We start from the raw sequence: 222,948 nt of genomic DNA, 5'->3' as shown, positions 1-222,948 counted from the left end.
CCGGCAGGTTCATCTCGATCACCGGCAAAGCGACGAACAGGCTTTCGCCAAGTGGCGATCGCTGCCCATGGCCCGTCAGATCGCCGATCAGCGCGACGGGCGACCAATAGCCCAGATAGGTCGATGCAAAACCCCCACGCGCAAGGGTCAGGGCCGCGACAAACGGAAGCAACCTGCCTCTTCGCGGTGCTGTCTCTTTGGGGGGATCGGCGGCTGCCTTGGCCATGGTGATTCTCCGTCGTGATCAGACGGAATTAGCACTTCGCGACTAACCGATTCTTAACGCGGCCCATGTCATCAAGGGCTTACCCGAAAAGCGGGAGTGATTCGAAAGGGACGGTTTTGCAAAAACTGCAGGACTACTGGGGCGAGCGAAGCGCAAGGCAAAGGGCGATCCTGATCGGGGCCTTTCTGTCCGCCTTTCTGGCCATCGCCGGATTCGGCTGGCTGGCATCGCGATCCGATATGGCGATGATCTATGGCGGGCTTGATACCGCGCAGGCGGGCGAGGTTATGGCCGGACTGGACCGCAGCGGCGTCGCCTATGAGGTGCGCGGCGATTCGATCTGGGTCGATGCCGCGCAGCGCGACCGACTGCGGATGGATTTGGCGGCGCAGGGCCTGCCCGCCTCGGGCAGTGCGGGCTATGAGCTGTTGGACGGCATGTCAGGCTTTGGGACCACCTCGCAGATGTTCGATGCCGCCTATTGGCGCGCGAAGGAAGGCGAGCTTGCCCGGACCATCCTGGCCCTGCCCAATGTAAAGACAGCGCGGGTTCACCTCGCCGTCGAAAACGCCCGCGGTTATCGCCGCGACAGCAGCGCCTCTGCCTCGGCGACGCTGTCCACGAATGGCGCGCCGATCACCCGCGAACAGGCCGATGCCTTGCGCTATCTGATTTCCTCCGCAGTGCCGGGTATGAAACCCGACAGCGTCACCGTCATCGATACAGCGCAGGGCATTATCGCGACTTCTGACGATCGGACAGGCACCGACCGCGCCGCCGAGATGAAGCGCAATGTGGAGCGCATCCTTGAACCGCATGTCGGCACCGGCAACGCCATCGTCGAGTTGAACCTCGATTTGGTGACGGAAAGCGAGCTGCTGACCGAACAGAGCTTCGATCCGGCGCAGAGGGCGTTGATTTCACAGGTGACCGAGGAAACCTCGGACCAAAGCAATTCAAACGGCTCCGGCATGGTCACTGCCGCCTCGAATCTGCCAGACGGGCAGAGCGCCCAAGGCGACAATAGCCAATCGACCCGATCCGAGAACCGCCAGCAGGCGAATTACGAAGTCGGCAGAACCACACGCGAGGTGACCCGACAGCCCGGCGCGACGCGGCGTCTGACAGTGGCGGTCTTGCTGAACGGCGTCACGCAGCAGGACGCGAATGGCGATCCTCAGATCGTGCCGCGCCCGGATACCGAGCTTGAGGCCCTTCGCGAACTGGTCGCCTCGGCCGTCGGTTTCGATGAAAGCCGGGGCGATCAGATCACGGTTAAGTCGCTACCCTTCGCGTCGATTGGTGAAAACGGAACGCTGGCCGCGACCGGGTTCATGGACCGCCTGGAATTGAACAGTCTGGTCCGGCTGATCCTCGTCGGTCTGTTCATGCTGGCCATTGCCTTGCTGATCCTGCGCCCGGTTCTGCGCGCCCGCAACGCACCGACGCCGCTTCTCGACGACAGCCAGCCCATCGCAGACACCGCGCTGTCGGATATCGCGACGGCGAGCGGGTCGGATCTACCCCGCACGATGATTCTGCCACCGGAACCCGTGGCTGCCGAGCCTTTGGCGCTACCCTCTGCCGATCCGGTTGCACGGCTGCGCAGCATGATGCGCGACCGGCACGAGGAAAGCGTGAAAGTCCTCGCCGGTTGGATCGATAGCAAGGAGAACGCCTGATGAGCTCTGCCATCCTGAGGTTGGAATCATTTGCAACCAGCCCGCGTAGTGCGGCGATCACACCGGGCCTCACAACCGAGGATCTGGATCAGGCCTTCGCCGATGGGCTGGCAGAGGGGCTGGCACGCAAGGACGACGAGGAACTTCGAGCTCTGCGCGCGGGGATCGAGCGTTTGCAGGAAAGCCTGAATGAGGATGAAGCCCGCCGAACCGAGTTGCGTCGTGATGCCGTCCGCGCCCTGGCACCGCTGTTGACGCAAATCCTCGACAGTCTTGCCTCGGCAGAGACGTCGCGGCGGTTGGAACAGACGCTGACCCTTGAGTTGTCGCGAATTGCGCAGGCGGCGACTCCGCTGCGCGCAACGATCGCCTGCAGTGCCCGTATGCGCGATCTGGTCCAGCGATGTGTGACGGAAAGCGGCGCAAATGGGGTCCTGATCTCGGAAAGCGAAAGCGATCTCATCAGCCTGTCGCTGCAGGGCGGTCATATCGAATTTTCGACCGAAGCCGCAGGCGCCGAAATCCGCCGTCTTATTCAGGAAATCAACGAGGAGCAGGCAGTATGGACGCATTCCGGCATTTGATCGACACCGACAATATCATGGTCGAAGTGACCATCCGACTGGGCCGCACGCGCCAAACGGTTGCTCAGCTTTCCGCGCTGAAGTCCGACGATGTGCTGGTTCTGGATCAGAATATCGATGATGGCGTCGAAATCTGCGTCGGCGACAAAGTCATTGCGCGAGGCGAGTTGACGGGCGACGGCGGTTCAGACCGTCTTGCGGTCCGCATCATCGGAGCATCCGTTCCGGCATGAGAAAATCATGGGCCGCCGCTGTAGTGGCGACGCTGATACCAGTTGTGGCATCAGCGCAAAGCGTGCCGGGGCTGGATCAGGTAGCAGGGGCAGGACTGGGGCAGAACGCGGTTCTGCTGGTCGCGGCGCTGACGGCATTGTCGCTGGCCCCCGGCATCGCGATCATGGTCACCTGCTTTCCCTTCATCGTCACCGTGCTGTCGATCCTGCGCCAGTCGATCGGCTTGCAGCAATCCCCGCCGAACATGCTGATCGTCAGCCTGTCGATCTTCCTGACCTGGTTCATCATGGACCCGGTTCTGCGCGAGGCATGGCAGGTCGCCGGTCAGCCACTTCAGGATGGCCAGATCGGTATTGGTGAGGCGATCCGGTTGGGGATCGAGCCGTTTCGCGGCTTCATGGCGGCCCGCACCGACCCCGACACATTGCAGAACATGGCCGATATCGCCCCCGGCGCGGGCGGGGCCGTGGACCGGCTTTCGGTGCTGATTCCATCCTTCATGCTGTCCGAAATCCAGCGCGCCTTCGAAATCGGCTTTCTGATCGCCCTGCCCTTCCTGATCATCGATCTGGTCGTCTCGGCGGTGCTGATGTCGATGGGCATGATGATGGTGCCGCCGGTGGTGGTCTCACTGCCGTTCAAGCTGGCGTTTTTCGTGGTCGTGGACGGCTGGTCGCTGATCGCGGGGGCGCTGGTTCGAAGTTACCAGTGACGCCTCAGGCGCGGCGATCCAGCCGATCGATGCCAAGCGTATCAAGCACCTTCGCCTCGATATGTTCGGCATTCAGGGCCGAGCTGTCATACATCGCAAAGGGCGCATCGTGATCGACGAAAACGTCAGGCAGCACCATCGAGCGGAATTTCAACCCGTGATCGAACACGCCCTCTTCCGCCAGAAGCTGCGCGACATGGCTGCCGAAACCACCGACCGCGCCTTCCTCGATGGTGATCAGCGCGTCATGCGTGGTGGCAAGGCGCAGGATCAGATCGCGGTCCAGAGGCTTGGCAAAACGGGCATCCGCAATCGTCGGTGTGATCCCGCGCGCGGCCAGTGCCTCGGCGGCTTTGGCGACTTCAGACAGACGGGTTCCGAACGACAGGATCGCGACGCCTTTTCCCTCGGCGATCATGCGGCCCTTGCCGATGGGCAGCGGCTCGCCACGTTCTGGCATCTCGACCCCGGTGCCTTCACCGCGCGGAAAACGGAAGGCGATCGGGCCAGCGTCATGAGCGGCGGCGGTCGCGACCATGTGGACCAGTTCGGCCTCGTCGGCTGCGGCCATCACCACCATACCGGGAAGGTTGGCAAGGAACGCGATGTCATAGGCGCCCGCATGGGTCGGCCCGTCCTGACCGACCAGACCGGCGCGGTCGATGGCGAAGCGGACCGGCAGGCCTTGGACGGCAACGTCATGGACGACCTGATCGTAACCGCGTTGCAGGAAGGTTGAATAGATCGCGCAGAAGGGCTTCATCCCCCCCGCGGCAAGGCCCGCCGCAAATGTGACGGCATGCTGTTCGGCAATGCCCACGTCAAAGCTGCGACGGGGAAAGCGTTCGGCGAATTGCTTAAGGCCGGTGCCGTCCGGCATGGCAGCAGTAATGCCGACGATCTTGTCGTCACGTCCGGCCTCATCGATCAGTGCCTTGGCGAAGACCGAGGTATAGCTGGGGGCGTTGGATTTCGCTTTCGCCTGCTGACCGGTCACCACGTCGAATTTCGAGGTCGCGTGCCCACGGTCGGCGGCGTTTTCGGCGGGGGCATAGCCCTTGCCCTTCTTGGTCACCGCATGGATCAGAACCGGCCCGGTCGCGCGGGCACGGACCGTCCGTAGGAGCGGCAAAAGCTGTTCGATATCGTGGCCATCGACGGGGCCGATATAGGAAAAACCCAATTCCTCGAACAAAGTGCCACCAACGGCCATGCCCTTCAGCATTTCCTTGGCCCGGCGCGCGCCTTCCTGCATCGGCGGGGGCAACAGGCCGACCGCCCCCTTGGCAACGGCCTTCAGTTCCTGAAACGGCCCGCCCGTGTAAAGCCGGGTCAAATAGGACGACATCGCGCCAACCGGCGGGGCAATCGACATTTCGTTGTCATTCAGGATCACGAACATGCGCGTGCCCAGATGGCCCGCATTGTTCAGCGCCTCGAACGCCATCCCGGCGCTCATCGCGCCATCGCCGATGACCGCGATGGCATCACCCGGATCGCCACCCAGATCGCGCGCGACGGCAAAGCCCAAACCTGCCGAAATCGAGGTCGAGGAATGGCCCGCCCCGAACGGATCATAGGCGCTTTCCGTCCGTTTGGTGAAGCCCGACAGCCCACCGCCCATGCGCAGGCTGCGAATCCGGTCGCGCCGCCCTGTCAGGATCTTGTGCGGATAGCACTGATGGCCGACATCCCAGATGATCTTGTCGCGCGGCGTGTCAAAGACAGCGTGCAGCGCCACGGTCAGTTCGACCACGCCCAGCCCCGCGCCCAGATGCCCGCCGGTTTCGCTGACCGCGCTGACCGTTTCGGCGCGAAGCTCATCGGCAAGCTGCTTCAACTCACGATCGCTGAGCGCCTTCAGGTCCGAAGGCAGCGAGACGCGGTCAAGGATCGGGGTCTTGGGTCGGTCGGCGGGATCGGTCATGGGGCTGGCCCTTCGGGCGAAGTTCTTGGGCGGGCGAAAGATCGGTTCAGGTGTCGCGTTCGATAACGAAACGCGCAAGTTCCCGCAAGTTTCCGGCGGCCTCGCCATATGGCAACAATGCGCTTTCCGCATCAGTCACCAATGCCTGCGCACGGTCGCGCGCACCCTGTAAGCCCAACAATGACACGAAAGTCGCCTTTCCGGCAGCATCATCCTTGCCGACGCGCTTGCCGGTCACATCCTCGCTACCTGTCACGTCAAGGATGTCATCGGCGATCTGGAAGGCCAGCCCAAGCGCCTGCGCATAGCGATCAAGCGGCGCGGGATCAGCATCGGCGATCAACGGCCCGGCAGTGGCTGCGAAACGGATCAGTGCGCCGGTCTTGCCCCCCTGCAACTGGGTAATCGCGTCAAGGTCCAGCGGTTCGGGCGCGACCTCGGCGGCGATGTCCAGCGCCTGACCCCATACCATGCCTTCGGCACCGACGGCCTTGGCGAAGGCGCGTATCAACCGCAACCGAGCTGCTGCATCGCCGATCTTGTCATGGGTCAACAATTCGAACGCAAGCGATTGCAGGGCATCACCCGCAAGGATCGCCGTCGCTTCGGACCATTTCACATGCACCGTCGGCTGACCTCGCCGCAGGTCGTCGTCATCCATCGCCGGAAGGTCATCATGGACGAGGCTATAGGCATGCAGTGCCTCAACCGCCGCCGCGACCGGCAAAGCGGTCAGATCAGACACGCCATGCAGACGCGCCGATTCCATCACCAGAAAGGCCCGTATCCGCTTGCCGCCGGTGACTGCGTAGGCCATCGCATCGCGCAACTCTCCGCCCGGAAAACCGGCCAAAACCGCATCCAGCGCCTGCTGAACCAGCGCCTTCACCGCGTCATTTCGGGCCTGCATTTACAGACCCTCTGCCGGTTCCGTTCCCGTGGGCTGGCCATTGGCCGACAGGGTGATCTTTTCGACCCGCTCTTCGGCGTCGCGCAGACGCGCCTCGCAATGCTTGCGCAACTCGGCCCCGCGTTCGTAAAGCGCGATGGATTCCTCCAGCGTCGCCTCGCCGGTTTCGAGCTTGTTCACCGTCGCTTCCAACTCGCGCATGGCGTCTTCAAAGGACAGTTTTTCGGTCTCGCTCATCGTTCCGGCCTTTCAGGATATGCGGGTGGCGCACAAAGTCAGCGGATCATAGCCAGCTTCGCCGGGGGATACCACCACCAGGGCGGATCAGGCGACCAGACGCTGCCCGTCATGGCCGGTCACGCGCAGCTCCATCAGCGCGCCTTCGGGTTGGTCGTGATCGAAGGCGACTTCGGTGAATTGCTCGGTCCGGCCAAGACGCGGACCTTCGGTCAGCACACGATGGACGCGGCCAATCTGTGCCTGAAGGTGCTGCGTCAACGCGCTGTCCCCCGCCTCGCGCAGCCGGGCCGCGCGTTCCTTGATCAGCGGCCCCTTGACCGCAGGCATCCGCGCGGCAGGCGTGCCCTTGCGCGCCGAGAACGGGAAGACATGCAGGAAGGTCAGACCGCAATCATCGACCAGCTTGAGACTGTTTTCGAACATCGCCTCGGTCTCGGTCGGGAAACCGGCGATGATATCGGCACCGAAGACAATCTCGGGGCGCAGCTTGCGGGCATCCTCGCAAAAACGGATGGCATCGTCGCGCAGATGGCGACGCTTCATCCGCTTCAGGATCATGTCGTCACCAGCTTGCAGCGACAGATGCAGATGCGGCATCAGCCGCGATTCCGAAGCAATCGCCAGCATCAGATTCTCATCCGCCTCGATCGAATCGATGCTGCTGATGCGCAGACGCGGCAGGTCCGGCACCAGCCGCAAAATCCGCATGACCAGATCGCCCAACCGGGGAAGCCCCGGCAAATCCGCCCCCCACGAGGTCAGATCCACGCCGGTCAGCACCACTTCATTGAAGCCGCGCCCGACAAGACGCTTGATCTGCTCGACCACCACCCCTGCGGGAACCGAGCGTGAATTGCCGCGGCCATAGGGGATGATGCAGAACGTGCAGCGGTGATCGCAGCCGTTCTGGACCTGCACATAGGCGCGATGGCGACCGAAACCGTCGATCAGATGGCCTGCCGTTTCCTTGACCGACATGATGTCATCGACACGAATCTTCTCGGTCTCGCCGATCAGATCCGGGGCGCGAAGGGTCTGCCAGGTCTCGGGCAGCATCTTTTCATGGTTGCCGATGACCTTGGTAACTTCGGGCATCGCCGCGAAGGTTTCAGGTTCGGTCTGCGCCGCGCATCCGGTGACGATCACCGGAGCACCGGGATTTTCACGGGATAGACGGCGGATTTCCTGACGCGCCTTGCGCACCGCCTCGGCGGTCACGGCGCAGGTGTTCACGACCACCGCGCCCGAAAGGCCGGCGGCTTCGGCCATCTCGCGCATCGCCTCGGTCTCGTAGGCGTTCAGGCGGCAGCCAAGGGTCGAAAAGACCGGCGCGCTCATCCGGCAAGCCATTCGGGGGTGAGGACGCCGGAGAAGACGTAAGAGGTCGTCCCTTCCATCCAGACGCCATCCTCGCGCCAGTCGATGAACAACACACCGCCGGGCACATTCACCTTGACCTTGCGACCCGTCAGCCCGCGCCGCGCCGCCGCCACGACCGCCGCGCAAGAGCAACTGCCCGAGGCGAGCGTCGGCCCTGCCCCGCGTTCCCAGATTTTCAGGATGATCTCTTCCGGCGAGACGACCTGCACGAATTCGACATTGGTGCGCTGCGGATAAAGCGGGTGATGCTCATAGGTCGGGCCAAGCTGAGCCAGATCGACCGCCTCGGCATCCTCGACGAAAAAGGTGATATGCGGGTTGCCCATGCCGGTCGCAATGGGATCACCCTCGATCGGCAGGTGATCGATATCGACCTGTTTCGCCAGCGGAATTTGCTGCCAGTCCAGCACGGGATGGCCCATATTGACGCGAGTTACACCGCCCCCCGCATCCTCGGCCAGCAGAACGCCATGATCGGTCCGAAGCCGCAATTTCTGCAAGCCGGTCTCATCCATGACCTGCCGCGCTATGCAGCGCGTCGCATTGCCACAGGCCGCGCTGACCGAACCGTCGGTATTCCAGAACCGCAGCCGGACATCGGCCTGATCGTCGTTCTGGATCGTCGCAAGCTGATCAAAACCCACCCCACGATTCCGGTCGCCGATCCGCATGACCAGATCCGCCGCGGGTAGTTCCCCCCCGCCGCGCAGATCGATCACTACAAAATCATTGCCCAGCCCGTTCATTTTCGCGAAGGGCAGGCCCAAAGGCTGCTTGTCATCCATGACGCGCATATAGAACCGCCGGTTCGATTCTGCCAGTCCCGTTCATTTTTCCGCTTGACGCCATCCGCCACCGCCCATAGGAAGCCCCCCGTTGGGCCCGTAGCTCAGTTGGTAGAGCAACTGACTTTTAATCAGTGGGTCACAGGTTCGAATCCTGTCGGGCTCACCACTGCTTTCATTGTTGTCAGATGACATGCGAGTTGTCCATTTGTGACAGCTTTTTGTCCATTCTTGACAGATCTTCTGCCCACTGGACATCGCTTCATGAAACCGCCGACGATATGTAGTTGCGGCAGACTACGTGGATGCTTCCATCAATGTGCAGAACCTTCGGTAAGGGCGGAAACCGGTCTGACGGCAGCGCGGCACTGCGGTTGCAGCGAGCATTGAGAAGCGGACGTTCGCGCGCAACGTAACGATCAGTGTGCGAGGGCCGGTTCTGGGCCTATTGGCCGAGGAGGGCGACGCCAAGGCTTCAGCCGCGCTGTCGAGCCTGCTAACGAGCGCAGAACGTACCGTTAAACTCGCGCCCAGCAGGATCGCGCGGTCGAAGGCGCGGCTGCCCGGCGAGAATCTCACGCGGAACACTCAAGTTCCGGTCGATCGAGAAACGGCAGCACCACTGGCTGATCTGATCTTCCCACCTGAGACAAGCCCTATGCCGCCGATCTTCAATTCGACGATCAGCGCCGCTGTGACTTCGGTTATGGAGGAGTGGATTGCCCCCGACGCACTTTCGGATATGGGCGTGCAGCCCATGCGCACCTGTCTGATCTACGGCCCTCCCGGAACCGGAAAGACGCGGCTCGCGCTCTGGATCGCCGCGCAGCTCGACCTGCCGGTAGTCTCGGCTCGTATCGACGACCTAGTGTCATCGTTCTTGGGCACGACTGCGCGTAATATCGGCAATCTGTTTGCTTTCGCGAACCGGTACCGCTGCCTTCTGCTGCTTGATGAGTTTGATGCGGTAGCAAAGCTGCGTGACGATCCGCAAGAGGTCGGGGAGATAAAGCGGGTAGTTAACGCACTGCTACAAAATCTCGATACGCGCCACGACGTCGGGATCACGGTTGGGATCACCAATCATCAGAAGCTGCTGGACCCAGCAGTATGGCGGCGCTTTGAGGTGCAGTTGGAAATGCCTCGCCCAGATTTTGACGTGCGGCTCGAAATCGCCAAAAGCTTCTTGTCTCCGGTCACCGCTCCAGAGGCGCACCTACGGATGATTTCCTGGTTCACTGAACGCGCAACCGGCGCAGAAATAGAAGCGCTGGTTCGCACCTACAAGAAATCTATGGCGGTGCAGATAGATGGCCCGCGCCCGCTCCTTGATATGCTTCGGCAATTCGCAACGCTAAATAGTGCCCGCATAGATCCAGAGCGGCGAAATCTTCTGTTCGCTGATGCAGGCGTTCTATTTAAAGCCATCAGTAAAGACCGCCGCTTAGGCGTTTCTTACGAAGACATCGGCCATATGGCCGGGAAGGACAAGTCCACAATCAGCAGGCAGATCAACCGCAGCGACGAAGCCACAAGCGAGGCGCGTGAACGTTGATGTCCAGCCCAATCCAAGTCGTCCTCCTTCTTTTTTCGGGCGACTGCTTCGGTGCTGGCTTTGAAGCGGAAGCTGTCGTTACCGGTTTCCAGGATATGGCAACGGTGAGTAAGCCGATCGAGCAGCGCCGTTGTCATCTTCGCATCGCCGAAGACCGTGGCCCATTCGCTGAAGCTGAGATTTGTGGTGATGATGACGCTGGTGCGTTCGTAAAGCTTGCTCAGCGGATGGAAGAGCAGTGCGCCGCCTGAGGCGCTGAACGGCAGGTAACCCAGCTCGTCGAGGATCACGAGATCGAGGCGCACGAGGGGCTCGGCAAGCTGGCCTGCTTTTCCCTTCGTCTTTTCCTGCTCAAGCGCGTTGACCAATTCGATGGTCGAGAAGAACCGCATCTTGCGGCGGTGATGCTCAATGGCCTGGATGCCAAGCGCGGTCGCAACATGGGTCTTTCCGGTGCCGGGCCCACCGATGAGCACGATGTTCTGCGCCCCCTCCATGAACTCGCATCGATGGAGCTGGCGCACCGTGGCTTCATTCATCTCGCTGCTTGAGAAGTCGAAACCCGACAGGTCTTTGTAGGCCGGAAAGCGTGCCGCTTTCATATGATAGGCAATCGACCGAACCTCTCGTTCTGCCATCTCCGCCTTCAACAGCTGGGTTAGGATCGGGACTGCCGCTTCGAATACAGGCGCGCCTTGCTCGATCAAATCGGTCACGGCCTGCGCCATGCCATGCATCTTGAGGCTACGAAGCATGATAATGACGGCGCCGCTGGCGGGATCATAACGCATGGCGGCCTCCGGTGCTGTGGGCCCGCAGATCGTCGTAGCGCCCGACATTTGGCTTGGGCTCGCGGCGCAGCGCGAGCGCTTGTGGCGTATCGATGAGGCTGCAAACAACTTATCTCGCCTTCCTAGATCACTATGGCATGGGTGGAGATCCGGCCCGCCCCGGTCCGCCACAGGACAAAGGAGCTGTCGAGAACAGCGTGAAAATCTTGCAGCGCATGATGAAATTGCGGTTTAGGAACCTGCCGCTGCTGCCCCTGGAGGATCTGCGGGGCATCCTGATGGGAGACAGGGGGTCTGTTGCCGTCCACATCCTGCGTGACGCGCGTGTCTTGCAAATAGGGGGCGACCAGATCCTTGAACGCGCGGCGATTGGGGCGATAGTTTTTCGTGCTGTGGGCAAGGCCGGCGCTCGCCTCGAAAATCTGGCGCAGGGTTTGGGGATCACTGGCCGCGAAAAGCCGGGCGATGCGCCCGGGTGCGCCAGGGGGTGCCGACGCAAAGCGCATATTCCTGTAAGAGCCAGGCGCGGAGGGGATTGCTCAGATCGGGGTTGGCGACGTCCACCCGGGCAGCAATCTCGTCAAGCAGGTTGATGTCCATCGCGGCCAGCGCCCCCAGAAGCGAGCCCGAGCCTCTTTAGACCTTCACGTCATCAAGCTGACGGTAAAGGGCCTCGGCCACAGACTGCCGCAACGCGCCAAACTCCGCCGGGGTCAACTGACCAGCGTGCTGTTCGGCCCAGGACGAGACAAGCCCGTTATACTGCGATTTGAAGGTCCGGCTGCTTTCTGGACCTACCATCTTGCTAGGCTCAGGACCCATTGATTTGAGACCGTTGGCATGATTCAGGCCTTGCAAGGAGACCTGAACGATGAGCAACCTTTACTGGCTGTCCGACGCCCAGATGGAGCGCCTCAAGCCTTTCCTTCCGAAGAGCCATGGCAAGCCCCCGCGTCGATGATCGTCGCGTCCTGAGTGGCATAATCTTCATCAATCGCAATGGGTTGCGCTGGCGTGACGCGCCGAAGGAATACGGCCCGGCAAAGACACTCTACAACCGGTGGAAGCGTTGGAGCGACAATGGTGTCTTCGCCCGGATCATGGTGAGCCTGGCCACCGAGAGCGCCGAACACAAGACGATCATGATCGATGTCGAGCGTGGCAGCGCCATTGGTTCGAGCGCCACGGCGAGGGTATCTGAAAGCCCATCGCACAGCATCGAGCCTGCTGTCGAAAAAGGGGGATGTGGGCGGCTGATCGGGCGAACCAAGGGGTTCGGAGGATCAGAAAACTGTCCGGGGGACAGTTTTCCCGGAGAACGGAACACCAAGCTGCATGCCGTCACTGATACCAACGGACGACCCATTCGCTTCTTCATGACCGCCGGACAGGTCAGCGATTACGTCGGCGCGGCGGAGCTCCTGAGCAGTCTGCCAAAGGCCGACTGGCTGCTCGCAGACCGCGGTTACGATGCGGATTGGTTCCGCGAAGCCCCGAAAAACAAGGGGGCAAGCCCTGTCTCCCGGGCAGGAAGTCCCGAGGCAAGCCCGTCACATACGACAAGCGCCGCTACAGACGACGGAACCGCATTGAGATCATGTTCGGCAGGCTCAAAGATTGGCGGCGCGTCGCAACTCGATACGACAGATGCCCGAAAGTCTTCCTCTCCGCCATCGCACTCGCCGCAACCGTCATGTTCTGGTTATGAGCCCTGACACTAACTTCTTCCGCTTTCGCCAAGCGCTCGGGGCTCACGGGGAAGCCCGTACCATCGGATCTTGTCGTCGCTGGAATCGCCGGCGGCGTTTACGCCAATCCCTCTTTTGTAGATCGAAAAGAAACTGACCTTACGATCCCGCCCTTCGACCTGTTGGGTGACCGAAGTCGCGCTAATGTAATTCCTTTGAAGCAAATCAACATTCGTATGCCAAGTACGTCCACCGACAGGTACGTGGTCGCGCGAGTTACCGGTTCCGTCGAAGAACATGCCCGCTCTGATGAGCTCGCAGCCGACCGAAATCGTATCCGCTGGCGCCATTCCCGCTCTTGCGCTGACGCCTGTGCCACGTTCTGCGCGATAGCAGCCTTGTCCGAACCCTGCATGATGCTTCAGCCTTCGATTGTGCAACGAGGAGCAAGAACGCCGTGCTCATCAAGATAACTTTGCCTACTCATCTTATTATAGGCTCTCTGCTGCGTGTCCTTTAATCTCTCAGCATCCTGCTTCAGATCCGCCAAGATAGGATCATCAGCAGCCAGGCGATCAGCGCAAAGCTCTGCAAGAAGAATGTCAGGCTCGTTTGCGACCGAGGCCAATTCTGCACCACGTCGCTCTCTGATAAGTGCGGCGGCTTTTGCGTTTGTCGTAGTTACAGTTACATCCGCGCCCGGCCCTAGGATGATTTTAACGGCAGCATGACCAGTATCACCGATAATCGACAGATCGGAGGCACGCAGCCGAATTGCTGCTATATATCCCTGATTGTCGAGAATATCGTACCACTCAATCTTGAAATCGAGCGCATCTCCCTGCCCATCCACATACTCTATCGGCCCGCTTTCATTTTGGCCTTTCTGCGAATGCTCAACGACAACACGCCCATTCAATGACATCTGCATTACCGTCGGCACAGCCGGGTGCGCGCCAAAATTCAAGGATAGCGTTCTTGGCTCATCCTTGACGCTGGAAAGTCCACCCACCAGAAGCACCGTCATGATCGTTGCAGTCAACGCGAAACCAAGGCTGGTAGGTAAGGTCTTCGCTCGTTTCACCGGAGATCCCATTTTTTTTGCTTTCCATCACAGACAGATCGGAATGCTTAGCAAGAAGTTTTTCTATTCTTGCGACTGCTTCATGTGGCGTTCCGGATGAACTGGAAATCTCTCAAACCTTTCCGTCACCCAGACCTTCGAGAAGGTAAGGGCCAAGCAACGACTCCCAAGTCAATATTGTATTGACTATCTCGTTCGGATCATTCGGGCTCTGCGGGAATGGCTAAGACAATGTGATTGTGGACACATTCTTCAGGACCATCAAGTCCGAGTTGATCTGGCCGGTCGCATGGCAATCCCCCAGACGGGCAACGCTCTGTCGCTAGGTACATCGGCGAATTCTATAGTCACGTCAGGCGACATTCATCGCCCAGTTCCCAGAACCGCATCGCCTTCCAGCGAAAGGTCCGAGAAGTCAGCTAAACGCTCCCAACAAAACCGGGCAAGTCCATCCTTGGCAGGACCTAATCGAGAGGGATCGATGGCGTCTCGCCCCTCGCTGCACATGCAAGGAATACGAGCCCCAAACCGCCAACTCAATGCCGCGTCAGCCCAGTTCCGCACCCAGACCCTGCATCAGCGGCAGAAAGTCGGGGAAAGAGGTCATGATCGGGCTGCCGTCATCGACACTGACCGGGTTTTCAGCAGCCATGCCCAGAACCATGAAGGACATGGCGATCCGGTGGTCCAGATGCGTCACCGCCGTCCCGCCGCCCGGTACATTGCCCGCGCCATGGACGGTCATGCTGTCATCGGTCTCTTCGACCCGGATGCCATTCGCCTCCAGCCCGCGCGCCATTGCGTCGATCCGGTCGCTTTCCTTGACCCGCAATTCCGCCACGCCGTTCATCACCGTAACACCATCGGCATAGGCCGCGATCACCGACAGGATCGGAAATTCGTCGATCATGCTGGAAGCCCGCTCAGCCGGGACACTGACGCCCTTCAGCGGGCCGTGACGGACCACCAGATCGGCAACCGGCTCACCACCTTCTTCGCGCGGGTTCTCGAAGGCGATATCCGCCCCCATTTCCAGCAGCGTCACGTAAAGCCCGTCGCGCGTCGGATTGCGGCTGACCCCCGGCACCCGGATTTCCGAGCCCGGCACGATCAAAGCCGCCGCAACCGGAAATGCCGCGCTGGAAGGATCGCGAGGCACCGCGACCGGCTGGGCGCGAAGCTCGGCCCGGCCTTTCAGGGTGATGACATGACCTTCATCCGTGGTCTCAGAGCGGATATCAGCGCCGAACCCTGCCAGCATCCGCTCGGAATGGTCGCGGGTCGGTTCGGCCTCGATCACCACGGTATCTCCGGGGACGTTCAGTCCGGCCAGCAGCACCGCCGATTTGATCTGCGCCGAGGCAACCGGCGTGCGGTATCGGACCGGCACCGGATCAACGGCGCCTTTGACCGTGATTGGAAGGCGACCACCTTCGCGGGCGGTGAACTCGGCCCCGAAAAGTGCCAACGGATCGGTGACACGCGCCATCGGGCGGCGGGACAGGCTGGCATCGCCGCTGAAAGTCGCGGTGATGCCCGTCGTCGCCATCGCCCCCATGATCAGCCGGACGCCGGTGCCGGAATTGCCGCAATCGATCACGCCTTCCGGCTCTGCAAAGCCGCCGACGCCGACGCCGTTGACGGTCCATTCGCCCGGTCCGTGCCGCTCGACCTGCGCACCGAATGCCGCCATCGCCTTGGCGGTGTCCAGCACATCCTCGCCCTCCAGCAGCCCGGTGATCTTCGTCTCACCGACCGACAGCGCCCCAAGGATCAGCGCGCGATGGCTGATCGACTTGTCGCCCGGCACCTGCGCCACACCTTTCAGCGGGCCGCTGCGGCGAGAGGTCATCGGGCGGGGTTCGGACGAATGCGACATGGCGGATTTCCTGATGATTGCGCCCGTCTTCTACCGCTACCATCCGCCCCCCGCCACCATCTTCTTGAGCCTTTCCCGCGGCTTTCCTAAAAGATCGCAGGCGAAGGAGACCCGGATGGACGAACTGACTGCACTTGAGGCGCTTGCCGATGCCCGAAAGGCCGATGACATGCGCGCCTATCACAAGACCGAGCGGCGTTATCTGGGCGTGCCCAATCCCGCCATCGACGATCTGGTGCAAGGCTGGCGGGCCGAGCGAGATCTGAATCAGCGGCTGGCCCTCGCCTCGGCACTTTGGGACAGCGACATTCACGAGGCGCGAGTCGCGGCGGCGAAACTGCTGACGCAGGCGCGGATTCGGCCGGATGACGAGGCATGGCGATTGATCGCCTCATGGGTGCCGGATTTCGACGGCTGGGCGATTGCGGACAGCGTGATGATCGCGGGGCAAAAGCGGCTGGTGGCAGATCCCGCACGGCTGGATCAGGTCGAGGGCTGGCTGACCCATGCGAACAAATGGACCCGCCGCGCGGCCTTGGTCGGGACGTTGCCATGGGCAAAGATGAACAACCCGAAGGTGGCCGATCTTGCGGTCAGAGAACGGGTTTTAGGCTGGGCCGGGCAGCTTACCCAAGAGCCGGACTGGTTCTTGCAGAAGGCGGTCGCGTGGTGGCTGCGCGATCTGTCAAAGCGGGACGCGGAACGGGTCCGGGCGTTTCTTGAGGCACATGGCGCAAAGATGAAACCCTTTGCCCGGCGCGAGGCGATGCGGTTGGTGGAAAAAACCTGAAACAGCGGCTTTGGCTCAACGTCGACGGCAGCGCGCTATCGCAGGTTGGCGCTGTAAGGCCGTATTCGAGCGCGTTTTGGTGCGGCTTCATCAAACGGAGTCGTCGCCGGAAAGATCTCTGAAGCGCCCGTCCAAGGGCCCGATGGGTATACTGCCCGGAGCGCCTTCTTCAGCACTTTGATCCCGGGCAAGCGCTTTGCCTTCATCGTGGAAACTGCGCGCCTGTTACACCTCTACGGCGCGCCAGCGCCATCCCTCACCAGCGTCGGGGCGAGAGACTCGTCACCTGACCTGCCGCAAACTTCCGGTGGCGTCAGCAGGCCCTGACCGAAGATGTCATCGCGCCCCGCCTCGCCCAGATCGCGGGCGTTTTCGGATAACAGCTTGCGTAACTCGCCGATCTCCAGATCGGGTTGCGCCTGCAGGATCAACGCCGCCGCCGCCGTCACGAAGGGGGCGGCGTAGGAGGTGCCGGTCTTGGTCCTCGCCCCGCTGATCGAGGCGGCTGTCCAGACCTCGACCCCCGGCGCGGCCAGATCGATATGTTTGCCCCGGTTCGCCCGCCGATAGACCTCGCCCCGACGATCGACGGCGGTCACTGCGACCACCCGGTCATAGGCGGCCGGATAGGCTGGCCGTGCAGAGGGGCCGTTATTCCCCGCCGCCGCCACGATCAGAATGCCATCTTCGTGCATCAGCCGGATCTGGCGTCTGAGCGCCGTGTTCTGCGGACCGGCCAGCGACAGATTGACGATCCGCACATCCTGCGCCTGAAGATAATCCAGCGCCTCGACCAGCCCAAAGGCATCCGCCCGCTGATCGCTGCCGTCGCGGTGGAAAGCATCGACCGCGATCAGCCGCGCCTCGGGCACCAGACCGGGCGAGCGGCTGTCGCTATCACCAACCAGCAGAGAGGCAACGGCGGTCCCGTGCAGCAGGTCCGAGGGGGCGCCATTCTCGCCGGGATCAATGTGGTGCACCTTGATATTCGCACCTGACAGGGCCGCGTGATCGGCGTTCAGTCCGGTGTCGACCATGCCGATCAGCGGCATCGCGCCGCAACCGCCACCACCGGCAGGCCACGCAATCATCTGCCGCGCGGGACAATCCGCGCCCTGACAGGCCTCGCCCTGTTCGCTGCGATAGTAGTGGTTGAAATCGGTGCTTTCGGGCGAGTCCAGTTCTCGGACCAGTTGCCGGGCGGCTGGCAGGTCCAATTCGTCGGGCTTGCGCAGACGGAACAGCGGCTGGCCAGAGGTCAGATCGCGGCGTTGGATGACCGAGAAACCCTGCTGCTCAAGCCCGGCAAGTTCGTCATCCGACAATCCGCGCACCAGAACCTCGTCTGGGGCACGCTGCGGCAAGGGTGCCGCGACCCGTGCGGGAGCCGGAGTGGGGGCTGGCGCGGGCACCCGAATCTGGCGGCGGACCGTGGGGCCGTCGTCATCGTCATCATCATCGCCGCCAATGCGAAGGCCGAACCCGCGCAGCAAGCCACGCGGGCCGTCATCGTCATCATCGGCATAAGCTGCCCGGCCAAGCTCGGGACCATGAGGCCCGATGCCGGGCTCGGTCAGCAGCATCGCCGCAATTATGACAGTTGCAAAACGATTTTGTAACATTTGCATGCCTTCCGTCGGTCGGTTCTGGACTCCTACGCGCCGCCCCGTGCAAATATTCCGACAGTTGAATAAAAATTAACAGTATCTCCGAGGGACGATGACTCCGGCGTTTGGCGAGGCCCTGATCGCATTGCTGCCCAATCTGCGGCGATATGCAATGTCGCTGTCGCGGCGGGCCGATATTGCCGACGATCTGGTCCAGATCACGGTCGAGCGGGCGCTGACCAATCACGCAAGTTTCGATCCTTCGACACGGCTAGAGCCCTGGCTTTTCCGCATCCTGCGCAACGCTTTCATCGACATGACCCGGCGCAATCGCACGCAGGGCACGCAGCTTGATGTGTTCGAGATGCCCGAGGTGATCTCAACCGATGGCGAGGCGGTGATCCAGTCGCGGCTGATGCTGCAATCGACGGTCGAGGCGATGGAGGCCTTGCCCGCCGAACAGCGCGACGTGCTGCATCTCGTCTGTATCGAAGAGCTAAGCTATGCCGAGGCCGCCGAGGTGCTGGATATTCCGAAAGGCACGGTGATGAGCCGCCTGTCCCGCGCACGGCTGGCGCTTGCCGAAAAACTGGGAATAAAATGATCGTCCATCCGTATGCTGGGGAACAACCCAACCCGTTTCCACGAGGCGAAGATGCAGATCGATGACGACACCCTGATGGCCTTTGCCGATGGCGAGCTAGAGCCTGCGGAAGCGCTAGAGGTGAAGGCCGCCGTCGAGGCCGATCCCGCCTTGCAGGCAAGGCTGCATCTTTTCACCAAGACGCGCGCCATGTTGCAGGCCGATATTCCGGCGGCGCAACCATCGTCGCAGGATGAAGATCTGATCGCGCGCATCCGCGCAGCCTCGGTTGCGCCTGCGCAGGTGGCCGGTCCTGCGACCCTGCCAAAGCCCGCGAATTTCAACTTACGCCCCTTTGCCACCGCAATCGCCGCTGCTTTCGCGCTGGCCGTTGCGGGCGGTATCTGGTGGCAGGCGCGTGGCCCGGATCAGGGCGGCATCGGCGCGGCTCAGGTGGCTGCGCTGAACGAACTGCCCTCGGGCGAGATGCGGACGTTGGGTGAGGGTGATCTGACGATGATCGCCTCTTACCGGATGGAAGACGGGGCGTTCTGCCGTGAATACCAGACGACGGGCGATGGCGATGCGCGCGTGGCCGTTGCCTGCCGCGACGCGGATGGCTGGGCCGAACGCTTTGCCGCGGATTTGCAGATCGATGGCGGCTATCAGCCCGCCTCGGGCGACATTCCCGGTCTCGACGGCTTCCTGACCTCGGCTGGCGCAAGCGCGCCTTTGACCGCCGCTGAGGAAGCGACAGCACTTTCCGAATAAAAAATTCGACCGGCGGGGAATAAACCCAAACCCCGCGCGTAAACGGATCAGAGAACGGGAAAGACAACCCGTCACCTCTCTCGCAGGCAGGACAGGCTGCGCCCCTTGGGGTGAAAGGTCACAGGAAAGCCCTGTCATTTCTGGAATATCCGGGCCGCATCGCCCGGTCGCATAAGGCTGGTCGTTGCACCGGGCGGATAACGGCTGGCCTTTCATCACACCGCCCCATTCAGGAGAATGACCATGGCGACTTACCGTGGAAACGACGACGACAACCGCATCACCGGTACCAAGGTTTCGGATCTGATCTATGGCCGGTCGGGCGATGACACGCTGAACGGTGGCGGCGGCCATGACACGATCGACGGCGGCGAGGGGAATGACCGCATCATCGCCGGGTCGGGCAATGACCGTATCCTTGGCGGCGAAGGCAATGATTTCATCAATGCCGGGCATGGTAACAACGTCATCTTCGGTGGCGAGGGCAATGACACCATTCAGTCCGGCAATGGTCGCGACAGCATCCGCGCCGGGGAAGGCAACGACAACATCAACTCGGGCGGCGGCAACGACAGGATCTGGGGTGGCGAAGGCGATGACCGGATTCTGGCCGGAGCCGGCAATGACGCGCTGGTCGGTGGTGAAGGCAACGACACGCTGAACGGCGGTGCGGGCAACGACACCATGCATGGTGGCGAGGGCGCGGATGTCTTTGTCTTCACCGGCGGGCGTGACGTGATCCGCGATTTCGAGCCGGGCGACGATCAGATCAATCTGCGCTCTTTTTCGGGCCTCGACAGTTGGGCGGATGTCCGCGCGTCGGCTCAACAAAGCGGCGATGACGTGGTTCTGTCGATAGGCAGCCACCGCCTGATCATCGAGGATTTCCGCAAGGGTCAGATGGATGCCGACGATTTCATCTGGTGAGCGCCTCTGACGACGACCTCTCCTCACGAGCAGCGTTGCGGCCCCCTTTCGGGGGTCGCTTCGTATTCAGGGGCGCTGCGGATCACCCGGCAGGCTGTTGCCATGGGTCGAAATCCAGTCGCGCGCACCTGCCAGAACCGCCTGATAGACCGCGCGCCCGATGGCTTCGCCCAGTTCAGTATGCATCCCGACATGATCCATCGCCCCCGCCGCGCAGGCCAGCGCGATGCAATCCGTCCCGGTTCCCGTCGCAGCACCCGAGGGCAGGTTTAGCCCGGCATCGATCACCGCCGCCGTGCGAGCCGAGGCGATCAGGGTCATCGCCTCGATCATCGCGGGCCGGGACAGCCCGGCCTCTGCCAGCAGCAGGATATTGATGGTGCCGTAGCTGCCATTGCCTTGCGGCCTGCGGCGGTGGCCGATCCGTTCGGCATTCCCCAGACCGACCGTCGCGAGGCAACTGACCAAACCCGCCTCGGCACGGCGATGGTGCTGCAACCCGCGTGAGGTCAGCATGACCACATCATCGGCATATCCTGCCTGCCTCACCTGACCCGACAGCCAGTCCTGCACATCGACGCCCGGTCCCAGATCGGCGTCGCGCACCTGCCGGATGGCGATGCGGCGGGCGGTGACGAAGCCGGGGCGCCAGGGTGCAAAGGACAGGATCTGCCGGGGCTGGCCCAGATCGGCGCTTAGCCAGACACCCTTGCAGTTGACCCGCATTCCCTGCCCTTTCCTCGCTTCGCCGCTGGCGGTCGCCAGAGTGCGGGCTTATCGTCACCATGGGCGGCGCGTCAGCGCAAGGCCGCCCGGATAATCGGAGACTGATGCCATGACTGCCGAATTCGTTCTGACCCCGCCTGCTTTGCCGTCCCTGCCGATCCTTGGGGACAGCCGCCGCTTTCCGGTGCGCCGGATTTATTGCGTGGGGCGCAACTATGCCGATCATGCGCGTGAGATGGGGCATGACCCGGATCGCGAGCCGCCTTTCTTCTTCTCGAAACCCGCCGATGCGCTGCTGACCGACGGGGCCGATCTGCCCTATCCACCGCAGACGCAGGATCTGCATTTCGAGGCGGAACTGGTGGTGGCGCTGAAAAGCGGTGGCACGGATATTGCCGCAGAGGCGGCGGCGGGGATGATCTGGGGCTATGCGGCGGGGAACGACTTTACCCGGCGCGATCTGCAGGCGCAGGCGAAGAAGGCAGGGCGGCCTTGGGATTTGGCGAAAGGTTTCGATCTTTCAGCGGCTTGCGGAGCGTTGACGCCGGTTGAGCAGACCGGGCTGCTGGAGCGCGGGGCGATCTCGCTGACCGTCGATGGCGAGGTGCGGCAGGTGGGCGATCTGGCCGAGATGATCTGGCCGGTGGCCGATGTGATTGCCTATCTGTCGGGCTTCGTCGCGCTGCAGCCGGGGGATCTGATCTATACCGGAACGCCTGCGGGGGTTGGGGCCGTTACGCGCGGGCAGACCGTCACCGTGGAGATTGCCGGATTGCAGCCGCTGGTGACCCGGATCGCCTGATCCGGGCCGCGCAACGGGGCGGGCGTTGCAATCGGTATTTTTGCAACGGAGAAATCGCCGATGCGGTTCTCTCCAGCAAATGCTGGGGAAAGGGCTGCACAGCGCGTGCACCAGAGAGGCACAGGATGTGCACCGGGTGTGCACAGCTATCGCACGGTTGGTGTTGCGCGACGGGGTAAGGCGCGCGCGATGCACGCACCTTACGAGGTTTGGGAAAGCCGGGTTAGCGGGTAGCGGTAGAGCCTGCGCCGGTCGCGATCTGCAGGGCGGCCCATTCCTTGGCGGCGGCATTGCGAGCCTCGGCTGCGGACAGGCGCGCGGCGGCGCGTTGGCGGTCAGCGTCGAGAAGGTCCACAAGCGGCAGCGCCCCGGCTTCGAAATTGTCGCGGGCCAGCGCATAGGCGCGGTCGTATGACGAGGCCGCGCTGTCCAGCGTCGAGGCGCGCTGACGATAGCGGCGCAGGTTCGATTGCGCGACCTGCACATCCTCGACCGCCGAGGCGATCTGCGATTTCCATGCAATCTCGGCCTGACGCGCTTCGGACAGACGGCGATTGCGGGTCGCCTGCAACGCGCCCTGATTGAGAACCGGCAGCGACAGGCCGGGGCCAAAGCCCCAGGTCGTCGAACCGCCGCGATCCGTGACCGTGCCGGTCAGCGAGATCGCCGGCAGAAGATCCGCCGTCGCCACACCAACCCCGGCCAGAGCCGCCGCGTAGTCGCTTTGCGAGGCGCGAATGTCCGGGCGGCTGCGCAGAAGATCGGCAGGAACGCCGGTTCCCGGTCCCGGCGGCGTCCGCAACTGGGCCGAGCCGCCGCGCATCTGCCGCATCAGCGGTTCCGCCTGCAGGTTCAGCAGCGTCGAGAGGCGATAGACCTGCGCGTTAAACTGCGCCTCGTAATTCGGCAAATCGGCGCGGGCTGTGGCCAGCAAAGCCTCGGTCTGGGCGGTGTCGTATTCGGTGGCAAGGCCCAGCGATTCCATGTTGCGGGTCACGCCCAGCGTACCTTCGCGGGCGCTGATCGTCTCACGCGTCAAAGCCAGTGCCTGCTGATAAAAGCGGGCATTGGCATAGGTCGAGATCACCTCGGCCAGCCATGCCAGCCGGACGGTCTGCGCCTCAGCCTCGGCAGAGGCATGGGCTGCCGCCGCCTGTTCACGACCGCGCCGCGCGCCGCCGAAAAGGTCGAAGACGAAGCTGGCCGAAAGGTTCGCGGTGTTCACGGTCGCGGCGGGGATGCCATCGCCGCCCGACCGCTCGCGTCCCGCACTGTTGGTGCCGCCGACTTGCGAACCAAGCACGCCCGCCGCCTGCATATCCGCCGCCGCAGCCCGGATCCGCTCGTTCGCGGCCATGATGTCGAAACTTTGCCCCATCCCCTGCTGAATCAGCCGGTTCAGGGTGGCGTCGCTATAGCCGGACCAGAAGGCGGTCGAGGTACTGGTGGCGGTGCCTTGGCCTTCCTCGAATCCCGCCTGCAGATTGGGCGTCGGCAGGTCGGTCGGGTCCGGCCCGACCGCCGCGCAGGCGGACAGAGCCAGCAGCGAGACGAGAAGGCCGCGGCGTCCGAAACGGGTAGAGATCATGAGGTTTTTCCCTTTCTTGACAGCATCTTCACGCCTTCCAGAACCGCCACATAGAAGACCGGCACCAGAAAGATCCCGATGACTGCGGATGAGATCATGCCGCCGACAACGCCGATCCCGATCGAGTTCTGCGCCCCTGCCCCCGCACCGCTGGCAAGCGCCAGCGGCAGCACGCCCATAATGAAGGCGAAGGTGGTCATCAGGATCGGGCGCAGACGCATCCGCGACGCCTCGATCGCAGCATCGATAAGCGTCTTGCCCTGCGCGACCAGCGACTGCGCAAATTCCACGATCAGGATCGCGTTTCGCGCCGCAAGGCCGATGGTGGTTAACAAGCCGACCTTGAAGTAAACGTCGTTCGACTGATCGAAAAGCAGGGCCGCAGCCAGCGCGCCAAGGATGCCGATGGGCACAGTCATCATCACCGCCAGCGGCACGGTCCAGCTTTCGTAAAGCGCGGCGAGGGCGAAGAAGACCACCAGTGCCGAAAGCGCGAACAGCATCGGTGCCTGATTGCCCGACAGTCGTTCCTGATAGGACAGGCCGGTCCATGCGGTGCTGTAACCGCCATCCATATCGGCGACCAGTTCCTCCATCGCCTCCATGGCCGCGCCCGAGGACAGACCCTGCGCCGCCGCCCCGCTGAGTTCCAGCGCACGGGTGCCGCCGTAACGCGCCAGCGCCTGCGGTTCCTGATCCCAGACCTGCGACGAGAAGGCACCAAAGGACACCATCTCGCCCTGATCATTGCGGGCATACCAGCGCTCGATATCTTCGGGTTGGGCGCGGGCAGAGCCTTCGCCCTGCACGACCACCGGGCGCAGTTCATTCCCAAGTGCGAAGTCGTTCACGTCGCGACCGGCGAAGATGATCGACAGCATCGCGTTCACCTCGGAGATCGAGAGGCCATAGGCAGCCGCTTTCTGCTGGTCGATGTCGAGGCGCAGAGAGGTCTCGTAAGGGGCGTCGTTGCCGCGCAGGTTCACGACGCGGCCATCGGTCTGGGTCTTGGCGACCAGTTCGTCCGCCGCCGCCGACAGCGCCTCTTGCCCGCCACCGGACTGATCGACCAGATGCATGGTGAAGCCGGAGGACGCGCCCATCCCCTGAATCGCGGGCGGTTGCAGGAAATAGACCTGACCGGCGCGGTTGTTCAGGAAGAATTCGGTATTGGCACGGGTGACAAGCGAGGCGATGTCATGGCCTTCGCGTTCCTTGTAGTCATGCAGTTTCGCGAAAACCATGGCGGTGTTCTGGCCGACGCCGGTGAAGCTGAAGCCCAGCGCCGCAAAGACCGATTCCACCGTCTCGGATTCGTCGTTCAGCAGGTAGCCTTCGACCCGTTCGACCAGCGCCTGAGTTTGGGCGATGGTCGAGCCTTCTGGCGTCTCCACCATGACCAGCATGACGCCCTGATCCTCGTCCGGCAGGAACGAGCCGGGCAGTTCCTGATACAGCGCATAGGCGCCGAAACCGATGGCGAACAGCACCACAAGCATGCGGAACGGTCTGCGCACGAGGCGCGAGACGGTGCTGGCATAGCCGTTGGTGGCGCGGTCCAGATTGCGGTTGAACCAGCGGGCCGGCGCAATGCCGTCGCCATGTTTGCGCGGCTTCAGCAGGCTGGCGCACATGGCCGGGGTCAGGATGACCGCGACGCCCAGCGACAGCACCATGGCGGTGATGATGGTGATCGAGAATTGTCGGTAGATCACCCCCGTCGCGCCGGTCATGAAGGCCATCGGCAGGAACACCGCCGACAGGACCAGCACGATGCCGACCAGCGCCGAGGTGATCTCGCCCATGCTTTTCTCGGTCGCTTCAAGCGGGCCTAGGCCCTCTTCCTCCATCACCCGCTCGACGTTTTCGACGACGACGATGGCGTCATCGACCAGAAGGCCGATGGCAAGGACCAGCGCGAACATAGTCAGCGTGTTGATGGAAAAGCCCGCAGCCGCCAGCACGCCGAATGTGCCCAGAAGCACGACCGGGATCGCCACGACCGGGATGATCGTCGCACGCCAGCTTTGCAGGAAGCAAAGGATGACCAGAAAGACCAGCCCGACCGCCTCGAAGAGCGCGGTATAGACGTGGTTGATCGATTCCTCGACGAAGGGCGAGGTGTCGTAGGGATAGGCGATCTCGACCCCATCGGGCAGCGAGGGGGCAACACCGGCAAGGACTTCGCGCACCGCCTCGGCGGTTGAGACGGCGTTGGCGCCGGTCGCAAGGTTTACCGCGAAACCAGCAGAGGGTTTGCCGTTATAGCGGGAATCGCCGCCATAGGTTTCCTGACCGATCTCGATCCGGGCGACATCGCCGAGAAACACCGTCGAGCCGTCGGGATCGACGCGCAGCAGGATGCGTTCGAATTCCTCGACAGAGGAAAACTGCGATTGTGCCGACAGCGACATGGTCAGCCGCTGGCCTTCCGGCGCGGGCTGCGCGCCAAGGCTGCCAACGGTGACGTTGGTGTTCTGCTCGGACACGGCGGCGGTGATATCGGCGGGGGTCACCTGATATTGCGCCATCTTCATCGGGTCCATCCAGACCCGCATCGCATAGCCCGCGCCGAAGGAATCGATAGAGCCGACGCCGGGGGTCCGCTTGACCGGGTCTTCGATCATCTGCGACAGAAGATCGCCCAGTTCCAGCGAGGAATAGCTGCCGTCGCTGCTAGTCAAAGCGCCGACCAGCAGGATCGACGAGGTCGAGCGTGACACGTTCACGCCCGATTGCTGCACGATATCGGGAAGCTGCGAGGTGACCAGTTGCAGCTTGTTCTGCACCTGCACCTGCGCAATGTCGGCATCGATGCTGTCATCGAAGGTCAGCGCAATCGAGGCCGAGCCGGGCGACGAATTCGAGGTCATATAGATCAGGCCGTCCAGCCCGGTCATCGCGTCCTCGATCACAGTCGTCACCGAGTTTTCGACGATCTCGGCAGAGGCACCGTTATAGCCCGCGCTGATCCTGACCGTGGTGGGCGCGATCTGCGGATACTGCTCGACCGCAAGGCTTTGCAGGCCAAGGCCGCCGACCAGCATGGTCACGAAAGCCAGCACCCATGCGAAGACGGGGCGATGAATGAAGAAATTTGCCATCTGCCGTTACTCCGCCGCCGGAGCGGCTTCGCCCGCCTGATCTGCATCCGCCGGGCTGTCATCCGCTGCGCCTTCGGTCGCTTCGCCTTCGGGTGCGGCATCGCGGACGACGCCGTCATCATCGAAGCTGACCGGGACCGCGACCACCTCGGCGCCTTCGGTCAGGCCGGTGCGGCCATCGACGACCAGCATATCGCCCGGCTCGACGCCTTCGGTGATGATCCAGCTATTCTGATAGGTGCCGTCATCGACCAGTTCGCGTTGCACGGCCTTGCCGTCCTCGACCACCCAAGCCGACAGCTTGCCGGTGCGGTCGCGCGATGCCGCCGATTGCGACACCAGAACAGCCTTGGTCGTCCCCAGCTCAACCTGACCGCGCACGAACATGCCTGGCAGCAGCAGGTTGTCGGGATTGTCGAAACGGAAGCGGATGTCGATTGCGCCGGTCGAGGTCGAGACGGTGAAGCCGGGGGCCAGCAATTCGCCGGTCGCGCGATAGGTCTCGCCCGTTTCCAGCATCAGCGTGGCGCGCAGGCTGTCGGTCACCTGAAGCCGCCCGGCGGTGATGTCGTTGAACACCGCCAGCATCCGGACCGAGGGCTCGTACATATCGACCTCGATCGGGTCCAGACGGATGACGGTTGCCAGATGGTCCGCCTGCCCCGCCGTCACCAGATCGCCGACCGAGACTTCGGCCACGCTTGCCATCCCGTCAATCGGGCTGGTCACCGTCGCCCAGTCCAGCTCTGCCTGCGCCAGTTTCAACGCCGCTTCGGCCCGCTGAACCGAGGCCTGCGCCTGTTCCATCGTCGCCCGCGCGGTTTCCACCTGCGCCTGCGTGGTGCCGGAACCCAGCAATTGTTCGGTCCGCTGATTGGCCGATTGCGACTGCGCCAGCGATGCCTTGGCCGAGGCAACGTCGGCCTGGGCGCTGGAAAGGTTCGCCTCGTAGGTGGTCGGATCGATCTGGAACATCGGATCGCCCGCCTTCAGCGGCCTGCCCGGATCGTAGAGAATTTCGGTGATGATGCCGCCGACCCGAGGCCGGATCGCGGCTTGCGCGCTGGACACCGCGCGGCCCGGCAGCGTGGCGACACGCGGCACGTCCTGCGACTGTAATTCGACGACGCCGACCTGTTTCGGCGGCATCTGTCCAGCCTCCTGCGCCAGACCGGGCGCGGCGAGTGCCAGAAGCCCCGCAAAACCAAGGCTTACCGGAAAACGAAGGTTGGGCATTCTGAAATCCTTTGCATGGAATCGCGCCGCAGGATGCGGTCTGGTAACATGCAAATTGCACACAAATGCATAGTGTGCAATATTTGCCTTACGTGAATTTCGGGGGAGAATCGAAAAATGGCCGAAACCTCAACGCTTCGTGATCGACGCCGTCATCAGACCGAGCGTGAAATCCAGCGCGCCGCCGTGTCTTTGGCGATTGAGCAGGGCTATTGCGCGTTGACGACCGACCTGATCGCGACGCGGGCGGGGATCAGTCTGCGCACCTTTTTCAACTACTACCCCAACAAGGATGCCGCTTTGGTCGGTCCGTTCACCCCGATCAGCGAAGAATCGAAACAGTTGTTCCGCGAGGCCACGGGGACGCTGATCGATGATCTGTTCGACGTTGTGGCGCGACAGCTTGCCGCTAAAAGCCTTGACCGAGAGCTGATCAGCATGATCGGCGAGTTGCTGGAAACCTCGCCGGAATTGCTGGCGATTTACCATGCGCCGCTGGAAAAGGTTCACAATGATCTGGTGGCTTTGGCGCAGGAACGCGCGCCGTCCGAGGACCTGCATGCGTTGCATCTGCTGGCCCATACGGTGACCTATGCGGTCTCGACGGCGTTTCATCGCTGGGCGACCGATGATGCGATGACGCAGGATCAGTTGGTCGTTCAGGCGCGCAGTTACGTGGACCGGCTGGGCCTGCTGCTGAAATCCTGAGCCTTGAGCGTGCCTAGTCCGAGGCCGGTTCTGTTGCTGTGGCCGAGAAGGTCATGAAATCCACGCCGGGGCTTTCGGCATTGGCGTTCAGTTCCTCCAGAACGCGGGGCAGCAGATCCGAGGCCGCAGCGCCTGACGGGGCGGCGGTGACGCTGGCAAGCGGTCCGGCCGAGGTCAGCGCCACCAGCAGATAACCTGCATCCGCCGGATCGCCGCCCTCACCCTGAATCGAGACGCCGAAGCGGCGCGGGCCAGCGCCCTCGCCCTGCAACTGACCGGTCAGATCATAGACACCACCGGCGGGGGATACGAGAAACAGCCACAGATTGCGGTCGGTGCCGCCGGACGTGACCGAACCCTGAAGCTGGAAAGCGCCCTGCCCGGTCGTGACATTTGCCGTCAGCGTCGGCGGAGTAGCAGGACGGCCCGCGACCTCACGCAGGAAATCGACCACTGCACATTGCGGATCGCCGGCGGCGTTAGAGATGACGGCAGGGCGGGTGCCGAAATTGCGGTCATAGGTATCGATCAGGGGCGTCGCATCGAAGGTGCCATTCGCCAGAACCGCGATCTGCCCGGCATTCGGGCCATGATTCAGCCGGGTGGCGAAGGTGCAGGACGGCATCGGCTGATCGGCCAGAAACCCCTCTCGCGTCGAGATGTCGCGCGGGACCATGGTGGTGGTCTGCTGAACCGGGACTTCCTCATCCGGGGGTGGCGCGTCGGTGTCACGGAAGAGGCCGGGCAGCGCCCAGACCGCGATGCCGCCCGCAAGCAGCAGCGCGGCAAGCCCGCCGAAGATCAGGCCCTTGCGGGATTTCGGCTCTGGCGCGGGTTCGGCCAGAGGCAATTCGGCAGGGTTTGCAAGAAGCGATGCGAAAGGGCTGTGCGAGGCCGCGTTATCCGACAGGTCCGCGCCGGTCAGGCTGCCGGGAGGCAACGAGACGCGGGCAGACAGCGACGTATCGGTGGTCGCCCCGCTTTCGGTCGCGGTGCCGGGCGTGGCGCGGGTTTCCCAAAGCGGCAGGCGGTATTGTGCGGGCAGTTGCAGCGGATCGTTCACGATGCGCAAGACGGCGGCCATATCCTGCGGGCGCCGCGACGGATCGGGTTCCAGCATATGCTGCAACAGCGGGAACAGCCGGTGCGACACGCCGTCCAGAGGCGGGATCGCCAGCCGCGCCGCAGAGGCGGAAACCACGCTGTCGCCCATGTCCAGCGGCTTGCCCAACGCGACCATGGCAATCAGCAGACCCAGACCGTAAACGTCGGTCCATGGCCCTATCGTGCCTTCCCAATGGCCAAGTTGCTCGGGCGCGATATATTTGAACTTGCCCGCGAAACGCCCGGCCAGCCCGTCGCCAAGCTCGGTCGAGCGGGCGATGCCGAAATCAATCAGCACCGCTTCGTCGATGCGGTCGTCGCGCAGGATCACGTTATCGGGGGACAGATCGCGGTGGGTGACGCCGCGTTTGTGCGCGCGGCCAAGACCAATCGCCAGCCGCTTGATCAGCGAGATCACCAGATCCTCGGGCAGCGGCCCGTCTTCCTTGATCCGGGTGCCCAGATGCCGACCCTCGACGAACTCCATGATCAGGCAATAGCGTTGCAGCCCGCCGTCGAGGATGAAGTTGTGATAGCGGACGATGGCATCGTCGCGAAGCTGGACCAGCACCCGCGCCTCGCGCCGGAACAGGTCCAGCACCGATTCGTCGTTGGCCAGATTGGCAAGGATCACCTTCACCGCGACCGGATCGCCGGTGAAGACGTTCTCTGCGCGGTAAACCTCACCCATGCCACCCGCAAGGATCAGCTCGATAATGCGGTAGTTGTTGTTGATCAGCGTGCCAGGCTCGACCAGCCGAACCGAGCCTTGCGCGGCGCCGATGGTGTCCGAAATGACGGTCGCCTCGGTCGGCGGCGCGGCAGCGGGTGTTACGTCTGCATCGGACGCGATGACGGTGCGGTCCGCAGGGGGCGGTGCAGCCTCGTCGGGGTCCGAGAAGACCGTGCGGTCGGCCACTTCCGGCTGTTCTTCGGCTTCGGCTTCCGGTTCGGGCGCGTCGGGCGGCGTGGGGTCGGCGGCGTCGGGGGGCAAGACCTCCTTCGGTTCGTCGTCTTCGGGTCCGGATTTCGGGTCGGACGTCATCTCATCACTCTTTCCCGAACTCTCCGGCGAAGGTCTTGGTCATTTCGGTATCGCCAGAGGGCACCGCCTCGCAATCCACCACGATCACGCTGACATTGTCGCGCGCGCCGCGTTCCAGCGTGTCGTGCAGCAGGTTTTCGGCCAGCAATTCGGCGGGAACCTCGCTACCAAGCGCCTTTGCCAGATCGGCATCGCCCAGATGCTCGGTCAGCCCGTCCGAACAGATCAGCAGCCGGTCGCCAGAGCGCAGGGCACCGCTGACCAGTTCGGGACGCACATCGGCGCCAATGCCGATGGCGCGGGTGATGACATTGCGGCGGGGGGAATTGCGGGCCTCATCCTCGGTGATCGTCCCGGCGGCGACCATCTGCGCCACCTCGCTGTGATCGCGGGTCAGCGGCGTCAGCACGCCTTCGCGCCACAGATAGATGCGGCTGTCGCCCGCCCAGATGCAGGTCAGTTCGCTGCCATGGATCAAAAGCGCCGCAACCGTTGCGCCCACGGTGCGCTGCCCCTGCTCGGCGGCATAGGCGGCGATGCGGTGATGGGCGCGGTCCAGCCGTTCCAACACACGGGCGCGCTGATCCTGCGCGCTGACCGGGACGCCAAGCGAGGCCAGTTCCTCGACGATGATGCTGCTGGCGATGTCGCCCGCCGCATGACCGCCCATACCGTCGGCCACCGCCCAGATGCCCAGATCGGGCAGTGCCGCCACGCTGTCTTCGTTATGCGTGCGGACGCGGCCCGTATCGGTGCGGGCGCCGGTGCGGAAAGTGAACAGGGCCTCGTCGTCGGTCATGCACTTCCTCCTGTGGATCCGGCGGCGACCGGGTCATTCTGCGGCGCGGGTTCTGGCTGGGCCACACCACCCGCGAAAAGCCAGCCAAGTTCGGACGGGCCGGGCATGCCGTGACAGGCAAGCAGCCCCGTTCCCGCGCCCTCATTCGCGGTGAACCACCAATAGCTGCGCCAGGCGCTGGCATGGGCGTGATCGGCGGCACCCAGACCGGCCAGCAGATCCTGCGGCGTCATCGAGGGGTTCAGCGCCCAGAAGGTCGGCCAGTTCGGCTGCGGCTGATCGACCGGCTTTGGCAGCACGTTCTGCAACCGCTCTGCCGCGTCGCGCGGCTCGAACCGGGGGCTGTTCAGATAATCGTTCAGCGCCTGCCCGGCCATCGCATAGAAATCCTGCGACGGGTCCGCGATTGGCGCGGGGCCGCCGACCTGAAGGATCAGCAGCGGAAAGCGCCGACCCGCCCGGTCACGCGACGGCGACCAGACGCCGCGCAAGGGAAATCCACCAGCCAGCGCCCCGCCGATCCAGAAAGCGAATTGCGGCGTGCGGTCGAAATGCGGCTGCCAGTCCTCGCCGACCGAGGCGCGCCACGCGCCAAGGCTTTGCTGCAACCAGTCGCCAAGCGGCTGAAGCGCGTCATCGACGACGCCCGCCGCAATGAAATCCCCGAATGCGGGGTGCTTGCCGTATAGGCCGGTCACGCCGAGGCTCAATCGATGCTCTGCGGGCATTGGAATTCCCTCAGTTCGGGCATGCTGAACGGATTGACCACCGCGTTGATGGTGAAATCATAGGTGATATTGCGGCCACCGATGACGAAGGTTGCGCGCAACGTCTCGCCGCGCTGATCGCGATACTGGGCCTTGTCCAGCAGTTGCATGAAGCTCCACGGGCTGTTTTCCGCAACCACCGCCGAGACGCGGTCAAGCGTCGGTGTCAGCATAATCATGCTGGAACGTCCGGTGCCGGGCCAGACAACCGTGCTGGCCAGCGATCCGGTGACCGAGCGGACTTCGCTGCCATTGATGATCAGTTGCGCCATTTCCACCGTCGGATGGGCATCGATCTGCGAGACCGAGATCTCGACCGAGGGTTGTTCGCCCCCGCCTGCGAAGAAGGCGCGGCGGATTTTCTCGGCCCGCTCGAACTGCTTCAGGGTGGCGTCGGACATGCGCGAGGTGATCTCCATATCCTCGCGCCATTTCAGCCCACCATCGTTAGAACGCTCGACATAGGGTTCCAGATATTCGGTGAAGTAACGGTCCATCTCACCCCCGGTGCCGAAGAACCGGGCGAAGGCGTCGATCGACAGGCTGCGGTCCGAATTGGCGAAGGGGTAAGAGGTGACGATGCTTTCGCGGCAGGTGAAGGTGATCCGGTCGGCCAGCGCCCGGTTCATCTCTTCTATGCTGGCATCCGAGGCCCCGGCGCGGAAATCACCCTCCGCCTTGTTCACCATCGTCGCCAGTTGTTCGGGCAATTGCGAATTATACTGCGTCAGGGTGTTCAGCAGCGATGGCAGCGCCGCCGCAAGTTGTTCGGGGTTGTGAACGCCCAGCCGCAGCGCTTCCCAGACCGCGCCCATATTGCCCAGAAGCGTGTCGATGGGCCGCTGGCCGGGATCGCCCTCCATCAGCACTTGCCACCCTTGGAACGTGTCCGAAATGGCGTCGATGGGGGCGGTGATGCTGTTGGCAGCCCCGCCTCCGCCTGCGCCGCCGGGGATGGCACTGCCCGCCTGTTGCTGCGCTGCATCCAGTAGAATCCGCTGTACGCCCGAGGACCGCGATTCGATCCGCTGCATCAAGGCATTGCCGATGGCACCTGCGGCGCCCCCGCCTTCCCCCCGCCCTTCTTCCTGCTGCGGCGCGGGTTCTTCCAAACCTTGCAACTGCTTGTATTCACGCGACAGGTTGGTTTCGGTCGCAACCGCACTCACCAGCTTCAGGATCGGAGAGTTCGAGGCCGAGGCAGCGCTGCCCAGAACCGCATATTGCGGCTTGTCCGCGACCATCGAGGCAAGGGTGAGGTTGTCCAGAACCCCCTCCCACGCGCCGACGAATTCGATGCGATAGCGTTCCAGAAGATCGCGGTCCAGCCGGGCAAGACGGCCCTCGATTTCGTTGCTGCTGGCCAGATCGCCCAACACCCACTGATCGCGGCGAAGCTCTTCTTCGACGGCATCAAGCTGATCGTAGAAATAGCCCCAGAAGCCCTCATAGGTATAAAGCGCCGGGATCGTCACCGTGGTCAGTTCGGTCCCGTCGCGCGATGCAAACACCTGCACGGCGGCGTTGCCGCCCACGGCGTCGGACAGTTTCCACTCTTTCAGAGAGGTCGAGGCCACCCCGTCGAGGATGATCGCATAGGCCTGTTCGTCCAGCGGAAGCTGCGCAATCGCGGCGCGGGCGCGTTCGACGGTGGCCTGATCCAGATCGACCAGCAATTCGCGGCGGTCATCCAGTTTCAGCATCGCCTCAAGATGGCGCTTGGCGTGGTCGATCAGATCCAGCCCCGGCAGCCCCTGATATTCCTGCCGCCAGATTTGTTCGAACCACGCGATGATCGCCGGATCGTCGGTGGTCTCGCCCTGTTTACCAAGCAGCAGATAGACTTTCAGCGCCCGATAGATCTGGGTCATGTCGCCAGAGGCGATGATCTGCGGGAAGCGCTGTTCAAGGTCGAGGATCAGCCGTGGGCGCAGCATCCGCTCCAGCGATTCGGCGTAGCTTTCGGTCGCCACGCGGTTCAGCCGGTCGCGCTGACCAAGGCCCAGACCTTCCCAGAAGCTGGCCTCTTCGCTGTCGCCATAGCCAGCCGGAACGGTGGCGATGTCGTTCAGCAGCGGAATGATCGGTTGCAGGTCGGTATTGTCCACCACCTCGCGGGTCAGTTCCGGCAAGGCGTCGCGCATATAGGCCGCCGATTCTGCCTCGGCCGTGCGGACCAGTTGCAGGTTCTTCCAATAGCTGTAGCTAAAGGCCGCGATGCTGCCCAAGGTCAGCGCCGCGATGGCGATCAACGCGGCGGTGCGGATGGCAAAGGCGCGGCGCACGGCCTTCTGGTCAAAGGACACCCACCCCTGTTCGGGAAAGATCACGCTGCGCAGCAGGTCGTGGATGAAGAAGCTTTTGCCCCGGCCCGACATGAAGCCGGAATGGAAGCCACCGACCGCGCCGGGCTGGTTCATCGCGCCCAGCACCTGATCGACCGGCGTGCCCTCTTGCGTGCCCGAGGTGAAATAGAACCCGCGCAGGATGGCGTTGGTTTTGTAGCGTGTCGGCTCGAACACCTTGCGCAGGAAGCTGCCCACATTGTCGCGCAACAGCGCCATCTGCCCCGGCAGACCAAAGATCGCGATACGGGCAACGCCGTCGGGTTCTTCGGACAGCCGGTCGATGATCTCATCCGAAAGACGCGAGACGATGCGGTCGAATTCGGCCGGGACCGCCTCGTGGGTGATGGCCTTGCGGTCCTTGGTCTGGAAGGTCGTCCCCCAGACCAGCTTGCGGCGGTTGAGGCTGAAGCTGGCGAAATATTCGCGGAAACCGGCGATCAGGTCGGCCTTGGTGAACATGACATAGACCGGGAAATCGATCTTCAACTGTTCATGCAGTTCGGCCAGACGGGCGCGGACGGTTTCGGCATGTCGGGTCAGAGTGGCGCTGTCGCCCTTCATCATGTCCTCGACCGAGAAGGACAGGATCACGCCATTGATCGGGCGGTTCGGGCGGGTGCGTTTCAGAAGGCCAAGGAAGGCGTCCCAGCTTGCCTTGTCGGCCACGGAATCGCTGTCCTGCGTGGTATAGCGGCCCGCCGTATCGATCAGGACCGCATCCTCGGCGAACCAGAAATCCATGTTCCGCGTGCCGCCGAAGCCCGCCACCGAATTGTTATGCGCCAGCGGGAAATCAAGGCCGGAATTGGCCAAGGCGGTCGTCTTGCCCGCGCCGGGGGGGCCGATGATGACATACCACGGCAGATCATAAAGCGAGGCCGCGCCGCCCGATTTCTTCAGGACGCCAAGCGCTTCCTGCATCTTCTCGGCCAGAACCTTGCCGTCGCCTTCGGGCTCAAGCGGGATCAGCGCCGCTTCGATCGCCCGCGCCGCGCGGACGCGCCTGCGCCAACGGATAAACACGATCAGCGAGAACAGGATCAGGATGGTGGCGATGATGATGACGCGCCACTTGATCGTGGTCAGCGGCTCCCAGCCGGTCATCGGCGCACCGTACCAGATCGCAAGGCAGAGAAGCAGCAGACCCAGCAGCGTCACCGTCCAGCGCCACCATGCATTGTCGCGCCAGCGCGGGCGGCGGATGTTCAGGCCGAACAGTCTCAATTCTGCGTCTCCGTCTCGGGCGTTTCTGCCGCAGGATCGGCAGGCGCTTCGGCATTTTCTGCCGGGGCGGTGTCATAGGTGCCTTCGCGCGCCAGCATGATTTCGACCCGGCGGTTGGCGGACTGGCCCTCAGAGGTGGCGTTGTCGCCGACCGGCTCATCCTCGCCACGGCCCACCATCTCGACGCGGGACTGATCGCTGAGAAGCGGTGTCAGCACGGCGGCGACGCCTTCGGCGCGGGCCTGCGAAAGCTGGTAATTGTCCTTATACTGACCGCGCCCGGTCAGGGGCACGTTGTCGGTATGGCCTTCGATAACGATCGGGCCACCCTCGCTGTTCAGCACCTCGGCGATGCGGGCGGCAAGGGCTGCAAAGCCCTCTTTCACCTGAACCGAACCGGTGTCGAAGAGTTGCAGGTTACCGACGCGAATGGCGATGAAATCGCCCTTCGCCTCGACGCCGACGCTGCCTGCCTCGATTTCACCGGCGAAGGCTTCGCGGATACGGTCAAGCTGCGGGACTTCGGCGACATAGGCCGGGCCCGGATTGGTGCGGTCGATCTGGATCGCGGGGGCGGCAAGGTGGATGCCGCGCATCGATTCGGCAGCCTCGGCACCGCCACGGTTGATCATCGTGGCGAAGACGGCAAAGACGCCGACCACAGCGGCAAGGCAGACGCCCAGCACCGCAGGCAGCGGGATCGCCCCAAAACGGCGGCCACGGTCCTGCACAACCGGCGTCCACATGACCGAGATATCCTCATCGGGGCGCGGATGCACACGGCGCAGGCTTTCATAGATGGCGCTGCGGATACGGGCCAGTTCGGCGGCCCCGTTCGGCATGGTGCGAAACTGGCCTTCAAAGCCCAGCGACAGGCAGACCAGCATCAGCTCCAGCAGGTTGTAGTTCTGGCCCGGCGCCTGCATCGCCTTTTCGGCTTCCTGAAAGAAGCCGACGCCGGAATCGCGCTTGTGGAAGAACCGCGCGACCATCGAATATTGCTGCCAATTGCCGCGATCACCGCCCGGGAGGTTCTGGACGATATCATCGGCGGTTCCCGACAGCGCATATTTCGCCACCAGAACCTCATGCGGGTTCAGACCGGCGGTCAGGGCGTTACGCTCAAAGCGGTCGATCTCGCGGGTCACATGCTCCATCAGCGGCGCAACCTGCAATTCGACCATACCGGTGCGCAGACGGCCCAGCAGGATCAGCAGGCTGGCGGCGGCGGCAAGCAAAGGGTTGGACGACGACCCCGCGCCCAGTTCGCGCACCTGCAATGCCTCGTGCAGCGGAATGCGCGGGCCTGCGGCGACCGGCGCTTGTGCGGCACGCTGCTGAATATCGGGGAAGAAACCCCGATCAGAGGCGTCGGCGCGGCCGATCTGCCCACCGCCATAGGCGATGGGCGGCGCGGCAGGTGCCTGCGCGGGACGGCCCAGCCATGTCTGGCCGCTTTGTCCATAATTGCCCTGCCCCGGTCCGGGCTGCTGCGGCTGACCGGGATTGCCGAAGGGCGACGCCCCCGGCGCATTGTCACCAAAGGGCGAACCGCCCGGCGCGGGCTGGCCATAGGGCGGATTCTGGAATCCCTGCGTGGGCTGTCCGAAACCGCCGCCACCCGGCGCGGGATTGGGCCTGCCGATCAGCGTGCGGGCATCATCGCCACCGCCCTGCCCCGGCGGCACGGGACGGCCCCATGGGTCCGAAGATCCCGGCTGCTGCGGATTGCCCTGCTGGTTCTGGTTGCCCTGACCCGGCTGACCGAACGGATTGCTGCCCGGCAACGGGCCGCCGAATACGGTCTTGTCCTTGTCGTCGTCGTCCCTGCCAGCCATCAGCCGCGCTCCGGCACTGCCCAAAGTTCAAGTTTCAGATGCGGCCAGTCACCTGCGAAATGCATCCCGATTGCCGGAGCCATCGAGAATTCGCGCCACAGCGGCGAGTTCTTTTCCAGACGGAAATAGACGTTCGAAGACAACACCCTGATCTGCCGCGGCGGGTTCGGCAAATGTTGCAGCGCGATGCCCGGCAGGTTGTTGTTCACGATCTCGGACATGCGGGTGTTCGGGCCAACCTTGCAGAGTTCAGGGAACTGGCTTTGCACCTGCGTCAGCGGCTTAGCGCTTTCCACTTCGATCACGAAGGTTGCATCGCGGAACAGGTTGCGGTCGCGAACCTCGGCCAGATAGGAATTCTGGCGCACTTCGCGCAGCGGCAGACGGATCGCCCGGCCCACATCGCGCGACAGCAGCCGCTGAATATCAGCCACGATCTGCGAGAAGCTGGCTTTCGGATCTTCGTGATCATAGGCCGGATAATCCGGCGCATGGCGGTTGCCGGTATCGAAAGTGGCAAGCTCGCCCGCCAGACCCACCAATTCGCGGTAAAGGATTTCGGGATGGACTGCGAAGGTGCGCGACAGGTGGCGCAACTGGCCAATGTTGCGGTTCAGCGTCAGCAGCATCAGATAGTCTGAAGCCTGCAGCCCCCCGCCAGCCGAAGGATCGGTGGCATAGCGGGCAAGGCTTTCCAGCCGCGCCTCGATCCAGCCGATGACGCGGGTGACGTAGCCCAGAATCTGCGGATGCGCGCCGATGACCAAGGCCGGGGGCGGGAAGGTTTCATCCAGCGTGACGACGCCGTCGCGAATCTCGGTGATGCGGGCAAGGCGCAGGTTCTGATAGCCGGGGCGCGGCGTCTTGCGGATCGCGACTTCCAGACGCGGCACGGCAAGCTCCACCACCTGCTCGGTCCGCATGGACGAGGCTGAATCGCTAACCGTCTCGGTAATGACGCCCCAGCGGGTCGTGGCGCCTTCTTCCTCGTAGGGCGAGGCGTCGCGCATATTGGGTGATGAATCCGGCAGGGTCAGCCAGACGAACTGACCTGCGGCATCGTCCGGCACGGCCACCGGTACCGGCAGCGGGCCGATGCCCGGCGCATCGAAAGGCGTGCCGTCCGGCATGATCCCCGAGACCGAGCGCAGCGCCAGCATCCCCTGCTGTGCCTGATCGCGGTCGATGGTCAGATCGGCCACACCCCAGGGATAGGGGGTGATCAGCCGGGTGCGGGCGTGAACAAGGTGTTCGTGGTAGCGATCGGCCTGTTGCAGATGCTGGGGCTGCATGAACAGCCCTTCTTTCCAGGCGACTTTGCTGAACCATGACATGCGGGCGTAATCCTTCCGCGCTTCAAATCATCTCTCGGGCCAAGCCCCCGACCGGCTGACGCGGACCGTAAGCGGGCCGTGATTGCGCCCCACCCTAAGCGGATGAGGCGCGCTAGCCAAGCGGATCAGAACTGCCAGCGCACCTGCCCGGTGACACCGACGCTTTCCAGCCCGTCGCCGAAGCGTGCATCGATCCGGGCGCTGGTGCTGAACTGACGGGCGCGTGCGCCTTCGCTCAGCACCTTGATGTAGTTCGCGCCGAAGCTGACCTCGCCGTAAGTGCCAAGGTTGTCGGATTCCAAACGCTGCGGCTTGAGGCTGTTGTCGCCGACACGCTCGAACACCGAGACGGTCGGGTCGGCAAAGTCGTGATAGACGGTGCCGGTCGCGAATGCATAAACCGCCGAGTTGCTGGACGGCTGCACGAAGGTCTTGGCAACGGTCGCGCCAAGGAAGCCGATGGTGCGGTTGCTGTCCTCGAAATGCAGATATTCGTCGATGCCCTCTTCAAGCGGATCGAATTTGATCGAATCCGTCTTGATGCTGGACCACGCGAAGCCTGCCGTCGGAACCACACTCCAGCCTTCCATGTTCGGCACGTCCAGCGAGTAACCGACCGAACCACTGATGGTGCGGCTGGTGCTGCTGAAATCCTGCTCGCTCAGGCCAAGGCCCTTGGAGTTGCCGACCGGGTTGTTGCGGATGGTAAAATCGGTGCGCTCGGCCCGGATTTGCAGATCGGCCTGGAAGCGGTCACGCGTCGCGGTGGCATAGACGCCACCATAAGCCTGCGTGAACTCGGTCTTGTTGACGCTGCTGACGAACGAGGTGAGGCGATCCGGGTTCAGCGGATCGGTCACATAGACCGGCTGGGTCGTGTCGCCCTGGTTGACGCCGGCCAGAACGCCGAATGCCATGTTCCAGCCGCCGTAGCGGTTGTCGAAACAGGCCAGATCGCTGCCGACCTGCATACCGTAATAGCTGGTGCTGATCGTGCTTTCGAGCCGGTTGATGCCGGTATCCGACGCGCCGGTGGTGGTCGCAGTCCCGCCGGTCGCCCGGCCCCATGCACCGACACCGCAGGGCTTCTGCGGGTCTTCATAGGCCAGCCCGGTCACGAAGGGGCTGGTCGGACGGTTCACGATCGAGCCGATCAGGGTCTGCGTCAGCGTCACGTTGCCGATCAGGCCACCGATGGCCGGGTTCAGGCCCGCGCTGAACTGCAGATCGCCATTCTCGGTCACGCGCTGAACCGCATAGGCGATCCGCTCGCTTCCGATGGGCAGTCTGTCAACCGAGATCGTGTAATCGTTCGCCGCGCCGCGGCGTTCATCCACATCGATCAGAATGACGCTTTGCCCGATCTCGGGGATCGCGCCGTTCCCGGCATAATCCAGAAACAGCTCATAATGGCCTGTCGCCGCACCACCCTGCACGGTGATGCGGTCGGCAGTCATGTCGCGCAGATCGACGTTCAGGTGATACTTGCCGTTACCGGCGAGGCTGTTCACGCGCAGTTCGTCGCCGGTGCCGCGATTGCCGGTCAGATCGACCACGCCGGTATTGGTCAGACGTCCGCTGACATTCGCGGTCGCGCCCGAGACATTCACATTGCCCACGTTGCGCAGATCGCCATTCACGGTGCCTGCAAGATCGAAAGCCGTGTTGGTTGCGACGACGGTTCTTGTCGCGGTGATGCTGCGGTCGCGCGCCAGACTGTAATTGTTCCGCAGATTCAGATCGCCGCCGATGGTCATGCCTTCGGCCAGATCCATCCGACCCGAAAGGTAATCGACATTGCCGGTCACGCGGCCCGACAGGCTAGAATTGCCCTGACTGGTCAGCGATCCGTCCAAAGTGCCGGTCTGCGTATAGTTGCCACGGTTGTCGATATTCCCGACGATGCGCCCCTCATTGACCAGCGAGGCCCGGCTTTCGTTCGTAACGCCACCTGCAGCGGTCAACACACGGCCCGCACCGATGGTCATAGCGTCATTGCGATTGCCGCCAGCGGCGCTGTTCAGAACAGCACCGTCAACGCGAAGATCACCGGTCAGTGCGAACACGCCGCGATTGGTCACGTCACCGCCAATGGTATTCTGGACCTGCGCATTGCCGTCATTGACCAGATCGCCCGCAATCACGCCCGTCCAGATCATGTTGCCACTATTCGAGACCGAGCGGGAAATCTCACCGCCGCCGCGAAGCGTGCCATTATTGGTGACCTGTGCGTCCAATGTGCCCGCGACGTTCAGCGCCTGATTATTGGTGACACCGCCGGTCACGGCCAGACGTTGCCCCGTGACGACCGAGGTGGTGCCGCTATTCAGCAGGCTTCCGGTGATGTGGCCATCGCCCGTCAGGTTGCCCGCGTTGTCGACATCGCCCTCGATCCGGCCGCCTTCAAGGCTGACCGTGCTGTCCGCACGATTGCTCAACGGAGCGACCAGCGTTCCTGCAATGGTCATCCGGCCACCATCGCGGTTCAGCGCATCCTCGGCCTCGGCGCGGCTGCCACCGTGGATGGTAAAGTTGCCGCTGTTTTCAAGCCGTTCCACATTGACCAGTTGCCCGGTCGGACCCGTCGTTCCGCCGATCTGGAAGCTGCCGGAGTTGATCACGCTGTGCCGCGTATCGCCGTCCTGCCCGTCAACCTCGGCCCGGATCACGACGGCGCCGTCTTCGTTATTGCGCAGATCGCCCGTCAACGTCGCGTCACGGCGATAGACCAGATCGCCATTGTTGGCGACGCTACCGATCAGATCCACACGCTCATTGTCGATGACCGAGCCTTCCTCAAGCGCGATATTGTCGGCCTCGATGGTCAGGAAACCGCCGCCGGTGACCTTGACCTCGCCAGAGTTGGTGAAGGTGCCATCGTACACGCGCAGCCGCACGTCGTCGGCTTTCTTGGTCATGTCGATGTCGCCGCGGTTCACCAGATCGCCATAGATCGTGCTGCTGGACCGGATATCGATCAGCCCGCCAGCCTCGTTCACCACGCGGCTATAAACGCTCGCACCGTCCAGCGCCAAAGTCGCCTGATCCCGGTTGGTGACCTGCGCATCATCGCCCAGAGTCGTCAGATCGCCGCGAACGATCACGGTGCCAGTGTTGTCGAGCCCGTTCTGCGTCGTGAGGCTATCGCCATTGGCAATGACAACCGTTTTGCTGTTGTTCACGCTGGACGCGGTCAGATTGCCTTCGGTCCGCAACGTGCCGCTGTTCTCGATCACGCCGGTGGTGCCCGAGATTCTGGCAACTCCGCTATTATTCAGGTTGCCGTTCAGTTGGGTGTGGCCCTGCAGATTGCCCGCATTGGTGACCGATCCACTGATCTTGCTGTCCGCACCAAGGGTGACCTTACCATTCGCGGCGTTGCGAAGCGCGCCGGTCAGATCGCCGTCCAGATTGAGCGTGCCGGTGTTGTCAACGCCATTCCGGGCGATCAGCTCGTCCTGTTCACGAACAGTGCTGGTGGCGTTGTTGACCAGCCTGCCGACATCGAGCGTACCCGTCGTTGCAAGCGTGCCATTGTTGGTGACCACGCCGGTGACACGACCCCGCGCATTGACCTGGTTCGCGTTTTCCAGATCGCCGACGATGATGCCTTCTTCAAGGTTCACCAGCCCGCCACTCTGGTTGCTGATCGTGCCCTGAACAGTTCCGGCAATCCTCGCCGTGCCGTTGTTGACGATCGGCTGGCCCGAGGTCAGCTTGCCGCTGCCAACATTCAGTTGCCCGTCGTTCTGCAGGTCAGTGATGGTCATATCGCCGGTGACATTGATCCGGCCGGTATTCGCCACCTGCCCCGCAATCGTCCCGGCGCCTTCAAGCAAGGCATCGTTCGTGACCGTGCCCGTGATCGTTCCGCCATCCAGATCAATCTTGCCCTGACCGGCGTTGCTGACCGCCCCTTCCAGGTCGCCCCGAATCGTCATGACACCGGAGCCGGTGTTCTGAATAACATCGGCCTCGACGCTGGCATCTTCATCGATCAGCACTTTGTAGCTGTTGGTCAGTTCGGCCACGTTGTGCAGATTGCCAACGCTATTACTATTCAAATTACGTCCGACGAACATTTCGCCGTCGTTGTCGATCGAAAAGTCTTTACCATCGACATTCGCGGTAATACGCAGCTTGCCATTCCGCAGATTGCCGATGTTGTTGCTGAGCGAGGAATCGACCTCGTAGATCAGATTACCCGAATTGAAGAGGTCGCCTTCGAAGAAGATGTTCGAGCCGAACACATCACCCTCTTTCAGCATGATCCTGTCGGCGATGATGGTCAGTTGGGTGTCGGCAATGATCGTTCCGGTATTAACGAAGTCTCCGCCGCCCAGCATTTCCAGCTTTACCGGAACGGTCACCGGCGAGCGCAGATCCCCGTCGTTCTCGAACGAACCCATAACGGTTGTATCGGCATTGATATTGACCCGGCCGCCCTCCTGGTTCAAGACGGTGCCTGTAAGCGCCCCACCGTTCAGCTCCAACAATGCATTGTTCCGGTTGACAAATTTCGACCCGGTCCCATCGATCCGGATCGCGCCGTTCGCAATGAAAGTGCCGTGGTTGTCGATGCCCGTATCGGTCCGCAGGGTCGCGCCTGTCGCAACCTCCACGATTTCATTGTTCAGCAGACCCGCAACCTGCAACGTCCCGGTGCCATCGACGAGAACCGTGCCGTAATTTTCCAGCCGACCGCCGATCACGCCATTGCCGGTCAGCTCGCCCGCGTTCAGCACCACCCCGTTGACGGTTCCGCCGCCAAGCGTCACCGACGCATTTGCTGCGTTCTCGATCCTGCCGTTTACTGTGCCGCGCAGACGAAGATCGCCGTTTTCCGCGTTGATCAGGCGACCCGTCGTGACTTCACCCTGAGCCTCGACCGTGAAGAGATTGCTGTTATCGATTCGCGCAGCGTCCACGATAGCGTGGCCCTGCTTGACCACTGTCGAGCCCGCATTGCTGATAACGTGATTGCGCGCATCAAGGACGGCGCTGATCGTCGTTGTGCCGCCCTGACGCGTCTGAAGCTCGCCGAACAGCTCGGACGCGGTATCGAACTGCAATCCGGCGCTGTTGACGATCTTGCCGACCAGCGTCACCACGCTGCTTGTGACCGTTCCGTTATTGAGCCGCAGCTCATCGGCGAGAATCCGAAACTCGCCGGTGCCAGTCTTCAGGATTTCGCCATTATTGGTAAACACACTGCCGCGGACATCGAGATTGTCCAGATCGGTGGAACTGGCACTGCCATCAAGGGTCAGCCTGCCGTCATTGGTGAAATTCCCATCCACCCGCGATCCGGCAACGAGACTGACATTGCCGCCCAGAGCATTGGTAACATCCGCGCGAATCCTCGCGCCATTCAATTGCAACCTTGCGTTCTCGACGTTCTCAATTTTCAGAACTGAGTCCTGATCATAACCGCGAACGATGCCATCGACTTTCAACAAGCCCCGGTTGACCAGCTCGTCATTCCTCAGAATCAACTCGCCCTGATCGATGACGTGGATGGCACCTTCATTTTCGACAGCATTTACATCGAAATCGCCACGAACGGTCACGTTCTTCGTGTTGGACAGGATGCCATCGATCCTGCCTTCGCCGGTCAGGTTTCCGGCGTTGTTGAATGCGCCGTTTACCCTTCCTCCTGCCAGCGCAACCGTCCCGTCAAGCTCGTTGGTCAGCGCGTTGTTGATGGTGCCGTAAACAGTCAGTCGTCCATTGGCGGCATTCGTCATGGTGCCAGTCGTGATGGTGGCACCGTCCCTCACAACCAGAACGCCCGAATTGTCAAATTGGCTGACATTATAGACGTGTCTGTTGGCTTCGATGTTGAAGGCGCCAGCGTTATTGATCGCGTTGAAATCCGCGTTCAGATTGGACTGAACATTGATAGCACCGCCAGCCTCGTTCACCAGATCGTCGCTCAGAACGGTTTCGCTATTATAGTTCAGGTCTCCGCTGTTCACCACGCGGCCATCCAGCTTGACCGCCGATGAATGAACGGTCCCAGCCTGCAGGTAGATGTTATTCGCCTGAATATGAAGCTGACCGGACCCGCTGCTCAGAAGCTCGTGAGAGTTGTAGAAATCGTGACCCGACACATCGATTGTGACTTCACCGAGAACGTTTTTGTCCAAGGTCCCTTCATTGCGGAAGTCCCCGTCTACGCGGGTATCTTCCCGCAGGACGACCCTGCCACCGCTGCTGTTCACGACCTCGGCTTCGATATCACCGCCGTTCAGCGCGATCACCCCGTTCGCGAGGTTCTGCACCTGTCCGCCGCCGGTCGAGAGGATGTCGCCCGAAACGTGCAGCTTGCCCGAATTCGCCAGATTGCCTTGCGTCAGGGTCAATGTGCTATCGTTCTGGAACAGGATTTCGCCCTGATTGTCGATTTCGCCGACGGACTGATCCTCATTCACGCGCAGCACGCCGGTGCTGGCGTTATCGAGCGAGCCGGTGATGGTGCCTTCGCCAAACAGATCGCCGTGGTTCTCGACGGTGCCGGTAATGACCCCGCCATCCATCTCGACCTGTGCATCTTCCTCGTTCTGCAGCGCACCGGCCAATTCGCCGCGCAACAGAAGATCCCCGCTGACACTGTTGACGGTGCGGTTCAGGAAGCGCACGGAATTCACCTGACCGTTCGTGTCGATCAGGAACGATCCGGTATTCCGAATGTCATTGTTATTCGCGTTGAGATCAGAAGAGACGACGGTCTGCCCGCTGACATAGTTGTCCAGACCATGCGTCAACGCCGATCCGGCGGTCGTATATCGCAGAACGCCGCGGTTCGAGATCAGACCTTCCAGCTTCGCCGCGCTCGAATCGACCGTGCCGCCGTGTCTGAGATCAAGTTCGGCGGCCTTGATCAGCAGCGTCCCGCCACCCGACCAGACAATATCACCATGGTTGGTGAAGGTATTGCCCCCCGTCACCTCCAGCGAAGCGTCGCTGGCACCGTCGTTATACAGGCGACCCCAATTGACGACCGGACCAAGAACGGTGTTCGCGTTCCGAGCGATGAGATCCGAGCCGGTGTTGTTGACCAGCTCTCCGGTGATCGTCGCCCCATCGAGGATCAACTCGTTTTGGTTCTCGACGTTGCCGGTATGAGAACCTGAAAGATTGACATCGCCCTCATTGGTCAAAGTGCCGGTCGTTATCGCACCCGCGACGATGTTCAGGTTCGTATCATCTTTGACGTGAAGGCTCTCTATGGCGCTGTCGGCTGCACCAAAGACGATCGTGCCGTTATCGAAGTTCGTGCCGTTATCATCGATCGTGACATTCCCGGCCAGCTTGGAATTAACGTTGAATGTGACGTTATTATACGCAGAAAACGTCAGCGCGCGACCCGCCTCACCGATCTGCCCGCCGGTCAGCGTGAAGCCATTGCTCTCCGCACGGAGTTCGCCCGGCAGCACAATCCCGCCAACGGTGACCGTAATAGGTGTAGAACCGCTCCAGCGATCAAAAACGCCGGTATCGCCTTCCTCGAGCGCCTGATGACCACCGCCGCCCGAGTTCGCCCAAACCGGATCCAACATGCTCCAAGGGCCGTCCGTCGGGTTCAGCCCGCCGCCGGAAACATTATCGAAATATCGCGTGGCCTGCCCGAACACCTCTCCGGGAAGCATCAGTGGAGACAATCCCACCAGTGCGGTGGTCAGCAACAGACGCGCAGCAAGCATTCGTCCCGAGACGCGGATCGGCAGAGTCTTCATGTTCAATAAGTCTTCATCAATGTCGCAACGACCGGAACTCGCAATGCCCGTCCCGCCCAACTGCGTGGATAAACCGTCTTGCGCGCGTAAAACAAGCTTTTAGACGGCTGACGCAAGGTAACCCGCGCGATGGCGTTGCAAATCTATCCGCTTTGCGCAGATAGCAGCCGATCCACCTCCTCGACATAGGCGCGAATTTCGGCGGGAATGCTGATTTCGGCGGGCATATGCTCGGCAGGGGCCGCGCCGCTCATCTTGCGGTCGGCCCAGTTCTGCAGATCGGCGATGCTGTAGCCGCGCAGGAAGGGGTTTGCCCCCACAACCGCCGGTCCCATCACCTGCAGAACCGAGGCGGAACCATTCGCCCTCAACGCCTGATCCGCGCCCGCCGGTCCAAGGAAATGCGCCAGATAGAGACGACCGGGTGTGATCGCGTGGCCTCTGGCACGCAGATAGGCCTCGTTCTCCTGCGCCAGATGCCGGACCATCTGTCGCGACAGATCCGGATCGAAGCGCAGTTCCAGAAGCGCGCTGCGATCAAGCGTGGCCGCCATATCCGGGCGATAGCTGCGCATCATCCGCAGCCAGGTCGATTCGATGAACTGGCCAAGTCCTGTCGCGGTGGAAAGCGGGTTCCGCGCCCGCGCATTTCCCGCGCTTTCCACGGTGATGATCCGCCCGATCAAAGCCTCGACCGCGTTCGAAGCGAACACCTCGCCCGCGCCGCTGAGATAGGGCATCGGATCGACCGCAGCGCCGTCCGACAAAAGCTGGAAGCTGACGCCAGCATCGGTATCGCCTTCGCCATCCCCGACCGCGCCGATAACGGTGCCGCGTGTCACCTGACCGGCACCCGCACCAGCAGCCGACAGCGCGCCCAGCCCCTCGTAACGAGAAACCAACCCGCCTTCATGCGTGATCTCGACCATCGCGCCACCATCCTCACCGGCGGCACGCCGATCCGTGATGCGCCCGTCCCCCGCCGCAGTGACGGGCGTGCCGGATGGCGCCGACCACGCAACCCGCCCGCGAGAGCGGTCATCGGCACCCTCAGCCGATCCCGAGGGAACGAATCGCTGCGACAAAACCCCGATCACCGGCGGCGACAGGCTGACGCCGCCCGCCGGTCGCGCCACCCGCGCCGATGGTGCAAAACATTCGAACCCCTCACCATTCTCGGCGGCGACGACGTAGCATGGGCGATCACCGCCCGGCCCACTGATGCCGATGAACAGGATCGCGCGCGGGTCGGGGCTGTTCTCTCCTGCCAGAATCAGCGTCAGGCGATCATTCTCGTTCGCCACGCTGTCGAGATCATAGACCCGCGCCATCATCGCGATCGCCTCGCCGATGATTTCCGAGCGGACCTCGTTCCGCAGCGCGACAGAATAAATCAGGTCCAGCAACCGTTGCTGCCCGGCCTCGCCGCCCTCGCCGTTCTGCCGGGCCAGCAACTCCTGCAACAGCGACTGATCGGCCCATGCATCCGCCGCAGGCACCAGTTGCCCCGCCCCGGACATGGCAAGCGACCCGATGAAACCCTGCGGTCCATAGACCGACAGCTGAATCACCTCGCGCGAGGTGCCGCGCAGGCGATAACGCAGCGCAAGGATCGAGCCGCGCTTCAGCGGTCCTTCCAGCGACACCTGCCCCTCGATCCGTTCCGCCAGCCTCTGCGCTGCACCTTCGTCGAAGCCGTTCTGTTCCAGCAGTTCCTGCACGCTCACCTCGCGCGCGGTCTCAAGGATCAGTTCGCGCCAAAGACCGCTTCGCAGGCTTGAATCGCGCAGAAAGCTGATGCTGCTGGTCGCGCGTTGATCTGCCGGAATGACGCCGGGGGCATCCGGTGTATCCGGCGTGGCGGCGGCATTCATCAGGCGGCTGCGGCTGCGCTCGGCCTGAAACAGGGCGAATTCTTCACGGGTGGCAGGCAGGCTGGCGACAAGCTGCATGCCGCGTGGCATCAGGCTGCTGTCCAGAACGGTCAGCGTCCTTCCCATCCCGGCCAGCCGTGGGTTCGATGACAGAACGGCGGGCACCGGACGCTGTTCCACGTCCAGCGCCTGTCCATCATCGGGCGCGGGAATGATCAGCGGATCGCCAGGGATGTCGGTGAAAGTGTCGGCGCGCACGACCGGGGCAATGTCGAATTGCGATTCGACCTGCACCAGCACATCGTCTCCCCCGTCCCGCCGGATAAGCGCGCCGAGATCGGGATCGGTATAGTGCCATGTCAGCCCGACCGCGATCAGCACCGCCCCCGCGCCTGCGCCCCATCGAAGAAATGAGACCCGGTTGCGCCTGCGTTTTGCGCTTCGTCCCATCTGGCGGAAACGCGGATCGACCTTGGTCGATGGCATCAGCGAAACACCCCGGACAGGCCGGAAGGCCCGGTATTGATGCGACGGTCAACCGGGGCGGTTTCAGCCGGCGGCGGTGTCGGATCGCGCCTTGGCTGAACCGGCACGTCTCCGCGCGAGGCTCGTGGCCCCCTCGGAGGATCATTAACAGCCGCAACCGGGCGCGGCGCGACGGGTGCCGGGCAAGCCACCTCGTCGGCGCGGATCACGGCGCGAAAAAGGGCGATGTCAGGGTCGGCGCCGGACAGACCCGAAGCGCCGCCGGTTTCTGCATAGCGCGCCAGCGCCGATGCGGACCCGCCACCCCAATCGCCGTCCACGGTCCCGCGATAACAGCCCATGCGCAGCAACTCGGTCTGGATCGCCGCTGCGATCTGGTCCTCGGACGGATCGAACGCCCCTTGCGAGACCAGACGCTCGAACATCGCCGGATCGCGCTGACGAATGGTCTCACGCGCGGCATAGGCCATGCCCAGCGGCCCCGGCTCGCCGGTCGTGCTCAGCACCGCCAGATCGCCGATGATAATCGATGGCTGAGGCAGGCCGGGACGCGACGGTTGGACCCCACTGGCCGAAGGGACCGCTGCGGGCCGTGCCTCGAATGGGGTTTCGCCCAGATTGGCCAGGACGATGGTGCCGCTACCCTCGACAGGCCTCAGCGTCTCGATCGGCATGGCCGAGATCACCAATCCACCCGTGCCAGCGGCAGGCGTCGCCGCAGCGTTCGCGGGAAGCATCCGGTATCCGCCACGCTGCAATGCCGCCAATCGCTCTGACGGCGGCAAGGTCGCTGCCTCGGCGAAGCTCTCGCCCAAAGCGGTTGCATCGCAGGAACCTTCAGCCGGAACCGCGATCCGGGCCGAGATGCCCTTCAAATTGGTAAGACTGTCGCCTGCCGCGCAATCGGTGAAAACCACCAGCGCAGCGGCCGGTAGCTCGGCCAAGGCTTCGGCAACCCCCGCGCCCGCCTGACCGCCATAGACCAGCGGCGCGGCAGGCAACGGATCGGTGCCGCGCAACACCCCTGCCCCTTCGATTCGCTCTGCCAGTTCGGCGGGCAGCGGATCGTCAAGGACCAGCACGTCCTGTGCCTTGGCCGAAACCGGCGCGACCGCCACCAGATACCCCGCCACCGCAACGGCCATGGCGCGGGAGAAGGAGGTAAACAGAGGACGGGCGGGGCGGGAAAGCATGTCTATTCCGGTCGAGGGGTTACAAAGATCGTCCAGTTGGTCTGTTCCTGAGTATCGACCTCGATAAAGCGGGCGTCCAGAAATCCGCGCAACAGGCAATCCTGCTGGCTGTCGATCTCGAACCGGCGTGGGGCGACGCAAAACGGGATCGAGCCTGACAGGACTTCATTACCAAAAACATCCGCTGCAAAGACATAATAAAGACGTGACTGTAATCTGTCGCGCACCAGATTGGCGCACTGGTTCGGCGCCACGCGCCACCAGCCCCGGGTCACGGTCTGCTGGTCCTGCGGAACACCGATGGCCACGTTTAGCACATCATAGGATTGATTGCACAGTCGCAACCCGGCTTTCGCCACCGCAGGCAGGGACAGAAGAAGGGTCGCGGCCAGCGCAGCGCGGATGATCCACATAATCGCCTGTAAAGTGCAAAGACAAATTGAGAGATCGGCCTTCGGGTGTTATCGTCGGACCAATCAGCGAACGAATGACATTATGAAACCAATACTTATTGCCTCCGCAAGTCTGGTCGCCGCAGGCGCAGCCTTTGGTTTTGCCAAAGCCGTCGATCACATGACCCGCAACCCCGATCTGCGCGCACCGTCAGCCGCCATTGCGGTCGAACGGATCGTGCCACCGGCCTATGATCCTTTCGCCGCCCCTGCCGCGCAAAGCAGCGCTGCCTTTGCGCCGGTGCCGGTTGCACCCGCCATCGCGCCAGAGGCCAAGATCGCCGAAATCGCGACCGTCCCGGTCGCCGCTCAGCCCGTGGCGCAGCAGACCACGGCGCGGTCAGCCGATATCCTGCCCGGCGTGACCCGTGGCAATGCCGATTCCAGCCCGTCGATGAGTTTTCTGCCCGCAGGAACCTTGCTTCCTGATGACGCGCAGGGCTCGACGCGCTATGAATTCGGTGCCCTGCCACTTATCGGGGTCTATCGCTAGGTTCTTGAAGGGATTTTCGATGCAGGAATCGAGAAAGGCCGCAATTGTCGCGGCAATGTTGTTCGGTATGTGCCAGCCGTCCTTGGCACAGGAAGTCGCAGAGACCACCGATCAATCCGTCCAGATCGAGCTGAACTCGGCCACAGATACCGAGAATGGCGGCTGCCTGCTGACGATGGTGACGACCAACATGATGCAGCAGGCACTGTCCCGCGCTGCCTGGCAGGTCGCGATCTTCGACTCGGCAGGCGTGGTAGAGGCGCTGACGATTCTTGATTTCGGCGCGATGACCTCGGGCAAGACCAAGGTGGCGATGTTTGAACTGCCGGGGCGCACCTGCGCCGATGTCGGTCGGATCGTCGTCAACGATGTCGCCGAATGCCAGGCCGAGGATGAGACCGACCTGCGCGCGGCCTGTCTTTCGGGTCTGGCGACCCAATCGCGCACAAATATCGATTTCGGCCTCTAAATCATGTTCCTGAGCATTTTCCGTGACCTTCCGGTCATCAGCCTTGTCGTCTTCGCGGCGCTGGCGGCGCTTTCCGTGCTGACCCTGACAGTCGCCATCTTCAAGGTGCTGCAATTCACCCGCATGGGTGTCGGCAAACACAAATCCGCTGATGTGATGCTGGACGATTGGCTGAACGGCCGCCCGGATGAGGCGCAGCGCAAGGCCAATACCGGCAAGACCGTCCTGTCGCGTGTCCTTTCCGCGGTGATGTCGGGCCTGCGCGCCCGCCCCGCCGACCCTTCCTATGGCGAGGAACTGGCGCGGCAGGTGGCGTTGTCCGAACTGGTGCAGATGGGGGCGCGGATGCGGCTTCTGGAAGCGGTGGTGCAGATGGCACCGATGCTGGGTCTGCTGGGCACGGTCATCGGGATGATCGACGCCTTCGGCTCGCTGGCGCTGAGCCAGGAGATCGGCGACCCGCGCATTCTTGCAACCGGCATCTGGACCGCGCTGACCACGACGGCGGCGGGGCTGGCCATCGCTCTGGTCGCCTATTTCGTCGCGGCGTGGCTGGAAGGGCGGATCGAGGATGAACGTCAGACGATCGAACTGGTCGTCTCGTCCGCGATTCACGGGCGTATCGCCAAGTCGTCACAGGTCTAGGGCCGGTGGCGGCGCGGCAGAAAAGCCTGACCGGAGGCAATGGCCTGCAACTGCCACAACGGCAGCGCAGTTATGGCTTTTCGATGACCGCAATGGCGGACATGCTGTTTCAGCTTCTGATCTTCTTCATGCTGTCGGCCAGCCTCGCCTCGTTCGCGATGCTGGATATTCGCACCGGCACCCTGGCCGGAAGCGGAGGGAACGGCGGCACGACCACGAACGAGAATGTCTCGACCGGATTGAGTCCGGTTCACAGCACCGCCGTCTGGACGCTGCATCCCGACGCGCTGGTCGCCAGCGGCCAGCGCTTCCCGCTGGACCGGATCGAGACACTGGCCCGCGCGCTGTCGGAGCAAGGCACCGCCAATGTGCTGATCGTGCTGCGTCCCGATGTGCCGGTCGCCAATGTCATCGCGGTGCTTGAAGTGCTGCGCGCGCATGGCATCGACGCCGTGCAACTGGCAGACGGGGGGGCGGCATGAGCCTGAACCTGCCCACCCGCCGGATGAAGATGCGGATCGACCCGGCCTATTCCATCGTGAATATCGTGCTGCTGCTGATCTTCTTTTTCCTGCTGGCCGGTCAGAAAACCCCGTTCACCAGCGATCTCCGCCTTGCCGAGACGACGCAACTGCCCGCAGGCAATATGCCTTCGCCCGTGCTTGAAATCCTGTCCGAGGATCAGTGGCGACTGGACGGCCAACCGCTTCGCCCCGAGCTTCTTGCAACCGCGCTGCCGGATGAAGAGGTGCCGATCCATCTGGTCATTGACCGCGAGGCCCGCTCGGCCTTGCTGCTGGCGATCCTGCGGCGCCCGGAACTGGCGGACCGTCCGATCAGGTTGGTCACGCAACACGGCGGCGCAACCCAATGATCGGCGCGGGCGACTGGAAACGCGGTTGGACTCAGGCCGCGATAGCCTCGGTTCTGCTGCATGCAACGGCGGTGGCCGCGCTGGTCTGGGAGCCCGATTTCTCTGCCCCGCCGCCGGTGCAGCCCGCGACCCCGATCACGCTGGAAATCAGCAGTATCTCACCCGATCCCGGCATGACCGCGCCGCCGGTTCTGACCTCTGTCACCGCGCCGGAAATGTTGACCGATCCCCAGCCGGAAAACGGCAGCGGCGGCGGGGTCGAACAGAGTTTCGGTGGCGTGCTGACCCCGGTTCAGCCTGATGAGGGGCTGACGATTTCGGGCAATATGGTGACGGCGGCTTTGCCCAATATCGCAGCCGGTCACGGTGAGACCGCGCCGCCATCCGGCCCGACCGTGCCGCTTGAGACGCCAGAGAATGCGCCGCCTGCCGATCCGCGCGTGGTCGAGTTGTTCGACCTGATTCGCGACCGCCTGACCGAGCCTTGCCTGTTGGCCCTGCCCGCCCTTCTGGGCGAGGATCAGATCCAGCTTGGGGTGATGGCGGCGGATGACCGGCAGATCTCGGGGTTGATGCGCGAAATCGCCGATCAGGTGCAGACCCAGGTGCAGGAACATGCGGTTCTGCTGGACAACCGCCAATGCCCCGCGCTGGTCTTTGCGCGGCGCGATCCGGGCTATCCGGTGCCGGGCCTGTCGATCCAGCTTGAAACGCAGGACATCGCCAGCGGCAGCGACCTGAGAGGCCGGATTTCAGGCGGAACCGGGCTTTACACGACGCTTCTGCTGATCGACGACAACGGCACGGTCCATGACCTGCGGCCCTTCATGATTGGTTCTGCCTCTGGAAGCCGGTTCAGCATTCCCGTCGCCCGGCTGGGCGAGGCGCGCGATACCCATCAATTGATCCTCGCCATCGCCAGCCCCAGCCGCCCGGATGCGGTCTCGCGTCACGCCGGCGAACTGGCCGAGGATTTCTTTGCCGCCCTGCCCCGCGACACCGGCGATCGCCCGCGGGTCGGCGTGGCCAGTGTCTATGTGCGGTAAGCGCCGAAGATCAGCGCCAACCCAACACAAGGCCTCTTTTATTCGCAGGCTTCCAGCAATTCGACGATCTCGTCGGCCTGTGCGCGCCAGCGGTCAATGGCCCGGCGGGTCTGAAATTCAAGCTGGCTGCGCGACTGCATCAGCCCGCTGCGAATCTCCAGCCTGCGGTTGAACGCGCCCTCGATCTCGCGGCGATAGCTGGCGCTGGCCTTGACGATCCCCGCGACATTGCCCACCCGCTTGGCGACCGGGCTGCCGCCTTCGGTGGCCTTGTCGATCACATCGGCATTCGACTGGATTTGCGTCGCCAGCGTGTCCACGGCAGCCTCGACCGCGCGGCGGTTCCGCTCATCCGGGGCGCTTGCGCCCGAGGCGTTCTGATAGCCGTTCCACAGCGACATGCCGGTGCTGTATCTGCCACGGGCATAGGTGCCCCCAACCGTATCAGCCTCGGTATGGGCCATGACGCGGTCAATCGCGGTGGTGACATGGCTTGCCTTGAGCTCGCCGCTATTGCCGATCTCACCGACGATACCGATGGTATCGCTGGCCGTCTGGGTGCTGTCGGCGATGGCCCGTGCAAGCTTGCCGGTCCGCTCATTCGCGAGGCTGAGGAAGCCCGCCGCAAGATCCAGCGACGCAAGCGAGGTCTTGTGGATCAGATCCACCACCAGCCAGACCCGGCCCTCGCGGTCGAGCTTGTCGAGATCGGCGATCATCGTGCGGTATTCGCGCTCGGTCGAGGAAATCAGGTTGCGCAGGTTCTGCAGCTTGGCGCGATTGTCGCGGCATTGCGTGGGCGTCAGGATGCGGTTGCGGCGCATGCTGTCGGAAATGCTGACCGGGGTTTTGCGCGGATCGCTGCGCACGGTGGTCACATAGGGGGGCAGACTGGACATCGGTAATTCTCTTTGACGGGAAATTCCGCGAAAAATGCTTGTGTGACCCGATGCTAGCCGCAGCGATGCGTTCTGTCGAGATTGTGGTGACACAGTTCAGCAGCTTCATGCCGGGCCAGTTTCCGGGTTGCGCAGTCATTGCGGTTTTCCCATAATCCCGACGAGTTATTTTTCGGGACCAGCCATTTTCATGACGCCTGCCGAGGCCGAAGAGACCACCAGACGGCCCAGACGCAGCCTGCGCGCCGGCACCCCGGTCGAGCATTTTGCGACCCTGCCGCGCCTGCCCGATCTGGTCAAACTGCGCCCCCAGCCGGACGAGGACGGGCTGCGCTTCCTGTCGCGGCTGCGATCCTCGACCACGCCCGAGGAAGCGGTAACCTATACCGCCTTCGCTGCCGTGCCGACCGATGCGGCAGGTTGGGGCTATGAATGCTTGCGGCTGATGGCCGATCACCTGCAACCGCAGGAACGGCATATGATGGAGCGGATCGCCGGATGGCTGGCCAATCCCGCCACCCGCCTGCGGCACGAGATCATGCGCGAGGCGCTGTGGTCGCCGACCCGGGGGCCATCGGTTCTTCTGGGGCTGGCAGTCGGCTGGTCCACCGGCGGCCCCGCGCCTAACGACCCCGAGCCTGCGCCCGCACACAAGGCCCCCGTTGCGATCAACGGCGCGGTCCTGTCCTGTCTGGCGCGCGGACCCTTGGGGCAGAGGTCGCAATATCTGGCGCGAATCCTTGATATGGCCGAGACGCTGTTCAGGGCATAAGACACATCACCATGACTTTGACCCTGCAGATCGAGAACTTTCATGTGCTGGACGATGGCGGTCCGGTCAGCGTGCTGGTGCCGGAAACCGGGCTCAATGTCGGGCGTCGCACGGGTATGGGATGGGTGTTGCCCGATGCCAGCCGCTACATCTCGGGCCACCATTTCGACGTGCGATTCGATGGCCGGATATGGTGGTTGCATGATGTCTCGACCAACGGGACGTTCCTGCAGGGGCACCGCCACCGTCTGGACGGTCCGCATGCGCTGACCCATGGCGACCGCTTTCAGGTCGGGCAATATCTGATCGTGGCGGTCTTTGATCTGCCGCAGGGCGGGGCCGCCTTGTCGCCTGCCTCTCTGCCCCAGCATCAGGTTGGCCGTGCCGTTGATGAAGTGGCAAGCGACGACCCTTGGGCCGTTTCGGGCTTTGCCGCTGAGCCAATCGATGTGGCGCCGGTAGAGCGTGCAGCCCGGCATCCCGATTTCGCCGATGACTTCATCGACCTGCCACAGGCCGCGCCAGAGCCCGAACCTGTGCCTGTTGCCCCTCCCGTCGCCGCGCCTGCCGCCGATGCTAAAAAGGGCAAGGCAGCCGCACCAGCCGCACCGGCTGCACCAGCCCTGGCACCCGTGCCTGCCACCGATCAGGACGCCTTTCTGCGCGGTTTCTGCGCCGGGGCGGGCCTCGACAAGGATGCCGCAGACGCCGATCTCGAGGCATTGGGGCGCGCCGTGGGGGAATCGCTTCGGGTTGTCGTGTCGCAACTGATGGCGGCCTTGCAGGATCGCTCCTCGGCCCGGCATTTCACCCGCTCGGGCGAGCGGACCATGCGCGGAGCCAGCGACAACAACCCGCTGAAATTCCTGCCAGACGATCAGCAGGCTCTGGATGCGCTGTTCCTGCGCCCCCGCGCGGGCTTTCTGACCGGCGCGGCCGGGTTCCATGAGGCGCTGGACGATCTGCGGCGGCATCAAGGCGCGCTGTTTGCCGCGCTGCAACCGGCGCTGATCGAATTGCTGCATGATCTCGACCCCGACAAGATCGAGGCGGACGCCAAGGGCGGCGGGCTGGTCGGTAATCGCAAGGCGAAGGCGTGGGACGGGTTCGTGGCCCGTTGGGACGCCAAGACCGCCAGCGAAAACGGCATTCTGGACGAATTCATCCGTCTGTTCGCACAGGCCTATCGCAAGGCCGACGAACAGGGCGGCATCGGTAGCTGAGGAGACGGAAGATGACCCGCGACGAGCTTCTGAAACCCATATCCGGCGATCAGCCCACCGGCCCGGATCTTGAACAAACCGACGATGCCGAATTCATCGATTACTATTTCGAGGCGGAATCGCGGCTGCCGGAACGCTATTTCGTGCCCGGATCATTGGAGGACGGACGCGAGGATCGTCTGTTCGACCCACGCAGCGTCGATCTGCGGCGGGAACAGGCAGCGATCAACGGGCTGTTGAAGAAAAGCCGCGATCTGCGATTGCTGAGCCTGCTGGCGCGGTTCCAGATCCTTGCCGGGAAATTGCCGGATTTCGTGGACAGCATCGAGGCAATGGCCGACATGCTGTCAACATGGCCCGCCGAAGTGCATCCTTCGCTGGATGGCGGCACTGCCGAACGGCGCGCGGCGATCGAGGCGTTGAACAGCCAAACCGCAGTGGTGGCACCGCTGAGCCATCTGCCGCTGCTGCCGAATGCCGATCTGAGCCTACGCCGCCATCTGGTCGCCTCGGGCAATGCCGCGCCGCGCCTGTCGGAAGAAGGCGTAGCGGGTAGCGATCAGTCAGAGCCGCTGCGCTCGGATGCCAATCAACGGCATGTGCGCGCGGCGCATGAGTTGCTGACCCGTGCCGCCGAAGCACTGTTCCGGCTGCAGAACCTTGCCGCAAGTCAGGGCGGCGGGTCGTTCAATGCCGATCTGGGCGCTGTCCGGGGCGCGATTGCCGATATTCAGGGAATGATCGCAACATCCCGTTCCGAGCTTGCGCCGTGGTCCGAGGCGCAGTCCTCGACCCCCGCGGTATCCGCTGCCGGAACGCTGGAAATGCCGCCGCATGACGAGGTGAACGAGTCTGTTCAAATTGCCTCTCCGGCGCCGCAGACAAGGGCGACCGAGGTGCGCGGCGTGCCCGACCGTGCAACTGCCGCAGCGTCACTTGATGCGGCGCTGAACTGGCTTGCGAGGGCGGAACCCTCATCTCCGGCCCTGATCCTTGTGGCTCAGGCGCGGCAGCTTGTCGGTGCCCCCTTGGTCGAGGCGATTCAGGTGCTTATGCCCGACCGTGCAAATGCAGCAATTTTGAGCATCGGACAGGGCAGCGGCTTTGCTTTGCCGATGGACAAATTGCGCGAATTGACTAAGGTAAGCCTTGAAAACGTGGGGGATGCGGGCAATTCTGCGATGCAGCCCGCACCTATTCTGCGACGCGGCGACCTTGTCGCTCAACTTTTGGGTGTGGAAGGATATTTTACTGCGCAAGAACCTGCCAGTCCGATCCCTTTACTACTGGCAAAAGCGCGCACAATGTTGGATAAGCGTTTTGATGCTATTATGGCGGAACTGCTTGTCCCACCTGCGGCCGGCAGTTGATTTTTGTAATGACTGATGGATTGACACAACTGCGTAAACCGCGTTCTCGTATCTCCCGGATAGAGGATTGAACCTATGGCATCTGACAAGTCGACCGATTTTCTGAAACGAAATCGCCCTCCGCGGGTGAACATCTCGTATGAAGATCCCTACGAATCCGAAAAAATGGTCGAGCTTCCCTTCGTCATGGGCGTGATGTCCGACCTTTCGGGGAACGCCTCGGAAGTTGACAAGCCCGACATGGAAGAGCGTGACTTTGTGGACGTGACCGGCGCGACGCTGGACGACTATATGAAAAGCATCGCCCCCGGCGTCAGCTTTAACGTTGAAAACAAGATCGGCGGCGGCGAAGGCCGTCTGGGCGTCACGCTGAATTTCGAAAGTATGGATGACTTCAATCCGGCTGCCGTTGCCAAGCAAATTCCGGCGCTGAAAAAATTGCTGGAGGCGCGGCAACATCTTGCAAACTTGCAGCGTTACATGAACTCGAAGCCCAAGGCGCAGGAGCAGGTTCGCAAATTGCTGAACGATCCCGAGTTGATGGCGGCTCTGGCCGAGCGTGAAGCCGGCAAGGCCGATCCTGAAGGAGAAAGCTGAACATGGCGCAAGAAAATCAGGCGCAGGTTGCTGGCGCAGCCCCGCTGACCGAGCTTGACGAATTCTCGGACATCCTGCGTCAGACCATCAAGCCGCGCACCGACGTTGCAGCGAAAGAGGTGGACAACGCCGTTGTCGCACTGGTTCGCGAAGCGCTGGACGATCAGACCCTGATCGCCGAGGACGTGATCGACACTATCGACGCGATGCTGTCGAAGCTGGACCAGAAGCTGACCGAACAGTTGAATCAGGTCATCCACCACGAGGAATTCCAGAAGCTGGAATCGTCGTGGCGCGGTCTGGCCTACACGATCAACAACTCCGAGACCGATGCCTCGCTGCGTGTGAAGGTGATGAACGTCTCGAAGAAAGAGCTTCAGCAGATGTTCCGGCGCTATCCGGGCGCCAAATGGGACAAATCCCCGCTGAACAAGATCGTCTATGAGGCCGAATTCGGCACGCTGGGCGGCAAGCCCTTCGGCTCGATCGTCGGCGATTATTATTTCGATCACTCGACTGCCGATGTGGCGCTTCTGCGCGACATGGGCAAGATCGCGGCTGCGGCGCATGCGCCGTTCCTGTCCTCTGCTGCGCCCGAACTGCTGGGGCTGGATAGCTGGACCGAACTTTCGACCCCGCCCGATCTGTCCGAGATTTTCGACACGCCGGATTATGCGGCGTGGAACGGCCTGCGCGATTCTGAGAACTCGCGTTATATCGCGCTGACCTTGCCGAAGGTTCTGTCGCGTGAGCCTTATGGCCAGAATTCGAATTCCGTGGTCGAGGAATTCAATTTCGAGGAAGAAACCGACGGTCATGCCGGCACCAAATACGGCTGGATGAACGCGGCGCATGCGATGGCGGTCAATATCAACCGCGCGCATAAAGAGCACGGCTGGACGGTGCAAATCCGCGGCGTGCAATCGGGTGGCGAAGTATTGAATTTGCCGACCCATAATTTCGACACCGGCGACGGCAACAAAGATCTGAAATGCCCGACCGAAGTGTCGATCACAGATCGCCGTGAGGCGGAACTGTCAAAGGCCGGTCTGATCGGCCTCATTCATCGCAAGCACACCGACAAGGCAGCCTTCATCGGTGCGCAGACGCTGTATCGTCCCAAGAAATACGTGGATGAACAGGCGACTGCGTCGGACAATATGTCGGCACGCTTGCCCTACATTTTTGCAGTGTCACGCTTCAGTCATTACTTGAAGTGTATGGTACGCGACAAGATTGGTCAAAGCCCTGACCGACTGCAGTTGCAGACGCAATTGCAGACCTGGGTTAATAAATACGTTTCCGGTAACCCAGAAAGTGCAACCGAACGGGAAAAAGCTAAAAAGCCGCTCGCCGGTGCAAAGGTTGAAGTTGTGGAAGACGAGGAAAATCCCGGTTACTACATGGGCAAATTCTATCTGAAGCCTCATTTTCAACTGGAAGGCATGGATGTCGGGATGTCCCTGGTATCTAAACTGCCCAAGGGCAAATAATCGCTTTATTTCTTATGACTGCCGCAACGGAGGATTCTCATGGCTGTCGATATCTTTCTGAAACTGTCCAACAACATCAAAGGCGAGTCGCAAGACGACAAGCACCGCGATGAAATCGACGTGCTGGCCTGGAACTGGGGTCTGACCCAGTCGGGTACCACGCATATCGGTAAAGGTGGCGGTGGCGGTAAGGTCAACGTCCAGGACATCACCCTGACCAAATACGTCGATCTTGCTTCCAACGACCTGATCAAGCGCTGTACCTCGGGCGAGCACATCGAAAACGGTGAGCTGATTGTCCGTAAATCGGGTGGCAACGCGCCGGTCGAATATTTCCGCATCAAGATCGCGAACATCATGATCACCAGCTATTCGACTGGCGGTCAGAAAGACGGTCTGGATCGCATTCAGGAAACGCTGACCCTGAACTTCCGCAAGTTCGAAGTCCTGTACACGCTGCAGGAAGATTCGGGTGCGTCGGGTGCAGAAACGATGGCCGGTTGGGACATCGCTGAAAACCGCGAGTGGAACACCTAAGGGTTTCCAAAACCCCGATCCTGTCTGTCGGATCGTGGATCAACGAACAGGCGGGGTCGGCGCGTTTCGCGTCGGCCCTGTTTTCATGACGAAACCGGCCCACGGGCGGTTTGCCATTCGGGGAATTCATGGCGTCTCGTCCCTATAACACGCGCAGGATCGTCAGCAGCGACAGCAGCCGCACCGGCCTGCGGGAAATGTCCCTAATGCATATTTTCCGCGATTCCGCTGCCCGGCGCGACGCGGGTGAACGCGCGATCCAGTATGTCGATGGCGAGCGTGATCTGACCATCATCAGCCAGAAACGCCGCGAGGGCGCGAGCGAGGAATCCTTGCGCCGCAATCTGGCGCAGGACATCGCCAACCTGATGAACACGATCCGGCTGGACGTGGTGGTGGACCTTGAGGATTATCCACGGATCAGCCGTTCGATCATCAATCACGGCTTTCAGGATATGGACACGCTATGGCGGCAGAACCGCACGCCGGGCGCGCTGGCTCAGGCGATCCGCGAAGCGCTGATCCGGTCCGAGCCGCGTTTGCGTGCCGAAACCATCGAGGTGCGACTGGATGAGGCCGAACCGACGGTTGACCAGCGCCTGTCATTCGAGATCATTGCAGAAATGATCTGCGACCCGAACGACATCCCGCTGCAATTCATTGCCGAAATCGATCCCGCCGCTGGCAAGATCGCCATGCGCCGGATGCAGGGCGCAGCATGAAGAAGGCTTTCCGTGACGCCTATGAGCGTGAGCTTGACATCCTCTACGAACGCTCGGCCGAATTTGCCGAAGAGTTTCCGGGCCTTGCCGACCGTTTGGGCGGGGTGCTGCGCGAGAATATAGACCCGACGATTGCCGGACTTCTGGAAGGCGCGGCCTTCCTTGCCGCCCGCGTGCAGTTGAAGCTGGACGAGGAATTTCGCGGCTTCACCATGGAGCTGCTGGAGCAAATTTTCCCCGAAGCACTGGCCCCCGTGCCAAGTTGTTGCGTGGTCGAGGCTCCGCCGCCGACTGTGCCCGCGAATGACGGCGTGCCCGCGCGTTATGACCGGGGCGAGTATCTGGACGCCCGCTTCCGCGACGCCGACAAACGGGTGACCTGCCGGTTCAGCCTGACCTCGCCCCTCGACGTGCTGCCGGTGGCGATCAAGCAGATCACCTATCACGACCGCACGACGACCTTGGGCGGCTTGGGGCAGGATCCCGACCGGCAGACCAAGGCGGGGATGGTCTTCGATCTGGCCGCGACCGATGGGCAGACGCTGTCTGCCGTGCCGAATGATGTGCTGAATTTCCGTGTCACCGCCGACATGCTGCGCGGCCTGCAGATTTACGAGCAGGTGCATTGCAATGTCACCCGCGCCTCGTTGCGCTGGCTGAAGAAGAACGGCGACCCGACCTTCATCCGCCTGCGCCCGGACCAGATCGAGCAGATCGGCTTTGACGCCGACGATATGCTGTTCGACCGCAATACCTCGCTGTTCGAAGGCTTCGTGCTGCTGCGCGAATTCTTTGCCTTCCCGCGCAAATTCCTTGGCTTCCGGCTGTCGGGGATGAAATCGATCCTGAAGAAGATCAAGGCGGGCGAATGCCAGTTGATCCTTGAATTCGACCGGGTGAACGATGATCTGGCCCGCCATGTCGATGACCGCGATATCCGGCTGAACTGTGCGCCGGCGATCAATCTGTTCGAGGAAACCTCGAACCAGATCAGGTTGGACGACCGGCGGCACGAATATGTGGTGACCCCGGATTCCAGCCCGATCACCCATTATGAGATTCAGAAGCTGCTGCGGGTCCATGCCAGCTACGGCACCGCCCATGACCGGGTCGAGGTCTCTCCGCTTTACGCCCTGCCGCAGAACGCCACCTCGCCCCGCGCGACCTATTACTTCACCACCCGCCGCAAGCAACGCCGCCTGACCGAGACCGAAAGGCGAAATGGCGTCCGCGCCGACTATCGCGGGACCGAAACCTTTATCGCGATCTACGAGCCACCGGAAAGCATCGTCGGGCGCAAGGCGCAACGGCTGCATGTACGGGCCTTGTGTTCGAACCGGCATCTGCCTGCCGCCTTGCCGCTGGCGCGGTCGGACGACTTCAACATGGTCTCGGATCAGGCGCTGATGCTGACTTGCGTGAACGGTCCCACCGCCCCGCGCGAGGCGATGACCGAGACGGAACGGCAGGGACCGCACCGCACCGGGCAAGGCGATGTCTATTGGCGGCTGATCTCTTACCTGTCGCTGAACCATTTTGGTCTGGACGACCGCTTTGGTCGCGACGCGGCGGCTAGCCTGCGCGAAATCCTGACGCTGTTCGCCGATATGTCGGACAATATCACCGAGACGCAGATCGCGGGGGTCGTAGGCGTGAACGTCCGTCCCGTGACCCGCTCGATCCGGCGCCCCGAGGGGTTCTTCCCCGCGCGCGGGTTAGAGATCACGGTGACATTCGACGAAACCGCCTTCGAGGGCAGCGGGATCATCCTTCTGGCCGCCGTGCTGGATCGGTTCTTCGCCGAATATGTCAGCATCAACAGCTTCAGCCAGACCGTGATCGTCAGCAAACAGCGCGGCATGATCAAGAAATTCCCGCCCCGAACCGGCCTGGGTCCGCTGATATGAGCGAGGGCTTCCTTGCCCTGCTGCGCCGTCTTGAGCGCGAGGCCGAAGGACGGCCACGTATCGGCCGTTCCGCGCGCCTTCGTGACGACGTGGTTGATATCGGGCAGGACCCGCAGCTTGCCTTTCCCGCCGACGAACTGACCCGCCCCGAGACCGAGGGCAAGCGCCCCGCCATCCGCGCGAATTTCATGGGTTATTTCGGCCCGCAAGGCGCGCTGCCGCTGAACACCACGGAAGAGGTTCTGCGCTGGCAGCAAGAGGGCGAAGAGGCCTTCGTCCGCTTTACCGATGTCTTCGCCACGCGCTTTTATCAGCTTTTCTTCCGTTCTTGGTCGGATGCTCATGCGATCTCGCAGCATGACCGCCCGGAAGAGGATCAGTTCGGAAAATACATCGCCTCGGTCGCCGGGATCGGCACGCCTGCCTTTCTGGACCATGACAGCTTCCCCGACATCGCCCGGCTGCCGCTGGTGTCGATCTTCGGCGGGCGGGTGCGCAGCGCGGTGCGTTTGCGGCAGATGCTGACCAGCTATTTCCAGCTTCCGGTCGGGATTCAGGAACACGTCCCGACATGGCTGGAATTCGAGGCGGATGAGATGCGCGGGCTTGGCTCGGGCGGATCGCTGGGCCGGGATATGTATCTTGGCGCGCGGCTGCAATCGGTGAATGAAAAGGTCTGCATTCACCTGCATCTGCCCGATGCCGAGACCTATGAAAGCTTCCTGCCGGGCCGCGCCCGTCACCGGCGTCTGGCCGATCTGGTTTTCTGGTATCTGGGCCGCAGCTACGAGGTCGATCTGGCGCTGACCCTGCCGCCCGCACAGGTGCCCGCGGCGCAGCTTGGCCAGACGGTCTCATTGGGCTGGCTGGCCGCGATGAAGCCCGATGCGCTGGACCGCGCCCTGCCGCATATTGAAATTGCAAGATTCGCCCTGTCACATGGCGACGACAACCTGAACGAGGCCGCATGACTGCCATCACGATCGAGAAATTCGCAGGCAAGATGAACCGCGTCGGCTATGACGCCTTTCTGTCCGCCATGCGACAGGCGCGCGCCGACGGCAATCGCAATGTCGAGCTGTGCCATTGGCTGTTCCACGCGATTTCGAACCAGAATTGCGACATCTCTTTCACGCTGCGCGAGGCGGGTCTGGATCGCGGGCAGGTCCTGAAGGATCTGGGCCGGGCGATGGATGCGTTGCAGAAGAACGTGACCGAGACGCCCGGGATTTCGGAGCGGCTGGCCGACGGGCTGAACCACGCCTGGACCTATGCCTCGCTGTTCTTTGGCGAGGCGCAGATCCGCACCGGGCATCTGCTGGTCGCGCTGCTGAACGATTCCGCCCTGCGCCACGCGATTATCCAATATTCGCCGATCTTCGACGACCTGTCGCCCGACCATATCGGGCGCGAGGCGCGGACCATGTGGGCGTCCTCGGAAGAAGAGGATATGCGCCCGATGGACGGATCGGGCCTGCGCGCGGGCGGCGGTTCGGGGCGCGAGGGGCAAGGGGCGTCAACGGCGCTTGGCCGCTTCTCGGTCGATATGACCGCGCAGGCGGCGGAAGGCGGCATGGACCCGGTGGTCGGCCGCGATGACGAGATCCGCCAGATCGTCGATGTGCTGATGCGGCGGCGTCAGAACAACCCGATCCTGACCGGCGAGGCGGGCGTGGGCAAGACCGCCGTGGTCGAAGGTTTCGCGCAGAAGCTGGCAGCGGGCGAGGTTCCCCCGGCGTTGCAGGGGATGCGGCTCTACATGCTGGATATCGGTGCTATGCAGGCCGGGGCCAGCATGAAGGGCGAGTTTGAACAGCGCCTGCGCTCGGTGATCGATGAGGTGCAGGCCAGCCCGACCCCGATCATCCTCTTCATCGATGAGGCGCATACGCTGATCGGTGCGGGCGGTGCGGCGGGCACCGGCGATGCGGCGAACCTGCTGAAACCGGCTTTGGCGCGTGGGACGTTGCGCACGATTGGCGCGACGACATGGGCCGAATACCGCAATTATTTCGAAAAAGATCCAGCGCTGACCCGGCGGTTCCAGCCGGTCTCGGTCGATGAGCCCTCGATCGACGTGGCCTGCTATATGATGCGCGGGCTGCTGGGCCCGATGGAAAAGCACCACAAGGTCCGCATTTCCGACGCGGCGGTCGAAGCGGCGGTGAAGCTGTCGGCCCGCTATCTGCCCGCTCGGCAATTGCCCGACAAGGCGGTCTCGCTGCTGGATACGGCCTGCGCGCGGGTCGCGGTCAGCCAGTCGGCGATCCCGGCACGGATTGCCGATCTGCATGCCGACATCGCCTCTTACGACCGCGAGATCGCGGCGCGCGAGGGGGAACGTGATCTGGGCAGCGCGGATGAAACCCGGCTCGAGGAAACCCGCGCCAAATCCGAAGAGGCGCGGGCCAAACTGGCCGAGCTTGAGACGGCTTTTGCGGATGAGAAAGGTTTGGTCGAACAGATCCTGTCGCTGCGTCAGCGTCTGGCGGAAGAGGCGGGCGAGGATTTCGATGCCGATGCGGTTCGCACGGAACTGACCGGCGCGATGGCGCGGCTGGGCGAAATCCATGCCGATGACCGGATGATCTGGCCGCATGTCGATGAACAGGCGGTGGCATCCGTCATCAGCGACTGGACCGGCATCCCGGCGGGCCGGATGGTGGCCGACGAATTGCAGGCGGTTCTGGGCCTGTCCGATCTGCTGAAAGAGCGGGTGATCGGGCAGGATCAGGGCCTTCAGATGATCTCGCGCCGGGTGGAAACCGCCCGCGCCGGTCTGGGCAACCCGGAAAAGCCGATTGGCGTCTTCATGCTGTGCGGCCCTTCCGGCGTCGGCAAGACCGAGACGGCACTGGCCCTGGCCGAGTCGCTTTATGGCGGCGAACAGAACGTCATCACCATCAATATGTCCGAATTTCAGGAGGCCCATTCCGTCAGCCTGCTGAAAGGCGCGCCTCCGGGCTATGTGGGTTACGGCGAAGGCGGGCGTCTGACCGAGGCGGTGCGCCGCAAGCCTTACTCGGTCGTGCTGCTGGACGAGATGGAAAAGGCCCATCCCGATGTGCATGAGCTGTTCTTTCAGGTCTTCGATAAGGGCCGGATGGAGGATGGCAATGGCCGTCCGATCAACTTCCGCAATACGCTGATCCTGATGACCTCGAATGTCGGCACCGGCACGATCATGGCGCTGGCCCCGGAAGGCACGATCACAGATGAGGAAACGCTGGAGGCATCCCTGAAAGAGGAATTGCTGGGCACCTTCCCGCCCGCGCTTCTGGGCCGGATCGTCACCATTCCCTATGTGCCGCTGTCGGCAGAGGTGCTGGGCGGGATCGCAAAGCTGAAGCTGGGTTCGGTCGCGCGGCGGATGCGGGATTCGCAGAATGCGTCGCTGGTCTGGGGGGATGAGGTCATCGCCCATATCGTCGATCAATGCCGCGACCCCGATAGCGGCGGGCGGATGATCGACAATATCATCACCAACTCGATCCTGCCGGATCTGTCGCGTCAGGTGCTTGGCCGGATGGTTTCGGGCGAAACCATGAGCGATGTGACCATCAAGATCGCCGATGGCGGGTTCGCATACGATTTCGCGTGAAGGCGCTCTGATGTAGCGGGCAGAGCCTTTCGGCTCTGCCTACCGCGCCGCGTTGCCGTAACGAGCGGCGAAAGCGTTCACGTCACGCGGAATGTGGATCATGAACTCGCTGCCCTCTTCATCGCTGCGGATGAGGTTCAGGCTGCCGCCATGGCCGCGGATCAGATCGGCTGCGATGGTGAGACCAAGCCCCGTCCCGCCCTTCCGCGCGCTGCCGGTGAAGGGTTTGAACAGATACTCCCGCGCCTTTTCAGGCAGGCCGGGACCGGTATCGCCCACGCGAATCCACCACTCGCTATCGCTTTCACCCGCGCCGATTTCGACCGTGCCGGGCGCCCCGGCACCCTCGATCGCCTGCCGCGCATTGCGCGCCAGATTGGTCAGCACCCGATAAAGCTGATCCCGGTCGGCGCGGATGATCAGGCTTGCGGGAATGTCGGACAGGAAATCGACCTTGCCAGCAGCCTCACCGGCAAGGGTTTCCGCCTCGATCACCTCGATGGCGAGTTGCGACAGATTGAAGCGCGACAGAGTCGGCGCAGGCTCTTCCGCCTTGCCGAATGCCAAAGTGGTTTCACACAGGTTCACCGCGCGGGTGATCGAATTCACCAGCTTCGGTGCCGCGCGACGGACCTTGGGATCGGCGCTGTCCTCCAGCCGGTCGGCAAAAATCTGCGATGTGGTCAGAATGTTACGCAGATCGTGGCTGATCTTCGCCACGGCCTGCCCAAGCTGCGCCATCCGCTCTTTCTGTTTCAGCGACGATGTCACCGTCTTCTGCATCGCCTCAAGCGCGCTTTCGGCGTTGCGCAGTTCGGCAAGGCGAGCATCGGGGATGATGATATGCCGGGGATCTTCTGGCGCGCTGGCATAGGCGGACATATGGCTGATGACCCGGCGGATCGGCACCAGCACCAGCCGCTGCACGGCAAGGTTCAAAAGAATCGCCGTCAGGATCGAGAAAGCCGCCGAAATCGCCAAGAGGCGCAGTCCGTATTCGATCATCCCCGCCCGCAGCGGAGCGGTCTGCATGGTGATCTCGATCAACTGACCCGCTTGATTCACCGGCGAGCCGATCACCCGGATGACCTGATTTTCCTTGTTCATCAGCGTTCCGACAGCATCGTCGATGCTGTTCATCACGCCTGCGTCGCGCAGATCATAGGTTGCGGAAACCGGGCCGGGGATGGGCGAGGACAGGACAAGCTGACGGATATCGTTGCGGCGAAGAACGACGTTGAAAACGCCCGCATTCTGCAAAAGCTCTGATTCCAGATCGCTGGCCAACGATTCGTCGGTCGCCAACAGCGCCAGACTGGCAATCTGCGCCCGCTCCAGCCGCGACTCGAGATAGTCCAGCCGAAAACTGGACAGCGCAGGCAGCAGGATGAACAATTCTGCCAGCATGACGAAAATGATCGTCAACGCTGCGAATCGGCCAGAGATCGTGTTCAATCGCATTCCGTATTGGTTCAGTCTTAAGAGCGCAGGCCCGTTTTCGGCCATGCTGGGGCGAATTTGCACATCAAACGAATGTGATGTCTGCGCGGTTCCTTTCAAGAGCGCAAAGACAAACCTTTAACAGGATACGATTCTTGTAGCCTTGCTGTTGACGCGAAAGCGCGCCTGCTCTATCCAGCGGGCTTCAAACAACCGGCGCGTCCGCGCAGGGCATTCTGCATATTGCCCTGACTCGTGTGATTTCGCCACCGCAAGCACTGACCGGAGACCTGACCATGAAGCGCACTTTCCAACCGTCGAACCTTGTTCGTGCGCGCCGTCACGGCTTTCGTGCCCGCATGGCCACCAAAGGCGGCCAGCGCGTACTGAACGCCCGTCGCGCCAAAGGCCGCAAGCGCCTTTCGGCCTGATGCACGCCCGGCGGGCTTTTCCCCGCCAGACAAGGCAATGACCATGCCGCCCCTGCCCCATCCCCAAGCTGAAGATCAGCGCCCGGATGATGGCGAGGCGGCATTTGGCATGCGTGCCCCCCGGATGAAAATGCCGGTTGTGCTGACCCAGCGCGCCGATTTTCTGGCCGCCGCCAAGGCCCGCAGACAGGGCACCTCCGGTTTTCTGCTGCAAGCGCGCCATCGCAGCGATGACGGCCCGGTTCGCGTCGGCTTTACCTGCTCTAAGAAGATCGGCAATGCGGTCATGCGAAACCGCGCCAAGCGGCGGCTGCGCGAAATCGCGCGACTGGGACTTCTTGAGCATGCCCGCCCCGGTTGGGACTATGTTTTGGTCGGTCGCCCCGGTGCCACGATCAGCCGCGACTTTGCCGATCTTCAGCAGGATCTGACCACCGCCCTATCGCGGATTCACAAATGAGCCCGCTTGCCCGCATCGTCGCCCTGCCGGTCCGCGCTTACCGTCTGGTCGCATCGCCATGGGTCGGAAACGGCTGCCGCTTCCAACCCACCTGTTCGGCCTATGCGCTTGAGGCGCTTGAGAAGCATGGCGGCATCAAGGGCACATGGCTTGCGATCCGCCGGATCGGGCGCTGTCACCCTTGGGGCGGCTCGGGCATCGACAACGTCCCTGACTGAGCATCACTTCTTCAGCGCCTGCCCGCCGGTATCGGTCGGGGCGCGCGTGCCCATATCCTTCACCGGCATCCCCGACAGGGTCAGCGCAAGATCCTTATAGTAACGTGCATCCTCGAAATACCAGCCATGGGACAGCTTGTCCGAGGCCTGCGGATAGTTCGCCTTGTAGCGGTCAGTGCAATAGACATTGAAGAAGTTTTTCGGCCTCTCCGCAGGCAGCCCATGACGCCCGGCGCGTTCAGAACCATTGATGAAGCTCTGCGACAGGCTCAGCACATCGTCGCTTGTGTTGAAATAGTTCTGCAGGCGGTCACATCTGCGCTCCATCACCAGCGCGCCCCATGAACCGGCCTGCATCCACTCTGCCTCGATATCGGCTGCGGTGAACATCACCTCGCCGACTTTCCAATCCCCCGCAGTGACCGAGAAGCTGCGAAGCACCAGAAAAGCCCCCATCGAATAGGCGAGGATATGGATGCGATGCCCCGGCGCCTCGCGCTGCAGCAGTTGCACCCCGTCAGACAGGAAAGCGGCGGCGACCGCCTTGGCGTCGTTGCGATCCTTGGCATAGCGCAGCGCGTCGCCATCGCTGGGCCAGTCGAACGCGATCACGGCACCCTTGTAGCCGTTCTTTTTCAGGTTTTCGGTGATCGCCTGTTGCCGCCGCAGCACGTCGGTCTGCCACGTGTTGAAACCATGCACGAAGATCAGGATATCCTTGCTTTCCGCCTGCCCGACGATGCCCGCGACCCAGTTCTTCGGGTCGATGGCGGCGCCCTCGGTCTTGGTGCCGGAAAGCGGTTTAAGCTGCAGATAGCGGGTCAGCGTGGCCGGGTTGAAGCCAAATTTTTTCGTGGCCGGGTCATAGGTCCGTCTGGAAAACAAATACAGCATCATGACACCCATTAATGAAATGACCTCAGGATAGCATGCGCTGGTGATTCCGGCATCCGGAACGTGATCACCGCTCTTGCCGACAGGGCGCTGTTGTCCTAATGCGGGCGGATGCTGGACGATAGCGATCAGGACGATATTCACCCGCTGTTCTCGGGGGCGCCTGCCTCGACCGAGTTCCGCAAGCTGCGCAAGCGTCTGGTCCGCGAAACACGCGCCGCGATCGATGATTACGGCATGATCCGTCCCGGTGATCGCTGGCTTGTCTGCCTGTCGGGCGGCAAGGACAGCTATACGCTGCTGGCGATCCTGTATGAGCTGAAATGGCGCGGCCTGCTGCCGGTCGATCTGCTCGCCTGCAACCTCGATCAGGGCCAGCCGGGCTTTCCGGCAACGGTCCTGCCGAAATTCCTGTCCGAGCGCGGAGTGGCGCACCGCATCGAATATCAGGACACCTATTCTATAGTGAAGGACAAGGTTCCGCAGGGCCGCACCTATTGTGCCCTCTGCTCGCGCCTGCGCCGCGGCAATCTGTATCGGATCGCGCGCGAAGAGGGCTGCTCAGCCGTGGTTCTGGGCCATCACCGCGACGACATCCTTGAAACCTTCTTCATGAACCTGTTCCATGGCGGGCGGCTGGCAACCATGCCGCCGAAACTGCTGAACGAAGATGGCGATCTGAACGTTTTGCGTCCGTTGGCCTATGTGGCCGAGGATGACTGCGACCGCTTTGCCCGCGCGATGAACTATCCCATCATCCCTTGCGATCTCTGCGGCAGTCAGGAAGGGCTGCAACGCGTTCAGGTAAAGAAGCTGCTGGACGAATGGGAAAAGCGGACGCCCGGTCGCCGTCAGGTGATGTTCCGCGCTTTGATGAATGTCCGCCCGTCGCATCTTCTGGACCCTAACCTCTTTGATTTCACCTCGTTGTTTCCGGGTGATTCAAATGCTTCGGAAATTCCTCGGCTGCGAGAGCAGGAACATTAATCGAACCGGAACGAATATGGTTTAATCCATCGCGGATGTGTTTCGCGAAAGGTTTGCCATGCAGCGCAAGTTGACGGATTCGATGAAGCGTCTCTGGGCGCGGCTTCAGCACGGTGGTGATGACCGGGTCAAGCCGGTCAGTCTTGTCGTCCTGCGGCTCGAAAATCTCGCCGATCTGGCGGGGCATCTGGGTAAGATCGGGACCGGCCAGCTTCTGGTTAATCTATGTGTTCGGCTTGCTGCGGTGGTGCGACCGGAAGACATGGTGCAGATGCTGGCACCGGGGATCTTCGGGATCATCCTGCCGGACCGCGACGAGGCCGAGGCAGTCAGGATCGCCCGGCGTCTGCACGAGGTCGGGCAACGACGTGTCTCGGCTGGCGGCAGCGTGGTGACGCCGGTGCTGACCGCTCTGGTCATGCACCCTCCTGTAACGACCGGCGCGGCACGCTCATCCTCGACGCCGCTGCCCGATCTGGTCACAACGGCCAGAAACCATCTGGACCGCCTTCGCCCGGAAGAGCTGGGAACGGTTCTGATCCATGATTTCAGCCGCGTGCTGCCCAGTTCCCAGCTTCCCGAAACGATCAGCGCTGCGGTGACCGCCGATCAGATCGTCGCCTATTTCCAGCCACAAATCTCCTGCCATACGGGGGAAGTCACCGGCTTCGAGGCGCTTGCCCGCTGGAACCACCCGACGCGTGGCATCCTGTCTCCGGCAGCATTCATGGACCGTATGACCGAAAACGATCATCGGGTGCTGACCATGTCGATGCTGGGTCAGTCGTTGCGCGCCCTGAAAAGCTGGGATGCATCTGGCTGGACAGTGCCTACCGTCTCGGTCAACGTCTCTCAGTTCGAACTGGCCGATGCGGATTTCGCGACATCGCTTCTGTGGGAGCTTGACCGCCACGACATCGCGCCTCCGCGGCTGGTGCTGGAGATGCTGGAGACGATCGGCCCGCTTGGGCAGGATTCGCATGCAAGAACGAACCTGATCACACTTGCGGCAGCCGGATGCCTGCTGGATCTGGACGATTTCGGCACCGGCTATTCCGGATTTGATGCGATCCGGCAATATGGCGTCCAGCGGATCAAGATCGACCGCAGTTTCGTTGCTGGTTGCGATGCAGATCCGGGGCAGCAGCGGATGGTGCTGGCGATCCTTGCAATGTCGGAAAAGCTGGGTATTGCCGCGCTCGCCGAAGGCGTCGAAACGCGGGAAGAGCATTCCTTTCTTGCCCAGATCGGCTGCGACGAGACGCAGGGCTACATCATCTCACGCCCAATGCCGCTGGAGGCCACGTTCGATTTCCTTGCCCATCATGCGGAAGGTCGCGATTCGCTGCCGCTTTTCGGTCGGAAAACAGCGTGAAATCAGATGATCGCAGGGCTTCATCCTCGCTCTTGCGGGTATGTATCGGGTGTTGGTGCGGGTGACATGCCCTGCCGATTGCCCTAGCGACGGCAAAGGCGGCCTTGGTGTAATCCGCCGACAGCCTGCCGAAATCTTCACATCAGCGTCCCTTCCGGGCACAAACGGCTGGAAAACGCCAATTCCGCTTGACCTTTCACGCCCCCTTCTGTTGAACCGGCGCGACTGACGCGAAGACAGTGGTGACGGCATATGGACGACAATAATCGCAATCTTATCCTGGCGACGGTCCTGTCGTTTCTGGTGATTCTGGTCTGGTACACGCTCTTCGCACCAGAACCTCCGGCAGAAGCGCCGACACAGCCGGTTGCGGAACAGGGGGTCGAGACTTCTGCTCCCCCCTCCGCCGCTAGTGGCAGCGCGGCATCCACCGGCGCAGATCTGGCCGCAGACGCGCCGGACGCGGCGGCCCAGATCGGTCGCGTAAAGATTGACTCGCCTGCGCTGGCAGGTTCGATCTCGCTGGCCGGTGGCCGCATCGACGATCTGCTGTTGAAGCAGTATCAGGAGACGCTGGACGACAACTCTCCCGCAGTGCGGCTGTTGTCGCCCTCATCCGCGACTGCGGATGCCACGGTCAGCGCCGATGGCGCCAAACCCTATTACGCGGTCTATGGCTGGACCCCCGGCGAAGGCATCGACCCGTCACTGGTGCCCGGCCCCGGCACGATATGGACCGTTGAATCGGGTGACACCCTTTCGCCCGGTCAGCCCGTCACGCTGGCCTGGGATAACGGCGCCGGCCAAATCTTCCGCCGCACCTTCGAACTTGACGACGATTACCTGTTCACCGTCGCGCAAAGCGTCCAGAACGATGGCGAAGCCGCCTTCTCTGCCGCGCCCTATGGCATCATCGCCCGCCACGGCAAACCCGACACCCAGAACTTCTTCGTCCTGCACGAGGGCGCGGTTGGGATGCAGGACGGCAAGCTGATTACGCTGGATTATGGCGATATCTCGGACCTCGAGCCGGTCGATCGCGAAGGCCGCGCCGACATTCTGCAGGTGACCGAGAACGGCTGGGTCGGCTTTACCGACAAATACTGGATGACCACCCTGGCCCCTGCCCCTGGTCAGGCCTTCACCGCAGTCGTGAAATATGCCGACGGCGCCGACATCTATCAGACCGAAGCGCGCTACCCGATGCAGACGGTCCAGCCCGGATCGCAACTGACCGCCGAAAGTTATCTCTTCGCTGGCGCGAAGGAGTGGGAGGTCATCAACGGCTATCAGGAAAATCCCGGCATCCAGCGTTTCGTCGACTCGATCGACTGGGGCTGGTTCTATTTCCTGACCAAGCCGATCTTCCGCATCCTTCACTGGCTGCACGGCATGATCGGCAATATGGGCTGGTCGATCATCGCGCTGACCTTCATCCTGAAAACGCTGGTCTTCCCGCTGGCGCGCAAATCCTACATCTCGATGGCGAAGATGAAGGAATTGCAGCCCGAGATGGAGGAGCTGAAGAAGCGCACCGGCGATGACCGGATGAAGTTCCAGAAAGAGATGATGGAGCTTTACAAGCGCGAGAAAGTGAACCCGGCTGCGGGCTGTCTTCCGGTCCTGCTGCAAATTCCGATCTTCTTCGCGCTCTACAAGGTGATCTTCGTCACGATCGAGCTTCGCCACGCCCCGTGGATCGGCTGGATCCAAGACCTTGCAGCCCCCGATCCCACCAGCCTGTGGAACCTGTTCGGTCTGCTGCCATGGGCAACGCCGGGCGCGGGTAGCTTCCTGCACAGCTTCACCCTGCCGGTTCTTGCGATCGCTCTGGGCATTTCGATGTGGATGCAGCAGCGCCTGAACCCGACGCCCGCTGATCCGGCGCAGAAGATGATCTTCGCGTGGATGCCGTGGATCTTCATGTTCATGCTGGGCGGCTTTGCCTCGGGTCTGGTGCTGTACTGGATCACCAACAACACCATCACGATCATCCAGCAGTACACGATCATGACGATGCACGGCCATCGCCCCGATCTGTTCGGCAATATCAAGGCCTCGATCCCCAAGCGGTCCGGCAAGAGTAGCAAGTGACAGCGCGTCTGGCCCATATCCGCCGCCATCCGATCAAGTCGATCGGCGGCGAGGGGCTGGACAGCGTCGCCTTGTCTCCGGCGCGGCGTATGCCCGGTGATCGCGAATGGGCGGTCGTCACCGAAGCGGGTGAGCGCAACGCGAAGGCCAGCGAAAGCGGCGGAGAGCCTGATCGCTGGCTGCCGAAATCCTGCTTTATCCGTGGCGTTTCCTCGGCCCCGGTTCAGGCGATCAGCGGCGGATGGCAGGATGACCGGATCATCCTGAGCCAACCGTCGCAGGATGATCTGACGATAGATCCTCAGCACGATGGCGCGCGTCTGGTTGATTGGCTTCGCCCGCTTTGGCCCGCCGACGCACCGGCTCCGACCCGGCTGGTCCGGGGGGCGGCGATCTGGACCGACAGCAAATGGCCGTGGGTTTCAATCCTGTCGCTGGACAGCCTTCGCGATCTGGAAAGCCGCGCCGGCATGACGCTGGGCATTCATCGCTGGCGCGGGAATCTGTGGATCGAGGGGTGGACGCCCTTTGCCGAACTGGACATGATCGGTCAGGTGATCCGCATCGGCGCGGTCGAACTGCGCGTGACCGAGCGGATCGGACGTTGTCAGGCGACAAGCGCGGATACCGAAACCGGCCAGCGTGACATTGACATGGTCGAGACACTGGAACGCCTCTATGGCCACACCGATTTCGGCATCTTTGCCGAGGTGGTGACCGGCGGCGAGATTGCAACGGGTGACGAGGTGGCCGCATGAAAGTATCCTTTCCGCAGGCCGAAGAGCCGGATGCCGAACGGGCCGAGGCCGCGCGCCTGCTGTTTGCGGGTCCGGTCGATTTCGTAAAAGGCGTCGTCGCGATGGACGGCCTGCCGCCCGCCGACCGCCCCGAAGTTTGCTTCGCCGGTCGCAGCAATGTTGGCAAATCCAGTCTGATCAACGCACTGACGGGTCGGAAGGGCATCGCCCGCGCCTCGAACACGCCGGGCCGGACGCAGGAAATCAACTATTTCACGCTGGGCGATCATTCCTATCTGGTCGATCTGCCCGGCTATGGCTTCGCCAAGGCGCCCGTCGCGGTCGTCGCGAAATGGCAGGCGCTGTTGAAGAACTACCTTGCCGGTCGTCCGACGCTTCGCCGCGCCTTCTGCCTGATCGATTCGCGCCACGGCGTGAAGCCGGTCGATCATGAGATCATGAAGCTTCTGGACCGTTCCGCCGTGCCGTTTCAGGTCGTGCTGACAAAGGCAGACAAACTGGGTCCGAACGCGATCAAGCCGGTTCTGGAGCAGGTCGAGGCCGAGTTGCAGAAACACCCCGCCGCTTTCCCCGAACTGGTCGTCACCTCATCCGACAAGGGTCAGGGGATCGCGACTTTGCGCGCGATCATCGCCGGGCTGGACTGATCGCGCCAACCGTCCTAGGGTCCGGCCCGTCGCATAGGGGCCCAAGGATGAGAAAGCAGAACATGAACCGGGACTGGATCGCCACCGCTCGCACCCTGTCAGAGGCCCTGCCCTATCTGCAGCGCTATTCCGGCGCCGTCGTTGTGGTGAAATTCGGTGGCAACGCGATGGGCGACGATGAGGCGATGGCCGAATTCGCCCGCGATATCGTGCTGATGAAACAGGTCGGCATGAACCCGGTCGTCTGTCACGGCGGCGGCCCGATGATCAATGAATTGCTGGGCAAGCTGGGCATCGAAAGCAAGTTCGTACGCGGCAAGCGCGTCACCACCAAAGAGACCGTGGAAGTGGTCGAGATGGTGTTGTCCGGTCTGGTCAACAAGCGGATCGTGCAGGCGATCAACGATGCGGGCGGTCGCGCCGTCGGCATCAGCGGCAAGGATGACGATCTGATGGTCTGCGAGGTAGACGATCCCGAATTGGGCTTCGTTGGTCGCCCGGTCGAGATGAACGTCCAGATCATCCGTGACCTTTACCGCGCGGGCCTGATCCCGGTCATCGCCCCCGTCGCGACCGGCATGGCCGATAACGAGACCTTCAACGTCAATGGCGACACCGCAGCGGGCGCAATCGCCGGGGCGCTGCGCGCCGACCGGCTGCTGCTGCTGACCGATGTGGCGGGCGTCAAGGATGCGAATGGCGAAGTGCTGACCGCGATGCATCCCGATCAGGTGCGTGAGATGATCGCCGACGGCACCATCGCGGGCGGGATGATCCCGAAGACCGAAACCGCGCTTGAGGCTTTGCAGGACGGCGTCAGGGCGGTGGTGATTCTGGATGGACGGGTGCCGCATGCCTGTCTGCTGGAGCTGTTTACCGAACATGGCGCAGGCAGCCTGATCCGTTCGACCCCGCCCAGCACCCGGCCGCGCGGGTTGCGGCAGGGTGACGCCGGACTTTAAGTCACAACAAGCACTTACTTGACCACTTGCCCCCCGGCCAATGGCTGTGGCAGGCTGCGTTTGCGTAGATTTCTGGATGAGGCAATTCCCATGACACCGAATGGACACCGACGCCTGATCCTCACGCGTCACGCCAAGTCTGCCTGGGACGATCCCGCGCTGGCAGATCACGACCGGCCGCTGAATGATCGCGGCCGCCGCTCGGCCCGTGAGCTTGGCGATTGGATGGCGTCGCGCGGCTATGAACCGGAAGAGGTTCTGTGTTCGTCGTCGCAGCGCACGAAGGAAACATGGTCCACCGTCGCCGGCGCGCCGCTGGAGGTTCGACCGCTGGTGCGGATCGAGCCGGGCCTTTATCACGCCGGGCCGGAACAGATGCTGACGATCCTGCGCACGGCGACCCATCCGACGGTCATGATGATCGGCCACAATCCCGGCATCGCGGAATTCGCCAGCATGCTGCCCGCGCGTCCGCCGCTTGACCCGGATTTTCGTCGCTATCCGACCTGCGCCACGCTTGTCGTGGATTTTCAGATCGATAGCTGGTCCGAAATCGCGCCCGGCCTTGGCAGCGTGATGGATTTCGTCCGCATGGACGGACGCGACTGATCACCGCACCCGCGCATTAAAAAAGCCGTCCCCGACTGTGCGAGAACGGCTTCTGTAAACGACTGCCGCGTCGTTCAGAAGTTCAGTGACCCAGAATCTGGCTGAGGAACAGCTTGGTCCGCTCGGACTGGGGATTGTTGAAGAAGTCGTAGGGATTGTTCTGTTCGACGATCTGGCCCTGATCCATGAAGATCACCCGGTTCGCCACAGCCTGCGCGAAGCCCATTTCGTGGGTCACGCACAGCATGGTCATGCCCTCTTCGGCAAGCTCGATCATCGTGTCCAGAACCTCTTTGATCATCTCGGGGTCCAGCGCCGATGTCGGTTCATCGAACAGCATGATCCGCGGCTTCATGCAAAGCGAGCGCGCAATCGCCACCCGCTGCTGCTGACCGCCCGAAAGCTGGCCTGGATATTTATGAGCCTGATCGGGGATCTTCACCTTGGTCAGATAGTGCATGGCCGTTTCCTCGGCCTGCCGCTTTGGCACCTTGCGCACCCAGATCGGCGCAAGGGTACAGTTTTCAAGGATGGTCAGATGCGGGAACAGGTTGAAGTGCTGGAACACCATACCGACTTCCGAACGCACCTTGTCGATGTTCTTGATGTCGCTGGTCAGTTCCACCCCATCCACGACGATCTTGCCCGACTGATGTTCTTCCAGCCGGTTGATACAGCGGATCAGCGTCGATTTCCCCGAGCCCGAAGGCCCGGCGATGACGATCCGTTCGCCGCGATGCACCGTCAGGTTGATGTCGCGCAGGACGTGGAAAGTGCCATACCATTTGTTCATGGCATTGATTTCAATGGCGACCTCATCGCTGACCTGCATCTGGCTGCGATCGATCTCACGGGTAATGGCTTCGCTCATGGATGCCTCCTGTTATCTGTGGTCACGCTGCAGCCGGCGCTCGAGATACATCGAATAGCGCGACATGCCGAAGCAGATGATGAAGAAAATGGCGCCGACGAAGATATACGGCTCCCAGTAGATGCCCTTCCATGCGGTGCTGGCCCGGACGGCGTCGGACATCGACTTCAGCGGATCGTAAAGGCCGACGAAGGTAACCAGCGTCGTATCCTTGAACATGCCGATGAAGGTCGAGACGATGCCGGGGATCGAGATTTTCAGCGCCTGCGGAAGAATGATCAGCCGCTGCGCCTTCCAGTAATCCAGCCCAAGCGCATCCGCCGCCTCATATTGTCCTTTCGGCAAGGCGGCCAGACCACCCCGGATCACCTCGGCCATATAGGCGGCGGCGAAGATCGTCACCATGATGATGACCCGCAGGATGATGTCGAAATTGGTGCCCGGCGGCAGGAAGTAGTTCAGCAGCAGCGACGCCACGAACAGCAAAGTGATCAGAGGCACGCCGCGGATGAACTCGATGAACATGACCGCCAGCGATTTCACCAGGAACATGTCCGACCGACGCGCCAATGCCAGCACGATCCCCAAGGGCAGCGAGATAGCAATGGCCGCGATGCCGATGGTCGTGGACAGCAGGAAGCCCCCGAAGCGGTCCGAGTTGACCGGCGTGATCGCCAGCGACAGGATGTTTTCCGCATCCCGCGCCGCGCGTCCGGCCAGCGCCAGCCACCAGAACAGCGTCACGCCGATCATGCCGACGCTGGCAAGGATCGGTGAAATCCGGCCCAGCAGTTTCCACGCGATATAGCCCAGAACCGGCCCCACGATGACCATGATCGGCCCCCAGAGAGAACCGCCCCAAAGCCACCATACCCCAAGAAACGGATAGAGCAGCGAGAAGACCAGCAGCCAGCTATTGTTCCTCTCCGAGATGATCAGGCCGCCGATCAGGACGATGGCGGCAAAGATCAGCCACGGGGTCGGCGCGTTCAGTTGGATCATGCTGGCCAGCGTGACGACCGCCGCGACAGCCAGCACGATCCGGCGGATCTTGCGCGATTCCGAGAACAGGACCGGCGCCAGGGCGACGAACAGCAGACCGAACGACATGGTCGGTCGCCAGTAAAGGTCCATCGGATAGAAGCCGAAGGTGTATTGGTTCCAGCGCTCGCGGATCACTGCCCAACAAGCCCCGGTCGAACCTTCGCCCCAGGTATCCCTGATGATCTGGCGGCACTCGTTCAGGCTGTTGGCGTTCCAGACGGAATGCGCCACCCAGTTCCAGAAGTGGTTGATCAGGAACCAGATCGCCAGAATCGCCAGAAGGGTCAGCGCCGTGTTGACCGGCCCCGAGAACAGGTTCTCGCGCAGCCATTTGACCGCGCCAGCCTGTTTTTCAGGCGGCGGCGAGGCCTCGATCATGGTCTCCCGCACGAAGGAGACGGTTTGTGCATGAGTATCGCTCATCTCAACGCTCCTTCAGTTTGACGCGGGAGTTGAAGATGTTCATCCCGGCCGAGATGATCAGGCTGAGCACCAGATAGGTGGCCATCATCAGCACCATGGATTCCAGCTCTCGCCCGGTCTGGTTCAGCGTGGTGCCGCCCAGCGTGCCGCGCAGGTCCATGTAGCCGACGGCGATGGCCAGCGAGCTGTTCTTCATCAGGTTCAGATATTGCGAGATCAGCGGCGGCACGATCACCCGCAGCGCCTGCGGCAGGATCACCAGATTCATCGTCCGCTTGGGGCGCATGCCCAATGCGAATGCGGCCTCGCTTTGTCCCTTGCTGACGGCAAGGATACCGGCGCGGACGATCTCGGCGATGAAGGCTCCGGTGTAAAGCGTCAGTGCCAGCCACAGCGCGACCAGAGAGTTCTGGACATTGATGCCGCCGGTGAAGTTGAAGCCTTTCAGCTCTGGCGGGACCAGATGCAGGCCGAAGAAGAAGATCAGAATGATCGACGGGATCGTCATGACCGCCAGGCTCATCCACCAGGTCGTCGGGCGGCTGCCGGTGGCGTTCTGGATCGACTGCGCCCAGTTGCCGATCAGGCGGCGGACATAAAGCCCCCCCAGGATCGCCACGATGAACGAAATGGTCGCCCAGTTGATCGTGACGCGCGCGCCCAGATCCAGACTGCCCGGATCATTGGTCATCGCCAGCGTCGGGATCGAGGTATAGCGGTTGGTCAGCGCCACACTGTCGAACAGGATCATCGATGCCGCCGGATCATCGCCACGATAGGCGTTGGGCGGCGGCAGCACTTCGGTAAAGATCGCGTAGATGATCAGGATCCACAGCAACAACGGCATGTTGCGGAAGATTTCCACGTAAACCGTCATCAGCCGCGCAAACAGCCAGTTGTTCGACAGACGCGCAACGCCGACGGCAACGCCAAGGACCGTCGCGGCGATACAGCCGAGGATCGAGACAAGCAACGTGTTCAACAGCCCGATCACGGCGGCGCGGAAATGCGTGTCGTTCGCCGTGTAAGGGATCAGCGTCTGCGGGATGTCATATCCGGCGCGCTGGAACAGGAAGCCGAAATTGAAGTCTTTGCCCATCGCCGACAGGTTGGTGATGGTGTTGTCCACCAGCCACCAGGCCACGGCCATGACAAGTATGAAGACGATGACCTGAAAGGTCAGTGAGCGATAGCGCCGATCATAGATCAGCATGCTCAGCCGGAACGGCGGTTCCGCCGGTGCCGAAACATAGGCCATCAATGTTCCCCTGCTGTCGGTCTGATGCGGCTTCATTACCGCTTGGAAGAGTGACCGATTCTGGTTCGTAATCCGTTATCGAAAACGGGGACGCTCATCGCGTCCCCGTCAAAGTTCCGATCAGCGAAACGGCATTGCGTATTGCAGACCGCCCTGCGTCCATTGCGCGTTCAGGCCGCGCGCCAGACCAATCGGGGTTTGCTCGCCGATATTGGCGGCGAAGATCTCGCCATAGTTGCCGCTGGCAGCAATGGCGCGACGTGCCCATTCCTTGTCCAGCCCGATCATCGCGCCCAGATCGTCGGTCGTGCCCAGAAGGCGCTGAACCTCGGGGTTTTGCGACGATTTGGCCAGTTCCTCGAGGTTTTTCGAGGTGATGCCATATTCTTCAGCCGCGATCAGCGCATAGAGGGTCCAGCGGACGATATCGCCCCAATTGCTGTCGCCATGGCGGACTGCCGGGCCAAGCGGCTCCTTCGAGATGATCTCGGGCAGAATGATGTGGTTTTCCGGGTCGGCGAAGGCCGCACGGGTTGCTGCAAGGCCCGACGCATCGGTGGTGTAGGCGTCGCAGGCACCAGCCATATACTGCTGCTCACCTTCGGCATTGCTGTCGATGTTGACCGGCTGATAGCTCATGTTGTTGGCTTGGAAGAAGTCAGCCAGGTTCAGCTCGGTCGTGGTGCCGGTCTGGATACAAACGGTCGCGCCGTCCAGTTCCTTGGCCGAGGTCACGCCCAGATCTTTGCTGACCATGAAGCCCTGACCGTCGAAATAGTTGACGCCGACGAAATCCAGTTTCAGGTCGGTATCGCGCGAGAAGGTCCAGGTCGAGTTGCGGGCCAGAACGTCCACCTCGCCCGAAGCCAGCGCTGTGAAGCGGGTCTGGCCGGTGGTCGGCACGTATTTCACCTTGGCCGGGTCGCCCAGCACAGCAGCCGCAACCGCCTTGCAGATGGCAACGTCGAAGCCGGTCCAGTTGCCGCTGGCATCCGGGGCAGCGAAGCCGGCGAGGCCAGTGTTGACGCCGCAGTTCAGCTCACCGCGCGCCTTCACTTCGGCCAGCGTGTCGGCCATGCCCATACCGGCCGTCAGGGTGACGGCGGCGACAGTGCCAAGAAAAAGCGATTTATTCATTTCTACCTCGTTGTTGGACGCCGTCCACCCGGATTGTTCCCGATGGCATGCGCCTGACCGCAAAAGCGGCCGGGATGGTGCAGGGCTTAGTATAGTTTATACGCCCCAGTAGGCGATATTGTGCGCATCCTATCCAACAGGTCAAGCGTGAGACCGATTCGGACCGATTTACCGGCGCCGCGAGAGAAGCCACAACCGTTCAGCATCCATGATCGCGTGCCGCCTGCTTTCAGCCGCATCACGGGCATCACTATCTTCACCCCATTGCCGCAGCTGATGTTCTTCGTCAATACGAGATAGGGCAAAAGCCCGTTCTGCGTTCAATTGCCCACGAATAACCGCCAGTCCCAAAATCAGTGATCCGGGCAGGGTTACAAGGTCGTGCAAGGCAGTCAGGCCAAATGTATCAAGTGAGGCAACCTCGTCATGCAGCCTCTCCAGAACCGCTGAATCCTGCGTCACCGGAATCACACCATGAGTGATTCGCAAGGGCGCTTGCAGATGGGTGGCGGCCCAGTCGATCAGCGGATCCCATGCCTCGGCCTGCAAACGCACCAAATCCTCGGGCTCTTCCGCGCGATAGGACAGAAGATCGGTGCCGCCATATTCGGCAATCATGCCCGCAACCGCGTCAAACTGCGGAGCAACTTTTTCGATCGCAGAGTTGGCGGCGCGGGTCAGCGGCATCGTCAGCGGGGCGATCACATCGGTCTGCGCGTCCCATTCTTCGGCGATCGCCTTGGCCAAAGCCTCGGTCGGCAGAATCAGGGGCTTTTTGCCGGGGGTGCGCAGCGGCTTGTCGTCCAGCAGCACCTCCCACCCGCCATCGGCGGGCTGCGTCGTCGCCGCCTTCCAGAACCGTCTTGCCTTCCATTCGCTCATGCCGCCCAAAGCTCCAGTTCGCGGGTCAGGCTGGCAAAATCCGGTGCGACAAGCGCCGCGCCCGACAGCCGCAGGTCCTGAGCGGCATGATAGCCCCACGCGACACCGAAACCTAGCACGCCCGCCGCGCCAGCCATCTGCATGTCGAAGCTGGTATCGCCGATCATCACCGCGTCGGCGGCATTGATACCCGCCTCGGAAAGCGCCGATTGCAGCATTGCCGGATGCGGTTTGGACGGATGATTGTCTGCCGTCTGCAAGCTGATGAACCGCCCTTGCAATCCGTGTGCCGAGATCATCGCATCCAGCCCCCGCCGCGATTTGCCTGTCGCAACCGCAAGCAGCAGATCGTCACGCGCCGAAAGCGCATCAAGACATGCCATCGCACCGGGATAAAGCGGGGCGGCACTGTCCAGCCGCGAGGCCATGAAGGCGCTTTTGTAACCTTCGACGATCCGGGCCTGAATTTCCGGCGGCTGATCGGGGACAAGCTCTGCCACCGCGACCGGCAGCGACAGGCCGACGATCTGCAAGACCTGCTCTTTCTCCAGCGCGGGCAGGCCTGCAGCGGCGAAACCCGCGCTCATCGCGCCGTGGATATGGTGCTGGCTGTCCACCAGCGTCCCATCAACGTCAAAGACAATCAGTTTCATTCGACCTCGGCGAAGGGATCATCGGGCACATCGTTTTCGTGCCAGCCCAATGACTTCCATGTGCGGGTCATGTGGTCCGGCAAAGGCGCGGTCAGCGTGATCCGCTTCTTGGTGATCGGATGGTCAAAGGTCAGGCTGCGGGCGTGAAGATGCAGCTTGCGGCTGATCTCTCCGCCCAGTTGCGCGCCCCAGCCATCGCCCAGATTTTCCTGCCCCGAGCCGCCATATTTTCCGTCACCGACAATCGGATGCCCAAGCTCGGCCATATGGGCGCGCAACTGATGCGTCCGCCCGGTGATCGGCACCAGCGCACACCAGCTTGCCCGCGTGCCAAGCGCATCCAACACCGCATAATCGGTGGTCGCGCGCTTTGCGCCCTCGGTCTTGTCGATGTCGCGGGGATGGACGGCGATCATCTTTTCGCCCTCGCCACCGCGCCCGTGACCCGGCGCCTTGACCAGACCATAGCGGATCGTGCCCATGCGCGGATGCGGCACCCCGGCAACGGCGGCCCAATAGATCTTGCGGGTGGTGCGCGACCGGAACGCCTCGGACAGGGCCCGCGCCACGCGGTCGGTCCGGGCCAGCAGCAGCACGCCCGAAGTATCCTTGTCCAGCCGATGCACCAGTTTCGGCTTGTCCTTATAGCCGAATTTCAGCGCTTCGGTCAGCCCGTCCACATGCCGGTCGCCCTGCCCGCTGCCGCCCTGCGACGGCAGGCCCGGCGGCTTGTTCAGCGCGATGATATGTTCATCCTTCCACAGCACGGCCGCCTGAATCATCTTCAGATCGCTGTCGGGAATACGCGGGCCATCGGATTTCGCCCGGGCGGCAGCAGAGGGCTGCGCATCCGGCAGCGGCGGTATCCGCACCTCCTGCCCCACTTCAAGCCGGGTCGCGGCCTTCACCCGGCCGCCATCCACACGCAACTGCCCGGTGCGGCACATCTTTTCGACCGCGCCTTGCGTCAGGTGCGGGAATTTCTTCTTCAGCCAACGGTCAAGCCGCTGATCGCCCTCGTCTTCGCCGATACGAATGGTCTGAACGCCGCTCATGCAAATAGCCCCCTGCCAACGGCCATACCGACCAGCACCGCCGCAAGCGATAGCACGACCGAAACAAGGATATAGGCCGACGCGCCGACCATCTGCCCCCGCTCCCACAGCGACAACGCGTCCAGCGAAAAGGCCGAGAAGGTGGTATATCCGCCCAGAACGCCGGTCAGCAGCAACGGCGCCAGATGCTGCCCGCCGCGATGGGCCAGCAGCGCCGCCAGCAGCCCCATGACGAAGCTGCCGGTGACATTGACGATCAGCGTGGCGACCGGAAAACCCGACCAGCCAGCGGGCATCAGTCGATAGACGCCATATCGCGCGACTGACCCGACCGCGCCGCCGATAGCTACCTGAAGGAATGGATTCATCATGCGCCGGTCCTGTGACGATGCGACGGCAAAGTCAACTGCCGCGCTTCAACCTCTGGCTGACAAACCAGTCCAGCCGCTTCTTCAACTCGCGCTCGAACCCCCGCTCGACCGGGGTGTAAAGAACCGGGCGCTTCATGCCGTCGGGGAAATAGTTCTGGCCGCTGAAACCGTCTTCGGCATCGTGGTCATAGGCATAGCCGGTGCCATAGCCCTGATCCTTCATCATCTGCGTCGGCGCGTTCAGGATATGCGCCGGGGGCATCAGACTGCCGGTCCGCTTCGCCTCGGCCCGTGCGCCCTTATAGGCGACGTAACCGGCATTCGATTTCGGGGCGAGCGCCAGATAGATCACCGCCTGCGCCAAAGCCAGCTCACCCTCGGGGCTGCCCAGCCGCTCGTAAAGCGCCCAAGCGTCAAGGCAATGACGTTGCGCAGCGGGATCGGCCAGACCGATATCCTCGACCGCCATCCGGGTGATCCTGCGCGCCAGATATCGAGGGTCTTCGCCCCCCTCCAGCATCCGCCCGAACCAGTAAAGCGCGGCATCGGGGTCGCTGCCGCGAACGGATTTATGCAGGGCCGAGATCAGGTTGTAATGTTCGTCCCCCGATTTATCGTATTTCGCCGCCCGCCGCATCAGCCGTTGCGCCATCGCCTGCGCATCGACGGGCTTATCGGTTTTCCACGCCGCCACGAGTTCGATCAGGTTCAGCACCGCCCGACCATCGCCATCCGCCATTTCCAGCAGCGCCTCTCGCGCCTCGGCTGTCAGGGGCAGTTTGCGGCCAAGTTCACGCTCGGCCCGCTGGGCAAGCAATTCCAGATCGGCAAGGCTCAGCCGTTCCAGCACGATCACCTGCGCGCGCGACATCAGCGCGGCGTTCAGTTCAAAGGACGGGTTTTCCGTGGTGGCGCCGACCAGCAGGATGGTGCCGTCTTCCATATGCGGCAGGAAGCTGTCCTGCTGCGCCTTGTTGAAGCGGTGGATTTCATCGACGAACAGCAACGTGCCGCGCCCCTGCTGGCGACGCAGCTTTGCCGCCTCGAAGACTTTGCGAAGCTCGGGCACGCCGGAAAAGATTGCGCTGATCTGGACAAAGGCCAGCTCGGTCTCATCCGCCAACAGCCGGGCAATCGTCGTCTTACCAACCCCCGGCGGCCCCCAGAGGATCAAGGAAGAGAGACTGCCCGCAGCCAGCATCGAGCCAAGCGGCCCATCCGCGCCAAGGACTTTGCCCTGGCCGATGACCTCCGACAGCTTGCGCGGTCGGATCCGATCGGCCAGAGGACGCACCGCGGGGGACGGTGCTGTATTTGAAGAGGCGTTGTCAAAAAGATCGGCCATGGCCACCCTAATCTAAGGGCGCCGATGAAAAGGGAACAGCCCCCATTCGCCGGTCTTTCCGCCTAGTGCATCTTCGCGGTCAGATCGATCGACACGCATTGGAAATCGCCATCATCGATCCACAGAACCCGTCCGACAGCCTCGGCCTCCAGCCCGCAACGGCCATACCAACGCGGCCATGTCGCCCCGGTCAGCGCGATCAGCCGGGTCGCGCCCAGTTCACGCGCCGATCCGGTCATCGCTTCGACCATTTTGAAATGAACCTTGCGGCGATACATCTGCGGGATGTCGTGGCTGACGAAAACGCGAGAGCATTCCCAGACCTGTTCATCCACCGGCGCGTCAGCATACAGCAAATCCTGCGGAATGGAGCCGCCAAGGATACCGCGCTGAGCGTCCCGGATCATGTAGCTGTAAACACCACAACGCGCCGTGGTCGGCGTCAGCCGGATACCGGCCAGAACCGCACCATTGTCGTGGATCGCGATCCAGCGGCTTTGCGGGGTGTCATACTGGTCAAACTCCATATCCTCGGATTCTGGCAAATCCCAATTCTTGTGGATGATGAAGCTCTGCTTGCGGGCGCGGAACAGGTTGGCGAACAATTCTCCGTGGTTGTGTAGATTCGAGAAGGAAAGGGTAGTCGTCTGCATGTCTAGTACTCCTGGGGTGTGAGGGTCCCCTCACTGCCTCACGGTTCCCCTGGGCGAGCGCCTACAACAGACGGTACTCCTTGGCCCTTTGCAGCGCCTCGGCGGTGGTGCGGGCCTTCAACCTTTCCCGAACCGAAATCAGTCTTGCCTTGAACGCGCTTTCGGTGATGCCAAGTTTGGCCGCCGCTGCCGCATGACGATCGCCCTCCGCGATGCAACGAAGGGCTTCTTTTTGAGCCTTGGTCAGACTCGTCGGCGGCTCGGTAATCTCGTGAAGCCGCCGAACCGTTGTCGAGACCTCGACGATCTCGTCTTCGGTGAACTCGCGATCACCGCGCGCGAAGCTGGCGATGGTGCGGGAATTGATCGGTCCGTACGAGACGGTCAGCCCAAAGGTCAGCCCGTGGTCAGCGGCATCCTTGAGAATGTTGAAGGGATCGGGAATCGGCAGACTTGACCACCGGCAGGCGCCAGTCGTCGAAAAGCCCCATGCGATCGTTGGATCCCTTAGCGCAAAGCCGTTCTGGGAATAGAACTCGGCCCATTCCTCGGCATAGGTCTGAAATTGCATCAGCGGTGCGGCAAAACGGATATGCAGGCCAACAAAATAGCCCGCAGGGGAAATCCGCCCCAGTTTACGCAACCCTGCGTTTATATCTGCGCGTGAGGACATGACTTTTTAGACAAATTGTGTTCGTTACCGTCAACGGACATGGTAAGTTTGGCGAAAATTAGCTGCCAGATCATTAATGTTACAAACCTCCACAACCATCGGAGAGATGGTAGCACGTCTGACGTGTATCACACCGCGTCGTGACATTACGAGAGATTTGTCTGCGCAGGCCGCTTTAACCTAAGGTTTCCTAACGTTAACTTTCCTGAACCTGCCGTTAATTCGCTCAAGTCCAGTGCTGGCAATAGAAAAACACCCCGCCACCGGGTTGGTGACAGGGTGCTGATTCGTGCTTTGCGCAGAATGTGCGGCGTCAGAATTACTCTGCGGCAGCCTCTGCTTCGGTGCGGGCGTGATCGGCGGCGCCTTTGGCGGCCGGGTCACGATCGACCAGTTCGATGATCGCCATCGGTGCCATGTCGCCATAACGGAAACCGGCTTTCAGGACGCGAACGTAGCCGCCCTGACGATCCTTGTAGCGTGCGCCCAGAACTTCGAACAGTTTGGCGACATACTGGTCTTGCTTCAGTTGCGAAGCGGCCTGACGGCGGGCGTGCAGGTCGCCGCGTTTGGCCAGCGTGATCAGCTTTTCGATGATCGGACGCAGTTCCTTGGCTTTCGGCAAGGTGGTCTTGATCTGCTCATGCTCGATCAGCGAGCCGGCCATGTTGGCGAACAGCGCCTTGCGGTGTTCATGGGTGCGGTTGAGGCGGCGATAGCCACGTGCGTGACGCATAATGTTTCTCCTTAGCGTTTTTGCTTTGTCCGGCAGCCCATGCGTGCGGGCCACTCTCCTTGGGGCGGGATGCCCGGTGCGGAAGGGTGCGCCATAGCGCACCCCGCCTTAACTTAAAACTGGTCGTCGAAACGCTTGGCCAGATCTTCGATGTTTTCCGGCGGCCAATCGACCACGTCCATCCCAAGATGCAGACCCATGCCCGAAAGCACTTCCTTGATCTCGTTCAGCGACTTGCGGCCGAAGTTCGGCGTGCGCAGCATCTCTGCTTCGGTCTTCTGGATCAGGTCGCCGATATAGACGATATTGTCGTTCTTCAGGCAGTTCGCCGAACGGACCGACAATTCCAGCTCGTCCACTTTCTTCAGCAGACGCGGATCGAATTCCAGACCTTCGTCGCTGTCCTGACGGCTTGCCGATTCCGGCTCGTCGAAGTTCACGAAGACAGACAACTGATCCTGAACGATGCGCGCGGCATAGGCCACGGCATCTTCCGGGGTCAGCGAACCATCGGTTTCGATCTTCATCGTCAGCTTGTCATAGTCCAGAACCTGACCTTCGCGGGTCGGGGTGACTTCATAGCTGACGCGCTTCACCGGCGAGAAGATCGCATCGATCGGAATCAGGCCGATCGGCGCATCTTCCGGGCGGTTCTTGTCGGCGGCGACATAGCCTTTGCCGGTCTGCACGGTCAGTTCCATGCTCAGATCGGCGCCGTCGTCCAGATGGCAGATGACGTGATCGCGGTTCAGAACCGTGATCCCGGCAGTTTCCTGAATGTCGCTGGCCTTGACCTCGCCCGGACCTTTTGCGGTCAGCGACAGGCGTTTCGGACCTTCGACATCCATTTTCAGCGTGACGCCCTTCAGGTTCAGCACGATGTCGGTCACGTCCTCACGGACGCCCGCCACGCTGCTGAACTCGTGCAGCACGTTGTCGATCTGCACCGAGGTGATCGCGCCGCCCTGCAACGAGGACAGCAGAACGCGACGCAGCGCGTTGCCCAGCGTCAGGCCGAAGCCACGCTCCAGCGGCTCGGCGATCAGGGTCGCGGTGCGGGTCGCATCGGCGCCGGGCTTGACGACAAGCTGCGTCGGCTTGATCAGCTCAGCCCAATTCTTATGGATCATGCGTTTGCCTCCATTCTTGTTTCCGCCCCATGTCCAAGGCCGGAAACGCCCGAGGTTGAAAACGTAACAACCGAACCGCGCAACAGGGCGCGGTCCGGCAAATCTTCATCTGAAATCAGACGCGGCGACGCTTCGGGGGGCGGCAGCCGTTATGTGCGATCGGCGTCACGTCGCGGATTGCGGTGATGTTGAAACCAACAGCCGCCAGCGCGCGCAGAGCCGATTCACGACCCGAACCGGGGCCTTGAACTTCGACTTCCAGCGTGCGGACGCCGTGTTCCTGTGCCTTGCGGCCCGCATCTTCTGCGGCCATCTGCGCGGCGTAGGGGGTCGATTTGCGCGAACCCTTGAAACCCATGGTGCCGGCCGACGACCATGCGATCGCATTGCCTTGCACGTCCGAGATCAGGATCTTGGTGTTGTTGAAGCTGGAGTTCACGTGAGCGACGCCAGAAGCGATATTCTTGCGCTCTTTGCGCTTAACGCGGGTTTTATCGCGAGCCATGTCCGTTCCCCCTTACTTCTTCTTGCCGGCGATCGGCTTCGCCGGGCCCTTGCGGGTGCGGGCATTGGTGTGCGTGCGCTGACCGCGAACCGGCAGGCCGCGACGGTGACGCAGACCACGATACGAGCCCAGATCCATCATCCGTTTGATGTTCATCTGGGTTTCGCGGCGCAGGTCGCCTTCGACGGTCAGGTTCGCGTCGATATATTCGCGGATCTGCAAAACTTCGGCGTCCGACAGGTCATTCACGCGACGGGCAGGATCGATACCGACAGCTTCGACGATCTGCGAAGCATGCATCGGGCCGATGCCGTGGATATAGGTCAGAGCGATGGGGACGCGTTTCCCCGTCGGAATGTTGACGCCAGCAATACGAGCCACGCGTTTTCCTTTTCGGTTGCGGTTCCGTAACCCCGGAACCTTTTTTCACAACATACGGCCCGGAAGGCATGCCTTCGGGCCGAGCCATTTTCCACCCGTCAATTTCGAGTGATTCTCTTGCGAGAGACCGTGATTTATAAGCTGATCCGCCGATCGTCAAGGGCGCAGGCAGAAACTTCTTGACAAGCCCCGCCCGCTTTGCATCGCCCCTGCCCCGATAACGTTATCGCCCGTTCAGAACGGCCGCAATATCGCGCGAGACGGCCTCTTGTGCGCCCAGCCCATCGACCGAGGTCAGCTTCTCTTTGGCGTAGTAATAACCAATAAGCGGCGAGGTCTTCTTGTAATATTCAAGCAGACGGGTTTTCAGGCTTTCCTCATTGTCGTCGGCACGGCGACGCAAATCGGTAGAGCCACAGACGTCGCAGACGCCCGGCTGTTTCGTCGGACGAGTCTCGTCATGATAGACTTCGCCGCAATTGCCGCAGGTGAAGCGCCCGGTGATCCGCCGGACCAGCGCATCATCTTCGACCTGCATTTCGATGACGGCGTCGAGAATCATCCCGGTCTCATCAAGCAGATGACCAAGCGCATCGGCCTGGGCAAGCGTCCGCGGGAAACCGTCGAAGATGAAGCCGTTGCCACCCTCGGACAGCTTCTCGCGGATCAGCCCGATGACGATTTCATCGGTGACCAGCTCGCCGCGGTCCATGACATCGGCAACCTTCTTGCCCATCTCGGTGCCCGAATTGCGGGCGGCACGAAGCATGTCTCCGGTCGAAAGCTGTTGCAGACCACGCTCTTCCACCAGAATGCGCGCCTGCGTTCCCTTACCGGCACCGGGCGGCCCCAACAGGATGATATTGATGGTCATGGCTTCCGTCCCCTAGCTAGTCCGTCTTCGGCACGATGGCCCGGACCCTACGTCGTTGCGCGGCTCCGGGATCGTTGATCGTCTGTCAGTCCCGCATCAGCGGCGAGTCGGCGAGCGACGCGGCTTCGCGGTTCCCGGCTTACGCTTACCGCGAAGCTGAGATTTTTCGATCAGACCTTCGTATTGGTGCGCAAGCAAGTGGCTTTGCACCTGATTGATCGTGTCCATCGTCACGGAGACCACGATCAGCACCGAGGTTCCGCCAAAGTAGAACGGAATCGACCACTGGTGCCGCAGGATTTCCGGCAACAGACAGACAGCCGCAAGATAGGCCGAGCCGATAACCAGAATCCGGTTTACCACATAGTCCAGATATTCCTCGGTCCGTTTGCCCGGACGAATGCCCGGCACGAAACCGCCCTGATTCTTCAGGTTCTCCGCCACGTCGTCGGATTTGAAGCTGACATTGTGGGTATAGAAGAAGGTGAAGAAGACGATCATCGCCGCGAAGAACAGCAGGTAAAGCGGTTGCCCCGGCCCAAAATAAGCGAGGATGACCGACATGATCGGCCCGGTCTGACCGCCCGAGAAGGTCGAGATGGTGATCGGCAGCAGCAGCAGCGAGCTGGCAAAGATCGCCGGGATCACGCCCGCCGGGTTGACCTTGACCGGAAGATGCGACGACTGACCGTCATAGATCTTCATGCCAACCTGACGCCGGGGATACTGGATGCGAATCTTGCGAAGCGCGCGCTCCATGAAGACGACGAAGGTGATCACCGCGACGACCATCACGATAACGCCCAGCGTCAGCATCGTGGCGCCTTCCACAGCGCCCTGCGCAAGAAACTGCGCGATGTGCGTGGGTATTTCTGCGACGATCCCGACGAAGATGATCAGCGAGATACCGTTGCCGATGCCGCGTGCGGTGATCTGTTCACCCAGCCACATCAGGAACATGGTGCCGCCGACCAGCGTGATGACCACCGAGGCCTGGAAGAACAGCCCCGGATCATGCGCCAGACCGCCCGCCTCAAGGCTTTTCGCCAGACCGTAAGCCTGGAACAGCGCCAGTGCGACGGTGCCGTAGCGTGTGTATTGGTTGATCTTCTTGCGGCCCTGCTCGCCTTCTTTCTTCAACTGCTCCAGCGAAGGAACCATCGAAGTCAAAAGCTGAACGATGATCGAGGCCGAAATGTAGGGCATGATGCCAAGCGCGAACACACCCATCCGGCCAAGGGCACCGCCGGTGAACATCGAGAGAATCCCCCCGATGCCGGACTGCGCCTGCTCCATGAAGTTGCGAAGCGCGCCGCCGTCGATGCCGGGAACCGGAATATAGGTGCCCAGACGGTAAATGATCAGCAGCCCGATCGTGAACCAGATGCGCTGTTTAAGCTCGGTGGCCTTGCTGAATGCCCCCCACGAGAGGTTCGCGGCCATCTGTTCTGCGGCTGACGCCATATGTTTTCGTCCCGTGTCATGACAGCGCCGCCGACCCGTTTCCGGTTCCGGCGGCGCCAGGAAAACCTTTTCGCTATCTATGGGGCGCGCGCGCCCCGTTCAACAGCTTATTCCGCCACCTCAGCCACTGCCGGCAGCGACACCTTGCCGCCCGCCTTTTCGACGGCCTCGACAGCCGCTTTCGACGCGCCGGTCACGGCGATCGTCACCTTGGCTTTCAGTTCGCCCTTGGCCAGCAGACGGATACCGTCCAGCTTGCGGCGCACCAGACCCGATGCAACCAGCGCATCCTCGGTCACGTCGGCTTTGCCGTCCAGCTTGCCCGCGTCGATGAAGGTCTGGATCTGGCCCAGATTGACGACTGCGAAGGATTTTGCATTCGGCTTGGTAAAGCCACGCTTCGGCAGGCGGCGGTACAGCGGCATTTGGCCGCCTTCATAACCGTTCAGCGCCACACCCGAGCGGGATTTCTGACCTTTGATACCACGGCCGGCGGTTTTACCCTTGCCCGAGCCGGGACCACGCGCAACGCGCTTTTTCTTGCGGTTCGCGCCTTCGTTGTCGCGAATCTCATGCAGTTTCATATCGCTTCTCCTTGGCCGGACGCGCCCCCGAAGCGATGTGGGACGGACACGGCATTTCTTGCTTCATTGAGTCGGCCCCTGCAGGGGCACCCGCGGCGTATAAACGGAACGGTCCGACGGTTCAAGGGTCGCAGGGCCGCATCTGTGGCCTTATCCCGTGGCATTTTCGCCGCGCCCTGGCCCGTCACAATCTTCACAACCGGATGTGAATTGCCGTGCCGCCACCGCGCGCTATCACCGATAGGAGACACCCTCCCCGGATGACTAACATGCGACATCTTCTCGGCTTTCTTGGCGGCGCGATTTTTCTGGCAGCGGGCAGCACCGCGGTCGAGGCTGCTGATCCCGTTTTCTGCACCGCCCGCATCAGCGGCAAGGATGTCGCGCTGGCCTATGACCGCGACGAAGACGGACTCCGTGATCATTTCAGCATGCGCGAAATCGTCTTCACCCGATGGGGCCGCGACAACTGCCCCAGCTATGTGGTGCTGCGCAGCCTCACGCCGGAGCTGACCGACGAACAACGCACCCCGTTCTGCCTGCGCCACGATCAGGAATCGGATTCGATCATCGGCATCGATCTGGGCGAGCGTGATTCCTATGGCCGGTGCGAGCGTCCCTCGCGCAGTTTCTGCCAGCGCGTGAACCAGACCAAGAACGCCGCGGTCGCCATGACCGGCGCAGCGGCGCGCGGCACGGTTCGCGGCCTGCAGGCGCTGCCCGACGGATCGGGCGCGGTGATCATCAGTGGATCGAGCGGTTATATCTCTGGCGCGCTCAGCTCGATCGGCGGCGCGGCGGCAACCGTCGCAGCCTCCCCTGTCCTCGCCGCAGGAGCGGCAGTCAGCGTCGTCGCAGTCGGCGGCACCGTCTATGCCTGCCGCGAGAGCGATGGATAGCGCCGCCGCACAAAACTCACATCCTTAAGTTGCGTCAAAACCGGGCGCACAATCGGCGACCTGAGCAAGCACGATATTTCAGTTATATGCGAATTTTTCGTTTTGTCGGCAGAGCCTATGGGTGTAGCGCTCCGTTAATGTTTTACCTGTAAAAAGTGAATGGAGACCCGAATGAAAAGCTTGAAGACTGCGGCTTTCGCAGTCGGTTTTGCGCTCGCGGCCAGCACCACCGCAATGGCCGCGACCCTGATCGATAATTCGACCCAAGGTTACTATAACAACGGCATCGGCACCTCGCTGGACGGGACCAACCCGTTCGGCGGCAACTTCATGTTCCCGCTTGCCAATGTCAGCGGCGGCGATCCCAGCCTCGACATCCCGGCCGGAAACGAGCCTGATCTGTCCTCGGCTTCGGCCGCACTTGGCGACTGGTTGAGCAACCCGGCTGCTCCGGGCGGCACATGGTCGGCAGGCCCTGTTGCGATCCCGACATCATGGACGATCAACGACGAAACCGCGATCATCTACACGCTGGACGGCGGCGCGGGCGGCCTGAGCAATGTCAACGCCTCGTTTGGCGTCGATAACGGCCTGTTCGTCTGGCTGAACGGCACTTTCCTTGGCGGTCATCTGCGTCCGGGCAGTGCGATCCCGGGTGAGTTCAGCCTGTCGCTGGGCGATCTCGGTTCGGGTCTCCACTACCTGCAGATCCTGCGCGAAGATCACGGCGGCGCTTCGGGTTACACTGTCGATGTGACCGGCGACCTGAATCAACCTGCTCCGGTTCCGCTGCCGGCATCGGGCCTGTTGTTGCTTGCTGCCGCAGCCGGTCTGTCCGCGCTGCGTCGTCGTAAGAACGCGAACTGATTTGCTCGATGCGTCCCGGCAAAGTCCGGGGCGCATCGCCTTCATGGGCTGCGACCTCTGCTATTCGTAGCGGTCATGGTGACGCAGCCACCCCATTCCACTGGTCTCATTGCGACCCTTCGGCGCAAGGTCGAGCATTGCGTAGGTTCCCATCATCACCTCTACACCGCGGCCATAGGTGGAATAAGTGTGGAACACCTCGCCGGATTCGTCCTTGACGAAAGCGCTGATGCCCGGCCATTCCTCGCCAGTCTCATCCCATTGCCCGAAATTGTAGTCGATCTTGCCGCTCTCGATCTCCTGAGGCGTGAAGCTGACCCGGAAATCATGATTGAACGGGCTTCCGTTCGACGACACCCACGTGAATTGCCATCCCATGCGGCGGCGAAAAGGCTCGATCTCTTCCAGCGTCGCCCGAGAGATGGCGACCATCGTCACATCGTGATGCGCCAGATGCAGATTCATGCCATCGAAATGGTCGGCCATGAAAGAACAGCTTGGGCAACCCTGCTTCCATCCGGGGCCAAACATGAAATGCTGCACCAGTAGCTGTGATCGCCCTTCGAAAAGATCCGACAGACTTCGTGGCCCGTCCAGAGTGTCGAAGACATATTCTTTTTCAACCTTCACCCATGGCAGCGCCAACCGCTGTCTGGTGATCTTGTCGCGCTGATGGGTCAGCTCTTTCTCGGCGGCAAGAAGCGCCCGTCGCGCCGTAAGCCAATCCTCGCGCGAGACCACAGGATGTTGCATTCCGCACCTCCTCAGATTTGACGGTGTTTCAATGCGGGAAGCGCAAGGGAAAAATCACCGCCATCGCGAGGGCCAACACCGGGTAAGCCGGGTGGTTCCCGATCCTGAACGTGACGGGCATTCTGAAAACGAAAAACGCCCCGGATTTCTCCGGGGCGTGCAATCGGTCCGATCCTTGAAAGGATCAGTTCTTTTCTTCGATGATGGTCACCAGATGCGAGATCTTGTTGACCATGCCGCGCACGGCCGGAGTATCTTCCAGCTCGCGGGTGCGGTTCATCTTGTTCAGGCCCAGGCCTTTCAGCGTCTCACGCTGGATGGCGGGGCGGCGGATCGGCGAGCCGATCTGCTTCACGACGATGGTTTTTGCCATGTCCCGGTCTCCTTACGCTTCTACGGCTTCAGCAGCCGCGCGCTTGTTGTCCTGCGGCAAGATGTCGGCCACTTTCTTGCCGCGACGCTGCGCGACCGAACGGGGGCTCGATTCCTTTTTCAGACCGTCCAGAGTGGCGCGGATCATGTTGTAGGGGTTTTGCGACCCCTGCGACTTGGCCACGACGTCCTGAACGCCCAGCATTTCGAAAACGGCACGCATCGGACCACCGGCGATGATCCCGGTCCCCGGAACGGCGGTGCGCATGATCACTTTGCCGGCGCCATGACGGCCCTCGACATCGTGGTGCAGCGTCCGGCCATCGCGCAGAGCCACGCGAACCATGTTGCGCTTGGCTTGTTCAGTCGCCTTGCGGATCGCCTCGGGGACCTCTTTGGCCTTACCCTTGCCGAAGCCCACACGGCCACGCTGATCGCCGACAACGACCAAAGCGGCGAAGCCAAAGCGCTTACCACCTTTGACGGTTTTCGACACGCGGTTGATCGCAACCAAGCGATCGGCGAATTCCGGGGTTTCTTCGCGCTCTTCGCGGCGACCCCGGCGGTTTTCACGTTCTGCCATAAGGCATTCCTTCTACGGTGGCGCACGACTGGCGCCGATTGGTCCAATCCTGGTGGGCGCCCGAAAAATCGGACAGCCCCCGGATCATCGGGACGGCGAGAACGCCGTCCTCCTTCATCAGAACTTCAGGCCACCTTCGCGGGCAGCGTCGGCCAAGGCTTTGACCTTGCCGTGGAACAGGAAACCGCCGCGGTCGAAGACGACTTCTTCCACACCGGCTTTCTTCGCACGCTCGGCGATAGCTGCACCGATTTTGGCAGCAGCCTCGACGTTGTTCTTGCCCACGACGCCGAAATCCTTCTCCAGCGTGCTGGCCGAAGCCAGGGTCACGCCGTTCAGATCGTCGATGACCTGAACCGAGATGTTCTTCGACGAACGGTGAACCGACATGCGCGGACGGCCATTCGACATCGCCCGCAATTTGTTCCGTACGCGCAGGCGGCGCTTCTGGAACAGCTCTTGCTTTTTCAGTGCCATTTCTGCGCCCCTTACTTCTTCTTGCCTTCCTTGCGGAAGACGAATTCACCCTTGTAGCGGATGCCCTTGCCCTTATAGGGCTCGGGGCGGCGCCACTCGCGGATATTCGCGGCCACCTGACCAACAAGCTGCTGGTCGATGCCTTCCACAACGATTTCGGTCTGCTTCGGCGAAGTGATCGTGACGCCTTCCGGGGTCTCGAAGTTCACTTCGTGGCTGTAGCCCAGTTGCAGTTTCAGGGTCTTGCCCTGCATTGCAGCGCGGTAACCCACGCCCTGGATTTCCAGTTCTTTCTTGAAGCCTTCCGACACGCCGACCGTCAGGTTCTCGACCATCGAGCGGGTCATGCCCCACTGCTGGCGAGCACGCTTCGAGGCGCCGCGCGGTTTCACCGTGACCGTACCCTCTTCCACCAACAGATCGACATCGTCCGTTGCGGTGAAGCTGCGGGTGCCTTTCGGACCCTTCACTTCGATGGTCTGGCCTTTGACTTCAGCCGTCACGCCCTTGGGCAGAGCGACCGGCTTTTTACCAATCCGAGACATCTGCTGCCCTCCTTAGAACACGGTGCAGAGGACTTCGCCGCCAACATTGGCATTGCGAGCCGCTGCATCCGACATGACGCCTTTCGGAGTCGACACGATCGAAACGCCCAGACCCTGACGGACCTGCGGGATTTCCTTGGCGCCGGCGTAAACGCGGCGGCCAGGCTTCGAAACGCGCGACAGTTCCCGGATCACCGGGGCGCCATCGTGATACTTCAGACCGATTTCCAGCTCGTTATGGCCAGCATCGGTGGTGACTTCTTCATAGCCGCGGATGTAACCTTCGGCTTTCAGCACATCCAGAACCCAAGCACGCAGCTTCGAGGACGGGGTGCGAACGGTCGATTTGCCGCGCATCTGCGCATTGCGGATGCGGGTCAGCATATCGCCGAGAGGATCGTTCATATTCATAATGCCCCCTTACCAGCTGGACTTGACCAGGCCGGGGATCTGACCGTGCGAGCCCAGCTCGCGCAGCATGATCCGCGACAGTTTCAGTTTGCGGTAATACGCATGCGGACGACCGGTCAGTTGGCACCGGTTGTGCAGGCGCGTTTCCGACGAATTGCGCGGCAGTTTGGCCAGCTTCAGCGTAGCCTTGAACCGCTCTTCCATCGGACGGGACTGGTCTTTGACGATTTCGTTCAGCTCAGCACGCTTTGCAGCGAATTTCTGAACCAGACGTTCGCGCTTCTTCTCGCGCTCGACCATGGATTTTTTAGCCATATCTTCTTCCCTCCGCGATCAGCTGTTGAACGGCATGTTGAAATGCTTCAACAGCGACTTCGCTTCCGCGTCGGTCTTCGCGTTGGTGCAGATGATGATGTCCATCCCCAGAACTTCGTCGACCTTGTCGAAGTTGATCTCCGGGAAAACGATGTGCTCTTTCAGGCCCATGGCATAGTTGCCACGACCGTCGAAAGAAGAGCCCTTGACGCCGCGGAAGTCGCGGACGCGGGGCAGAGCCACGTTGATCAGGCGGTCCAGGAATTCGTACATCCGGTCGCCACGCAGGGTCACCTTGGTGCCGAGCGGCATTTCCTCGCGAACGCGGAAACCTGCGATCGAGTTCTTGGCTTTGGTGATGACAGCCTTCTGACCGGCGATCAGCGACAGCTCTTCAGCGCCCTGTTTCACCTTCTTGGTGTCTTTCACGGCTTCGCCGATGCCCATGTTCAGGACGATCTTGTCCAGACGCGGGATCTGCATGTCGTTCTTATAGCCGAACTCTTCCTTCATCGCAGCGCGAATGACTTCGCGGTACTGCGCCTTCAGGCGAGGAGTGTATTTGGTTGCGTCCAGCATCAGATCACGTCTCCCGTGGTCTTGGCGAAACGGACCTTCTTGCCCTCTTCCTCGCGGAAGCCGACGCGGGTCGCTTTGCCGTTCTTGTCCAGCAGCGCGAGGTTCGACAGGTCGATCGGCATCGCTTTCGGGATGCGGCCGCCCTGGCTGTTCTGGGTCTGGCGCTGGTGACGGATCGCGATATTGATGCCATCAACGACTGCCTTGTTCTCTTTCGGGAACACGGACGTGATTTCGCCCTGCTTGCCCTTGTCCTTGCCGGCAAGGACGACGACCTTGTCGCCTTTTTTCAGCTTGGCAGCCATTACAGCACCTCCGGAGCAAGCGAGATGATCTTCATGAAGTTCTTCGCACGCAGCTCGCGCACGACCGGCCCGAAGATACGGGTCCCGACCGGCTCACCCTGGTTGTTCAGGATGACGGCAGCATTGCGGTCGAAGCGGATCGAAGTGCCGTCTTCACGGGTGACTTCTTTTGCGGTGCGGACGACTACGGCCTTGCGGACGTCGCCTTTCTTGACCCGGCCCCGCGGGATGGCTTCCTTGACGGACACGACAATAATGTCGCCCACCGACGCATAGCGACGGTGCGAACCACCCAGGACCTTGATGCACTGAACCCGGCGAGCGCCGGAGTTGTCAGCAACATCCAGATTGGTCTGCATCTGGATCATTTGGTTTCTCCCGACCTTTGGGGACCGGCCAATCCGGCCCCAGGGTTTCGATCATTTCTGATCTGTGATGAAGGACTTATGCCGAAGCGGCTTCGTCCGTCAGGACAGTCCAGCGTTTCGTTTTCGAGATCGGCGCACATTCGATGATACGAACGGTATCGCCAACCTTGAACTGGTTCTCCGCGTCATGGGCGCGGTATTTCTTCGACGAGCGAACAATCTTGTGCAGCACCGGGTGTTTGAAGCGACGCTCGACCAGAACGGTGACGGTCTGTTCGTTTTTGTCGCTGGTCACGCGGCCTTGCAGGATGCGTTTAGGCATGGGCCGGGCTCCTTAGTTCGATGCTGCGGCTTCTGCCGCTTTCTGGTTCAGAATGGTCTTCACGCGGGCGACGTCACGACGGACGCTGCGCATACGTGCAGTGCCTTCCAACTGGCCGGTGGCCTGCTGGAAACGCAGATTGAAGGCTTCTTTCTTCAGCGCGACGAGTTGATCTTTCAACTGGTCAGGCGTTTTCGAACGCAAGTCTTGCGCATCCATTGCGCTATTCCTTTCAACATCACCGGAGAGCCCCTGCTTCACAGGGCCACCCTGATTCCGGTGGAGTTTCGTGATGAAGGCCTGCCCATACAGGCGAAGCCGGGTCTTTGCAAGCCCCTTTCCCGCGTAACGGGAGAAAGGGCAAACCCCGCCAGTTTCCCGGCGGGGTCTATTCCGTAGCGCGGGCTTTCAGCCCACCGCCTCTTACCAGTCTTCGCGCGCGACGATGCGGGTCAGAACCGGCAGCTTCTGCGCGCCAAGGCGCAGCGCTTCACGTGCGATTTCGTCGGACACGCCGTCGATCTCGAACATGATGCGGCCCGGATGGACGCGGGCAGCCCAGAAATCGACCGAGCCCTTACCTTTACCCATACGGACTTCGGTAGGTTTCGACGAGACCGGAACGTCCGGGAAAATCCGGATCCAGACCCGGCCCTGACGTTTCATATGGCGGGTGATCGCGCGGCGAGCCGCTTCGATCTGGCGGGCCGTCACACGCTCAGGCTCGGTCGCCTTCAGCGCATACGAGCCGAAGTTCAGGGCGAAACCGCCCTTGGCTTCGCCGTGGATGCGGCCCTTGTGCTGTTTGCGGAACTTGGTCCGTTTCGGTTGCAGCATTGCTCTTCTCCTTAGCGCGCGTCGCGGTCACGGCGCGGACCACGCGGAGCCGGACCATCCTGCGCCTCGGCGGCCTTACGGTCGCGGGCTTGGGGGTCATGCTCCATGATCTCGCCTTTGAAGATCCACACCTTCACCCCGATGATCCCGTAAGGGGTCGAGGCTTCGGCCAGCGCATAGTCGATATCGGCGCGAAGCGTGTGCAGCGGCACACGGCCTTCACGATACCATTCGGTGCGGGCGATCTCGGCGCCGCCAAGGCGACCCGACACGTTCACACGAATACCCAGTGCGCCCATACGCATCGCGTTCTGAACCGCACGCTTCATGGCGCGGCGGAACGAAACCCGACGCTCAAGCTGCTGAGCGATCGATTCGGCGACCAGTGCTGCATCGACTTCGGGCTTGCGCACTTCGACGATGTTCAGGTGCAATTCGCTGCTGGTGAAATTCGCCAGCTTCTTGCGCAGCACTTCGATATCGGCGCCTTTTTTGCCGATGATGACGCCCGGACGCGCTGCGTGAATGGTCACGCGGCACTTTTTGTGCGGACGCTCGATGATGACGCGGCTGATGCCGGCCTGTTTGGCCTCTTTCTTGATGAAGTCCCGGATTTTCAGGTCTTCAAGAAGCAGATTGCCATAGTCTTTGTCGTCGGCGTACCAGCGGCTGTCCCAGGTGCGGTTGACCTGCAGGCGCATCCCGATCGGATTGACCTTCTGACCCATTACGCTTGCTCCTCGACTTGGCGCACCTTGATGGTGATTTCCGAAAACGGCTTCATGATCTTGCCATAACGGCCACGCGCCCGCGGACGGCCACGCTTCATCACCAGGTTTTTGCCAACCCATGCCTCGGCGACGATCAGGCTGTCGACGTCGAGATTGTGGTTGTTCTCGGCATTGGCGATCGCCGATTGCAGGCACTTCTTCACGTCACCGGCGATACGCTTGTGCGAGAAGGTCAGATCGGCCAGAGCGCGATCGACTTTCTTGCCGCGGATCAGTTGCGCGACGAGGTTCAGTTTCTGCGGCGACACGCGAAGCATCTTGATCTTCGCGAAAGCCTCGTTATCCGCCACGCGGCGCGGATTCTGTTCCTTACCCATGACGATTACTTCCTCTTGGCTTTCTTGTCCGCCGCATGACCGTAATAGGTCCGGGTGGGCGAATATTCACCGAATTTCTGACCGATCATCTCTTCGGAGACGTTCACCGGGATATGCTTGTGCCCGTTGTAAACACCAAAGGTGAGGCCGACAAATTGCGGCAGGATGGTCGAACGACGCGACCAGATCTTGATAACGTCGGATTTCCCCGACTCACGGGCTTTTTCCGCTTTCTTGAGCACATAGGCGTCAACAAAGGGGCCCTTCCAGATAGAACGTGCCATGGATTAACGCCCCTTCTTCTTCGCGTGACGCGACCGCAGGATATACTTGTCGGTCGCCTTGTTGCTGCGGGTCTTCTTGCCCTTGGTGTCTTTACCCCAAGGCGTGACCGGCGTGCGGCCACCAGAAGTCCGGCCCTCACCACCACCATGCGGGTGATCGATCGGGTTCATCGCAACACCGCGAACGCTCGGGCGGATGCCCTTATGGCGGTTACGGCCAGCTTTACCAAGGTTCTGGTTCGAATGGTCGGCGTTCGACACGGCACCGATGGTTGCCATGCATTCCTGACGGACCAGACGCAGTTCACCCGAGGACAGGCGGATCTGGGCGTAGCCACCATCGCGACCGACGAACTGGGCATAGGTGCCAGCCGAACGGGCGATCTGACCGCCTTTACCGGCTTTCAGCTCGACGTTGTGAACGATCGTGCCAATCGGCATGCCGCTGAAGGGCATCGCGTTACCGGGCTTCACGTCAACTTTGGAACCGGCAACGACCTTGTCGCCAACTGCCAGACGCTGCGGCGCAAGGATATAAGCCTGCTCGCCGTCTTCGTATTTCACCAGCGCGATGAAAGCGGTGCGGTTGGGATCGTATTCGATCCGCTCGACCGTGGCGGCCACGTCGAATTTGTTACGCTTGAAATCGACGATGCGATACAGGCGCTTTGCCCCGCCGCCTTTGCGGCGCATGGTGATCCGTCCGGTGTTGTTCCGACCGCCTTTCTTGGTCAACCCCTCGGTGAGGGACTTGACCGGGCGACCTTTCCAAAGCTCCGAACGGTCGATCAGAACCAGCCCGCGCTGGCCAGGCGTCGTCGGTTTATACGACTTCAATGCCATCTTTCTGTCTTCCGTTGCTTTGGACCGAGATAGGTCCGTTTCGTCAAAAGATCAGCGGCCCCGGTCGCCCGAGGCCGCAGATTCGTGCCTGCTATCAGAGTCCGGTGGACACGTCGATAGAGTTACCCTCGACGAGGGTGACATAGGCTTTCTTCACATCGCTACGGCGGCCAAGCTGGCCTTTGAAGCGTTTCTGTTTGCCTTTGGTGATGGTCGTGTTCACGGCCTTCACCTTCACACCGAACAGAGCCTCAACCGCTTCTTTGATCTGCGGCTTGCTGGCGTCTTTGGCGACCTGGAACACAACGCCGTTGTTTTCCGAAGTCATGGTCGCTTTTTCAGTGATGATCGGCTTTACGATCACGTCGTAATGTTCAGCTTTCGCGCTCATTTCAGGCGAGCCTCCAGAGCTTCGACACCGGCTTTCGTGATCACCAGCGTGTCACGCTTCAGGATGTCATAGACGTTGGCGCCGATGGACGGCAGGATGTCCACGCCTTCCAGGTTGCGGGCGGCACGGGCGAAGCCTTCATTCACTTCGGCACCGTCGATCACCAGCACGCGCTTCCAGCCGTTTTCCTTGACGGCTTTGGCGACGGCCGAGGTCTTGGCATCGGCGAGGTTCAGATCCTCGACGATCACCAGCTCACCAGCGGTTGCCTTGGCGGACAGGGCGTGACGCAGGCCCAGAGCGCGCACTTTCTTCGGAAGATCGAAGGCGTGCGAACGCGGGGTCGGGCCTTTATAGACACCACCGTGACGGAAGGTCGGCGCCTTGCGGGAACCGTGACGAGCGCCGCCGGTGCCTTTCTGGCGATAGATCTTCTTGGTCGAGTAGCTGACGTCCGACTTGCCCAGCACCGAGTGGGTGCCCTGCTGCGCCTTGGCGCGCTGCCAGCGAACGACGCGCTGCAGGATGTCGCCGCGAGGCTCCAACCCGAAGATCTCGTCTGCCAGCTCGATCGACCCGGCTTTACCGGAATCCAGCTTGATCACATCGAGTTTCATTCTTTGTCTCCTTCGGGCGCAGCGTCGCCTTCAGCAGACGGCGTGGCGTTCGGATCAGCTTCAGCCTTGTCGGCAGCGATCTGAGCTTCGGCCTCTGCCAGCGCAGCAGCCTCTTGCTCGGCAGCCAGACGGGCGGCTTCTTCGCGGGCGGCTTCTTCCTCGGCAGCGGCCGCAGCGGCAGCTTCCTCGGCCAGACGCTTGGCTTCCGCAGCGGCGGAACGCAGAGCGGCCGGATAGATCACATTCTCGGGCGTCACTTTTTTGACGGCATCCTTGATCGTGACCCAACCACCTTTCGAGCCGGGAACCGAGCCCTTGACCATGATCAGGCCACGGTCGGCATCGGTGCGCACGACTTGCAGGTTCTGCGTGGTGACGCGAACGGCACCCAGATGACCTGCCATTTTCTTGCCTTTGAACACCTTGCCGGGGTCCTGGCACTGGCCGGTCGAACCGTGCGAGCGGTGGCTGATCGACACACCGTGCGAGGCGCGCAGACCACCAAAGTTGTGGCGCTTCATGGCACCGGCAAAACCTTTACCGATCGAGGTGCCGGCGATGTCCACGAACTGACCAGCAAAGTAGTGGTCGGCAGTGATTTCTTCACCGATCTTGATCAGGTTTTCCTCGGCAACGCGGAATTCCGCGATCTTGCGCTTGGGAGCGACCGAAGCCTTGGCAAAGTGACCGCGCATTGCGGCGGTCGTGCGCTTGGCTTTGGCTTCACCGGCGCCCAACTGGACGGCGGTATAGCCGTCACGATCGGCGGTGCGCTGATCGACGACTTGCAGGTTGTCCAGTTGCAGGACGGTCACCGGAACCTGACGGCCATCCTCAAGGAACAGCCGGGTCATGCCCAGTTTCTTGGCGATAACACCAGTACGCAGCATGTCGCCCTCCTTAGACTTTGATCTCGACATCCACGCCGGCGGCGAGGTCGAGCTTCATCAGGGCGTCAACGGTCTGCGGGGTCGGATCGACGATATCCAGCAGACGCTTGTGGGTACGGATTTCCCACTGGTCACGCGATTTCTTGTCGATATGCGGGCCGCGAAGAACGGTGAATTTCTCGATCTTGTTCGGCAGCGGAATCGGGCCGCGAACAGTCGCTCCGGTGCGCTTGGCGGTGTTGACGATTTCCTGAGTGCTGGCGTCCAGCACACGGTAATCGAAAGCCTTCAGCCGGATGCGGATATTTTGACTTTGCATAGTCATCCCTCTGGCGGGGAGTTCCAGTTGAGAGGCTGACAACGCACCACGCGGCGCCAGCATCGAACCGTATAAAAAAGAGCAGGCCGCCCTATTCTTAGGCGACCTTTTGAGATAGCCGATTCGCGCGTCGAAAACGAGCGTTCAGCAAGGATGGTGGCGCTATAGCGTTAGAAGTCAGATAAGGTCAAGTGCAGATCGCCCGCTAATCGGCAGGCAGATCCTCTAATACGATAGCTCTTAGCCTATCCATATTCGCCCAATCCGTTTGTGTTGGCTCCTCAACTCTTCTGCGGAATGAGTTTCTTAGGGCAAACGCATCTCGAGCGGCAGCCGCCGCTTCTCTAGAGATGTTCCTATCGTCTTCTAGTAGATCGATCAAAGTGTTGTAACTACGGCGATCCTGACGCGCATATTTTGCTCTCGTCCTGCCATCAATAGTATCTTGCCGAGAAATAGCTTCGATGGCAGCCTGAATTTCCGCCCAGGCGTCACGAAGGTCATCTCGCGTCCGGACCTCAACATCGTTTGACTCTCGGATAGATGCCTCGTTGTCACTCGGTACCTCCGCCTCACGATCTAGTAGTTCATCGGCCTGCGTATTTGCGATGTTGACCACCTGGTCAGAGATGGAAGAAACTATTTCTTTTTCTTCCTCCCGTGCAACAGACCAATCGGAGATAGCGCGCATCACCTCACTTGCCGTTTTTTTCACTGCCGCTTCTGTCTCGTTTAGATGAACATTAACAGCATCTTGAGAGGCGCGAATCGCTTGCTCTAAGCCTTTTATCTTATTGGTGAAGAATTTAGCCCCAAGCCATATCGCCCCCAAGGCACATATGCCGGTCACGAAAGAACTTAACAAAGTTGCCTGAGGTTGGCTCAAGCTCTCCCAAAACGACATCTTTAAGGCTCCAAGTCAAATGTCCACTCTACAGAGGTTCTTTCTTATTTATGGCGCTACACTATGCAAAGGGTTTTCTTGTACATTCTAATCGAAAAAGGCCGCCCCGATGGAGCGGCCTTTTCTGGTTGATAGCAAGGTGCGTGCCAAGCACGCACCCTACGGGATCACTTGATGATCTTCGACACCACGCCGGCGCCGACGGTGCGGCCGCCTTCGCGGATTGCGAAGCGCAGTTTCTCTTCCATCGCAATCGGCGCGATCAGCTCGACTTCGAACTTCAGGTTGTCGCCCGGCATCACCATTTCCGTGCCTTCCGGCAGTTTCACGGTCCCGGTCACGTCCGTCGTGCGGAAGTAGAACTGCGGACGGTAGTTCGCGAAGAACGGCGTGTGACGGCCACCTTCCTCTTTGGTGAGGATATAGGCTTCTGCTTCGAACTGGGTGTGCGGCGTCACCGATTTCGGCTTGGCCAGAACCTGACCACGCTCGACGCCGTCACGGTCGATGCCGCGCAGCAGAACGCCGACGTTGTCGCCAGCCTCTCCGCGGTCCAGCAGCTTGCGGAACATTTCCACGCCGGTGCAGGTGGTTTTCTTGGTGTCGCGGATGCCCACGATCTCCAGTTCGTCACCCACGTTGACGGCGCCACGCTCGATCCGGCCGGTCACAACCGTGCCGCGGCCCGAGATCGAGAACACGTCTTCGATCGGCAGCAGGAACGGCTGGTCCACGGCGCGCTCGGGCGTCGGGATGTATTCGTCGACAGCAGCGATCAGCGCGCGGATCGAATCCTCGCCGATGGCGGCGTCGCGGCCTTCCAGAGCGGCCAGAGCCGAGCCTTTGATGATCGGAATGTCATCGCCCGGATAGTCGTAGGACGACAGCAGCTCGCGCACTTCCATCTCGACCAGTTCCAGCAGCTCTTCGTCATCCACCTGATCGACCTTGTTCAGGTAAACGACCATGAAGGGAATGCCGACCTGACGGCCCAGCAGGATGTGCTCGCGCGTTTGCGGCATCGGGCCGTCGGCAGCGTTCACCACCAGAATGGCGCCGTCCATCTGTGCCGCGCCGGTGATCATGTTCTTCACATAGTCAGCGTGGCCGGGGCAGTCGACGTGAGCGTAGTGACGCGCATCCGACTCGTATTCCACATGCGCGGTCGAGATGGTGATGCCGCGGGCTTTCTCTTCCGGCGCGCCGTCGATCTGGTCATATGCCTTGAATTCACCAAAGTATTTGGTGATCGCCGCCGTCAGCGTCGTCTTGCCGTGGTCAACGTGACCAATCGTCCCGATGTTGACGTGCGGTTTCGTCCGTTCAAATTTTGCCTTTGCCATCTCGGCCTCCTGATCGCGGGGCATGGCCAACGGCCCCGATTAACATGGGCCGCGATGTATAAGCCGTAATCGGAAAAATCAAGGGCAGCTGGGGCAGTGTGACAGGCGCTTGCCAAGGTCGCCGCAGACAGGCTCTGATACGGCGGTGGGAACCCTGATGCACCACCGTTCGTTTCCCGCCATAGCCTGGGGTCGGCACGCGTTTCACAGAAGGCCCCCAAGGAGGATTCTGATGAGTTTGATGAAGACTTTTGCCCGCGTTGCTGCCGGTGTGATGCTGGCCAAGGGTATTGGCACGGTAATGAAACAGCGTCAGCAAGGCGGTCAGGGTAGTCGCTCTGGTCAGGTCGGCCAGCAGCAGGGCGAGCGACGCGGCGGTCTGCTGGATGGTCTGCTGTCGAACAACACCTCCGGCACCGGCGGCGGCAGTCTCAGCGACATGCTGGGCGGCGTGTTGGGCGGCGGCAGCCGTGGTGCCGGAAGCGGTCGCCGCTATGGTGGCGAACACTCGACCGGGGCCAGCGGCGGGCTGGGCGGCATTTTGGATAATCTGACCAATCGCGCGCGAGGCAGCGGCGGCGGTTCGGGTGGTCTGGGCGATCTTCTGGGTCAGCTTTCTGGCGGTCGGAAAAGCACGGGCGGCAGCACCTCTGGCAGCGGCGGTCTTGGCGATCTGCTGGGCGGCCTTCTGGGTGGCGCGGCAGGCGGTGCAGCGGCGGGCGGCCTTGCGCGCAAGGATTCGCAGGCCACGAATGACGCCAGCTTTGGCGAGCTTTTCAACGACGCCGTCACCAATAATGGCGAGCCCGAAGTCGCGCCTACGCCAGAGCAGAATGCCGTGGCAGGGCTGATGCTGCGGGCGATGATTCAGGCAGCAAAGTCGGACGGTAAGATCGACGACGAAGAAAAACAGCGCCTCATGGGTCATCTGGGCGATGATATCGACGAAGAAGAGCGTCAGTTCATTCGCGAGCAGATGGCGGCGCCGGTCGATGCGGCAGGACTGGCGCGCGAAGTGCCGAAAGGACTGGAATCGCAGGTTTATCTGGTCTCGCTTCTGGCAATCGATCTGGATAGCGAGGCCGAGGCCCGCTACTTGAACGATCTGGCTCAGGCAATGGGGATCGACCGTGAGACGGTGAACGGAATCCATGGGGAGGCCGGGGTGACTCCGCTTTACAGCTGATCCCTTAGGACATCGTGAAGGCATTCGACCCGGCGCAGTTTCCCCCGCGCCGGGTCTTTTGGTTTCACGCAGAGCGAACGGGTGGCGGTTGATCGCAAGCGCGTGATCGCCGGACTGGGTGATTGATCCACACAAATTGCTCTGCCACAGTCAACCTACGCCTGTTCAGATAATTCAAACACATAGCCCGCCCCATAGGAGCCAGCCATGAACGTTCTGAAGACCGCTATCCTTTCCGCCAGCCTTGCCATACCGCTGCCGCTTTTCGCGCAGGACGCCGATGACGCGATCGAGGCGCGGCATGGCTATATGAAAATGCTGTCGATCGAGATGGGAAAACTGTCCGGCATGGCCAAGGGCGAAATCGAATATGACGAAGCCGCGGCGCAGGCGGCGGCGAACAATCTTGCGGCTTTATCGAATTATGACCTGCCGTCGCTGTTCGTCGAAGGATCATCGTCGGATGACAACGGCGATTCAGATGCCCTGCCCGCGATCTGGCAGAATACCGAGGATTTCGGCGCCAAATTCGCCGGATTCAGGGAAGCCGCCGCTGCTGCGCCCGCCGCCGTGACCGGCGGACAGGGGAATATCGGCGCGGCGCTGCAAACGCTGGGCGGCGCCTGCAAGGACTGTCACGACGACTATCGCAAGCCTGACTGATGAGCAACGAACCCGCCAAACGGGTCCGGGTCTGGGACCCCGCGCTTCGCATCTGCCATTGGCTTCTGGCGGTGCTGGTCATCGTCAACTGGTGCCTAGGCAAGTTCGGCCCGAACGTCATGACGCTGCATTTCTGGTTGGGTTATGCGATCCTGTCGCTCCTAGTCTTTCGGGTGATCTGGGGCTTCATCGGTCCGGCTCCGGCGCGGTTCTCGACCTTTATTCCGGGGCCGCGCGCGCTGATGCGCTATCTCAAAGGCATCCTGCGGCGAGAACCAAGCAACTGGCCCGGCCACAATCCGGCCGGTGCGATTTCGGTCATCGCGATTTTGCTGGTGCTGGGCTGGCAGGTCGTGTCGGGGCTGATGGCGGACCCGGATGATTTCATCAATGTCGGACCACTGGCCAGCGCCGTTGGCAGCGGAACCGCGCGGCAGGCGGTCGGATGGCATCATCTGGGCGCGAACCTGATCCTGATCTTTGTCCTGCTGCATCTTGCCGCGATCCTGTTCTACCGCTTGTGGAAGCACGAGGATCTGGTGCGTCCGATGATCACCGGCTGGAAATGGGTGCGTCGGCGCTGATTTTCGGCTGTTCCATTGTTGGAGGCGACAGCGGTTCGGTATTTGAGCAACAAAGAAGCCGACGCCGTCTGCCGGTTGCGCGAAAGCCTCAATCCTCGGCAATGAGCACGCATTGGCGTAAGGGATCATCTTCCGGCCATGGGCTTCTACCGCCCCTGTCCGCTTTTGGGTAGGCGCCGGTATCGTCCCAGTCTGGTGATGACGCGATGAGGTAGAGGCCGTCTCCGGTCCCGGTGGCTTGCGGGTCATCCGGCAAAAGGTGGCCGCCGCGCCGGTCGCGATCCGGCGGCGCTTCCGACAGGAAACATGCGCCCTTGAAGCTCATAATGTTCAGCGGCAGAGTATCGACATCACTGCCAATCTGGCTATCGTCATGGCCGTAGAAATTACCATATTCATAGACCTGATAGGCGCGTGAAAACTGGTAGCTTCCGAAAGGGTAGACCCCCGCATAGGCGTAGAGGCCGTAGGTCGCGATACAGGCCTGCGACAGGCTCCAGCCGCGCGTCTGCACATCCCAGAAGAAGCGGCACGGCGCACCCTGCAATGGCACCTGAAGGATGTAGGATTCGTCGGTCAAGCCGTCGATCTGTTGCCGGAATCGGGTTGCGCCAAGCGTCAGCAGGCAGCCATCGGCGTCTCCGCAGATTTGCACGAACCGTTCCATGTCGATCGGAACCGATACCGGCCCCGCATTGGCCGAGCCATTCACGCGCACGACCATCTTCGCGCCCGCAATCTCGGTTTCCGTCAGCGTGCCGTTGTCATAGACATATCGGCGTAGTTTCTGGACATCGGCCTGCGCCGTTCTTGCAATCTCTCCCGCCGCTTCCGCCTGCCGACCGGCGCGGGTTGCGATATAGATCGAGGCTGTCGCCGCAATCACCGCACAGATGATCGAAGCGACCGCGGCGATCATCGCTGCTCTGGTCGATACTTCCATGGCCGTCTCGAAGCTGAAATGCGAATCGGCAGTCTTGGAGTCGAGAATGACCGCAGATTACCACGCCACGACGCGCATCGTCCGGTGATTCTTCGTGGAGACGAGGCGAAGGCGAACCTAGATCGAGCGGGTCAGCCCACCATCGACGCGGATGTTCTGGCCGGTGATGTAACCCGCATCCGGCGACAACAGGAATGCGACCGTGCCCGCGATTTCCTCGGCTCTGCCATAGCGGTTCATCGGCACGGTCTCGCGCCGTTCTTCCGTCCCCGGAAGGCTGTCGATCCAGCCGGGCAGGACATTGTTGACGCGAATGCTCTGCGCCGCATAGGCATCGGCCACGATCTTGGCAAAACTGGCAAGCCCGGCCCGAAAGACCGCCGATGTCGGGAAGGTCTTGTCAGGCTCGAACGCCCAGGCGCTTGAGATATTGACGATCGCACCTCCGCCTTGCGCCTGCATGATCGGTGAGACCAGACGCATCGGACGAACGGCGCTGAGAAAATAAACGTCCATGCCGCGATGCCAGTCCTCATCGCTGAGTTCGAGAATCGGTGCGCGCGGTCCATGCCCCGCTGAATTCACCAGCGCATCGATACGCCCCCATTTCTGCATGGCAAGATCGACTAGTTTCCTGATGTCATCGACATTCTGGTTCGATCCGGTGACGCCCACGCCGCCCAGCTCTTCCGCCAGCGCCTCGCCCTTGCCGGAGGATGACAGGATCGCCACGCGATAGCCGTCCTGTGCCAGCCGTCGCGCCGTCGCGGCCCCCATGCCGGAGCCGCCAGCAGTGATCAATGCAACGCGCGTCTGTGACATGACGCCCCTCCTCTGACGGACATGATTGCACAAAAGTATCGGATATTTGCGTGACCCGCCACGGTGCGCCGAGCCTGCTTGCGATTTCCGGCTGCGGGCGGCAGTTTCAGCGGCAATGTTTCGCAGGTGGAGGCATCAAGTGACCCGAATACTCCTTCTGCGCCACGCCCCACCGCTGACCGGCGGCAGGCTGGCGGGCCGGACCGAAGTTGATGCCGATCTGACGGATCACGCCTCCCTTGCATGGATGCGCGACCGCATTGGCGGGATCGAGCAGGTCATTTCCAGCCCGGCGCGGCGTTGTCTGCAAACCGCAACGGCACTTGGCTTGTCACCGGATGTGACACGCGAAGCCCTGTGGGAGCAGCATTATGGCGCGTGGGAGGGGTTGGCCTACGCGGATCTGCCGGATCTCGGACGGCTGGACAGCGCAGCGCTTGCCCGCCACCGCCCGGACGGCGGCGAAAGTTTCGAGGATCTCGCCGCCCGCGTCCACCCCGAGATCGAGCGTTTGCAAAGCGATACCCTGATCGTCTGCCATGCAGGTGTGATCCGCGCCGCCCTGTCGCTGGTCGTAGGCCACGCCGCCCTGTCCTTCAGCGTGGCGCCGCTGTCGCTGACCATTCTGCACCGGCAGGGCGACGATTGGTCGGTCGAGGCGGTGAACGTGACCGCCCCATGATGGCCTTGACGGCGCTGATCGCGCTGCTGGTCGACGCGGCGATTGGCTGGCCGGACCGGCTTTATCAGCGGATCGGGCATCCGGTCACGTGGTTGGGGCACCTGATCACGCTGTTGGAGACGCGCCTGAACAACGGCCCGAACCGCTTTGCGAAGGGGGTGGCGACAAGCCTGATCGTGATCGCGGCGGCGCTGATCCCGGCTTTGGCGTTGCAGGCATTGCTGGGGCCGGTGCTGGCCGGAATGCTGGCCTGGCCGCTTATCGCCTTTCGGTCATTGCACGACCATGTCCGAGCAGTGGCGCAGCCACTGCTGGTGGGTGATCTGGCCGCGGCAAGGCGAGCGACCGCGATGATCGTCGGGCGCGATGTGCGGCAAGCCGATGAAGCCGCCTTGTCGCGCGCTTCAATCGAGAGCCTGGCCGAGAACAGTTCGGACGGGGTGATCGCGCCGCTGTTTTGGGCCGCAATCGCGGGACTGCCGGGTATCGCCGCCTATAAGGCGATCAACACGCTGGATTCGATGATCGGCCACCGGAACGCACGCTACGAGTCCTTCGGCAAGTTCGCCGCGCGGCTGGATGACGTGGCGAACTGGCTTCCGGCGCGGCTGACCGGGCTGCTGATCGCCTGTGTCTCGGGGCGGGCACAGGAAGCGTTTCAGGTGATGCGCGCGGATGCGGGCAAGCATCGCTCGCCCAATGCAGGCTGGCCCGAAGCGGCAATGGCCGGGGCGTTGCATATCCGACTGTCCGGTCCACGGCTTTATGGCGACAAGATCGCAGAGGAGCCTTGGGTCAACGGATCGGCACCCGATCCGGGCCCAAAGGACATTGAACGGGGCCTGCATATCTATCGCCGCACGATCATCCTGTCGGCGGTCCTGCTGCTGATCCTGTCGGTCGCAATCTGAAGACGCTCTGCGCCAGACCTTCGCAGGCTACGGCTGCGTGAGGCCCGGAATACCGCTGTCCTGCGCCGGAGAAGGCTGCCCGGCTTCGGCATTGGCCGGTTGCTGATCGCGTTTCAGGCTGTCCGACATCTCGGCGGCCATACGCGCCTGATCTTCGGCATCTGCGGCAGGCCAGATCAGAACGTATCCTTCAGCGAAGCCATCACGGACCCAGCCTTCGGCCCGGCCGATATGAGCATCGTTCCGGCCTTGCAGCACGACATGCCCGTTCTGGATCGAGCGTTCCGGCTTCGGCACCCAGCCAAGCGCGGTAACAAGCCCCGAAAGATCAAGCAATTCCTGCTGGCCGCCCTGCTGGCTGAACAGGATCATCGCCACACCGGAACCGTCCTTGGGGCCATAGATCGACAAAGCCCGCTCGGTTCGGTCGAATTCAAGAAGATGCATCGGCGCGGTGACCGACAGGCTTGTCGGTTGGTCATGCAGCGTGGTCAGGCCAAAATCTTCCCGCCATTTCGCCCGGCTGGCGATCAGATCGGCAATCGCGGTGCCGGGATCGGTGGACGCGCGGCCCGTGGCAATCTGCGCGGCAATCCCCGCCTGCGTGCGTGGGCCGTCCTTCCCGTCGATGTCTCCGGGATAAAGTCCGGCCCACCGCAGGGCGCTTTGCACCTCTTCTAAAGGCGGCATCGGTAAGGGCGTCGCCGGAGGCGCGGCCAGATCGGGTGCCGCGCCTTCTTCAATCTGCTGGCCCAGCCCTTCAGCGCCAGAGACGAAAGCGTCGCCCGGCAGGACATCCGCGCGTTTCAACACCGGCACCCATGCCGCGGCAGCCTCGTCCGAAACCGGCCCAAGCGTAACGGCGAACAACCCATCCGCATCGCGCCACAGGCCTGCACCCTCAAAGGTCTCGCGCCATGTGGTCAACGCTGCCTTCGCCTCTGTCTCATCGCGCAGCGTCTGCAGGCGGATGAACTGGCCGGGCGGCACTGGTGCGACAACGGGTTCCGCCGCAGCAACGGCATCGTCTGCGACTGCGTCAGGCGCCGCCGTGGCAGCGCCCTCACCCGAGGCCGAGATACGGCGCAGGTTCATGCCATCCTCATATTCGACCACAAAACTGTCTGCCGGCACCTCGCCTGCGCGCTTCAACTGCGACAGGCGGCTGTCGGCCTCGGCACGGTCCAGCGGACCAAGTCCGATGGCGACCCAATCCCGCGTCAGATCGAAGGTCACCACGTCGTCGAAACGCTGACCCCAACTCTCGGCAGCCTCGGTCGCGGAGCCGATACCGCGCTTCGCCTCGATCCGGATCAAGGCGTCCTGCGCCATCCCCACCATCGGCATCACAGCCGCCAGACCCGTCGTCACAACCACAATCGCCAAACGCCGCATTCCGGTCTCCTTTTCGGGCCTTTCGGTCCCTTGCCCCCCGGGCCTTTATTGACCCTGTCCGATGCCGGGCCTAGAAGGCGCCAAGCATTGAACGATCTATGCAAAAGGACGGCCCGGATGACCAGCCCCAACCGACCCCGCAGCTTTCAGGAAATCATCCTGCGACTGCAGAATTATTGGGCTGCACAGGGTTGTGCCGTTTTGCAGCCCTATGACATGGAGGTCGGCGCGGGCACCTTTCACCCGGCGACGACCCTTCGTGCGCTTGGCGGCAAATCATGGGCCGCCGCCTATGTCCAGCCGTCCCGCCGTCCGACCGATGGCCGCTATGGCGAGAACCCAAACCGGCTGCAGCATTATTACCAGTATCAGGTGATCATCAAGCCAAGCCCGCCCGACCTGCAAGAGCTTTACCTTGGCAGCCTGAAAGCCATCGGCCTTGACCCGATGATCCACGATGTCCGCTTTGTCGAGGATGATTGGGAAAGCCCGACCCTTGGCGCTTGGGGCCTTGGCTGGGAGGTCTGGTGCGACGGCATGGAAGTTAGCCAGTTCACCTATTTCCAGCAGGTCGGCGGCCATGATTGCCGCCCCGTCTCGGGCGAGTTGACCTATGGGCTGGAACGGCTGGCGATGTATGTGCTGGGCGTCGAGCATGTCATGGATATGCCGTTCAACGACCCGGACAGCCCGATCCCGCTCAGCTATGGCGACATCTTTCGCCAGACCGAACGGGAATATTCGCGCTGGAACTTCGATCAGGCCGATACCGAGATGCTGTTTCAGCATTTCAAGGACGCCGAGGCCGAATGCGCCCGCATCCTTGCCGCGGATGAGACCGACAGCGCCGGCCGCCGCATTCCGATGGCGCATCCGGCCTATGACCAGTGCATCAAGGCCAGCCATATCTTCAACCTGCTCGACGCGCGCGGCGTGATCTCGGTCACCGAACGGCAGGCCTATATCGGGCGCGTGCGGACGCTGGCCAAGGCCTGTGCCGATCTGTTCATGACCACCGAAGCCGCAGGAAACGCGGCGTGAACGGCAAACTTGTCGGCATTGCTGTCATTCTTCCCGCCCTGCTTGTCGGTGGCGGCATCTGGTATGCGCAGGAATATTACTTCTACGACAGCATCGACCCCGCCTCTGACGCCGCATCGATCAGCATCGAGACTGCGACCGGCCCCAAGCCTCTGCTAACCCAGGACTTTCAGGGGATCGACGCCGACAGCTCTCCCCTTCGCTGGCGCATCTGCGCCCGGCTTGAAACGGCCCTGCCTGCCGATGCCACGCCCTATGACGGCGCAACGCCGCTTTACGGCCCGCGCTGGTTCGATTGCTTCAACGCCGATCAGATCGGTGCCGATCTGGAAAGCGGCGCGGCGACCGCTTGGCTGGCGCAATCCGAAATCCGGCCCGACGTGGACCGCATCCTGGCGGTCTATCCCGATGGCAGGGTCTATGGCTGGCACCAATATGATGACAAAACCCCGGAACGCGGAGTGATGGACTGATGCCCGATCTGCTGATCGAACTTTTCAGCGAGGAAATCCCTGCCCGGATGCAGGCCCGCGCCCGCGAGGATCTGAAGAAGCTGATGACCGATGGTCTGGTCGAGGCCGGGCTGACCTATGGCTCTGCCGGGGCGTTCTCGACCCCGCGCCGCCTGACCCTGACGATTGAGGGGCTCAGCGCCAATAGCCCCACCACCCGCGAGGAACGCAAAGGCCCGCGCACCGATGCCCCGGATGCGGCGCTGGAGGGTTTTCTGCGCTCGACCGGGTTGAGCAAGGACCAACTTGAAGCCCGCGACGACAAGAAAGGTCAGGTCTGGTTCGCCACGCTGACCAAACCGGGCCGCGCCGCCGCCGAGATCGTGGCCGAGGTTCTGGACCGCACCATCCGCGACTTCCCTTGGGCAAAATCAATGCGTTGGGGGGCGGGAAATCTGCGTTGGGTCCGCCCGCTGCATTCGATCCTGTGCATCCTGACCGATGAGGCTGGCGCAAATGTGGTGCCGCTGGAGATCGAGGGGATCGCCACCGGCAATACCACCCGCGGCCACCGCTTCATGGCCCCCGACGCCTTCACCGTCTCGGGTTTTGACGATTACGCCGCCAAACTGCGCCGCGCCCGTGTCATGCTGGACCCTGCCGAGCGTGAAGCGGCGATCCGGCAAGAGGCGGAAAGCCTTGCCTTTGCCCGTGGCTGGGAGATCGTCCCCGATGACGGGCTGATGGCCGAGGTCGCCGGGCTGGTCGAATGGCCCGTGCCGCTGATGGGGGTGATCGAGGATCGCTTTCTGGACCTGCCGCCCGAGGTGCTGCAAACCTCGATGAAGGAACATCAGAAATTCTTCTCGGCCCGCAATCCCAAGACCGGCCGGATCGAGGGTTTCGTGACCATCGCCAATATCGACACGCCCGATGACGGCGCGACGATCCTTGCCGGGAACCAGCGCGTGCTGGCCGCCCGCCTGTCCGACGCGGCCTTCTTCTATGAAAACGACCTGCGCGAGGCGAAGGCCGGGATGGACCATTGGGCCGAGGGCCTGAAATCCGTCACCTTCCACAACAAGCTGGGATCGCAAGCCGACCGCATCGCCCGCATCGCCGCCCTTGCGCGTGAAATCGCGCCGCTGGTCGGCGCCGACCCCAATCAGGCAGAAGAGGCGGCACGGATCGCCAAGCTGGATCTACGCAGCGCGATGGTGGGCGAGTTCCCCGAATTGCAGGGCACGATGGGCCGCTATTACGCGCTGGCTGCGGGCAAGCCCGAGGCCGTCGCCGACGCCGCCCGCGACCACTATTCGCCGCTTGGTCCTTCAGACGAGGTGCCGACCGCGCCGGTCTCTGTTGCTGTGGCTTTGGCTGACAAGATCGACACGCTGACCGGGTTCTGGGCGATTGATGAGAAGCCCACGGGGTCGAAGGATCCGTTTGCGCTTAGGCGGGCGGCTTTGGGGGTCATTCGCCTTGTTCTGCAAAGTGAGAAAAGTCTCCCTGTAAGCGATATGACACTCAAGCCGATCATTGATCATGTCGTCAGTAAAAGCGTTCGTGAAAACGAGTTTCTTTCGTACGCCAAAAGCATTCCGGTTCCAGATGATCTGAAGTTGAAGATTGCCAAGTTCAGTCTTGAAGCTGAATCTCTCTCAAAAGCTCTAGATCAACTCGCCAGCGACAGAGATGAAGGCATCCTAAGTGATCGTGCCATCAAAATCTCAATGGACCTGCTCTCTTTCCTCCACGACCGCCTCAAGGTCTATCTCCGCGACCAAGGCATCCGCCACGATATCATCGATGCGGTTCTGGCGCAGCCCGGCAATGACGACCTCGTTCTGGTGGTCAGCCGCGCCACTGCGCTGAACGACATGCTGAAGACCGAGGACGGCAAGAACCTGACCCAAGGGCTGAAGCGCGCCGGGAATATCCTTGGGCAGGCCGAGGAAAAGGATGGCGTCGAATACAGCTTTGGCGCCGATGTGAAATTCGCCGAGACCGATGAGGAACGCGCCCTGTTCGCCGCGCTGGACACCGCCGAACCGGCGATCCGGCAGGCGGTCGCAGCAGAGGATTTCCCCGCCGCCATGTCCGCCATCGCGGCTTTGCGCGGTCCGATCGATGCGTTCTTCGAAGCTGTGCAGGTGAATACCGACAGCCAAGTCCTGCGGCGGAACCGGCTGAACCTGCTGTCGCGCATCCGCGAGGCAGGCCGCCAGATCGCCGATTTCACCCGGATCGAGGGATAAGAAGAAGGGCCGGAGGCGAACCCCCGGCCCTTCTTCTTCATCAAAATATCCTCTGACCTTACCTCAGACGACCCGGTCGACCATCATATGCTTGATCGAGGCAATCGCCTTGGCGGGGTTCAGCCCTTTCGGGCAGGTATTGGTGCAGTTCATGATCGTGTGGCAGCGATACAGCTTGAAGGGATCCTCAAGCTCGTCCAGCCGCTCGCCCGTCGCCTCGTCGCGTGAATCGATGATCCAGCGATAGGCGGCCAGCAGCGCGGCCGGGCCCAGATAGCGGTCGCCGTTCCACCAATAGCTGGGGCAAGAGGTCGAACAGGATGCACACATGATGCATTCATAAAGCCCGTCCAGCTTCTTCCGATCCTCGATCGACTGTTTCCATTCCTTGCCCGGCGTGGGCGTCTTGGTGATCAGATAGGGGTTGATGCTGGCATGCTGGGCGTAGAAATGCGTCAGATCCGGCACCAGATCCTTGACCACCGGCATATGCGGCAGCGGATAGATGGCGATGTCGCCCTTCACCTCATCGATGCCATAGATGCAGGCCAGATGGTTGCCGCCGCCGATATTCATCGCGCAGGAACCGCAAATCCCCTCGCGGCAGGAACGGCGGAAGGTCAGCGTCGGGTCGATCTCGTTCTTGATCTTGATCAGCGCGTCCAGAACCATCGGGCCGCATTTGTCCAGATCGATGAAATAGGTGTCCAGCCGCGGATTTTCACCGGTATCGGGATCCCAACGGTAAATCTTGAACTTGCGCACATTCGTCGCACCCTCGGGCTTGGGCCAGGTCTTTCCGACCCGGATCTTGCTGTTCTTGGGCAAGGTGAACTGGACCATTGGGTGCTCCTTTCAGAGAGTGCCTTCGGACGGCGCGTCGGCCGTAAACAGATGTTGGTTGCGGGCAACAAGGTCCACGACCTTGCCGCGCGCATGAGGGTTCAGCGCCATCCCGTTCAGGCGGCGCAGAAATTCGGTCGAGGACTGGCTCAGCCGGCGGTTCGCCTGACCGTCCAGCGCCTCAAGCGCATCGATGCTGGCATCGTCCAGCCCGGCGTGGCGCAGCAACTGACGGCCCGGATGTCCGTCCTGCGCCTCGTCCTCCAGCTTGAAGCGGGTGACGCGGTCAGAGCCTGCGACTTCGGACAGGCGACGCATCAGATCGCCCCAGCCGGGCATGGCAGCGGTTTCGTTCAGGAACTGATCTTCGGGCCGGGTATAGCCGTCGGTCCGCACCGCCTGCGCCCAGACGCTGGCCTTCCAGCGCGCCATATTCCGGGTATAGACCACGAAGTCGGTGCTGAAGCCCGATGCGGATTTCAGGATGATCTGCAAAATGTTCGGCAGCGCCGGATAAAGCGCGATCTCACCCCCATTGCCCGGCATCGCGCCCGCAAGGTTTTCGTGGCTAAGCAGTACCGGAAGATCATTGCCCGGCAGATCGGCCAGAACCGCCTCGAACGCGATGGCCAGAGCGGTGGCGCTGTCGTTGGATGGCTTCAGGCTGTAATGCACGGCGGCACGGCCAAGAGGCCGCATCGGCGAGCCTTCATCCGGGGTGCGCAGGATCAGACGGTCGGCCAGGGCGGCGGCATTGCGGTGCAGGTGGCGCTGAATCCCGGTGCTGCCGGTCTTCTGAACGCCCAGATGGACGATCAGGCGCCGCTTGTTCCGCCCCCTGCCCTTCGTTGATCCCGCCGTGGCCATGGCTTATCCCCGCCAACCCGGCTGATCCGCCAGAACCCGCGTCGGCATCTGACCCGAGCGGTTGACCACGCAACGGTTGAACACATCGGACGGGTCACGCCCGGCCAGATAGTCGCTGGAAATATCCAGCGTGACGCGGCCGACAGCCCCGGTAGAACCGGAGCCGCCGGCCACGCCCATGATCACCTCGCCCCGCGGACGCTGGGCCAGTTCGGCATTGCGCAGGCATATCCGCTCGGCCTGATCGACCGGGACCGGACCGCAGGCAGCAACCGCCAGCAACAGCGGCATGGTCAGCATGATGCCTGCGAGGCCGCGCACGGATCAGGCCGTCGTCTGCGCCGCAGCGGCGATGCACTGGGTCGTGGCCGGACGCGACACGATGGTCGCCACGCTGTTCGCGGTGCCCGCGACGCCCGACTGTGCGGCTTGCGCAATATCGATCATCTCGGCCGTGGTGGCGTTGTTGATCACGCAATCCGTATAGGGGGCGACATTCGCACCCGGCAGGCGGCTTTGCATTTCGCGGTTGATCACATTCCGCGCCACTTCGCGCGAAGCCGCGTCAAGCACGGTCGGCGTCGTCGGCACAGGAGCCGTCACCGCCGGTTGCCGGCCCATCATGCCGCCATAGGGTGCCGCACAACCCGCCAAGGTCACAGCCGCAACGCCAAGTGCCGCAAAAATCTGGAAACGCATTAGTAAACCCTCTTCTTCGGAGCTATTTTCTTCAGGTCAATTCCGCCATCTTCCTGTTTCGTCAGGGGATCCAGATGGACGGGGCGATAAGCCAGTTTAACCTTGTTTCCCTCGACCCACGCAAGCGAGTGCTTGCGCCAGTTGGCGTCATCCCGCTCGGGCCAGTCCTCATGCGCGTGCGCGCCACGGCTTTCCTTGCGGGCCTCGGCGCCGACGATGGTGGCCAGCGCGTTGGGCATCAGGTTGGTTAGTTCCAGCGTCTCCATCAGATCGCTGTTCCAGATCAGCCCGCGATCGGTGACTTTCAGGTCATCCAGCTTGGACGCAATCGCCTCCATCTTCTCGACGCCTTCGGCCAGGGTCTTGTCGGTGCGGAAGACGGCGGCATCGGCCTGCATGGTCTTTTGCATCTCAAGGCGCAGATCAGCCGTGGACGTGTTGCCATCGGCAAAGCGCAGGCTGTCGAAGCGCGCCAGGATTTTGTCCACGGCTTCCTGATTGGTGCCCGGAACGACGCTTTCGCGGTCGATGACCTGCCCGGCGCGGATCGCGGCGGCACGGCCAAAGACCACGAGGTCGATCAGAGAGTTCGACCCAAGGCGGTTCGCCCCATGGACCGAGGCACAACCGGCCTCGCCCACAGCCATCAGGCCGGGGAAGATCGCGTCCGGGGTTTCCTCGGTCGGGTTCAGCACCTCACCCCAATAGTTCGTGGGAACGCCGCCCATATTATAGTGAACGGTCGGCAGGATCGGGATCGGCTCGCGCGTGACATCGACGCCTGCAAAGATCTTGGCGGATTCCGAAATCCCCGGCAGACGCTCGGCCAGACTTTCCGGCGGCAGGTGCATCAGGTTCAGATACATGTGGTCCTTTTCGGGACCAACACCGCGACCTTCGCGGATTTCGATGGTGATGCAGCGGCTAACCACATCGCGCGAGGCCAGATCCTTATAGGTCGGAGCATAGCGTTCCATGAAACGCTCGCCTTCCGAGTTGGTCAGATAGCCGCCTTCGCCGCGCGCGCCTTCGGTGATCAGGCAGCCCGAGCCATAGATGCCGGTCGGGTGGAACTGCACGAATTCCATATCCTGCAAGGGCAGACCGGCGCGGGCAACCATGCCGCCGCCATCGCCGGTGCAGGTATGGGCGCTGGTGGCGCTGAAATAGGCGCGGCCATAGCCGCCGGTCGCCAGAACCACCATCTTCGCGTTGAACACATGGATGGTGCCGTCATCCAGTTTCCAGCAGACGACGCCGGTGCAGCGGCCATCGGTGATGACCAGATCCAGCGCGAAATATTCGATGAAGAATTCGGCCTTTTCCTTCAGCGACTGGCCATAGAGCGTGTGCAGAATGGCGTGGCCGGTCCGGTCGGCAGCGGCGCAAGTACGCTGCACCGGGGGGCCTTCGCCGAATTCGGTGGTGTGGCCGCCAAAGGGACGCTGATAGATCTTGCCCTCTTCCGTGCGGCTGAACGGAACGCCGTAATGTTCCAGCTCATAGACGGCTTTCGGCGCTTCGCGGGCGAGATATTCCATCGCGTCCGTATCGCCCAGCCAGTCCGAGCCCTTGACCGTGTCATACATATGCCACTGCCAGTTATCCGGTCCCATGTTCGACAGCGATGCGGCGATGCCGCCCTGCGCCGCGACGGTATGCGAACGGGTCGGGAAAACCTTGGTCACACAGGCAGTGCGCAGGCCCTGTTCGGCCATGCCAAGGGTCGCGCGCAGACCGGCGCCACCGGCGCCGACGACGACGACATCGTAATCATGCGTATGGATTTCGTAATCCGAGACATGCGGTTCTTGGTGTTGTTCAGCCATCTTGTCCTCAGATCACAAGGGTGACGAAAGCCATCTTGACCAGCGCATAAACCGCGGTCGCGATGACGGCCCAGCCAAAGATCACCGAGAAGATGATCGCAACCTTGCGCGCCGTATGTTGGAAGTAATCGTCGATCATGACGCGGGTGCCCTTCATGAAGTGGATCATGCCCACGATGATGAACAGCGCCGTGACAAGTGCCGGATAGGGTCGCCCGAAATAGGCGATCACGCCTTCTTGCGGCAGACCGATCGCAGAGCCGACGACCAAGAGGAAGGCCGGGGTCAGCAAGACCAGCGCGCAGGCGCTGACGGTCAGCGCCCAGTGCTGGAAAGTGCCGGTATGGGCCGAGCCCAGACCTTCGGCGGTTTTAAGCGGGGTGATGTAACGCATGTGCCTGCCCTCGCCCTATGCCACGAAAAAGATGATGAGCGTCAGCAGCGTCAGCACCACCGACCCGATGATGAGCGCCCAGCTTGATTTGATCGCCTGATCGATCTCAAGCCCGATGCCCGCGTCGTAGAACAGGTGCCGGATGCCAGCCAGCGTGTGATACCACAGCGCCCATGCCGAGCCGGTCAGCACGATGAAGCCGATCCATGACCGCACCACCCAATCCGCCACCGCAAAGGCGCCGGGGCTGGAGACGGCGGCGACAAGCCACCAGACCAGCAGCAAAATACCCGCGACCAGAGCATGCCCGGTAATGCGCGTCAGGATCGAGGTAATCGCAGCGATCGGCATGCGATAAACCTGAATATGCGGTGAAAGCGGCCGGTTACCCCGGTTCACATCGGCCATGATGCGGCGCTCCTTTGTCGGTTCTGGCCCGACCCGACGCAGACTGCTTGCTTGCCGCGTGGGCTGGCGATTTGGCGCGTGTTCTGTCGGTATTTGTGGCACCTGTCATCCGAAGATGCCAGACCCCCGACCGAAAAAGCGTGGATTTCAGGTTTTGTGATCACGCAAAAGCAAAGTGTGATCACGATCTTCGGCAGGGCCGCGATCACAATTGCCGCCTCACGATGCTGCAATGCAGCGCGGTTAGCGCAATCACCCGTGTTTATAGGGAAATCTTCCCCGAAAGGGCGAATCCGAAGATGGTGAGTCGCGCATTTCAGACGACCGAAACACTCGGATTTCAGCGATGATTTTCGCGCGTGAGGATAAATGACCGCACTCATTCCGGCACGATCCGGGCCAGGATGCCCCGATGATCGGATAGCAGCGGATCGCGCATGACCGCCTTCGACCGCCAGCCTTTGGGCGCAAGGATGTGGTCGATAGCCATCGGATAGACACGCTTCAAAATGAAGGTTGGCCGCAAAGGACCGACGCGAACGGTTCCTGTCGCCGCCGTGATCGACGACACGCTATCGCTCCAAGATACCATGTTCAGATCGCCCCCCAGAATGACCGGCTGCGGGACCATCTGCAGATCGAGCAGCAGCCTTTGGACCTGAGCCGCCTGTCCGAAAGGCCACGGCCAATGCAGATGCAACACGGCTGCGCTGATCGGGCCAGAGGGCGTCTCGACAGCGGCCCATGCGAAACCGCTGCCTTCCCGGCAATAGGGTTCGGGACCGAAGGGCCAGCGCGACAGGATTGCAACCGCGCCCACATTATGCGCCGGGCAGATCAGTTGATAGGGATGGCTGTCGCGAAGCGCCTGCGGCACCGACAGGTTTCGTTCGCTCACTTCTTGCAGCAGGACGATATCGGCCCCGCTCTGCCGCAGATCGTCAATAATCGCCGCAGGATCGCGCAAGGTGAAAAGCAGGTTTTTCTGATAGACCAGCACACCGCCGTCAGGCTCTGTCACCGGGCGCATCATCCACAGGATAGGCAACAAAGCCACCAGCCCGGCTGCCAGCGCAGCAAGCCTCAACCACCCTTTCAGCAGCAACCCGGAAAGGATCAGTATCGCCGCCCAGACCGGGCGGAACACGGCCATCGAATCCCCCGCCGGATGCAGCGCGCCGCCGTAGCTTGCCAGCAGCGTCAACAGGCCAAGGCCCGCAAAGATCAGCGTCAGACCACGCATCAGACGGGCATCAGCGCCCAATAGTCCAGATCCAGCAGCACCTCGGGCAGATACCGCCCGTCCTCACCTCTCAGAGCAAAATCGGCACTGTCGCCCTTGGTCGCCACCAGCCGCAGCCGGATCGCACCGACGCCCGGCGCATCGGTTTCGGCCTTGTCCAGCACCTCGGACCATGCGCGGACGGTATCGCCCGCGAAACAGGGATTGGTATGGGCGCCCGCGTTCAGCGCCACCATCATCTGCGCATTGGCAAGCCCGTTGAAGGACAGCGCGCGCGCAAGGCTGATGACATGGCCGCCATAGATCAGCCGCTTGCCATCTGCACGGTTGGTTGCGTCGAAATGCACCTTGGCGGTGTTCTGCCACAGGCGCGTGGCCAGCATATGCTCGGCCTCCTCGACGGTGACGCCATCGATATGGTCGATTTTCTCGCCGATCTTGTAGTCGCCAAGACGGTGGCTTTCGCCCGCAAGCTCATCGTCATATTCGACAAAATTCAGCCCTTCCGGCACCACCAGATCGGCGGGATCGACAACGGTTTCCAGCTTCGGCACCACCGTTTCCGGGGCGGGCGCGTCGCGGTCGCGCTTGCGAACCATCACCCACCGGACATATTCCAGCACCACCTGCCCCATCTGGTTCAGCCCGCGCGTCCTGACCCAGACGACGCCGCTTTCACCGTTTGAGTTCTGTTTCAGCCCGATCACCTCGGATTCCGCGCGCAGCGTATCGCCCGGCCAGACCGGCGCCAGCCAGCGCCCCTCGGCATAGCCAAGATTGGCGACGGCGTTCAGGCTGATATCGGGGACGGTCTTGCCAAAGACCACATGGAAGGCAATCAGATCGTCCAGAGGGCTGCTGTCCAACCCGGAATCCGCCGCGAATTCGTCTGATGAATACAGCGCGAACCGCTGTGGATAGAGCGCGTGATAAAGCGCCCTTTCCCCTTCGGCCACCGTGCGCGGCACGGCATGACGGATCACCTGTCCGACATGGTAATCCTCGAAGAAGCGACCCGGGTTGGTCTTGGTCATTGCTGGCCCAGTTTCATCTCGGGGTGATATTCCGCCTCGATCTCCTTGGTGATGGCCTGCGCCATGCGCATGACGCCCTTCAACGGATCGAACGCCATCGAGGGGCTACCATGCAGCGACCAGCCCTTCGACAGGGCCTCGCTGACGCGGTGACAGAATTGCGAGGTGTCATCCTCGGAAATGCAGCGATAGATCAGGGTCAATTCATCCTCCGAATGGCCAATAGCCCAGCCAGCCGTGGATCAGGCCCACGATCAGCATCACAACGACCGCACCAACGGCGGCCATGAATTCCTTTTTCGCCGGGAACGGCCCGCCAGGCCGCACCCAAGTCGTCGCACGGTTCAGGATCACCATCTCGGCCAGCGCCCAGATCAGCAGACCGCCGAACAGGATGATGGATGGCAGATCGCCATTCACCAAAAGATGCGCCGCAGCCCAGAGCGAGAATGCCGTCAGTTGCGGATGCCGCAGCCAGGCGGTGACGCGTGTCTTCATCCCGTCCGCCGCGAAAAGATAGAAGGCCGCCAACACCAGCAGGTTGTTGATCCCGGTCGTCGCAGCGGACCTGTCCCACCAGACCGGCCCATAGCTCGACCGATACCCGAAGATCATCATGCCGATGGACAAAAGCAGCACACCCGTCACCAGACCGCGCCCGCGATTGCCCATTTCCGCCCGGCGCTCGGGCACCACCCGCTTGAAGAGATGCGCCCCCCACCACAGGGCTACACCGATGATAAGCATCAACATCTGGCTTCCTTTCGCTGGATGTCTTTCCGTAAGTCACCGGCGCACCCTGCCCTTATCCAGCCAGTTCCGCAATCGCTTCGGCCCGCGCCAAGGTCAGGCGAGCGGTATCGACATGAAGGTTCTCGACGATCTTGCCATCTACCACGGCGACGCCTTTTCCTTCGGCCTTGGCGGCATCGAATGCGGCGATCTGACGGCGGGCAAGGTCGATCTCGGCCTCGGTCGGGGCAAAGGCCTTGTTGGCAATGGCAAGCTGCGCCGGATGGATCAGCGTCTTGCCGTCAAATCCCATATCACGCCCCTGTTCGCATTCCGCGCGCAGGCCGTCGTCATCCTTGAAGGCGTTGAACACCCCATCAACGATCACCTTGCCATGCGCCTTTGCCGCCAGCAGGCACAGGCCCAACCCCGCCTGCATCGGCAGACGGTCGGGGCGGAAGCGGCTGTTCAGCTCTTTCGCAAGATCGTTGGTGCCCATGACCATACCCAGAAGCCGGGGATGCGCTGCGATGCCAGCGGCGTTCAGCATGCCCAGCGGCGTCTCAATCATCGCCCACAGCGGCGTGTCGGGGATCAGTGCCGCGACACGGTCCAGATCCGCCGCGCTGTCCACTTTAGGAATCAGGACGGCGTCGGCCCTCCCGGCAAGCGCCTCGGCACAGAACCGGGCGTCGTCCTGCCCCCATTCCGTCGCAAAGCCGTTGATCCGCACAATCCTGACCCGCGCGCCGTAATCACTCGCCAGCGCCACCGCCAAAGCCGCGCGCGCCGCGATCTTTTCATCCGGCGCGACCGCATCCTCGAGATCAAAAATGATCGCGTCGGCGGGCAGGTCCCGCGCCTTCTCCATAGCCCGGGCATTGGCGGCGGGAATGTAAAGGACCGAGCGGTAGGGATGCGACATGGAATTCTCCTCGCAATAATCTTGCGGGAATTTGGCTTCATGCGTCAGATTTGGCAAGCGTAAATTTGCCGCGATGCAGCATCAACCGCCAAGCGCCTGCCAGATCAGGCGCAGCGACACCAACAGCAGGCCCCAGGTAATGAACTGATAGAACAGCTTCTCGGGCATGATCTTCACCAGCCGCAGACCGACCCAGACAGAAGCCAGCGATACCGGCGTTAGCACCGCCGCTGTCGTCAATGCGGCGGGCGACAACTGGCCAAGCGCGGCATAGGGGATCAGTTTGATCCAGTTGCAGATGGCAAAGAACCACGTCGTCGTGCCAGCAAAGATCAGCGCGGGCATCCGAAGCGGCTGGACATAGACCTGCCACGGAGGTGCGCCCGCATGGCTGACAAAGCTGGTATAGCCCGCCAGAAATCCCCAGAAACTGCCGCGCCGGATCGAGGGTTTGCGCGTCACCTTTCCCGGATCGGGACGGATCAGTGCGTTCAGCGAAAAGATCAGCCCGATCAGCCCGACGATCAGCGTGACACCCCAGACCGGCACCAGATGCGCCCCGGCCCAGCCGACACCGATGCCCAGAATCGCGCCCGGCAACGCGGTCTTCAGCACGCCGATGTCGAAGTGATGGCGGAACGCGATCAGCCCACCGACATCCGAGGCAACATAGACCGGCAGCATCAGCCCCGCCGCCTGAACCGGCGACATCACCAGCGACAGGACCGGCACGGCGATCATCGCCACCATCGCCAGACCGCCCTTGGCAAGTCCGACGGCAATCGAGGCAATGATCGCAAGAATCCAGCCTTCGGTGGTCAAATCAAGCATGTCGCCTCCGGTCAAGATTTGCACGACATGCACCCGGCACGGCGGATTGGCAAGTGTTAGGGCAATCAAGATGCGCGCCCGCCGCAGCATCTTGCGGTTTCTTGCGCCAAGGCTTAACCAACCGCCAACCCAAACCAACCATATCGGAGGTTAACCATGGCCCGACCCAAGATCGCACTTATCGGTGCGGGACAGATCGGTGGCACGCTCGCGCATCTGGCCGCGATGAAGGAACTGGGCGACGTGATCCTGTTCGACATCGCCGAAGGGACGCCGCAGGGCAAGGCGCTGGACATTGCACAGTCGGGTCCGTCGGAAGGTTTCGACGCCGCGCTGAAAGGTGCCAATGACTATGCCGATATCGCCGGTGCAGATGTCTGCATCGTGACCGCAGGCGTTCCACGCAAGCCGGGCATGAGCCGTGACGATCTTCTGGGCATCAACCTCAAGGTCATGAAATCGGTTGGCGAAGGCATCGCCAAATACGCCCCCGACGCTTTCGTCATCTGCATCACCAACCCGCTGGACGCGATGGTCTGGGCGCTGCAGAAATTCTCGGGCCTGCCCGCGAACAAGGTCTGCGGCATGGCTGGTGTGCTGGACAGCGCCCGCTTCCGCCACTTCCTGTCGCTGGAATTCGGCGTCTCGATGAAGGACGTGACTGCCTTCGTTCTGGGCGGCCACGGCGACACCATGGTTCCGCTGGTCCGTTACTCGACCGTTGCGGGCATTCCGCTGCCGGACCTGGTCAAGATGGGCTGGACCACGCAGGAAAAACTGGACGCCATCGTCCAGCGCACCCGCGATGGCGGCGCCGAGATCGTCGGCCTGCTGAAAACCGGCTCGGCCTACTACGCTCCGGCAACCAGCGGCATCGAAATGGCCGAGGCCTATCTGAAAGACCAAAAGCGCGTTCTGCCCTGCGCTGCCTATGTTGACGGCGCTTACGGTCAAAGCGGCATCTATGTCGGCGTTCCCACCGTGATCGGCGCGAACGGCATCGAGAAGGTCATCGACATCACGCTGGAAGGCGAAGAGAAGACCAACTTCGACAAATCGGTCGATGCCGTGAAAGGCCTGATCGAGGCGTGCAAGAACATCGACAGCTCGCTGGCCTGATCGGTCGTAGCCCAAAGACGAAAAAAGGCGCGCAATCTGCGCGCCTTTTGTTTTTTCGGCAGGCTTCGATCAGGAGAAGATGAAGTCCGACTGATCGATGTAGAAGTAAGCAACGTTTTCGATCACGATTGTCGTGCCGCCGAAGCTTACATGGGTGTCGTTGCCTGACGAGGTGATCGTCAGATCCGAGTAATCGACATTCCCCAGAACCTGGATCTTGTCGGCATTGTTCTGGAAGTCCTCGATCGTATCGCGGCCCTCCCTTGCGGCAAAGATGAACACGTCATTGCCTTCGCCACCCAGCAAATCGTCATTGCCGGTGCCGCCACGCAGACGGTCATTGCCGGTGCCGCCGACAAGCCGGTCATTGCCGGCGCCGCCCGACAGCGTATCGGCACCGCCGCCGCCCATCAGCAGGTTGGCCGAGCCATTGCCGACAAGGAAATCCTTGCCGTTCCCGGTCACGACCTGTTCGATCCCGATCAGGACATCATTGCCCTGTCCGGTGTTCTGCGCGCCGGTTTTGCTCAGGTCCACCCTGATATTGGCGTTGGTGTCAAAGATCACGCGATCCACACCGTTGCCGCCATCCAGCGTGTCGTTCCCGGCTCCGCCGTTCAGGGTGTCATTGCCACCAGCGCCGATCAGACGATCATTGCCCGCATTGCCGATCAACTCGTTGGCAATGCCGTTGCCGGTCAGACGGTCATTGCCGCTGCCGCCGGTGACGCCCTCCATATTCAGGATACGGTCATTACCATAGCCCGTCGCCTGCACGCCGGTATTGGCCAGCGACACCGTAACCGCCGCCGCGCCCGAGAACACCAGCATGTCACGGCCAGCGCCGCCATCCAGTTGATCGTTGCCAGCACCGCCATCCAGCGTGTCGTTTCCGGCACCGCCCAGCAGCGTATCGTTCCCGGCATTGCTCACCAGCGTGTTGTTACCGGCGCTCCCGGTCAGGCGGTCATTCCCCGAACCCGAGCTGATATTTTCGATCCCGATCAGCCGATCCGAACCATAGCCGGTATTCTGCGCCGCCGTCGTCGCCAGACTGACCGTGGCCGCTTTGCTGCCCAGATACAGCGCGGTATCCGCACCCGTTCCGCCATTGAGGACGTCATTGCCCTCGCCGCCGACCAGAGTGTCGTTGCCCGCGCCGCCGCTCAGCTCATTGGCGCCAGCATTCCCCTCAAGCCGGTCAGCGCGCGAGGAACCGATCAGCCCCTCGATCGAGACCAGCCGGTCGCTTCCCAGATTGGAGCTGATGAACTGCGCGCCGGTCACGGCAAGGCTGACCCGGACGCCCGCATTCGAATCGGTGAAGGAGGCGAAATCGAAGCCATTGCCGCCGTTCAGCAGGTCATTGCCGCCTCCGCCACGCAGGGTGTCGTTGCCGCCATTGCCGATCAGGGTGTTCGCACGCGCATCGCCGGACAGCCGGTCATTATGTGCCGAACCGTTGACATTCTCGATCGAGATCAGCGTGTCGCTGCCTTGCGATCCGCCGATGGACTGCGCGACGGTCTTCGACAGATCGACCGTAACCCCGCCGCTTGCCTGAGAGTAATCGGCCGTATCAGCACCGTCGCCACCGTTCAGACGGTCATTGCCCGCGCCGCCACGCAACGTGTCATTGCCTGCGCCGCCAAAAACGTCGTCATTGCCGCGATAACCGATGAACAGGTCATTGCCATCGCCCAGATCGATATCACCGTAATCGACGATATTCTGCATCCCGCTCAGGTTGATAACATCCTTACTGCCGGTGCCGTTGATATCGTAGTAATTCATGTCGAAGGTTTCGGTGTTGATGACATTCGCAGTCGTCAGCAGGAACTTCGACAAAGTGATATGGCTGGTCAGCGAAATAACATCCTCGCCTGCCCCGCCGTCAAAGGTGTCCTGACCGAAACCAGAGCCGCCGATGCGGAAGACATCGTTGCCATTCCCGCCGGCCAACAGGTCGTTACCCGTGCCGCCGGTGAAGGTGTCGTTGCCTGCATTGCCGCGAAGCGTGTCGTTGCCTGCGCCGCCGAAGACAACATCATTGCCGCGATATCCAACGAACAGATCCCTGCCATCGCCAAGGTCGATATCGCCATAGTCGATGATACTGCCTATCCCGCTCAGATTGACGGTATCTCCGTCCCCTGTGCCGGTGATGTCGTAATAGTTCATGTCGAAGATTTCGGTGTTGATCACATTAGACGTGGTCAACAGGAAGCTCGACACGGTGATGTGGCTGGTCAGCGAAATGATGTCGGTGCCGTCGCCGCCATCGAAGGTGTCATGACCGAAGCCAGAGCCGCCGATGCGGAAGAAGTCGTCGCCAGTGCCGCCAACGAACAGGTCGTCGCCGGTGCCGCCGGTCAACGTATCGTTGCCTGCATTGCCACGAAGCGTGTCATCGCCCGCGCCGCCAAATACCTCATCATTGCCGCGATGGCCTATGAACAGGTCGTCACCATCACTCAGGTCGATATCGCCATAGTCGATGATGCTGCCCATCCCGCTGAGATCGACGGTATCAGCGCCGCCGGTCCCAAGAATGTCATAATAGTTCATGTCGAAGATTTCGGTGTCGATGACATTCGTCGTCGTCAACAGGAAGCTCGACACGGTGATATGGCTGGTCAGCGAGATCGTATCCTCGCCATCGCCACCGTCAAAAATGTCATAGCCGAAGCCCGCTCCGCCGATGCGGAAGACATCGTTGCCGGTGCCGCCATACAGAAAGTCGTTGCCGGTGCCGCCGGTCAGCGTATCGTTGCCCCCGCCGCCATACATGGTGTCGTTGCCAGACCCGCCGGCAGCGGCGTCATTGCCCTGATAGCCCCGGAACAGATCTGCACCGTCACCAAGGTCGATATCGCCATAATCGAGAATCGTGTTGATCCCGCTCAGGTCGATGGTATCGCCTGCGCCAGTCCCAAGGATATCGTAATAGTTCATGTCCAGCGCTTCGATGCCGAACACATATTGAGTGGTCAGCAGCAGGCTTGACTGGGTGATATGGGTCGAAAATGCGATGACGTCGTAGCCGTCGCCGCCGTTGAAAGTATCGATACCAAAGCTCGAGCCACCGATGCGGATAACGTCGTCGCCGCCAAGCCCGTTGATCTGGTCGTTGCCTGCACCGCTGATGAGCGTATCGTTACCCTCGGTGCCATTGATTACAGCCATTTTTTCCTCGCAAGGTCCGAATAAGAAAATTCAAACACAGCAGCTTTTCGTGAAGGTTAAGGAATCGTCAATATGGATTTTTCGCCCAGTCAGCGTGAGAGTTCGCAAAGTTTCGTTTTTTGCAGAAGATACTGGCCGATAGCGCTTTAGGTCATTTTCAGCCGATCGCCCGATTGGCTTTGTGATCACAGCCAAGAACCGTGTGATCACAGACGGCGGATTACAGCCGATTTTGCGCTAACAGCTTGCGAAGGCAGTTCATCGGTCGCGATTCCTGTGTCAGAACCCCGGCCAACCGAATTCTCCGGGGGATAACGATGAACATCCACGAATACCAAGCCAAAGGGCTTTTGCGTCAATACGGTGCGCCGGTCAGCGATGGCCGCATCGTCACCAAAGCCGATGAGGCGAAATCCGCTGCGGGCGAACTGGACGGCCCGCTTTGGGTCGTGAAAGCCCAGATCCATGCAGGCGGTCGCGGCAAGGGCAGCTTCAAGGAAAAGGAAGCCGGTGAAAAAGGCGGCGTCCGTCTGGCCAAGTCGGTTTCGGAAGCCGAGGAACTGACCCGTCAGATGCTGGGCCGCACGCTGGTCACGCACCAGACCGGCCCGGTCGGCAAGCAGGTCAACCGCATCTATATCGAAGACGGCAGCGACATCAGCCGCGAGCTGTATCTGGCGCTGCTGGTCGATCGCGGCAGCTCGCGCGTCAGCTTTGTCGCCTCGACCGAAGGCGGCATGGACATCGAGGAAGTCGCAGCCTCGACCCCGGAAAAGATCGTCAGCTTCAGCGTCGATCCGGCCTCGGGCCTGTCGGATTTCCACGGTCGCCGCGTGGCCTTTGCCCTTGGGCTGGAAGGCGCGCAGGTCAAGCAATGCGTGGCCCTGGTCAAGAACCTCTATCGTCTCTTCATCGAGAAGGACATGGAGATGCTGGAAATCAACCCGCTGATCGTCACCACCGACGGCAATCTGAAATGTCTCGACGCGAAGATGGGTTTTGACAACAACGCCCTCTATCGTCAGCCCGACATCATGGCGCTGCGCGACGAGACCGAGGAAGACCCGAAGGAACTGGCCGCCTCGAAGTTCGATCTGAACTACATCGCGCTGGACGGCGAGATCGGCTGCATGGTGAACGGCGCCGGTCTGGCGATGGCCACCATGGACATCATCAAGCTGTACGGTGCCGAGCCCGCCAACTTCCTTGACGTGGGCGGCGGCGCCACCCGCGAGAAGGTGACCGAGGCGTTCAAGATCATCACCTCGGATCCGAAGGTCAAAGGCATTCTGGTCAACATCTTCGGCGGCATCATGCGCTGCGACATCATCGCGGAAGGCATCGTCGCCGCCGTGAAAGAGGTGGGCCTGCAGGTTCCTCTGGTCGTGCGTCTGGAAGGCACCAATGTCGAGCTGGGCAAACAGATCATCCGCGACAGCGGGCTGAACGTGATCCCGGCTGACGACCTGTCGGACGCGGCCGAGAAGATCGTGAAAGCGGTCAAAGGCTAAGGCACGGGCAAGCGGGCAAACGGAAGATAGTTGCATGTCAGGGCCGAGCCAGACCCACATCACCAGCCAGAACCGCCACCTGCGCGACAGCTACGCGCAGGCAATCGGTCCCCTTCTTCAAGGGGCAACCGATTACGCGCTGCTGGATTTCCCGTACCACGAGAATATCGGGGATTCGGCGATCTATCTTGGTGAGCTGGCGTTCCTGGACAAATTCTTCGGACGGCCCGCATCCTACGTCAGCGCGCATTTCAACTATCGCGGTGACGTGGACGGCTATTGCAAGGATGGTCCCGTCCTCATTCATGGCGGCGGGAACTTCGGTGATCTGTGGCCTGCCCACCATGACTTCCGGCTGAGAGTTCTGAGCGATCTTCCGCATCGGCGGGTCATCCAGCTTCCCCAATCGATCCACTTTGAATCGAACGAGTCGATTGAACGGACGAAAAGGGCCATCGGTGCGCATAAGGACTTCACCCTTTGCGTCAGGGATGTTCCGTCGCGCGATTTCGCATTGCGCGAATTCGACTGCCAGGTGGTGCTGTCGCCCGATGCGGCCCATTGCATCGACGAGGTTGCAGTGCGGTCGCCTCAGGACCGCATCCTTGCGCTGCTGCGCGCGGACAAGGAGAAAGTCGGACAAGGCATCGCTGAGTATCTGTCCGACAAAGCGACCATTGCCGATTGGCCAGAGACGGATGTCGGTTCGACCTCACGCATGGCGACCTGGATCGAACGGTTCTATCGTCTCGGGAAGAAGGTCGGGGTTTCCGAATCCAGTCTTCTGATGCGTGTCCGCGAACAGACCTATCGTCGCCGCTCGCGCCTGCTTGTCGATGCGGGAACGCAATTCCTGTCGGGTGCGGAATATGTGGTCTCGGACCGTCTGCATGCACATATCCTGTGCCTGCTGCTGGGAAAAACCCATATCTCAATGGACAATGTCAGCGGAAAGGTCAGCGCGTATATCGCACAATGGGGCGATTGCGGCATCACGGAATGGGCAAGCTCGCCTGACGAGTTGCGCCAGAAGGTCGAGGCGCTTCCATGACCATACCCTGCCCCGTCCGGCCCGACCAACAAGGACGCGCCGCGCCTGCGGCGTCTCCCACCAATCGCGACTTGCGGGATACATGGCCTTCCCGCGCTACAATAACCAGAATCTGGAAAGCATAAGCATGGCCCTTTTTGTTAACGCAGGAAGTTGGAGCATCTCTTCTCACAGGTGGATGGCCAGACTCGGCGAATCGAATGTGATCCTGGCGGATAACCTGTCGGACGCAGCCGAAGAGATCGTGAAAGCAGTGGAGCGCTGACGATGAAAAAGAAACACATTCTCCTTTTGCTTCCGGCCCTGCTGGTGGCATGTGGCGGAGAGCCGGCCTCTGCGCCGCCGCCAGCCGCCGCTCAGATCGATGTGAAAAGCATGAGCCTGGCGGCTCAGCGGTTCGACCAATTCTGCATTGCCAGCCTTGGCGGTGCCCGGGACGGCGTCGATCTTGCGAATGCACATTACGGAAAGGCGCCGTCCCCGGCCCTGGGCCACCTTAAAATTGGTGGAGATCTCGGCGGTGAGGATATTGGCGTTCAGTATGACACCCGCCGCAAGGGCTGCATGGTGACTTCGTCAAGCGGCAAAGCGCCAAACGGAGACGCCGAGTTGAAGGCGTTGGCAACGGCTTATGCCGCGCGAAACGGCGGTACGATCGAAGGCGGCGGCATGCTGGTCTATACCGTGAAAACCCCGACCAGAACGGCCACGTTCCATTATGCTGACGCTCGGAGCGGTCTCTATTTCTTGGTCGAATCCTGACAACCGGCAGCGTCTCGCACGGTCACGGCTGAACAGGCTGGCATGATCGGTGCGAACCCGCCGAGATAAAATTAAATGAGGAGCCAACATGGCCGTTCTCGTCAACAAAGACACCAAAGTCATCACCCAGGGGATCACCGGATCTCAGGGCACGTTCCACACCGAACAGGCGATCGCTTACGGCACCAAGATGGTCGGCGGCGTGACCCCCGGCAAAGGTGGGACCACCCATCTTGAGCTGCCGGTCTTCAACTCGGTCCACGAGGCCGTGGCGAAAACCGGCGCGAATGCGACCGCGATCTATGTGCCGCCGCCCTTCGCGGCAGACTCGATCCTTGAAGCTATCGATGCGGAAATCCCGCTGATCGTCGCCATTACCGAGGGCATCCCGGTTCTGGACATGATGAAGGTCAAGCGCGCCCTGCAAGGCAGCAAATCGAAGCTGATCGGCCCGAACTGCCCCGGCATCATGACCCCCGACGAATGCAAGATCGGCATCATGCCGGGCAGCATCTTCCGTCGCGGCTCGGTCGGTGTGGTCTCGCGTTCGGGCACGCTGACCTATGAAGCGGTGAAACAGACCTCGGATGTGGGCCTTGGCCAATCCTCGGCTGTCGGCATCGGCGGCGACCCGATCAAGGGGATGGAGCATATCGACGTGCTTCAGATGTTCCTGGACGACCCGGAAACGGAATCGATCATCATGATCGGCGAAATCGGCGGCAGCGCCGAAGAGGAAGCCGCAGAGTTTCTGGCCGAACAGAAGCGCAAGGGCAAATGGAAGCCGACCGCCGGTTTCATCGCTGGCCGCACCGCCCCTCCGGGCCGTCGCATGGGCCATGCCGGTGCGATCGTCTCGGGCGGCAAGGGTGATGCGGAATCGAAGATCGAGGCCATGAAGAAGGCCGGGATCATCGTTGCCGACAGCCCCGCCGGTCTGGGCGAAGCGGTGCTGAAAGCCATCAAGGGCTGAGAAACGGATGCCCCCGGCCAACCGGGCGGGGGCGTCAACGCGAAAGGACGGGGAAGATGAAGCTCGCGCCAATCATGGTTCTGCTGTCGATGGTGACGCTCGCCGCCTGTGCGCGCGCGCCGGAACAGCCGAACTTGTTGCTGCTGCCCGCTTCCCCGGAAGAGCTGGGGGCCTTTACCGGCATGCCCGGCAATGCGGTGGTTTCCGTTGCGCGGATCGATGGGCAGGATGTGGTGATCTACTTCGCCGACCGGGTGAGCGAACAGCAGCTTGCCGCCTCGCCCGCCCGCATCTGCGCGTCGATGGAAGAACGGCTGGTCCGCTATGAAGTCGAAGAGATCGGGCAACTTAGCGGGCTGCCGGGTGTTGATAAGTTGATCGTCACCTGCGGGTGAAAGTTTGACAGGCCGTCGCGCCATCCTAACTATGGGGTGCAAAACGGTCGCATTGGGGGAAAAGGTGGAACGCAAGCTTCACCAGAATATGGCAGCACTGACGCAGCGGATCGCACATTCCGTCGCTCTGCGGTTGCCTGTCCGCGCCTCTGGCGGCCGGATCGGCGCAGCTGCCCCCGCTTTGTCGCTGGCGACGCTGGTGCTTTTGTCCTCGGCCTGCGGGCGCGGCCCGACGCAGGACATTCTACCCGGCGGCATCCCCGCCCGCACCGATCTGCATCAGGCCAGCACCCTGCCCGCCGAAAGCGTCCGCACCGTCGCCCGCCGCGATTTCGGCTGGCGGCTGATCTATCATCCGACCCGCGCCCCGGCGAATGCCGAACAAGGCGCCGCCCGCGCGCTCTGCGGGTTGGAGCGTCGCCGGGTCGAACGGATCGAGCGGATTCCCCGCAGCGATCCCTATGCCGATCCCGGCGCCGCCATCATCGACGTTATATGTTCCTGACCCGTTAAGCACATGAAACCCCGACCGCCCGCCACCCGCCAGCCAGCCGACCGCCAGCCCTTGCAACGCGGCACCCTGCTGGCCTGCCTCGTGGCCGCCTCCGCCATCTCTGTCGCCAGTGCCGCCGACGCCCAGCAGGTCGAACTGCGCAAGACCGGCGAGATCTGCAACGAGGCTACCAGCGACTTCCCCGCGCTTCTGGATCAGCTTGAGGCTGCGGGCTGGACCCGCATCGCCCCGGCCGATCTTACCGAGGATGACCTGACGCTTTTCACCTTCGCCGGAATGCCGAACCGCATCGGCCCGGAAGAGCCCGATCCCGGCGCATGGGCGCAGGCGTGGAAGATGGGCCGTGGTGGCGCTGATGGCCTGCGCCGTCTTGCCCCGTCCGAGGGGCCCGCGTTTCACCGCGCCTTCCTCCGCGCCGAAAATGCCGTCATGCGCGCCGATCTGACCAGCCCCGAAGGCGCACAGGTCTATGGACTTGGCTGCATCGTCACCGTCGCGGGCGAAGGCGCCGATGCGCTGGCCCATGACGGCCAGCCTCCGGTCGAGCTTGCCCATTACACCAACGCCCCGAACGGCCTTGGCGCGGCCTTCGTCTTTACTTTCCGCCCAAGCGCCATCGCCGAACGAGCCGGTGAAGAGACGCTCGCGATCGATCCCGATCTCGTCACCACTCTCAACCTTTTCAAAGACATCCCTGCACAACAGGTGCCCCAATGACCGAGCAACCCAAAAACACCGATTTCCACGATTCCTCATTCCTGCAGGGGCATAACGCCGCCTATGTCGAACAGCTTTACGGCCAGTGGGCAAAGAACCCCGCCGCCGTCGATCAGGCATGGGGCGACTTCTTCCGCGGTCTGGGCGATGCCGAGGCCGATGCCGTGCGTGAGGCCGAGGGGGCAAGCTGGTCGCGCAAGGACTGGCCGCCGCAGCCGCATGACGAGAACACCTCGGCACTGACCGGCGAATGGCCGCAGGCCGCCAAATCCGAAGCGCAGGCGGCGATGAAGAAGATCGCTGCCAAAGCCGAGGAAAAGGGCGTCACCCTGACCGAGGACCAGATGCGTCAGGCGGTGCTGGATTCGATCCGGGCGCTGATGCTGATCCGCTCGTTCCGTATCCGTGGCCACCTGCACGCCGATCTGGACCCGCTGAAACTGCGCGACGAACCCGATCATGGCGAACTGAACCCCGCGACCTACGGCTTCGGCCCCGGCGATCTGGACCGCCCGATCTTCATCGACAACGTGCTGGGCCTTGAGATCGCCTCGATCCGGCAGATCGTCGATCTGATGTCGCGCACCTATTGCGGCACCTTCGCGCTGCAATTCATGCATATCTCGGACCCTGAACAGGCCGCATGGCTGAAAGAGCGGATCGAGGGTTACGGCAAGGAAATCGCCTTCACCCGTGAAGGCCGCCGCGCCATCCTGAACAAGCTGGTCGAGGCCGAGGGCTTCGAAAAGTTCCTGCATGTGAAATACATGGGGACCAAGCGGTTCGGCCTTGATGGTGGCGAAGCCCTGATCCCGGCGATGGAACAGATCATCAAACGCGGCGGTCAGCTTGGCGTGCGCGATATCGTCATCGGCATGCCGCACCGTGGCCGTCTGTCGGTTCTGGCGAACGTGCTGCTGAAACCCTATCGCGCCATCTTCCACGAATTTCAGGGCGGCAGCTTCAAGCCCGAGGATGTGGACGGTTCCGGCGACGTGAAATACCACCTCGGCGCGTCCTCGGACCGCGAATTTGACGACAACAAGGTCCACTTGTCGTTGACCGCCAACCCCTCGCACCTTGAGGCGGTGAACCCGGTCGTGCTGGGCAAAGCGCGGGCAAAGGCCGATCAGCTTGGCGATGCCGAGGAACGTGTGGCCGTGCTGCCGATCCTGCTGCATGGCGATGCCGCCTTCGCCGGTCAGGGCGTGGTGGCGGAATGTCTGCAGCTTTCGGGCATCAAGGGCCACAAGACCGGCGGTACTATCCATATCGTCGTGAACAACCAGATCGGCTTCACCACCGCGCCGCATTTCAGCCGCTCGTCGCCCTACCCGACCGACATCGCGCTGATGGTCGAAGCGCCGATCTTCCACGTCAACGGCGACGATCCCGAGGCCGTGGTCCACGCCGCCCGGGTCGCGACCGAGTTCCGCCAGAAATTCCACAAGGACGTGGTTCTGGACATCTTCTGCTACCGCCGCTTCGGTCACAACGAAGGCGACGAGCCGATGTTCACCAACCCGGCGATGTACACCAACATCAAGTCGCACAAGACCACGCTGCAGCTTTACACCGAACGTCTGGTCGCTGACGGGCTGATCCCGGAAGGCGAGATCGAGGATATGAAAGCCGCATTCCAGGCGCATCTGAACGAGGAATTCGAGGTCGGCAAGAACTACAAGCCGAACAAGGCCGACTGGCTGGACGGCAAATGGTCGGGCTTCGACCGCGAGGGCGCCGAATATGTCGCCGGCGCGACCGGCATCAGCCCGGAAGTGATGACCGAGGTTGGCCATGCCCTGACCACGGTGCCGGACGGCATGAACCTGCACAGGACCGTGGGCCGCCTGCTGGAAGCCAAGAAGAAGATGTTTGAGACCGGCGAGGGCTTCGACTGGGCAACCGCCGAGGCACTGGCCTTCGGATCGTTGCTGGTTGAGAAGCATCCGGTTCGTCTGTCCGGTCAGGATTCGACCCGCGGCACGTTCAGCCAGCGCCATTCGGCCTTCACCGACCAGAAGACCGAGGAACGCTATTACCCGCTGAACCACATCGCCAAGGATCAGGCGAATTACGAAGTGATCGACTCGATGCTGTCGGAATATGCGGTTCTGGGCTTCGAATATGGCTATTCGCTGGCCGAACCGAACGCGCTGACCCTGTGGGAAGCGCAGTTCGGCGACTTCGCCAATGGCGCGCAGATCATGTTCGACCAGTTCATCTCGTCGGGCGAGAAGAAATGGCTGCGCATGTCCGGTCTGGTGATGCTGCTGCCGCATGGCTGGGAAGGTCAGGGGCCAGAGCACAGCTCTGCGCGTCTGGAACGCTTCCTGCAAATGTGCGCCGAGGATAACTGGATCGTCGCCAACTGCACCACGCCTGCCAACTACTTCCACATCCTGCGCCGCCAGATCCACCGGCCGTTCCGCAAGCCGCTGGCGCTGATGACGCCGAAATCGCTGCTGCGCCACCCGCTGGCCGTCAGCAAGGCCGAAGAGTTCCAGACCGGCTCGACCTTCCACCGCGTGCTGTGGGACGACGCCGAACGCGGCAACTCAGCGACCAAGCTGGTCCCGGACAGCCGCATGCGCCGCGTCGTCATCTGCTCGGGCAAGGTCTATTTCGACCTCTTGAAAGCCCGCGACGAGGCCGGGGTCGATGATGTCTATCTGCTGCGTCTGGAACAGTTCTACCCGTTCCCGGCTCAGGCGATGGTCAAGGAACTGGGCCGCTTCACGCAGGCCGAATTCATCTGGTGCCAGGAAGAGCCGAAGAACCAGGGCGGCTGGAGCTTTATCGAGCCCTATATCGAATGGGTGCTGGAACGCCTTGGCGCCAAACACACCCGCGCCCGCTTTGTCGGACGCAACGCCGCCGCCTCGCCCGCCACGGGCCTCGCCTCGCGCCACAAGGCCGAGCAAGAGGCACTGGTGAACGAAGCCCTTGGCATCGAAGGATGAACTGATGACCACCGAAGTCCGCGTGCCCGCTCTGGGCGAATCTGTCACCGAGGCGACCATCGCCACCTGGTTCAAGAAACCGGGTGACGAGGTCGCCGTGGACGAGATGCTGTGCGAGCTGGAAACCGACAAGGTCACGGTCGAGGTGCCAAGCCCCGCAGCGGGCGTTCTGGCCGAGATCATCGCGAACGAGGGCGACACCGTCGGCCCCGACGCGCTTCTGGCCCGGATCGCCGAGGCAGGCAGCAGCCCCAAACCCTCTGCCGCCCCGGCGGCAGCGAAAGATGAAGACAAACCGGCAGCCAAACCTGCCGAAACGACCACCCAACCGCAGGCCAGAACAGAACCGGCCGAGAAGTCGCAGGAAGGAAAGAACAACATGAGCGGCAAATCCGTGGACGTGATGGTCCCCGCATTGGGCGAAAGCGTGACCGAGGCGACCGTCGCCACCTGGTTCAAGAAGGTCGGCGATGCCGTCGCGGTCGATGAGATGCTGTGCGAGCTGGAAACCGACAAGGTCTCGGTCGAGGTGCCCAGCCCCGTCGCTGGCGTTCTGGCCGAAATCATCGCCGATGAAGGCGCCACCGTCGATGCCAAGGCGCGACTGGCGATCATCACCGAAGGCGCCACCGCCGGTGCCGCGCCTGCCGCTCCGGCCAAGGAAGCCAAGGCCGCCGATGCCGAGAAGGTCGAAAGCCCCGGCGCAGGCCCTGAAGAGCTGAAACAGCGCAGCGATGTCGAGGATGCACCCTCGGCCAAGAAGGCCATGGCCGAAGCAGGCGTCAACCGCGACCAAGTGACCGGCTCGGGCCGCGATGGCCGCGTGATGAAGGAAGACGTGGCCAAGGCCGCTTCCGCCCCGCAACAGGCCGCCCCCGCCGCCCCGGCAGCGGTTCCGTCACAGCCTCGCCCCGCCGCCGATGCCGCCCGCGAAGAGCGCGTCAAGATGACCCGCCTGCGCCAGACCATCGCCCGTCGTCTGAAAGACGCGCAGAACACTGCGGCGATGCTGACCACCTATAACGAAGCCGACATGTCGGGCATCATGCAGCTTCGCAACGAATACAAGGACGCCTTCGAGAAGAAGCACAAGGTCAAGCTGGGCTTCATGTCCTTCTTCGCCAAGGCTTGCAGCCACGCCCTGAAGGAAGTCCCCGAGGTCAATGCCGAAATCGACGGCACCGATGTGGTCTATAAAAACTATGTCAACCTTGGCATCGCTGTCGGCACGCCGCAGGGTCTGGTGGTTCCGGTCGTCCGCGACGCCGACCAGAAAAGCTTCGCCGAGATCGAGAAAGAGATCGGCGAGTTGGGGGCGAAAGGCCGTGACGGCAAGCTGACCATGGCCGACATGCAGGGCGGCACCTTCACCATCTCGAACGGCGGCGTCTATGGCTCGCTGATGTCCTCGCCGATCCTGAACCCGCCGCAATCGGGTATCCTTGGCATGCACAAGATTCAGGACCGCCCGGTGGTCGTCGGCGGCCAGATCGTCATCCGCCCGATGATGTATCTGGCGCTGAGCTATGACCACCGCATCGTCGACGGCAAAGGCGCGGTGACCTTCCTTGTCCGCGTCAAGGAAGCGCTGGAAGACCCGCGCCGCCTGCTGATGGATCTGTGATCGGATGCAGGACCATCAGCAGCGTGACCCCGACGAAGACGAACCGCAGGATGACGGTCCGGTGATGAGCAGGGAGGAGGCTGACCGCCTTCTCGCCCAACACCGTGAAAAGCCTGCGACGATCCTTTTGACTTGGATCGTCCGCGTTCTGATCGTCGGGCTGGTGCTGTTGGTCCTGAACCATTTCTTCGGACCGCTGGAATGGATGTGGTTGGGCCTTGCCCTCTATGCACTGGTTTCGCTGTTCTCCAGCTTCGCGCTGGCCCGGCTGAAACGGCGGCAATATGAGCAGCTGGCAAAGATCGCAACGGGGCAGCGTGACTGACAAAGCGGCGCATGATCGCGCCGAACTCCTGTCAGACAGAGATTCGGGGCAGCCCAAGGACCACTGGCCGGAAACTTGCAATCCGGCCCGTTCCAGCCACAGGATACGCCAATGGCATCCGCTTTCCGATGGATGCGTCCGTTTTTAACGAATGGTGCCCCGCACCCAACGACAGGAGAGTGAAGATGCAACTGATTGCCCACTACACCGTCTCTGATTACGCCGCCTTCAAAACCGCCTTCGATGCGGATGCCGAAGATCGTGCCAATAACGGCCTGTCGCTGCTGCAATTGTGGCGCGAAAGCGGGACCAGCGCATGGGCGCTGTTCACCATCGCCGACCAGCCGAAGGCGAAAGCCTATCTTGATGGCGCAGCCGGGGTTTTCAACTCGCAGGGCGGCGTGACCGGGACCAACTTCCACTTTGTCGAGACCGCCTGAACCATGACCCCTGAAATAACCGTTCTTGCGCTTGCCGGTCTGCTGCAGGGCATCCAGTTCGCGACCTTTGCCGTGCCCGCCAATCTGGAACTGGGCACCAAGGTCACCATGGGCCCGCGCGACAAAGAGCCACAGCTTTCCCCCCGGCTCGGGCGGCTTCATCGCGCGCTGTCGAACCATTTCGAGGGGCTGATCCTGTTCACCCTCGCCGTGGTGGTGGTGACGCTGGGCGATGCCTCGTCCGGCTTCACCGCGACCTGCGCGTGGATCTACCTGCTCGCCCGGATCGCCTATGTGCCGGCCTATGCGCTTGGCCTTGTGCCATGGCGCTCGGTCATCTGGGCCACGGGATTTGCGGCGACAATGCTGATGATACTGGCCGCGCTCTTTTCATAGGGCCGGTGATGATGAGAACGGTGCACGAACGGTGTACATGCTGTGCCTCTGTGGTGCACGACCTGTGCGGCCCCGACGGACAAGAAGGAGTATATGATGTCCACCTATGATCTGATCGTGATCGGTGCCGGGCCGGGCGGCTATGTCTGCGCCATCCGCGCCGCGCAGCTTGGCCTGAAAGTGGCCTGCGTCGAGGGTCGCGAAACCCTCGGCGGCACCTGCCTGAATGTCGGCTGCATCCCGTCCAAGGCGCTGCTGCATGCCAGCCACCTGCTGCACGAAACCCATGAAAACTTTGAGAAAATGGGCCTGATGGGCGCCAAGGTCAAAGTCGATTGGTCGAAGATGCAGGGCTACAAGTCTGAGACCGTCAGCGGCAATACCAAGGGCATCGAGTTCCTGTTCAAGAAGAACAAGATCGACTGGCTGAAAGGCTGGGGCGTGATCGAGGGCCCCGGCAAGGTCAAAGTGGGGGATACGGTTTACGAGACGAAAAACATCGTGATCGCAACAGGTTCCGCCCCTGCCACTCTGAAAGGCGTGGATGTGGATAATGACGCGGGCATCGTGGTCGATTCAACCGGCGCGCTGGCGCTGCCGAAGATCCCGAAATCGATGATCGTGATCGGCGCGGGCGTCATCGGGCTGGAGCTTGGCTCGGTCTATTCGCGTCTCGGCGCCGAGGTGACGGTGATCGAATATCTGGATGTGGTGGCCCCCGGCATGGATGCCGAAGTGCAAAAGCAGTTCCAGAAAGTCCTGACCAAACAGGGCCTTAAATTCGTGCTTGGCGCGGCGGTTCAAAAGGCTGAAGCGGTCAAGGGCGGCGCGAAGCTTACCTACAAGCTGAAGAAAGACGACAGCGAACACACAGTCGAGGCCGAAACCGTCCTCGTCGCCACCGGCCGCCGCCCCTTTGTTGACGGGCTTGGTCTGGAGAAGGCAGGCGTCGCGCTGACCGATCGCGGCTTCGTCAAGATCGACAACCACTGGCAGACGAACATCCCCGGCATCTATGCCATCGGCGACGCGGTTCCCGGCCCGATGCTGGCCCATAAGGCCGAAGACGAAGGCATGGCCGCCGCCGAGGTGATCGCGGGCAAGCATGGTCACGTCAATTACGACGTGATCCCCGGTGTGATCTACACCACCCCCGAAGTCGCCTCGGTCGGCCTGACCGAAGAGGCCGCCAAGGAAAGCGGTCGCAAGATCAAGGTCGGCAAGTTCCCGTTCATGGGCAATGCCCGCGCCAAGGCGGTGATGCAGGCCGACGGCTTCGTCAAGATGATCGCCGACGCCGAGACCGACCGGATTCTGGGCTGCCACATTATCGGCCCGAACGCGGGCGAGATGATCCACGAAATCTGCGTGGCGATGGAATTCGGCGCATCGGCAGAGGACGTGGCCCTGACCTGCCACGCCCACCCGACCACGTCCGAGGCCGTCCGCGAAGCGGCATTGGCCCTTGGCGGCGGTGCCATCCATGTCTGACAGGACCTTGACCGGGGGGCGCGTGCAGCGCCCCTCGACCCTGCCCCGCCGCGGCCTGATCCTGTCGGTCCTTGCGCTGGCAGCCTGTGGCGGCGGCGGTAAGGAAAGCCCGCGCGGCGGCGGCAGCCATCGCGGGCTTTATCCCAATGAGACGCCCGAACTGCGGTCCCGCATCAACTACTGGTCGAACCACTACCGCGTTCCGCCCGAACTGGTGCATCGCCTGATCCTGCGCGAATCCGACCACCGCCCCGAGGCCCGCAACGGCCCCTATTACGGTCTCTTGCAAATCCTGCCGCAAACCGCCCGCACCATGGGCTATCGCGGCCCCGATCACGGGCTGCTCAACGCCGATACCAACCTGCAATATGGCGTCAAATACCTGCGCGGCGCCTATATCGTCGCCAATGGCAACCATGACCGCGCGATAAGCTGGTATGCCCGCGGCTACTATTACGAGGCCAAACGCCGTGGCCTTCTGGAGGAAACTGGCTTGCGTGGGTGAACCACGCATGCACCTTAACTTTTAGGGACACTGACAGACACGTTCCGAAATAGGGTCATCTGAAAATACATTGAAACTTGGCGCGTCGGCGACCTTATCTGGCTAAAAGTAAATAGATTTCAGAAAGGTGCATTGGGTGCGCGTAGATTTGATGATTATTTCGGTGTTTCTGTTGATGTCATGTGTGCCTGTTACAACTCCGAAAGGAGCAGGCGAACTCATCAAGTTCAGCAAATCCTCTGATCTCGTGGAAGCGCGGCTTTATTCCAACGACGTGTTTGAGGAATCGGGCTTTGAGGATGGAACTTCCGGACTGAGGTATTTCGATCGTCCCGAGCAACTCCAAAAAGGAGCATTCGATTCAGCACTTGGCTACCTTCGAGGCCACCCATTTGAGGCGAAGGAAGATTTCGGGGTCGAGAGACCGTGCCGGGAAAATGATGCTCAGATTATAATAACTTACTTTGGCGATGAATATGAAAGCTTCGTGTATACCGCTCCGTGTTGGGACGAGGAAATAGGCCCCTATCTGGATCATCTTATTGATTTGATAGGTCAGTATCGCGCGGATTAGTTGACGATATGAAAAGCCTTTGGCGATCCCGGAAGGGCTCGAACCCTCAACCTGCCGATTAGAAGTCGGCTGCTCTATCCAGTTGAGCTACGGGACCGCATGGGCCGCTTTCTGCGTGATCAGACGCGCCTGCGCAAGTCATTCGCGTCACGCAGGACGACCAAGGCATCACAATTCAAGCGTCATGAACACGCTGTTCGGATCGGCACGGTAGTCGCCGAAGGGCGGGCACTCCATGAAACCGGCTCGGGCGTAAAGTCCGCGCGCAGCCACGAAGGTCGGCTGCACGCCGGTTTCCAACGACACTCGGTCCAGCCCCTTCGCCCGCGCGCGACCGATCAGCAGCTCCAGCATGCGTCGTGACAGCCCCTGCCCGCGATGCTCGGCAAGGACATGCATCGACTTCAATTCGCCATGCCCCGGAGACAGCGTCTTCAGCGCGCCCATCGCGACCGGCTGCCCGCCAAGCCGAAGCACGCAGAAGTCGATGACGGGAGAAATCAGACTCTCTCGCGGCAACATGTGGATCGACTCGGGCGGCGTATCGGCGTGCATGTCGGCGGTGTGGCGCTGAAACAGCAATGTCAGATCATCCGCCATCGGGCTTTCGACCGCCATGGTCAGGCGGGACTGCGCATCGCCGGGCAGATCGCTCATGCTGCGGTTACCCGCCAGATGATGTCGCCGACATCGTCGGCCATCAGCAGTGATTTGCCATCGGCGCCGACGGTTACACCCACCGGGCGACCATAAGAAAACTTCTCGTCCGGGCTGAGGAAGCCCGACAGGATGTCACGCGGCGCGCCGTCTGGTCGTCCATCACGGAACGGCACGAAGATCAGGCGATAGCCGCTGAGGATCGAGCGATTCCATGAGCCGTGCTGACCGATCACCATGCCTTCGCCGAAACCGGACAGCGTGCCCTCGGGCATCCAGCAGAGGCCAAGCGAGGCCGTATGCCCGCCAAGCGCATAGTCCGGCGTGATCGCCCGCGCGACCAAAGCCGGGTCCTGCGACACCCGTTCGTCCACATTCTGCCCCCACCAGCAATAGGGCCAGCCATAAAAACCACCGTCCTGAACCGAGGTCAGATAATCGGGCGGCGTCTCATCACCCAGACCGTCGCGCTCATTCACCACCGTCCACAGCTTGCCCGTCACCGGCTCCCACGCGGTCCCCACGGCATTCCGCAGGCCCGAGGCGAAGATACGCGACTGGCCGCTGGCGATGTCCATTTCCCAGATCGCCGCGCGACCTTCCTCGGCCTCCATCCCCTGATCGCCGATATTCGACAGCGAGCCGACGCCCGCATAGATTTTCGTCCCGTCAGGCGAGGCGATCAGGCTGCGCGTCCAGTGACCATGCGGTTTGAAAGAGACCAGCTTCCGGCCCTCTCCGGTCAGACTGGTCGCGCCTTCCTCATACGGAAACGCCACGATGCCGTCGGTATTGCCGATGTAGAAAGTATTGCCGACAAGCGCCATTCCGAAGGGCTGGTGCTGCCCCTCGATGAACACATGCCGCGTCTCGGCCACGCCGTCGCCGTCCTCGTCCCGCCACAGGGTAATGCGGTTGGCACTGCGGACCAGCGCCCCGGCACGGCGCATCGTCGCCTGCGCCGCGCGGTCCATGAAGGATTTCGGCGGGCCGGGCTCTTCACAGGCTTCGGCCACCAGCACGTCGCCATTCGGCAGCACTTCGATCCAGCGGGGGTGATCCAGACCCGATGCGAAGGCGTTCACCTTCAGCCCCGGCGCGGTGGTCGGCAGATGGCCGGGCGCCCAGCCTTTCGCGCTTGGCATCTTCAGCGTCATGATGCCCTGCGCTTTCGGGTCGGGAATGGCCGGCTCTGGTCCGATCGCCTGAACCTTGGGCGAATGCGCCCGGCGCAGGCCCACCATGATTCCCCCCACGATCTCGGTCGCCTTGCCCATCAGGTCCATTTTGCCCTCCATCTGCCTCGTATCGCCGCAAACATAGGACAAATCAGCGGGTGGCCGAAAGGTCCGTTTCAATAACAGCGACACGACGGACGAAAATCGGAAACCGGATCAGGTTTGCGATAAAACTCAAGGCGATGGATTGCGACGGAAGTTCCGGTCTCAGATCGAGCCGCCGCCGGGCATCGCGCAACCGCACCGTTTGCTGGCCCGGCGTTAACACATACGTGCTTGACCTTTGGTCATATTGCGGCGACCACCGCGATCTCTGTTTCGCAGCTTCTCATATTCCGGCGGACCGATGACCCCTCCCTTCCGTTCGATTGCCGACGAACTTGCCGAGGCCCTGCCCCGACATGCCGACAGAATTGCCCTGCGCGATCGCGGGCTTTGCCTGACCTATGCCCAGCTTGCGGCGTTCACAGAGGCAGCCAGACCTGTGCTCGCCGGGCAAAAGGCAGTCGCCGTCTATGGCGTGCCCGGTGCCCTCTTCGGCGCTGCGGTCACCGCCTGCGTGATCGACGGTCGCCCCTTCGTTCATCTGGACCCGGCGATGCCGAAAGCCGTTCTGGGTAATATCCTGTCAGAGCTGAGCATCGATCTGATCCTGACCTCGCAGGAGCCGAAGGAAGACCAGCTTCCGCCGCATGTCCGCGTCGTCGATGCGGCATCGCTGCTGGGCGAAGCGGCGGGCGCGGCGACCCGCGCGGCGCAGGTCTTGCCGAGCGATGCGATCTATCTGGTCGCCACCTCGGGCACGACCGGACGCCCGAAATGCATCCCCGTCACCCACGATTCCGCCCTGCTGTCCTATCACTGGCGCGAGGAATACGCCCCCTATCATCCCGGCATGAAAGTCGGCGTCTATATCTTCGCGATCTGGGAAATGTTCCGTCCGCTGCGCCATGGGGCAGAGGTCTGCTTTCCCGGCCTTGATGAATTGCTGTCGCCGCAGGCTTTCGTGGCATTCCTGTCCGATCACGGCATTCAGGAAATGCTGTTCACCCCGTCGTTCCTTGAGAAAATCCTCGACCCCGTGGACGCTGGTTCCTTGGCAGGGCTCCCGCTGGAAAGGATCATCCTGAACGGTGAGGTCGTCAGCAATCGACTGATCTCCGAGATCAGGACCAAATTGCCTCAGGCGAAGCTGTGGAACCTCTACAGCATCTGCGAAACCCACGACATCTGCATGTCAGAACTGACCGGACCGTCAACGACGGCAGGTGTCACCGTGGGCCGTGCGATGCCCTATCTGCGGGCGGTCGTATTGGACGATGACGACAAGCCCTGTCCGCCCGGCGTGACCGGCCTTCTGCATTTCGAGGGTCCGCGGATGCTGGGTCCGGGCTATATCGACCGGCCCGAAGAAACCGCGCGCCGTTTCCGCGAATTGCAGATCGAGGGGCGCAAGGCGCGGCTCTACGATACCGGCGATCAGGGCTATGTGGCCGAGGATGGTCAGATCACGGTGCTGGGCCGGGTGGCGCATATGCTGAAACTGCGCGGGCACAGCATCCAGACGCGAGAACTGTCCGATACGATGGCCGGGCTGTTGCGGTTCACTCAGGCGATCCCATGGGTCCGAGAGATCGCGGGACAGGGTCAGGCGCTGGTCTTCTACTACACCGCCGATGCCGCGCAGCAGGCCCATAACGCGCAGAACTGGCAGATCGAGCCTTCGGACAACCGGATGCCAGAGGCGCTTTCTGCGGCGCTGCGCAAGGTGCTGCCTGCCTATTGCGTGCCCTCCTATCTGTTGCGCCTCGACGCGATCCCGATCCATCAGGTTTCGGGCAAATGCGACTACAAGGCGCTGCCAGACATCGTCGCCGCCGAAGCACCACAGGATAGCGCCGCGCTGCCGACCGTTGCCCATGCGGCGCGAATCCTGCGTTGTGGAACCGCACAGATCGACGCGGCGCGATCCTTCCACGATCAGGGCGGCGATTCCCTGATGTGCGTCGATCTGATCCTGTCGCTTGAGACGCATTACCAGCGCCGCGTGGATTTCGACTGGGCGCTGAACCTGCCGCTGATCCGGTTGCACCAGTTGCTGACTGATGCCCCGGCGACCGCCACGACGACGGGCTTTGACCGCAAGGGCATCTTGCTGACCGGCGCGACGGGTTTTCTTGGCGGGCATGTGCTGGCCGCAGCGTTGGAAAGGCTGCCCTTGGATGAGGTGGTCTATTGCCTGATCCGCCCCCGTAATCGGGACGCGCAAAGCCGTCTCGATACCCTCGCCCCCGGCCTTGATCACGCGCGCATCGTGGCCGTTACCGGCTCGATCGACGATCCGCGCTTTGGTCTGGACGGGGCGACCTATGACAGCCTCTGTCGGCAAGTGCGTCAGGTCATCCATTGCGCCGCCACCGTCAATCTGGCGGTGGACCGCGCGCGGATGGAGGAATGGTCACGCACCGGCATCCAGACAGTCCTGCAATTCTGCCGCGATGCCGGGGCTGATCTGCGCTTCTCGTCCTCCTCCGCCGTTTTCCCCGAAACCGGCGGTCCTCACCCTGAAGGCCCAACGACGCTCTACGAAGGTTGCTCGGGCTACGGCGCGGCCAAGATCGCTGCCGAGGCCGAAATCGCCGCATCCGGCATTCCAGCGGCCATCGTGCGGCTGCCATCGCTTTACGATCTGGATGCTCCGAACGTCCGCGACATTTGCGAGATCATCCTTGCCGCCTGCCGCGAAATAGGCAGCGTTCCGGCAGGTCTGACCTTTCCCATGACCGACGTGAGGGCGGCGGCGGCGTTTCTGGTCGGGCTGCCCGCGTTGGACGATCTGGGGTGGCACAACCTGATCGCGGATGCGCCGCTCCGCCCCAAGATGCCAACCTTGCCGCCCGAAACATGGCTTGCCCGCGCGCCACTGTCCGATGCGGTCCGGCGTCTGATCGCTTCAGATCCGCTGATCCTGCAAGCCGATGCCCGGTTTGAAAACGCACAGGCAAAGGCTGCGTGGCGACACGCAGTCGGCGGCGACTTCGTGGAGATCTCGGACGCAGAGGCTCTGCTGTCACGGCGGCTGACCTACCAGAGCGAGCCGGCGTTGATCTGATAATCCGCCATGGTCACGCCGCGTGCGGCCTCGCTGGTCAGATAGGCAACAAGTTCGGCGACCTCGTCTGGCTGGACCAGCTTGCCCTGCGGGTTCGACGCCTCGTAACGGGCGCGGACCTCGGCCATGGGCTCGCCCGCGGCGACTTCCGCATCGATGAATTTCTTCAGCATCTCGGTTTCGACCCATGTCGGGCTGACGCTGTTGCAGGTCACGCCCGCCGCCGCCCCTTCCAGCGCGACACAGCGGCCAAGGCCCAGCAGTCCCGCCTTGGACGCGCAATAGGCCGCGTTCTGCGCCATACCCTGATGCGCCGCGACCGAGGCGATGTTGACGATCCGCCCCCATTTCTGCGCGACCATGCCGGGCATCACCTCGCGGATCATCTTGAACGTGCCGGTCAGATTGGTGTCGATGGTGTCGTCCCAGACCTGATCCGAATGGCCGATCACGGCGGCCTCTTCGTAAAGCCCGGCAGCGTTGACCAGAATATCCACCCGCCCGTGACGCGCCAGAACCTGCCCGACGAAATCGCGGCAGCTTTCGGAAAGGCGCACGTCCAGTTGGTCAAATGTGATCCGGTCGCCAAACTCATCGGTCAGATCGCAGGTCAGATCCGGTTGCGCACCGCGTCTGGCCCCGACCACAACCGTCGCTCCGTCCCGCGCCAACCGCGCGGCGACAGCGCGACCGATCCCTGAAAGACCGCCGGTGACGATAGCGACTCTGGTCGATTGCTGCATGGTTCTACCTGTCCTGACCTTGTCTGGTTGCGTCTCTCGCGCGCGGTAAGTCGCACAAACGACCCGCAACCGTCCAGAGCGAGTTGCCGCAACGGCAAGCACATTTCAGGCATAGGCGAATGAAAAGAACCCGCTTGCACGGGGAGCGGCAAGCGGGTCCGGGAGTCGTATCTTGGAGAGATAGTAAGGAAGACTTCTTGAAAACGTCGGCTTCGAGTTTGGGGACTCGAAGCCGACAGAAACACTGGTCCGGAAAAAATGGACCCAACCAACTACAGCAGAAGGATAAGCCTCCTGTTTCACCCCGGCCAACATGGCGTCGGGAAGGGCGCTTGGACGCGCCGAAGCCTCTGTCACACGAAGGTTAAGGAAGGTAAATTCGCATCATTGCCTAGGCAGATTTGCCTAGTTTCAGCGCCTCTGCGAAGCTGGTATTTTCTTAAATTCGTTCCATTTTTCTGACAGCCTGATAAGAGCATGCGAAACCAGCATGTTGGGCGCCCGGCCATGGTGGCCGCCAGTGAGACAAGCACGTCATGACCAAGACCCGCACCGCGCCGCAGGTGGACACCGAGCCTCGCCGTTCCGCCTCGAGACCGGGGCGGATGATCAATTCGCTCAGCGCGCTGATGGCTTTGGGCTTCGCCGGGCTGCAGTTTCTGGCAATTCTGGTGGTCGTGTTCTCGTCCTATGTGACCTCCGAACGGGCGCTGATCCAACATGCGCGCGATCTTTTGCGCGATGTCGGCGTCAATACGATCGAACATTCCAAGGGCTTCCTGAACCCGGCACAAGGCGCGGCAGAACTGGCCGCGCGGCTGGCGCAGAACGAGGTCATCACTGGCGACGATACCCGACAGCTTGAAAGCCTGTTGTTCCAGCAATTGCAGATCGCACCGCAATTCGCGGGCCTTTATTTCGGCCGCTCGGATGGCGGCTTCGTCTATGTGATGCGCAGTCCGAACGGGCCGGGCGCGTTCCGCACCAAGGTCATCACCTACGAGGATGGCGTGCGGAACACGCAACTGATCTGGCGGAACAAGGATTTCACGGCGGTGGCGCAGCAGATGGACCCGCTGGATCGCTTCGACCCGCGCGACCGTCCTTGGTATCGCGAAGCCAGCGCCGAACTGACCACGATCTGGACCGACCCCTATATCTTCTTCTCGTCACAGCAGCCGGGGATCACGCTTGCCGCTCCGGTGACCAACCCTGACGGCAGTGTTCGCGGGGTTGTCGGCGTCGATATCGAAATCAGCATGATTTCGGAATTCCTGTCGCGGCTGAATATCGGCATGCATGGCAAGGCGCTGATCATCAACCACAATGGCGACGTGATCGCCCATCCCGATCAAAGCTTGCTGAAGACCATTCAGGACGACGGCACGTTGCGTTTTTCGGACATTCGCGAGCTTGGCGATCCGATTGCGCGCGCGGCCTTTGGCCCGCTGGCATTGGCAGGCGGCATTCCCGTCGCGGTCGAGACGCCGACGCAGTTCGTCTATGAGAAAGAGCCCTATGTAGCCGCAATCATGCCGGTGATCGACAAGCGCCTGCCCTGGACGATTGCGGTCTATGCGCCCGAGGAAGATTTTACCGGCGTTCTGAAACGAAACCGGGCGCTGAATATCTGGCTTGCCGCGCTGATCGCGATCATCACGGGTGTCATCGGCCTTGTTCTTGCAGAGATCATGAGCCGCCCTGTCCGTGCCTTCGCTGTGCGCGCAGCACTGATTTCCCAAGGTGAGCTTGATCCCGGTGCAAAGGTTCCGAAAACCTATCGTGAGCTTGAGCGCGCGAACACAACCCTGATGGAAGAAATCGCCGCGCGCCGCACCGCCGAAAGGCAATATGGCGAGACCTTTGACATGGCATCGCGCGGCATGGCGCAGATTGCCGCTTCGGGGGGCGAATTTATTCGCGTCAATTCGCGGCTTAGCCAGATTCTCGGCTATTCCGAGCAAGAGCTGCTGCAGCTTCGCCTGGCCGATCTGATCCATCCGGATGAGCGGATGTTCCTGTTACTGGCCGAAAATCCGGTCACGGCCGATTTTGACGTGAATTCGGAACTGCGCTGCCTGCGCAAAGATGGTGCGGTGATCTGGGTGCGGATCAACACCATTCTGATCCGCGACGGGCAAGGGACGCCCCTGCATGCCGTGCTGACGCTGGACGACATCACGCAGGTCAAGCAGTCAGCCGCGCAGATCGAGCAGCTGGAGAAGGATCTGTCCCATCTGAACCGCGGCAATACGATGGGTGAGATGGCGACCGGGCTGGCGCATGAGTTGAACCAGCCGCTTGCCGCCATCGCCCAGAATGCCGACACCGCGCGGCTTGTGCTGAATCAGCAGCCGTCGCCCGAGCCGGAATTGCAAGTAATCCTTGGCGAAATCGAATCGCAGGCGCTGCGCGCGGGCGACATCATCCGGGCGCTGCGCAGCTTCATCGACAAGGACAAGGGCACGCGCACCGGGTTCGATTTCCAGACCCTGCTGCAACAGGCGCTGCATCTGGTTCGCGCCGAAGCGACCGATGCCGATGTGACGATTCTAACCGAAGGCGTCGATCAGCTTCCCCCCGTTCTGGGAAATCGGGTCCAGATCGCGCAGGTGATCGTCAACCTGCTGCGCAACGCCATCGAGGCCATCGACCTTGGGGACGCGCCGGAAAATCCGCGTCGGATCACCGTGCGCGGGGCATTGGTCAATGACAATGTTCGCATCAGTGTCGAGGATACCGGCCCCGGCGTCCCGCCCGGTCTGGATCTTTTCACCAAATTCGAAACGACCAAATCGAACGGAATGGGGTTGGGTCTGTCCATCTGCCGCTCGATCATCGAGGCGAATGGCGGAAAAATCTGGCACGAAGACCGTCAGGGTGGTGGTTCTGTCTTCGCTTTCAATCTGCCCGTGCATCAGCTTGCTTGACTGATGCGGGGTGACTATGACTTTCTAAGTATTGCTAATATTGCTTGCTGAAGGTCATCATCCGACGCCATGAGCCAGGCCCAAACCACGACCTCGGAAACGCCTCTGACCGTCTATGTGGTGGATGACGATGAAGATATCCGTAAATCCCTTTCCCGCGGATTGCAAAAACGCGGCTATGTGGTCGAATGCTTCGCCTCGGCGCATGAGTTTCTGGATACGTATCGCCCCAGCCGTCAGGGCTGTCTGATCCTCGATTTCGGCATGCCGGGGATGAACGGGCTGGAGCTTCAGAAATACCTGAACGCGATGAAGGTGACGCTGCCGGTGATTTTCATCACCGGGCATGGCGGCGTGCCGGAATCGGTGCAGGCGATCAAGGCGGGTGCGATCGATTTTCTGGAGAAACCCTTCCGTCAATCGGCGCTGGTCGAACGGATCGAAGCCGCCTTTCAACTGGTGGCCGAACGAGAATCGAATCTGGAAGAAGCGCGCAAGCACCGCGCCCGTTTCGATGTGCTGACCGCGCGCGAGAAAGAGATCGTGCAACGCATGGTCGAACAGCCCTCGGAAACCTCCAGCAAAGAGATCGCGGCCCATCTGGGAATCAGCCCGCGCACCGTCGATCACCATCGCGCACGCATTCTGGAAAAACTTTCCGTGCGGTCGGTTGCTGAATTGATCGCATTGGCGAAGGGCTGAATACTGGACGCTGATGCCTCTGACGGTTAGCTTCTGCGCAAATCCTTTGCGTCAGGGGCTGAAACGGGAAGCTATGTCAAATCAGGGCCGCAAGCTAGAGCAGGCCGCGCGGGCGGCGTGGCTATCCTATGTCGCCGGCAAGACCCAGGATGAGATCGCAAGTGTCATGGGCGTGTCCCGACAAACCGCGCAGCGGTTGGTTGCGCAGGCGATGACCGAGGGTCTGGTCAGAATTCGCATCGACCACCCTTTCGCGCAATGCATGGAACTGGCACAGAATTTACGCGCCCGTTGGAACCTGAGCCTGTGTGAAATCGCGCCCGCCGATGCCCCCGAGGCCGGGGTGTCACTGCTGTTGGCGGACGAGATGGAGCGCTGGCTGCGGCGCGCCGATCCGATCACGTTGGCTATCGGGACCGGGCGCACCTTGCGCGGCGGGATTGGCGAGTTGCCGCATCTGGATTGCCCGCAGCACCGAATCGTGTCGCTGACCGGGAACATCTCTCCCGACGGCTCTACCGCTTATTACAACGTGCTGTTCTCGATGTCGGAACTGGTTACCGCGCGCAGCTTTCCGTTGCCATTGCCGGTCATCACCCCATCGAAGGAAGAACGGCAGGCGATCACCACTCAGCCGACCATTCGCCGGGTGATCGAAATGTCGGGCGCGGCAGAGGTTGCCTTCGTCGGTATCGGCACCGTCGATCGAGAGGCACCGCTACGGCAGGACGGTTTCCTGACCACGGACGAACTGGCCGGGCTGGTGGACGCGGGCGCGGTCGGTGAAATCACCGGCTGGGCGTTCGATGCGAATGGCAAGTTGATCGAGGGGCTAAGCAATGATCGCGTCGCCTCAGCACCGATTCCGCCCCGCGAGACCACCATGGTCATCGGTGTAGCCTATGGTCCGGGCAAGATCGCCGCGATCCGCGCCGCGCTGACCGGCGGGTTGATAAACGGCCTGATCACTGACATCGCGACCGGCGCGGCCCTGTTGCGGGATTGAAGACGGCGCGGTTAGAGCGCCCGTCGCCCGGTGACGCGCCCTATTCAGTTTCGTTCAGCAGGCAGAACGTTTCCCCGGCATGGCGCGTGGCGACATAGTAACAATTGTCCCAATGTTCTCGCAGGCATGCCTGCTCGGGTTCCGCGACCTCTTCCATGGTGCAGGGCAACGCGCCGCAACTGCCGGTGTAGAAATCGAGCGACGGGTCGTGGGCAACGACGAATGTGGTTCTGTCGTCCGGCAGTTCCAATTGCGAAAAGGCCGCGCGCAAGGACTGTCGCTGCGCCGGATCAAGAAATGCCGGAACTTGACCGACACCCACGCCGCCGATCTCAAGACGATACCTGAAATACTCATTTGCCCGATCACGGTCGCATCGCCCAAGGCCATCTTCGGTGCCGTGGTTTTCTGCTGAACCGGGCGAGGTGGCAGCCACTATCGCAATCAGCGCGACGACGAGTGACAGGCTTGTGGGCCTGCCCCCTGTCACCGCCGCGCCATCAGTCACACACCCAGACACCAGCGCATTACTGCCTTCTGGGCGTGAAGGCGGTTTTCGGCCTCGTCCCAGATCACCGAATGCGGGCCGTCCATGACGGCGCTGGTCACCTCGTCCTCGCGATGGGCGGGCAGGCAATGCATGAACAGCGAATCCGACTTGGCCTGCGCCATCAGCGCCTCGTTCACCTGATAGCCGCGCAACTGGTTGTGGCGGCGTTCCTTGGCAGATTGCGGATCGTGCATGCTGACCCATGTGTCGGCGATGACCAGATCGGCGCCCTCAACCGCTGCCATCGGATCGCGGACGATCTCGGCCCGGACGCCCTGAGCGCGGGCAAATTCAAGCGCCTCGGATTCGGGATCCAGCGGCGGCGGGCCGGTGAAGGTGAAATCATATCCGAACTGCCCGGCGCCGTGGATCACGCTGGCGCAGACATTGTTACCATCGCCGACCCAGACCACCTTCTTGCCCGCGATCGGGCCGCGATGTTCCTCGAAGGTCATGACATCGGCCATGATCTGGCAGGGATGGGTGCGATTGGTCAGCCCGTTGATGACCGGGACGGTCGCATATTCGGCCATCTCTTGCAGGGTGGCCTCTTCAAAGGTGCGGATCATGATCAGATCGACATAGCGCGACAGAACGCGGGCGGTATCGGCGATGGTTTCGCCGTGACCGAGCTGCATCTCGGAACCCGACAGCACCATCGTCTGCCCGCCCATCTGACGCACGCCGACATCGAAGCTGACCCGGGTGCGGGTCGAGGGTTTTTCAAAGATCAGCGCCACCATGCGCCCGGCCAGCGGCAATTCGTCATCGGGGCTGCCCTTTGGGCGGCCATTCCGCGCCGATTTCATTGCCAGCGCCTGATCTATGATCGACCTCAGATCTGCCTTGTCGGTCGTGTGCAGGTCGAGAAAATGCTTCATCTGTGTAGCTCTCAAGGATTTGGGCCAGCAAGCCCGCTTGGAAGGTCGGGGTCAAGGGGGCTTCGCCCCCGGTCGCGCCGATGCGCGCCCTCCCCCAGGATATTTGCATGAAGAAGAAGCGTTATCGTCGGCGCGTCATGATGCGGGCCGGATGGCCTTCGCTGTCGGTGCGGATCTCATCGCCGGTGAAGCCGGCCTTTTCATAGGCGCGGATGGCGCGGGTGTTTTCGGGATCGGGGTCGATGGCGAGGATGGGCGTGTCGAGCAGCAGCAGATCGCCAAGGGCGCGCAGCCATTGGCCGCCATGTCCCCAGCCTTGCGGGCCGCCGAACACATCGATGGCGATGGTGTCGGCGGGCAGATGGGCGAATTGCGGTGCGGGCCAGTGATGCGCGGGGTAATATTGCGCATAGCCCAGCGGCACGCCGTCCCGCAACGCAAGCACCTGTTCCATGGCCGGGCTGTCCAGATCCTCGGTCACCAGCGAAATCTGCCGGTCAGGCCCGCCCCACCATGCCGCGACCTCGGGCTGGCGCAGCCACTCTGCCAGCATCGGCAGGTCGTCGCGGGTGACGGGCCTGAAGGCATAGTCAGGCATCGAGGCTTTCCGCCGCCTTGTCCAGCCGCGTGACCGCCTCGGCGATGTCTTCGTCGCTGATGTTCAGCGGCGGCAGCAGACGCAGGGTATTATCGGCAGCGGCCACGGTCAGGAGATGCTGGTCATATCCCGCCGCGACCATCTCGGTCGGGGCGATTTTCATCTTCAGGCCCAGCATCAGGCCCTGACCGCGCACGCCTTCGAAAATATCCGGGTGGGCAGAGACAAGTCCTTCCAGCTTCTGCCGGAACAGCGATGCCTTGCGGTTCACCTCGGACAGGAATTCGTCGGTGGCGACGATCTCCATCACCTTTGCGCCGACGGCGCAGGCCAAGGGATTGCCGCCATAGGTCGAGCCGTGGGTGCCCGCGACCATGCCCGAGGCGGCCTCTTCCGTGGCCAGCACCGCGCCCAGCGGGAAGCCCCCGCCGATGCCCTTGGCGACCATCATCACATCGGGGGTGATCCCCGCATATTCATGCGCGAAAAGCCGTCCGGTCCGGCCCATGCCGCATTGTACCTCGTCCAGGATCAACAGCGCACCGTGCTGGTCACACAGCGCCCGGATGCGGCGCAGATCATCGTCCGAGAGCGGGCGGATGCCGCCTTCGCCCTGAACCGGCTCGACCATGACGGCGGCGGTGTTCTTGCCCATTGCCGCTGCCAGCGCGTCGAGATCGCCCCAAGGCAGCGTCTTGAAGCCCGGCATCAGCGGGCCAAAGCCTTTGGTCATCTTCTCGGACCCTGCCGCCGCGATGGCGCCGGTCGAGCGGCCGTGAAAGGCGCCCTCGAAGGTCAGGATTTCGATGCGTTCGGGCTGGGCCTGTTCATACCAGTATTTGCGGACCATCTTGATCGCCAGTTCCGCCGCCTCGGTGCCGGAATTGGTGAAGAAGACGGTGTCGGCAAAGGTATTTTCGACCAGCAGATCGGCCAGCTTTTCCTGCTGCGGGATCTGGTAGATGTTCGAGACATGCCAGATCTTCCCCGCCTGCTCGGTCAGGGTGGCGACCAGTTCGGGATTGGCATGGCCCAGCACGTTCACGGCGATTCCCGCGCCAAGGTCCAGATATCGGGTGCCGTCGGCGGTAATGGCCCAGGAACCCTCGCCCCGCTCGAACGCGAAGGAGGTGCGGTTATAGGTCGGCAGAACATGCGAAATCATGGCGGATTCCCCGAATGGCATGACAGATTTTAAAGGCAAGAAAGGATCGGTCGCTGACGAAACGTCAACGTCGGGAGCGTGCGGTAAAGGCGGTCCATGCGATCATGTGACCGGGCATAGCGCGGAAAATCGCCCCGCGCAATCACGGTTTCATCCGGTAGCCGGATTTCAGCCAGCGCCATGCGACATAGAGGACTAGCAGCACCACGCCGGTACAGATAACCAGCCCACGAAGGGGCGGCGCGTCGCTGACCCCGGTGACGCCATAGCGCGCGCCGTCGATCAGGTAGAAGATCGGGTTCCAGTGGGACAGCGTGTCGAAGGGCGCAGGCAGCGCCTGAACCGAATAGAAGGTGCCCGACAGAAAGCTGAGCGGGGTGATGATGAAATTGCTGATCGCCGCCATCTGGTCAAATTTCTGCGCCAGAATGCCGGCAAGGATGCCCAAGCCCCCCAACAGCAGCGCCGCCAGCAGCACGAAGGTCACCGCCCAGGCCGGATGCGCGATCCCCGCCCCCGTCACCAGCACCATACCGCTGCCAATGACCACCGCCACCAGCCCGGCCCGGACCACCGACCCGGCCAGATATCCGGTCAGCAGTTCCGCCGCCGACAAAGGCGGCATCAGCGTATCGACGATATTTCCCTGCACCTTGGCCGAGGTGATCGAGCTTGAGGTATTGGCGAAGGCGTTCTGGATCACCGTCATCATCAGGATGCCCGGCCCAAGGAATTGCAGATAGGGCAGGCCCATCACCTCGCCCCGCCCCTGCCCCAATGCCAGCGCAAAGACCAGCACGAACAGCGCCGCCGTCATCAGAGGTGCAAAGAGCGTCTGTTGCCAGACCGCCATGAAGCGCATCACCTCGCGGCGGGTCAGGGTCCACAGGCCCAGCCAGTTGACGCGACCAAAGCGGCGCACCCCCATTCGGGAAATCTCGGGGCTGATCGGTCTTGTCATGCTGCGGTCCTTGAATTCCTGCGTGGCTGACGCTAAATCTCGGCATCCCGTTTCTGACGGGACTACTCTCAGGTTTCAAGATGGGGCGGCGGGAACGGATCCGCCCGGAAAGGCAGCCATGTCCTGGACGGATGAACGCGTCGAGACGCTGAAGCGCATGTGGGGCGAAGGCCAGTCCGCAAGCGCCATCGCCAAGGAGCTTGGCGGCGTGACGCGAAATGCAGTCATCGGCAAGGTGCATCGCCTTGGCCTGTCGAACCGCACGGAAGAGGCCGAGGCGGCACCCGCCGCTGCCCCCGCGCCTCAGCCTGTTGCCGAGAAAAAGGCCGAAAAGAAACCCGCCGCGCCGAAGCCCGAGCCACAGCCCACCGCTGCGAAGCCCGAAGCTGCTCCGGCCGAAAAGCCCGCGGTGGCCGCGCAACCTGCGACGTTTACGCCGGTTCCACGCCGCCCCATCGTGCCTGCGGGCCAGCCGCTGCCGCCGCAGCCTTCGGCCAATGAGATCAGCCCCGAGGCGCTGGCCTCGGTCCGCGAGGTCGAGAAGAAGGCCCGCAAGCTGACGCTGATGGAATTGACCGAGCGGACCTGCAAATGGCCGATCGGCGATCCGGCGACCGACAAATTCTGGTTCTGCGGCCTGCCCAGCCAGCCCGGTAAACCCTATTGCGAGGCGCATGTCAGCGTTGCCTTCCAGCCGATGAGCTCGCGCCGCGACCGTCGCCGCTGATCCTGTGGCGCATTTCCCGCGCCTTGCCGCGCTTGCGGTAACCCTGCGCGGCGACGAGGTGTTGCTGGTCCGCCGCCGCAATCCCCCCGATGCGGGCCTTTGGGGTTTCCCCGGCGGCCATGTCGAACCGGGTGAAACTGCGCTTGCCGCTGCCGCGCGCGAACTAGCCGAAGAGACCGGGATTATCGCGACACCGCGCCTTTATTTGGACAATGTGGACCTGATCCTGCGCGCGCCGGATGGTGCGTTGCGGTATCATTTTCTGCTGGCCGCCGTGCTGTGTGATGATCCAACCGGCGATCCCGTCGCCGCAGACGACGCGCTGGCCGCTGCATGGTGGCCGATCCAGCAGGTTCTGACCGGCAACCTGCCACTGTCACAGCATGTCGATGAGGTTCTGCGCCGCGCCCTGATCATGCGCTCCGATCCGGTTGCAAACGCGCCTGACTGATCCCGTCAGTCTGCGCCGGGCGCCAGTCCCTCGACCCATGCTTTCAGCATGATTTGCGCTACCGCACCCTTGCGTGCCGGGGCGATTCGGTCGTGGCGTCCCTCCAAAGCCTCCGCAATCTCGGCCTTGTCGATCCAGATCGCATCCTCAAGCTCATGTGGATCAATCACGATATCGCGCGTCTCTGCCCAACCAACGCAACCGATCATTAGCGACCCCGGAAACGGCCAGGGCTGCGAGGTAAGGTAGCGCACCTCTCCGACCCTTACGCCCGTTTCTTCGAAGACCTCGCGGCGAACCGCCTGCTCGATGGTCTCGCCCGGCTCCATGAAGCCCGCCAGAAGCGAATACATCTTCTCGGGCCAGATCGATTGTCGGCCCAGCAGCACCCGATCCCCGTCCAGCACCAGCATGATCACCACGGGATCGGTGCGCGGGAAATGTTGCCGCCCGCAGGCCGGACAATCGCAACGCCAGCCGGCATAGACGACCTGCACCGGATTGCCGCAATTGGCGCAGAAGCGGTGGCTTTGCCGCCATTCGAAAATCCCCTTCGCCGCTGCGGCAATGCCCGCGTCAAGATGAGCGATGTCGCCCATGATTGCGCGCAGATCGATGAATTTGCGGCTTTCGCTCAGGTCCAGCGTCTGCCGGTCTACGAACTCGGCAGGCGCTTCGTCGGGCGGTGCGATGTGCGACACGTCGATGGCGAAATGGGACAGGCCATGGTCATCGATGCCCATGAACAAGGGCGGCTCGGGGCAGTCGCGAACCAAGGGATCGGTTGCCGACAGCCATGCGAGGCGCGGACCGTCATCGGTCAGGTCGAACAGCGCCTTGCCGCGCCAGAACGGCAGCACCCGGTTTGCGGGATCGGCCAAGCGGCGGGCGATATCGGCCTCGTCGCGGCGCAGATGGTCGGCCCGGTCAAGAAAGCTGCCTGCGAAGGTGACATCGGATTCGGGTATCATGCGGGTGAAGCTGTCGCTTTCCGCTGGCAGAGGCAAGGGCCGACCGACCTATCCGAGCGGTCCAAGATAAGGCGTCAGTCCCCGCCTCCGCCCCCGCCGCAATCGCCTGAATCCGAGCTGCTGGAATGGTCAGACGCGGCGACCCCGTCACCCGATACCACATAACCGTCATCACCGCGACGACGCGGCTGCCCACGATGTTTGGAACTGCGGATCGTATAGACCAGCAGAGCAATCAGAGCGAATATGCCCAAGGTTATGACAATCGCGACCGTATCGACCATGTGAACGCTCCTCCAAGACGGATGTGGTTGCGGCCCTGCGACGCGACAGTCTGTACCTAGCCGGAACCGCTTACTGCGACCCCGCCATATCCCTGATCCGCTCAATCCTGTCGCCATGCGCCGGATGGGTCGAGAGCCAGCTTGGACCATCAGCCCCGAAATCCTCTTCCAGCGCCTCGAAGAACCGCGCCAGCGCCACACCATCGTAACCGGCAGCGGTTGCGGTGGCGACGCCAAGGCGGTCTGCCTCGGCCTCGTGGTGGCGCGAATAGGACAGCGACAGCAGCAGGTTCCCCTCTCGCAGCATGTCCTGCAGCAGGGGGCCGGGATCGCCCGCGATCAACGTCACCAGCAGATAGCTGGTCCCTGCGCGGTAAAGCTGCGCCAGAACGTGACGCTCGGACACATGTGCCAGTTCATGTCCCAGAACGCCCGCGATCACGTCGGGATCGTCGAAACGTTCCAGCAACTGATCGGTGACGACGACGGTGCCGCCCGGCATGGCGAAAGCGTTCGGGCCGATGGCAGGCATATCGCGGAACAGCAGCCGGTATTCGCCCCAAGGCGCGGGCGGTGCCTGCTCGCGCAATCTGGCGAAGATCGCCTGAACCTCTTTTTGCCGGGCGGCGCTTGTCCGGCTGTCGTCGGCGAAGGTGCGGTCGATCACCGCCATGTTCCCGGCATCGATCACCTTGACCACGCTTTCCGGCGTCACCCACATGGCGACAGCGACCAGAACGCTCAGCCCCCACCGCCAGATCGCGAATGCCGCGAACAGGCAGAGGCCAACCACCAGCGCAAGCCGCGGATGCCATGCCTCGGCGCGCGAAAGCCTGCGCCCCTTACGCGGTCCCGGCAGGGTCGAGACATCGCTGCCCGGCGCTGCCTCGAACTGCCAGTCGCCCGGCAGTTCGACAAGCAAAGGGCCGCCCGGAATCTGTTCGATCCCAAGCGGCACTCCGTCCGTCAGCAAATTGCCGTCATGATCCTGCAGGCGGGCCATCCCGCCGTCCCGCCAGACCAGCCGCGCCGGAATCCGGCGCGAGCTGAGTGGTGGATAGGCATGACCCTCGGCGTGAAAGGGTTTCACGTCAGATGGCGACACCAAGATCGATGCCTTCGATATCGGTATAGGCATCGCCCAGAGCGGTGACCTTCGCCGCCTCGGTCCCGACGAATTCGTCCAGCGAACCGGTGGCAAGCACCTGCGTGTTCTGTGCCAGATAGCGCGCCAGCCGCACCCGTGCCCAAGGCAGCATCAGGCCAAGCGTCAGCACCGCCACGACCGCGCTGGAGATCGCAATCCAGATCAGTTGCACCGGCGTCACGGTCGAGCGGAAGCGGACCCCACCCTCAAGCGTGGTGTTTTCATAGACCGCATTGCGCAGGAACGCCTGATAGATGAAGGCCGCGGGCAGGATGGCTGCGAAGAACACCACATAGAGAAGGCCAAAACGCACCATGATAGCCGGATCGGGATTAACCCCCGTGGCCGAGGCATAGGCCATTTCCTCGAACAACTGCATACCGCCAATGGCTACGAAGCCCACGACAAGCGCCAGAACCGCCCAACCGACTGCCAGCAGGAACGCCTTGTAGAACGGTCCCACACCGGAATCGAAGGCAAAGCGCGCAGTGCCGTAGCGATGGCCGCCGATCGTATAACGATGCACGGCACGCGCCACGAAAGGATAGGCCAGATAAAGCGTGAAGACGCTGAGCAGCGGGAAAAGCATGAACACGAGGAACGAGCGGCCATAGCTTCCTTCGAAGCCAAACCGCACCCGCGAGAAGCTGGTCATCCGCGCATTGAACGCAATCGAGCGGTTCAGCAGCCACGGAAAGGCGAACAGCAGCACGATAATGGCGACAAGGTTGACGAAGGGGATCATGAAGGGGATCAGCGCCAGCACCATGATCACGCGAGCGGCAAAAATCTGTCCGCCCGTCGCATGGTAATCGAAATGGCGACCGTCAATCACCGTATTCTGTGCGAAATAACGTTTCGTCCTTACCTTCGCCCATGCCGAGTAAACCCCAAGCGTGACAATCGAAAGCAGGATGTTGACGATCCAAATTCCAAAGAAGGTTTTTGCATTTCCGGTGAATTGCACCTGATGCGTTTGTGAAGGCTGCATGAAATCCATCCGTTTTGGTAAGATAATAGCCCGACGCCATAAACATTCGCGTTCAACGGGTAAAGCCTGTTTCACGAATTCAATCACAAAATCATGATAAATAGTTAATTTTACGTTACGGCGCGCCGCCTTTTCAGAAATTCGTTCTGACGCTTGACTTCGAGTACGCTCGAACATGCATCCTTCCCGACTTCCGACACGGACAGACGCCATGAAGATATCCGATCTCGCCCACCGCAGCGGCCTTACCGCGCATACGATCCGCTACTATGAACGGATCGGGCTGATGCCGCGCGCGGATCGCGACGGCTCGGGGCATCGGGATTATGGGCCTGAAACCCTGATCTGGGTCACCTTCATCGGCCATATGAAGGCAGCCGGAATGCCGATTTCCGAAATGCTGCGCTATGCGAGGCTTCGTCAGCAGGGTGCCGGGACAAGCGATCAGCGCGCCGACATTCTGCGAAAGCGGCGGGCGCTGGTGGCGCAACGGATTACCTCGCTTCAGGCCACTCTGGACGTGCTGGACGGCAAGATCGCCGGATATGACATGGAAAGGACCAGCAATGACAACGACCGAAACACGGCTTGAACGCGGCCACCGCAACCTTGCGCAAATTGACGGATCGGGCGGTCAAGCAGTGATCGACGCGCTGGCCGATATCGCCCCCGATTTCGCCACCTATCTGCTGGAATTTCCCTTCGGCGATATTTATGCGCGCCCCGGCCTGTCCCATCGGGACCGCGAAATTGCGACAATCGCGGCGCTGGCGGCCATGGGGAATGCGCAGCCGCAATTGCGGGTCCATATCCGCGCCGGGCTGAATGTCGGGCTGACCCGGACCGAGATTACCGAGATCCTGATGCAAATGGCCGTCTATGCCGGATTTCCCGCCGCGCTGAACGGGCTGTTTCTGGCGAAAGAGGTCTTCGAAGAATAAGCGTTCCGCAGCGCAGCCCGGATTGGCGATCCTGATCTGCGGCTGATGTCGGTTGCGCTTCTTGGCCAAGCCTCAAAGCGGCACCCGGCCACTTTCATTCACGATGCAACGGGGCTACATACACGCGCATTGACAAGGACGCATCATGGCCCGCCACCTCATCACCTCTGCCCTGCCTTACATCAACGGCATCAAGCATCTGGGGAACCTCGTCGGTTCCCAGCTTCCTGCCGATGCCTATGCCCGCTACCTGCGCGCACGCGGCAATGAGGTGATGTTCATCTGCGCCACCGACGAACACGGCACCCCGGCAGAGCTTGCCGCCGCCAAGACCGGTGAGCCTGTCGCGGATTATTGCGCACGGATGCATGGCGAACAATCGGCGCTGGCCGCCGGTTTCGGGCTGAGTTTCGACCATTACGGACGCTCTTCCAGCGACCGCAACCGGGTGCTGACCCAGCATTTCGCAGGCCAGTTGGCTGATAACGGCTATATCCGCGAAGTCTCTGAAAAGCAGGTCTATTCCATCGACGATGGTCGCTTCCTGCCCGACCGTTACATCGAGGGCACCTGCCCGAATTGCGGCTATGACAAGGCGCGCGGCGATCAGTGCGAGAATTGCACCAAGCAGCTTGATCCGACCGATCTGATCAATCCGCGCAGCGCCATTTCCGGCAGCACCAATCTTGAGGTGCGCGAGACGAAGCACCTTTATCTGCGGCAATCGACGCTGAAGGGCGATATCGCCGAATGGATCGACGGCAAGAAGGACTGGCCGATCCTGACCACCTCGATCGCGCGGAAATGGCTGAATGACGGCGACGGTTTGCAGGATCGTGGCATCACCCGCGATCTGCACTGGGGCGTGCCGGTGAAACGCGGCGATCAAGACTGGCCGGGGATGGAGGGCAAGGTCTTCTATGTCTGGTTCGACGCGCCCATCGAATATATTGCAGCGACTGCGGAATGGGCTGATTCCGAAGGAAAATCCGATGCCGACTGGCGCCGCTGGTGGCGTCTGGACGAAGGCGCGGAAGATGTCACCTACACCCAGTTTATGGGCAAGGATAACGTGCCCTTCCACACTCTGTCCTTCCCGGCGACGATCATCGGATCGGGCGAGCCGTGGAAGCTGGTCGATTACATCAAATCCTTCAACTACCTGACCTATGACGGCGGCCAGTTCTCGACCTCGCAGGGGCGCGGCGTCTTCATGGATCAGGCGCTGGAGATCCTGCCTGCCGATTACTGGCGCTGGTGGCTGCTGTCCCACGCCCCGGAATCCGGTGACAGTGAATTCACATGGGAGAATTTCCAGCAATCGGTGAACAAGGATCTGGCCGATGTGCTGGGCAATTTCGTCAGCCGCATCACCAAGTTCTGCCGCTCGAAATTCGGCGAGGAAATCCCGGCTGGCGGCAGCTACGGCGATGAGGAGCAACAGCTTCTCGACGCGCTGACAACCCGTATCCGTGCCTATGAAGGCTTCATGCAGGCGATGGAGGTCCGCAAATCCGCGTCGGAACTGCGCGCCATCTGGGTTCTGGGTAACGAATACCTGCAATCAGCCGCCCCTTGGTCAACCTTCAAGACCGACCCCGAAAAGGCAGCGATGCAGGTGCGCCTTGGGCTGAATCTGATCCGGCTTTATGCGGTGTTGTCGTCGCCGTTCATCCCGTTCACTTCGGACGCGATGCTGCAGGCCATGGGAACAGATAATGCGGACTGGCCCGATGATGTGACAGCGGCGCTGGAGGCATTGCCAGCAGGTCATGCCTTCACCGTGCCAGAGGTTTTGTTCGCCAAGATCACCGACGATCAGCGCGCCGAATGGGAAGAGCGTTTCAAGGGCGTGCGCGGTTAAGGATGTGATCACGCCGGCGATCATCTGCTTCTGGATCGTGGCGGGCTGCGCCGCTTGGGTTCAGACGATGACCGGCTTTGGCCTTGGCCTGATCCTGATGGCGGCGGCGGGGCTGTTCGACCTGATGCCGCTGCCGGTCGCGGCCAGCGTTACCTCGGCGCTGGTGATCCTGAACACTTCGACCATCCTGAGACGCAACTGGCGTCACGTTGACCGGGCATCCTTCGGCTGGACCATGCTGGGCGCGGTTCCGGGGCTTGTGGTGGGGTTCCTGCTGCTGGGCTGGCTGGCGGGCAGCGCGCTGACGGTGCTGAAGCTGCTTCTGGGGCTGGTGATCACCGGCGCCGCGATCCAGACCGCAATGAGCCGCCAATCCCTGAAAACTCGCAGCAGTTCAGCCAGTTTCAGCATCACCGGCTTTGCGGGCGCGATCATGGGCGGATTGTTCGCGACCTCCGGGCCGCCGATCATCTGGCAATATTATCGCCAGCCCTTCGCCCTTGATGCGATCCGCACAAGCCTGATCGCGATTTTCTTCGCCACACAGATCGTGCGGATGAGCCTTGTCGGCGCAAGCGGCCATTTCGACAAGCAGTTCCTGATCACCGCTCTGGGCGCCGCACCGATTGTCCTGACAGCCACCTGGTTCGCGCGCAATTATCCGCCCAACATTTCGCCCGCTGTCATCAGGCGCATCGCGCTGATCCTGCTTGCCTTATCTGGAATCGCCCTTTTGCTGCCCGCCGCTGTCTTGCTGACAACCGGCGCCTGACGCGCATATCCCTGAAGGGACCAGCGCCGCAGACGGGAAACTTCATCGCAAAGAGCGCCTATTTTTGCGCTCTATCCCGCTGATATAAATGACGGCTCTCCCCTCGATTGCGTCGCGCCTGTCTCTTTCTCCGAGATCGCGTTCTGATTTCATCGCAAAGATCGCGGAATGGTGATTGCCACCGCTGATTCGTGTTTTGAGGGGATGATGAGTTTTAAATCTTGGTGCCTTGGATTGGCGGTTGCAGCGGTCATCGCCCCGGTAGCGGAAGCCTCGACCTACCAGACCTATCGCTACGGCCTGACCTATGTTGAGACATTTTATGACGATGTGCGGGTGATCGATCTCAGCGACCAGTTCCTGCCTGATCAAAACTACACTGTCCTGACCGCCAGTGACGATCCATGGGGATTGCCGCTTTACCATCAGGCTCTGGTGCCCGGCGCGAAATTTCAGTTCGAGCTGGTGACATGGGGAGATCGCGATCTGGTCAGTTGCATGATCGGACCGATAAGCTGCACTGGTCGCGGAGAGCCTTATTACAGTGGTGTCCGCACCGATCCGATCACCGTCTTCAGCGAGCTTGAGAGCCTTTATTTCGAAGGGGCCGCCAAGATCGGCACCGTCGTGGATTTCTACGATACCGCCTTCTATCTGGGGCATATCTTCGATTTCGGCAGCTACATGGTGAATACACGAGGTCGCCACAGCCAATTCGTCATCTCGTCGATCCCGGCCGTTCCGCTGCCCGCGACGGCGGCACTGTTACCAATTGGGCTGAGCCTTCTGGCGCTTTTGCGTCGCAGACGAAAAAGGCTGGTCTGAGCAACAGTCTCTGGCCTGCACATCCTTGCAACGTCCAGCTTTCACTTGCCAAAATCTGGCAGCTTGGATAGCGACGATGGATGTGCCGGGCCAGACTCGGCGCTGCGGGCGTGGTGGAATGGTAGACACAAGCGACTTAAAATCGCTAGGGCTTGCCCGTGCGGGTTCGAGTCCCGCCGCCCGCACCATTTAAAAGGCCGACGGACTAGCAATTGCAAGTGCGTTGGCGGAGGTAGTAAGAGACTGTCCCCCAATGTGTCCCCCAACCAAACTGCGCACTATTTGCGACAGCGTCGACGCCACCGCTTCGTTTTCGGCATAGGTCGAGAATCGGCGGGCGGGTGCAGATACGGGGAGAGCGCCTGAACACCCTCGCGGGTCAGCGCATTCACCCAGAAATGACCGCCGCGCAGATTCGGATAGAGGCGGGCGAAATACTCCTCCCACTAAACCCATGTGCCGTCGTCCATTTGCGTCGGGAACCACGCGAAGAAGCAGGAACCGCGCTTCATCCGAACGAGCCATTGCGCCTCTGCCTCACCGCGCCAACGCATCACGGCACCTCGCGCCAGCAGCCGGGGATCCGCGTTCAAGGATTGGATGCTCATGCGCGGCCCTCACACATGACCGCTGCAGCCGTCGGAGGTTCCGCGGCATTCTTCATCGACAGAAGCGAACTTCAGGCAACACCAGCCGATCAGCAGAACGACGATGGTGACCGCCATAAACTCCCTAGCGCCCGCCAGATCGACGCTGGGCACCTCGGGCACCGAAGGACCCTCGACTGGTACAGAGACCGACACCGACGACACCGGAGTGCCTCCGAGGTGATGGTAGCGATCGAGCACCGGATCGTAGTGATTGAGCTCGGAAGGAACCTTGCCCTCCACGGGACGATCATCGCCAAGCACCAGCAGCGTCCGATCACCATACTGATCACGAAAGGGGGCCGGGACAGATGGGCGGAATCCCATGCCGTTAAACCAATGGATGATATCGCCCCGCATCACGCACCCGCAGAGGCTGGGCGGATCATCGACTCCATTTCGGAGCGACGCAGCAGAGAGATGCCGTCCAGCTTATAGATTGTGACGACGCCTTTTGCCGCCCAACGATAGATAGTCGCGCGATGGACTCCGTAGACATCCTGAACGCGCGACAGGCGGATATATTCGGATCTTTGGTCGTTCGACATATTGAGCCTCCTTTTAAGGAAACTTGCACTGTCGCAGTTCGCGGCGCGTAGGCGCGCGCGGGCGCGCGCGGGCGCGGACGAGAAACGGGGCGGCTTTTGCGACTGCCCCCAATTTCTTCCCCTTTAGCAAAGGCCGACACGCATGGACGCCATAGCAAGCCAATACGACGGCGCATGACACGCGGCCAGCGGAGAAGTGTAATCCTAATCGCCGTCACAAGCCGCATTCACTCTTTCTTTCGGCATGCTGAGGGAGTGCTCAACAGCGCGCGCAGTGCATGCGGTGTTCGACTTTGCTAATTCCGGCTGGACATGGCGGCGTTATAGGTGGTCTTCTCGATCAACGCATTAGAGCAAGATCGATATGTCCAGATACAATCCATACTCGACTTCCGGCTTGAAAAAATTCGAGACTGAGCGACAGAGAAAAAAGGCCCTCGATCTAACGCGCCAATTTGAAGCGGAGCGCCAAGCACTGACTTCGATCCTGCAGAAATCGCCGACGATCAAAGACATGTCAGAATGGATGGGTGCCGAAGAAATCGCATACTTCAAGGCAAAAAAATTTGGCATAAAAAAGCCGGTCAAAGGCTATCATAAACCGAAACCTGCGCGACCTACGCCCGGTTTCATCGATAGACTGTTCGGTCGTGCTTCAAAGATCGAGCAGGATTATCTCGACCTCTGCGCACGCGTCGAAGCTGATAATGCCGAGGTTGACCGCCAGCATGAGGCCGCGGTCAAGAAATGGGAAGATATCCGATTAACGCACGAAGCAGAACAGCAAAAGATGGAGGCGTCCGAGGCGGCGCGCGCTGAACGGACCAACCAGAAGATCCGGGACATCAAGCAGTCTTGGCAGACCGGAGAGGCGGAGACAGTCGTTCAGTATGTGGCTGCCGTCATGAAGATGTCAGATCATCCGCAACCTCTTGTGCCCCGGGTGAAGCTACAATTTGACCGACCGTCGAAGCTGGTTCTGATTGATTATCAGCTCCCCCTTCCATCGGCCATGCCGACAACGAAAACCGTGCGATACAACGCAACGTCGGGCGAGTTTTCCACGACCCAGATCTCTCAAGCCAGCGCGCGGGCCCTTTACGACGGCGTATGCTACCAAGTCTGTCTACGGGCTATCAGCGACACGTTCCGCGGCGACAAACCTCGGAACATCGACACCATTGCGTTCAATGGCAACGTCGAAGCCGTGAATGCCGCGACCGGGAAGAAGTCGACGGAAACCATCCTGTCGATCTTGGTCACGCGCGATGAGATCGCTGGCATCGATCTCAAGCATGTCGATCCGAAAGCTTGTTTCAAAGCCCTGAAGGGCATCTCTGCTTCGAGCTTGGCTGGCCTGGCCGCAGTTCCGCCGGTGCTGACGTTTAACAAGCAGGATCGCCGGTTCATCAAAGCCGAAGATGTGCAGCTAATCGACGACGGATCCGTCAATTTGGCTGCAATGAGCTGGGAAGATTTCGAGCACCTAGTCCGCCAGGTCTTCAACAAGGAGTTCGCGGCGCGTGGCGGCGAAGTGAAGGTAACGCAGTCGTCCGCTGACGGCGGTGTGGACGCTATTGCCTTTGACCCTGACCCCATCACCGGAGGCAAGATCGTCATCCAAGCGAAGCGCTATACTCGACCGGTCGGTGTCAGCGCGGTGCGCGATCTTTACGGAACCGCCCAGTCGGAGGGCGCTTCCCGAGGGATCCTCGTCACGACCGCAGACTTCGGACCCGATGCCCACAAGTTTGTCAAGGATAAGCCTCTTACCCTTCTAAACGGCGGACAGTTGCTTGGGTTGCTCGAGAAGCATGGGATGCGCGCAAGGATCGATATTGCGCAGGCTCGGAAGGATATGGGCCTAACAGGCAAGATCTCGAAGAAAGTGCAGGGATGATCGAAAAGTTTCAGGACGCCTCGCCTTCCCAGCTGCTCGAGATGGGAGCTCGGCGCGTCGGGCGATTGCTCAACCAGCGCCAACTGGCGCAAACACCAACCGGGCTCAAGTCGCGGCTGAATGAAAGACCAGTGGTAGGTCATGGCTTACAAGACCCTCTTCAGGAAGCCTTGGGTGTGCGTGTTGATGATAAAACACCTCTCGATCTTCCCGGCCATATTCGGTCCCACGTGATTCGTCAGGCTGTCCCGGTATGAGTGGTCCTCCATGCAACTGACGGATCTCCTAACCGACAGTCCAGAATGCATCTTCGGCGGCCTGATCTTCGGAGAACAGCCATACTTCCTGAATCTTGCCGTTCTCGATACGAAGGATATCGACGCCTGCCATCGACATGGACTTTCTGTCGGTCTTGCCCGAGAATTGCAGCGTCACGGCAACATGCTCGCCATTGGCCAAAATCTTGCCGATGCTGTCGAACTTGAACGTACCATGGCTTCGTTCCATGAACTTGCCGATCAGGCCGAACACCGCATCGCGACCGTTGTAAGTGCCGGAAAGATCACTTGAACCCGGCTGATGCCAGACCAGCGTATCGCTGAGCAATTCGGGAAGCTTTGCCAAATCGCCATTGGCAACCGCATTGAAGTAATCACGCACGATTTTGATGTTTTCGCTGCTCATTGGTCGGTCCTCTCTCTATTGATGGTTTCGATTGGATATGTTGGGGTCGATTCAGTACCAAAGCATCCAGAATGCGCACAAGACGGCACCAATCGGTGCCTTGGGGACCTGAAAGTGACCAAAGCCGATCCTCCGCTTAATCCCTGGAACGTCTTCAAGGTGACCTGCCCGACAAGGCAGGTGCTCAACTGCATTACCGACAAGTGGGCCGTGCTGGTCGTCGGATGTCTGCTCGAACGAGACCGACGCTCTGGAGAGTTGCGGCGAGAGATCGAGGGTATCTCGCAAAAGATGCTGACACAGACCTTGCGAGCGCTCGAACGCGACGGACTGGTGCGGCGCGAAGTGTTTCCAAGCGTGCCGCCAAGAGTCGACTACACCCTCACGCCGCTCGGTCGATCGCTCGGCGGGATTGTTGATCAACTGCGTGAGTGGTCCGAGCAGCATATTGACCAAGTCCTCCAATCTCAGCAGCGATACGACAAAGCGCCGGATAAGCCGTAGCAGGTCAAGAGGACCGCTGATCCATTCAGCGGCTCTCTTTTATCTCTGAGGGCCCTGTATCAGTAGCGCATGCGCCTGCGGATCATGGCTTCGCTATCCTGCCACTCTGCTTCGGTCAGGTACTTTTTGACCATTTCCCGCAACACTGCAGCCATCCTAGGGTAGTCGAACTCACAGGAACTTGCCCAGCTCTCATACTGTTCGGCCAATTCACGTTCTTGGCCTCCACCTTCTCCGCGCCATACCACTCCACGGGCGTAGTAGCGACCAATCGTGAAGCCTCGCTCCAAGTCCGAGCTGTACAGATCGTTGATTGCCTCGCGCACTGGTTCGCATGGCCAGGTGCCATCCTCTGCCGCAGGCGCATGAGCGAGGATCTCACCTATTTGATAGTCCAGCACCGTTCTGTGACCGGTCTCGTCACAAATACGTCTTGCCTCAGTAATCCACTCCTTGAGCTTGTCAGCTTGGATTATGCCGCTGCTGTCGACACCAGGGACTGAAGATAGCGCATCAATGAACGTGCTTGCGTTCTTGGCTGCTTGCTTTTGTTCTGCTGTTAGTTCCTTGTCGCGAGGCTCGTTCTTGCTCCTGTATGCGATTGAGATGGCTTCGCAGAAGAGCGATGGGTTGTCGTTCACTTCTGCTTCTAGGTTTGGAATGCTCCCGCGGTCATGGCGGAACACTTCAAGGTAGAGAAACTCAAGGTTTGCCATTTTACTTTGCCCAATTGTTCCGCGGGTATTGAGCACCTTGAATACCTCTTCGATGGAGTGTTTATCCATCGAGGACGCGGCTTTTTCCGCCTCATTGCTCTTGGGAAGGGCTTTCAGAATTTCGTAGAGTTGCTCGGACTCAATGCTTTTCAGGTCCAGGTGAACCAGCTGCAAAGCTGTTAGCCCACGGCGCGCCTCAATGAGCTTTGTAACGGCATAGCGGAGCTCCTCCTCGGGTTGCCGCGACCAGCTTGCCGTTACTTCACGCCAATATCTCTCAGCCACTTCTTCGCTTGAAGCCTCCACAGCATCCCAAGCATCCCTGCCAAACCGGCACAGGCAAAGCATTCGGACGAGCTGATCATCGTTCAACTCAGCTCTCAGCTTGTTGATGAGTGAAACAGACTTCCCTGCACCCAAAGTGAAGAAGAACCCATCTAGCAAGAATTGAAGTTTCACGGATGTCACGAATTCAAGCTTGCCAATGATCAGCCTTATGAATGCAAGTTGTTCGGCCTCCGATATTAATATTTTCGCAAGGTTGTTACCGACGACGTGTGGAGCATTGCCAGAAAGGGCCAGCCTCACAGCGCCAGAAGTCCCTTCGTCTTCGGTGACTGCCCGTACTGCAGCTTCCCGCTGTTCGGCTACGCGCTGATCCCTAGCCCGGAAGTCATGCCCCTCCTCTTGGATGTCTTCCCACGAATGCTCGACCCACCCGTTCTTGAATAGCCAAGCATGTTTCCACACAATGTCTTCGGGCTCCAGTTCGTCATAGATGTCTCTCGCTTCGCTAACTGTCTCATTTGTATCGGCTTCTGACGCGCCTTTCCTGATGAGGCGGCGGGCGCTTCGGCTGATCCCGACACGGATTTGCTCTCTCAGCCAAGACCGCTCTTCGTCGGTAGCGGTCTTTGCCCATTCCATGACGCGCTGCCAAACCTGCTCCCGATACTTATCGTCGAAGCCTTCAAGACTGTCGATCAGGTCCGAGAGCTTCTCCTTGTTCATGGGAGCCCACGCCAAAGCAGTGTCCACGCAGTGGATGTCAAACCTCCAACGTTCGCTATTGGTTACGACCTCTCCACTGCCCAAGGCATAGTCCCGCCACTTCGGTTTGCCGCGCTTCACGGTGCGACAACGTGAGACAATGAAACCTGAAATTATTCAAGTAAATCGTGGTGTTGCTGCGACGGTCTGCGGCATGATGCGGCATTTCTGACGTTCCCGCCGCCCGCACCATCATTCATCCGATCGGATCTCCTGCGCCGCCCATTTCAGCGCACGGGCCTTGGCGCCGTGATGATGGGCTGCCTCGTGCCAATAGTTCGTGGCGAGCATCAACAGGGTCTCACGGCAAAAGGCGCGGTCATGGGCTTCCTGAATAAGCTCAGATACCGCGGCACCGATTTGTTCTTCGGTGGCGTTGTCGTCCAGACTGTCGAACAATCGACCCATTCGGTCCTCGTGCCTGTCGCGCCTAGTCGGTTTTCAGCGGCGGCGGCTTCTTCATCTGCCAGTGGCGGCGTTCACCGGGGTTAAGCTGGATCGCGGTAATCATCCGCTCGAATCTCGCGCCCATCCCCCAGCCTTTGAACCGCCGCTTCATGTCGCGGATTGCCTCGATCATCTGGTTGTCGTCAAGATCGGCCACGGTCAAGCCCGTCAGTTCCTGCACAGTAGGAACGCGGACACAGCGGAACATCAGTGAGGTATTCCTGACGAACGCCAATGGCTGAAAATAATCGGCCATCAACAGCATGTGCGGCGGCAGCCAGAATTGATCCCATTGCAGGAAATCCTGATGATTGATGATCGACTGCCCGGCGATCAGATGCGGATAAAAGGTCGCCGCCGTGCTGTCTGTCCATTCGGTCCGCTTGCACGCATCCAGCATCAGCAGGGCAATCGCCCCATTTTCCGCGTCCCAGCCAATATCCTGAATCTCTCCGACATGCAGCCGGATACGATCGGACCACGGCGCCAGCAGGCTCTTTGCCAGCGGCAACAGATCGTTCCCCTCGAACGGGGCGACACCATGGGCATAAAGACAGTTCTTCTTGGTCCGGGGATCGACGGTGAAGCGATCATAAGCATGGATGACCGTGGCGCTTCCGGCATCCGCCAGCCCCTGAGCCAGACGGGCCGTCGATCCCCCGGCAAAGGCACCCAGATCGACCACGGCCCCCTCGCCCCCGACCGTGTTCCGCGTCAGCCAGTAATAGAGCTTCTGTTCCTGCCGGTGCAGCATGGTCGGCACGGTATCCGTCCGGCGCAGATCGGCGCCCGATACATTGCGCCAAGGCTCAACCGCGAAGTCCTCGGGGATGGAATAGCTGGTCATCATACCATCCCGGATGGCGGCAGGACCGGGATGCGTCAAGTTATTTAAGCGGAACCCGCATCGGGGTTCCGCTTGGCCGTGTCAAAGAAGTTGTGCAGCGACCAGCGCCAGAACCGTCAGATTGGACAGGACCAACCCCCACCGCAGCAATGTGTCGGCCCTAGAATCAAGGCGATGATCCTGTTCCTGTTGGCGCAGGTGCAATTCTGTTTGAAGATCGAACATGATTTCTCCTGTCCTTGGAATATGGTGATGAAAGCCTGTCAGTTCCGCAGCGAATTGGCCCAGCCCGATGCCTTGACCGTCAGTTTGCGGATGACGCCCGGACGTGCGGTCTGATCGATCAGCGAGTCGCGGATCAGCTTGCCGCCCGGCCATGGGCCAAAGCCCGACGCCACGTTGACATGCCCGGCATTGCCCAGATCGATCAGGGTCGAGCCCCAATGCTCGGACAGATCGGTCGCCTCGTCGAAGGTCATCCACGGATCGTTATGGCTGGCCACAACGACGGTCGGCACATCGAAGCTGACCCGTGGCAGCGCGCCGAAATCCTTCAGCCGGTCGGACCCCTGCGGGCTGGCAGGCGCAACCAGAACAGCCGCACGCACCGGCAGTCCCGGCCAGGTGGCCAGCATCTGCGCGATCACGACCGAGCCCAGCGAATGGCCCACAAGGATGCTTCCCGGGTTCTTGATGATCGCCACCGCCAATGCGGCCTCCCAGGCTGCGCGCACGGGACGGTGCGGAGCCGGAAGGTCGATCATGGCCGCGTTCAGATCGGTGCGCGCCCACCAGTCTTGCCAGTGCGGCGCAGGAGAACCGTCGAGGCCGGGGACAATCAGGGTCTTGGTCATGGCCTTCATCCTTTGGTTAATCTCACAAAACACTACCATGTTTATCGTGTTTTACTATTCCAAAGATGAGGGCCAAAAGAAAACATCATCCTCCACCGCGCTGGCGCAGGAAAATACTAGCAATGCTTGAGCTTTGCCGCAGTAAGGAAACCCTGACCCAGCCTGACGGGTAAGCTCCGATCCGCCTCACGACAGCAGCCTGCGCCCGAGAATGTCGAGCCAGAAGAACTGCTGCCGCCCGGGATGCCACAAAGACCCCTCTCCAGTTTGCGCGGCCTGTCGTCGCAGATTTCCGCGTTCATCCCCGGCGTCCCGCCCATCGCTTCTGCGACAGTTTCAGCAACCCTACACGCGTTGCTTTTCGGTATATGGCAACGAAGAAAGGGCGGGGCTGAATCTTCCTGTAAATGCCAGGAATTTAGCTGCACAAGGCGCGCACCAGAGATGCACAGCCCGTACACCGACTGTACACAGCTTGCGAACGTTGCGCGTTATTCGGACAGATCGACGTAACAGAAATCCGCCATCAGCCCCGGATCGACGGTCCAGTCGCTTGCTGCGATATGGGCGGTTTGGCGACCGCTGGACTCTCCCTTGCGACCATCTCCGCTATCGGACGGGATCTCGTAGCTCATCGTCCAGTTGCCGCTGAGCAGGTTCCAATCGCAAACTGAAGAGCCTGCGTTGACCCGGTCCCATTGGTTGATGGTGAAACCCGCAACCCGCAACTCTCCGTCGCGCCAGGCGAGTGTCAGGGTCTGCTCCCAAGCGGCACGGCCAGCGGCAATCTGTTCGGATTTCACCAGCAGGCTGCCCCGCTCTGACACTTCAAGCCACGGCACCTGCCCGGCCATCATCCCCGCCCAGACCATATTCCGCGCCACCACCAGCACCTCGCCCAGCCGCTCGTCCGGCTCTCCGGTCAGGATCACCAGATCGGCCAGATCGTCATTCGGCCCGTCCCCGCGCAGCAGAACCGCCCGTTCCTGACCGATGCGGTCCTCGACCAGATCAACCTGCACCATCGAAAGGATACGCGGCAGGACGGCGGCTTCGTCGGGCTTGAGATCCTCGGCCCAGACGGGTGTCATTGACAGGCAAAGGATCGCGGCGGTAACGCACTTCATTCGCTGGCTCCTGAAAGGGTCATGCGGCAATGTTCTGGCAGACCGTCGCCTTTTGCCAGCCAGTTTGCAAAATCGATATTCATCGACATTCGGCCAGAGCGGTTTTCGACGTGATCGTCCCCTTCCTCGCCCGAGGCAGAGATGCTCACCTGCCAATCGCCGGTCAGCAGGTTCCAGTCGCATATGCCCGAGCGGAGCGTGCCGCGATCGGTCTCGTGCCAGGTAAGACCCGCGACGCGCAACTGTCCGTCGCGTTCAACAAGGGTCAGGGTCTCTTCAAAAGGGGTCCAGCCGTTGCTTTGGCTGGTGATGATCTGCAAACTGCCCGCCGCGTTCACCGCGAGTTCGGGCCGCCCACCGGCAATGTCGCCGCGATATGCGGCGCCGGGCACAAGATGCAGGACACGTCCCGGATCAGAGGAACGCCTGCCCGCCAGAACCACCAGATCCATGTCCTGATTGTCACCGTCCAGCAGCAGGGCAAGTTCGGGGCCGTCATTGGCCGAGGAAAGCTCGACTTCGGTCGCGGACCAGATGCGCGACAGGGCTGCAAGATCGGCGGTAGGTATGTCCTGCGCCTGTATCGTGAGCGGCAGACAGACGAATGCGGCGAGGATGGGAAAACGACAGGTCATTGCGGCTCCAGTTCGTCGAAGATGAAAAAGCTGGCGAGACGGCATACTTTGCGATTCGTTGCTTTTCATCGACCGTTAGTTGGCAATGGCTGAAGGTTTATTGTGCCGCGATTGAGCGTATGTGGAAAGATACACTTCTCGACGGCGCGACCCCAAACGAAAGCGTCACTGATATCCCAGACCTATCGCTGGTCCGCTGTGCCTCCGCCAACGATCACCCTCCGCACTTTCGGAGATTGCGGGAATAGGCAGGACTGCGGCCGGACATTCCTGACCGTCGGGCCGCCAAAGCAGCGAGTGGAACGCCTCGCCATGCCGGTGCCGGGAGATGAAAGCCGAGCCTTATTGGGCCGAGGCCTTCAAAATTAGATTGATCGTTGAACAGATGTTCGTCGACTTTACGAAGCTGTAAGAATCTGTGCCGAACGGATCAAGCTCAAGAAACTTGTCGGCATCGACGAAGCGCTGATAGCCGACTTGGCGCTGAGCTTCGAGTTCATCGGGTGTCAGTGCTGGCTGGAAACTTGTCGCCATGCCCAGAACCTGATCCCGCGGCCCGACCTCATCTTGATCGAGGATCGACAATCCGCCCGCGTCATATTCACGGAACGCATCCGTCATACCCACGCATCGCGCGATCATCTTGGGGGATGGTTCGTTCGCCATCGAGAACGAGTCATCATCCCAGATCCTGAACCAATGCTCCGGTTGTTCGGAATGAGCAGGATGGCCTGCCCAAAACAGCGAGATCAGGACCGCGATGCATCCGCCTCTCATCCGCACTTTATACCGCCTTGGCGACCGCGCTTTCCGGCAGTTCCTCGTCAAAGAGGCGCTGATAGAACTCGGCCACGGTCTGACGCTCCAGCTCGTCGCATTTATTGAGGAAGGTCAGACGGAACGCATAACCGACATTGTCAAAGATGCGGGCGTTCTGGGCCCATGTGATCACCGTCCGCGGCGACATCACCGTGGACAGGTCGCCCTGCATGAAGGCCGTGCGGGTCAGATCGGCAAGGGTCACCATCTGGTTGATGGTCTTGCGGCCCTTTTCGTTGTTGTAGTTCGGGTTCTTCGCCAGAATGATCGCCGCCTCGGCATCGTGGGACAGATAATTCAGCGTGGCGACCAGCGACCAGCGGTCCATCTGGCCTTGGTTGATCTGCTGGGTACCGTGATAGAGGCCGGTCGTGTCGCCCAGACCCACGGTGTTCGCCGTCGCGAAGAGGCGGAAGAACGGGTTCGGGGTGATCACCTCGTTCTGGTCCAGAAGCGTCAGCTTGCCGTCAGCCTCCAGAACGCGCTGGATCACGAACATCACATCGGCTCGGCCCGCATCATATTCATCGAAGACGATGGCGGTCGGGTTGCGCAGCGCCCAGGGCAGGATGCCCTCGTGGAACACGGTGATCTGCTTGCCATCGACCAGTTTGATCGCGTCCTTGCCGATCAGGTCGATCCGGCTGACATGGCTGTCAAGGTTCACCCGCACGCAGGGCCAGTTCAGCCGCGCCGCAACCTGCTCGATATGCGTGGATTTGCCGGTGCCGTGATAGCCCTGGATCATCACCCGGCGATTATAGGCAAAGCCCGCCAGAATCGCCATCGTGGTGTCGGGGTCGAATTTATAGGTGCTGTCGATTTCGGGCACGCGATCGGTGCGGTCGGCAAAACCCTTTACCTTCATATCGCTGTCCAGACCGAACACTTCACGCAGGTCGATCTCTTCAGTGGGTTTGGCGTTCACATCCAGCATCTTCAGGCCCTTTCATCGCAACGCCGCATTGATCACGCATAAGTCCGCCACATGCAAGCCGCGGTCGCGTTGACCTTGGCCGCCGGGCTACCTAAGGTATTCGCCTGAACGTGCAACGAGACAGAAAAGGCAGGTTCCCCCGGTGCAGGACGCGCAAAACGATCACCTTCAGAAGCTCCTGGACCGAGTCGCAAAGCGCGACCGGGAGGCATTCGATTCCCTTTATGATACAACTTCGGCGCGCATTCATGCGGTCTGCGTGGCGATCCTGAAGGACCGCCCCGAGGCCGAGGATGCTTTGCACGACATCTATGTGACCGTCTGGAAGGACGCGCAGGGCGCGACTCGGGACGGGTTGCGACCGATGACATGGCTGATCGCGCTTGCCCGCGAAAAAGCGGTCGCACGGTTGCGCGGACGTGCGCGGCCCGCCGATGGTGCGAACAGGCCGTGGGTGACGGTTCCGGCGCCATCGGTCGAGGGGGCGCGGCCCGGCTCGATCAACGCGGCGCTGACGACGCTGGAAGAGCCCGAGGCCGAGGCATTGCGTGCGGCCTATCTGGGCGGGCTGACCTATCGCGATTTGGCCCAAAGAGACGGTATTCCGATGGTCGCGGTGCGCAGTCTGCTGCGCCGCAGCCTGTTGCGCCTGAAGGAGCTTGTGCCGGCATGAGCGCGAAAACCCCCGAAACCAACCCGAAAACGGCAACGGAGCCCAAGGAAAAGCCGGTGCTTGACCCGGTCGAGGCGCTGGAAGCTGTGCCGCTGACCCCTGCCGAGCAGGATCAGGCTTTGGCGGCGGAACTGGTGCTTGGCGTTCTGGAAACCGCCGATACCGAGGCCGCCCGCGCGAGGCAAACGGCAGATCCCGCCTTCGCCTTGCTGGTGCGGCAATGGCAGGAGCGGATGTCAGGCATGGCCGCTGACATGACACCGATCATGCCACCTGCCCGCGCCCGCCAGCGTATCCGCGAAACGCTTGGCCTCATTGCCGCCCCCCTGTCAGTCGATCCGACCGAGACGACGCCGTGGTATCGCGGACCGCTTGGGTTGGTGCTGCTGGCTGCGATCGCGGTTGGGGCGTATTTCCTGTTCCGCTGAAGGACGCGGGGAACGGCACGCGCTTTGGTGACGATCCTGCGCATGATCAGGCCGCGATTTCGGATGCGGCCTGAAGGAAGCGGGCACGGACATCTGCGGCGAAAGGGTTCTCGGTCAGGATCGTGCGCAAAAGCTCGGGTGAATCCGCGTGCACCATCCCGACCGAGCGGAGCAGATGGCCGAAGCTGCTGGTCGCCATCCGCTCCGGCATTGGCCCCAATCGGGACAGGCTCTGCGCGATCAGATGGGTCAGGCCCTGCACCACGGCCATATCGCGGTCATGCTGTTCGGGCGTGGCCTGGATAATTCGCAGCCCCGCGCGTCGCGCCCGGACAGCCGCGCGCAGATGCCCCCTGCCCCGTAATGGACACCACACGATCCGATGACCCGACACACCATCCGCCGCGCTTTGCGGGCCGAACAGCGGATGTGTCGCCAGAAGATCGACATGCGCGGGCAGAATATCCAGCATCAGCCGGGCGGGCCTGATCTTGACCGAGCAGGTATCGATGACCAGCGCACCCGGCCGCAGATGCGGGGCAATCTGGTGCAGCACCTCTTCGAGCCGCGACAGGGGCACGGCGAGGATGACCGTGGCGCAGCGGGCGGCTTTGGGCAGATCGACCTGCTTCAGGTCATTGCTACGGATCGAGGGATCGCAGATGCAGACCTCCGCGACCTTTCGCAAGTGACGGGCGGCAAGTTGGCCGAAGGCTCCGAAGCCGATGATAGCGATTTTAGGTGACATGGGGTGACCTTTATCCGGATTGGGATGCGCAAGGTCGTTGAGTCTGCCTGAATGTCGACCGCCCGGACCCGCGCGGTTGACATGATGCTGCCCCCGCTATGTCAGCGGGCGATAATAGACCGTAAAAATGGCAGCGTTCTTGGACATGGTTCTGTGATGCGCGCGATACGCGAACAAAGTCAAGTCCCGGCAGCAAATGCAGGCCGTTCAGATTGACTTGGGTTAACGCGCGGGCGACAACCCGAAGCGAACCTAGAGTCAGGATGGGGGTGACCATGAAAAAGGTCTATGCCAATGCGGATGAGGCGCTGGACGGACTGCTGAAAGACGGCATGTTCATCGCGGCGGGGGGATTTGGCCTCTGCGGAATTCCCGAATTGCTGATCGATGCGCTGGTCAGGAACGGCGTCAAGGATCTGACCATCGCCAGCAACAATTGCGGCGTCGATGGTTTCGGTCTGGGCAAGCTGCTGGACACCCGGCAGATCAAGAAAATGATCTCGTCCTATGTGGGCGAGAATGCCGAGTTCATGCGGCAATATCTATCGGGCGAGCTTGAGTTGGAGTTCAATCCCCAAGGCACTTTGGCCGAGCGGATGCGGGCTGGCGGTGCGGGGATCCCCGGATTTTACACCAAAACCGGCGTCGGCACCGTCATCGCCGAAGGCAAGGATGTGAAGAATTTCGACGGGCAGGATTATATTCTGGAACGCGGCATCGTCGCCGACCTGTCGATCGTGAAGGGCTGGAAAGCCGACGACACCGGCAACGTGATTTTCCGCAAGACCGCGCGCAACTTCAACCCGCCTGCGGCAATGTGCGGCAAGGTCTGCGTGGTCGAGGTCGAAGAGATCGTCGAGCGCGGCGCGCTGGACCCCGACAACATCCATCTGCCGGGAATTTACGTGCATCGCATCATTCAGGGCGAGCATGAGAAGCGGATCGAGCAGCGCACCACCCGCAAGCGTGAGGAGGCCTGAGACATGGCATGGGATCGGAACCAGATGGCCGCGCGGGCGGCTCAGGAACTGGAAGACGGGATGTATGTGAATCTCGGCATCGGGATTCCAACTTTGGTCGCCAACTATGTGGGCGACAAGGATATTACCCTACAATCCGAAAACGGGATGCTGGGGATGGGGCCGTTCCCTTATGAGGGAGAGGAAGACCCCGACCTGATCAATGCGGGCAAGCAGACGATCACGGAACTGGCCCGCACCTCCTATTTCGACAGCGCCACCAGCTTCGGGATGATCCGGGGCGGCAAGATCGCCGCGGCGATCCTTGGGGCGATGGAAGTGGCCGAGAATGGCGATCTGGCGAACTGGATGATTCCGGGCAAGCTGGTCAAGGGCATGGGCGGCGCAATGGACCTTGTGGCGGGCGTGGGCCGTGTCATCGTGGTCATGGATCACACCAATAAAGCCGGTGAATCCAAGGTATTGAAAGCCTGCACCCTGCCGCTGACCGGGAAATCTGTGGTGGACCGGATCATCACCAATCTGGGCGTACTGGACGTGGTCGATGGCGGGCTGAAGCTGGTCGAGCTGGCAGATGGCGTCACCGAGGAAGAGTTCCGGGCGGCGACCGAGGCGACGCTGGTGAACTGAGACTTTTGCAGCCTTGAAGGCTTGGTGGCGGGGGGCTTTGCCCCCCGTCGCCGTTTCCGGCGGCTCCCCCCGGATATTTGAGTGAAGAAGACGTTAATGGGGTTGGAAAATCCTTTTGGACGCCGTGGGTTAGGCTGCACAGGGTGTACACCGTTTGTGCACAGCAGAAGCACTGGGCATGCACTGACTTCGGGTGGACGCAGGGGGCGGCAGGCTGTAGGGCTGCGGCTTGAGGCCAGCGGAGGAAGCGATGACCCCTGATCAGATTGCCGCGCTGTTTACCCGGCAGGACGGGTCTTTTCTTTGCGCGCGTTGGGGACGGCCTGTCGCGCCGGTCATCTTCGGGCTGGCGGATGAGAGCCTTGATGTTTTTCGCGGCGCGATCCGGGCGGGCTTTGCCCATGCCGGGCATCCGGTCGCCGAGACCGACCCCGAGATGGGCGCGAACCTGATGTTGTTCTTCGTTCGCGAATGGGACGAGTTGCAGGAGGTGCCGGATCTGGATCGGCTGACCGGGATGGCGGATCTGCCCGCGCGGTTGACGGCATCCGGCGCGGATCAGTATCGGCTGTTCCGCTTTGACGCGGATGGCGGCATTCGCGCCTGTTTGGGCTTTCTGCGCATGGGCGGCGCACTTGGCGAGGCGCATCCGGCGGAGTTGGCCGAAATGGTGATGGTGCGCGCGGCGCTGAGTTTTGCGACGGATGTGGTGCCGTCGCAGGAATTGGCGGCGCTTATCCGGGCGGCCTATGATCCGGTGCTGCCGGTGGCGGCAAACGACCCGGCCCATGCGCTGCGGCTGGCGGCGAGGATGGTCGGATGAGTTTCGCGGCAAGAAGCGTGATCGGGAAGCTGGCGATATGCTGTGCCCTGCTTTGTCCGTCGATCGCCTTTGCCGACGACTGCAGCGCAGCCAAGAGCATGGTTGCGGAAATGCGGCGCGATCTTCCGCGTCTTGCAGATATGTCCACTCAGGTCATCGGCGTTGGTGTGGACTGCACCACCAGGACATTTTTCTATGAAAAGATGATCCTGTTCGATCCCGCTTATCTGGAACCTGGCTGGCAAGGCCGACAGCAGGCTCGCTTCACGGCATTGCACTGCAACCATCAGGGGCTTGCGTCGGCGAACAAGTGGAATGTCAGCGAAACGGTTTACGACCTCTATGGCGCGGAAGTCATCACCCTGACCGTATCGCCGGGCGATTGCCGATAGGATGCCTCATATGACCCATACCTTCCCCGTCCGCGTCTATTACGAAGACACCGATCTTGCCGGGATCGTCTATTACGCCAACTATCTGAAATTCATCGAACGAGGCCGCAGCGAGTGGTTGCGGGATATTGGCGTCGATCAGAATGCGCTGAAGGATCAGGCAGGCGTGGTCTTTGCGGTCAGGCGGGTTGAGGCGGATTATCTGCGGCCGGCGAAATTCGATGATTTGCTGGAGGTGGTGACGGAACTGGCCGAGGCGAAACCTGCGCGGATCGTCGTCGATCAGCGGGTCATGCGCGGGGCCGAGATGTTGTTTGCCGCGCGGGTCACGATTGCCTGTCTGGATGCGAAGGGTCGGCCGGTGCGTGTGCCTGCCTCGGTCGCGGCGGCTGTCGCCCGCAACACCCGCCCCGAGTGAGGCGGGCGGGACACAGATCAGGCAAATCCCCGAAAAGTGACAGCATTGTGTTGCTGGAAGGGGCTGCATCATTTGCTAGAGAAGCGCTAGAAGGCGCGCGATTTGATCGGCGATGTCCGCCATAAAGGCCGTATGCGGGTCGCTGTGCCCGCGGGCCATGAAGATGAGGCAGTGAAGATGGAACCCATTCAGGCCGCAGCGGCCGTTGATTTCTCGCTGATGGCGCTGTTTGCGCGCGCGTCGCTGACGGTGCAGGTGGTGATGATCATCCTGATCATCGCCTCGGTCTGGGGCTGGGCGATCATCATCCAGAAATTTCTGGCCTTCGCCAATGCGCGGCGCGAGGCAAGCCGGTTCGATGCCGCCTTCTGGTCGGGCGAACCTCTGGACGATCTCTACGACCGCCTGGGCGAGAACCCGAAGGGCGCGACCGAACGGATCTTTGCAGCCGGTATGACCGAATGGCGGCGCAGCCATCGCGATGACGGCAAGCTGATCCCCGGCGGGTTGCAACGGATCGACCGCGCCATGAACGTCGCCATTCAGCGGGAAGAGGCGCGGCTGTTCCGGGGTCTGTCCTTCCTTGCTACCGTAGGCTCGACCGCGCCGTTCATTGGTCTCTTCGGCACCGTCTGGGGCATCAAGACCGCGTTCGAGGGCATCGCAATGTCGCAGGATACCAGTCTTGCCGTTGTCGCCCCCGGCATTGCCGAGGCGCTTCTGGCCACCGCGCTTGGCCTTTTGGCCGCTATTCCGGCGGTGATCTTCTACAACAAGCTGTCGGGCGATGCCGAGCGGGTGACCGGCAATTGGGAAGCCTTTGCCGATGAGTTTTCCACCCTGCTGTCACGGCAGTTGGACGAGGAATAAGTCATGGCTGCCTCTGTCGTTCAACGGGTCAGCCGCAAGGGTCGCGGGCGGCGGCGCAACGCGCCCATGTCCGAAATCAACGTGACGCCGTTCGTGGACGTAATGCTGGTCCTGCTGGTGATCTTCATGGTCGCCGCGCCGCTGATGACGGCGGGCGTGCCGCTGAATCTGCCGCAGACCGCCGCGACCGCCGTGCAGACCGAGCCGGAAGAACCGCTGGTCATCTCGATCCCGCTGGAGGGTGAGGTGATGGTGATGGACAGCCCGGTGGCCGATGCCCAGATCGTCAGCCGCCTGCGCGAGATTCTGGCGAACCGGGAAAGCCAGCGGGTGTTTCTGCGGGCCGACGGGTCGAACCCCTATGCCCGCGTGGTGCAGGTGATGGGTGCGCTGAACGCGGCGGGTCTGTCGGATATCGTGCTGGTCACCGATGCCGGTGGCCCGCGGATGGATGAATGAGCGATGGATGACCGCGAAGGCCGCATAGGATGGTGGGTCTCGGGGGGGGCGCATACGGCGCTGATCCTCTGGGCGATCCTGGGCGGTGTATTCTTCAGGCCGCAGGGCGCGTCGCCGGTGCGCTCGACGCAGGTGGCGACGATGACCGGGGCCGAGTTCGAGGCTTTGGCTGCGGCCTCGCGTGGGGCCGGGCCGGTCGGGGCCGAGGCGACCGCCGTGACGGATATGCCCGCGCCCGCCGTCGAGGATGCGGCGACCGATGCTCCGGCAGAGGCGAGTGCGCCCGACGCGCCGTCCGAGGCGCAGGAGCTTGCGCAGCCGGACGAGGTGGATGCCGGACCCGATCTGACGGGCGTGACGCCGCGCCAGCCGGTCGAGGTGGCGACCGATCTGCCCGATAGTCCGGCTGAACAGAACGAGGCGGCGGATGCCCTGCCGGACAGTCCGGTCGCGACAGATGTGCCCGCAGGCGGCACGCAGCCGGTGCAACCGCAGGCGCCCGAGACCGATCAGGCTGCGGTGCCAAGCGCGCCGCGTTCAGCCCTTGCGCTGGATCAATCGGTCGCGCCCCGGCAACGGCCTGATGGCTTGGTCGAGAATTACAATCGCGCCGTGGCGCAGGCGGCAGCGGAACGGGCGGCAGCGGAAGCTGCGCGCGCCGCTGCGGTCGCCGCGGAACGCGCGGAGGAAGAACGGCAGGAGGCTGCTCGCGAGGCTGCGGAAGAAGCGGCGCGGCAGGCCGAAGCCGAGCGCCGGGAAGAGGCCGCCCGTGAGGCGGCGGCAGAACGGGAAGCCGAACAGGAACGCCGGGAAGCGGCAGAGCGTGCCGCCGCAGAGCGCGAAGCAGATGAGCGGCGCGAGGCCGAGGCACGCGCTGCCGAAGAGCGCCGGGCGGCTGAGGCGCGCGAGCGGGAAGCCGAAGAACGCGCGGCGGAAGAGCGTCGGGCAGCGGAAGCGCGTGAAGCTGAAGAGCGGCGCGCTGAAGAGGAACGTCGCGCGGCAGCGGAACGGGCCGAAGAAGAACGCAGGGCCGCGGAAGAGCGTGCCGAGGAAGAACGTCGGGCAGAGACCGAGCGGCGAGAGCGTGAGGCGCGTGAGGCCGAGGCGCGGGCCGCAGAGGAACGGGCTGCAGAGGCACGGGCGGCGGAAGAGCGCCGGGCCGCTGAGGCAGCCGAGGCCGAGCGGGCTGCGCGAGAGGCCGCTCAGGCGATGGAAGATGCGCTGCGCGAGGCTCAGACCGGGGCCGATGGCAGCGACAATGCCTCGGCAGGGGCCGATGCGTCGGGCAACAGCCAGATGATCGAGGGCGGCAGCGGCGCTTCGGCGGCGCAAGACCCGCTGGCGGCGGCTTTGTCGGGGGCGATGTCCTCAAGCGTCGGCGGCGGTGCGGATGCGGGCCAGCCTGCGGATCTGGCCGATCCTTCGGAACTCAATCCGGGCGAGATCAGATCGACCCCGCTGCCCGATCCGTGACATGGGGGTGAGCTGTGATCACTCTGGCGGCAGACTGTGCCCTGACTGCGACGGCGGCGGGCGAATATTCCGGGGCGCGGCTTTGCTTGCGTCCCGCGACAAGGTAGAGAGGATACGATGCTTCGGACCCTGACCCTGACCCTTTCCGTGGCGCTGACCAGCGCCTTCGCCCTGCCCGCGCAACCCGCGCTGGCGCAGGACGGTCCTTTGCGCATCGAGATCACCGATGGCGTCAGCGAGGCGATGGCAGTTGCCATCCCCGCCTTCCATGGCGATGCCGAGATTGCCCGGCAGGTGCGGCAGGTGGTTGCCGCCGATCTGACCGGCACCGGCCTTTTCCGCGAGATCCCTGCGGAAACGCATGTGGCACGCCCGGCCAGCTTTTCGGAAGCTGTCAGCTATGACGATTGGCGCGCGGTGAACGCACAGGCGCTTGTCACCGCCGAGGTGACCCGCAATGGCGAGAATATCAGCGTCAAGTTTCGTCTCTTCAACGTCAATTCCGGCCAGCCGCAAGGCGACGGGATGCAGTTCGATGCCCGCGCCAGCGACTGGCGGCGGGCGGCGCACAAGATCGCCGACCAGATCTATACCCGCCTGACCGGCGAGCAGCCCTATTTCGACAGCCGCGTCGCCTTTGTGCAGGAAACCGGGCCGAAGAATGCCCGGATCAAGCGCATCGGAGTGATGGATTACGACGGTCAGAATATCCTGTGGATGACCGACTCGTCCTCGCTGGTGCTGGCGCCGCAGTTCTCGGGCAATGGGCGGCAAATCGTCTATACCAGCTATGACAGCGGTTTCCCGCAGATCCGGGTGCTGGACGTGGCCTCGGTCAGTTCGCGGGCGATGACGCAGGACGGCAACTCGATGGCCTTCTCGCCGCGCTTCAGCCCGGATGGCCGCTGGATCGCCTATTCACGCGAACAGGGCGGCAATACCGATATCTGGCTGATGGATGCAGCAACCGGCGCGCATCGGCAGGTGACCAGCGATCCTTCGATCGAGACCTCGCCCAGCTTCAGCCCGGACGGGCGACGGATCGTCTTTGAAAGCGACCGCTCGGGCACGCCGCAGCTATATATCGTTGGAATCGAGGGCGGTGAGCCGACCCGGATCAGCTTCGGCGATGGCCGCTACGGATCGCCCGCATGGTCGCCGAAAGGGGATCTGATCGCCTTTACCAAACAGGTCGGCCAGCGATTCCACATCGCGGTGATGCGGACCGATGGCTCGGGCGAGAAAAGCCTGACCGAATCGTTCCTTGACGAAAGCCCGACCTGGGCCCCCAATGGCCGGGTCGTGATGTTCACCCGTTCGACGCCGGGCGGCGATGGCCAACCGCGTTTGCACTCGGTGGACATTTCGGGCCGCAACATGCGACCACTGAATCTGGACTTCGCCGCTTCGGACCCGTCCTGGGGTCCGTTGCTGCCCTAACCCTCGCCCTTGAAGAACTGCACCCGAAAGGATGCCGCAATGAACAGATGGACGAAAGCACTGACCGCCGCCAGCCTTCTGGCACTGGCCGCCTGTGCCCAGCCCGCGCCGCCGCCAACCGGCCAGCAGGTGATTGACCCCTATGCCAATATGGGTGGCGGGGCGCTGTATCAGGGTGACCTTGCCGGGGGCACTTTGGGCGCGGAATCGACGCCGCAATATTTCGACGGCCAGATCGGCAACACCGTTCTGTTCGCCGCGAACCAGACCACGCTGACCGGCGATGCCCGTGCCATTCTGGCCCGGCAGGCGGGGTGGCTGAAAAGCAATCCGAACTTCTCGGCGGTGGTTCAGGGTCACGCCGAAGAGACCGGCACCCGCGAATATAACCTTGCCCTTGGTGCGCGCCGGGCCAGCGCCGTGCAGGAATATCTGATCTCGCAAGGGGTCGAGGCCAGCCGCGTCCGCACGCTGAGCTTTGGCAAGGAACGCCCGCTTGAGGTCTGCTCGGACGAGGCGTGTTATGCCAAGAACCGCCGCGCCGTGACTGTGGTCAGCAGTGGCGGCGGCAGCGCGGTCCCGATTGGCAATGCCGCCGCGACCGCAGCAGCAGCGCCCGCCGCCGCACCGACCCCGGTTGCGCCTGCAGGCACGACCACGCCCGGCGTCGCCACCCCGGCCCCCGGCGCGGGCAACCCGGCTGGCAGCACCGGCGGCGGTGCGGTTCCGATTGGCGGACCTGCGACACCCCCGACCGGAGGAATGGGTTCCTGATGCGCAAGGCCGTTGTCGCTGCCGCTTTCGCCCTTCTGACCGCGCTGCCCGCGACCTCGTTCGCGCAAGAGCCGACTTTGGCCGATCTGCGCGTGCAACTGGACGCCCTGCGCGGCGATTTCCAGCAACTTCGGGCAGAGTTGGTCGCCTCGGGCGCGGCCGGTTATCAGGCAGCGGGCGGCGATGCGGCAATCGACCGGATGAACGCGATGGAGCAGCAGCTTGCCCGGCTGACCGACCGGACCGAGCAGTTGCAGAACCGGATCAACCGGATCGTCAGCGTCGGCGGCGAGCGGCTGGATGAGTTGGAGTTCCGTCTCTGCGAGATGGATGAGACCTGCGATCTGAGCCAGCTCACCGGAACCAACCTGAACGGCGATGGCGGCGGTGATGTGACCGTCCTGCCCTCGACCCCGACTGCGCCGGGCAACGGCACCGCCGCGACCGCGCAGGAGCAGGCCGATTTCGACGCTGCAAGCGAGGTGCTAAGCAGCGGCGATTTTGCCCGTGCGGCAGAGATGTTCGATCAGGTGGCAAAGACCCATGCAGGCGGTCCGCTGACCGGCGAGGCTCTGTATCTGCGCGGTATGGCGTTGGAGCGGACGGGCAATACCCGGGCGGCGGCGGCATCCTGGCTTGAGGGGTTCTCGGCTGATCCCGATGGACCGCGCGCCGGCGAAAGCCTGCTGAACATCGCCGAAGTGATCGAGAATGACGGCGATCCAACTGCGGCCTGCCTTTATCTGGCCGAGGTTCCGGCCCGCTTTCCCGGCACGCCGATGGCAGAGACCGCCGAAACCCGGATGAGCCGCCTGCTTTGCGGCAGCAACGATCTGACGGCGCCCGCCCATGCCGCGCCGCTTGATCCCGCGGCGATGGACCCGGAAGCGGCTGCCGATCTGGCCGAACATCACTGACCCACAAGCGATGAGTGCCCCGCATCCCGATCCGGTCGCGCGTATCAGGGCCAATCTGGATCGGCTGGCGGGGGATATGCCCGCCATTGGCATCGCCGTTTCGGGCGGGGGTGATTCGGTTGCGCTGATGCATGTGATCCGCGACTGGGCCGCCGGGCGGCGGGTGATGGTCGCAACCGTCGATCACGGATTGCGCCCCGAAAGCCCCGCCGAGGCGAAACAGGTCAGCCAGTGGGCGAAGGCGTTGGATTTGCCGCATGCGGTGCTGAAATGGCAGCGCGAGTCCGAGGCGGGCAATCTGATGGCGAATGCCCGCGATGCAAGGCTGCGGTTGCTGGCTGGCTGGGCGCAGCGGAACGGGCTGGCGGCGGTGGCGCTTGGGCACACGGCGGACGATCAGGCGGAAACGCTGATGATGCGGCTGGGCCGGGGGTCGGGAATCGACGGGCTGGCCGCGATGGCGGAATGGCGTGACGCCTTTGGGACGCGCTGGCTGCGGCCGATGCTGACGGCGGGACGGGCCGAATTGCGCGACTGGCTGCGGGCGCGCGAGGTCGGCTGGATCGACGATCCCAGCAACGAGAACGAAGATTTCGACCGAATCCGGTTTCGCCGGGCCATCGAAGGTTTGGGCCTGGATGTGGCGGCCCTTGCCCGCGCTGCTGCCCATATCGGCGAGGCTCGCGATGCCCTGTCGCATTACGCGGCACTGGCCGCGCGGGATGCGCTGATCGGTCGCGGCCGGATCGTTCTGCCGCGTCAGGCCTTCAGCACTTCACCGCCAGAGATTCGCCGCAGGCTGGTCGTTGCAGCCTGCCGCTGGATCACCGGCGCCGATTATCCGCCGCGCCGTGCGGCGACGATGCACGGGCTGCAGGCCATCGCCTCGGGCAACCGGGTCACGCTGGACGGCACCCTGATCGAGCCATCAGCCAGCGAGATTCGATTCGTCCGCGAACCCGCCGCCGCTTTGCGTGCTGCCGCACAGGAAGATGGCATCTGGGATAATCGCTGGCGAATCAGTGGTTTGGAAGACGGGTTGCGGGTCTCGGCGCTTGGGCCGGACAACCTGACGCTGGCCCGATGGCGGCAATCTGGCCTGCCTCGGGACGAGGCTGCGGCAAGCCCGGCGATCTGGCGCGGCGATGCGTTGGTGGCGGTGCCGCTTCTGCGGCCCGGCCCGCCTGTGGAGATCCAGCCGCTCAGGGGCGCGGCGGAATTTCGCAGGATGGTCATGGCGCATTGAACCTGCGGCGATAATCCCTATTTTCAGACGAAACCGATTTCCGCCGGAGGAGTCCCGTTTTGGGCAATGCACGTAACCTGGCCTTCTGGGTCGTTCTGTTCCTGATGATCCTTGCGCTGTTCAATCTGTTCAGCGACGGAGCGTCTTCGATGAACAGCCGCCAGATCACCTATTCGGATTTCATCGAACGGGTGGACAACGATCAGATCTCGGCGGTCACCATCGATGGCGAGGATCTGATCGTCACCGGCACCGACGGCAATCAATATCACACCGTCCGCCCGCAGGGCGAAGAGATCGCCGACCGGCTGATCTCCAAAGACGTGCAGGTGAAGGTCGAGAAGCAACAGCAATCCGGCCTGATGTCGATGCTGGGCGTCTGGCTGCCCTTCATCCTGCTGATCGGCGTCTGGATTTTCTTCATGAACCGGATGCAGGGCGGCGGCAAAGGCGGCGCGATGGGCTTTGGCAAATCGCGGGCCAAGCTGCTGACCGAAAAGCATGGTCGGGTGACCTTTGACGACGTGGCCGGGATCGACGAGGCTAAGGAAGAATTGGAAGAGATCGTTGAATTCCTGCGCAACCCGCAGAAGTTTAGCCGTCTGGGCGGCAAGATCCCGAAAGGCGCGCTGCTGGTCGGCCCTCCGGGCACTGGTAAGACCCTGCTGGCCCGTGCCATCGCGGGTGAGGCTGGCGTGCCGTTCTTCACCATCTCGGGCTCGGATTTCGTTGAGATGTTCGTGGGTGTCGGCGCCAGCCGCGTCCGGGACATGTTCGAACAGGCGAAGAAATCGGCGCCCTGTATCCTCTTCATCGATGAAATCGACGCCGTTGGCCGCGCCCGTGGCGTTGGTATTGGCGGCGGCAATGACGAGCGAGAGCAGACCCTGAACCAGCTTCTGGTCGAGATGGACGGTTTCGAGGCCAACGAAGGCATCATCATCGTCGCCGCGACCAACCGCAAGGACGTGCTGGACCCAGCGCTGCTGCGCCCCGGTCGCTTCGACCGTCAGATCCATGTGCCGAACCCCGACATCAAGGGCCGCGAGAAAATTTTGGGCGTCCATGCCCGCAAGGTTCCGGTCGGTCCCGATGTCGATCTGCGGATCATCGCACGCGGTACGCCGGGCTTTTCCGGTGCCGACCTGATGAACCTCGTGAACGAGGCGGCGCTGATGGCGGCCCGTATCGGTCGCCGTTTCGTCAGCATGGAAGATTTCGAGAATGCCAAGGACAAGGTGATGCTGGGCGTTGAGCGTCGCAGCCTTGTCCTAACGCCCGAGCAGAAGGAAAAGACCGCCTATCACGAGGCCGGTCACGCCGTCGTCGGGCTGTCGCTGCCGAAATGCGATCCGGTCTATAAGGCAACGATCATCCCGCGCGGCGGTGCGCTTGGCATGGTGGTCAGCCTGCCGGAAATGGACCGGCTGAATTACCACAAGGACGAAGCCAAGCAGAAGATCGCCATGACCATGGCCGGTAAGGCCGCCGAGATCATCAAATATGGTGAAGAAGGCGTCTCGAACGGCCCGGCGGGCGACATCATGCAGGCCAGCCAATTGGCGCGCGCCATGGTGATGCGTTGGGGCATGTCCGACAAGGTTGGCGCCGTCGATTACGCCGAGGCGCATGAGGGGTATTCGGGCAGCACCGGCGGCTTCTCGGTTTCGGCGGCGACGAAAGAGCTGATCGAGCAGGAAGTTCGCGACCTGATCGAGGAAGGCTATCAGGAAGCCCGCCGCATCCTGATCGAGAAGAACGAAGAGTTCGAACGTCTGGCGCAGGGCCTGTTGGAATACGAGACGCTGACCGGCGAGGAAATCGGCAAGATCCTTCGCGGCGAGGCGCTTGGCGGCGATGACGACACGCCGGGCAGCGTGATCCCGTCGGTCACCGCGATCCCGAAAGCCGGGAAAACCAGTTCGCAAGGCGGCGACCCCGCCCCCGCGTGATTTGACTGTAGAAAGCAAAAACCCCCGGTCTAGGCCGGGGGTTTTTCTTTGCCCGCCATTCAGAGCAGAGGGCATTGCCCGACCGCGGGTGGGCACTGCAACGATCATTCTAAGCGCTTTATGGTGCCGCCCCGCCGAACATCTCTGTTACGCGCAGCCTCACCAAAGTGCCCGCCCGTCCGGGCGGTCGGGCACTGCCCGGCGTCGCCCAAGGGCGACGTGAATCCGGGCGGGCGCCTGTCTGCACCGTCTCTCAGGCCAGTTCAGGCGTGATATTCAGCGAGCCGCGCGTGGCATGCGAATAGGGGCAAACTAGATGCGCGCCGGCGATCAGGTCTTCGGCCACGTCACGTTCCACACCCGGCAGGCTTACCCGGATCGAGACATCCAGCCCGAAGCCGGTATCCTCGCGCGGACCAATGCCGACGCTGACCTGCACCTGAGCATCATCCGGCACCTTCACCTTTTTCGAGCCTGCATAGAACCGCAGCGCGCCCATGAAACAGGCGGCATAGCCGGTGGCGAACAGTTTCTCGGGGTTGGCACCGTCGCCGCCCGGCCCGCCCAGTTCCTTCGGAACGGTCAGGTCAAAGGCAAGAGTGCCGTCATCGGTGCCGGTATGGCCGTCGCGGCCCCCGCCTGTCGCGGTGGCGCTGGTGCGGTAAAGAACCTTGGTCGGCATGGCATTTCCTTTCATCGCTTACGATTAGATCGTGTGATAATTAATTTGATGAGGTCGATTCGTCAACCCTTGCGATTAAATCGCGCGCAATCTATTTTGGCAGCATGGAACAGAACCCCACATTATCGTCGCTGCTGTGCTTTGACATCTATTCGGCCAATCTGGCGTTCGGGCGGCTTTACAAACCGCTGCTGGACCCGCTTGGCCTGACCTATCCGCAATATCTGGCGCTGGTTCTGCTTTGGGAACGCGACGGGCAAAGCGTCAGCGAGATCGGCGGCAGTCTGGGTCTGGAATCCAGCACGCTGACGCCCCTGCTGAAGCGGCTTGAAACTGCCGGGCTGCTGCGCCGCCTGCGCGACAATGAGGATGAGCGGCGGGTGCGGATCTTTCTGACCGATCAGGGCCGGGACTTGCAGACCAAAGCCGCGGGTGTGGCCGAATGTGTGGCAAAGGCCACCGGGCTTGGCGCGGATGAGGCGGTGGCGATGCAGACCGCGCTGATCCGGCTGCGCAGCGCCTTGGAAACCGCGCAGACCAGTTGAGCCCTTGCGCGGCGGCGCTTCCCGGTGCATCCCCCTGTCCGAAAGGTAGGCTGCGATGACCCGGACCGAAGACATCCACGACATGACGACCTTGCGCGCCCATATCGACGCGCTTGACCAGAAGGTAATCACCCTGCTGGCGGAACGCAGCACGCTGATCGCGCGGGCGGCGCAGATCAAGTCCAATATCGGCCTGCCCGCCCGGATCGAGGATCGCGTCGAAGAAGTTGTCGCAAATGCGGGCAGCCATGCCGCATCGCTTGGGCTGGACCGGGCGCTGATCGAGAATATCTGGCGGCAACTGGTCGAAGCCGCCATCGCGCAGGAAGACCGCCATCTGAAGGGAGATCGCCCATGACAGCCCATATCATCGACGGCAAGGCTTTCGCCGCCAACCTGCGCAGCCGGATCGCAACCCAGGTCTCGGCGCTGAAGGAACGCGGCATCACCCCCGGCCTGGCCGTGGTGCTGGTGGGCGAGGATCCGGCCAGTCAGGTCTATGTCCGCTCGAAGGGCAAGATGACCGTCGAGGTCGGGATGAATTCATGGCAGCACAAACTGCCCGCCGATACGCCCGAGGCCGATCTGCTGGCGCTGATCGATACGCTGAACAATGACCCGGCGGTGAACGGCATTCTGGTGCAGCTTCCCCTGCCCGGCCATATGGACGAATCCGCGGTGATCAACAGTATCGCGCCGGAAAAGGACGTGGATGGCTTCACCCTTCTGAACGTGGGCCTGCTGGCGACCGGGCAGAAGGCGATGGTGCCCTGCACGCCGCTGGGCTGTCTGATGATGCTGCGCGACCATCTGGGCAGCCTGTCGGGCAAGCGCGCGGTGGTGATCGGTCGATCGAACATCGTCGGCAAGCCGATGGCGCAACTGCTGCTGCGCGACAGTGCCACGGTGACCATCGCCCATTCGCGCACCACCGATCTTGAGGCGATCTGCCGCGAGGCTGATATTCTGGTCGCAGCCGTCGGTCGGGCGCATTTCGTCAAGGCCGACTGGATCAAGCCCGGCGCGACGGTGATCGATGTCGGCATCAACCGCACCGATGACGGTTTGGTGGGCGACGTGGATTACGCCGAGGCCGTCAAGGTCGCAGGCGCGATCACCCCGGTTCCCGGCGGCGTCGGCCCGATGACCATCGCCTGCCTGCTGGCCAATACGCTGACAGCAACAGCCCGTGCCAACGGCCTGCCCGATCCCGAGGGATTGACGCCCTAGGCAGGCCTTGCCTTTCGGTATTTGGACAACGAAGAAGCCTTAGGTCCCGCGCGGTTTGGCGCGGGTCGTGGGGTCCGCCTCGGTCGGGTCTTCGGGCCAGGGGTGGCGCGGATAGCGGCCGCGCATGTCTTTTCTGACATCGGCATAGGATGACGCCCAGAACCCCGGCAGATCGGTCGTCACCTGCACCGGCTTGCCACCCGGAGACAGCAGGCTGATCCGTAGCGGAGTGTTGCCCACGGTCGGGTGGCGGGTGACGCCGAAAAGTTCTTGCAGGCGCAGTTCGATCGACGGGGTTTCATGGTCGTAATCGATCGGCACCTTACGGCCCAGCGGCGTGGTGAAATGCGCAGGCACCTGTTGGTCCAGCATCTGTTGACCGTTCCAGCCAATCCGGGCTTTCAGCGGTTCGGTCAGGTCCAGTGCGCGCAGATCGGCCAGAGTGCGGATCTTGCCCAGCGACGGCAGCAGCCAATCGGGGTCGGCCAGCAGCGCGGCGTCATCCACCGGCCCAAGCGCGGGGACCAGCGCGATGCGGGCCCGCAATCGGGCGGCGGCTTTGGTCCATGGCAGGCCGTCAAGCCGCAGACCGTCCAGCGCCGCCTGTGCCACCGCTTCCTCTGGCGCCTCCGTCCATGCTCGGTCGGTCATGACCAGCGCGCCAAGCCGTTCCTGCTGGCGGGCCAGAACGCGCCCATCGCGGCGCGACCATTCGCAAAGAGTAACGCGAGCGATCTCATCCGCGTAGAGGCTGCGCAAATCCGCCTCGTCCAGCGGCGCGGCAAGGCGGATGCGGGCTTCGCGATTATCCCCGTCCAGATCAAGCGCAACCAGCAGGCGCTGACCGGCCATAGGATCGGACGCCTCGATCACCGCGCCCTTGCCGCCCGACAGGACATAGCGCGGATCATCGCCCTTGCGGCGCAGACCGATGCGGTCGGGATAGGCCAGTGCCGCCATTGCACCGACCGGCATCGGCGGCAGGTCGGGGGCCATGCGACGCAGACGGGCGGCATCGTCGCGCAGGCGCTGAATTGCGGCGCGGTTCGCCTCCCAATGATGGCGGGCGGCATAGGCTTTGGGGTCGCGGATCGCCAGAAGACGCGGGGCAAGATCGACCGGCGCCGCCTTGAGCGGATCGCGGTCCGACAACAGCGCGGCCAGATCGGCGGCACCCCTTCCGGCGCGCAGCAGCATATGCCCAAGGCGCGGATGGATCGGCAGCCGGGCCAGCGCCTTGCCGTGATCGGTGATCCGGTTCTGATCGTCCAGCGCATTAAGGCCGCGCAGCAGCGCCCGGGCCTCGGCCAGCGCGCCTTCGGGGGGCGGAGTCAGGAAGGCCAGATCGGACGGGTCTGCCCCCCAGACGGCCAGTTCCATCGCCAGCCCGGCCAGATCGGCTACCGCAATTTCCGGCGGTGCAAAGGCGGGCAAAGCGCCCTCTTCGGCCCGCGCCCACATCCGGTAGCAGATGCCCGGTGCGACCCGCCCGGCCCGACCCCGCCGCTGATCGGCCTCGGCCCGGCTGACCCGTTCGGTCACCAGACGCGACATGCCGCTGCCCGGATCGAACCGCGCGCGGCGGGCGCGACCGGCATCGACCACCACCTTCACCTGCGGGATCGTCAACGAGGTTTCGGCAATCGAGGTCGCCAGCACGATCCGCCTTTGCGCCCCCGGCACCGACAGGGCCGCGCGTTGCGCCTTGGCATCCAGCGCACCGTAAAGCGGCAGGATTTCGCAGCCGGTGCCTTGAAGCTGCCCCATGACGCGGCGGATTTCGCCTTCGCCGGGCAGGAAGGCCAGCAGGGTGCCGCCGGTGTCACGGGTCTCTGCCTCGGCATGGGCGATCAGCCGCGCGGCTTCATCGATCAGGCGGGCACCTGCGGGCAGGGGGCGGTCCAGCCAACGAGTCTCGACCGGGAAGGCGCGACCGTCCGAGCGCAAGATCGGCGCATCATCCAGCAGCGCGGCCACGGGTTCGGCGTCCAGTGTCGCCGACATGACCAGCACGGCCAGATCATCGCGCAGCGCGCCCTTTGCCTCCCAGACCAGCGCCAGCCCCAGATCGGCATTCAGGCTGCGTTCGTGAAATTCGTCGAAGATGACGCAGCCGATATCGTCCAGCGAGGGATCGGATTGGATCATCCGGGTCAGGATACCCTCGGTCACCACCTCAATCCGGCTGCCGGGCACGGATTCACCGCGAATGCGATAGCCGACGCTTTGCCCCACGGGTTCACCAAGGGTCGAGGCCATCCGCTCGGCCGCCGCTCGGGCGGCAAGGCGGCGCGGCTCCAGCATCAGGATGCGGCCCTTGGTCTGATCCATCAGCGCAAGCGGCACCCGCGTCGTCTTGCCAGCCCCCGGAGGGGCGACCAGCACGGCGCGACCCTTGGCGGCCAAGGTGGCGCGCAGGTCGGGAAGGATAGCGTCGATGGGCAGCGTTTCAGGCATCTGCGGCTTATCGCAATGCGTGGGGGGCGAGAAAAGGCGTCTCTTTCGGCCCCGGCATCACGTTACGCCTTCACCATCGAAAGCCCGCGCAAATCCTCGATCCGGTTCACGCCTAGCAGGGCCATATCGCGATCCACCTCTTCGGCCAGCAGCTTCATCGCGTGGCGGACGCCTTCGACCCCGTCGGTCGCCGCCGCATAAAGGAAGGGTCGCCCGACCAGTGTGAAATCCGCGCCAAGCGCCAGGGCCTTCAGCACATCGGTCCCGCGCCGGATACCGCCATCGACGATCACCGCCATATCCGGCACCGCTTCGCGCACCGCAGGCAATGCCCGCAATCCCGAAATCGCACCATCCAACTGTCGCCCGCCATGGTTCGAGACGATCACCCCGTCGCAGCCGCAATCCCGCGCCCGGCGGGCATCGTCGGGATGCAACACGCCTTTGACCAGCAGTTTCCCCGGCCAGCGGGCGCGGATGAAATCCAGATGCGTCCAGCTTAGCCGGTCGCGCGCGATCGTCGAGCGCACCAGATCGCGAGAGAACAGGGGCGGTCCCTGCACCGCCTCCATATTCTCGAAATGCGGCATGCCGCGTGTCCAGATTTCGCGTCCCATTGTGCCCAAGGTCCAGCGCGGATGCGTGATCCCCTGCCAGATCAGTTGCGGCGTGATGCGAAAGGGCGCGTCAAAGCCGTTCTTTGCATTATTCTCGCGGTTCGCGGCCACCGGGACGTCGCCTGTCACGACCAGCTTGTCGAACCCCGCCGTCAGCAGCCGGTCCAGCAATGCACCGATCCGCGTCTCTTCGCCCGGAATGTAGCATTGAAACCAGCCGCCACCGCCCTGTGCCGCCACCCTTTCCAACGGGGTCAGCGATGCGGCAGAGCAGATCGCGAAACTGCCCATCTCGCGCGCCGCCTGTGCCAGCACGACATCGCCGTCATAGGCCGCCAAAGCACTGAACCCCATCGGCGCGATGGCGAAGGGCAGCGCATGATCCTGCCCGAATAATGCCAGCCGCTGCGACCGGCCAGAAACATCGCACAGTATGCGCGGCTGAAACCGTAAGGCGTCGAAATCGGCGCGGTTGGCGCGCAGGCTGAGGTCTTCTTCGCCCCCGCCGCTCACATAGCCAAAGATCGACAGCGGCAAGCGCCGTTTCGCCCGATGCTCGAAATCCTGAAGCGACAGCATCCGGCGAAGGCGGCGCGGCACTTCGACCGGCTTACGCCGCGCAATCGCGACAGAGTTTACATCAGCCATGTTTTCCCTTTGACTCGTGCAGGGCCACTGTCGCGGAGATCCCCACGATCAGACCAAATCTTTCCCGCAAAGATGGCCAAACGTGCAGAGACAGGCAACCAAACGCCGTTTCCTGCGTCATGTAACAGGACGCCGTACCGTCCTGATCTATCCTGACAGGAGCTGACCATGCCCTTCCTGACCCGTATTGCCGTCGCCGCGACCCTGACCTTCGCCGCCATTCCGGCCAATGCGCAGAATATCGTCGTCTCGTCCAAAATCGATACCGAAGGCGGCCTGCTTGGCAATATCATCCTGCTTGCGCTGCAGGATGCCGGCCTGCCGGTCGAGGATCGCCTGCAACTTGGCGCGACCCCGATCCTGCGCGATGCGATCACCACCGGCCAGATCGACATCTATCCCGAATATACCGGCAATGGCGCGTTCTTCTTCAACGAAGCCGACAGCGAGGTCTGGAAGGATGCCGCGGAAGGTTATGCCCGCGTGGCCGAGTTGGACAAGGATCAGAACGATATCATCTGGCTGCAGCCCGCGCCCGCCAACAACACCTGGGCGATTGCGTTGCGCAAGGACGTGACCGATGCGAACAGCCTTGTCACCCTGAGCGATTTCGGCACATGGGTCACCGATGGGGGTGAGGTGAAGCTGGCAGCTTCGACCGAGTTCGTCACCTCGGCAGCCGCCCTGCCCGCGTTTCAGGAAGCCTATGGCTTTACCCTGACCTCGGACCAGCTTGTGCAGCTTTCGGGCGGCGATACGGCGGCGACCATCGCGGCGGCGGCGAACCAGACCTCGGGCGTGAATGCGGCGATGGTCTATGGCACCGATGGCGGCATCGCGCCTGCCGGGCTGGTGGTGCTGGAGGATGACAAGGGCGTGCAGCCCGTCTATGCCCCCGCCCCGATCATCCGCGCCGAAGTGTTGGCCGAGCATCCCGACATCCCCGGCATCCTTGCCCCGATCTTCGAGACGCTGACGCTGGAGACGTTGCAGGAGCTCAACGGTCGCATCCAGATCGGCGGCGAACCGGCCGAGGCCGTGGCGCAGGATTATCTGACCAGCGCGGGCCTGTTGGACTGACGCAGGTGATCCACCGGCAAGATCTGTGCCGCCCCGGCCTTCTGTTCCTTGTGATCGGACTGGCCGGGTTTGCGCTGCCGCTGGTGCAGTTCAAGGCCAACCGCATCGTGCCGGGCGAAGGTCTGCGCCTCTGGGCGGCCTTGCCGGGGGCAATGGGCGCGCTGGTCACGGGGTTCCTGCTGGCGCTGCTGATCGCAGGCTGTTTCCTGCGTTGGCCCCTGTGGCTGCGGCTGGCCGGGGCCTTCGCGGGCGTTGTCACGCTGGTTCTGGCGCTTGGCGCGGCGGCGGACCACCTGACCCCGCCGGATGACAAACTGGCCCGTGTCGCGCCGGGCGGCGGCTTCTGGCTGCTGCTACTGGCGCTTGGCCTGATGTTCGCCGACACCATCAACCGCCTGCGCCCCTCGCTAAGACTGCGTTGGCTGCTGCTGGCTGCGACCCTCGCCATCAGCGCTGCAATCCTTGCCACCGGCACGCTGGACGGCGTCTCGGTCATGCGCGAATACGCCGCCCGCGAGACGCTGTTTCTGCGCGAGGCAGAGCGTCACCTGATCCTCACCTTCGGCTCGCTGGGCCTTGCACTGCTGATCGGCCTGCCGCTGGGCATCGCGCTGTATCAAAGCCGGGCGCTGCGCAATCCGGTCATGGGCGGGCTGAACATCCTGCAAACCATCCCCTCGCTGGCGCTGTTCGGGGTGATGATCCCGCTCTTCGGCTGGATCGCGGCAACCGTTCCCGGCGCAGCCAAGGCAGGGATCGCGGGCATCGGCCTGTTCCCCGCCCTGATCGCCCTTTTCCTTTATGCGCTGCTGCCGGTCGTCTCGAACACGCTGGCTGGCCTCAACTCCGTCAACCCGGCCACGAGAGAGGCTGCCGCCGGACTCGGCATGACCCGGACGCAAATCCTGTGGCAGGTGCTGATCCCGCTGGCGGTGCCGGTGCTGCTGGCGGCGGTTCGGATCGTGCTGGTCCAGAATATCGGCCTTGCGGTCATCGCCGGACTGATCGGCGGCGGCGGCTTTGGCACCTTCGTCTTTCAGGGACTGGCGCAGACGGCGATGGATCTGGTCCTGCTCGGCGCGCTGCCGACCATCGCGCTGGCGCTTGTCGCGGGGATCGCGCTTGACCTTCTGGTCGAGGCCACAAGCAGACATCCGCAAGGAGCCCGCCCATGATCGAGATCCAGAACCTGACCCGCATCTATGGCGATGCCCGCGTGGTCGATGATGTCAGCCTGACCATCCAGAGCCGCGAGATCGTGGTGCTGGTCGGCACCTCAGGCTCTGGCAAGACGACGCTGTTGCGGATGATCAACCGTCTGGTCCAGCCAAGCGCGGGCAAGGTGCTGATTGATGGCGAAGATACCGCGACCATCCCGCCCTATCTGCTGCGCCGCCGGATCGGCTATGCGATTCAGGGCAACGGCCTGTTCCCGCATCGCAGCATCGCCCAGAATATCGCCACGGTTCCGCGCCTTCTGGGGTGGTCGGCAGACGAAATCCGCGCCCGCGTCGATGAACTGCTGACGCTGTTCCAGCTTGACCCGGCCCATTTCCGCGACCGCATGCCGCATGAATTGTCGGGCGGCCAGCAACAACGTGTCGGCGTCGCCCGTGCCTTGGCGGCACGGCCCGACCTGATGCTGATGGACGAACCCTTTGGCGCGCTTGACCCGGTGATCCGCGCCAAGGCCCAGACCGACCTCTTGGAGATCCAGCGCAAGCTGGGCACCACGCTGATCCTCGTTACGCATGATATGGAAGAGGCGATCCGCCTTGGCGACCGCATCGCCGTCATGGACAAGGGCAAGCTGCTGCAATACGCGACGCCCGCCGAAATCCTGTCCTGTCCCGCCACGCCCTTCGTCGAAGATCTGATCGGCACTGACGAACGCCCGCTGCGCCTGCTGTCGCTGGAAACCGTCGCCAGCATCGCGACCGAGGGTCAGGCGACCGGCACCCCGATCCCCGCCACGGCCAGCCTGCGCGACGCGCTTGCCGAATGCCTGTGGAGCGGGCGCGACGCCCTGCCCGTCACCGGCGGCGGCATCGTCACACTGGACGCTCTGCGCCGCCGCGCCGGACCACAGGACCGGACCACCCTGTCATGACCGGACGGATTGCCCTGCTTGCGCTGACCGTTTTCCTGCTGGCCTTTCTGATCAGCCCGCAAACCTTCGCGCCGCTGTTCCAGCCCTTCACCAAAAACGACGCCCCGGCGATCTATGTGCAATCCAGCCTGCTTTCGCTGACATTGTCGCATCTTACGCTGGTCGCGCTAGCGGTCGCGGCATCGACGCTGGTGGCGGTGACGCTGGCGATCCTTGTCACCCGGCAATCGGGCCGCGAATTCCTGCCGCTTGCCCGCACCATTACCTCGGTCGGGCAAACCTTCCCGCCGGTCGCGGTGCTGGCCCTCGCGGTGCCGGTTCTGGGCTTCGGCGCTGGCCCCACGCTGATCGCGCTGTTCCTTTACGGGCTGCTTCCGGTCTTTGAAAACGCCCTTGCCGGTCTGACCCGCCAATCCCCGCAGGTGACCGAGGCCGCGCTTGGCAGCGGCATGACCGCATCGCAACGGCTGTGGCAGGTAGAGCTGCCGCTGGCCCTGCCGATCCTGCTGGCGGGAATGCGGCTGACGGCGGTGATCTCACTGGGCACGGCCACCATTGGCTCCACCGTCGCGGCCAATACGCTGGGCGAGGTGATCATCGCCGGTCTGATCTCATCCAATACCGCCTATGTCCTGCAAGGCGGCATGATCGTCGGCATCATCGCGGTACTGATCCATTACGGCTTCCAGCACCTCGAACAGATCGTCGCCCGCCGCCGCGGTCAGGGTTAAGCGTCAGGCTTGCGCTTGATGAACAGCTCTATCGCCAGATAAACACCGGCGCCGCCGAACAGGATCGCCCAGAACGGGTTGTCGTTATACAGTTCCACCGCCGCCCAGATCAGCGGCAGGACCACGCACAACACCCGCACCCAGAGATGCCGGAAAAATGGTGCATTCGGATCGACCAGCATCACCCGGACCTCGCTTCTTCGTTGCTTAAATACCGATCTTCCACGACGGCACCCCTGAGAACGCCGCCGCCACATGGTCAATGAACAGCCGCGTCTTTTTTGGCAAGGGCCGGATCGGCGGCCAGACAACATTGATCGGCAGGGGCGCCTGAACCAGATCGGGCAGGACATGCACCAGATCGCCGCGGCGCAATGCCTCGTGGGTCAGAAACATCGGCAACAGCGCCAACCCAAGCCCGCCAATCGCCATGTCCCGCATCGCTTCGCCATTATTCGCGGTCATCCGCCCGACAGGAGGCGGCTCGACCCCGTCAAAGGGCCAGATATCGCCCAGCCGCATGTTCAGATAGCTGATGGCGCGATGCCCAGCCAAATCCTCGGGGCGGGTGATCGCGCCGTGCATGGCAAGATAATCAGGACTGGCGACCAGCGCCTGCAAATCCTCGCAGATCCGGCGGGCCATCAGCGTGCTGTCCTTCATCAGCCCGACGCGCACACCGACGTCAAAGCCCATCCGCGCCAGATCGGTCAGTTGATCGTCGTAATCCAGCACGATCTCCAGCCGGGGATGGGCGCGGGCGAAACCGGCGATGACCGGGCCAAGAAAACGAATCCCGAAACTCATCGGCGCGGCAATGGCCAGACGACCGCGCAGTTCGGTCTCTTGCCCGGTGACGCTTTCGGTGGCGGCGATCAGTTCGGCGAGCGCCGGGCGCAACCGCTCGGCCAGTTCGGTGGCACTGTCGGTGGGCGTGATCCGGCCCGCATGACGGGTGAACAGGGGCACGCCCAGATTGGCCTCGAAATCGCTGATCCGCTTGCTGACCACCGATTTCGACAGATCGGCCCGCGCTGCAGCGCCCGAGATGCTGCCCGCTTCCAGAACCGCCAGAAAGGTTTCGATATCGTTGATTGTCCAATTCATGCGTGAACCATAACCGACCCTCAGCCGTTCGCAATATAAGAACGCCGCGTTGCCACCCCGCCACCTCGCCCGAACGCAGAACCCGGTCCATATTGGTCCCAAGCCAAGAAAGGAGCCTGAACATGCAGCTCACCGGAATTCACCACCTGACGGCCATCACCGCAGATGCGCCCGCCAATAACCGCTTCTATACCGAAACCCTCGGCCTGCGCCGGGTGAAGAAGACCGTGAACCAGGACGATACGTCGGCCTATCACCTGTTCTTCGCCGATGGCGCCGGATCGCCCGGATCGGATCTGACCTTCTTCGACTGGCCTGTCGGGCGCGAACGCCGCGGCACCCATTCGATCAACCGCACCGGCTTGCGGGTGCCCGAAGGCAGCCTTGAATACTGGGCCAAACGCCTGACCGATCTGGGCGTCACCAATGGCGGCGTCATCACGCTGGACGGTCGCACCTCGCTGGATGTCGAAGATTTCGAAGGCCAGCGCCTGCGCCTTGTCGAAGCCCCGCAACCTGCCGGGCAGCCCTGGGATCAAAGCGATGTCCCGGTCCAGCATCAGATTCAGGGCCTTGGTCCGATCTCGATCTCGGTGCCGGAACTTGCCCCGACCGAGGCCGTGCTGACCCAAGTGATGAACATGCAGAAGGTCCGCGAATATCCCAGCCCGGATGGTGAAGGCGTGGTTCACGTCTATCAGATGGGCGATGGCGGTGCGGCTGCCGAACTGCATGTCGCGGTCCAGCCCGGATTGCCGGTCGCACGTCAGGGCGCAGGTGCCGTTCACCACGTCGCCTTCCGGGTGCCTGATAAAGCCGCGCTGACCGAATGGACCAAGCGCGTCGGACAGTTCCGCGTCCCGAATTCGGGTGAAGTCGAGCGTTACTACTTCCGCTCCCTTTACTTCCGCGAACCGGGTGGCAATCTGTTCGAACTGGCGACCGACGGTCCCGGCTTCGATGTGGACGAACCGCGTGAGACGATGGGTGAGGGTCTTTCCCTGCCGCCCTTCCTCGAACCCAAGCGCGCCCAGATCGAGGCAGGTCTGAAACCGCTGGACTAAGCAATGAACACAGGCCGGGGGCTGAACGCCCCCGGTCCCATGTCAGGAGCACGTATCAAGTATGACGACAATTCTGGGCATCAGCGGCAGCCTTCGCCGGGCATCCTTCAACACTGGCCTGCTGCGCGCGGCGAAAGAAGTGGCGCCGGAAGGCACCGAGATCGTCATCGGCTCGATCGCCGACGTGCCGCTGTATAATGGCGATGTCGAGGCTGCAGACGGCATTCCCGCCGCTGTCGAGACCCTGAAACGTCAGTTGTCCGAGGCTGACGGACTGCTGATCGTCACCCCCGAATACAATAACGGCATGCCCGGCGTGTTGAAGAACACGATCGACTGGCTTTCGCGCAAGGACGGGCTGGCGCTGTTCGCCGGCAAGCCTGTCGCCGTCATCGGTGCCTCGCCCGGCAATTTCGGCACGGTGCTGGCGCAGGAGCACTGGCTTCAGGTCTTGCGCACGCTGAAGACGAAGCATTGGACCGAGGGGCGGCTGATGGTCTCTGGCGCGGGCAAACTGTTCGATGCGGACGGCAATCTGACCGATGACCGCACGCGCCAGAAGTTGACGGATTTCATGGCGGGCTTCGCAGCCAGCCTTGGCTGATCCAGTCGGATGGACCGTCTCGACGCCGACCGGATGTTTGTGCAGGTGGTGCGGCTTGGCAGCTTCTCTGCCGCCGCCAAAAACCTTGGCACCTCGCCCGGTCAGGCGTCGAAGCTGGTCTCGAAGCTGGAAGAACATCTGCGGATCCGGCTGCTGAACCGGACGACGCGGGCGGTGACGCTGACCGTCGATGGCGAGCGTTACTTTACCCGAATCGCGGCGATTCTGGATCAGATGGACGATCTGGACGACGATCTGCGCAGCGCCGGGCAGATGCCGGGCGGGCTGTTGCGAATGACGGCACCGCTGACCTTCGGCACCATGCAGTTGCTCCCCGCCTTGGCGGATTTCGCGAAGATATATCCGGGCATCGGCCTTGATGTGCAATTCACCGACAGCGTGATGAGTTTGGCCGAGCATGGCTATGACGCCGCAATCCGGGTCGGCAATCTGCGCGATTCCTCGCTGCGCGCGACGCGGCTTGGACGAACGCACGTGCAGATGGTCGCCTCGCGCGACTATCTGGCGCGGCGCGGCCCGCCCCGGCAGCCCGCCGATCTGCGACAGCACGACATCATCTGCGACAGCAACTTCCCTCAACCAGACCAGTGGGCGTTCTTCGAGAATGACGAGACGACCATGATCACGGTGAACAGCCGTCTGCACTTCGCCAATGCCGAGGCCTGCATCATCGCCGCCGCCAACGGGCTTGGCATTACGCGCGTGCCGGATTTCGTCTCTGCCGCGGCGGTCAAGTCAGGCAGACTGGTCGCGGTCCTGCCCGAATATCAGCGCGAGGGTTTTGACATCCATGTGCTGACCCCCGCTGGTCGGCATATGCCGTCACGGCTGCGGCTGCTGATCGATTTCCTGCGCAAGCGGTGGGCCAACGGTCCCAACTGGGCAGATTGATTCCTGCGCGGAATAAATAATCTTCCAAATGGACGGATTATCGGCCCAACGGAAATGGATTAGGTCGTTGGTCATCACCAATGAACCATCCGGGGACCGGAAAAAATGCTGACGACCTTGAATGCACAACTGCGGGCTCCGGGGCTTGCCGCTCTGATCCTGCGTATCTCGCTGGGCGTGCTGTTTCTCGCCCATGCCTGGCTGAAGATCGCGGTCTTCACCCCATCGGGCACCGCCCAGTTCTTTCAGTCTCTGGGACTGCCCGGCCCGCTCGCCTATCTGACCATCATCGCCGAAGTGCTTGGCGGCATCGCACTGATCATCGGCTGGCAGGTGCGCGTCGTCTCGCTGGCGCTGTTGCCGATCCTGCTGGGCGCGATTTTCTTCAACCACGCCAAGGCGGGCTTCTTCTTCACCAATGAGGGCGGCGGTTGGGAATTTCCGGCCTTCTGGGCGATTTCACTGATCGTGCTGGCGCTGCTGGGCGGAGGAAAAGCCGCGGTCACGACGGACTGAACATCTTCAGAATAAAACGTAAGTAAGGGGGAACAGTGATGAGCGGCACAAATATCGATCACGTCGCATTGACGGTCCATGATCTGGCCGGAATGGCGGATTTCTACGAAACGGCGATTGGCCTGCAACCGATGGGCGGCGACCAGAACACCCGCCGCTTGGGTGCAGGCGATCAGGTTCTGCTTGAACTGCGCCATGATGCAGCCGCAAAACCCCGAGATCCGGCCGAGGCCGGGCTGTTCCACACCGCCTTTCTCTGGCCGTCGCGTGGCGATCTGGGGGCTTGGCTGCGTCATGCCGCCGATCAGAATATCCGGCTGACGGGTGCATCGGACCATGGCGTCAGTGAAGCCCTGTATCTGGACGACCCGGAAGGAAACGGGATCGAGATCTACCGCGACCGCCCCAGTAACGAGTGGCAGCAGGACGGCGACCGGATCACCATGTTCACGCGCAGGCTGGATCTTGTCGATCTGATCTCTGCCGCTACTGACCCTTGGGAAGGGGCGACCGCGGGCAGCAGCATCGGGCATGTCCATCTGCAAGTCGGCGATCTGGGCCGCGCGGATCAGTTCTTCCGCGACGATCTGGGCCTGACCCAGACTTTCGATGGACCGGGCGGGATCTGGTATGGTTGGAACGGCTACCACCACCAGCTTGCGGGAAATATCTGGAACAGCCGTGGCGCGGGTCCGCGCGACCCTGACCGGATCGGACTGGCCGAGATCGCCCTGAGATCGTCCGACGGCGCCGGCAAGACCCTCACCGACCCTTGGGGCACCCGCTTCAGAATGATCTGAGAGATACGGTTTTTTGACGAGTAGAGGCCGATGGCGCGCGATCCGCTCCATCGGCCGGTTTTTTTTCAGCGCTACTTGATCTTGCCTTCTTTCATCAGGCCAAACCGCTTGGGGAAATACCAGCGCAGCACCCGCCGGAACTTGTCCGAGCTTTCCCGCGCCCAGTTCCGCATCAATTCCGAGCCGAACTGGATCGCCGTGACCGGCTGAGCACCCGCCTGTATCATCCGGTCGAAAGCACGGTCATGGGATACCGGAGAGACGCCGCCGACGGCATCGGCGACCGGATAAACCTCGAACCCTTCGGCCAGCATATCCAGCGTCGGGAAGGTCAGGCAAACCTCGGTCCACAGACCGGCGATGACGACTTTCTTGCGGCCGGTCGCCTTCACCGCTTCACGGAATTCCTCATCCTCCCATGAGTTGACGCCGGTGCGGTCGATCTCTTTCACGCCGGGCAGTTCGGCGAGGATCTCTTTGGCGGTGCCTTCGTTCACGCCCATATCCACGCCGACGGTCGAGACGATGACCGGCACGTCATAAGCCTTGGCCAGCTTGCACAATGCGATCACGTTGAGGTCGATTTCTTCGCGCGTGGACGAGGTGACGGTGCTGTATTGCTCGGGCTGGAAATCGATCAGCACCAGCACGCAATTTTCTGGCGTCAGCAGGCGATCACCCTTGGGATCACGGATAGGCTCGGGTTGGGTCTTGGACATCAACTTTCCTCCTCTACACTGAAAATCGGAACCTGTCGGCGTGGACCCTTATGTCGTGGCCCACCCGCCGATATTGTCACGGATCACATTCATCATCACGGCGATATGACCCGGATCGTCGTTGAGGCAGGGAATATAAGTGAATTCCTTGCCGCCCGCATGTTCATAAGCCTCACGGATTTCGCCGTTGATCTCTTCCAGCGTCTCAATGCAATCCGCCGCGAATGCGGGCGAGATCACCGCGATATCGTCAACCCCCTGCCGCGCCAGTTCTGCCACATGCTCGACCGTATAGGGTTTCAGCCATTCCTCGCGCCCGAAGACGGACTGGAAGGTGGTGTCGATGATGCCATCGGCCCAGCCCAGACGCTCTTGCAGCAGGCGTGAGGTTTTCTGGCACTGGCAATGATAGGGATCGCCCTGCATCAGGTAACGCTTGGGCATACCGTGATATGACGCGACCAGCCTGCCCGGTATCCGCCCTTGCAGCACCCGTTCGACCGATTGCGCCAGCGCGTCGATATAATCGGGGCGGTCGAAATAAGGCTCGCAGGTGCGGATGGCCGGTTGCCATTTCTGCTGCATCAGCGCCCGGAACATCTGATCGTTCGCCGTGGCCGAGGTAGCGCCCGCATATTGCGGATAAAGCGGCAGGAACACGATCCTGCGACAGCCCGCCTCGATCATCCGGTTCAGCACCTCCTCGGTCGAGGGGTTGCCGTAGCGCATGCAGAATTCGACCATGATCTGATCGCCCCATTCTGCCACCGCAGCCTCGCGCAGGGCGTCGGCCTGTGCGCGGGTGATCGTCATCAGCGGGCTTTCGTTCTTCTCTTCGTTCCAGATCAGCTTGTAATTCGCGCCCGAGGTGAAAGGCCGCTTGGTCAGGATGATCCCCTGCAACAAGGGCTGCCATTTCCATGCGGGAAAATCGATCACCCGGCGGTCGGACAGAAATTCGTTCAGATAGCGGCGCATCGACCAATAATCGTAGCCATCCGGCGTGCCCAGATTGGCAATCAGGATTCCGGTCTTGCCCGGCTTGACCGGGGGGTGATCGGCGGGCGCAAAGGCTGGCGTCATGTCTTGTTCCTGATGTCGTTCAACGCCTCGGCAAGGCTGTGCTTGGCAGAGCCGGGGCGCAGCGGCTTTTGCTGCGTCTCGGACGGAGACCATCCGGTCAGAAAGACCAGATCGAAGGTGGTTGCGATACGGGACGGATCGTCGCGGTCGGGATAATGCGCCGACATGATCGCCGAGGCCGCCGTGAAGATGTCGCGCCGGGTCGAATGCCGCAGGCGTCCGGCAAGGGCATTGCCCTCGCCCATCGCGCGCAAATCGCGAGAAAGGTGCGCCAGATTTCGATAGCTGGCCTGCTGGTGCAGAAGATCGGCGACCGGCAGGGCCAGCCCCGCCCGGCCCAACAGTCCGCCCAGATCGCGGACATCGCCCATCGGCAGGATGCGCGGCGACAGCCCGCCCGTCACCTCGGATTCGGCCTGCGCCAGGGCCGCGCGCAGCTCGGTCAGGGTCTGCGCGCCGAACATCACGCCGATGAACAGCCCATCGGGCTGCAGCGCGCGGGCGCATTGGACCAGTTGACCGACCGGGTCTTCGGCCCAATGCAGCGCCAGCGCGTGGATCACCAGATCATGACCACCGGGCGACAGGGCCAGTTCGTCCTCATCCGTGACGACCAGCGCATCGGGAAACTCTGCCTGCCAGAACAGCGGAAAGCCGGTCACGATCGCCGGTTTCGTAAACGTTCTGTTAATCTCGGCAAGCCTATCGTGGATCTCGTCGGCGGCGATGCGGTGGAAAAGGTCGATGAACCCGGCACGCATGGCACGGTCGCGCTGACGCAGAAGCGCAGGGCGGTCTGTCAGAAGCGGGCGGGTGGATTGAACGGGGGTCCTCATGAGGTTGCAACATAGGGTGCTTCGCCAGTCGATAAAAGCCGCCCTTAGGCTAATCTATCCGTCCCAATGTCCGGGTTGCGGCATCCCCGTCGCCTCGGACGGAGAGGATGACAGCCCGCTTTGTCCCGACTGCTGGCGCGAGACGCGGTTCATCACCGGCACGTGCTGCAACCGCTGCGGCGCTCCGCTGGCCGATGCGGGCGACAGCTTGGCGATCGAGGCTGATCTGCATTGCGACGATTGCCTTGGCATCGCCCGGCCGTGGACCGAGGGGCGCGCGGCCATGGTCTATAGCGGCGCGGGCCGACGTATGGTGATGGCGCTGAAACACGGCGACCGGCCCGATCTGGCGCCGGTCATGGCGCGCTGGCTGGCCCGTGCCGCCGCGCCGCTGATCCGGCCGGATATGGTTGTCGCCCCGATCCCGCTGCATCTGATCCGGCTGGTGAAGCGCAGATATAATCAGGCGGCTTTGGTTTCGGACCGATTGGCGCGGCTGGCGCAGTTGAAACATCTGCCCGATCTGCTGCTGCGGCTGCGCAACACCAAGGCACAGGATCATCGCGGGCTAAGCGACCGATTTGCGAATGTGCAGGGGTCGGTGATCGTCAATCCCCGCCATGCGTCATGGATTGCGGGCAGACCGATCCTGCTGGTCGATGACGTGATGACCGCGGGTGCCACCCTTTCCGTCGCGGCACAGGCCCTTGTCGCCGCAGGGTCGGGGCCGGTCAGCGTCGCGGTGCTGGCGCGCGCCGTCAAGGATGACTAAGTAGAGGAGGAACAGACGGATACAGACAGACCATGACCCAGCCAGCCATCACCATCTACGCGACACCAACCTGCCCCTATTGCCACCGCGCCAAGGCGTTGCTGCGCGAAAAGGGCGTCACCTTTGAGGAAATCGACGTTGCCGCCCAGCCAGAGCGTCGCGCCGAGATGACGAAACGCGCCAATGGCGGTCGCACCGTGCCGCAGATTTTCATCGGCGACATCCATGTCGGCGGCAGCGACGATCTGCATGATCTGGAACGGATGGGGAAGCTGGATCCCCTGTTGCGCGCCGATCTGGGGTGATTGACGGCAACGCTTTGGCTGTGCCGAAGCAAAGTGACGCCATGTATGACTTTTCGGTAACTTGACCTGCGGCGGTTTGCCGGGCACGGTCCTTCGCGCCACTTTCTTCCACGACGGCTGATGATGGCCGTAGAGGCGATGACCAAGATTCTGACCGACCAGGAGTTCAACCTTTCCGTTGAAAGGCTTGCCGCGAGCCTCTTTGCAGAGGTTCTGATCGCGGACCAATTGTCACGCAATCTGATCAGCAAGGCCTTGCCGCGCGGGATGAAAATCTCGCATTTCTCGGTGCTTAACCTGCTGGCCCATATCAACGAAGAGCGGACACCCGCCCAGTTGGCCGAGGCGTTTCACGTCACCCGTGGCGCGATGACCAATACCCTGTCGCGGCTGGAATGGGCCGGACATATCCATATCCGCCCCGACTGGGACGATGCGCGGCGCAAGTTCGTCTCGATCAGTCCGGCGGGCCGGTCGGCGCGTGACGCGGCCATTGCCTCGTTCATGCCGGTGATCGGCGATGTGGTGAAGGATATCGGCGTTCATCGCGTCCGAATCGCCTTGCCGGTGCTGCGGGAATTGCGGCTGCGGCTGGAAGAGAACGTCTGAGCCGATAGCGATCTTCTGATGTCGCGCAACATCTGCGGGCGTTGCATCCAGTATTTGTGCAACGAAGAAGCGGCGGGTGCCGGGCGGATCAGCAAATGCTGGGGATTTGGTTGCACAGAGCATGCACCTGGCGCGCGCAGGTAATGCACAGGCTGTACACCGCTTGCGCGCGTTGCGCGGTTTTTTTTTGTCGAAACGGCGGCTATTCCGGGCGGCGCGTGGTCAGGATGTAATTCACCGACAGATCGCGCGGCGACAGGCTCCAGCCGAAGCTGATCGGGTTGAAGACCATGCCCGAGCGGTCCACATCCGCCAGACCGCACTGCCCGCACATATCGGACAGTTCATCCGGCATGATGAAGCGGTTCCAGTCATGCGTGCCCTTGGGCAGCCAGCGCATCACCCATTCTGCCCCAATGATCGCCGCCATGAAGCTTTTCGCGGTGCGGTTCAGGGTGGACAGGATCACCAGCCCGCCCGGACGCACCAGATCGCGGCAGGTGGCGATGAACCGGGCCGGGTCGGCGACATGTTCAACGATCTCCAGCGCCAGAACCACATCGAAGCTTTCGCCCGCCTCGGCCAGGGCTTCGGCGGTGGTGGCGCGATAGTCGATTGCCAATCCCTGCTGTTCCGCATGCAGCCGGGCGACCGCGATATTGCCTTCGGCCGCATCCGCACCGACCATATCCGCGCCCAGCCGGGCCATCGGTTCCGACACAAGCCCGCCGCCGCAGCCGATATCCAGAATCCGCAGACCTGCCAGCGCCTTGAGGTCACGGCGATCGCGCCCGAACTCGGCGGTGATCTGCGTCTGGATATAGTCCAGCCGGACCGGGTTCATCATGTGCAGCGGCTTGAACTTGCCCTTCGGGTCCCACCATTCGGCGGCCATCGCCTCGAACTTGGCGATCTCGGCGGGGTCGATGCTGGTCATGCTCTGGTCCTTCTGGCGGGCGGTCGCGGTTCGCTCTATACTGCGGAAATGGATCGGATGGCAGAACAAATCGCCGCGTCAGATGGTCGCCTTCACCCGGCGACCGAGCCCTTTGCCCGTCATATGATCGATGTCGGCGACGATCACACCCTTTATGTCGAGCAATGCGGCAACCCCGAGGGGCTGCCCGTGATCGTCCTGCATGGCGGCCCCGGTGGCGGTTGTAGCCCGTTCATGCGCCGGTTTTTCGATCCCGAATTTTATCACATCGTTCTGTTCGACCAGCGCGGCTGCGGGCGGTCGCGACCCACGGCCTCGGTCGAGGCGAACACGACCCAGCATCTGATCGCCGATATTGAACTGATCCGCGACCGGCTGTGCATCGACCGCTGGTTGCTGTTCGGCGGTTCATGGGGGGCGACGCTGGCACTGGCCTATGCCGAGGCGCATCCCGGCCATGTGCGCGGGCTGATCCTGCGCGGTGTGTTTCTGGGCATGCAGACCGAGCTTGACTGGTTCTATGGCGGCGGCGCCGGGCGGTTCTTCCCCGATCTGTGGCAGCGCTTCTGCGACCCGATCCCGCAATCCGAGCAAGGCGATCTGATTGCCGCCTATCACCGGCGGCTGTTCTCAGATGATCGCGGGCGGCAGGGTCGCTTTGCCCTGCCGTGGCTGATGTGGGAAAATGCGCTGGCCGGGTTGCAAACCTCGCCCGCGTCCCATGCGCCGCCTGAATATGCCCGCGCCTTCGCCCGGCTGGAAAACCACTATTTCAGCAACCGCTGTTTCTTCGAGGAAGGTCAACTTCTGAAGAACCGCCACCGGATCGAGCATCTTCCGGCGGTGATCGTGCAGGGCCGCTATGACATGGTCTGCCCGCCGCTCAGTGCGTGGAAGCTGGCGGATGGCTGGGAGAAATGCGACCTGCGGCTGGTCCCCGCCTCGGGGCATGCCTTGTCCGAGCCGCGAATCACCATGGAACTGGTTCGGGTGATGGACGGTTTGCGTGATGGTGAGTGAACCGTTCTGTAGACAGAATCCCGGAAGCGAGCTAACCTATTGATCTGTAGGTAGCTATTACGGGTTTATGCGATGCTTCATCACGGACGGAGTTGGCTGGGATATCGGGTGAAGCAAACCCTCGCCAAGCTGTCGGGCAAACCACTGGCCTTCGCACCCTATCCGGAATTCACTGCGGCGGATGTTCCGCAAACGGTGCCTTGTCAGCCTGCGATCTTCAACCGGGATCATCTGTCGCGCGTGACGCAATGCGGCTTTAGCAAACCGCTGCAGGAGTTGATCGAAGTCCTCGAGGCGAGGGAATATGTGGAACGGCCGCTGTCGACCTGTGATCTCGGACCGGCGACGGTGGTTGGGGGCATCATCTTCACGCCCGACAATCGGATCCTGCATTCGTCTTTTCTGCATCCCGGTCTTCGCGATATCACCGCCACGCCGCCAGAGGTGAGCGAAAGGACGGTGCTGATCAACTCGATGCAGGGAATCCGTTATTTCGGCCATTGGCTCAGCGACGATGTCGCCGCCCACGAAGCCTTTCGCGGCGATTCGGATTTGCGGGCATTGCCGCTGCCGGGCTGGAGCGATGCACGGATCTATTCCCGCCTGTTCGAGCAGGACTGGCAAGGTCATATGGTCATTCGCAGCAAGGCTCTGACACTTGTGCGCGATCTGGGCTTCAGCCTCGACAAGGCGCGGCGCTATCGCGCATTGCGTCAAAGAATGCGCGACAATCTGGGTCAGCCCGACGAGCGCGGGAAGGTCGTTTTCCTGAAACGTGGACCGTCGGGCGACCCGCGCGAGATCGTGAATGCCGCAGAGCTTGAGACGCAGCTGAGTGCCGCCGGTGTGATGATCGTGACTGCCGAGGGCGAGAGCGAACATTTCCTGCGCTCGATGCTGGATGCGTCGGTCATCATCACGATTGAAGGCAGCCAGGATCGCCATGCCATCTATGCCCTGCAGGACGGCGGCGGGATGCTGACAATCGCGCCGCCGGATCGGTTCTACATTGCCAGTCACGAATGGGCGCGTAATCTCGATATGCATAGCGGCATCGTCATCGGGACGGTGGCCGAAGGTGGCTTTACCGTCGATCCAAACGAAATCCTGTCTATGGTCGATCAACTGCTGGCGCGGGTGGAAAATCCGGTGCAACACTGAGCCGCTTGCTTTTGGGGCAATCTAGGCCTATATGACGCTCAACAGCGGCGCAGGCTTCCAAACCCTGCACCACCGGATCGCGCACGGGCCCCGCTGAGAGGCCCGTTTTTCATTTCTGGGGAACCATATGTCCAACGATCTTATCGCAAAGACCGCCATCGACCGGCGCCTTGCCGAGATCATCACCCCGGTGATCGAGGATCTGGGGTTCGAACTGGTCCGCGTTCGCCTGCAAGGTGGCAAGACCGCGACCCTGCAGATCATGGCCGACCGCCCGGAAGGCGGCATCAATGTGGATGATTGCGGCGATATTTCGGTCGCGGTCAGCGCCACGCTGGATGTCGAGGATCCGCTGGAGGATCCTTATCACCTCGAAGTCTCCAGCCCCGGCATCGACCGACCCCTGACCCGGATGAAGGATTTCGAAACCTTCGAAGGCTATGAGGCGAAGCTGGAGACGAACCAGTCCATCGACGGGCGCAAGCGCTGGAAAGGCGTGCTGGCCGGGGTGGAAGGGGATGAGGTTCTGCTGAACATCGAAGAGAATGGCGAGGTGCAGACCATCGGGCTGAACTTTGACTGGCTTTCCGATGCGAAGCTGGTCCTGACCGATGAACTGATCCGCGAAATGCTGCGTCAGAAGAAGGAAGCCGGGGTCGAGATCGACCATCTGGACGAATCCGCCTTTGACGAGATCGAAACCGAAGATGACAACGAAACGGCCGCGAACGGGCGTGCCGATGCCAAGGAGTGAGTGATGGCAATCACCTCTGCCAACCAGTTGGAACTGTTGCAGACCGCCGAAGCGGTGGCGCGCGAGAAGATGATCGAGCCAGAGCTGGTCATCGAAGCGATGGAGGACAGCCTCGCCCGTGCCGCCAAGTCGCGTTACGGCGCCGAGATGGACATCCGCGTCAAGATCGACCGCAAGACCGGCAACGCCACCTTCACCCGCGTCCGCACCGTGGTCGAGGATGAAGAGGTCGAGAATTATCAGGCGCAGTTCACTCCGGCACAGGCCCGCCCCTATTTCGAGCCGCAGAAGAGCGTCGAGAATTACTGGACCCGCGAAGGCGAGCGTCTGGCGGATTTCGCCGGTGGTCCGCTGGTCGGCGACGTGTTCCAGGAACAGGTGCCGCCGGTCGAACTGGGCCGCATCGCCGCGCAATCGGCGAAACAGGTGATCCTGCAGCGCGTCCGCGAGGCAGAGCGTGACCGTCAATACGAAGAATTCAAGGACCGCGCCGGTTCGATCATCAACGGCGTCGTCAAGCGCGAGGAATACGGCAACATCATCGTCGATGTCGGCCGGGGCGAGGCGATCCTGCGTCGCAACGAAAAGATCGGTCGCGAAAGCTATCGCCCGAACGATCGTATCCGCGCCTATGTCAAGGATGTGCGCCGCGAATCGCGTGGTCCGCAGATCTTCCTGTCGCGCACCGATCCGCAATTCATGGCCGAATTGTTCAAGATGGAAGTGCCGGAAATCTATGACGGCGTGATCGACATCAAGGCCGTGGCCCGCGATCCGGGTTCGCGCGCCAAGATCGCCGTGATCAGCTATGACAACTCGATCGATCCGGTTGGCGCCTGCGTCGGTATGCGCGGCAGCCGCGTGCAAGCCGTGGTCGGCGAGCTTCAGGGCGAGAAGATCGACATCATCCCGTGGAACGAGGATCAGGCGACCTTCCTGGTCAACGCGCTTCAGCCTGCCGAAGTCTCGAAAGTCGTCTTTGACGAAGACGGTGGCCGGATCGAGGTCGTGGTTCCCGATGAGCAGCTTTCGCTGGCGATCGGTCGTCGCGGGCAGAACGTGCGTCTGGCCAGCCAGTTGACCGGCCTCGACATCGACATTCTGACCGAGGAAGAAGAATCCAAGCGTCGTCAGGCGGAATTCAACGCCCGCACGCAATTGTTCATGGACGCGCTGGATCTGGACGAATTCTTCGCCCAGCTTCTGGTGGCCGAAGGCTTCACCGATCTGGAAGAGGTGGCTTACGTCGAACTGGACGAGCTTCTGTCGATCGATGGCGTGGACGAAAGCACCGCTTCGGAACTGCAGGCCCGTGCCCGTGACGTTCTGGAAGCCCGCAACAAGGCCGCGATGGAAAATGCGCGCGCCCTGGGCGTCGAGGACAGTCTGGTTGAATTCGAAGGCCTGACCCCCCAGATGATCGAGGCACTAGCAAAGGACGGCATCAAGACGCTGGAAGACTTTGCCACCTGCGCCGATTGGGAACTGGCCGGTGGCTGGACCACGGTGGACGGACAGCGCGTCAAGGATGACGGTTTGCTGGAAGCCTTTGACGTGTCGCTGGAAGAGGCGCAAAATCTGATCATGACCGCCCGCGTCAGCCTTGGCTGGGTCGATCCGGCTGAACTGAATGCCGGTGAGCCCGAAGAAGCCGATGGCGAAGAGGAGGCCGGGGCCTGATGCCCCGGATCTGACCGGGTTGAGCCGCGGCGGACAAGAAAAGGACCGGACGCAGCCCGAAAGGCGCTGCATCGCAACCGGAGAGGTTCAGCCCAAATATGGGCTGATCCGCTTCGTTGTGGGGCCGGATGGACAAGTGGTGCCCGATCTGGCCGAAAAATTGCCGGGTCGCGGTATCTGGGTTGTGGCCGATCGCGCCGCGATTGATAAGGCGGCAACGAAAGGGCTGTTCTCTCGCGCAGCGAAGATGCAGGTCAGCGTCCCGGAAGGGCTGGCCGATCTGGTCGAGGCGGGAATGGCGCGACGGGTGATCGAACTGGTCTCTCTGGCCCGGAAATCGGGCAAGGCGGTGGCCGGGTTCGAGAAGGTCAAGGGCTGGCTGGCCGGTGGCGTTGCAAAGGTTCTATTGCAGGCCTCGGACGGATCAGACCGGGGAAAAGGCAAGCTGTGGACACCGACTGGCGGGCGCTGGTTCGGCTGTCTCACGGCGTCAGAATTGGGTTTGTCCTTTGGACGTGATCATGTCATACACGGCGCGCTTGCGGCGGGTGGCCTGACGGACAAGGTGATCTTGGAAGCCGGCAGACTAACGGGTCTGCGCGGGCATGACG

Annotated in this window: 234 protein-coding genes, 3 tRNA genes and 1 pseudogene (2 of these 238 only partly in view); 115 read left to right on the top strand and 123 right to left on the bottom strand. The window is 62.1% G+C overall.

The window, feature by feature from the left end; genetic code table 11:
• Positions 1-226: the 5' end (the start) of a flagellar basal body-associated FliL family protein gene (locus JJJ17_RS03545; protein ID WP_200683815.1), read on the bottom strand. The gene continues 248 nt to the left of window position 1, outside the view; only the first 226 of its 474 coding nucleotides appear in the window; it begins with the start codon at positions 224-226; the stop codon falls past the left edge of the window.
• A 116-nt stretch (positions 227-342) separates the two neighbouring features.
• On the opposite strand from JJJ17_RS03545, the gene fliF reads away from it, so the two are divergent.
• The 4 genes from fliF to fliP are packed head-to-tail and all read left to right on the top strand — an operon-like array spanning position 343 to position 3,438.
• A complete protein-coding gene (fliF, locus tag JJJ17_RS03540) occupies positions 343-1,908 on the top strand; it encodes a flagellar basal-body MS-ring/collar protein FliF (RefSeq protein WP_234463852.1) in 1,566 nt (521 codons plus the stop codon).
• On the top strand, positions 1,908-2,492 hold the full coding sequence (locus JJJ17_RS03535) for a hypothetical protein (RefSeq protein ID WP_200683811.1): 585 nt from the start codon (positions 1,908-1,910) through the stop codon (positions 2,490-2,492). Before fliF ends, JJJ17_RS03535 begins: the two co-directional genes overlap by 1 nt.
• Positions 2,471-2,725 carry a FliM/FliN family flagellar motor switch protein gene (locus JJJ17_RS03530; protein WP_200683809.1) on the top strand — a complete coding sequence of 85 codons (255 nt, stop codon included), beginning with the start codon at positions 2,471-2,473 and terminating at the stop codon, positions 2,723-2,725. Before JJJ17_RS03535 ends, JJJ17_RS03530 begins: the two co-directional genes overlap by 22 nt.
• Positions 2,722-3,438 (top strand): flagellar type III secretion system pore protein FliP, encoded by a 717-nt coding sequence (gene fliP / locus JJJ17_RS03525; RefSeq protein WP_200683807.1) that lies wholly within the window; start codon positions 2,722-2,724, stop codon positions 3,436-3,438. Before JJJ17_RS03530 ends, fliP begins: the two co-directional genes overlap by 4 nt.
• 4 nt (positions 3,439-3,442) lie before the next feature.
• Here fliP and dxs read toward each other — a convergent pair whose 3' ends face one another.
• From dxs to dapF, 5 genes are all read right to left on the bottom strand, one after another.
• Complete coding sequence (gene dxs, locus JJJ17_RS03520) at positions 3,443-5,365, bottom strand: 1-deoxy-D-xylulose-5-phosphate synthase (protein ID WP_200683806.1); 1,923 nt, start codon at positions 5,363-5,365, stop codon at positions 3,443-3,445.
• A 46-nt stretch (positions 5,366-5,411) separates the two neighbouring features.
• A complete protein-coding gene (locus tag JJJ17_RS03515; RefSeq protein WP_200683805.1) occupies positions 5,412-6,275 on the bottom strand; it encodes a polyprenyl synthetase family protein in 864 nt (287 codons plus the stop codon).
• Entirely contained in the window at positions 6,276-6,512 is a 237-nt protein-coding gene (locus JJJ17_RS03510; protein WP_200683804.1) for an exodeoxyribonuclease VII small subunit, read from the bottom strand.
• A gap of 87 nt (positions 6,513-6,599) precedes the next feature.
• A complete protein-coding gene (gene mtaB, locus JJJ17_RS03505) occupies positions 6,600-7,853 on the bottom strand; it encodes a tRNA (N(6)-L-threonylcarbamoyladenosine(37)-C(2))-methylthiotransferase MtaB (protein WP_200683803.1) in 1,254 nt (417 codons plus the stop codon).
• Positions 7,850-8,680, bottom strand: a complete 831-nt coding sequence (gene dapF / locus JJJ17_RS03500) for a diaminopimelate epimerase (RefSeq protein WP_200684780.1) — start codon at positions 8,678-8,680, stop codon at positions 7,850-7,852. Before dapF ends, mtaB begins: the two co-directional genes overlap by 4 nt.
• Positions 8,681-8,773: 93 nt before the next feature.
• Between dapF and JJJ17_RS03495 the strand changes: the two genes are divergently transcribed.
• A tRNA-Lys gene (locus JJJ17_RS03495) sits at positions 8,774-8,849 on the top strand.
• A gap of 279 nt (positions 8,850-9,128) precedes the next feature.
• On the top strand, positions 9,129-10,235 hold the full coding sequence (locus JJJ17_RS03490; protein WP_200683802.1) for an AAA family ATPase: 1,107 nt from the start codon (positions 9,129-9,131) through the stop codon (positions 10,233-10,235).
• A 23-nt stretch (positions 10,236-10,258) separates the two neighbouring features.
• On the opposite strand, the pseudogene istB reads toward JJJ17_RS03490, so the two are convergent.
• The 3 genes and pseudogenes from istB to JJJ17_RS03475 all read right to left on the bottom strand — a co-directional run.
• Positions 10,259-11,026, bottom strand: a pseudogene (istB, locus tag JJJ17_RS03485) (IS21-like element helper ATPase IstB); the annotation flags it as partial.
• A 122-nt stretch (positions 11,027-11,148) separates the two neighbouring features.
• Positions 11,149-11,532, bottom strand: a complete 384-nt coding sequence (locus JJJ17_RS03480) for a hypothetical protein (RefSeq protein WP_200683800.1) — start codon at positions 11,530-11,532, stop codon at positions 11,149-11,151.
• A 130-nt stretch (positions 11,533-11,662) separates the two neighbouring features.
• The gene (locus tag JJJ17_RS03475) at positions 11,663-11,827 is read right to left on the bottom strand and encodes a hypothetical protein (RefSeq protein WP_200683798.1); all 165 of its coding nucleotides are present in this window, start codon (positions 11,825-11,827) and stop codon (positions 11,663-11,665) included.
• A 137-nt stretch (positions 11,828-11,964) separates the two neighbouring features.
• Between JJJ17_RS03475 and JJJ17_RS03470 the strand changes: the two genes are divergently transcribed.
• A complete protein-coding gene (locus JJJ17_RS03470) occupies positions 11,965-12,741 on the top strand; it encodes an IS5 family transposase (RefSeq protein ID WP_456152405.1) in 777 nt (258 codons plus the stop codon).
• A gap of 394 nt (positions 12,742-13,135) precedes the next feature.
• Here JJJ17_RS03470 and JJJ17_RS03465 read toward each other — a convergent pair whose 3' ends face one another.
• On the bottom strand, positions 13,136-13,798 hold the full coding sequence (locus JJJ17_RS03465) for a hypothetical protein (protein ID WP_200683796.1): 663 nt from the start codon (positions 13,796-13,798) through the stop codon (positions 13,136-13,138).
• 547 nt (positions 13,799-14,345) lie between these two features.
• Positions 14,346-15,677 (bottom strand): 3-phosphoshikimate 1-carboxyvinyltransferase, encoded by a 1,332-nt coding sequence (aroA, locus tag JJJ17_RS03460; protein ID WP_200683795.1) that lies wholly within the window; start codon positions 15,675-15,677, stop codon positions 14,346-14,348.
• Between the two features lie 115 nt (positions 15,678-15,792).
• On the opposite strand from aroA, the gene JJJ17_RS03455 reads away from it, so the two are divergent.
• The gene (locus JJJ17_RS03455) at positions 15,793-16,467 is read left to right on the top strand and encodes a DNA alkylation repair protein (protein ID WP_200683793.1); all 675 of its coding nucleotides are present in this window, start codon (positions 15,793-15,795) and stop codon (positions 16,465-16,467) included.
• 233 nt (positions 16,468-16,700) lie between these two features.
• On the opposite strand, the gene JJJ17_RS03450 is transcribed toward JJJ17_RS03455, so the two are convergent.
• Positions 16,701-18,089, bottom strand: a complete 1,389-nt coding sequence (locus JJJ17_RS03450; RefSeq protein WP_234463851.1) for a S8 family serine peptidase — start codon at positions 18,087-18,089, stop codon at positions 16,701-16,703.
• 97 nt (positions 18,090-18,186) lie between these two features.
• Between JJJ17_RS03450 and JJJ17_RS03445 the strand changes: the two genes are divergently transcribed.
• From JJJ17_RS03445 to JJJ17_RS03435, 3 genes are all read left to right on the top strand, one after another.
• On the top strand, positions 18,187-18,678 hold the full coding sequence (locus JJJ17_RS03445) for an RNA polymerase sigma factor (RefSeq protein ID WP_200683792.1): 492 nt from the start codon (positions 18,187-18,189) through the stop codon (positions 18,676-18,678).
• Between the two features lie 51 nt (positions 18,679-18,729).
• Positions 18,730-19,428: an anti-sigma factor family protein gene (locus tag JJJ17_RS03440; protein ID WP_234463850.1), complete on the top strand. Its 699-nt coding sequence runs from the start codon at positions 18,730-18,732 to the stop codon at positions 19,426-19,428.
• 243 nt (positions 19,429-19,671) lie between these two features.
• Positions 19,672-20,355 (top strand): calcium-binding protein, encoded by a 684-nt coding sequence (locus tag JJJ17_RS03435; RefSeq protein WP_200683790.1) that lies wholly within the window; start codon positions 19,672-19,674, stop codon positions 20,353-20,355.
• 66 nt (positions 20,356-20,421) lie between these two features.
• Here the strand turns inward: JJJ17_RS03435 and JJJ17_RS03430 are convergent, their stop codons facing one another.
• Positions 20,422-21,081 carry an adenosylcobinamide amidohydrolase gene (locus JJJ17_RS03430; RefSeq protein ID WP_200683789.1) on the bottom strand — a complete coding sequence of 220 codons (660 nt, stop codon included), beginning with the start codon at positions 21,079-21,081 and terminating at the stop codon, positions 20,422-20,424.
• Between the two features lie 109 nt (positions 21,082-21,190).
• Here JJJ17_RS03430 and JJJ17_RS03425 point away from each other — a divergent pair, with 109 nt between their 5' ends.
• Positions 21,191-21,883 (top strand): fumarylacetoacetate hydrolase family protein, encoded by a 693-nt coding sequence (locus JJJ17_RS03425; protein WP_200683788.1) that lies wholly within the window; start codon positions 21,191-21,193, stop codon positions 21,881-21,883.
• A gap of 223 nt (positions 21,884-22,106) precedes the next feature.
• Here JJJ17_RS03425 and JJJ17_RS03420 read toward each other — a convergent pair whose 3' ends face one another.
• Genes JJJ17_RS03420 through JJJ17_RS03410 form a run of 3 tightly spaced genes read right to left on the bottom strand, consistent with a single transcriptional unit; the run spans position 22,107 to position 27,811 of the window.
• Positions 22,107-23,471: an efflux transporter outer membrane subunit gene (locus JJJ17_RS03420; RefSeq protein WP_200683787.1), complete on the bottom strand. Its 1,365-nt coding sequence runs from the start codon at positions 23,469-23,471 to the stop codon at positions 22,107-22,109.
• Entirely contained in the window at positions 23,468-26,575 is a 3,108-nt protein-coding gene (locus tag JJJ17_RS03415) for an efflux RND transporter permease subunit (protein WP_200683786.1), read from the bottom strand. Before JJJ17_RS03415 ends, JJJ17_RS03420 begins: the two co-directional genes overlap by 4 nt.
• 6 nt (positions 26,576-26,581) lie before the next feature.
• Positions 26,582-27,811 (bottom strand): efflux RND transporter periplasmic adaptor subunit, encoded by a 1,230-nt coding sequence (locus JJJ17_RS03410; RefSeq protein ID WP_200683784.1) that lies wholly within the window; start codon positions 27,809-27,811, stop codon positions 26,582-26,584.
• A gap of 117 nt (positions 27,812-27,928) precedes the next feature.
• Here JJJ17_RS03410 and JJJ17_RS03405 point away from each other — a divergent pair, with 117 nt between their 5' ends.
• On the top strand, positions 27,929-28,519 hold the full coding sequence (locus JJJ17_RS03405; RefSeq protein ID WP_200683782.1) for a TetR/AcrR family transcriptional regulator: 591 nt from the start codon (positions 27,929-27,931) through the stop codon (positions 28,517-28,519).
• Positions 28,520-28,532: 13 nt separating this feature from the next.
• Here the strand turns inward: JJJ17_RS03405 and JJJ17_RS03400 are convergent, their stop codons facing one another.
• The 10 genes from JJJ17_RS03400 to JJJ17_RS03355 all read right to left on the bottom strand — a co-directional run bounded on the left by JJJ17_RS03400 (position 28,533) and on the right by JJJ17_RS03355 (position 50,683).
• Complete coding sequence (locus tag JJJ17_RS03400; RefSeq protein WP_200683780.1) at positions 28,533-30,668, bottom strand: serine/threonine-protein kinase; 2,136 nt, start codon at positions 30,666-30,668, stop codon at positions 28,533-28,535.
• A 4-nt stretch (positions 30,669-30,672) separates the two neighbouring features.
• Positions 30,673-31,467, bottom strand: a complete 795-nt coding sequence (locus tag JJJ17_RS03395) for a PP2C family protein-serine/threonine phosphatase (RefSeq protein WP_200683778.1) — start codon at positions 31,465-31,467, stop codon at positions 30,673-30,675.
• On the bottom strand, positions 31,464-32,195 hold the full coding sequence (gene tagF, locus JJJ17_RS03390; protein WP_200683776.1) for a type VI secretion system-associated protein TagF: 732 nt from the start codon (positions 32,193-32,195) through the stop codon (positions 31,464-31,466). The genes JJJ17_RS03395 and tagF overlap by 4 nt, the downstream gene beginning before the upstream one ends.
• A complete protein-coding gene (gene tssM / locus JJJ17_RS03385) occupies positions 32,174-35,806 on the bottom strand; it encodes a type VI secretion system membrane subunit TssM (protein WP_200683775.1) in 3,633 nt (1,210 codons plus the stop codon). The genes tagF and tssM overlap by 22 nt, the downstream gene beginning before the upstream one ends.
• On the bottom strand, positions 35,803-37,644 hold the full coding sequence (icmH, locus tag JJJ17_RS03380; protein ID WP_200683773.1) for a type IVB secretion system protein IcmH/DotU: 1,842 nt from the start codon (positions 37,642-37,644) through the stop codon (positions 35,803-35,805). The genes tssM and icmH overlap by 4 nt, the downstream gene beginning before the upstream one ends.
• Positions 37,644-38,978 (bottom strand): type VI secretion system baseplate subunit TssK, encoded by a 1,335-nt coding sequence (tssK, locus tag JJJ17_RS03375; protein WP_200683771.1) that lies wholly within the window; start codon positions 38,976-38,978, stop codon positions 37,644-37,646. The genes icmH and tssK overlap by 1 nt, the downstream gene beginning before the upstream one ends.
• A 125-nt stretch (positions 38,979-39,103) precedes the next feature.
• Complete coding sequence (locus JJJ17_RS03370) at positions 39,104-46,717, bottom strand: autotransporter outer membrane beta-barrel domain-containing protein (protein ID WP_200683769.1); 7,614 nt, start codon at positions 46,715-46,717, stop codon at positions 39,104-39,106.
• A 143-nt stretch (positions 46,718-46,860) separates the two neighbouring features.
• Positions 46,861-49,077, bottom strand: a complete 2,217-nt coding sequence (locus tag JJJ17_RS03365) for a peptidoglycan DD-metalloendopeptidase family protein (protein ID WP_200683767.1) — start codon at positions 49,075-49,077, stop codon at positions 46,861-46,863.
• Positions 49,077-50,270 carry a hypothetical protein gene (locus tag JJJ17_RS03360; protein ID WP_200683765.1) on the bottom strand — a complete coding sequence of 398 codons (1,194 nt, stop codon included), beginning with the start codon at positions 50,268-50,270 and terminating at the stop codon, positions 49,077-49,079. Before JJJ17_RS03360 ends, JJJ17_RS03365 begins: the two co-directional genes overlap by 1 nt.
• Positions 50,271-50,272: 2 nt before the next feature.
• A complete protein-coding gene (locus JJJ17_RS03355) occupies positions 50,273-50,683 on the bottom strand; it encodes a DUF1036 domain-containing protein (protein ID WP_200683763.1) in 411 nt (136 codons plus the stop codon).
• 82 nt (positions 50,684-50,765) lie between these two features.
• Here JJJ17_RS03355 and JJJ17_RS03350 point away from each other — a divergent pair, with 82 nt between their 5' ends.
• Genes JJJ17_RS03350 through JJJ17_RS03325 form a run of 6 tightly spaced genes read left to right on the top strand, consistent with a single transcriptional unit; the run spans position 50,766 to position 54,249 of the window.
• Entirely contained in the window at positions 50,766-51,215 is a 450-nt protein-coding gene (locus tag JJJ17_RS03350) for a hypothetical protein (RefSeq protein WP_200683761.1), read from the top strand.
• A gap of 19 nt (positions 51,216-51,234) precedes the next feature.
• A complete protein-coding gene (locus tag JJJ17_RS03345; RefSeq protein WP_200683759.1) occupies positions 51,235-51,684 on the top strand; it encodes a hypothetical protein in 450 nt (149 codons plus the stop codon).
• Positions 51,685-51,687: 3 nt separating this feature from the next.
• The gene (locus tag JJJ17_RS03340) at positions 51,688-52,329 is read left to right on the top strand and encodes a MotA/TolQ/ExbB proton channel family protein (RefSeq protein WP_200683757.1); all 642 of its coding nucleotides are present in this window, start codon (positions 51,688-51,690) and stop codon (positions 52,327-52,329) included.
• A gap of 5 nt (positions 52,330-52,334) precedes the next feature.
• Positions 52,335-52,811, top strand: coding sequence for an ExbD/TolR family protein (locus JJJ17_RS03335; RefSeq protein WP_200683756.1), 477 nt, complete (start codon positions 52,335-52,337; stop codon positions 52,809-52,811).
• Entirely contained in the window at positions 52,808-53,203 is a 396-nt protein-coding gene (locus JJJ17_RS03330; protein ID WP_200683755.1) for a hypothetical protein, read from the top strand. Before JJJ17_RS03335 ends, JJJ17_RS03330 begins: the two co-directional genes overlap by 4 nt.
• Positions 53,200-54,249, top strand: coding sequence for a hypothetical protein (locus tag JJJ17_RS03325; RefSeq protein WP_200683754.1), 1,050 nt, complete (start codon positions 53,200-53,202; stop codon positions 54,247-54,249). Before JJJ17_RS03330 ends, JJJ17_RS03325 begins: the two co-directional genes overlap by 4 nt.
• Before the next feature lie 38 nt (positions 54,250-54,287).
• Here JJJ17_RS03325 and JJJ17_RS03320 read toward each other — a convergent pair whose 3' ends face one another.
• Positions 54,288-55,148: a hypothetical protein gene (locus JJJ17_RS03320; protein ID WP_200683753.1), complete on the bottom strand. Its 861-nt coding sequence runs from the start codon at positions 55,146-55,148 to the stop codon at positions 54,288-54,290.
• 190 nt (positions 55,149-55,338) lie between these two features.
• Between JJJ17_RS03320 and JJJ17_RS03315 the strand changes: the two genes are divergently transcribed.
• The 10 genes from JJJ17_RS03315 (at position 55,339) to tssH (ending at position 67,370) form a co-directional block, all read left to right on the top strand.
• Positions 55,339-55,920 (top strand): DUF6931 family protein, encoded by a 582-nt coding sequence (locus JJJ17_RS03315; protein ID WP_234463849.1) that lies wholly within the window; start codon positions 55,339-55,341, stop codon positions 55,918-55,920.
• 11 nt (positions 55,921-55,931) lie between these two features.
• A complete protein-coding gene (gene tagH, locus JJJ17_RS03310; RefSeq protein WP_200683752.1) occupies positions 55,932-57,143 on the top strand; it encodes a type VI secretion system-associated FHA domain protein TagH in 1,212 nt (403 codons plus the stop codon).
• An 11-nt stretch (positions 57,144-57,154) separates the two neighbouring features.
• Positions 57,155-58,513 (top strand): type VI secretion system protein TssA, encoded by a 1,359-nt coding sequence (locus tag JJJ17_RS03305; RefSeq protein ID WP_200683751.1) that lies wholly within the window; start codon positions 57,155-57,157, stop codon positions 58,511-58,513.
• 75 nt (positions 58,514-58,588) lie between these two features.
• A complete protein-coding gene (gene tssB / locus JJJ17_RS03300; RefSeq protein ID WP_200683749.1) occupies positions 58,589-59,110 on the top strand; it encodes a type VI secretion system contractile sheath small subunit in 522 nt (173 codons plus the stop codon).
• A 2-nt stretch (positions 59,111-59,112) separates the two neighbouring features.
• The gene (gene tssC, locus JJJ17_RS03295) at positions 59,113-60,603 is read left to right on the top strand and encodes a type VI secretion system contractile sheath large subunit (RefSeq protein WP_200683747.1); all 1,491 of its coding nucleotides are present in this window, start codon (positions 59,113-59,115) and stop codon (positions 60,601-60,603) included.
• Between the two features lie 39 nt (positions 60,604-60,642).
• On the top strand, positions 60,643-61,140 hold the full coding sequence (locus JJJ17_RS03290) for an Hcp family type VI secretion system effector (protein WP_200683746.1): 498 nt from the start codon (positions 60,643-60,645) through the stop codon (positions 61,138-61,140).
• 128 nt (positions 61,141-61,268) lie between these two features.
• Positions 61,269-61,862 (top strand): GPW/gp25 family protein, encoded by a 594-nt coding sequence (locus tag JJJ17_RS03285; RefSeq protein ID WP_200683745.1) that lies wholly within the window; start codon positions 61,269-61,271, stop codon positions 61,860-61,862.
• On the top strand, positions 61,859-63,769 hold the full coding sequence (gene tssF, locus JJJ17_RS03280; protein ID WP_200683744.1) for a type VI secretion system baseplate subunit TssF: 1,911 nt from the start codon (positions 61,859-61,861) through the stop codon (positions 63,767-63,769). Before JJJ17_RS03285 ends, tssF begins: the two co-directional genes overlap by 4 nt.
• Positions 63,766-64,740 carry a type VI secretion system baseplate subunit TssG gene (gene tssG / locus JJJ17_RS03275; RefSeq protein ID WP_200683743.1) on the top strand — a complete coding sequence of 325 codons (975 nt, stop codon included), beginning with the start codon at positions 63,766-63,768 and terminating at the stop codon, positions 64,738-64,740. The genes tssF and tssG overlap by 4 nt, the downstream gene beginning before the upstream one ends.
• The gene (gene tssH / locus JJJ17_RS03270) at positions 64,737-67,370 is read left to right on the top strand and encodes a type VI secretion system ATPase TssH (RefSeq protein ID WP_200683742.1); all 2,634 of its coding nucleotides are present in this window, start codon (positions 64,737-64,739) and stop codon (positions 67,368-67,370) included. The genes tssG and tssH overlap by 4 nt, the downstream gene beginning before the upstream one ends.
• A gap of 39 nt (positions 67,371-67,409) precedes the next feature.
• Here tssH and JJJ17_RS03265 read toward each other — a convergent pair whose 3' ends face one another.
• Entirely contained in the window at positions 67,410-68,831 is a 1,422-nt protein-coding gene (locus JJJ17_RS03265; protein WP_200683741.1) for a sensor histidine kinase, read from the bottom strand.
• Between the two features lie 275 nt (positions 68,832-69,106).
• Between JJJ17_RS03265 and rpmH the strand changes: the two genes are divergently transcribed.
• Genes rpmH through yidD form a run of 3 tightly spaced genes read left to right on the top strand, consistent with a single transcriptional unit; the run spans position 69,107 to position 69,919 of the window.
• Entirely contained in the window at positions 69,107-69,241 is a 135-nt protein-coding gene (gene rpmH / locus JJJ17_RS03260) for a 50S ribosomal protein L34 (RefSeq protein WP_090616098.1), read from the top strand.
• A 37-nt stretch (positions 69,242-69,278) separates the two neighbouring features.
• The gene (rnpA, locus tag JJJ17_RS03255; RefSeq protein ID WP_407673318.1) at positions 69,279-69,701 is read left to right on the top strand and encodes a ribonuclease P protein component; all 423 of its coding nucleotides are present in this window, start codon (positions 69,279-69,281) and stop codon (positions 69,699-69,701) included.
• A complete protein-coding gene (gene yidD / locus JJJ17_RS03250) occupies positions 69,698-69,919 on the top strand; it encodes a membrane protein insertion efficiency factor YidD (RefSeq protein ID WP_200683740.1) in 222 nt (73 codons plus the stop codon). Before rnpA ends, yidD begins: the two co-directional genes overlap by 4 nt.
• Before the next feature lie 3 nt (positions 69,920-69,922).
• Here yidD and JJJ17_RS03245 read toward each other — a convergent pair whose 3' ends face one another.
• Positions 69,923-70,816 carry an alpha/beta fold hydrolase gene (locus JJJ17_RS03245; protein ID WP_200683738.1) on the bottom strand — a complete coding sequence of 298 codons (894 nt, stop codon included), beginning with the start codon at positions 70,814-70,816 and terminating at the stop codon, positions 69,923-69,925.
• A gap of 108 nt (positions 70,817-70,924) precedes the next feature.
• On the opposite strand from JJJ17_RS03245, the gene ttcA reads away from it, so the two are divergent.
• The 7 genes from ttcA (at position 70,925) to JJJ17_RS03210 (ending at position 78,245) form a co-directional block, all read left to right on the top strand.
• Positions 70,925-71,800 (top strand): tRNA 2-thiocytidine(32) synthetase TtcA, encoded by an 876-nt coding sequence (gene ttcA, locus JJJ17_RS03240; protein ID WP_200683735.1) that lies wholly within the window; start codon positions 70,925-70,927, stop codon positions 71,798-71,800.
• A 58-nt stretch (positions 71,801-71,858) separates the two neighbouring features.
• Positions 71,859-73,175, top strand: coding sequence for a GGDEF domain-containing phosphodiesterase (locus JJJ17_RS03235; protein WP_200683733.1), 1,317 nt, complete (start codon positions 71,859-71,861; stop codon positions 73,173-73,175).
• Positions 73,176-73,427: 252 nt separating this feature from the next.
• Positions 73,428-75,269, top strand: coding sequence for a membrane protein insertase YidC (gene yidC, locus JJJ17_RS03230; protein WP_200683731.1), 1,842 nt, complete (start codon positions 73,428-73,430; stop codon positions 75,267-75,269).
• Positions 75,266-76,027, top strand: a complete 762-nt coding sequence (locus JJJ17_RS03225) for an MOSC domain-containing protein (protein ID WP_200683729.1) — start codon at positions 75,266-75,268, stop codon at positions 76,025-76,027. The genes yidC and JJJ17_RS03225 overlap by 4 nt, the downstream gene beginning before the upstream one ends.
• Positions 76,024-76,674, top strand: a complete 651-nt coding sequence (yihA, locus tag JJJ17_RS03220; RefSeq protein ID WP_200683727.1) for a ribosome biogenesis GTP-binding protein YihA/YsxC — start codon at positions 76,024-76,026, stop codon at positions 76,672-76,674. Before JJJ17_RS03225 ends, yihA begins: the two co-directional genes overlap by 4 nt.
• 62 nt (positions 76,675-76,736) lie before the next feature.
• Positions 76,737-77,636: an acetylglutamate kinase gene (gene argB / locus JJJ17_RS03215; RefSeq protein ID WP_200684772.1), complete on the top strand. Its 900-nt coding sequence runs from the start codon at positions 76,737-76,739 to the stop codon at positions 77,634-77,636.
• Between the two features lie 90 nt (positions 77,637-77,726).
• Positions 77,727-78,245: a SixA phosphatase family protein gene (locus tag JJJ17_RS03210; protein WP_200683725.1), complete on the top strand. Its 519-nt coding sequence runs from the start codon at positions 77,727-77,729 to the stop codon at positions 78,243-78,245.
• Positions 78,246-78,327: 82 nt separating this feature from the next.
• On the opposite strand, the gene JJJ17_RS03205 is transcribed toward JJJ17_RS03210, so the two are convergent.
• From JJJ17_RS03205 to rplO, 18 genes are all read right to left on the bottom strand, one after another.
• Positions 78,328-79,116: an amino acid ABC transporter ATP-binding protein gene (locus JJJ17_RS03205; RefSeq protein ID WP_325168757.1), complete on the bottom strand. Its 789-nt coding sequence runs from the start codon at positions 79,114-79,116 to the stop codon at positions 78,328-78,330.
• Positions 79,117-79,128: 12 nt separating this feature from the next.
• Complete coding sequence (locus JJJ17_RS03200) at positions 79,129-80,583, bottom strand: amino acid ABC transporter permease (RefSeq protein WP_200683723.1); 1,455 nt, start codon at positions 80,581-80,583, stop codon at positions 79,129-79,131.
• Between the two features lies 1 nt (position 80,584).
• A complete protein-coding gene (locus JJJ17_RS03195) occupies positions 80,585-81,841 on the bottom strand; it encodes an amino acid ABC transporter permease (protein ID WP_200683721.1) in 1,257 nt (418 codons plus the stop codon).
• Between the two features lie 120 nt (positions 81,842-81,961).
• Positions 81,962-82,978 (bottom strand): amino acid ABC transporter substrate-binding protein, encoded by a 1,017-nt coding sequence (locus JJJ17_RS03190; RefSeq protein ID WP_200683719.1) that lies wholly within the window; start codon positions 82,976-82,978, stop codon positions 81,962-81,964.
• Positions 82,979-83,146: 168 nt separating this feature from the next.
• Positions 83,147-83,860, bottom strand: coding sequence for an ATP12 family chaperone protein (locus JJJ17_RS03185; RefSeq protein ID WP_200683717.1), 714 nt, complete (start codon positions 83,858-83,860; stop codon positions 83,147-83,149).
• Positions 83,857-84,513, bottom strand: a complete 657-nt coding sequence (locus tag JJJ17_RS03180; protein WP_200683715.1) for an HAD-IA family hydrolase — start codon at positions 84,511-84,513, stop codon at positions 83,857-83,859. The genes JJJ17_RS03185 and JJJ17_RS03180 overlap by 4 nt, the downstream gene beginning before the upstream one ends.
• The gene (locus JJJ17_RS03175) at positions 84,510-85,568 is read right to left on the bottom strand and encodes an RluA family pseudouridine synthase (RefSeq protein WP_200683713.1); all 1,059 of its coding nucleotides are present in this window, start codon (positions 85,566-85,568) and stop codon (positions 84,510-84,512) included. The genes JJJ17_RS03180 and JJJ17_RS03175 overlap by 4 nt, the downstream gene beginning before the upstream one ends.
• Positions 85,565-85,939, bottom strand: coding sequence for a fluoride efflux transporter CrcB (gene crcB, locus JJJ17_RS03170; protein ID WP_200683712.1), 375 nt, complete (start codon positions 85,937-85,939; stop codon positions 85,565-85,567). Before crcB ends, JJJ17_RS03175 begins: the two co-directional genes overlap by 4 nt.
• Positions 85,940-85,970: 31 nt before the next feature.
• The gene (locus JJJ17_RS03165) at positions 85,971-87,284 is read right to left on the bottom strand and encodes a replication-associated recombination protein A (protein WP_200683711.1); all 1,314 of its coding nucleotides are present in this window, start codon (positions 87,282-87,284) and stop codon (positions 85,971-85,973) included.
• A gap of 62 nt (positions 87,285-87,346) precedes the next feature.
• Entirely contained in the window at positions 87,347-87,937 is a 591-nt protein-coding gene (locus tag JJJ17_RS03160) for an acyl-homoserine-lactone synthase (RefSeq protein WP_200683710.1), read from the bottom strand.
• Between the two features lie 61 nt (positions 87,938-87,998).
• The gene (locus JJJ17_RS03155; RefSeq protein WP_200683709.1) at positions 87,999-88,610 is read right to left on the bottom strand and encodes a helix-turn-helix transcriptional regulator; all 612 of its coding nucleotides are present in this window, start codon (positions 88,608-88,610) and stop codon (positions 87,999-88,001) included.
• Between the two features lie 319 nt (positions 88,611-88,929).
• Positions 88,930-89,346: a 50S ribosomal protein L17 gene (gene rplQ / locus JJJ17_RS03150; protein ID WP_200683708.1), complete on the bottom strand. Its 417-nt coding sequence runs from the start codon at positions 89,344-89,346 to the stop codon at positions 88,930-88,932.
• Between the two features lie 113 nt (positions 89,347-89,459).
• The gene (locus JJJ17_RS03145) at positions 89,460-90,476 is read right to left on the bottom strand and encodes a DNA-directed RNA polymerase subunit alpha (RefSeq protein WP_200683707.1); all 1,017 of its coding nucleotides are present in this window, start codon (positions 90,474-90,476) and stop codon (positions 89,460-89,462) included.
• A gap of 115 nt (positions 90,477-90,591) precedes the next feature.
• Positions 90,592-90,981, bottom strand: coding sequence for a 30S ribosomal protein S11 (gene rpsK / locus JJJ17_RS03140; protein WP_200683706.1), 390 nt, complete (start codon positions 90,979-90,981; stop codon positions 90,592-90,594).
• A gap of 12 nt (positions 90,982-90,993) precedes the next feature.
• A complete protein-coding gene (gene rpsM, locus JJJ17_RS03135; RefSeq protein WP_200683704.1) occupies positions 90,994-91,362 on the bottom strand; it encodes a 30S ribosomal protein S13 in 369 nt (122 codons plus the stop codon).
• A 223-nt stretch (positions 91,363-91,585) separates the two neighbouring features.
• A complete protein-coding gene (locus JJJ17_RS03130; protein ID WP_200683703.1) occupies positions 91,586-92,236 on the bottom strand; it encodes an adenylate kinase in 651 nt (216 codons plus the stop codon).
• A gap of 96 nt (positions 92,237-92,332) precedes the next feature.
• On the bottom strand, positions 92,333-93,700 hold the full coding sequence (gene secY, locus JJJ17_RS03125) for a preprotein translocase subunit SecY (protein ID WP_200683702.1): 1,368 nt from the start codon (positions 93,698-93,700) through the stop codon (positions 92,333-92,335).
• 107 nt (positions 93,701-93,807) lie between these two features.
• Positions 93,808-94,284, bottom strand: coding sequence for a 50S ribosomal protein L15 (rplO, locus tag JJJ17_RS03120; RefSeq protein ID WP_200683701.1), 477 nt, complete (start codon positions 94,282-94,284; stop codon positions 93,808-93,810).
• Between the two features lie 269 nt (positions 94,285-94,553).
• On the opposite strand from rplO, the gene JJJ17_RS03115 reads away from it, so the two are divergent.
• Positions 94,554-95,183 (top strand): hypothetical protein, encoded by a 630-nt coding sequence (locus JJJ17_RS03115; RefSeq protein ID WP_200683700.1) that lies wholly within the window; start codon positions 94,554-94,556, stop codon positions 95,181-95,183.
• A 171-nt stretch (positions 95,184-95,354) separates the two neighbouring features.
• On the top strand, positions 95,355-96,050 hold the full coding sequence (locus JJJ17_RS03110) for a VPLPA-CTERM sorting domain-containing protein (protein ID WP_200683699.1): 696 nt from the start codon (positions 95,355-95,357) through the stop codon (positions 96,048-96,050).
• A 60-nt stretch (positions 96,051-96,110) separates the two neighbouring features.
• Here JJJ17_RS03110 and JJJ17_RS03105 read toward each other — a convergent pair whose 3' ends face one another.
• The 23 genes from JJJ17_RS03105 to tuf all read right to left on the bottom strand — a co-directional run bounded on the left by JJJ17_RS03105 (position 96,111) and on the right by tuf (position 108,616).
• A complete protein-coding gene (locus tag JJJ17_RS03105) occupies positions 96,111-96,803 on the bottom strand; it encodes a DUF899 domain-containing protein (RefSeq protein WP_200683698.1) in 693 nt (230 codons plus the stop codon).
• A 184-nt stretch (positions 96,804-96,987) separates the two neighbouring features.
• The gene (gene rpmD / locus JJJ17_RS03100) at positions 96,988-97,176 is read right to left on the bottom strand and encodes a 50S ribosomal protein L30 (protein ID WP_200683696.1); all 189 of its coding nucleotides are present in this window, start codon (positions 97,174-97,176) and stop codon (positions 96,988-96,990) included.
• Between the two features lie 12 nt (positions 97,177-97,188).
• Positions 97,189-97,758, bottom strand: coding sequence for a 30S ribosomal protein S5 (gene rpsE, locus JJJ17_RS03095; RefSeq protein ID WP_200683694.1), 570 nt, complete (start codon positions 97,756-97,758; stop codon positions 97,189-97,191).
• 117 nt (positions 97,759-97,875) lie between these two features.
• The gene (gene rplR / locus JJJ17_RS03090) at positions 97,876-98,235 is read right to left on the bottom strand and encodes a 50S ribosomal protein L18 (RefSeq protein ID WP_200683692.1); all 360 of its coding nucleotides are present in this window, start codon (positions 98,233-98,235) and stop codon (positions 97,876-97,878) included.
• A gap of 11 nt (positions 98,236-98,246) precedes the next feature.
• Positions 98,247-98,780 (bottom strand): 50S ribosomal protein L6, encoded by a 534-nt coding sequence (rplF, locus tag JJJ17_RS03085; RefSeq protein WP_200683690.1) that lies wholly within the window; start codon positions 98,778-98,780, stop codon positions 98,247-98,249.
• Positions 98,781-98,792: 12 nt separating this feature from the next.
• Positions 98,793-99,191 (bottom strand): 30S ribosomal protein S8, encoded by a 399-nt coding sequence (gene rpsH / locus JJJ17_RS03080; RefSeq protein WP_200683688.1) that lies wholly within the window; start codon positions 99,189-99,191, stop codon positions 98,793-98,795.
• 9 nt (positions 99,192-99,200) lie between these two features.
• Positions 99,201-99,506 (bottom strand): 30S ribosomal protein S14, encoded by a 306-nt coding sequence (gene rpsN / locus JJJ17_RS03075; RefSeq protein WP_200683686.1) that lies wholly within the window; start codon positions 99,504-99,506, stop codon positions 99,201-99,203.
• Positions 99,507-99,524: 18 nt separating this feature from the next.
• Complete coding sequence (gene rplE / locus JJJ17_RS03070) at positions 99,525-100,085, bottom strand: 50S ribosomal protein L5 (RefSeq protein ID WP_200683684.1); 561 nt, start codon at positions 100,083-100,085, stop codon at positions 99,525-99,527.
• A complete protein-coding gene (gene rplX, locus JJJ17_RS03065) occupies positions 100,085-100,390 on the bottom strand; it encodes a 50S ribosomal protein L24 (RefSeq protein ID WP_200683682.1) in 306 nt (101 codons plus the stop codon). Before rplX ends, rplE begins: the two co-directional genes overlap by 1 nt.
• The gene (gene rplN, locus JJJ17_RS03060) at positions 100,390-100,758 is read right to left on the bottom strand and encodes a 50S ribosomal protein L14 (protein ID WP_090746457.1); all 369 of its coding nucleotides are present in this window, start codon (positions 100,756-100,758) and stop codon (positions 100,390-100,392) included. Before rplN ends, rplX begins: the two co-directional genes overlap by 1 nt.
• 76 nt (positions 100,759-100,834) lie before the next feature.
• The gene (rpsQ, locus tag JJJ17_RS03055) at positions 100,835-101,080 is read right to left on the bottom strand and encodes a 30S ribosomal protein S17 (protein ID WP_200683681.1); all 246 of its coding nucleotides are present in this window, start codon (positions 101,078-101,080) and stop codon (positions 100,835-100,837) included.
• 12 nt (positions 101,081-101,092) lie between these two features.
• Positions 101,093-101,299 (bottom strand): 50S ribosomal protein L29, encoded by a 207-nt coding sequence (gene rpmC, locus JJJ17_RS03050; RefSeq protein ID WP_200683680.1) that lies wholly within the window; start codon positions 101,297-101,299, stop codon positions 101,093-101,095.
• Positions 101,300-101,503: 204 nt separating this feature from the next.
• Positions 101,504-101,917 carry a 50S ribosomal protein L16 gene (gene rplP / locus JJJ17_RS03045; protein WP_200683679.1) on the bottom strand — a complete coding sequence of 138 codons (414 nt, stop codon included), beginning with the start codon at positions 101,915-101,917 and terminating at the stop codon, positions 101,504-101,506.
• 11 nt (positions 101,918-101,928) lie between these two features.
• Positions 101,929-102,645 carry a 30S ribosomal protein S3 gene (gene rpsC, locus JJJ17_RS03040; RefSeq protein ID WP_200683678.1) on the bottom strand — a complete coding sequence of 239 codons (717 nt, stop codon included), beginning with the start codon at positions 102,643-102,645 and terminating at the stop codon, positions 101,929-101,931.
• Positions 102,645-103,025, bottom strand: coding sequence for a 50S ribosomal protein L22 (gene rplV / locus JJJ17_RS03035; protein WP_200683677.1), 381 nt, complete (start codon positions 103,023-103,025; stop codon positions 102,645-102,647). The genes rpsC and rplV overlap by 1 nt, the downstream gene beginning before the upstream one ends.
• Positions 103,026-103,030: 5 nt before the next feature.
• The gene (gene rpsS / locus JJJ17_RS03030; RefSeq protein ID WP_200683676.1) at positions 103,031-103,309 is read right to left on the bottom strand and encodes a 30S ribosomal protein S19; all 279 of its coding nucleotides are present in this window, start codon (positions 103,307-103,309) and stop codon (positions 103,031-103,033) included.
• A gap of 3 nt (positions 103,310-103,312) precedes the next feature.
• Complete coding sequence (rplB, locus tag JJJ17_RS03025; RefSeq protein ID WP_200683675.1) at positions 103,313-104,152, bottom strand: 50S ribosomal protein L2; 840 nt, start codon at positions 104,150-104,152, stop codon at positions 103,313-103,315.
• A gap of 94 nt (positions 104,153-104,246) precedes the next feature.
• The gene (locus JJJ17_RS03020) at positions 104,247-104,543 is read right to left on the bottom strand and encodes a 50S ribosomal protein L23 (RefSeq protein WP_200683673.1); all 297 of its coding nucleotides are present in this window, start codon (positions 104,541-104,543) and stop codon (positions 104,247-104,249) included.
• Complete coding sequence (rplD, locus tag JJJ17_RS03015) at positions 104,540-105,160, bottom strand: 50S ribosomal protein L4 (RefSeq protein WP_200683671.1); 621 nt, start codon at positions 105,158-105,160, stop codon at positions 104,540-104,542. The genes JJJ17_RS03020 and rplD overlap by 4 nt, the downstream gene beginning before the upstream one ends.
• Positions 105,157-106,050, bottom strand: coding sequence for a 50S ribosomal protein L3 (gene rplC / locus JJJ17_RS03010; protein ID WP_200683669.1), 894 nt, complete (start codon positions 106,048-106,050; stop codon positions 105,157-105,159). Before rplC ends, rplD begins: the two co-directional genes overlap by 4 nt.
• Before the next feature lie 10 nt (positions 106,051-106,060).
• The gene (gene rpsJ / locus JJJ17_RS03005) at positions 106,061-106,369 is read right to left on the bottom strand and encodes a 30S ribosomal protein S10 (RefSeq protein WP_042247848.1); all 309 of its coding nucleotides are present in this window, start codon (positions 106,367-106,369) and stop codon (positions 106,061-106,063) included.
• Between the two features lie 205 nt (positions 106,370-106,574).
• Entirely contained in the window at positions 106,575-107,273 is a 699-nt protein-coding gene (locus JJJ17_RS03000; protein WP_200683668.1) for a hypothetical protein, read from the bottom strand.
• 167 nt (positions 107,274-107,440) lie between these two features.
• Entirely contained in the window at positions 107,441-108,616 is a 1,176-nt protein-coding gene (gene tuf, locus JJJ17_RS02995) for an elongation factor Tu (protein ID WP_200683667.1), read from the bottom strand.
• Between the two features lie 232 nt (positions 108,617-108,848).
• Here tuf and JJJ17_RS02990 point away from each other — a divergent pair, with 232 nt between their 5' ends.
• The 3 genes from JJJ17_RS02990 to JJJ17_RS02980 all read left to right on the top strand — a co-directional run bounded on the left by JJJ17_RS02990 (position 108,849) and on the right by JJJ17_RS02980 (position 111,049).
• Positions 108,849-109,802: a tellurite resistance TerB family protein gene (locus JJJ17_RS02990; protein WP_200683665.1), complete on the top strand. Its 954-nt coding sequence runs from the start codon at positions 108,849-108,851 to the stop codon at positions 109,800-109,802.
• Positions 109,803-110,009: 207 nt separating this feature from the next.
• Positions 110,010-110,465: a c-type cytochrome gene (locus JJJ17_RS02985; RefSeq protein WP_234463848.1), complete on the top strand. Its 456-nt coding sequence runs from the start codon at positions 110,010-110,012 to the stop codon at positions 110,463-110,465.
• Positions 110,465-111,049: a cytochrome b/b6 domain-containing protein gene (locus JJJ17_RS02980; RefSeq protein WP_200683663.1), complete on the top strand. Its 585-nt coding sequence runs from the start codon at positions 110,465-110,467 to the stop codon at positions 111,047-111,049. The genes JJJ17_RS02985 and JJJ17_RS02980 overlap by 1 nt, the downstream gene beginning before the upstream one ends.
• Before the next feature lie 88 nt (positions 111,050-111,137).
• On the opposite strand, the gene JJJ17_RS02975 is transcribed toward JJJ17_RS02980, so the two are convergent.
• The gene (locus JJJ17_RS02975) at positions 111,138-111,968 is read right to left on the bottom strand and encodes a hypothetical protein (protein WP_200683662.1); all 831 of its coding nucleotides are present in this window, start codon (positions 111,966-111,968) and stop codon (positions 111,138-111,140) included.
• Positions 111,969-112,109: 141 nt separating this feature from the next.
• Positions 112,110-112,814, bottom strand: coding sequence for an SDR family oxidoreductase (locus tag JJJ17_RS02970; protein ID WP_200683661.1), 705 nt, complete (start codon positions 112,812-112,814; stop codon positions 112,110-112,112).
• A gap of 139 nt (positions 112,815-112,953) precedes the next feature.
• Here JJJ17_RS02970 and JJJ17_RS02965 point away from each other — a divergent pair, with 139 nt between their 5' ends.
• Together JJJ17_RS02965 and cbiB are read left to right on the top strand one after the other, a co-directional pair.
• Positions 112,954-113,496 (top strand): histidine phosphatase family protein, encoded by a 543-nt coding sequence (locus tag JJJ17_RS02965; protein ID WP_325168756.1) that lies wholly within the window; start codon positions 112,954-112,956, stop codon positions 113,494-113,496.
• Positions 113,493-114,407: an adenosylcobinamide-phosphate synthase CbiB gene (cbiB, locus tag JJJ17_RS02960; protein ID WP_200683659.1), complete on the top strand. Its 915-nt coding sequence runs from the start codon at positions 113,493-113,495 to the stop codon at positions 114,405-114,407. The genes JJJ17_RS02965 and cbiB overlap by 4 nt, the downstream gene beginning before the upstream one ends.
• A 27-nt stretch (positions 114,408-114,434) precedes the next feature.
• On the opposite strand, the gene JJJ17_RS02955 is transcribed toward cbiB, so the two are convergent.
• The gene (locus tag JJJ17_RS02955; protein ID WP_234463847.1) at positions 114,435-115,802 is read right to left on the bottom strand and encodes a peptidoglycan-binding domain-containing protein; all 1,368 of its coding nucleotides are present in this window, start codon (positions 115,800-115,802) and stop codon (positions 114,435-114,437) included.
• Between the two features lie 117 nt (positions 115,803-115,919).
• Here JJJ17_RS02955 and JJJ17_RS02950 point away from each other — a divergent pair, with 117 nt between their 5' ends.
• From JJJ17_RS02950 to glyS, 3 genes are read left to right on the top strand one after another with little or no spacing between them, the layout of a single operon-like run.
• Complete coding sequence (locus tag JJJ17_RS02950; protein WP_200683658.1) at positions 115,920-116,843, top strand: glycine--tRNA ligase subunit alpha; 924 nt, start codon at positions 115,920-115,922, stop codon at positions 116,841-116,843.
• A complete protein-coding gene (locus JJJ17_RS02945) occupies positions 116,840-117,316 on the top strand; it encodes a DUF6446 family protein (protein WP_200683657.1) in 477 nt (158 codons plus the stop codon). The genes JJJ17_RS02950 and JJJ17_RS02945 overlap by 4 nt, the downstream gene beginning before the upstream one ends.
• Positions 117,316-119,553, top strand: a complete 2,238-nt coding sequence (glyS, locus tag JJJ17_RS02940) for a glycine--tRNA ligase subunit beta (protein WP_200683656.1) — start codon at positions 117,316-117,318, stop codon at positions 119,551-119,553. Before JJJ17_RS02945 ends, glyS begins: the two co-directional genes overlap by 1 nt.
• Positions 119,554-119,616: 63 nt before the next feature.
• Here the strand turns inward: glyS and JJJ17_RS02935 are convergent, their stop codons facing one another.
• The 13 genes from JJJ17_RS02935 to JJJ17_RS02875 all read right to left on the bottom strand — a co-directional run bounded on the left by JJJ17_RS02935 (position 119,617) and on the right by JJJ17_RS02875 (position 129,358).
• Positions 119,617-120,396 (bottom strand): succinate dehydrogenase iron-sulfur subunit, encoded by a 780-nt coding sequence (locus JJJ17_RS02935; protein WP_200683654.1) that lies wholly within the window; start codon positions 120,394-120,396, stop codon positions 119,617-119,619.
• 12 nt (positions 120,397-120,408) lie between these two features.
• Positions 120,409-121,263 carry a hypothetical protein gene (locus tag JJJ17_RS02930; protein ID WP_200683652.1) on the bottom strand — a complete coding sequence of 285 codons (855 nt, stop codon included), beginning with the start codon at positions 121,261-121,263 and terminating at the stop codon, positions 120,409-120,411.
• A 3-nt stretch (positions 121,264-121,266) separates the two neighbouring features.
• A complete protein-coding gene (locus tag JJJ17_RS02925) occupies positions 121,267-121,584 on the bottom strand; it encodes a hypothetical protein (RefSeq protein ID WP_325168755.1) in 318 nt (105 codons plus the stop codon).
• A 3-nt stretch (positions 121,585-121,587) separates the two neighbouring features.
• A complete protein-coding gene (locus JJJ17_RS02920) occupies positions 121,588-121,962 on the bottom strand; it encodes a hypothetical protein (RefSeq protein ID WP_200683650.1) in 375 nt (124 codons plus the stop codon).
• Positions 121,962-123,791, bottom strand: coding sequence for a succinate dehydrogenase flavoprotein subunit (gene sdhA, locus JJJ17_RS02915; protein ID WP_200683648.1), 1,830 nt, complete (start codon positions 123,789-123,791; stop codon positions 121,962-121,964). The genes JJJ17_RS02920 and sdhA overlap by 1 nt, the downstream gene beginning before the upstream one ends.
• Before the next feature lie 7 nt (positions 123,792-123,798).
• Positions 123,799-124,185 (bottom strand): succinate dehydrogenase, hydrophobic membrane anchor protein, encoded by a 387-nt coding sequence (locus JJJ17_RS02910; protein WP_200683646.1) that lies wholly within the window; start codon positions 124,183-124,185, stop codon positions 123,799-123,801.
• Between the two features lie 15 nt (positions 124,186-124,200).
• Complete coding sequence (sdhC, locus tag JJJ17_RS02905; RefSeq protein WP_200683645.1) at positions 124,201-124,593, bottom strand: succinate dehydrogenase, cytochrome b556 subunit; 393 nt, start codon at positions 124,591-124,593, stop codon at positions 124,201-124,203.
• A 379-nt stretch (positions 124,594-124,972) separates the two neighbouring features.
• Positions 124,973-125,836, bottom strand: coding sequence for an endonuclease/exonuclease/phosphatase family protein (locus JJJ17_RS02900; protein WP_200683644.1), 864 nt, complete (start codon positions 125,834-125,836; stop codon positions 124,973-124,975).
• Positions 125,836-126,870, bottom strand: a complete 1,035-nt coding sequence (locus JJJ17_RS02895; RefSeq protein ID WP_200683643.1) for a MaoC family dehydratase — start codon at positions 126,868-126,870, stop codon at positions 125,836-125,838. The genes JJJ17_RS02900 and JJJ17_RS02895 overlap by 1 nt, the downstream gene beginning before the upstream one ends.
• Positions 126,867-127,073 (bottom strand): DUF1737 domain-containing protein, encoded by a 207-nt coding sequence (locus tag JJJ17_RS02890; protein ID WP_200683642.1) that lies wholly within the window; start codon positions 127,071-127,073, stop codon positions 126,867-126,869. The genes JJJ17_RS02895 and JJJ17_RS02890 overlap by 4 nt, the downstream gene beginning before the upstream one ends.
• Position 127,074: 1 nt before the next feature.
• Complete coding sequence (locus JJJ17_RS02885) at positions 127,075-127,623, bottom strand: NnrU family protein (RefSeq protein ID WP_200683641.1); 549 nt, start codon at positions 127,621-127,623, stop codon at positions 127,075-127,077.
• 52 nt (positions 127,624-127,675) lie between these two features.
• Positions 127,676-128,527, bottom strand: coding sequence for an HpcH/HpaI aldolase/citrate lyase family protein (locus tag JJJ17_RS02880; protein ID WP_200683640.1), 852 nt, complete (start codon positions 128,525-128,527; stop codon positions 127,676-127,678).
• Positions 128,528-128,608: 81 nt separating this feature from the next.
• A complete protein-coding gene (locus tag JJJ17_RS02875) occupies positions 128,609-129,358 on the bottom strand; it encodes a sulfite exporter TauE/SafE family protein (protein ID WP_200683638.1) in 750 nt (249 codons plus the stop codon).
• Positions 129,359-129,514: 156 nt separating this feature from the next.
• On the opposite strand from JJJ17_RS02875, the gene mdh reads away from it, so the two are divergent.
• Positions 129,515-130,477, top strand: a complete 963-nt coding sequence (gene mdh, locus JJJ17_RS02870; protein WP_200683636.1) for a malate dehydrogenase — start codon at positions 129,515-129,517, stop codon at positions 130,475-130,477.
• 69 nt (positions 130,478-130,546) lie between these two features.
• Here mdh and JJJ17_RS02865 read toward each other — a convergent pair whose 3' ends face one another.
• Complete coding sequence (locus tag JJJ17_RS02865; RefSeq protein WP_200683634.1) at positions 130,547-133,663, bottom strand: calcium-binding protein; 3,117 nt, start codon at positions 133,661-133,663, stop codon at positions 130,547-130,549.
• 317 nt (positions 133,664-133,980) lie between these two features.
• Here JJJ17_RS02865 and sucC point away from each other — a divergent pair, with 317 nt between their 5' ends.
• From sucC to JJJ17_RS02790, 15 genes are all read left to right on the top strand, one after another.
• Positions 133,981-135,174 carry an ADP-forming succinate--CoA ligase subunit beta gene (sucC, locus tag JJJ17_RS02860; RefSeq protein ID WP_200683633.1) on the top strand — a complete coding sequence of 398 codons (1,194 nt, stop codon included), beginning with the start codon at positions 133,981-133,983 and terminating at the stop codon, positions 135,172-135,174.
• Between the two features lie 34 nt (positions 135,175-135,208).
• The gene (locus tag JJJ17_RS02855) at positions 135,209-136,225 is read left to right on the top strand and encodes a polysaccharide pyruvyl transferase family protein (protein ID WP_200683632.1); all 1,017 of its coding nucleotides are present in this window, start codon (positions 135,209-135,211) and stop codon (positions 136,223-136,225) included.
• Between the two features lie 267 nt (positions 136,226-136,492).
• Complete coding sequence (locus JJJ17_RS02850) at positions 136,493-136,987, top strand: hypothetical protein (protein ID WP_200683631.1); 495 nt, start codon at positions 136,493-136,495, stop codon at positions 136,985-136,987.
• Positions 136,988-137,075: 88 nt separating this feature from the next.
• Positions 137,076-137,960, top strand: a complete 885-nt coding sequence (sucD, locus tag JJJ17_RS02845; protein ID WP_200683630.1) for a succinate--CoA ligase subunit alpha — start codon at positions 137,076-137,078, stop codon at positions 137,958-137,960.
• A gap of 56 nt (positions 137,961-138,016) precedes the next feature.
• A complete protein-coding gene (locus JJJ17_RS02840; protein WP_200683629.1) occupies positions 138,017-138,355 on the top strand; it encodes a hypothetical protein in 339 nt (112 codons plus the stop codon).
• A 64-nt stretch (positions 138,356-138,419) separates the two neighbouring features.
• Positions 138,420-138,860 (top strand): hypothetical protein, encoded by a 441-nt coding sequence (locus JJJ17_RS02835; protein ID WP_200683628.1) that lies wholly within the window; start codon positions 138,420-138,422, stop codon positions 138,858-138,860.
• 12 nt (positions 138,861-138,872) lie between these two features.
• Complete coding sequence (locus JJJ17_RS02830) at positions 138,873-139,586, top strand: hypothetical protein (RefSeq protein ID WP_200683626.1); 714 nt, start codon at positions 138,873-138,875, stop codon at positions 139,584-139,586.
• Positions 139,583-142,549, top strand: a complete 2,967-nt coding sequence (locus JJJ17_RS02825; RefSeq protein WP_200683624.1) for a 2-oxoglutarate dehydrogenase E1 component — start codon at positions 139,583-139,585, stop codon at positions 142,547-142,549. Before JJJ17_RS02830 ends, JJJ17_RS02825 begins: the two co-directional genes overlap by 4 nt.
• A 4-nt stretch (positions 142,550-142,553) precedes the next feature.
• A complete protein-coding gene (gene odhB, locus JJJ17_RS02820; protein WP_200683622.1) occupies positions 142,554-144,173 on the top strand; it encodes a 2-oxoglutarate dehydrogenase complex dihydrolipoyllysine-residue succinyltransferase in 1,620 nt (539 codons plus the stop codon).
• 4 nt (positions 144,174-144,177) lie between these two features.
• Positions 144,178-144,498: a hypothetical protein gene (locus tag JJJ17_RS02815; protein ID WP_200683620.1), complete on the top strand. Its 321-nt coding sequence runs from the start codon at positions 144,178-144,180 to the stop codon at positions 144,496-144,498.
• A 185-nt stretch (positions 144,499-144,683) separates the two neighbouring features.
• Positions 144,684-144,938 carry a hypothetical protein gene (locus tag JJJ17_RS02810; RefSeq protein WP_200683618.1) on the top strand — a complete coding sequence of 85 codons (255 nt, stop codon included), beginning with the start codon at positions 144,684-144,686 and terminating at the stop codon, positions 144,936-144,938.
• A 3-nt stretch (positions 144,939-144,941) separates the two neighbouring features.
• The gene (locus tag JJJ17_RS02805; protein WP_200683616.1) at positions 144,942-145,334 is read left to right on the top strand and encodes an MAPEG family protein; all 393 of its coding nucleotides are present in this window, start codon (positions 144,942-144,944) and stop codon (positions 145,332-145,334) included.
• Between the two features lie 96 nt (positions 145,335-145,430).
• Positions 145,431-146,825, top strand: coding sequence for a dihydrolipoyl dehydrogenase (lpdA, locus tag JJJ17_RS02800; protein WP_200683614.1), 1,395 nt, complete (start codon positions 145,431-145,433; stop codon positions 146,823-146,825).
• Positions 146,818-147,330 (top strand): lytic transglycosylase domain-containing protein, encoded by a 513-nt coding sequence (locus JJJ17_RS02795; RefSeq protein WP_200683612.1) that lies wholly within the window; start codon positions 146,818-146,820, stop codon positions 147,328-147,330. The genes lpdA and JJJ17_RS02795 overlap by 8 nt, the downstream gene beginning before the upstream one ends.
• Positions 147,331-147,466: 136 nt before the next feature.
• Entirely contained in the window at positions 147,467-147,904 is a 438-nt protein-coding gene (locus JJJ17_RS02790) for a hypothetical protein (protein ID WP_200683610.1), read from the top strand.
• Positions 147,905-147,924: 20 nt separating this feature from the next.
• On the opposite strand, the gene JJJ17_RS02785 is transcribed toward JJJ17_RS02790, so the two are convergent.
• The 3 genes from JJJ17_RS02785 to JJJ17_RS02775 all read right to left on the bottom strand — a co-directional run bounded on the left by JJJ17_RS02785 (position 147,925) and on the right by JJJ17_RS02775 (position 149,847).
• Positions 147,925-148,001 (bottom strand) — tRNA-Arg (locus JJJ17_RS02785).
• 71 nt (positions 148,002-148,072) lie between these two features.
• On the bottom strand, positions 148,073-148,561 hold the full coding sequence (locus JJJ17_RS02780) for a GNAT family N-acetyltransferase (RefSeq protein ID WP_200683608.1): 489 nt from the start codon (positions 148,559-148,561) through the stop codon (positions 148,073-148,075).
• The gene (locus JJJ17_RS02775; protein WP_200683606.1) at positions 148,558-149,847 is read right to left on the bottom strand and encodes a PQQ-dependent sugar dehydrogenase; all 1,290 of its coding nucleotides are present in this window, start codon (positions 149,845-149,847) and stop codon (positions 148,558-148,560) included. The genes JJJ17_RS02780 and JJJ17_RS02775 overlap by 4 nt, the downstream gene beginning before the upstream one ends.
• 298 nt (positions 149,848-150,145) lie before the next feature.
• Between JJJ17_RS02775 and JJJ17_RS02770 the strand changes: the two genes are divergently transcribed.
• A complete protein-coding gene (locus tag JJJ17_RS02770) occupies positions 150,146-152,911 on the top strand; it encodes an AMP-binding protein (RefSeq protein WP_200683604.1) in 2,766 nt (921 codons plus the stop codon).
• Here JJJ17_RS02770 and JJJ17_RS02765 read toward each other — a convergent pair.
• Positions 152,884-153,654 (bottom strand): SDR family NAD(P)-dependent oxidoreductase, encoded by a 771-nt coding sequence (locus JJJ17_RS02765; protein WP_200683602.1) that lies wholly within the window; start codon positions 153,652-153,654, stop codon positions 152,884-152,886. The genes JJJ17_RS02770 and JJJ17_RS02765 overlap by 28 nt on opposite strands.
• Positions 153,655-154,190: 536 nt before the next feature.
• Between JJJ17_RS02765 and JJJ17_RS02760 the strand changes: the two genes are divergently transcribed.
• The 3 genes from JJJ17_RS02760 (at position 154,191) to JJJ17_RS02750 (ending at position 158,292) form a co-directional block, all read left to right on the top strand.
• Positions 154,191-156,584 (top strand): sensor histidine kinase, encoded by a 2,394-nt coding sequence (locus JJJ17_RS02760; protein WP_234463846.1) that lies wholly within the window; start codon positions 154,191-154,193, stop codon positions 156,582-156,584.
• A gap of 69 nt (positions 156,585-156,653) precedes the next feature.
• The gene (locus JJJ17_RS02755; RefSeq protein ID WP_200683600.1) at positions 156,654-157,286 is read left to right on the top strand and encodes a response regulator transcription factor; all 633 of its coding nucleotides are present in this window, start codon (positions 156,654-156,656) and stop codon (positions 157,284-157,286) included.
• Between the two features lie 73 nt (positions 157,287-157,359).
• A complete protein-coding gene (locus JJJ17_RS02750; RefSeq protein ID WP_200683598.1) occupies positions 157,360-158,292 on the top strand; it encodes a sugar-binding transcriptional regulator in 933 nt (310 codons plus the stop codon).
• Positions 158,293-158,332: 40 nt separating this feature from the next.
• On the opposite strand, the gene JJJ17_RS02745 is transcribed toward JJJ17_RS02750, so the two are convergent.
• The 5 genes from JJJ17_RS02745 to JJJ17_RS02725 form a co-directional block, all read right to left on the bottom strand.
• Positions 158,333-158,728, bottom strand: coding sequence for a hypothetical protein (locus JJJ17_RS02745; protein ID WP_200683597.1), 396 nt, complete (start codon positions 158,726-158,728; stop codon positions 158,333-158,335).
• A gap of 68 nt (positions 158,729-158,796) precedes the next feature.
• Positions 158,797-159,723 carry an ornithine carbamoyltransferase gene (gene argF, locus JJJ17_RS02740; protein ID WP_200683595.1) on the bottom strand — a complete coding sequence of 309 codons (927 nt, stop codon included), beginning with the start codon at positions 159,721-159,723 and terminating at the stop codon, positions 158,797-158,799.
• 121 nt (positions 159,724-159,844) lie between these two features.
• Positions 159,845-160,321, bottom strand: a complete 477-nt coding sequence (locus JJJ17_RS02735; protein ID WP_200683593.1) for a GNAT family N-acetyltransferase — start codon at positions 160,319-160,321, stop codon at positions 159,845-159,847.
• A complete protein-coding gene (locus JJJ17_RS02730; protein WP_200683591.1) occupies positions 160,314-161,486 on the bottom strand; it encodes an aspartate aminotransferase family protein in 1,173 nt (390 codons plus the stop codon). The genes JJJ17_RS02735 and JJJ17_RS02730 overlap by 8 nt, the downstream gene beginning before the upstream one ends.
• 142 nt (positions 161,487-161,628) lie before the next feature.
• A complete protein-coding gene (locus JJJ17_RS02725) occupies positions 161,629-162,447 on the bottom strand; it encodes an ABC transporter permease (RefSeq protein ID WP_234463845.1) in 819 nt (272 codons plus the stop codon).
• Positions 162,448-162,565: 118 nt separating this feature from the next.
• Between JJJ17_RS02725 and JJJ17_RS02720 the strand changes: the two genes are divergently transcribed.
• On the top strand, positions 162,566-163,174 hold the full coding sequence (locus tag JJJ17_RS02720) for a GcrA family cell cycle regulator (protein ID WP_200683589.1): 609 nt from the start codon (positions 162,566-162,568) through the stop codon (positions 163,172-163,174).
• A 4-nt stretch (positions 163,175-163,178) separates the two neighbouring features.
• Positions 163,179-163,625, top strand: a complete 447-nt coding sequence (locus JJJ17_RS02715) for an NUDIX domain-containing protein (protein WP_200683587.1) — start codon at positions 163,179-163,181, stop codon at positions 163,623-163,625.
• 5 nt (positions 163,626-163,630) lie between these two features.
• Here JJJ17_RS02715 and nudC read toward each other — a convergent pair whose 3' ends face one another.
• The 4 genes from nudC to JJJ17_RS02695 form a co-directional block, all read right to left on the bottom strand.
• On the bottom strand, positions 163,631-164,596 hold the full coding sequence (nudC, locus tag JJJ17_RS02710; RefSeq protein ID WP_200683586.1) for an NAD(+) diphosphatase: 966 nt from the start codon (positions 164,594-164,596) through the stop codon (positions 163,631-163,633).
• 74 nt (positions 164,597-164,670) lie between these two features.
• Positions 164,671-164,880: a hypothetical protein gene (locus JJJ17_RS02705; RefSeq protein WP_200683585.1), complete on the bottom strand. Its 210-nt coding sequence runs from the start codon at positions 164,878-164,880 to the stop codon at positions 164,671-164,673.
• A gap of 70 nt (positions 164,881-164,950) precedes the next feature.
• Positions 164,951-165,985 (bottom strand): M48 family metallopeptidase, encoded by a 1,035-nt coding sequence (locus tag JJJ17_RS02700; RefSeq protein ID WP_325168773.1) that lies wholly within the window; start codon positions 165,983-165,985, stop codon positions 164,951-164,953.
• On the bottom strand, positions 165,972-167,018 hold the full coding sequence (locus tag JJJ17_RS02695) for a YjgN family protein (RefSeq protein WP_200683583.1): 1,047 nt from the start codon (positions 167,016-167,018) through the stop codon (positions 165,972-165,974). Before JJJ17_RS02695 ends, JJJ17_RS02700 begins: the two co-directional genes overlap by 14 nt.
• 211 nt (positions 167,019-167,229) lie before the next feature.
• On the opposite strand from JJJ17_RS02695, the gene JJJ17_RS02690 reads away from it, so the two are divergent.
• The 6 genes from JJJ17_RS02690 to JJJ17_RS02665 all read left to right on the top strand — a co-directional run bounded on the left by JJJ17_RS02690 (position 167,230) and on the right by JJJ17_RS02665 (position 171,608).
• Entirely contained in the window at positions 167,230-167,610 is a 381-nt protein-coding gene (locus JJJ17_RS02690; protein WP_200683582.1) for a MerR family transcriptional regulator, read from the top strand.
• Complete coding sequence (locus tag JJJ17_RS02685; RefSeq protein ID WP_200683581.1) at positions 167,585-167,959, top strand: carboxymuconolactone decarboxylase family protein; 375 nt, start codon at positions 167,585-167,587, stop codon at positions 167,957-167,959. The genes JJJ17_RS02690 and JJJ17_RS02685 overlap by 26 nt, the downstream gene beginning before the upstream one ends.
• 145 nt (positions 167,960-168,104) lie before the next feature.
• Entirely contained in the window at positions 168,105-169,823 is a 1,719-nt protein-coding gene (gene metG, locus JJJ17_RS02680; protein ID WP_200683579.1) for a methionine--tRNA ligase, read from the top strand.
• Positions 169,824-169,827: 4 nt separating this feature from the next.
• Positions 169,828-170,595, top strand: a complete 768-nt coding sequence (locus JJJ17_RS02675) for a TSUP family transporter (protein ID WP_200683577.1) — start codon at positions 169,828-169,830, stop codon at positions 170,593-170,595.
• 207 nt (positions 170,596-170,802) lie between these two features.
• Positions 170,803-171,420 carry a hypothetical protein gene (locus tag JJJ17_RS02670; protein ID WP_200683575.1) on the top strand — a complete coding sequence of 206 codons (618 nt, stop codon included), beginning with the start codon at positions 170,803-170,805 and terminating at the stop codon, positions 171,418-171,420.
• 104 nt (positions 171,421-171,524) lie between these two features.
• A tRNA-Leu gene (locus tag JJJ17_RS02665) sits at positions 171,525-171,608 on the top strand.
• Positions 171,609-171,866: 258 nt separating this feature from the next.
• Here the strand turns inward: JJJ17_RS02665 and JJJ17_RS02660 are convergent.
• The 3 genes from JJJ17_RS02660 to JJJ17_RS02650 are packed head-to-tail and all read right to left on the bottom strand — an operon-like array spanning position 171,867 to position 172,615.
• Complete coding sequence (locus JJJ17_RS02660; protein ID WP_200683573.1) at positions 171,867-172,028, bottom strand: hypothetical protein; 162 nt, start codon at positions 172,026-172,028, stop codon at positions 171,867-171,869.
• A gap of 9 nt (positions 172,029-172,037) precedes the next feature.
• On the bottom strand, positions 172,038-172,427 hold the full coding sequence (locus JJJ17_RS02655; RefSeq protein ID WP_200683571.1) for a hypothetical protein: 390 nt from the start codon (positions 172,425-172,427) through the stop codon (positions 172,038-172,040).
• The gene (locus JJJ17_RS02650; RefSeq protein ID WP_200683569.1) at positions 172,427-172,615 is read right to left on the bottom strand and encodes a MerR family transcriptional regulator; all 189 of its coding nucleotides are present in this window, start codon (positions 172,613-172,615) and stop codon (positions 172,427-172,429) included. Before JJJ17_RS02650 ends, JJJ17_RS02655 begins: the two co-directional genes overlap by 1 nt.
• 364 nt (positions 172,616-172,979) lie before the next feature.
• Between JJJ17_RS02650 and JJJ17_RS02645 the strand changes: the two genes are divergently transcribed.
• Both JJJ17_RS02645 and JJJ17_RS02640 read left to right on the top strand, forming a co-directional pair.
• Positions 172,980-174,515 (top strand): restriction endonuclease, encoded by a 1,536-nt coding sequence (locus JJJ17_RS02645; RefSeq protein WP_200683568.1) that lies wholly within the window; start codon positions 172,980-172,982, stop codon positions 174,513-174,515.
• A complete protein-coding gene (locus JJJ17_RS02640; RefSeq protein WP_200683567.1) occupies positions 174,512-174,772 on the top strand; it encodes a hypothetical protein in 261 nt (86 codons plus the stop codon). Before JJJ17_RS02645 ends, JJJ17_RS02640 begins: the two co-directional genes overlap by 4 nt.
• A 28-nt stretch (positions 174,773-174,800) precedes the next feature.
• Here JJJ17_RS02640 and JJJ17_RS02635 read toward each other — a convergent pair whose 3' ends face one another.
• The gene (locus tag JJJ17_RS02635) at positions 174,801-175,199 is read right to left on the bottom strand and encodes a nuclear transport factor 2 family protein (protein ID WP_200683566.1); all 399 of its coding nucleotides are present in this window, start codon (positions 175,197-175,199) and stop codon (positions 174,801-174,803) included.
• Positions 175,200-175,313: 114 nt separating this feature from the next.
• Between JJJ17_RS02635 and JJJ17_RS02630 the strand changes: the two genes are divergently transcribed.
• Positions 175,314-175,703 (top strand): winged helix-turn-helix transcriptional regulator, encoded by a 390-nt coding sequence (locus JJJ17_RS02630; protein WP_325168754.1) that lies wholly within the window; start codon positions 175,314-175,316, stop codon positions 175,701-175,703.
• 59 nt (positions 175,704-175,762) lie between these two features.
• On the opposite strand, the gene JJJ17_RS02625 is transcribed toward JJJ17_RS02630, so the two are convergent.
• The 9 genes from JJJ17_RS02625 to cobS form a co-directional block, all read right to left on the bottom strand.
• Positions 175,763-177,430 (bottom strand): hypothetical protein, encoded by a 1,668-nt coding sequence (locus JJJ17_RS02625; protein ID WP_200683564.1) that lies wholly within the window; start codon positions 177,428-177,430, stop codon positions 175,763-175,765.
• A 231-nt stretch (positions 177,431-177,661) separates the two neighbouring features.
• Positions 177,662-177,868: a hypothetical protein gene (locus JJJ17_RS02620; protein ID WP_200683563.1), complete on the bottom strand. Its 207-nt coding sequence runs from the start codon at positions 177,866-177,868 to the stop codon at positions 177,662-177,664.
• A 31-nt stretch (positions 177,869-177,899) separates the two neighbouring features.
• Positions 177,900-178,763 carry a class I SAM-dependent methyltransferase gene (locus JJJ17_RS02615; RefSeq protein WP_200683562.1) on the bottom strand — a complete coding sequence of 288 codons (864 nt, stop codon included), beginning with the start codon at positions 178,761-178,763 and terminating at the stop codon, positions 177,900-177,902.
• 81 nt (positions 178,764-178,844) lie between these two features.
• On the bottom strand, positions 178,845-178,988 hold the full coding sequence (locus JJJ17_RS02610) for a hypothetical protein (RefSeq protein ID WP_200683560.1): 144 nt from the start codon (positions 178,986-178,988) through the stop codon (positions 178,845-178,847).
• Positions 178,989-179,026: 38 nt separating this feature from the next.
• Positions 179,027-179,617 (bottom strand): RBBP9/YdeN family alpha/beta hydrolase, encoded by a 591-nt coding sequence (locus tag JJJ17_RS02605; RefSeq protein ID WP_200683558.1) that lies wholly within the window; start codon positions 179,615-179,617, stop codon positions 179,027-179,029.
• 491 nt (positions 179,618-180,108) lie between these two features.
• Positions 180,109-180,744, bottom strand: a complete 636-nt coding sequence (locus tag JJJ17_RS02600; RefSeq protein WP_200683556.1) for a hypothetical protein — start codon at positions 180,742-180,744, stop codon at positions 180,109-180,111.
• On the bottom strand, positions 180,741-181,379 hold the full coding sequence (locus tag JJJ17_RS02595) for a hypothetical protein (protein WP_200683555.1): 639 nt from the start codon (positions 181,377-181,379) through the stop codon (positions 180,741-180,743). The genes JJJ17_RS02600 and JJJ17_RS02595 overlap by 4 nt, the downstream gene beginning before the upstream one ends.
• A 342-nt stretch (positions 181,380-181,721) precedes the next feature.
• A complete protein-coding gene (locus JJJ17_RS02590; RefSeq protein ID WP_200683553.1) occupies positions 181,722-182,162 on the bottom strand; it encodes a hypothetical protein in 441 nt (146 codons plus the stop codon).
• A gap of 1 nt (position 182,163) precedes the next feature.
• Positions 182,164-183,135 carry a cobaltochelatase subunit CobS gene (gene cobS / locus JJJ17_RS02585; protein ID WP_200683550.1) on the bottom strand — a complete coding sequence of 324 codons (972 nt, stop codon included), beginning with the start codon at positions 183,133-183,135 and terminating at the stop codon, positions 182,164-182,166.
• Between the two features lie 142 nt (positions 183,136-183,277).
• On the opposite strand from cobS, the gene JJJ17_RS02580 reads away from it, so the two are divergent.
• Both JJJ17_RS02580 and JJJ17_RS02575 read left to right on the top strand, forming a co-directional pair.
• Positions 183,278-183,808, top strand: a complete 531-nt coding sequence (locus tag JJJ17_RS02580; RefSeq protein ID WP_325168753.1) for a sigma factor-like helix-turn-helix DNA-binding protein — start codon at positions 183,278-183,280, stop codon at positions 183,806-183,808.
• A complete protein-coding gene (locus JJJ17_RS02575) occupies positions 183,805-184,236 on the top strand; it encodes a hypothetical protein (protein WP_200683546.1) in 432 nt (143 codons plus the stop codon). The genes JJJ17_RS02580 and JJJ17_RS02575 overlap by 4 nt, the downstream gene beginning before the upstream one ends.
• Positions 184,237-184,282: 46 nt before the next feature.
• Here the strand turns inward: JJJ17_RS02575 and JJJ17_RS02570 are convergent, their stop codons facing one another.
• A complete protein-coding gene (locus JJJ17_RS02570; protein ID WP_200683544.1) occupies positions 184,283-184,984 on the bottom strand; it encodes a prephenate dehydrogenase in 702 nt (233 codons plus the stop codon).
• A gap of 275 nt (positions 184,985-185,259) precedes the next feature.
• On the opposite strand from JJJ17_RS02570, the gene JJJ17_RS02565 reads away from it, so the two are divergent.
• From JJJ17_RS02565 to ftsH, 13 genes are all read left to right on the top strand, one after another.
• Positions 185,260-185,964, top strand: coding sequence for a CoA transferase subunit A (locus JJJ17_RS02565; RefSeq protein WP_200683542.1), 705 nt, complete (start codon positions 185,260-185,262; stop codon positions 185,962-185,964).
• 3 nt (positions 185,965-185,967) lie between these two features.
• Positions 185,968-186,594, top strand: a complete 627-nt coding sequence (locus JJJ17_RS02560; protein WP_200683540.1) for a CoA transferase subunit B — start codon at positions 185,968-185,970, stop codon at positions 186,592-186,594.
• Between the two features lie 250 nt (positions 186,595-186,844).
• Entirely contained in the window at positions 186,845-187,417 is a 573-nt protein-coding gene (locus JJJ17_RS02555; protein ID WP_200683538.1) for a hypothetical protein, read from the top strand.
• Positions 187,414-187,809: a hypothetical protein gene (locus JJJ17_RS02550; RefSeq protein WP_200683537.1), complete on the top strand. Its 396-nt coding sequence runs from the start codon at positions 187,414-187,416 to the stop codon at positions 187,807-187,809. Before JJJ17_RS02555 ends, JJJ17_RS02550 begins: the two co-directional genes overlap by 4 nt.
• A gap of 10 nt (positions 187,810-187,819) precedes the next feature.
• Positions 187,820-188,227, top strand: coding sequence for a tol-pal system-associated acyl-CoA thioesterase (ybgC, locus tag JJJ17_RS02545; protein ID WP_200683536.1), 408 nt, complete (start codon positions 187,820-187,822; stop codon positions 188,225-188,227).
• A 177-nt stretch (positions 188,228-188,404) separates the two neighbouring features.
• Entirely contained in the window at positions 188,405-189,097 is a 693-nt protein-coding gene (tolQ, locus tag JJJ17_RS02540; protein WP_200683535.1) for a protein TolQ, read from the top strand.
• Between the two features lie 3 nt (positions 189,098-189,100).
• Entirely contained in the window at positions 189,101-189,556 is a 456-nt protein-coding gene (locus tag JJJ17_RS02535; protein WP_200683534.1) for an ExbD/TolR family protein, read from the top strand.
• A gap of 3 nt (positions 189,557-189,559) precedes the next feature.
• Positions 189,560-191,029 (top strand): protein TolA, encoded by a 1,470-nt coding sequence (locus JJJ17_RS02530; protein ID WP_200683533.1) that lies wholly within the window; start codon positions 189,560-189,562, stop codon positions 191,027-191,029.
• A 117-nt stretch (positions 191,030-191,146) separates the two neighbouring features.
• Entirely contained in the window at positions 191,147-192,469 is a 1,323-nt protein-coding gene (gene tolB, locus JJJ17_RS02525; RefSeq protein WP_200683532.1) for a Tol-Pal system beta propeller repeat protein TolB, read from the top strand.
• Positions 192,470-192,508: 39 nt separating this feature from the next.
• The gene (gene pal / locus JJJ17_RS02520) at positions 192,509-193,243 is read left to right on the top strand and encodes a peptidoglycan-associated lipoprotein Pal (RefSeq protein WP_200683531.1); all 735 of its coding nucleotides are present in this window, start codon (positions 192,509-192,511) and stop codon (positions 193,241-193,243) included.
• Positions 193,243-194,160: a tetratricopeptide repeat protein gene (locus JJJ17_RS02515; RefSeq protein WP_200683530.1), complete on the top strand. Its 918-nt coding sequence runs from the start codon at positions 193,243-193,245 to the stop codon at positions 194,158-194,160. The genes pal and JJJ17_RS02515 overlap by 1 nt, the downstream gene beginning before the upstream one ends.
• 10 nt (positions 194,161-194,170) lie before the next feature.
• Positions 194,171-195,406 carry a tRNA lysidine(34) synthetase TilS gene (tilS, locus tag JJJ17_RS02510; RefSeq protein WP_200683529.1) on the top strand — a complete coding sequence of 412 codons (1,236 nt, stop codon included), beginning with the start codon at positions 194,171-194,173 and terminating at the stop codon, positions 195,404-195,406.
• A 59-nt stretch (positions 195,407-195,465) separates the two neighbouring features.
• Entirely contained in the window at positions 195,466-197,358 is a 1,893-nt protein-coding gene (gene ftsH / locus JJJ17_RS02505) for an ATP-dependent zinc metalloprotease FtsH (protein WP_200683527.1), read from the top strand.
• A 253-nt stretch (positions 197,359-197,611) separates the two neighbouring features.
• Here the strand turns inward: ftsH and JJJ17_RS02500 are convergent, their stop codons facing one another.
• Positions 197,612-198,040, bottom strand: a complete 429-nt coding sequence (locus tag JJJ17_RS02500; protein WP_200683525.1) for an organic hydroperoxide resistance protein — start codon at positions 198,038-198,040, stop codon at positions 197,612-197,614.
• 104 nt (positions 198,041-198,144) lie between these two features.
• Here JJJ17_RS02500 and JJJ17_RS02495 point away from each other — a divergent pair, with 104 nt between their 5' ends.
• From JJJ17_RS02495 to folD, 3 genes are read left to right on the top strand one after another with little or no spacing between them, the layout of a single operon-like run.
• A complete protein-coding gene (locus JJJ17_RS02495; protein ID WP_200683523.1) occupies positions 198,145-198,585 on the top strand; it encodes a MarR family winged helix-turn-helix transcriptional regulator in 441 nt (146 codons plus the stop codon).
• Positions 198,586-198,640: 55 nt separating this feature from the next.
• On the top strand, positions 198,641-198,943 hold the full coding sequence (locus JJJ17_RS02490) for a chorismate mutase (RefSeq protein WP_200683521.1): 303 nt from the start codon (positions 198,641-198,643) through the stop codon (positions 198,941-198,943).
• Entirely contained in the window at positions 198,940-199,815 is an 876-nt protein-coding gene (gene folD, locus JJJ17_RS02485) for a bifunctional methylenetetrahydrofolate dehydrogenase/methenyltetrahydrofolate cyclohydrolase FolD (RefSeq protein ID WP_200683519.1), read from the top strand. Before JJJ17_RS02490 ends, folD begins: the two co-directional genes overlap by 4 nt.
• A gap of 39 nt (positions 199,816-199,854) precedes the next feature.
• Here the strand turns inward: folD and hrpB are convergent, their stop codons facing one another.
• Entirely contained in the window at positions 199,855-202,272 is a 2,418-nt protein-coding gene (gene hrpB, locus JJJ17_RS02480) for an ATP-dependent helicase HrpB (protein WP_200683517.1), read from the bottom strand.
• A 62-nt stretch (positions 202,273-202,334) separates the two neighbouring features.
• The gene (locus JJJ17_RS02475) at positions 202,335-203,537 is read right to left on the bottom strand and encodes an alpha-hydroxy acid oxidase (protein WP_234463844.1); all 1,203 of its coding nucleotides are present in this window, start codon (positions 203,535-203,537) and stop codon (positions 202,335-202,337) included.
• A gap of 168 nt (positions 203,538-203,705) precedes the next feature.
• On the opposite strand from JJJ17_RS02475, the gene osmF reads away from it, so the two are divergent.
• Genes osmF through JJJ17_RS02455 form a run of 4 tightly spaced genes read left to right on the top strand, consistent with a single transcriptional unit; the run spans position 203,706 to position 207,458 of the window.
• Positions 203,706-204,617 carry a glycine betaine ABC transporter substrate-binding protein OsmF gene (osmF, locus tag JJJ17_RS02470; RefSeq protein WP_200683515.1) on the top strand — a complete coding sequence of 304 codons (912 nt, stop codon included), beginning with the start codon at positions 203,706-203,708 and terminating at the stop codon, positions 204,615-204,617.
• Positions 204,618-204,622: 5 nt separating this feature from the next.
• Positions 204,623-205,792 carry an ABC transporter permease gene (locus JJJ17_RS02465; RefSeq protein WP_325168751.1) on the top strand — a complete coding sequence of 390 codons (1,170 nt, stop codon included), beginning with the start codon at positions 204,623-204,625 and terminating at the stop codon, positions 205,790-205,792.
• Positions 205,789-206,727, top strand: a complete 939-nt coding sequence (locus JJJ17_RS02460) for an ABC transporter ATP-binding protein (RefSeq protein ID WP_200683513.1) — start codon at positions 205,789-205,791, stop codon at positions 206,725-206,727. Before JJJ17_RS02465 ends, JJJ17_RS02460 begins: the two co-directional genes overlap by 4 nt.
• Positions 206,724-207,458 (top strand): ABC transporter permease, encoded by a 735-nt coding sequence (locus tag JJJ17_RS02455; protein WP_200683511.1) that lies wholly within the window; start codon positions 206,724-206,726, stop codon positions 207,456-207,458. Before JJJ17_RS02460 ends, JJJ17_RS02455 begins: the two co-directional genes overlap by 4 nt.
• On the opposite strand, the gene JJJ17_RS02450 is transcribed toward JJJ17_RS02455, so the two are convergent.
• Positions 207,455-207,640 (bottom strand): hypothetical protein, encoded by a 186-nt coding sequence (locus tag JJJ17_RS02450; protein WP_200683509.1) that lies wholly within the window; start codon positions 207,638-207,640, stop codon positions 207,455-207,457. The genes JJJ17_RS02455 and JJJ17_RS02450 overlap by 4 nt on opposite strands.
• Before the next feature lie 25 nt (positions 207,641-207,665).
• Positions 207,666-208,565, bottom strand: a complete 900-nt coding sequence (locus JJJ17_RS02445; RefSeq protein ID WP_200683507.1) for a LysR family transcriptional regulator — start codon at positions 208,563-208,565, stop codon at positions 207,666-207,668.
• 122 nt (positions 208,566-208,687) lie between these two features.
• On the opposite strand from JJJ17_RS02445, the gene JJJ17_RS02440 reads away from it, so the two are divergent.
• The 5 genes from JJJ17_RS02440 to JJJ17_RS02420 all read left to right on the top strand — a co-directional run bounded on the left by JJJ17_RS02440 (position 208,688) and on the right by JJJ17_RS02420 (position 212,461).
• Positions 208,688-209,629, top strand: coding sequence for a ring-cleaving dioxygenase (locus JJJ17_RS02440; protein ID WP_200683505.1), 942 nt, complete (start codon positions 208,688-208,690; stop codon positions 209,627-209,629).
• Positions 209,630-209,690: 61 nt separating this feature from the next.
• Positions 209,691-210,233: an NADPH-dependent FMN reductase gene (locus JJJ17_RS02435; protein WP_200683503.1), complete on the top strand. Its 543-nt coding sequence runs from the start codon at positions 209,691-209,693 to the stop codon at positions 210,231-210,233.
• A gap of 9 nt (positions 210,234-210,242) precedes the next feature.
• Positions 210,243-211,145 carry a LysR family transcriptional regulator gene (locus JJJ17_RS02430; protein WP_200683501.1) on the top strand — a complete coding sequence of 301 codons (903 nt, stop codon included), beginning with the start codon at positions 210,243-210,245 and terminating at the stop codon, positions 211,143-211,145.
• A gap of 105 nt (positions 211,146-211,250) precedes the next feature.
• Positions 211,251-211,661, top strand: a complete 411-nt coding sequence (locus JJJ17_RS02425) for a DoxX family protein (protein ID WP_200683498.1) — start codon at positions 211,251-211,253, stop codon at positions 211,659-211,661.
• 38 nt (positions 211,662-211,699) lie between these two features.
• The gene (locus tag JJJ17_RS02420) at positions 211,700-212,461 is read left to right on the top strand and encodes a VOC family protein (RefSeq protein WP_200683496.1); all 762 of its coding nucleotides are present in this window, start codon (positions 211,700-211,702) and stop codon (positions 212,459-212,461) included.
• A gap of 71 nt (positions 212,462-212,532) precedes the next feature.
• On the opposite strand, the gene JJJ17_RS02415 is transcribed toward JJJ17_RS02420, so the two are convergent.
• Genes JJJ17_RS02415 through JJJ17_RS02405 form a run of 3 tightly spaced genes read right to left on the bottom strand, consistent with a single transcriptional unit; the run spans position 212,533 to position 215,099 of the window.
• The gene (locus JJJ17_RS02415; protein WP_200683494.1) at positions 212,533-213,180 is read right to left on the bottom strand and encodes a hydrolase; all 648 of its coding nucleotides are present in this window, start codon (positions 213,178-213,180) and stop codon (positions 212,533-212,535) included.
• A 48-nt stretch (positions 213,181-213,228) separates the two neighbouring features.
• Entirely contained in the window at positions 213,229-214,263 is a 1,035-nt protein-coding gene (gene hemH / locus JJJ17_RS02410; RefSeq protein ID WP_200683492.1) for a ferrochelatase, read from the bottom strand.
• Positions 214,260-215,099, bottom strand: coding sequence for a methyltransferase domain-containing protein (locus JJJ17_RS02405; protein WP_200683490.1), 840 nt, complete (start codon positions 215,097-215,099; stop codon positions 214,260-214,262). Before JJJ17_RS02405 ends, hemH begins: the two co-directional genes overlap by 4 nt.
• On the opposite strand from JJJ17_RS02405, the gene JJJ17_RS02400 reads away from it, so the two are divergent.
• The 3 genes from JJJ17_RS02400 to JJJ17_RS02390 all read left to right on the top strand — a co-directional run bounded on the left by JJJ17_RS02400 (position 215,098) and on the right by JJJ17_RS02390 (position 216,785).
• Complete coding sequence (locus JJJ17_RS02400) at positions 215,098-215,871, top strand: ComF family protein (RefSeq protein WP_200683488.1); 774 nt, start codon at positions 215,098-215,100, stop codon at positions 215,869-215,871. The two genes, JJJ17_RS02405 and JJJ17_RS02400, sit on opposite strands and share 2 nt — an antisense overlap.
• 32 nt (positions 215,872-215,903) lie before the next feature.
• On the top strand, positions 215,904-216,176 hold the full coding sequence (gene grxC / locus JJJ17_RS02395) for a glutaredoxin 3 (protein WP_200683486.1): 273 nt from the start codon (positions 215,904-215,906) through the stop codon (positions 216,174-216,176).
• A gap of 138 nt (positions 216,177-216,314) precedes the next feature.
• Positions 216,315-216,785 (top strand): MarR family winged helix-turn-helix transcriptional regulator, encoded by a 471-nt coding sequence (locus tag JJJ17_RS02390; protein WP_200683484.1) that lies wholly within the window; start codon positions 216,315-216,317, stop codon positions 216,783-216,785.
• 202 nt (positions 216,786-216,987) lie between these two features.
• On the opposite strand, the gene ubiG is transcribed toward JJJ17_RS02390, so the two are convergent.
• Positions 216,988-217,722, bottom strand: a complete 735-nt coding sequence (ubiG, locus tag JJJ17_RS02385) for a bifunctional 2-polyprenyl-6-hydroxyphenol methylase/3-demethylubiquinol 3-O-methyltransferase UbiG (protein WP_200683483.1) — start codon at positions 217,720-217,722, stop codon at positions 216,988-216,990.
• Positions 217,723-217,770: 48 nt separating this feature from the next.
• Between ubiG and pip the strand changes: the two genes are divergently transcribed.
• The 5 genes from pip to JJJ17_RS02360 all read left to right on the top strand — a co-directional run.
• Entirely contained in the window at positions 217,771-218,742 is a 972-nt protein-coding gene (gene pip / locus JJJ17_RS02380) for a prolyl aminopeptidase (RefSeq protein WP_200683481.1), read from the top strand.
• Positions 218,743-218,850: 108 nt separating this feature from the next.
• Complete coding sequence (locus tag JJJ17_RS02375; RefSeq protein WP_200683479.1) at positions 218,851-219,903, top strand: glycosyltransferase 61 family protein; 1,053 nt, start codon at positions 218,851-218,853, stop codon at positions 219,901-219,903.
• Positions 219,904-220,030: 127 nt separating this feature from the next.
• Complete coding sequence (gene rimP / locus JJJ17_RS02370) at positions 220,031-220,657, top strand: ribosome maturation factor RimP (RefSeq protein WP_200683477.1); 627 nt, start codon at positions 220,031-220,033, stop codon at positions 220,655-220,657.
• 3 nt (positions 220,658-220,660) lie between these two features.
• On the top strand, positions 220,661-222,337 hold the full coding sequence (gene nusA / locus JJJ17_RS02365) for a transcription termination factor NusA (RefSeq protein WP_200683475.1): 1,677 nt from the start codon (positions 220,661-220,663) through the stop codon (positions 222,335-222,337).
• A gap of 19 nt (positions 222,338-222,356) precedes the next feature.
• A protein-coding gene (locus JJJ17_RS02360) for an RNA-binding protein (protein WP_200684759.1) crosses the window boundary here: on the top strand, positions 222,357-222,948 show its 5' portion. 29 nt of this gene lie beyond the right edge of the window; 592 of the gene's 621 nt are visible here — the first part of the coding sequence; it begins with the start codon at positions 222,357-222,359; its stop codon lies beyond the right edge, outside the window.

Origin of the sequence: Paracoccus caeni, assembly GCF_016629665.1 — a bacterium.
Lineage (GTDB): Bacteria > Pseudomonadota > Alphaproteobacteria > Rhodobacterales > Rhodobacteraceae > Paracoccus > Paracoccus caeni.
The sequence above is the reverse complement of the archived record's forward strand: the minus strand, read 5'-3'. Positions and strand labels throughout refer to the sequence as shown.

Excerpts from the sequence above, each read along its gene's own strand:
- JJJ17_RS02390 (WP_200683484.1), top strand. The coding sequence starts at position 216,315 with ATGACCAAGATTCTGACCGACCAGGAGTTCAACCTTTCCGTTGAAAGG.
- icmH (WP_200683773.1), bottom strand. The coding sequence starts at position 37,644 with ATGGCTGGCAGGGACGACGACGACAAGGACAAGACCGTATTCGGCGGC.
- JJJ17_RS02720 (WP_200683589.1), top strand. The coding sequence starts at position 162,566 with ATGTCCTGGACGGATGAACGCGTCGAGACGCTGAAGCGCATGTGGGGC.
- tolB (WP_200683532.1), top strand. The coding sequence starts at position 191,147 with ATGCTTCGGACCCTGACCCTGACCCTTTCCGTGGCGCTGACCAGCGCC.
- JJJ17_RS03350 (WP_200683761.1), top strand. The coding sequence starts at position 50,766 with ATGAAACCAATACTTATTGCCTCCGCAAGTCTGGTCGCCGCAGGCGCA.
- JJJ17_RS02645 (WP_200683568.1), top strand. The coding sequence starts at position 172,980 with ATGTCCAGATACAATCCATACTCGACTTCCGGCTTGAAAAAATTCGAG.
- JJJ17_RS02735 (WP_200683593.1), bottom strand. The coding sequence starts at position 160,321 with ATGCCTGACTATGCCTTCAGGCCCGTCACCCGCGACGACCTGCCGATG.
- folD (WP_200683519.1), top strand. The coding sequence starts at position 198,940 with ATGACAGCCCATATCATCGACGGCAAGGCTTTCGCCGCCAACCTGCGC.
- JJJ17_RS03315 (WP_234463849.1), top strand. The coding sequence starts at position 55,339 with ATGACGCCTGCCGAGGCCGAAGAGACCACCAGACGGCCCAGACGCAGC.
- JJJ17_RS03330 (WP_200683755.1), top strand. The coding sequence starts at position 52,808 with ATGAGCCTGAACCTGCCCACCCGCCGGATGAAGATGCGGATCGACCCG.
- JJJ17_RS02555 (WP_200683538.1), top strand. The coding sequence starts at position 186,845 with ATGACCCCTGATCAGATTGCCGCGCTGTTTACCCGGCAGGACGGGTCT.
- rpmD (WP_200683696.1), bottom strand. The coding sequence starts at position 97,176 with ATGGCAAAAACCATCGTCGTGAAGCAGATCGGCTCGCCGATCCGCCGC.
- JJJ17_RS03200 (WP_200683723.1), bottom strand. The coding sequence starts at position 80,583 with ATGAGCGATACTCATGCACAAACCGTCTCCTTCGTGCGGGAGACCATG.
- JJJ17_RS02955 (WP_234463847.1), bottom strand. The coding sequence starts at position 115,802 with ATGCGGCGTTTGGCGATTGTGGTTGTGACGACGGGTCTGGCGGCTGTG.
- rplR (WP_200683692.1), bottom strand. The coding sequence starts at position 98,235 with ATGGCACTGAAAAAGCAAGAGCTGTTCCAGAAGCGCCGCCTGCGCGTA.
- rplQ (WP_200683708.1), bottom strand. The coding sequence starts at position 89,346 with ATGCGTCACGCACGTGGCTATCGCCGCCTCAACCGCACCCATGAACAC.
- JJJ17_RS03190 (WP_200683719.1), bottom strand. The coding sequence starts at position 82,978 with ATGAATAAATCGCTTTTTCTTGGCACTGTCGCCGCCGTCACCCTGACG.
- JJJ17_RS02865 (WP_200683634.1), bottom strand. The coding sequence starts at position 133,663 with ATGGCTGTAATCAATGGCACCGAGGGTAACGATACGCTCATCAGCGGT.
- hemH (WP_200683492.1), bottom strand. The coding sequence starts at position 214,263 with ATGACGCCAGCCTTTGCGCCCGCCGATCACCCCCCGGTCAAGCCGGGC.
- JJJ17_RS02570 (WP_200683544.1), bottom strand. The coding sequence starts at position 184,984 with ATGTCACCTAAAATCGCTATCATCGGCTTCGGAGCCTTCGGCCAACTT.
- JJJ17_RS02975 (WP_200683662.1), bottom strand. The coding sequence starts at position 111,968 with ATGATCGCCGCGGTCGCTTCGATCATCTGTGCGGTGATTGCGGCGACA.
- JJJ17_RS03305 (WP_200683751.1), top strand. The coding sequence starts at position 57,155 with ATGACCCGCGACGAGCTTCTGAAACCCATATCCGGCGATCAGCCCACC.
- JJJ17_RS02850 (WP_200683631.1), top strand. The coding sequence starts at position 136,493 with ATGAAAAAGAAACACATTCTCCTTTTGCTTCCGGCCCTGCTGGTGGCA.
- JJJ17_RS03205 (WP_325168757.1), bottom strand. The coding sequence starts at position 79,116 with ATGAGCGAAGCCATTACCCGTGAGATCGATCGCAGCCAGATGCAGGTC.
- JJJ17_RS02885 (WP_200683641.1), bottom strand. The coding sequence starts at position 127,623 with ATGTTGATGCTTATCATCGGTGTAGCCCTGTGGTGGGGGGCGCATCTC.
- aroA (WP_200683795.1), bottom strand. The coding sequence starts at position 15,677 with ATGTCGCATTCGTCCGAACCCCGCCCGATGACCTCTCGCCGCAGCGGC.
- JJJ17_RS02875 (WP_200683638.1), bottom strand. The coding sequence starts at position 129,358 with ATGCTTGATTTGACCACCGAAGGCTGGATTCTTGCGATCATTGCCTCG.
- JJJ17_RS03160 (WP_200683710.1), bottom strand. The coding sequence starts at position 87,937 with ATGCAGACGACTACCCTTTCCTTCTCGAATCTACACAACCACGGAGAA.
- JJJ17_RS02415 (WP_200683494.1), bottom strand. The coding sequence starts at position 213,180 with ATGTCCAAGACCCAACCCGAGCCTATCCGTGATCCCAAGGGTGATCGC.
- tssC (WP_200683747.1), top strand. The coding sequence starts at position 59,113 with ATGGCGCAAGAAAATCAGGCGCAGGTTGCTGGCGCAGCCCCGCTGACC.
- rpsQ (WP_200683681.1), bottom strand. The coding sequence starts at position 101,080 with ATGCCTAAACGCATCCTGCAAGGCCGCGTGACCAGCGACAAAAACGAA.
- JJJ17_RS03155 (WP_200683709.1), bottom strand. The coding sequence starts at position 88,610 with ATGTCCTCACGCGCAGATATAAACGCAGGGTTGCGTAAACTGGGGCGG.
- JJJ17_RS02575 (WP_200683546.1), top strand. The coding sequence starts at position 183,805 with ATGAGCGCGAAAACCCCCGAAACCAACCCGAAAACGGCAACGGAGCCC.
- rimP (WP_200683477.1), top strand. The coding sequence starts at position 220,031 with ATGTCCAACGATCTTATCGCAAAGACCGCCATCGACCGGCGCCTTGCC.
- osmF (WP_200683515.1), top strand. The coding sequence starts at position 203,706 with ATGCCCTTCCTGACCCGTATTGCCGTCGCCGCGACCCTGACCTTCGCC.
- JJJ17_RS02750 (WP_200683598.1), top strand. The coding sequence starts at position 157,360 with ATGTCAAATCAGGGCCGCAAGCTAGAGCAGGCCGCGCGGGCGGCGTGG.
- argB (WP_200684772.1), top strand. The coding sequence starts at position 76,737 with ATGAACCGGGACTGGATCGCCACCGCTCGCACCCTGTCAGAGGCCCTG.
- JJJ17_RS02430 (WP_200683501.1), top strand. The coding sequence starts at position 210,243 with ATGGACCGTCTCGACGCCGACCGGATGTTTGTGCAGGTGGTGCGGCTT.
- JJJ17_RS02500 (WP_200683525.1), bottom strand. The coding sequence starts at position 198,040 with ATGCCGACCAAGGTTCTTTACCGCACCAGCGCCACCGCGACAGGCGGG.
- JJJ17_RS03195 (WP_200683721.1), bottom strand. The coding sequence starts at position 81,841 with ATGGCCTATGTTTCGGCACCGGCGGAACCGCCGTTCCGGCTGAGCATG.
- crcB (WP_200683712.1), bottom strand. The coding sequence starts at position 85,939 with ATGATGAATCCATTCCTTCAGGTAGCTATCGGCGGCGCGGTCGGGTCA.
- JJJ17_RS03515 (WP_200683805.1), bottom strand. The coding sequence starts at position 6,275 with ATGCAGGCCCGAAATGACGCGGTGAAGGCGCTGGTTCAGCAGGCGCTG.
- JJJ17_RS03440 (WP_234463850.1), top strand. The coding sequence starts at position 18,730 with ATGCAGATCGATGACGACACCCTGATGGCCTTTGCCGATGGCGAGCTA.
- rpsH (WP_200683688.1), bottom strand. The coding sequence starts at position 99,191 with ATGAATATGAACGATCCTCTCGGCGATATGCTGACCCGCATCCGCAAT.
- tagH (WP_200683752.1), top strand. The coding sequence starts at position 55,932 with ATGACTTTGACCCTGCAGATCGAGAACTTTCATGTGCTGGACGATGGC.
- JJJ17_RS02895 (WP_200683643.1), bottom strand. The coding sequence starts at position 126,870 with ATGACCAAGACCAACCCGGGTCGCTTCTTCGAGGATTACCATGTCGGA.
- JJJ17_RS02685 (WP_200683581.1), top strand. The coding sequence starts at position 167,585 with ATGACAACGACCGAAACACGGCTTGAACGCGGCCACCGCAACCTTGCG.
- JJJ17_RS03470 (WP_456152405.1), top strand. The coding sequence starts at position 11,965 with ATGGCAAGCCCCCGCGTCGATGATCGTCGCGTCCTGAGTGGCATAATC.
- JJJ17_RS02455 (WP_200683511.1), top strand. The coding sequence starts at position 206,724 with ATGACCGGACGGATTGCCCTGCTTGCGCTGACCGTTTTCCTGCTGGCC.
- mtaB (WP_200683803.1), bottom strand. The coding sequence starts at position 7,853 with ATGAGCGCGCCGGTCTTTTCGACCCTTGGCTGCCGCCTGAACGCCTAC.
- JJJ17_RS02690 (WP_200683582.1), top strand. The coding sequence starts at position 167,230 with ATGAAGATATCCGATCTCGCCCACCGCAGCGGCCTTACCGCGCATACG.
- tssH (WP_200683742.1), top strand. The coding sequence starts at position 64,737 with ATGACTGCCATCACGATCGAGAAATTCGCAGGCAAGATGAACCGCGTC.
- rplF (WP_200683690.1), bottom strand. The coding sequence starts at position 98,780 with ATGTCTCGGATTGGTAAAAAGCCGGTCGCTCTGCCCAAGGGCGTGACG.
- JJJ17_RS03475 (WP_200683798.1), bottom strand. The coding sequence starts at position 11,827 with ATGGTAGGTCCAGAAAGCAGCCGGACCTTCAAATCGCAGTATAACGGG.
- JJJ17_RS02990 (WP_200683665.1), top strand. The coding sequence starts at position 108,849 with ATGAGTTTGATGAAGACTTTTGCCCGCGTTGCTGCCGGTGTGATGCTG.
- JJJ17_RS03180 (WP_200683715.1), bottom strand. The coding sequence starts at position 84,513 with ATGAAACTGATTGTCTTTGACGTTGATGGGACGCTGGTGGACAGCCAG.
- glyS (WP_200683656.1), top strand. The coding sequence starts at position 117,316 with ATGCCCGATCTGCTGATCGAACTTTTCAGCGAGGAAATCCCTGCCCGG.
- JJJ17_RS02425 (WP_200683498.1), top strand. The coding sequence starts at position 211,251 with ATGCTGACGACCTTGAATGCACAACTGCGGGCTCCGGGGCTTGCCGCT.
- JJJ17_RS02810 (WP_200683618.1), top strand. The coding sequence starts at position 144,684 with ATGCAACTGATTGCCCACTACACCGTCTCTGATTACGCCGCCTTCAAA.
- JJJ17_RS03415 (WP_200683786.1), bottom strand. The coding sequence starts at position 26,575 with ATGGCAAATTTCTTCATTCATCGCCCCGTCTTCGCATGGGTGCTGGCT.
- JJJ17_RS02530 (WP_200683533.1), top strand. The coding sequence starts at position 189,560 with ATGGATGACCGCGAAGGCCGCATAGGATGGTGGGTCTCGGGGGGGGCG.
- tilS (WP_200683529.1), top strand. The coding sequence starts at position 194,171 with ATGAGTGCCCCGCATCCCGATCCGGTCGCGCGTATCAGGGCCAATCTG.
- JJJ17_RS02830 (WP_200683626.1), top strand. The coding sequence starts at position 138,873 with ATGAAACCCCGACCGCCCGCCACCCGCCAGCCAGCCGACCGCCAGCCC.
- JJJ17_RS03235 (WP_200683733.1), top strand. The coding sequence starts at position 71,859 with ATGCAGCGCAAGTTGACGGATTCGATGAAGCGTCTCTGGGCGCGGCTT.
- JJJ17_RS03360 (WP_200683765.1), bottom strand. The coding sequence starts at position 50,270 with ATGCTTTCCCGCCCCGCCCGTCCTCTGTTTACCTCCTTCTCCCGCGCC.
- rplN (WP_090746457.1), bottom strand. The coding sequence starts at position 100,758 with ATGATCCAGATGCAGACCAATCTGGATGTTGCTGACAACTCCGGCGCT.
- sdhC (WP_200683645.1), bottom strand. The coding sequence starts at position 124,593 with ATGGCCGATGTGAACCGGGGTAACCGGCCGCTTTCACCGCATATTCAG.
- JJJ17_RS02855 (WP_200683632.1), top strand. The coding sequence starts at position 135,209 with ATGTCAGGGCCGAGCCAGACCCACATCACCAGCCAGAACCGCCACCTG.
- JJJ17_RS03285 (WP_200683745.1), top strand. The coding sequence starts at position 61,269 with ATGGCGTCTCGTCCCTATAACACGCGCAGGATCGTCAGCAGCGACAGC.
- rpsE (WP_200683694.1), bottom strand. The coding sequence starts at position 97,758 with ATGGCAGAACGTGAAAACCGCCGGGGTCGCCGCGAAGAGCGCGAAGAA.
- tagF (WP_200683776.1), bottom strand. The coding sequence starts at position 32,195 with ATGCCCGCAGAGCATCGATTGAGCCTCGGCGTGACCGGCCTATACGGC.
- ubiG (WP_200683483.1), bottom strand. The coding sequence starts at position 217,722 with ATGACCAGCATCGACCCCGCCGAGATCGCCAAGTTCGAGGCGATGGCC.
- JJJ17_RS02445 (WP_200683507.1), bottom strand. The coding sequence starts at position 208,565 with ATGAATTGGACAATCAACGATATCGAAACCTTTCTGGCGGTTCTGGAA.
- yihA (WP_200683727.1), top strand. The coding sequence starts at position 76,024 with ATGAAAGTATCCTTTCCGCAGGCCGAAGAGCCGGATGCCGAACGGGCC.
- JJJ17_RS02405 (WP_200683490.1), bottom strand. The coding sequence starts at position 215,099 with ATGAGGACCCCCGTTCAATCCACCCGCCCGCTTCTGACAGACCGCCCT.
- rpsK (WP_200683706.1), bottom strand. The coding sequence starts at position 90,981 with ATGGCTCGCGATAAAACCCGCGTTAAGCGCAAAGAGCGCAAGAATATC.
- JJJ17_RS02615 (WP_200683562.1), bottom strand. The coding sequence starts at position 178,763 with ATGACCAGCTATTCCATCCCCGAGGACTTCGCGGTTGAGCCTTGGCGC.
- nudC (WP_200683586.1), bottom strand. The coding sequence starts at position 164,596 with ATGATACCCGAATCCGATGTCACCTTCGCAGGCAGCTTTCTTGACCGG.
- JJJ17_RS02660 (WP_200683573.1), bottom strand. The coding sequence starts at position 172,028 with ATGAGCATCCAATCCTTGAACGCGGATCCCCGGCTGCTGGCGCGAGGT.
- JJJ17_RS02985 (WP_234463848.1), top strand. The coding sequence starts at position 110,010 with ATGAACGTTCTGAAGACCGCTATCCTTTCCGCCAGCCTTGCCATACCG.
- nusA (WP_200683475.1), top strand. The coding sequence starts at position 220,661 with ATGGCAATCACCTCTGCCAACCAGTTGGAACTGTTGCAGACCGCCGAA.
- grxC (WP_200683486.1), top strand. The coding sequence starts at position 215,904 with ATGACCCAGCCAGCCATCACCATCTACGCGACACCAACCTGCCCCTAT.
- JJJ17_RS03325 (WP_200683754.1), top strand. The coding sequence starts at position 53,200 with ATGATCGGCGCGGGCGACTGGAAACGCGGTTGGACTCAGGCCGCGATA.
- JJJ17_RS02795 (WP_200683612.1), top strand. The coding sequence starts at position 146,818 with ATGTCTGACAGGACCTTGACCGGGGGGCGCGTGCAGCGCCCCTCGACC.
- JJJ17_RS03420 (WP_200683787.1), bottom strand. The coding sequence starts at position 23,471 with ATGATCTCTACCCGTTTCGGACGCCGCGGCCTTCTCGTCTCGCTGCTG.
- JJJ17_RS02550 (WP_200683537.1), top strand. The coding sequence starts at position 187,414 with ATGAGTTTCGCGGCAAGAAGCGTGATCGGGAAGCTGGCGATATGCTGT.
- JJJ17_RS02755 (WP_200683600.1), top strand. The coding sequence starts at position 156,654 with ATGAGCCAGGCCCAAACCACGACCTCGGAAACGCCTCTGACCGTCTAT.
- sucD (WP_200683630.1), top strand. The coding sequence starts at position 137,076 with ATGGCCGTTCTCGTCAACAAAGACACCAAAGTCATCACCCAGGGGATC.
- rplB (WP_200683675.1), bottom strand. The coding sequence starts at position 104,152 with ATGGCATTGAAGTCGTATAAACCGACGACGCCTGGCCAGCGCGGGCTG.
- JJJ17_RS02515 (WP_200683530.1), top strand. The coding sequence starts at position 193,243 with ATGCGCAAGGCCGTTGTCGCTGCCGCTTTCGCCCTTCTGACCGCGCTG.
- JJJ17_RS02635 (WP_200683566.1), bottom strand. The coding sequence starts at position 175,199 with ATGAGCAGCGAAAACATCAAAATCGTGCGTGATTACTTCAATGCGGTT.
- JJJ17_RS02760 (WP_234463846.1), top strand. The coding sequence starts at position 154,191 with ATGACCAAGACCCGCACCGCGCCGCAGGTGGACACCGAGCCTCGCCGT.
- JJJ17_RS03345 (WP_200683759.1), top strand. The coding sequence starts at position 51,235 with ATGCAGGAATCGAGAAAGGCCGCAATTGTCGCGGCAATGTTGTTCGGT.
- tssB (WP_200683749.1), top strand. The coding sequence starts at position 58,589 with ATGGCATCTGACAAGTCGACCGATTTTCTGAAACGAAATCGCCCTCCG.
- JJJ17_RS02840 (WP_200683629.1), top strand. The coding sequence starts at position 138,017 with ATGAAGCTCGCGCCAATCATGGTTCTGCTGTCGATGGTGACGCTCGCC.
- JJJ17_RS03185 (WP_200683717.1), bottom strand. The coding sequence starts at position 83,860 with ATGAGCGAATGGAAGGCAAGACGGTTCTGGAAGGCGGCGACGACGCAG.
- JJJ17_RS02435 (WP_200683503.1), top strand. The coding sequence starts at position 209,691 with ATGACGACAATTCTGGGCATCAGCGGCAGCCTTCGCCGGGCATCCTTC.
- rpsJ (WP_042247848.1), bottom strand. The coding sequence starts at position 106,369 with ATGCAAAGTCAAAATATCCGCATCCGGCTGAAGGCTTTCGATTACCGT.
- JJJ17_RS02780 (WP_200683608.1), bottom strand. The coding sequence starts at position 148,561 with ATGAGCGATCTGCCCGGCGATGCGCAGTCCCGCCTGACCATGGCGGTC.
- JJJ17_RS02910 (WP_200683646.1), bottom strand. The coding sequence starts at position 124,185 with ATGCGTTACATCACCCCGCTTAAAACCGCCGAAGGTCTGGGCTCGGCC.
- JJJ17_RS03105 (WP_200683698.1), bottom strand. The coding sequence starts at position 96,803 with ATGCAACATCCTGTGGTCTCGCGCGAGGATTGGCTTACGGCGCGACGG.
- rnpA (WP_407673318.1), top strand. The coding sequence starts at position 69,279 with ATGACCATGCCGCCCCTGCCCCATCCCCAAGCTGAAGATCAGCGCCCG.
- JJJ17_RS03290 (WP_200683746.1), top strand. The coding sequence starts at position 60,643 with ATGGCTGTCGATATCTTTCTGAAACTGTCCAACAACATCAAAGGCGAG.
- JJJ17_RS02640 (WP_200683567.1), top strand. The coding sequence starts at position 174,512 with ATGATCGAAAAGTTTCAGGACGCCTCGCCTTCCCAGCTGCTCGAGATG.
- JJJ17_RS03145 (WP_200683707.1), bottom strand. The coding sequence starts at position 90,476 with ATGATCCATAAGAATTGGGCTGAGCTGATCAAGCCGACGCAGCTTGTC.
- JJJ17_RS02725 (WP_234463845.1), bottom strand. The coding sequence starts at position 162,447 with ATGACAAGACCGATCAGCCCCGAGATTTCCCGAATGGGGGTGCGCCGC.
- JJJ17_RS03340 (WP_200683757.1), top strand. The coding sequence starts at position 51,688 with ATGTTCCTGAGCATTTTCCGTGACCTTCCGGTCATCAGCCTTGTCGTC.
- cbiB (WP_200683659.1), top strand. The coding sequence starts at position 113,493 with ATGATGGCCTTGACGGCGCTGATCGCGCTGCTGGTCGACGCGGCGATT.
- JJJ17_RS03130 (WP_200683703.1), bottom strand. The coding sequence starts at position 92,236 with ATGACCATCAATATCATCCTGTTGGGGCCGCCCGGTGCCGGTAAGGGA.
- JJJ17_RS02625 (WP_200683564.1), bottom strand. The coding sequence starts at position 177,430 with ATGAACAAGGAGAAGCTCTCGGACCTGATCGACAGTCTTGAAGGCTTC.
- JJJ17_RS02565 (WP_200683542.1), top strand. The coding sequence starts at position 185,260 with ATGAAAAAGGTCTATGCCAATGCGGATGAGGCGCTGGACGGACTGCTG.
- JJJ17_RS02920 (WP_200683650.1), bottom strand. The coding sequence starts at position 121,962 with ATGCGTTTCCAGATTTTTGCGGCACTTGGCGTTGCGGCTGTGACCTTG.
- JJJ17_RS03445 (WP_200683792.1), top strand. The coding sequence starts at position 18,187 with ATGACTCCGGCGTTTGGCGAGGCCCTGATCGCATTGCTGCCCAATCTG.
- JJJ17_RS03020 (WP_200683673.1), bottom strand. The coding sequence starts at position 104,543 with ATGAGCGCGAAAGCTGAACATTACGACGTGATCGTAAAGCCGATCATC.
- JJJ17_RS02950 (WP_200683658.1), top strand. The coding sequence starts at position 115,920 with ATGACCAGCCCCAACCGACCCCGCAGCTTTCAGGAAATCATCCTGCGA.
- rpsC (WP_200683678.1), bottom strand. The coding sequence starts at position 102,645 with ATGGGTCAGAAGGTCAATCCGATCGGGATGCGCCTGCAGGTCAACCGC.
- JJJ17_RS02400 (WP_200683488.1), top strand. The coding sequence starts at position 215,098 with ATGAGGTTGCAACATAGGGTGCTTCGCCAGTCGATAAAAGCCGCCCTT.
- JJJ17_RS02600 (WP_200683556.1), bottom strand. The coding sequence starts at position 180,744 with ATGAAGTGCGTTACCGCCGCGATCCTTTGCCTGTCAATGACACCCGTC.
- tolQ (WP_200683535.1), top strand. The coding sequence starts at position 188,405 with ATGGAACCCATTCAGGCCGCAGCGGCCGTTGATTTCTCGCTGATGGCG.
- yidD (WP_200683740.1), top strand. The coding sequence starts at position 69,698 with ATGAGCCCGCTTGCCCGCATCGTCGCCCTGCCGGTCCGCGCTTACCGT.
- odhB (WP_200683622.1), top strand. The coding sequence starts at position 142,554 with ATGACCACCGAAGTCCGCGTGCCCGCTCTGGGCGAATCTGTCACCGAG.
- rpsS (WP_200683676.1), bottom strand. The coding sequence starts at position 103,309 with ATGGCACGTTCTATCTGGAAGGGCCCCTTTGTTGACGCCTATGTGCTC.
- pal (WP_200683531.1), top strand. The coding sequence starts at position 192,509 with ATGAACAGATGGACGAAAGCACTGACCGCCGCCAGCCTTCTGGCACTG.
- secY (WP_200683702.1), bottom strand. The coding sequence starts at position 93,700 with ATGGCGTCAGCCGCAGAACAGATGGCCGCGAACCTCTCGTGGGGGGCA.
- JJJ17_RS03115 (WP_200683700.1), top strand. The coding sequence starts at position 94,554 with ATGCGACATCTTCTCGGCTTTCTTGGCGGCGCGATTTTTCTGGCAGCG.
- JJJ17_RS02450 (WP_200683509.1), bottom strand. The coding sequence starts at position 207,640 with ATGCTGGTCGATCCGAATGCACCATTTTTCCGGCATCTCTGGGTGCGG.
- JJJ17_RS03400 (WP_200683780.1), bottom strand. The coding sequence starts at position 30,668 with ATGACGTCCGACCCGAAATCCGGACCCGAAGACGACGAACCGAAGGAG.
- cobS (WP_200683550.1), bottom strand. The coding sequence starts at position 183,135 with ATGCTGGATGTGAACGCCAAACCCACTGAAGAGATCGACCTGCGTGAA.
- JJJ17_RS03405 (WP_200683782.1), top strand. The coding sequence starts at position 27,929 with ATGGCCGAAACCTCAACGCTTCGTGATCGACGCCGTCATCAGACCGAG.
- JJJ17_RS02440 (WP_200683505.1), top strand. The coding sequence starts at position 208,688 with ATGCAGCTCACCGGAATTCACCACCTGACGGCCATCACCGCAGATGCG.
- rplV (WP_200683677.1), bottom strand. The coding sequence starts at position 103,025 with ATGGGTAAGGAACAGAATCCGCGCCGCGTGGCGGATAACGAGGCTTTC.
- JJJ17_RS03265 (WP_200683741.1), bottom strand. The coding sequence starts at position 68,831 with ATGCGATTGAACACGATCTCTGGCCGATTCGCAGCGTTGACGATCATT.
- rpmH (WP_090616098.1), top strand. The coding sequence starts at position 69,107 with ATGAAGCGCACTTTCCAACCGTCGAACCTTGTTCGTGCGCGCCGTCAC.
- JJJ17_RS03210 (WP_200683725.1), top strand. The coding sequence starts at position 77,727 with ATGACACCGAATGGACACCGACGCCTGATCCTCACGCGTCACGCCAAG.
- sucC (WP_200683633.1), top strand. The coding sequence starts at position 133,981 with ATGAACATCCACGAATACCAAGCCAAAGGGCTTTTGCGTCAATACGGT.
- JJJ17_RS03320 (WP_200683753.1), bottom strand. The coding sequence starts at position 55,148 with ATGTCCAGTCTGCCCCCCTATGTGACCACCGTGCGCAGCGATCCGCGC.
- JJJ17_RS02655 (WP_200683571.1), bottom strand. The coding sequence starts at position 172,427 with ATGCGGGGCGATATCATCCATTGGTTTAACGGCATGGGATTCCGCCCA.
- JJJ17_RS02900 (WP_200683644.1), bottom strand. The coding sequence starts at position 125,836 with ATGCGTGGTCTGACGCTGATCTTTGCGGGCCTTGGCCTGTTGACGCTG.
- metG (WP_200683579.1), top strand. The coding sequence starts at position 168,105 with ATGGCCCGCCACCTCATCACCTCTGCCCTGCCTTACATCAACGGCATC.
- JJJ17_RS03430 (WP_200683789.1), bottom strand. The coding sequence starts at position 21,081 with ATGCGGGTCAACTGCAAGGGTGTCTGGCTAAGCGCCGATCTGGGCCAG.
- JJJ17_RS03435 (WP_200683790.1), top strand. The coding sequence starts at position 19,672 with ATGGCGACTTACCGTGGAAACGACGACGACAACCGCATCACCGGTACC.
- rplO (WP_200683701.1), bottom strand. The coding sequence starts at position 94,284 with ATGAAACTGCATGAGATTCGCGACAACGAAGGCGCGAACCGCAAGAAA.
- pip (WP_200683481.1), top strand. The coding sequence starts at position 217,771 with ATGGATCGGATGGCAGAACAAATCGCCGCGTCAGATGGTCGCCTTCAC.
- JJJ17_RS02495 (WP_200683523.1), top strand. The coding sequence starts at position 198,145 with ATGGAACAGAACCCCACATTATCGTCGCTGCTGTGCTTTGACATCTAT.
- JJJ17_RS03450 (WP_234463851.1), bottom strand. The coding sequence starts at position 18,089 with ATGTTACAAAATCGTTTTGCAACTGTCATAATTGCGGCGATGCTGCTG.
- JJJ17_RS03110 (WP_200683699.1), top strand. The coding sequence starts at position 95,355 with ATGAAAAGCTTGAAGACTGCGGCTTTCGCAGTCGGTTTTGCGCTCGCG.
- JJJ17_RS02970 (WP_200683661.1), bottom strand. The coding sequence starts at position 112,814 with ATGTCACAGACGCGCGTTGCATTGATCACTGCTGGCGGCTCCGGCATG.
- JJJ17_RS03355 (WP_200683763.1), bottom strand. The coding sequence starts at position 50,683 with ATGTGGATCATCCGCGCTGCGCTGGCCGCGACCCTTCTTCTGTCCCTG.
- hrpB (WP_200683517.1), bottom strand. The coding sequence starts at position 202,272 with ATGCCTGAAACGCTGCCCATCGACGCTATCCTTCCCGACCTGCGCGCC.
- rplP (WP_200683679.1), bottom strand. The coding sequence starts at position 101,917 with ATGCTGCAACCGAAACGGACCAAGTTCCGCAAACAGCACAAGGGCCGC.
- JJJ17_RS03425 (WP_200683788.1), top strand. The coding sequence starts at position 21,191 with ATGACTGCCGAATTCGTTCTGACCCCGCCTGCTTTGCCGTCCCTGCCG.
- JJJ17_RS02610 (WP_200683560.1), bottom strand. The coding sequence starts at position 178,988 with ATGTTCGATCTTCAAACAGAATTGCACCTGCGCCAACAGGAACAGGAT.
- JJJ17_RS02535 (WP_200683534.1), top strand. The coding sequence starts at position 189,101 with ATGGCTGCCTCTGTCGTTCAACGGGTCAGCCGCAAGGGTCGCGGGCGG.
- JJJ17_RS02815 (WP_200683620.1), top strand. The coding sequence starts at position 144,178 with ATGCAGGACCATCAGCAGCGTGACCCCGACGAAGACGAACCGCAGGAT.
- JJJ17_RS03455 (WP_200683793.1), top strand. The coding sequence starts at position 15,793 with ATGGACGAACTGACTGCACTTGAGGCGCTTGCCGATGCCCGAAAGGCC.
- JJJ17_RS02695 (WP_200683583.1), bottom strand. The coding sequence starts at position 167,018 with ATGCAGCCTTCACAAACGCATCAGGTGCAATTCACCGGAAATGCAAAA.
- rplX (WP_200683682.1), bottom strand. The coding sequence starts at position 100,390 with ATGGCTGCCAAGCTGAAAAAAGGCGACAAGGTCGTCGTCCTTGCCGGC.
- JJJ17_RS03530 (WP_200683809.1), top strand. The coding sequence starts at position 2,471 with ATGGACGCATTCCGGCATTTGATCGACACCGACAATATCATGGTCGAA.
- tssK (WP_200683771.1), bottom strand. The coding sequence starts at position 38,978 with ATGTCATGGTTCAGCAAAGTCGCCTGGAAAGAAGGGCTGTTCATGCAG.
- JJJ17_RS03480 (WP_200683800.1), bottom strand. The coding sequence starts at position 11,532 with ATGCGCTTTGCGTCGGCACCCCCTGGCGCACCCGGGCGCATCGCCCGG.
- JJJ17_RS03410 (WP_200683784.1), bottom strand. The coding sequence starts at position 27,811 with ATGCCCAACCTTCGTTTTCCGGTAAGCCTTGGTTTTGCGGGGCTTCTG.
- JJJ17_RS02705 (WP_200683585.1), bottom strand. The coding sequence starts at position 164,880 with ATGGTCGATACGGTCGCGATTGTCATAACCTTGGGCATATTCGCTCTG.
- JJJ17_RS03365 (WP_200683767.1), bottom strand. The coding sequence starts at position 49,077 with ATGCCATCGACCAAGGTCGATCCGCGTTTCCGCCAGATGGGACGAAGC.
- JJJ17_RS02420 (WP_200683496.1), top strand. The coding sequence starts at position 211,700 with ATGAGCGGCACAAATATCGATCACGTCGCATTGACGGTCCATGATCTG.
- lpdA (WP_200683614.1), top strand. The coding sequence starts at position 145,431 with ATGTCCACCTATGATCTGATCGTGATCGGTGCCGGGCCGGGCGGCTAT.
- JJJ17_RS02880 (WP_200683640.1), bottom strand. The coding sequence starts at position 128,527 with ATGTCGCATCCCTACCGCTCGGTCCTTTACATTCCCGCCGCCAATGCC.
- argF (WP_200683595.1), bottom strand. The coding sequence starts at position 159,723 with ATGAAGCATTTTCTCGACCTGCACACGACCGACAAGGCAGATCTGAGG.
- rpsN (WP_200683686.1), bottom strand. The coding sequence starts at position 99,506 with ATGGCTAAAAAATCCATGGTCGAGCGCGAGAAGAAGCGCGAACGTCTG.
- fliP (WP_200683807.1), top strand. The coding sequence starts at position 2,722 with ATGAGAAAATCATGGGCCGCCGCTGTAGTGGCGACGCTGATACCAGTT.
- rplD (WP_200683671.1), bottom strand. The coding sequence starts at position 105,160 with ATGAAACTCGATGTGATCAAGCTGGATTCCGGTAAAGCCGGGTCGATC.
- JJJ17_RS02765 (WP_200683602.1), bottom strand. The coding sequence starts at position 153,654 with ATGCAGCAATCGACCAGAGTCGCTATCGTCACCGGCGGTCTTTCAGGG.
- tssG (WP_200683743.1), top strand. The coding sequence starts at position 63,766 with ATGAGCGAGGGCTTCCTTGCCCTGCTGCGCCGTCTTGAGCGCGAGGCC.
- JJJ17_RS02560 (WP_200683540.1), top strand. The coding sequence starts at position 185,968 with ATGGCATGGGATCGGAACCAGATGGCCGCGCGGGCGGCTCAGGAACTG.
- rplC (WP_200683669.1), bottom strand. The coding sequence starts at position 106,050 with ATGCTGCGTACTGGTGTTATCGCCAAGAAACTGGGCATGACCCGGCTG.
- dxs (WP_200683806.1), bottom strand. The coding sequence starts at position 5,365 with ATGACCGATCCCGCCGACCGACCCAAGACCCCGATCCTTGACCGCGTC.
- JJJ17_RS02935 (WP_200683654.1), bottom strand. The coding sequence starts at position 120,396 with ATGGTCCAGTTCACCTTGCCCAAGAACAGCAAGATCCGGGTCGGAAAG.
- JJJ17_RS03510 (WP_200683804.1), bottom strand. The coding sequence starts at position 6,512 with ATGAGCGAGACCGAAAAACTGTCCTTTGAAGACGCCATGCGCGAGTTG.
- JJJ17_RS02670 (WP_200683575.1), top strand. The coding sequence starts at position 170,803 with ATGAGTTTTAAATCTTGGTGCCTTGGATTGGCGGTTGCAGCGGTCATC.
- tssF (WP_200683744.1), top strand. The coding sequence starts at position 61,859 with ATGAAGAAGGCTTTCCGTGACGCCTATGAGCGTGAGCTTGACATCCTC.
- yidC (WP_200683731.1), top strand. The coding sequence starts at position 73,428 with ATGGACGACAATAATCGCAATCTTATCCTGGCGACGGTCCTGTCGTTT.
- ybgC (WP_200683536.1), top strand. The coding sequence starts at position 187,820 with ATGACCCATACCTTCCCCGTCCGCGTCTATTACGAAGACACCGATCTT.
- JJJ17_RS02805 (WP_200683616.1), top strand. The coding sequence starts at position 144,942 with ATGACCCCTGAAATAACCGTTCTTGCGCTTGCCGGTCTGCTGCAGGGC.
- JJJ17_RS02605 (WP_200683558.1), bottom strand. The coding sequence starts at position 179,617 with ATGACCAAGACCCTGATTGTCCCCGGCCTCGACGGTTCTCCTGCGCCG.
- JJJ17_RS03175 (WP_200683713.1), bottom strand. The coding sequence starts at position 85,568 with ATGAGCGGCGTTCAGACCATTCGTATCGGCGAAGACGAGGGCGATCAG.
- JJJ17_RS03000 (WP_200683668.1), bottom strand. The coding sequence starts at position 107,273 with ATGTCGTTTTGGGAGAGCTTGAGCCAACCTCAGGCAACTTTGTTAAGT.
- ttcA (WP_200683735.1), top strand. The coding sequence starts at position 70,925 with ATGCTGGACGATAGCGATCAGGACGATATTCACCCGCTGTTCTCGGGG.
- JJJ17_RS02770 (WP_200683604.1), top strand. The coding sequence starts at position 150,146 with ATGACCCCTCCCTTCCGTTCGATTGCCGACGAACTTGCCGAGGCCCTG.
- dapF (WP_200684780.1), bottom strand. The coding sequence starts at position 8,680 with ATGGATGACAAGCAGCCTTTGGGCCTGCCCTTCGCGAAAATGAACGGG.
- JJJ17_RS02475 (WP_234463844.1), bottom strand. The coding sequence starts at position 203,537 with ATGGCTGATGTAAACTCTGTCGCGATTGCGCGGCGTAAGCCGGTCGAA.
- tuf (WP_200683667.1), bottom strand. The coding sequence starts at position 108,616 with ATGGCAAAGGCAAAATTTGAACGGACGAAACCGCACGTCAACATCGGG.
- JJJ17_RS02490 (WP_200683521.1), top strand. The coding sequence starts at position 198,641 with ATGACCCGGACCGAAGACATCCACGACATGACGACCTTGCGCGCCCAT.
- sdhA (WP_200683648.1), bottom strand. The coding sequence starts at position 123,791 with ATGGCTGAACAACACCAAGAACCGCATGTCTCGGATTACGAAATCCAT.
- JJJ17_RS02460 (WP_200683513.1), top strand. The coding sequence starts at position 205,789 with ATGATCGAGATCCAGAACCTGACCCGCATCTATGGCGATGCCCGCGTG.
- JJJ17_RS02825 (WP_200683624.1), top strand. The coding sequence starts at position 139,583 with ATGACCGAGCAACCCAAAAACACCGATTTCCACGATTCCTCATTCCTG.
- mdh (WP_200683636.1), top strand. The coding sequence starts at position 129,515 with ATGGCCCGACCCAAGATCGCACTTATCGGTGCGGGACAGATCGGTGGC.
- JJJ17_RS03165 (WP_200683711.1), bottom strand. The coding sequence starts at position 87,284 with ATGGCCGATCTTTTTGACAACGCCTCTTCAAATACAGCACCGTCCCCC.
- JJJ17_RS03535 (WP_200683811.1), top strand. The coding sequence starts at position 1,908 with ATGAGCTCTGCCATCCTGAGGTTGGAATCATTTGCAACCAGCCCGCGT.
- JJJ17_RS03370 (WP_200683769.1), bottom strand. The coding sequence starts at position 46,717 with ATGAAGACTCTGCCGATCCGCGTCTCGGGACGAATGCTTGCTGCGCGT.
- JJJ17_RS02930 (WP_200683652.1), bottom strand. The coding sequence starts at position 121,263 with ATGGCCACGGCGGGATCAACGAAGGGCAGGGGGCGGAACAAGCGGCGC.
- JJJ17_RS02730 (WP_200683591.1), bottom strand. The coding sequence starts at position 161,486 with ATGATTTCGCATGTTCTGCCGACCTATAACCGCACCTCCTTCGCGTTC.
- rpmC (WP_200683680.1), bottom strand. The coding sequence starts at position 101,299 with ATGGATGCGCAAGACTTGCGTTCGAAAACGCCTGACCAGTTGAAAGAT.
- JJJ17_RS02650 (WP_200683569.1), bottom strand. The coding sequence starts at position 172,615 with ATGTCGAACGACCAAAGATCCGAATATATCCGCCTGTCGCGCGTTCAG.
- JJJ17_RS02775 (WP_200683606.1), bottom strand. The coding sequence starts at position 149,847 with ATGGACCTGATGGGCAAGGCGACCGAGATCGTGGGGGGAATCATGGTG.
- JJJ17_RS02595 (WP_200683555.1), bottom strand. The coding sequence starts at position 181,379 with ATGACCTGTCGTTTTCCCATCCTCGCCGCATTCGTCTGTCTGCCGCTC.
- JJJ17_RS03245 (WP_200683738.1), bottom strand. The coding sequence starts at position 70,816 with ATGATGCTGTATTTGTTTTCCAGACGGACCTATGACCCGGCCACGAAA.
- rplE (WP_200683684.1), bottom strand. The coding sequence starts at position 100,085 with ATGCTGGACGCAACCAAATACACTCCTCGCCTGAAGGCGCAGTACCGC.
- JJJ17_RS02980 (WP_200683663.1), top strand. The coding sequence starts at position 110,465 with ATGAGCAACGAACCCGCCAAACGGGTCCGGGTCTGGGACCCCGCGCTT.
- JJJ17_RS03395 (WP_200683778.1), bottom strand. The coding sequence starts at position 31,467 with ATGACCGACGACGAGGCCCTGTTCACTTTCCGCACCGGCGCCCGCACC.